This window comes from Streptomyces sp. ME19-01-6 (genome assembly GCF_033793745.1).
Classification (GTDB): Bacteria; Actinomycetota; Actinomycetes; order Streptomycetales; family Streptomycetaceae; genus Streptomyces.
Genome location: NZ_JARAXF010000002.1, coordinates 57,672 through 288,357, shown reverse-complemented (window position 1 = coordinate 288,357; position 230,686 = coordinate 57,672). Strand labels below are relative to the sequence as shown.

General features: G+C 70.4%; 182 protein-coding genes and 15 pseudogenes (2 of these 197 only partly in view). 104 read left to right on the top strand and 93 right to left on the bottom strand.

The features are described 5' to 3' along the window. From PV419_RS04945 to PV419_RS04935, 3 genes and pseudogenes are all read right to left on the bottom strand, one after another. A protein-coding gene (locus PV419_RS04945) for a short-chain fatty acid transporter (protein WP_319686421.1) crosses the window boundary here: on the bottom strand, positions 1-376 show its beginning. 1,298 nt of this gene lie to the left of the window's left edge; only the first 376 of its 1,674 coding nucleotides appear in the window; it begins with the start codon at positions 374-376; its stop codon lies beyond the left edge, outside the window. A 54-nt stretch (positions 377-430) separates the two neighbouring features. Then, the gene (locus tag PV419_RS04940; protein WP_319686756.1) at positions 431-601 is read right to left on the bottom strand and encodes a hypothetical protein; all 171 of its coding nucleotides are present in this window, start codon (positions 599-601) and stop codon (positions 431-433) included. A 1-nt stretch (position 602) separates the two neighbouring features. Next, positions 603-761 (bottom strand): annotated as a pseudogene (locus tag PV419_RS04935) (cupin); the annotation flags it as partial. Here PV419_RS04935 and PV419_RS04930 point away from each other — a divergent pair. The 5 genes and pseudogenes from PV419_RS04930 (at position 688) to PV419_RS04910 (ending at position 5,321) form a co-directional block, all read left to right on the top strand. Then, positions 688-1,149: a hypothetical protein gene (locus PV419_RS04930; RefSeq protein WP_319686728.1), complete on the top strand. Its 462-nt coding sequence runs from the start codon at positions 688-690 to the stop codon at positions 1,147-1,149. The pseudogene PV419_RS04935 and the gene PV419_RS04930 sit on opposite strands and share 74 nt — an antisense overlap. 281 nt (positions 1,150-1,430) lie before the next feature. Continuing rightward, on the top strand, positions 1,431-2,654 hold the full coding sequence (locus tag PV419_RS04925; RefSeq protein ID WP_319686727.1) for an acyl-CoA dehydrogenase family protein: 1,224 nt from the start codon (positions 1,431-1,433) through the stop codon (positions 2,652-2,654). 53 nt (positions 2,655-2,707) lie between these two features. Beyond that, positions 2,708-3,193 (top strand): Rrf2 family transcriptional regulator, encoded by a 486-nt coding sequence (locus PV419_RS04920; RefSeq protein WP_319686420.1) that lies wholly within the window; start codon positions 2,708-2,710, stop codon positions 3,191-3,193. Between the two features lie 343 nt (positions 3,194-3,536). Then, positions 3,537-4,744, top strand: a pseudogene (locus tag PV419_RS04915) (NtaA/DmoA family FMN-dependent monooxygenase); the annotation flags it as partial. 22 nt (positions 4,745-4,766) lie between these two features. Next, a complete protein-coding gene (locus PV419_RS04910) occupies positions 4,767-5,321 on the top strand; it encodes a GNAT family N-acetyltransferase (RefSeq protein ID WP_319686419.1) in 555 nt (184 codons plus the stop codon). A gap of 59 nt (positions 5,322-5,380) precedes the next feature. Here PV419_RS04910 and PV419_RS04905 read toward each other — a convergent pair whose 3' ends face one another. Both PV419_RS04905 and PV419_RS04900 read right to left on the bottom strand, forming a co-directional pair. Further along, positions 5,381-5,926: a TetR/AcrR family transcriptional regulator gene (locus tag PV419_RS04905; protein ID WP_319686418.1), complete on the bottom strand. Its 546-nt coding sequence runs from the start codon at positions 5,924-5,926 to the stop codon at positions 5,381-5,383. Positions 5,927-5,937: 11 nt separating this feature from the next. Continuing rightward, a pseudogene (locus PV419_RS04900) lies at positions 5,938-6,473 on the bottom strand (sugar O-acetyltransferase). A gap of 160 nt (positions 6,474-6,633) precedes the next feature. Here PV419_RS04900 and PV419_RS53170 point away from each other — a divergent pair. From PV419_RS53170 to PV419_RS04880, 6 genes are all read left to right on the top strand, one after another. After that, positions 6,634-6,708, top strand: coding sequence for a putative leader peptide (locus tag PV419_RS53170; protein WP_358701799.1), 75 nt, complete (start codon positions 6,634-6,636; stop codon positions 6,706-6,708). A gap of 168 nt (positions 6,709-6,876) precedes the next feature. Continuing rightward, positions 6,877-7,005: a putative leader peptide gene (locus PV419_RS53165; protein ID WP_415925228.1), complete on the top strand. Its 129-nt coding sequence runs from the start codon at positions 6,877-6,879 to the stop codon at positions 7,003-7,005. A 114-nt stretch (positions 7,006-7,119) separates the two neighbouring features. Continuing rightward, on the top strand, positions 7,120-8,322 hold the full coding sequence (locus PV419_RS04895) for an LLM class flavin-dependent oxidoreductase (RefSeq protein WP_319686417.1): 1,203 nt from the start codon (positions 7,120-7,122) through the stop codon (positions 8,320-8,322). A gap of 21 nt (positions 8,323-8,343) precedes the next feature. After that, positions 8,344-9,717, top strand: a complete 1,374-nt coding sequence (locus PV419_RS04890) for an NtaA/DmoA family FMN-dependent monooxygenase (RefSeq protein WP_319686416.1) — start codon at positions 8,344-8,346, stop codon at positions 9,715-9,717. Next, positions 9,714-10,790 carry an LLM class flavin-dependent oxidoreductase gene (locus tag PV419_RS04885; RefSeq protein WP_319686415.1) on the top strand — a complete coding sequence of 359 codons (1,077 nt, stop codon included), beginning with the start codon at positions 9,714-9,716 and terminating at the stop codon, positions 10,788-10,790. The genes PV419_RS04890 and PV419_RS04885 overlap by 4 nt, the downstream gene beginning before the upstream one ends. After that, positions 10,783-11,931: an LLM class flavin-dependent oxidoreductase gene (locus PV419_RS04880; RefSeq protein WP_319686414.1), complete on the top strand. Its 1,149-nt coding sequence runs from the start codon at positions 10,783-10,785 to the stop codon at positions 11,929-11,931. Before PV419_RS04885 ends, PV419_RS04880 begins: the two co-directional genes overlap by 8 nt. 243 nt (positions 11,932-12,174) lie before the next feature. On the opposite strand, the pseudogene PV419_RS53160 reads toward PV419_RS04880, so the two are convergent. Continuing rightward, a pseudogene (locus PV419_RS53160) lies at positions 12,175-12,288 on the bottom strand (ATPase); the annotation flags it as partial. A gap of 180 nt (positions 12,289-12,468) precedes the next feature. Between PV419_RS53160 and PV419_RS04870 the strand changes: the two are divergent. The 6 genes and pseudogenes from PV419_RS04870 (at position 12,469) to PV419_RS04850 (ending at position 16,702) form a co-directional block, all read left to right on the top strand. Further along, the gene (locus tag PV419_RS04870) at positions 12,469-13,773 is read left to right on the top strand and encodes an SGNH/GDSL hydrolase family protein (protein ID WP_319686726.1); all 1,305 of its coding nucleotides are present in this window, start codon (positions 12,469-12,471) and stop codon (positions 13,771-13,773) included. An 80-nt stretch (positions 13,774-13,853) separates the two neighbouring features. Next, positions 13,854-14,379 (top strand): annotated as a pseudogene (locus PV419_RS04865) (GntR family transcriptional regulator); the annotation flags it as partial. 4 nt (positions 14,380-14,383) lie between these two features. Next, positions 14,384-14,800 (top strand): annotated as a pseudogene (locus PV419_RS04860) (ADP-ribosylglycohydrolase family protein); the annotation flags it as partial. 181 nt (positions 14,801-14,981) lie between these two features. Next, positions 14,982-15,452 (top strand): cytosine permease, encoded by a 471-nt coding sequence (locus tag PV419_RS53155; protein WP_415925237.1) that lies wholly within the window; start codon positions 14,982-14,984, stop codon positions 15,450-15,452. Positions 15,453-15,479: 27 nt separating this feature from the next. Then, complete coding sequence (locus tag PV419_RS53150) at positions 15,480-15,611, top strand: hypothetical protein (RefSeq protein ID WP_415925227.1); 132 nt, start codon at positions 15,480-15,482, stop codon at positions 15,609-15,611. Next, positions 15,608-16,702, top strand: a complete 1,095-nt coding sequence (locus PV419_RS04850) for a PfkB family carbohydrate kinase (RefSeq protein ID WP_319686413.1) — start codon at positions 15,608-15,610, stop codon at positions 16,700-16,702. Before PV419_RS53150 ends, PV419_RS04850 begins: the two co-directional genes overlap by 4 nt. On the opposite strand, the gene PV419_RS04845 is transcribed toward PV419_RS04850, so the two are convergent. Both PV419_RS04845 and PV419_RS04840 read right to left on the bottom strand, forming a co-directional pair. Beyond that, positions 16,686-17,453: an alpha/beta hydrolase gene (locus PV419_RS04845; protein ID WP_319686412.1), complete on the bottom strand. Its 768-nt coding sequence runs from the start codon at positions 17,451-17,453 to the stop codon at positions 16,686-16,688. The genes PV419_RS04850 and PV419_RS04845 overlap by 17 nt on opposite strands. A gap of 225 nt (positions 17,454-17,678) precedes the next feature. After that, complete coding sequence (locus PV419_RS04840; protein WP_319686411.1) at positions 17,679-18,965, bottom strand: MFS transporter; 1,287 nt, start codon at positions 18,963-18,965, stop codon at positions 17,679-17,681. A gap of 357 nt (positions 18,966-19,322) precedes the next feature. Between PV419_RS04840 and PV419_RS04835 the strand changes: the two genes are divergently transcribed. Next, on the top strand, positions 19,323-19,628 hold the full coding sequence (locus PV419_RS04835) for a hypothetical protein (RefSeq protein WP_319686410.1): 306 nt from the start codon (positions 19,323-19,325) through the stop codon (positions 19,626-19,628). A 10-nt stretch (positions 19,629-19,638) separates the two neighbouring features. Here PV419_RS04835 and PV419_RS04830 read toward each other — a convergent pair. After that, a pseudogene (locus PV419_RS04830) lies at positions 19,639-20,106 on the bottom strand (dienelactone hydrolase family protein); the annotation flags it as partial. 40 nt (positions 20,107-20,146) lie between these two features. Here PV419_RS04830 and PV419_RS04825 point away from each other — a divergent pair. From PV419_RS04825 to PV419_RS04815, 3 genes are read left to right on the top strand one after another with little or no spacing between them, the layout of a single operon-like run. Then, positions 20,147-20,482: a hypothetical protein gene (locus PV419_RS04825; RefSeq protein WP_319686409.1), complete on the top strand. Its 336-nt coding sequence runs from the start codon at positions 20,147-20,149 to the stop codon at positions 20,480-20,482. Next, entirely contained in the window at positions 20,431-20,805 is a 375-nt protein-coding gene (locus PV419_RS04820) for a hypothetical protein (protein ID WP_319686408.1), read from the top strand. Before PV419_RS04825 ends, PV419_RS04820 begins: the two co-directional genes overlap by 52 nt. Positions 20,806-20,831: 26 nt before the next feature. Next, positions 20,832-21,935, top strand: coding sequence for a hypothetical protein (locus tag PV419_RS04815; protein ID WP_319686407.1), 1,104 nt, complete (start codon positions 20,832-20,834; stop codon positions 21,933-21,935). 398 nt (positions 21,936-22,333) lie between these two features. On the opposite strand, the gene PV419_RS04805 is transcribed toward PV419_RS04815, so the two are convergent. From PV419_RS04805 to PV419_RS04780, 6 genes are all read right to left on the bottom strand, one after another. Next, the gene (locus PV419_RS04805) at positions 22,334-23,110 is read right to left on the bottom strand and encodes a hypothetical protein (protein WP_319686406.1); all 777 of its coding nucleotides are present in this window, start codon (positions 23,108-23,110) and stop codon (positions 22,334-22,336) included. Next, positions 22,999-23,433, bottom strand: coding sequence for a hypothetical protein (locus PV419_RS04800; protein ID WP_319686725.1), 435 nt, complete (start codon positions 23,431-23,433; stop codon positions 22,999-23,001). Before PV419_RS04800 ends, PV419_RS04805 begins: the two co-directional genes overlap by 112 nt. A 2-nt stretch (positions 23,434-23,435) precedes the next feature. Then, positions 23,436-24,278, bottom strand: a complete 843-nt coding sequence (locus PV419_RS04795; protein ID WP_319686405.1) for an aldehyde dehydrogenase family protein — start codon at positions 24,276-24,278, stop codon at positions 23,436-23,438. Beyond that, positions 24,275-24,793, bottom strand: coding sequence for an aldehyde dehydrogenase family protein (locus PV419_RS04790; protein ID WP_319686404.1), 519 nt, complete (start codon positions 24,791-24,793; stop codon positions 24,275-24,277). The genes PV419_RS04795 and PV419_RS04790 overlap by 4 nt, the downstream gene beginning before the upstream one ends. Positions 24,794-24,902: 109 nt before the next feature. Continuing rightward, entirely contained in the window at positions 24,903-25,727 is an 825-nt protein-coding gene (locus PV419_RS04785; protein WP_319686724.1) for an ornithine cyclodeaminase family protein, read from the bottom strand. Positions 25,728-25,788: 61 nt separating this feature from the next. After that, entirely contained in the window at positions 25,789-25,947 is a 159-nt protein-coding gene (locus tag PV419_RS04780) for a hypothetical protein (RefSeq protein WP_319686403.1), read from the bottom strand. Positions 25,948-25,985: 38 nt separating this feature from the next. Between PV419_RS04780 and PV419_RS04775 the strand changes: the two are divergent. The 6 genes and pseudogenes from PV419_RS04775 to PV419_RS04750 all read left to right on the top strand — a co-directional run. Continuing rightward, positions 25,986-26,441 (top strand): annotated as a pseudogene (locus PV419_RS04775) (glycine cleavage T C-terminal barrel domain-containing protein); the annotation flags it as partial. Then, positions 26,434-27,063: a sarcosine oxidase subunit gamma gene (locus PV419_RS04770; protein WP_319686402.1), complete on the top strand. Its 630-nt coding sequence runs from the start codon at positions 26,434-26,436 to the stop codon at positions 27,061-27,063. The pseudogene PV419_RS04775 and the gene PV419_RS04770, both read left to right, overlap by 8 nt. After that, positions 27,063-27,155: a serine dehydratase beta chain gene (locus PV419_RS04765; protein WP_319686401.1), complete on the top strand. Its 93-nt coding sequence runs from the start codon at positions 27,063-27,065 to the stop codon at positions 27,153-27,155. The genes PV419_RS04770 and PV419_RS04765 overlap by 1 nt, the downstream gene beginning before the upstream one ends. A gap of 20 nt (positions 27,156-27,175) precedes the next feature. Beyond that, positions 27,176-27,631: a MarR family winged helix-turn-helix transcriptional regulator gene (locus PV419_RS04760; RefSeq protein ID WP_319686400.1), complete on the top strand. Its 456-nt coding sequence runs from the start codon at positions 27,176-27,178 to the stop codon at positions 27,629-27,631. Further along, positions 27,628-28,482, top strand: coding sequence for an ABC transporter ATP-binding protein (locus PV419_RS04755; RefSeq protein ID WP_319686399.1), 855 nt, complete (start codon positions 27,628-27,630; stop codon positions 28,480-28,482). Before PV419_RS04760 ends, PV419_RS04755 begins: the two co-directional genes overlap by 4 nt. Next, complete coding sequence (locus PV419_RS04750) at positions 28,442-29,311, top strand: ABC transporter permease (protein ID WP_319686398.1); 870 nt, start codon at positions 28,442-28,444, stop codon at positions 29,309-29,311. Before PV419_RS04755 ends, PV419_RS04750 begins: the two co-directional genes overlap by 41 nt. A 56-nt stretch (positions 29,312-29,367) precedes the next feature. Here PV419_RS04750 and PV419_RS04745 read toward each other — a convergent pair whose 3' ends face one another. After that, positions 29,368-30,732, bottom strand: a complete 1,365-nt coding sequence (locus PV419_RS04745) for a pyridoxal phosphate-dependent decarboxylase family protein (RefSeq protein ID WP_319686397.1) — start codon at positions 30,730-30,732, stop codon at positions 29,368-29,370. Positions 30,733-30,846: 114 nt separating this feature from the next. Between PV419_RS04745 and PV419_RS04740 the strand changes: the two genes are divergently transcribed. The 3 genes and pseudogenes from PV419_RS04740 to PV419_RS04730 form a co-directional block, all read left to right on the top strand. Next, positions 30,847-31,338, top strand: a complete 492-nt coding sequence (locus PV419_RS04740; RefSeq protein ID WP_319686396.1) for a MarR family winged helix-turn-helix transcriptional regulator — start codon at positions 30,847-30,849, stop codon at positions 31,336-31,338. Between the two features lie 129 nt (positions 31,339-31,467). Then, a complete protein-coding gene (locus tag PV419_RS04735; RefSeq protein WP_319686395.1) occupies positions 31,468-32,043 on the top strand; it encodes a hypothetical protein in 576 nt (191 codons plus the stop codon). 87 nt (positions 32,044-32,130) lie between these two features. Further along, positions 32,131-32,333: pseudogene (locus PV419_RS04730) on the top strand (MOSC domain-containing protein); the annotation flags it as partial. Between the two features lie 108 nt (positions 32,334-32,441). Here the strand turns inward: PV419_RS04730 and PV419_RS04725 are convergent. After that, a complete protein-coding gene (locus tag PV419_RS04725) occupies positions 32,442-33,380 on the bottom strand; it encodes a LysR family transcriptional regulator (RefSeq protein ID WP_319686394.1) in 939 nt (312 codons plus the stop codon). Between the two features lie 239 nt (positions 33,381-33,619). On the opposite strand from PV419_RS04725, the gene PV419_RS04720 reads away from it, so the two are divergent. The 4 genes from PV419_RS04720 to PV419_RS04705 all read left to right on the top strand — a co-directional run bounded on the left by PV419_RS04720 (position 33,620) and on the right by PV419_RS04705 (position 37,396). Next, positions 33,620-34,510: an ABC transporter substrate-binding protein gene (locus tag PV419_RS04720; protein ID WP_319686393.1), complete on the top strand. Its 891-nt coding sequence runs from the start codon at positions 33,620-33,622 to the stop codon at positions 34,508-34,510. Further along, on the top strand, positions 34,507-35,412 hold the full coding sequence (locus PV419_RS04715) for an amino acid ABC transporter permease (protein WP_319686392.1): 906 nt from the start codon (positions 34,507-34,509) through the stop codon (positions 35,410-35,412). Before PV419_RS04720 ends, PV419_RS04715 begins: the two co-directional genes overlap by 4 nt. Then, positions 35,409-36,170 carry an amino acid ABC transporter ATP-binding protein gene (locus PV419_RS04710; RefSeq protein ID WP_319686391.1) on the top strand — a complete coding sequence of 254 codons (762 nt, stop codon included), beginning with the start codon at positions 35,409-35,411 and terminating at the stop codon, positions 36,168-36,170. The genes PV419_RS04715 and PV419_RS04710 overlap by 4 nt, the downstream gene beginning before the upstream one ends. A gap of 65 nt (positions 36,171-36,235) precedes the next feature. Then, entirely contained in the window at positions 36,236-37,396 is a 1,161-nt protein-coding gene (locus PV419_RS04705; RefSeq protein WP_319686390.1) for an FAD-binding oxidoreductase, read from the top strand. Between the two features lie 40 nt (positions 37,397-37,436). Here the strand turns inward: PV419_RS04705 and PV419_RS04700 are convergent, their stop codons facing one another. Further along, positions 37,437-39,110 (bottom strand): allantoin permease, encoded by a 1,674-nt coding sequence (locus PV419_RS04700; RefSeq protein WP_319686389.1) that lies wholly within the window; start codon positions 39,108-39,110, stop codon positions 37,437-37,439. A 299-nt stretch (positions 39,111-39,409) separates the two neighbouring features. On the opposite strand from PV419_RS04700, the pseudogene PV419_RS04695 reads away from it, so the two are divergent. Beyond that, positions 39,410-40,958: pseudogene (locus PV419_RS04695) on the top strand (FAD-binding protein). A gap of 23 nt (positions 40,959-40,981) precedes the next feature. Here the strand turns inward: PV419_RS04695 and PV419_RS04690 are convergent. Next, complete coding sequence (locus PV419_RS04690) at positions 40,982-42,478, bottom strand: PepSY domain-containing protein (protein ID WP_319686388.1); 1,497 nt, start codon at positions 42,476-42,478, stop codon at positions 40,982-40,984. A 717-nt stretch (positions 42,479-43,195) separates the two neighbouring features. Further along, a complete protein-coding gene (locus PV419_RS04685) occupies positions 43,196-44,269 on the bottom strand; it encodes a DJ-1/PfpI family protein (RefSeq protein ID WP_319686387.1) in 1,074 nt (357 codons plus the stop codon). Positions 44,270-44,530: 261 nt separating this feature from the next. Between PV419_RS04685 and PV419_RS04680 the strand changes: the two genes are divergently transcribed. Beyond that, positions 44,531-45,112: a hemerythrin domain-containing protein gene (locus PV419_RS04680; protein WP_319686386.1), complete on the top strand. Its 582-nt coding sequence runs from the start codon at positions 44,531-44,533 to the stop codon at positions 45,110-45,112. Between the two features lie 35 nt (positions 45,113-45,147). Here PV419_RS04680 and PV419_RS04675 read toward each other — a convergent pair whose 3' ends face one another. From PV419_RS04675 to PV419_RS04600, 16 genes are all read right to left on the bottom strand, one after another. After that, on the bottom strand, positions 45,148-46,566 hold the full coding sequence (locus PV419_RS04675; RefSeq protein ID WP_319686385.1) for an aldehyde dehydrogenase family protein: 1,419 nt from the start codon (positions 46,564-46,566) through the stop codon (positions 45,148-45,150). Positions 46,567-46,584: 18 nt separating this feature from the next. Next, the gene (locus PV419_RS04670) at positions 46,585-47,376 is read right to left on the bottom strand and encodes a coniferyl-alcohol dehydrogenase (RefSeq protein WP_319686384.1); all 792 of its coding nucleotides are present in this window, start codon (positions 47,374-47,376) and stop codon (positions 46,585-46,587) included. A gap of 56 nt (positions 47,377-47,432) precedes the next feature. Further along, complete coding sequence (locus PV419_RS04665) at positions 47,433-48,983, bottom strand: acyl-CoA synthetase (RefSeq protein WP_319686383.1); 1,551 nt, start codon at positions 48,981-48,983, stop codon at positions 47,433-47,435. A gap of 11 nt (positions 48,984-48,994) precedes the next feature. Then, positions 48,995-50,017, bottom strand: coding sequence for a hypothetical protein (locus PV419_RS04660; RefSeq protein WP_319686382.1), 1,023 nt, complete (start codon positions 50,015-50,017; stop codon positions 48,995-48,997). Continuing rightward, on the bottom strand, positions 50,014-50,538 hold the full coding sequence (locus tag PV419_RS04655; RefSeq protein ID WP_319686381.1) for a flavin reductase family protein: 525 nt from the start codon (positions 50,536-50,538) through the stop codon (positions 50,014-50,016). The genes PV419_RS04660 and PV419_RS04655 overlap by 4 nt, the downstream gene beginning before the upstream one ends. A gap of 43 nt (positions 50,539-50,581) precedes the next feature. Next, the gene (locus PV419_RS04650; protein ID WP_319686380.1) at positions 50,582-51,031 is read right to left on the bottom strand and encodes an SRPBCC family protein; all 450 of its coding nucleotides are present in this window, start codon (positions 51,029-51,031) and stop codon (positions 50,582-50,584) included. After that, positions 50,922-52,502: an NAD(P)/FAD-dependent oxidoreductase gene (locus tag PV419_RS04645; protein WP_319686379.1), complete on the bottom strand. Its 1,581-nt coding sequence runs from the start codon at positions 52,500-52,502 to the stop codon at positions 50,922-50,924. Before PV419_RS04645 ends, PV419_RS04650 begins: the two co-directional genes overlap by 110 nt. 29 nt (positions 52,503-52,531) lie before the next feature. Beyond that, positions 52,532-53,020 (bottom strand): hypothetical protein, encoded by a 489-nt coding sequence (locus tag PV419_RS04640; RefSeq protein WP_319686378.1) that lies wholly within the window; start codon positions 53,018-53,020, stop codon positions 52,532-52,534. 23 nt (positions 53,021-53,043) lie between these two features. Next, positions 53,044-54,657, bottom strand: a complete 1,614-nt coding sequence (locus PV419_RS04635; RefSeq protein ID WP_319686377.1) for an aldehyde dehydrogenase family protein — start codon at positions 54,655-54,657, stop codon at positions 53,044-53,046. Further along, the gene (locus PV419_RS04630; RefSeq protein WP_319686376.1) at positions 54,654-55,196 is read right to left on the bottom strand and encodes an SRPBCC family protein; all 543 of its coding nucleotides are present in this window, start codon (positions 55,194-55,196) and stop codon (positions 54,654-54,656) included. Before PV419_RS04630 ends, PV419_RS04635 begins: the two co-directional genes overlap by 4 nt. Positions 55,197-55,263: 67 nt before the next feature. After that, on the bottom strand, positions 55,264-56,562 hold the full coding sequence (locus PV419_RS04625; protein WP_319686375.1) for an aspartate aminotransferase family protein: 1,299 nt from the start codon (positions 56,560-56,562) through the stop codon (positions 55,264-55,266). Between the two features lie 114 nt (positions 56,563-56,676). Continuing rightward, the gene (locus tag PV419_RS04620; protein WP_319686374.1) at positions 56,677-57,807 is read right to left on the bottom strand and encodes an acyl-CoA dehydrogenase family protein; all 1,131 of its coding nucleotides are present in this window, start codon (positions 57,805-57,807) and stop codon (positions 56,677-56,679) included. Continuing rightward, complete coding sequence (locus PV419_RS04615; protein WP_319686373.1) at positions 57,804-58,511, bottom strand: maleylpyruvate isomerase family mycothiol-dependent enzyme; 708 nt, start codon at positions 58,509-58,511, stop codon at positions 57,804-57,806. The genes PV419_RS04620 and PV419_RS04615 overlap by 4 nt, the downstream gene beginning before the upstream one ends. A gap of 49 nt (positions 58,512-58,560) precedes the next feature. Further along, positions 58,561-59,961 (bottom strand): FAD-binding oxidoreductase, encoded by a 1,401-nt coding sequence (locus PV419_RS04610; RefSeq protein WP_319686372.1) that lies wholly within the window; start codon positions 59,959-59,961, stop codon positions 58,561-58,563. Continuing rightward, positions 59,958-60,998, bottom strand: a complete 1,041-nt coding sequence (locus tag PV419_RS04605; protein WP_319686371.1) for a DUF2156 domain-containing protein — start codon at positions 60,996-60,998, stop codon at positions 59,958-59,960. Before PV419_RS04605 ends, PV419_RS04610 begins: the two co-directional genes overlap by 4 nt. Then, positions 60,995-61,540 (bottom strand): hypothetical protein, encoded by a 546-nt coding sequence (locus tag PV419_RS04600; RefSeq protein ID WP_319686370.1) that lies wholly within the window; start codon positions 61,538-61,540, stop codon positions 60,995-60,997. Before PV419_RS04600 ends, PV419_RS04605 begins: the two co-directional genes overlap by 4 nt. An 821-nt stretch (positions 61,541-62,361) precedes the next feature. Here PV419_RS04600 and PV419_RS04595 point away from each other — a divergent pair. Continuing rightward, positions 62,362-63,129: an ATP-binding cassette domain-containing protein gene (locus PV419_RS04595; RefSeq protein ID WP_319686369.1), complete on the top strand. Its 768-nt coding sequence runs from the start codon at positions 62,362-62,364 to the stop codon at positions 63,127-63,129. 10 nt (positions 63,130-63,139) lie between these two features. Next, the gene (locus PV419_RS04590) at positions 63,140-64,009 is read left to right on the top strand and encodes an alpha/beta hydrolase (RefSeq protein WP_319686368.1); all 870 of its coding nucleotides are present in this window, start codon (positions 63,140-63,142) and stop codon (positions 64,007-64,009) included. Between the two features lie 30 nt (positions 64,010-64,039). On the opposite strand, the gene PV419_RS04585 is transcribed toward PV419_RS04590, so the two are convergent. From PV419_RS04585 to PV419_RS04545, 9 genes are all read right to left on the bottom strand, one after another. Further along, on the bottom strand, positions 64,040-64,666 hold the full coding sequence (locus tag PV419_RS04585; RefSeq protein ID WP_319686367.1) for a TetR/AcrR family transcriptional regulator: 627 nt from the start codon (positions 64,664-64,666) through the stop codon (positions 64,040-64,042). Between the two features lie 351 nt (positions 64,667-65,017). Next, entirely contained in the window at positions 65,018-66,334 is a 1,317-nt protein-coding gene (locus PV419_RS04580) for a beta-ketoacyl-[acyl-carrier-protein] synthase family protein (protein WP_319686366.1), read from the bottom strand. Between the two features lie 19 nt (positions 66,335-66,353). Further along, on the bottom strand, positions 66,354-67,139 hold the full coding sequence (gene fabI / locus PV419_RS04575; RefSeq protein WP_319686365.1) for an enoyl-ACP reductase FabI: 786 nt from the start codon (positions 67,137-67,139) through the stop codon (positions 66,354-66,356). Between the two features lie 34 nt (positions 67,140-67,173). Next, positions 67,174-68,421 (bottom strand): beta-ketoacyl-ACP synthase II, encoded by a 1,248-nt coding sequence (fabF, locus tag PV419_RS04570; protein ID WP_319686364.1) that lies wholly within the window; start codon positions 68,419-68,421, stop codon positions 67,174-67,176. After that, entirely contained in the window at positions 68,418-68,672 is a 255-nt protein-coding gene (locus tag PV419_RS04565) for an acyl carrier protein (protein WP_319686363.1), read from the bottom strand. The genes fabF and PV419_RS04565 overlap by 4 nt, the downstream gene beginning before the upstream one ends. Positions 68,673-68,801: 129 nt before the next feature. Then, positions 68,802-69,542 carry a 3-oxoacyl-ACP reductase FabG gene (fabG, locus tag PV419_RS04560; RefSeq protein WP_319686362.1) on the bottom strand — a complete coding sequence of 247 codons (741 nt, stop codon included), beginning with the start codon at positions 69,540-69,542 and terminating at the stop codon, positions 68,802-68,804. A gap of 104 nt (positions 69,543-69,646) precedes the next feature. After that, a complete protein-coding gene (locus PV419_RS04555; RefSeq protein ID WP_319686361.1) occupies positions 69,647-70,693 on the bottom strand; it encodes an ACP S-malonyltransferase in 1,047 nt (348 codons plus the stop codon). Between the two features lie 52 nt (positions 70,694-70,745). Continuing rightward, a complete protein-coding gene (locus PV419_RS04550; RefSeq protein WP_319686360.1) occupies positions 70,746-72,125 on the bottom strand; it encodes an NAD(P)-binding domain-containing protein in 1,380 nt (459 codons plus the stop codon). 272 nt (positions 72,126-72,397) lie between these two features. Next, a complete protein-coding gene (locus PV419_RS04545; RefSeq protein WP_319686359.1) occupies positions 72,398-72,661 on the bottom strand; it encodes a hypothetical protein in 264 nt (87 codons plus the stop codon). A 679-nt stretch (positions 72,662-73,340) separates the two neighbouring features. Between PV419_RS04545 and PV419_RS04540 the strand changes: the two genes are divergently transcribed. Continuing rightward, positions 73,341-77,483 (top strand): molybdopterin-dependent oxidoreductase, encoded by a 4,143-nt coding sequence (locus PV419_RS04540; RefSeq protein ID WP_319686358.1) that lies wholly within the window; start codon positions 73,341-73,343, stop codon positions 77,481-77,483. Between the two features lie 25 nt (positions 77,484-77,508). Here the strand turns inward: PV419_RS04540 and PV419_RS04535 are convergent, their stop codons facing one another. Genes PV419_RS04535 through PV419_RS04520 form a run of 4 tightly spaced genes read right to left on the bottom strand, consistent with a single transcriptional unit; the run spans position 77,509 to position 80,695 of the window. Beyond that, complete coding sequence (locus PV419_RS04535) at positions 77,509-78,603, bottom strand: ABC transporter ATP-binding protein (protein ID WP_319686357.1); 1,095 nt, start codon at positions 78,601-78,603, stop codon at positions 77,509-77,511. Then, positions 78,600-79,448 carry a molybdate ABC transporter permease subunit gene (modB, locus tag PV419_RS04530; RefSeq protein WP_319686356.1) on the bottom strand — a complete coding sequence of 283 codons (849 nt, stop codon included), beginning with the start codon at positions 79,446-79,448 and terminating at the stop codon, positions 78,600-78,602. Before modB ends, PV419_RS04535 begins: the two co-directional genes overlap by 4 nt. Next, positions 79,445-80,272, bottom strand: coding sequence for a molybdate ABC transporter substrate-binding protein (modA, locus tag PV419_RS04525; RefSeq protein ID WP_319686355.1), 828 nt, complete (start codon positions 80,270-80,272; stop codon positions 79,445-79,447). The genes modB and modA overlap by 4 nt, the downstream gene beginning before the upstream one ends. Positions 80,273-80,308: 36 nt before the next feature. Further along, complete coding sequence (locus tag PV419_RS04520; protein WP_319686354.1) at positions 80,309-80,695, bottom strand: TOBE domain-containing protein; 387 nt, start codon at positions 80,693-80,695, stop codon at positions 80,309-80,311. A 271-nt stretch (positions 80,696-80,966) separates the two neighbouring features. Here PV419_RS04520 and PV419_RS04515 point away from each other — a divergent pair, with 271 nt between their 5' ends. Continuing rightward, entirely contained in the window at positions 80,967-81,698 is a 732-nt protein-coding gene (locus PV419_RS04515) for an alpha/beta hydrolase (protein ID WP_319686353.1), read from the top strand. Between the two features lie 641 nt (positions 81,699-82,339). Here PV419_RS04515 and PV419_RS04510 read toward each other — a convergent pair. Further along, the gene (locus tag PV419_RS04510) at positions 82,340-83,005 is read right to left on the bottom strand and encodes a DUF4142 domain-containing protein (protein WP_319686352.1); all 666 of its coding nucleotides are present in this window, start codon (positions 83,003-83,005) and stop codon (positions 82,340-82,342) included. A 246-nt stretch (positions 83,006-83,251) separates the two neighbouring features. Here PV419_RS04510 and PV419_RS04505 point away from each other — a divergent pair, with 246 nt between their 5' ends. Then, positions 83,252-83,743, top strand: coding sequence for a nitroreductase family deazaflavin-dependent oxidoreductase (locus PV419_RS04505; protein ID WP_319686351.1), 492 nt, complete (start codon positions 83,252-83,254; stop codon positions 83,741-83,743). 81 nt (positions 83,744-83,824) lie between these two features. On the opposite strand, the gene PV419_RS04500 is transcribed toward PV419_RS04505, so the two are convergent. The 5 genes from PV419_RS04500 to PV419_RS04480 all read right to left on the bottom strand — a co-directional run bounded on the left by PV419_RS04500 (position 83,825) and on the right by PV419_RS04480 (position 88,116). Then, positions 83,825-84,316, bottom strand: a complete 492-nt coding sequence (locus PV419_RS04500; protein WP_319686350.1) for a MarR family transcriptional regulator — start codon at positions 84,314-84,316, stop codon at positions 83,825-83,827. Between the two features lie 66 nt (positions 84,317-84,382). Continuing rightward, positions 84,383-85,756 carry a hypothetical protein gene (locus PV419_RS04495; protein WP_319686349.1) on the bottom strand — a complete coding sequence of 458 codons (1,374 nt, stop codon included), beginning with the start codon at positions 85,754-85,756 and terminating at the stop codon, positions 84,383-84,385. Between the two features lie 202 nt (positions 85,757-85,958). Beyond that, positions 85,959-86,762 carry a class I SAM-dependent methyltransferase gene (locus tag PV419_RS04490; RefSeq protein WP_319686348.1) on the bottom strand — a complete coding sequence of 268 codons (804 nt, stop codon included), beginning with the start codon at positions 86,760-86,762 and terminating at the stop codon, positions 85,959-85,961. Next, the gene (locus tag PV419_RS04485) at positions 86,759-87,385 is read right to left on the bottom strand and encodes a DUF2064 domain-containing protein (protein ID WP_319686347.1); all 627 of its coding nucleotides are present in this window, start codon (positions 87,383-87,385) and stop codon (positions 86,759-86,761) included. The genes PV419_RS04490 and PV419_RS04485 overlap by 4 nt, the downstream gene beginning before the upstream one ends. Further along, a complete protein-coding gene (locus PV419_RS04480; protein ID WP_319686346.1) occupies positions 87,382-88,116 on the bottom strand; it encodes a glycosyltransferase family 2 protein in 735 nt (244 codons plus the stop codon). Before PV419_RS04480 ends, PV419_RS04485 begins: the two co-directional genes overlap by 4 nt. Positions 88,117-88,230: 114 nt before the next feature. Between PV419_RS04480 and PV419_RS04475 the strand changes: the two genes are divergently transcribed. Together PV419_RS04475 and PV419_RS04470 are read left to right on the top strand one after the other, a co-directional pair. Next, entirely contained in the window at positions 88,231-89,019 is a 789-nt protein-coding gene (locus PV419_RS04475; RefSeq protein ID WP_319686345.1) for a response regulator transcription factor, read from the top strand. A gap of 2 nt (positions 89,020-89,021) precedes the next feature. Beyond that, positions 89,022-90,134, top strand: coding sequence for a HAMP domain-containing sensor histidine kinase (locus tag PV419_RS04470; protein ID WP_319686344.1), 1,113 nt, complete (start codon positions 89,022-89,024; stop codon positions 90,132-90,134). A 34-nt stretch (positions 90,135-90,168) separates the two neighbouring features. Here PV419_RS04470 and PV419_RS04465 read toward each other — a convergent pair whose 3' ends face one another. Further along, a complete protein-coding gene (locus PV419_RS04465; RefSeq protein ID WP_319686343.1) occupies positions 90,169-91,170 on the bottom strand; it encodes an NAD-dependent epimerase/dehydratase family protein in 1,002 nt (333 codons plus the stop codon). A gap of 119 nt (positions 91,171-91,289) precedes the next feature. Between PV419_RS04465 and PV419_RS04460 the strand changes: the two genes are divergently transcribed. After that, positions 91,290-92,465, top strand: coding sequence for a lactate 2-monooxygenase (locus PV419_RS04460; protein ID WP_319686342.1), 1,176 nt, complete (start codon positions 91,290-91,292; stop codon positions 92,463-92,465). Here the strand turns inward: PV419_RS04460 and PV419_RS04455 are convergent. The 3 genes and pseudogenes from PV419_RS04455 to PV419_RS04445 form a co-directional block, all read right to left on the bottom strand. Continuing rightward, positions 92,386-92,669 (bottom strand): annotated as a pseudogene (locus PV419_RS04455) (hypothetical protein); the annotation flags it as partial. The gene PV419_RS04460 and the pseudogene PV419_RS04455 sit on opposite strands and share 80 nt — an antisense overlap. Positions 92,670-92,943: 274 nt before the next feature. Further along, positions 92,944-93,408 (bottom strand): DUF5709 domain-containing protein, encoded by a 465-nt coding sequence (locus tag PV419_RS04450; protein ID WP_319686341.1) that lies wholly within the window; start codon positions 93,406-93,408, stop codon positions 92,944-92,946. Between the two features lie 103 nt (positions 93,409-93,511). After that, positions 93,512-94,204, bottom strand: coding sequence for a haloacid dehalogenase type II (locus PV419_RS04445; RefSeq protein WP_319686340.1), 693 nt, complete (start codon positions 94,202-94,204; stop codon positions 93,512-93,514). Between the two features lie 232 nt (positions 94,205-94,436). On the opposite strand from PV419_RS04445, the gene PV419_RS04440 reads away from it, so the two are divergent. The 6 genes from PV419_RS04440 to yicI all read left to right on the top strand — a co-directional run bounded on the left by PV419_RS04440 (position 94,437) and on the right by yicI (position 102,581). Next, a complete protein-coding gene (locus tag PV419_RS04440) occupies positions 94,437-95,507 on the top strand; it encodes a LacI family DNA-binding transcriptional regulator (RefSeq protein ID WP_319686339.1) in 1,071 nt (356 codons plus the stop codon). Between the two features lie 248 nt (positions 95,508-95,755). Then, positions 95,756-96,988 (top strand): sugar ABC transporter substrate-binding protein, encoded by a 1,233-nt coding sequence (locus PV419_RS04435; protein WP_319686338.1) that lies wholly within the window; start codon positions 95,756-95,758, stop codon positions 96,986-96,988. A 9-nt stretch (positions 96,989-96,997) separates the two neighbouring features. Then, positions 96,998-97,951: a sugar ABC transporter permease gene (locus PV419_RS04430; RefSeq protein WP_319686337.1), complete on the top strand. Its 954-nt coding sequence runs from the start codon at positions 96,998-97,000 to the stop codon at positions 97,949-97,951. Continuing rightward, positions 97,948-98,772: a carbohydrate ABC transporter permease gene (locus PV419_RS04425; protein WP_319686336.1), complete on the top strand. Its 825-nt coding sequence runs from the start codon at positions 97,948-97,950 to the stop codon at positions 98,770-98,772. The genes PV419_RS04430 and PV419_RS04425 overlap by 4 nt, the downstream gene beginning before the upstream one ends. Before the next feature lie 67 nt (positions 98,773-98,839). After that, complete coding sequence (locus PV419_RS04420) at positions 98,840-100,258, top strand: GH1 family beta-glucosidase (RefSeq protein ID WP_319686335.1); 1,419 nt, start codon at positions 98,840-98,842, stop codon at positions 100,256-100,258. A 1-nt stretch (position 100,259) separates the two neighbouring features. Continuing rightward, positions 100,260-102,581, top strand: coding sequence for an alpha-xylosidase (gene yicI, locus PV419_RS04415; protein WP_319686334.1), 2,322 nt, complete (start codon positions 100,260-100,262; stop codon positions 102,579-102,581). A gap of 22 nt (positions 102,582-102,603) precedes the next feature. Here the strand turns inward: yicI and PV419_RS04410 are convergent, their stop codons facing one another. The 3 genes and pseudogenes from PV419_RS04410 to PV419_RS04400 all read right to left on the bottom strand — a co-directional run bounded on the left by PV419_RS04410 (position 102,604) and on the right by PV419_RS04400 (position 104,145). After that, complete coding sequence (locus PV419_RS04410; RefSeq protein WP_319686754.1) at positions 102,604-103,023, bottom strand: hypothetical protein; 420 nt, start codon at positions 103,021-103,023, stop codon at positions 102,604-102,606. Between the two features lie 97 nt (positions 103,024-103,120). After that, positions 103,121-103,255 (bottom strand): annotated as a pseudogene (locus PV419_RS04405) (TetR/AcrR family transcriptional regulator); the annotation flags it as partial. An 80-nt stretch (positions 103,256-103,335) separates the two neighbouring features. After that, on the bottom strand, positions 103,336-104,145 hold the full coding sequence (locus PV419_RS04400; RefSeq protein WP_415925226.1) for an amidohydrolase family protein: 810 nt from the start codon (positions 104,143-104,145) through the stop codon (positions 103,336-103,338). On the opposite strand from PV419_RS04400, the pseudogene PV419_RS04395 reads away from it, so the two are divergent. Continuing rightward, positions 104,056-104,496, top strand: a pseudogene (locus PV419_RS04395) (extradiol ring-cleavage dioxygenase); the annotation flags it as partial. The gene PV419_RS04400 and the pseudogene PV419_RS04395 overlap by 90 nt on opposite strands. Here PV419_RS04395 and PV419_RS04390 read toward each other — a convergent pair. After that, complete coding sequence (locus PV419_RS04390; RefSeq protein ID WP_319686332.1) at positions 104,468-105,067, bottom strand: TetR/AcrR family transcriptional regulator; 600 nt, start codon at positions 105,065-105,067, stop codon at positions 104,468-104,470. The pseudogene PV419_RS04395 and the gene PV419_RS04390 sit on opposite strands and share 29 nt — an antisense overlap. A gap of 144 nt (positions 105,068-105,211) precedes the next feature. Here PV419_RS04390 and PV419_RS04385 point away from each other — a divergent pair, with 144 nt between their 5' ends. The 7 genes from PV419_RS04385 (at position 105,212) to PV419_RS04355 (ending at position 112,035) form a co-directional block, all read left to right on the top strand. Continuing rightward, positions 105,212-106,057, top strand: coding sequence for an oxidoreductase (locus PV419_RS04385; protein ID WP_319686331.1), 846 nt, complete (start codon positions 105,212-105,214; stop codon positions 106,055-106,057). Positions 106,058-106,269: 212 nt separating this feature from the next. Next, entirely contained in the window at positions 106,270-106,920 is a 651-nt protein-coding gene (locus PV419_RS04380) for a GntR family transcriptional regulator (protein WP_319686330.1), read from the top strand. A 61-nt stretch (positions 106,921-106,981) separates the two neighbouring features. Then, positions 106,982-107,770, top strand: a complete 789-nt coding sequence (locus PV419_RS04375) for a PIG-L deacetylase family protein (protein ID WP_319686329.1) — start codon at positions 106,982-106,984, stop codon at positions 107,768-107,770. Continuing rightward, complete coding sequence (locus PV419_RS04370; protein WP_319686328.1) at positions 107,767-108,480, top strand: 4-carboxy-4-hydroxy-2-oxoadipate aldolase/oxaloacetate decarboxylase; 714 nt, start codon at positions 107,767-107,769, stop codon at positions 108,478-108,480. Before PV419_RS04375 ends, PV419_RS04370 begins: the two co-directional genes overlap by 4 nt. A 32-nt stretch (positions 108,481-108,512) precedes the next feature. Further along, complete coding sequence (locus tag PV419_RS04365) at positions 108,513-109,589, top strand: 4-oxalomesaconate tautomerase (protein ID WP_319686723.1); 1,077 nt, start codon at positions 108,513-108,515, stop codon at positions 109,587-109,589. Further along, positions 109,586-110,536, top strand: a complete 951-nt coding sequence (locus PV419_RS04360; RefSeq protein ID WP_319686327.1) for a VOC family protein — start codon at positions 109,586-109,588, stop codon at positions 110,534-110,536. The genes PV419_RS04365 and PV419_RS04360 overlap by 4 nt, the downstream gene beginning before the upstream one ends. 170 nt (positions 110,537-110,706) lie before the next feature. Further along, positions 110,707-112,035 carry an aromatic acid/H+ symport family MFS transporter gene (locus PV419_RS04355; RefSeq protein WP_319686326.1) on the top strand — a complete coding sequence of 443 codons (1,329 nt, stop codon included), beginning with the start codon at positions 110,707-110,709 and terminating at the stop codon, positions 112,033-112,035. Here the strand turns inward: PV419_RS04355 and PV419_RS04350 are convergent. Beyond that, positions 112,019-112,351: a hypothetical protein gene (locus PV419_RS04350; protein ID WP_319686325.1), complete on the bottom strand. Its 333-nt coding sequence runs from the start codon at positions 112,349-112,351 to the stop codon at positions 112,019-112,021. The two genes, PV419_RS04355 and PV419_RS04350, sit on opposite strands and share 17 nt — an antisense overlap. Between PV419_RS04350 and PV419_RS04345 the strand changes: the two genes are divergently transcribed. From PV419_RS04345 to PV419_RS04310, 8 genes are read left to right on the top strand one after another with little or no spacing between them, the layout of a single operon-like run. Beyond that, on the top strand, positions 112,290-113,177 hold the full coding sequence (locus PV419_RS04345) for an amidohydrolase family protein (protein WP_319686722.1): 888 nt from the start codon (positions 112,290-112,292) through the stop codon (positions 113,175-113,177). The genes PV419_RS04350 and PV419_RS04345 overlap by 62 nt on opposite strands. Before the next feature lie 36 nt (positions 113,178-113,213). Then, positions 113,214-114,587 (top strand): MFS transporter, encoded by a 1,374-nt coding sequence (locus PV419_RS04340; protein WP_319686324.1) that lies wholly within the window; start codon positions 113,214-113,216, stop codon positions 114,585-114,587. A gap of 22 nt (positions 114,588-114,609) precedes the next feature. Continuing rightward, positions 114,610-116,013 (top strand): alpha-amylase family glycosyl hydrolase, encoded by a 1,404-nt coding sequence (locus PV419_RS04335; RefSeq protein WP_319686323.1) that lies wholly within the window; start codon positions 114,610-114,612, stop codon positions 116,011-116,013. Next, complete coding sequence (locus PV419_RS04330; RefSeq protein ID WP_319686322.1) at positions 116,006-117,439, top strand: glycosyltransferase; 1,434 nt, start codon at positions 116,006-116,008, stop codon at positions 117,437-117,439. The genes PV419_RS04335 and PV419_RS04330 overlap by 8 nt, the downstream gene beginning before the upstream one ends. Further along, complete coding sequence (locus tag PV419_RS04325; RefSeq protein WP_319686321.1) at positions 117,436-119,205, top strand: GMC oxidoreductase; 1,770 nt, start codon at positions 117,436-117,438, stop codon at positions 119,203-119,205. Before PV419_RS04330 ends, PV419_RS04325 begins: the two co-directional genes overlap by 4 nt. An 8-nt stretch (positions 119,206-119,213) precedes the next feature. Continuing rightward, positions 119,214-120,461 (top strand): MFS transporter, encoded by a 1,248-nt coding sequence (locus tag PV419_RS04320; protein ID WP_319686320.1) that lies wholly within the window; start codon positions 119,214-119,216, stop codon positions 120,459-120,461. Positions 120,462-120,518: 57 nt separating this feature from the next. Continuing rightward, positions 120,519-121,532 (top strand): zinc-binding dehydrogenase, encoded by a 1,014-nt coding sequence (locus PV419_RS04315; RefSeq protein ID WP_319686319.1) that lies wholly within the window; start codon positions 120,519-120,521, stop codon positions 121,530-121,532. Beyond that, complete coding sequence (locus tag PV419_RS04310) at positions 121,477-122,097, top strand: L-threonylcarbamoyladenylate synthase (protein WP_319686318.1); 621 nt, start codon at positions 121,477-121,479, stop codon at positions 122,095-122,097. The genes PV419_RS04315 and PV419_RS04310 overlap by 56 nt, the downstream gene beginning before the upstream one ends. 30 nt (positions 122,098-122,127) lie before the next feature. Here the strand turns inward: PV419_RS04310 and PV419_RS04305 are convergent, their stop codons facing one another. Genes PV419_RS04305 through PV419_RS04295 form a run of 3 tightly spaced genes read right to left on the bottom strand, consistent with a single transcriptional unit; the run spans position 122,128 to position 132,501 of the window. Continuing rightward, positions 122,128-123,699, bottom strand: a complete 1,572-nt coding sequence (locus PV419_RS04305; protein ID WP_319686317.1) for a PfaD family polyunsaturated fatty acid/polyketide biosynthesis protein — start codon at positions 123,697-123,699, stop codon at positions 122,128-122,130. After that, positions 123,696-126,230: a 3-hydroxyacyl-ACP dehydratase gene (locus tag PV419_RS04300; protein WP_319686316.1), complete on the bottom strand. Its 2,535-nt coding sequence runs from the start codon at positions 126,228-126,230 to the stop codon at positions 123,696-123,698. Before PV419_RS04300 ends, PV419_RS04305 begins: the two co-directional genes overlap by 4 nt. Then, on the bottom strand, positions 126,223-132,501 hold the full coding sequence (locus PV419_RS04295) for a polyketide synthase (RefSeq protein ID WP_319686315.1): 6,279 nt from the start codon (positions 132,499-132,501) through the stop codon (positions 126,223-126,225). Before PV419_RS04295 ends, PV419_RS04300 begins: the two co-directional genes overlap by 8 nt. A 373-nt stretch (positions 132,502-132,874) precedes the next feature. Here PV419_RS04295 and PV419_RS04290 point away from each other — a divergent pair, with 373 nt between their 5' ends. Next, positions 132,875-134,443 (top strand): ricin-type beta-trefoil lectin domain protein, encoded by a 1,569-nt coding sequence (locus tag PV419_RS04290; RefSeq protein ID WP_319686314.1) that lies wholly within the window; start codon positions 132,875-132,877, stop codon positions 134,441-134,443. Positions 134,444-134,471: 28 nt separating this feature from the next. On the opposite strand, the gene PV419_RS04285 is transcribed toward PV419_RS04290, so the two are convergent. Beyond that, the gene (locus tag PV419_RS04285) at positions 134,472-135,671 is read right to left on the bottom strand and encodes a serine hydrolase domain-containing protein (protein WP_319686313.1); all 1,200 of its coding nucleotides are present in this window, start codon (positions 135,669-135,671) and stop codon (positions 134,472-134,474) included. 218 nt (positions 135,672-135,889) lie between these two features. Between PV419_RS04285 and PV419_RS04280 the strand changes: the two genes are divergently transcribed. Further along, complete coding sequence (locus PV419_RS04280; protein WP_319686312.1) at positions 135,890-136,543, top strand: class I SAM-dependent methyltransferase; 654 nt, start codon at positions 135,890-135,892, stop codon at positions 136,541-136,543. A 9-nt stretch (positions 136,544-136,552) separates the two neighbouring features. On the opposite strand, the gene PV419_RS04275 is transcribed toward PV419_RS04280, so the two are convergent. From PV419_RS04275 to PV419_RS04250, 6 genes are read right to left on the bottom strand one after another with little or no spacing between them, the layout of a single operon-like run. Beyond that, positions 136,553-137,629 carry a lactonase family protein gene (locus PV419_RS04275; protein WP_319686311.1) on the bottom strand — a complete coding sequence of 359 codons (1,077 nt, stop codon included), beginning with the start codon at positions 137,627-137,629 and terminating at the stop codon, positions 136,553-136,555. A 29-nt stretch (positions 137,630-137,658) separates the two neighbouring features. Continuing rightward, positions 137,659-138,627, bottom strand: coding sequence for a sugar kinase (locus tag PV419_RS04270; RefSeq protein WP_319686310.1), 969 nt, complete (start codon positions 138,625-138,627; stop codon positions 137,659-137,661). Continuing rightward, a complete protein-coding gene (locus PV419_RS04265) occupies positions 138,624-139,295 on the bottom strand; it encodes a bifunctional 4-hydroxy-2-oxoglutarate aldolase/2-dehydro-3-deoxy-phosphogluconate aldolase (protein ID WP_319686309.1) in 672 nt (223 codons plus the stop codon). Before PV419_RS04265 ends, PV419_RS04270 begins: the two co-directional genes overlap by 4 nt. Continuing rightward, on the bottom strand, positions 139,292-140,113 hold the full coding sequence (locus PV419_RS04260) for a carbohydrate ABC transporter permease (RefSeq protein WP_319686308.1): 822 nt from the start codon (positions 140,111-140,113) through the stop codon (positions 139,292-139,294). The genes PV419_RS04265 and PV419_RS04260 overlap by 4 nt, the downstream gene beginning before the upstream one ends. After that, a complete protein-coding gene (locus PV419_RS04255) occupies positions 140,110-141,159 on the bottom strand; it encodes a sugar ABC transporter permease (RefSeq protein ID WP_319686307.1) in 1,050 nt (349 codons plus the stop codon). The genes PV419_RS04260 and PV419_RS04255 overlap by 4 nt, the downstream gene beginning before the upstream one ends. After that, positions 141,156-142,505 carry an extracellular solute-binding protein gene (locus tag PV419_RS04250; RefSeq protein WP_319686306.1) on the bottom strand — a complete coding sequence of 450 codons (1,350 nt, stop codon included), beginning with the start codon at positions 142,503-142,505 and terminating at the stop codon, positions 141,156-141,158. The genes PV419_RS04255 and PV419_RS04250 overlap by 4 nt, the downstream gene beginning before the upstream one ends. Before the next feature lie 619 nt (positions 142,506-143,124). Here PV419_RS04250 and PV419_RS04245 point away from each other — a divergent pair. The 12 genes from PV419_RS04245 (at position 143,125) to PV419_RS04190 (ending at position 157,702) form a co-directional block, all read left to right on the top strand. Continuing rightward, on the top strand, positions 143,125-144,177 hold the full coding sequence (locus tag PV419_RS04245) for a LacI family DNA-binding transcriptional regulator (RefSeq protein WP_319686305.1): 1,053 nt from the start codon (positions 143,125-143,127) through the stop codon (positions 144,175-144,177). Continuing rightward, complete coding sequence (locus PV419_RS04240; protein WP_319686304.1) at positions 144,174-144,938, top strand: SDR family NAD(P)-dependent oxidoreductase; 765 nt, start codon at positions 144,174-144,176, stop codon at positions 144,936-144,938. The genes PV419_RS04245 and PV419_RS04240 overlap by 4 nt, the downstream gene beginning before the upstream one ends. Positions 144,939-145,043: 105 nt before the next feature. Further along, positions 145,044-146,189, top strand: coding sequence for a galactonate dehydratase (gene dgoD, locus PV419_RS04235; protein ID WP_319686303.1), 1,146 nt, complete (start codon positions 145,044-145,046; stop codon positions 146,187-146,189). Positions 146,190-146,322: 133 nt separating this feature from the next. Further along, positions 146,323-147,840, top strand: a complete 1,518-nt coding sequence (locus PV419_RS04230; protein WP_319686302.1) for an alpha-N-arabinofuranosidase — start codon at positions 146,323-146,325, stop codon at positions 147,838-147,840. Between the two features lie 43 nt (positions 147,841-147,883). Next, the gene (locus PV419_RS04225) at positions 147,884-150,322 is read left to right on the top strand and encodes an alpha-L-arabinofuranosidase C-terminal domain-containing protein (protein WP_319686301.1); all 2,439 of its coding nucleotides are present in this window, start codon (positions 147,884-147,886) and stop codon (positions 150,320-150,322) included. Between the two features lie 44 nt (positions 150,323-150,366). Next, positions 150,367-151,620 carry a glycoside hydrolase family 27 protein gene (locus PV419_RS04220; RefSeq protein ID WP_319686300.1) on the top strand — a complete coding sequence of 418 codons (1,254 nt, stop codon included), beginning with the start codon at positions 150,367-150,369 and terminating at the stop codon, positions 151,618-151,620. A gap of 97 nt (positions 151,621-151,717) precedes the next feature. Further along, positions 151,718-152,731, top strand: a complete 1,014-nt coding sequence (locus PV419_RS04215) for a LacI family DNA-binding transcriptional regulator (protein ID WP_319686299.1) — start codon at positions 151,718-151,720, stop codon at positions 152,729-152,731. A 61-nt stretch (positions 152,732-152,792) separates the two neighbouring features. Further along, positions 152,793-153,797 carry a YafY family protein gene (locus tag PV419_RS04210; RefSeq protein ID WP_319686298.1) on the top strand — a complete coding sequence of 335 codons (1,005 nt, stop codon included), beginning with the start codon at positions 152,793-152,795 and terminating at the stop codon, positions 153,795-153,797. 164 nt (positions 153,798-153,961) lie between these two features. Continuing rightward, the gene (locus tag PV419_RS04205; RefSeq protein WP_319686297.1) at positions 153,962-154,336 is read left to right on the top strand and encodes a nuclear transport factor 2 family protein; all 375 of its coding nucleotides are present in this window, start codon (positions 153,962-153,964) and stop codon (positions 154,334-154,336) included. 532 nt (positions 154,337-154,868) lie between these two features. Next, complete coding sequence (locus tag PV419_RS04200) at positions 154,869-155,645, top strand: SDR family NAD(P)-dependent oxidoreductase (RefSeq protein WP_319686296.1); 777 nt, start codon at positions 154,869-154,871, stop codon at positions 155,643-155,645. A 58-nt stretch (positions 155,646-155,703) separates the two neighbouring features. Beyond that, positions 155,704-156,849: a galactonate dehydratase gene (dgoD, locus tag PV419_RS04195; protein ID WP_319686295.1), complete on the top strand. Its 1,146-nt coding sequence runs from the start codon at positions 155,704-155,706 to the stop codon at positions 156,847-156,849. Positions 156,850-156,979: 130 nt separating this feature from the next. Further along, positions 156,980-157,702 (top strand): FadR/GntR family transcriptional regulator, encoded by a 723-nt coding sequence (locus PV419_RS04190; RefSeq protein ID WP_319686294.1) that lies wholly within the window; start codon positions 156,980-156,982, stop codon positions 157,700-157,702. A gap of 130 nt (positions 157,703-157,832) precedes the next feature. On the opposite strand, the gene PV419_RS04185 is transcribed toward PV419_RS04190, so the two are convergent. Next, on the bottom strand, positions 157,833-158,084 hold the full coding sequence (locus PV419_RS04185) for a hypothetical protein (RefSeq protein ID WP_319686293.1): 252 nt from the start codon (positions 158,082-158,084) through the stop codon (positions 157,833-157,835). Positions 158,085-158,311: 227 nt separating this feature from the next. Here PV419_RS04185 and PV419_RS04180 point away from each other — a divergent pair. The 3 genes and pseudogenes from PV419_RS04180 to PV419_RS04170 form a co-directional block, all read left to right on the top strand. Continuing rightward, positions 158,312-158,404, top strand: a pseudogene (locus tag PV419_RS04180) (ABC transporter ATP-binding protein); the annotation flags it as partial. Positions 158,405-159,180: 776 nt separating this feature from the next. Continuing rightward, complete coding sequence (locus tag PV419_RS04175; protein WP_319686292.1) at positions 159,181-159,660, top strand: cobalamin B12-binding domain-containing protein; 480 nt, start codon at positions 159,181-159,183, stop codon at positions 159,658-159,660. A gap of 14 nt (positions 159,661-159,674) precedes the next feature. Continuing rightward, positions 159,675-160,946 (top strand): methylaspartate mutase, encoded by a 1,272-nt coding sequence (locus PV419_RS04170; RefSeq protein WP_319686291.1) that lies wholly within the window; start codon positions 159,675-159,677, stop codon positions 160,944-160,946. A 20-nt stretch (positions 160,947-160,966) separates the two neighbouring features. On the opposite strand, the gene PV419_RS04165 is transcribed toward PV419_RS04170, so the two are convergent. After that, complete coding sequence (locus PV419_RS04165; protein WP_319686290.1) at positions 160,967-162,715, bottom strand: glycoside hydrolase family 15 protein; 1,749 nt, start codon at positions 162,713-162,715, stop codon at positions 160,967-160,969. Positions 162,716-163,073: 358 nt separating this feature from the next. Here PV419_RS04165 and lnt point away from each other — a divergent pair, with 358 nt between their 5' ends. Further along, a complete protein-coding gene (lnt, locus tag PV419_RS04160) occupies positions 163,074-164,675 on the top strand; it encodes an apolipoprotein N-acyltransferase (RefSeq protein ID WP_319686289.1) in 1,602 nt (533 codons plus the stop codon). 36 nt (positions 164,676-164,711) lie between these two features. Here the strand turns inward: lnt and PV419_RS04155 are convergent, their stop codons facing one another. Continuing rightward, complete coding sequence (locus PV419_RS04155) at positions 164,712-165,827, bottom strand: LacI family DNA-binding transcriptional regulator (RefSeq protein WP_319686288.1); 1,116 nt, start codon at positions 165,825-165,827, stop codon at positions 164,712-164,714. Positions 165,828-165,980: 153 nt separating this feature from the next. Between PV419_RS04155 and PV419_RS04150 the strand changes: the two genes are divergently transcribed. The 12 genes from PV419_RS04150 to PV419_RS04095 all read left to right on the top strand — a co-directional run bounded on the left by PV419_RS04150 (position 165,981) and on the right by PV419_RS04095 (position 190,941). Further along, the gene (locus tag PV419_RS04150) at positions 165,981-169,157 is read left to right on the top strand and encodes an alpha-mannosidase (protein ID WP_319686287.1); all 3,177 of its coding nucleotides are present in this window, start codon (positions 165,981-165,983) and stop codon (positions 169,155-169,157) included. Positions 169,158-169,198: 41 nt separating this feature from the next. Next, complete coding sequence (locus PV419_RS04145; protein WP_319686286.1) at positions 169,199-170,506, top strand: sugar ABC transporter substrate-binding protein; 1,308 nt, start codon at positions 169,199-169,201, stop codon at positions 170,504-170,506. Beyond that, on the top strand, positions 170,503-171,456 hold the full coding sequence (locus PV419_RS04140; RefSeq protein WP_319686285.1) for a sugar ABC transporter permease: 954 nt from the start codon (positions 170,503-170,505) through the stop codon (positions 171,454-171,456). The genes PV419_RS04145 and PV419_RS04140 overlap by 4 nt, the downstream gene beginning before the upstream one ends. Next, positions 171,456-172,325 carry a carbohydrate ABC transporter permease gene (locus PV419_RS04135; protein ID WP_319686284.1) on the top strand — a complete coding sequence of 290 codons (870 nt, stop codon included), beginning with the start codon at positions 171,456-171,458 and terminating at the stop codon, positions 172,323-172,325. Before PV419_RS04140 ends, PV419_RS04135 begins: the two co-directional genes overlap by 1 nt. A gap of 1 nt (position 172,326) precedes the next feature. After that, positions 172,327-173,628, top strand: a complete 1,302-nt coding sequence (locus tag PV419_RS04130) for a glycosyl hydrolase (protein ID WP_319686283.1) — start codon at positions 172,327-172,329, stop codon at positions 173,626-173,628. Continuing rightward, positions 173,615-175,915 (top strand): glycoside hydrolase family 3 protein, encoded by a 2,301-nt coding sequence (locus PV419_RS04125; protein WP_319686282.1) that lies wholly within the window; start codon positions 173,615-173,617, stop codon positions 175,913-175,915. Before PV419_RS04130 ends, PV419_RS04125 begins: the two co-directional genes overlap by 14 nt. Positions 175,916-175,933: 18 nt before the next feature. After that, positions 175,934-178,603: an endo-beta-N-acetylglucosaminidase gene (locus PV419_RS04120; protein ID WP_319686281.1), complete on the top strand. Its 2,670-nt coding sequence runs from the start codon at positions 175,934-175,936 to the stop codon at positions 178,601-178,603. A gap of 203 nt (positions 178,604-178,806) precedes the next feature. Further along, positions 178,807-180,072 carry a cytochrome P450 gene (locus PV419_RS04115; RefSeq protein WP_319686280.1) on the top strand — a complete coding sequence of 422 codons (1,266 nt, stop codon included), beginning with the start codon at positions 178,807-178,809 and terminating at the stop codon, positions 180,070-180,072. Positions 180,073-180,191: 119 nt separating this feature from the next. Then, positions 180,192-180,911 (top strand): hypothetical protein, encoded by a 720-nt coding sequence (locus PV419_RS04110; RefSeq protein WP_319686279.1) that lies wholly within the window; start codon positions 180,192-180,194, stop codon positions 180,909-180,911. A gap of 376 nt (positions 180,912-181,287) precedes the next feature. Continuing rightward, on the top strand, positions 181,288-182,427 hold the full coding sequence (locus tag PV419_RS04105) for a ketoacyl-ACP synthase III (RefSeq protein WP_319686278.1): 1,140 nt from the start codon (positions 181,288-181,290) through the stop codon (positions 182,425-182,427). A gap of 127 nt (positions 182,428-182,554) precedes the next feature. After that, a complete protein-coding gene (locus PV419_RS04100; RefSeq protein WP_415925225.1) occupies positions 182,555-189,754 on the top strand; it encodes an amino acid adenylation domain-containing protein in 7,200 nt (2,399 codons plus the stop codon). Positions 189,755-189,771: 17 nt separating this feature from the next. Next, positions 189,772-190,941: an FAD-dependent monooxygenase gene (locus PV419_RS04095; RefSeq protein WP_319686276.1), complete on the top strand. Its 1,170-nt coding sequence runs from the start codon at positions 189,772-189,774 to the stop codon at positions 190,939-190,941. 91 nt (positions 190,942-191,032) lie between these two features. Here PV419_RS04095 and PV419_RS04090 read toward each other — a convergent pair whose 3' ends face one another. The 6 genes from PV419_RS04090 to PV419_RS04065 all read right to left on the bottom strand — a co-directional run bounded on the left by PV419_RS04090 (position 191,033) and on the right by PV419_RS04065 (position 199,178). Beyond that, positions 191,033-191,632: a hypothetical protein gene (locus PV419_RS04090; protein ID WP_319686275.1), complete on the bottom strand. Its 600-nt coding sequence runs from the start codon at positions 191,630-191,632 to the stop codon at positions 191,033-191,035. A 47-nt stretch (positions 191,633-191,679) separates the two neighbouring features. Next, the gene (locus tag PV419_RS04085) at positions 191,680-193,845 is read right to left on the bottom strand and encodes a glycoside hydrolase family 127 protein (RefSeq protein WP_319686274.1); all 2,166 of its coding nucleotides are present in this window, start codon (positions 193,843-193,845) and stop codon (positions 191,680-191,682) included. Between the two features lie 56 nt (positions 193,846-193,901). After that, a complete protein-coding gene (locus tag PV419_RS04080) occupies positions 193,902-195,899 on the bottom strand; it encodes a glycoside hydrolase family 127 protein (RefSeq protein WP_319686273.1) in 1,998 nt (665 codons plus the stop codon). A gap of 75 nt (positions 195,900-195,974) precedes the next feature. Then, positions 195,975-196,796, bottom strand: a complete 822-nt coding sequence (locus PV419_RS04075) for a carbohydrate ABC transporter permease (protein ID WP_319686721.1) — start codon at positions 196,794-196,796, stop codon at positions 195,975-195,977. A 28-nt stretch (positions 196,797-196,824) separates the two neighbouring features. After that, positions 196,825-197,781, bottom strand: coding sequence for a sugar ABC transporter permease (locus PV419_RS04070; RefSeq protein ID WP_319686272.1), 957 nt, complete (start codon positions 197,779-197,781; stop codon positions 196,825-196,827). A gap of 86 nt (positions 197,782-197,867) precedes the next feature. After that, the gene (locus PV419_RS04065; RefSeq protein ID WP_319686271.1) at positions 197,868-199,178 is read right to left on the bottom strand and encodes a sugar ABC transporter substrate-binding protein; all 1,311 of its coding nucleotides are present in this window, start codon (positions 199,176-199,178) and stop codon (positions 197,868-197,870) included. A gap of 287 nt (positions 199,179-199,465) precedes the next feature. On the opposite strand from PV419_RS04065, the gene PV419_RS04060 reads away from it, so the two are divergent. The 4 genes from PV419_RS04060 to PV419_RS04045 all read left to right on the top strand — a co-directional run bounded on the left by PV419_RS04060 (position 199,466) and on the right by PV419_RS04045 (position 205,204). Beyond that, positions 199,466-200,494, top strand: a complete 1,029-nt coding sequence (locus PV419_RS04060; RefSeq protein ID WP_319686270.1) for a LacI family DNA-binding transcriptional regulator — start codon at positions 199,466-199,468, stop codon at positions 200,492-200,494. A 197-nt stretch (positions 200,495-200,691) separates the two neighbouring features. Further along, on the top strand, positions 200,692-200,844 hold the full coding sequence (locus PV419_RS04055) for a hypothetical protein (RefSeq protein ID WP_319686269.1): 153 nt from the start codon (positions 200,692-200,694) through the stop codon (positions 200,842-200,844). Continuing rightward, the gene (locus PV419_RS04050) at positions 200,841-203,696 is read left to right on the top strand and encodes a discoidin domain-containing protein (protein ID WP_319686268.1); all 2,856 of its coding nucleotides are present in this window, start codon (positions 200,841-200,843) and stop codon (positions 203,694-203,696) included. The genes PV419_RS04055 and PV419_RS04050 overlap by 4 nt, the downstream gene beginning before the upstream one ends. Further along, entirely contained in the window at positions 203,693-205,204 is a 1,512-nt protein-coding gene (locus PV419_RS04045) for a family 43 glycosylhydrolase (RefSeq protein WP_319686267.1), read from the top strand. Before PV419_RS04050 ends, PV419_RS04045 begins: the two co-directional genes overlap by 4 nt. Here the strand turns inward: PV419_RS04045 and PV419_RS04040 are convergent. Then, positions 205,187-206,206 carry a MerR family transcriptional regulator gene (locus PV419_RS04040; protein WP_319686266.1) on the bottom strand — a complete coding sequence of 340 codons (1,020 nt, stop codon included), beginning with the start codon at positions 206,204-206,206 and terminating at the stop codon, positions 205,187-205,189. The genes PV419_RS04045 and PV419_RS04040 overlap by 18 nt on opposite strands. Before the next feature lie 39 nt (positions 206,207-206,245). Here PV419_RS04040 and PV419_RS04035 point away from each other — a divergent pair, with 39 nt between their 5' ends. After that, entirely contained in the window at positions 206,246-206,995 is a 750-nt protein-coding gene (locus PV419_RS04035) for a maleylpyruvate isomerase family mycothiol-dependent enzyme (RefSeq protein WP_319686265.1), read from the top strand. Between the two features lie 13 nt (positions 206,996-207,008). On the opposite strand, the gene PV419_RS04030 is transcribed toward PV419_RS04035, so the two are convergent. The 7 genes and pseudogenes from PV419_RS04030 to PV419_RS04000 form a co-directional block, all read right to left on the bottom strand. Next, positions 207,009-207,665 carry a maleylpyruvate isomerase N-terminal domain-containing protein gene (locus PV419_RS04030; RefSeq protein WP_319686264.1) on the bottom strand — a complete coding sequence of 219 codons (657 nt, stop codon included), beginning with the start codon at positions 207,663-207,665 and terminating at the stop codon, positions 207,009-207,011. A gap of 9 nt (positions 207,666-207,674) precedes the next feature. Then, positions 207,675-208,790, bottom strand: coding sequence for an SGNH/GDSL hydrolase family protein (locus PV419_RS04025; RefSeq protein WP_319686263.1), 1,116 nt, complete (start codon positions 208,788-208,790; stop codon positions 207,675-207,677). A gap of 145 nt (positions 208,791-208,935) precedes the next feature. Then, positions 208,936-209,837 (bottom strand): annotated as a pseudogene (locus PV419_RS04020) (substrate-binding domain-containing protein); the annotation flags it as partial. A 79-nt stretch (positions 209,838-209,916) separates the two neighbouring features. Further along, positions 209,917-210,783 carry a sugar phosphate isomerase/epimerase gene (locus tag PV419_RS04015; RefSeq protein WP_319686262.1) on the bottom strand — a complete coding sequence of 289 codons (867 nt, stop codon included), beginning with the start codon at positions 210,781-210,783 and terminating at the stop codon, positions 209,917-209,919. Next, complete coding sequence (locus PV419_RS04010; RefSeq protein ID WP_319686261.1) at positions 210,780-211,799, bottom strand: Gfo/Idh/MocA family oxidoreductase; 1,020 nt, start codon at positions 211,797-211,799, stop codon at positions 210,780-210,782. Before PV419_RS04010 ends, PV419_RS04015 begins: the two co-directional genes overlap by 4 nt. Before the next feature lie 25 nt (positions 211,800-211,824). After that, positions 211,825-213,255: a sugar porter family MFS transporter gene (locus tag PV419_RS04005; protein ID WP_319686260.1), complete on the bottom strand. Its 1,431-nt coding sequence runs from the start codon at positions 213,253-213,255 to the stop codon at positions 211,825-211,827. Between the two features lie 9 nt (positions 213,256-213,264). Further along, the gene (locus PV419_RS04000; protein ID WP_319686259.1) at positions 213,265-214,215 is read right to left on the bottom strand and encodes a TIM barrel protein; all 951 of its coding nucleotides are present in this window, start codon (positions 214,213-214,215) and stop codon (positions 213,265-213,267) included. Positions 214,216-214,423: 208 nt separating this feature from the next. Between PV419_RS04000 and PV419_RS03995 the strand changes: the two genes are divergently transcribed. Beyond that, positions 214,424-215,422, top strand: a complete 999-nt coding sequence (locus PV419_RS03995; RefSeq protein WP_319686258.1) for a LacI family DNA-binding transcriptional regulator — start codon at positions 214,424-214,426, stop codon at positions 215,420-215,422. 297 nt (positions 215,423-215,719) lie between these two features. On the opposite strand, the gene PV419_RS03990 is transcribed toward PV419_RS03995, so the two are convergent. Further along, positions 215,720-216,565 carry an SAM-dependent methyltransferase gene (locus tag PV419_RS03990; protein WP_319686257.1) on the bottom strand — a complete coding sequence of 282 codons (846 nt, stop codon included), beginning with the start codon at positions 216,563-216,565 and terminating at the stop codon, positions 215,720-215,722. Between the two features lie 289 nt (positions 216,566-216,854). On the opposite strand from PV419_RS03990, the gene PV419_RS03985 reads away from it, so the two are divergent. Both PV419_RS03985 and PV419_RS03980 read left to right on the top strand, forming a co-directional pair. Next, entirely contained in the window at positions 216,855-220,616 is a 3,762-nt protein-coding gene (locus PV419_RS03985) for a type I polyketide synthase (RefSeq protein WP_319686256.1), read from the top strand. Between the two features lie 48 nt (positions 220,617-220,664). Further along, a complete protein-coding gene (locus PV419_RS03980; RefSeq protein ID WP_319686255.1) occupies positions 220,665-222,050 on the top strand; it encodes a cytochrome P450 in 1,386 nt (461 codons plus the stop codon). Positions 222,051-222,099: 49 nt separating this feature from the next. Here PV419_RS03980 and PV419_RS03975 read toward each other — a convergent pair whose 3' ends face one another. Next, on the bottom strand, positions 222,100-230,686 hold the 3' portion of the coding sequence (locus PV419_RS03975) for a type I polyketide synthase (protein ID WP_319686254.1). It continues 10,934 nt past the right edge of the window; 8,587 of the gene's 19,521 nt are visible here — the last part of the coding sequence; its start codon lies off the right edge, out of view — the gene reads right to left on this strand; the stop codon is at positions 222,100-222,102.

Sequence of the window (230,686 nt, the reverse complement as noted above, 5' to 3'; positions counted from 1 at the left end):
GCAGACTCTCCCCCGAGACGAGTCCCAGGGCGAGGACCACGAAGGTGCCGATCAGGACGAAGCCGAGAGCGTCGGGCAGCCACTTCTCGGAGAAGCGGGTGAACCGCAACGCCAACCGGGCAAGCCAGGTTTCACCGCCGCTCACCTCCGCTTCCGGTGTCTTGAGGGGGTTCGTGGTCATGCGGATCTCCTGTTCGTTCGAGTTCACCCGGCCTCGCGCGCCTTCGTCGTGGCAGGGTGCGCAAGATACTGACGGGGAGCAATTGAACGAGACAATGGGGAAACCGCACACCGGTTGCCGCTGCACCATGTAGGACATCCCCATGGGGAGCGCCTGAGCGATCTGTTGGCGACCAACGGCGCCATCGAGATCCACGACCGCACACCGACATGTGTGGAGGCCGCATGAGGCGGACCTAAGGGGCGACGGTCAGGCGGACGGCGGGGCAGGGGGCCGAAGTCGTGGCACCGCAGTGAGTTTGGCCTTGGTGTTCGCGCCGCAGTAGTCCTTGCCCTGGGGCTTCTCCGCGCCGAAGCCCGTGGGCGTGGTGCCCGCGGTCAGCACGCGGGCCGGGCCGCCGGCGACGGTCAGCCGGGCCACGCGCGGTGTCGGGGGCGACGTGGGTCTGGCCCATCCAGATGCGTGTCGAACCGACGCTGCGCCCGCTGATCGCGGCGAAGCACCGCATCCCGCCGGTCTGCGCGGTGTCGCCGTCGAGCGCGTCCGCACGGATGTGGTGGAGTCGCGCCCGCAGCGGCAGCGCGCTGCCGCCGCCGGGGCCGGAGTTGGACTGGGACACGGAGCTGGCGGCGCGCACCGCATGCCCCACCCACCGCAAGCGACTCACCGAAGACGAGAGGTTCGCACGCGGCCGGCTGACCGCCCCCGTACCGACGCGTCTGCTCGCCGACGCACGCTCCGCGCTGCCGGCCCTGATCCTGCACGAGGGCCTGCACGACGTACTCAACGACGCGGCGCACCGCACCACCGCCGCCGCCATCGTCCTCTGGCTCGAACGGCTGCGCGCCGACAGTCCGATCCTCACTGAGATTCAATCGGGCGGCGGCCCCGCCCCGAGCCCCGCACTGGTCCACCACGACGGCGCTTTCGCCACGGCGGTACGCCTCGCCCCGCCGAACGCCCGGTGACGTAACTGTGGTGTCCGAGAGCCGTCCTGAACGTTCGAACTCGTCGCCCAGGAATGAAAATCGGCCAAGGCACGGCAGCTTCCCCAGTTTTCCTATCGATTTAGTAGGGAAATATTGACGTCGGTCGCCGGGGCGAGTGAGCATGGACTCCCAGGCTCCTCGAGGAAGACCCCCATGACCACCGCGCTCCCTGCCCCGGCCGCTCCTCCCAGTTCCTCGCCCACCGGCGAGAAGAGCCATAGCGGCGCGCGCTGTTCCGTGAAGCGGGTGCGGGCGTGACGATGGTGAGTGAGGCGATCGACGCGGGGGCCGGACACGCGCACTGGCTGCGCATAGCCCGGGAGATCGCGGACGACCTGGCCACGGACGCGGTCGACCGTGAGCAGGCCGGGAAACCACCGCTCGACGAGGTTGGGCGGCTGCGCGAGGCAGGCCTGCTCACCTTGCCGGCACCGGCCGGACACGGAGCGGGGGAGGCGGGAAGCGCGGACTGGCGTACGGCCTACGCGGTCGTCCGGACGATCTCAGCGGCCGACGGTGCGATCGGCTATCTCCTCGGCTGCCACTACTTCCTTTCCTCCAGCGCCCGGTTCTTCGCCAGTCCCGCCCTCGCCGCACGCGTCGAGCAGGAGTCCGCGGCCGGGCAGTGGTGCTGGGGAGGCGGTCTCGTTTCCTGCGAACCGCCGCCCAGACTGACCCCCACCGCGCGCGGCTATGTGCTGGACGGCCTGCAGAGATGCGTCACCGGAGTCGGAATCGCCGACCGGCTGGTCGTCCGCGCCACTCGGTCCGGTACCGGTGATCCCCTGGCCGTCCTCGTCGATCCCGGCCACCCCGGCGTCGTGTATCTCGACGACGAGGCCACCTTCGGTCAGCGTCTGGCGGCCGGCGGAAGTGTGGAGTTCGACTCCGTGCCGGTCACGTCCGACGACGTGTTCGGCTCCCTCTCCTCGGACGAGGGCGTCCTGCCGCCCTTCGCCGGCCTGGCCGCACCGACCGCACGCCTGGTTTCCGTCCAGTTCTGTCTCGGCGTCGCCGAGGGGCTGCTCGCCGAGGTCCGCGAGTACAGCAGGTTGGTGAACTCTTCCTGGCAGCCCTCCGCGCAACAGCCCTGGTCGGGCGTTCCGTCGCGGGACCCGTACGTGCTGGGCGTGTACGGGGAACTGACCGTCGCCACACGTTCCGCGTCCGCGCTCGCAGACCAGGCGGTCGAGGCGCTGGGACGTGGCTTCGCCCGTGGCGAAGACCTCGACGACGACGAGTGCGCGGAGATCGCCGTACTCGCGAGTGTGGCCGAGTCCGCCGCCTCCCGGGCCGCGCAGGAGATCACCGCACGTGCCCTGGACGTCGTCGGTGCGCGTGGCGCCTTCCTGCGGCATGGGTTCGACCGCTTCTGGCGCAACGCCCGGACGCACACCCTGCGCGAGCCCGTCGCCGACAGACTCCGCGAGGTCGGGGACTACTTCCTCAATGGTGCGCACCCTCCGTTCACCATCCCCTCCTGACGGCGTGCGCAGCCGGTGACGGGGTGGGCGCGACAATGGCGGATAATCTCGGCATGCAGATCTCGGCGAGGGCGGACTATGCGGTGCGTGCGGTGTTGGAGCTTGCCGCGGCAGGACACGACACCTCGCTCAAAGCCGAGGCGATCGCGGCGGCGCAGGGCATTCCGCACAAGTTCCTGGAAGGCATCCTGGGCGACTTGCGCCGGGGCGGGCTGGTGACCAGCCGGCGCGGCGGGAACGGCGGCTACCGGCTGGCCCGCCCGGCGGACGAAATTGCCGTCGCCGACGTGATCCGTGTGGCCGACGGACCGCTGGTGTCGGTGCGGGGCGTGCGCCCACCCCAGCTTTCCTACACCGGTCCCGCGGAGTCGCTGCTGCCGCTGTGGGTCGCGGTACGCGCCAATGTCCGCAAGATTCTGGGTGAGGTCACGCTGGCCGACGTGGCCACCGCCACCTTGCCGGACGAGGTCCTGGTCCTTGCCGAGGACCCCGAGGCCTGGACGAATCCCCGGCCGACGCCCCTGTCCACCGATCCCTGATCTCCCCGCCGCGGACCGGGCACACGGCGGGTGCCCGCCGTCCCGCATGCTGGTCACCGCTTGACCCGTACACGCATGCCGGTGTTTGGTGGCGCCCATGGCCTCCTTCTTGCTGGTGCGCCGTCACCACGTCGACCTCGGTCGAGTGGTGAGCGCGCAGTGTTGTTGAGGCGCTGACGTCCGTCCGCGGGCGTCTTTCCACGTATGTCCGGGCCTGGGACGGTCCACCCTCGTCGCGTGCCTACGACGCCACGGCGCCGAAGGGAACCACGGCGACCGGCCATCAGGGTGCGTTCCCGCGCCGCCCGCTGTCCTGAACCCTTCGCCACCACCGGGAGCCGGCATGAGCAAACCCGCCAAGCAGGTTCACCTCGGGGCCGCGTTCCCCGGCGTGAACAACCACACCGTCTGGAGCGACCCGAGGTCGGGCAGCCAGATCGACTTCTCCTCCTTCCGCCACCTCGCGCAGACGGCCGAGCGCGGCGAGTTCGACCTCTTCCTCGCCGAGGGGCTGCGGCTGCGCGAGCACCGGGGGAAGATCTTCGACCTGGACGTGGTCGGCAGGCCCGACACCATGACGGTGCTGAACGCGCTCGCCGCCGTCACCGACCGCATCGGACTGGCCGGGACCGTCAACACCACCTACAACGAACCCTTCGAACTCGCCCGGAAGTTCGCGACGTTGGACCACCTCTCCGGCGGACGGGCGGCCTGGAACGTGGTCACGTCCTCGGACGCCTTCACCGGCGAGAACTTCCGCCGGGGTGGCTTTCTGAACCACGCCGACCGGTACACCCGCGCGGCCGAATGCGTCGAGGTCGCCCGCAAGCTGTGGGACGCCTGGGCCCCGGACACGGTGATCGCCGACACCGAGGCCGGAGTCGTCGTCGAGGACGATGCCATCGCCGAGGTACGCCACCGGGGCCCGCAATTCGACATCACCGCGCGACCCACGGTGCCGCGCGGCCCCCAGGGCCACCCCCTGCTGATCCAGGCCGGGAACTCCCAAGACGGGCGCGAGTTCGCCGCAGCCACCGCCGACGCCGTCTACACCATTCACGCCGAGCTGACCGCGGGCCAGGCCTTCTACGCCGACGTCAAGGGCCGGCTGGCGAAGTACGGACGCACCCACGAGGACCTGAAGATCCTGCCCCAGGCCACCTTCGTCCTGGGCGACACCGAGGCGGAAGCGCACGAGCGCGCCCGCCACATCCGCCTCCAGCAGGTCTCCCCGCAAAGAGCGATCGCACAACTCGAACAGGTATGGGGCCGTGACCTGTCCGGCTACGATCCCGACGGACCTCTGCCAGCGTCCGCGAGCTGGTCATCGAACTGACCGGCCGCCACGCCTTCGTCGGCACACCCGCCCGCGTCGCCGAAGAGATCAACACCTATGTGCAGAGCGACGCCTGCGACGGGTTCATCATCTCCGGACACCTCACCCCCACCGGCCTGGACGAGTTCGTCGACACCGTCATCCCCGAACTCCAGGAACGCGGAGTGTTCCGCTCGGAGTACCAGGGCACCACACTGCGCGACCACCTCGGCCTCGGCCCCGCCCCTCTGCGTCCCGATGAGCGACATCCGCGTCCGCACCGCCCGCCCCCACGAGTACGGACAGGTCGCGGACCTGACCGTCGAGGGCTTCCGCAGCCGCAACAGCGCACCGAGCCCCGAACGGCTCGCCCTGCTGCACGACACCCCAGGCCGCGCCGCCACCGGTGAACTGCTGGTGGCCGTGGACGAACCCAGCGGCACACTGATCAAAACCGCGAGCCTGCTGCGCCCCGGCACCGTGTACGCCCGCCTCGCCCTGCCCGGCGAGGCGGAACTGCGCCTGCTGGCCGTCCTGCCCGAACACCGCGGCCGCGGAGCCGACGGCGCGCTGCTCGCTGAGGGCATCGAGCGCGTCCGGTCCTGGGACATGCGGGCCCTGGTCCTGGACACCGGCCGGGACAACGTCGTCCCCCAGAGCGTCTACCACCGGCTCGGCTTCGTCCGGCAGTACGCCCGCGAGGAGCGCGAGAACCGGCACAGACCGCTGAAGACGGCGATTTTCTCCCACGACCTCGGCCGGGCCCCGGCCGACGGCATCACCATCCGGCTCGTCACCCCGGACGAGTCATGACTCCGCGCGGCCTCCTGACCGCGTCACGCCGGACTGCCGCCCGCCGGCATCAGCGTCGGCTATGTGACGGCGGCAATGCGGGTCACCGCCAGTCGGGTCAGCGCACGGCCATGAGGCCTGCGGTCCAGGGCCCGATGCAGGGTCAGCCCCTCGATCAGTGCGTCCAGCTGCCGTGCGGTGTCCGGGGCGAAGTGCTGCTCCAGCAGGTGGCGGGTGCGGCGCATCCACGCGTGGGTCAGCTCCTGGTATTCGGGGCGTCGGGCGGCGAGGGTGTAGGGCTCCTGGGTGAGGATCAGATCGCGGCGGGGCCCTTCGGAGAGCGTGTGGATGAGGTCGGTGACGGCTTCACATGCCTGCTCGGGGCTGTCGGCGCGGCCCAGGTGTTGCTCGAAGACGGCCACGATGTGGTCGGCGAAGAGGGCGAAGGCTTCGCGCAGCAGATCGTCGATGCCGGTGAAGTGGTAGGTCATCGAGCCGAGGGGCACGTCGGCGCGGGTGGCGATCTTGCGGTGGGAGACGCCGGCGACGCCTTCGTCGACGATGAGGTCGAGGGTGGCGGCGAGGATCCGTGCGCGCCGCCGCGGGTCGGTCTGCCCAGTGGCCATGACGGGGTGTGTCAGAGGGTGCGTACGAGCCGGGCGGGATTGCCGACGGCGACGACGCCGGGCGGGATGTCCTTGGTGACCACCGCGCCGGCGCCGACGACCGAGTTGTCGCCGACCGTCACCCCCGGGCACACGATGACACCGCCGCCGAGCCAGACGTTGTCGCCGATGGTGATGGGGCGGGCGGCTTCCAGCTTGTCCCGCCTGGGCTGTGCGGCTCCACGGGATGGGTGGGGGTGAGGAGCTGGACGTTGGGGCCGATCTGGCAGTCCTCACCGATGCTGATCCGCGCGACGTCCAGGGCGGTCAGGTTGCAGTTGACGAAGGTGCGGGCTCCGATGGAGACGTTGCTGCCGTAGTCGACGGAGAGCGGCGGCCGCACGTCGACGCCCTCGCCCACGGAGGCGAGCAGCTCGCCGAGGACCGGCCTGGCCTTGGTCGGGTCCTCGAGATAGGTGGCCTGGTAGCGCGCCGCGAGCCGCATGGCGCGCTGCAACCTTCTGGAGATTTGCGGGTCATCGGCGATGTAGTCACGACGATCGTACATTTCGAAGTGTACGAACGTACACCTGGCCGTGCGGCCGTCGGGCCGTGCCGGCCACGCCCGGGTAACGGGCGCATGACGGGCGTGTCGAGCCGTCGTTGCGCCGTGGGTCGGCCGACTGCCGTTGTTGACTGGGAATGGGGGCGCGGATAGCGTCGCTGACATGCGGATTTCTTCGCGGTTCACCCGGCGGCGCGCTGTCGATCTGATGCGTGTCGCCACCGCGCTGTGTAGCTGACCTCCACCGCACGCCGCCGCCGTTCCACGCCCACCCCGTTCCGTTGCGCTCGACTGGTACGACACCAGGCGAGGCGCTCCCGGTCCCGCCGGGAACAGATCGCGGAGCAGAGCTGTTGTGAGTCACGACGAGAACCGCGGCAGGGCCCGACGGACGGAGGTGCGGCATATGCGACACCTGCTCCACCTCCACTCCCACCCCCGGGACCGGGCCCTGAACCCGCGCCGCCGTGTCCGCCTCCACTCCCGGCCGCACATCGATCTGCGGCGCGTGGCCGGCGCGCTCTGTAGCGCCTGACCCACCCCCCGCCTCCGGCCGGGGCCCCTCCCGCTGCGCTCGCCCGCCGCCGTGCCCTCCGCTCTTCCCTGAGGGCCGGCGATCTCGTACGGACTTTCAGGAAGGCACCCACTCGTGTCCTTTGCCCCCTCTTCTCCGCTGCATCTCGCCGTCGCCCTCGACGGCACCGGCTGGCACCCCGCCTCCTGGCGCGAGCCGGTGGCCCGCCCCCGGGACTTGTTCGCCGCCCGATACTGGGCCGATCTGGTCGCCGAGGCCGAGCGCGGCCTGCTCGACTTCGTGACCTTCGAGGACGGCCTCGGCCTGCAGTCCTCCCACTTCCTCGAGCCGGACGGCCGCACCGACCAGGTCCGTGGCCGCTTGGACGCCGTCCTCCTCGCGGCCCGCATCGCCCCGCTGACACGGCACATAGGCCTGGTCCCGACCACCGTGGTCACCCACACGGAGCCGTTCCACCTCTCCAAGGCCATCGCCACCCTCGACTACGTCAGCACCGGCCGGGCGGGCCTGCGGGCACAGATCACCGCGCGTCCGAACGAGGCCGCCCACTTCGGCCGCCGCACGATCCCCCACATCGACGGCTACGAGAGCCCGGCCGCGCAGGAGGTGGTGACCGACCTCTTCGACGAGGCCGCCGACTACGTGGAGGTGGTGCGCAGGCTCTGGGACAGCTGGGAGGACGGCGCGGAGATCCGGGACGCCGCCACCGGCCGTTTCATCGACCGCGACAAGCTGCACTACATCGACTTCGAGGGCAGGCACTTCAGCGTGAAGGGCCCGTCCATCACCCCACGCCCGCCGCAGGGCCAGCCCGTCGTCAGCGCCCTCGCCCACTGGACCGTGCCCTACCGGCTGGTGGCCCGCCAGGCCGACATCGGCTACGTCACCCCCAACGACGCCGGCCAGGCCCGCGCGATCGTCGCGGAGATCCGCGCCGAGCAGGAGACGGCAGGCCGCGCCGACCAGCCCCTGCACGTCTTCGGTGACCTGGTGGTCTTTCTCGACGACGACCCGGCCGCCGCGACGGCCCGGCGCGAACGCCTCGACGCCCTCGCCGGAGCCCCGTACACCAGCGACGCCCGCATCTTCACCGGCACTCCGGCCCAACTCGCCGACCTCCTCGAGGAGTGGCGGGCGGCCGGACTGAGCGGGTTCCGGCTGCGTCCCGCCGTCCTCGGCGATGACCTTGCGGCCATCACCCGCGGCCTGGTCCCCGAACTCCAGCGCCGGGGCGCCTTCCGCCGCGCCTACGAGGCCGACACCCTGCGCGGACTGCTGGGCCTGGCCCGCCCCGCCAACCGCTACGCCACCGCCTGACCCCGAGGGAGACGCACGACCATGAGCAAGCCGCCGAAGCAGATCCACCTGGCAGCCCACTTCCCCGGAGTCAACAACACCACCGTGTGGAGCGACCCGGAGGCCGGCAGCCACATCGAGTTCAGCTCCTTCGTCCACTTCGCGCGCACCGCCGAACGCGCCAAATTCGACTTCCTGTTCCTCGCCGAGGGCCTGCGACTGCGTGAACAGGACCGAAAGATCTACGACTTGGACGTCGTCGGCCGCCCTGACACCTTCACCGTCCTCGCCGCGCTGGCCGCCGTCACCGAGCATCTCGGCCTGACCGGCACCATCAACTCCACCTTCAACGAGCCCTACGAGGTAGCCCGCCAGTTCGCGAGTCTCGACCACCTCTCCGGCGGCCGCTCCGCCTGGAACGTGGTCACCTCCTGGGACGCGTTCACCGGCGAGAACTTCCGTCGCGGCGGCTTCCTCCCGCAGGACGAGCGCTACTCGCGCGCCAAGGAGTTCCTGGCCACCGCGGGCGAGCTCTTCGACTCCTGGCACGGCGACGAGATCCTCGCCGACCAGGCCACCGGCACCTTTCTGCGCGACGCGAAGGCCGGGTCCTTCGTCCACACCGGCCGGCACTTCGACATCCATGGCCAGTTCAACGTCCCGCGCTCCCCGCAGGGTCGCCCGGTCATCTTCCAGGCGGGCGACTCCGACGAGGGCCGCGAGTTCGCCGCTTCGAGCGCCGACGCGATCTTCAGCCGGCACGCCACCCTGAAGGAGGGCCAGGTCTTCTACACCGACGTCAAGAGCCGGCTGGCCACCTACGGCCGCCGCCCCGACCAGTTGCTGATCCTTCCCGCCGCCACCTTCGTGCTCGGCGACACCGACGCCGAGGCCGAGGAACTGGCCAAGGAGGTGCGCCGCCAACAGGTCAGCGGGGCCACGGCCATCAAGCATCTTGAATTCGTCTGGAACCGGGACCTGTCCTCATACGATCCCGACGGCCCGCTCCCCGACATCGACCCGGACCCCGGCGAACACCACATCGCCCGCGGCCGGGCGCAGGTGCGCATGTACCGCGATCCGCTGGCCACCGCCCGCGCATGGCGGGAGCTCGCCACCGCCAACAACTGGTCCATCCGCGACCTCGTCATCGAGACCGGCAACCGGCAGAACTTCGTCGGCTCCCCGGCCACCGTCGCGAAGACCATCAACGACTTCGTCCAGGCAGACGCCGCCGACGGCTTCATCCTCGTCCCGCACATCACCCCCGGCGGCCTCGACGTCTTCGCCGACAAGGTCGTCCCGCTGCTCCAGGAACAGGGCGTCTTCCGCACGGAGTACGAGGGCCCGACCCTGCGTGACCACCTCGGCCTCGCTCACCCGGACGATGTGCGCGGTGAGCGGGCGGCGTCGTGAAGTTCCTCGCCATCACGCTGATCGTGCACGCCCCGGACCCCGTGACCGGCGTGCGCAAACCGACCGGCGAGCGCTTCCGCGAGGTCATCGCGGGCGCGCTGCTCGCCGAGGAACTGGGCTTCGACGGATTCGGGGTGGGGGAGCGGCACGAGCGGCCGTTCATCTCCTCCTCGCCGCCGGTGGTGCTCAGCCACATCGCCGCGCTGACCAAGCGCATCCGCCTGTTCACCGCCGTGACCACCCTCATCCTGCTGGACCCGGTGCGCGCCTACGAGGACTACGCGACCTTGGACCATCTCTCCGGCGGACGCCTCGAGCTGATCACCGGCAAGGGCAACGGCGCCGCCCAGCGCGAGCTGTTCCACGTCACGCCCGAGGACCAGTGGGAGCGCAACGCCGAGAGCTACGAGGTGTTCCGGCGGATCTGGCGGCAGGACAAGGTCACCGCCAGGACCCGCTTCCGCCCGGAGCTGACGGACGCCGAGGTGTGGCCCAGGCCGCTGCAGCAACCGATCCGGGTCTGGCACGGCAGCGCGACCAGCAAGGAGTCGGTCGACCTCGCGGCCCGCTACGGCGACCCGCTGTTCTCGGCGAACGTCACCAACCCCATCGGACCGTATGCCGAACTGATCCGCCACTACCGCTACGGGCATGACCCGGCCGGCATCGCAGTCGGCGCGGGAACGGCGGGCATCTATGTGGCCCGTACGTCCCAGGAGGCGATCGCCACGTACCGGCCGGTGTTCGAGGGCAACCTGGCGTTCCAGAAGCGGCTCGGCCTGGAGCCGGTCTTCCCGACCATTGAGGACTTCGTCGACCGCAGCTCGGCCCTGATCGGCAGCCCGCGGCAGATCATCGACAAGGTGCACCGCTACCACGAGCAGTTCGGCCACACCGTGCTGCATCTGCACGCGGAAGCCGGAGGGCTGACGGAAGCTCAGCACCGCGACTCACTGGAACTGTTCCAGTCCGAGGTCGCCCCGGTGCTGCGCCGGGGGATCCCCGACCCGCCGTTCGCCTGGGGTCCCGTACTTCCGACACCACCGATCCAGGAGGAGCCCACCCATGCCTGACACCCCCCTCGGCATCCTCGACCTGGTCCCGATCCCGTCCGGCGCCACGGCGGCCGATGCCCTGCGCAACTCCATCGACCTCGCACAGCGGGCCGAGCGCCTCGGATACGCCCGCTACTGGTTCGCCGAGCACCACCTCAACCCCGGCGTGGCCGGCACGTCCCCCGCCGTCGTCCTGGCCCTGACCGCCTCCGCCACCTCCACCATCCGGCTCGGCTCCGGAGCCGTACAGCTCGGACACCGCACGGCGCTGTCCACCGTGGAGGAGTTCGGACTGGTCGACGCCCTGCACCCCGGCCGCCTCGATCTCGGCCTGGGCCGCTCGGGCGGCCGCCCACCGGCACAGCCGGCGCCCCCGTCGGCGACCGCGCCCCCGGTCGCCGACGGCCGGGCCCCGAACGGCCTGCTCGTCCCTCCCCGCTTCTCCTTCGAGCACCTGCTCGGCTCGCCACGGATCGCCCTGCAGCGCAGGCTGCTCCAGCAGCCGGGCGCCGAGCCGCAGGACTACGGCGAGCAGATCGACGACATCCTCGCTCTTCTGGCGGGCACCTACCGCTCCCCGGAGGGCGTCGAAGCACACGTCGTGCCGGGCGAGGGCGCCGATGTGGAGGTGTGGATCCTGGGCAGCAGCGGCGGCCAGAGCGCCCAGGTGGCGGGCGCCCGGGGCCTTCGCTTCGCCGCGAACTACCACGTCAGCCCGGCCACCGTGCTGGAAGCGGTGGCGGGCTACCGGGCCTTCTTCCAGCCCTCCGAGTTCCTCGACAAGCCGCACATCAGCGTGTCGGCAGACGTCGTCGTCGCCGAGGACGACGCCACCGCCCACGAACTCGCCACCGGCTACGCCCTGTGGGTCCGCAGCATCCGCACTGCCGAGGGCGCCATCGAGTTCCCGACACCGCAACAGGCGCGCGCCCACGCGTGGAGCGAGGCGGACCGCGCTCTCGTCCAGGACCGCGTCGACACCCAGTTCGTCGGCTCCCCGGGCCGGGTGGCCGATCAGCTGGAACAACTCCAGGAGGCCACGGACGCGGACGAGTTGCTCATCACGACGATCACCCATGACCACGCGGACCGGGTCCGCTCGTACGAACTGCTCGCGGAAGAATGGCGCCGCCGGGGTAACCCGCTCCAGCCGCGCTGATGCCCGGAGGTGTCCACCGTCCGGCCGTGCGCGATCGCCTCGGCGCGGCCCGTCTCGGGGTCAGATCACGCGGAAGAGGTCGGCGGCGGCGTGGACGTCGGTGAGGTCCTCGATGGAGCGGAGGTTGTCGCTACGATCACCTCGGGGACGTCCACGGCGGGGACGGCTTCGGCCACGGCCTGCTGTCATGCGGCCAGCTCGATGGAGCAGCGTAGATCGCGGCCGAATCCTCTCCACTGGGCAGTTCGTTGCCGCCGTGGAGCACTTGAGAATCTCGTCGATGAACGCGACATGCGCGGTCGTGGCGCGGCCGTCGTAGACCTGGCGGTACTCGCCCCGGGCCAGCGCGGCGACGTCGGGGACCGTGTACCGCGGGCCATCGGTGGGAAGAGTGGGGTGCGTCGAAACCATCGCGGCCACCGCACCACCGCCGATGGTCATGTGTCCTGTATCCCCGCGTGGAATGGATGGTCCGTGCGAAAGATCACTCGAAGACTCGGTCTGCTGACGGCGGCCGGGCTCGCCGCCGTCGTGCCCATGGTGATGTTGGTGTCCGGCGCCCAGGGAGCCGAGAGAGGCACGGCGCGCACCGCATCGGCCGAGGGAAGCACAGGCGCGCCGCCCGCGGGCACACACTGGGTGGGAACCTGGGCTGCCATGCCCCAGCTGACCGAGCCGGGAAACATGCCGCCCGCGCCCTACACCCAGGACGGCACCGTCTTTGCCGACAGCACACTCCGGCAGACCGTACACGTCTCGGTGGGCGGCAGCCACCTGCGGCTCCGCTTCTCCAATGCCTTCGGCGGTGCGCCGCTGCCCATCACCGGCGTCTCGGTAGCCCTGCCCGTGGACGACCGGGCCGGTGTGAGCGCGATCAGACCGGGCACGTCCCGGCCGGTCACCTTCCACGGCCGTGCCTCGACGACAGTGCCGACGGGCGCTCAGGTGGTCTCCGATCCCCTGGACTTCACGCTGCCGGCGGGCTCGAACCTCACTGTGACGACGTACCTTGCCACGGGCCAGCAGACGACGGCCATCACCTCCCATCCCGGTTCCCGCACCACCTCGTACATGGTGCGCGGAAACCACGTCGGGGCCACGGACCTGGAGGGGGCCACCTCGGTCGACCACTGGTACTTCCTGAGCGGTGTCGAGGTGTGGTCGCCGGCGCGTACCCGGGCCACCGCCGTGCTGGGCGACTCGCTCACCGACGGGAGGGGCTCCACCACCAATCAGAACGACCGTTGGACAGACCGGCTGACGACACGTCTGCGCGCGGACCGCAGGACGGCCGACACCGCGGTGCTGAACCAGGCGGCCGGCGGAAACCGGGTTCTCAACGACGGATTGGGCCCGAACGGCCTCTCCCGCGTGGACCGCGATGTGCTGGCGCAGCCCGGCGTCACCTCTCTGGTCGTCTTCGAAGGCGTCAACGACATCGGGACCGCCCCTGCCACTCCCGAGGCTCAGCAGGACGTCGCGGACCGGCTCATCGCCGCCTACGACCAGATCATCATGCGCGCCCACACGCAGGGGATCCGTGTCTACGGTGCCACCATCACGCCGTTCGGCGGCAACAGCAATTACGACGACGCGGCGGGCCACCGCGAAGCGACACGACAGCAGGTCAACGACTGGATACGTACCAGCGGACGCTTTGACGCGGTCGTGGACCTGGACAAGGCGGTACGGGACAAGGACGATTCCCGCCGCCTCCGCCCGGACCTCGACGTGGGTGACCATCTGCACTTCAACCCCGACGGCTACCGCGTGCTCGCCGAGGCCTTCCCCTTGGGCCTCTTCCTGAACCGGCCACTGCCGCCCGGCTTCGGCTACAACTGATTCCGCGGCCGGTGCGCGTGGATCAGCGGGGAGGAAACTGGTACCAGACAGGACTGGACATGAATGGCTAGCTCCCAGACATGCCTGAACAGGTCCTCAAGCATCAGCGCGTCGCCCGCGTGCTGGCCCGTGAGATCCACAGCGGTGTTCTGGAGCCGGGCAGCAGGCTGCCCGGCGAACACGCGCTCACCCGGCGCTTCGCGGTCAGCCGGACCACGGTCCGCCAAGCATTGGACGAGCTCAGCAAGCAGGGGCTGATCCGCCGAGTTCATGGCACTGGACCGGTTGCGCGTGCTGCCGGAGGGCACTCCCGTGTCGCTGGAGCGCAGCAGGGTTCCGCTGGTCCCCGCGCTGGCCGACGTCCCGGTCGGCGGGCTCCTCGACGACTCCCTGACCAAGACCCTGGCCGCGGCCGGACCGCGGGCCACGCACGGCGACGAGTGGGCGTCCGTGAGGCCACTGGCCGCCGAAGAGGCGACACTGCTCCGCCGCCCGGCTGGAGAGGTCTGGCTCAGCACCTGCCGGGTCAGCCGGGGGGCGGATGGCCGGATCGTCGAGCAGGTGACCAGCCTGCTGGACCCCAGCCGCTTCCAGCTGCGCCGAGGCGATCGCGGCGGCCGCGGCGGCCGCGGCCGGCGCCGAGCGGGGCCACTGGGGCGCCGGCGCCGATATCGCCGCCCGCATCGGCTGGGCCGTGGACCTGGTCCGCGGCCTGCCCGAGGACCAGGCCCTGGACCGCGTCTGCGACCTGGTCGGCACCAGCGTCGCCAGCCAGGAGTCGGTCCCCGCGGCCTTCGCCGTACTGGCCCTCGCCGAGGGCTCCCCCTGGCGGGCCTGTCTGCTGGCCGCCAACCTCGGTGGTGACTGCGACACCATCGGCGCCATCGCGGGCGCCATCGCCGGTGCCATCAGCGGGGCCTCGGGACTGCCCGCCGAGGCCCTCGCCACCCTGCGCTCGGTCAACGGCCTCGACCTGGAACCGCTGGCCACCGCCCTGCTCGTGCTGCGCGTCGGCCAATCCGGGTGAACACACGCCCGCCCCTCCACCCGCACCGGAGCGCCCCCCGTACAGAAAGACAGGTACCACCATGGCGGCTTCAGAGGACGCCCGTGTCGGCTCCGTGGAGACCCGCGGCATCGAGCCGGTTCCGGACACCGAGCGCCACGGCCAACGAGGACAGATGTTCTGGACCTGATTCGCCGCGAACATCAGCATCCTCGGCCTGCCGCTCGGTGCGGCTCTGGTCAGCTTCCGCGGCCTGAACATGTGGCAGGCGGCCGTCGTGGCCGTGCTCGGGTCCTTCGGCTCCTTCGCCCTGGTGGGCGCGCTCAGCATCGCCGGCAAGCGCGGCGGTGCGCCCGCCCTCACGCTGTCCCGGGCGGTGTTCGGGGTCCGTGGCAACGCGGGCCCCACGCTGGTCACCTGGATGAGCCGGCTCGGCTGGGAGACCATCAACACCACCACGGCCGCCTTCGCCGTCGACCTCATGGCCCGCCGGTCCTATGACAGTGCGGCCCTGATGGACGTCGGGCGCTCCAGCCGCTACTGGTTCCGGGGCGGGGTCGCCTGGGCCGCGATGATCGCCTGGGCGACGGCCATCGTGGTGGGCCTGCTCTTCACGGAGGCGAGCACCAGCGCGACCGATGTGTGGTTCTCCGGGCCGCTCGCACACAGCTGAATCGGCTCCAACGGGCTGGGGTGGGTCGTGACGCTGACTCTCGCGGCCGCCGTCTGTGCGCTCCTGCGCAGGCTGGACGGCACCGTCCGCCAAGAGGCCGCCGGACAGCGTCCCCAGCAGCAGGTCCTGTCCGCTCCGGCCGCCGGGGAGATCTCATGAGCGGGCTGACGAGCGGTCTCGCAAGCGGCCGGGACGGCGTCCCCGGCGAGCCCGCGGGCGGTCGGCTGGTCCTGCTCGGCAACGCCATCGTCGACCTGGTGATGCGCGTACCCGCACTGCCCGAACGCGGCGGCGACACCGTCTCCCAGGACACCGCCCTCACCACAGGCGGCGGATTCAACGTCCTCACCGCCGCCCGCCGCCTGGGCCTGCCGGCCCTGTACGCGGGCGCCCACGGCACAGGGCCGTTCGCCGACCGGGTGCGGGCGGACCTCGCCCGGGAGGGCATCGAGACGGTGCTGGACCAGGTGGCGGAGGCGGACACCGGATTCTGCGTGGCCTTCGTCGACAACGGAGGCGAGCGCACCTTCGCCACCAGCCTCGGCGCGGAGGCCCGGCTGACCGAGGCCGACGCCACGGCTGTGCTCGCCGCGCTGCGCCCAGGCGACATGGTGCAGATCTCCGGATACGGGCTCGCCTATCCAGTCAACGGCCCGATCCTGGCCTCGCTCGTCGCGCGGCTGCCGGAGCACACTCGCGTCTGCCTCGACCCGGGTCCCCTGGCCGACCAGATACCGCAGGAAGTGCTGGCACCCGTCCTGGAGCGCTGCGACCGGGTCAGCTGCAACCAGCGCGAGGGAAGGCTGCTGACCGGCCTGGCCGACGTCCACGAGGCCGCGGCGGCACTCGCCGCTGCGCTCGGCCCCCGCACCGGGGTGCTCCTGCGGGCCGACGCGGCCGACTGCTGGCTGGGCCCGCCCGGGGGCGAGCCAGTGCACCTCCCCGGCCGCCGCGTGACCGCGGTCGACAGCAACGGCGCGGGCGACGCCCATACGGGCGCCTTCCTGGCCCTCCTCGGCCACGGGCTGGACCCGATAGCCGCCGCACAGGGCGCCAACGCCGCGGCCGCCTTCGCGGTCACCCGGCAGGGCCCCGCCACGGGACCGAGCCTCGACGAACTCCTCGGCTTCCTCGACGGGGACCCGCCCCGCCGCTCGGCTGTCCTCGGCGCTGGGGCGGTAGCCACCGTGGTATCGGCGGCCGGTCGGCGGCCGGCCGCCGATACCTGTCACATCAGGCCGGTGACGTGACGGTCCGGCCGAGATGCCGGAGGAAGAACCGGGCCGAATTGTCGATCTCGAACCTGGGCACCTGGTTATGCCTGCCCGGGTGGGCGTGCAATGTCTTCTCCTTCGAGGCGAAGGCGTCGAACAACGCGAGACCGGATTGGCGGTCGATTTCCTCGTCGTCCCACGGGAGCAGCAACTCGATCGGGATGGTGATCCGCCCCGCCGCCTCGATCAGGGCCTCATACACGAAGACCCCGCCGAAGGCCGCGGCGGTGATCCGGGGCTCGATCGCCGTCAACAGCAGCCCGGTCGCGGTGCCCAACGTCATGCCGCCGTAGCCGATCGGCGCCTCGGTGCCGATCTCGGACAGCGCCTGGAGGGCGTCCAGGGTCGCCTGCCATTCCGGCACGGCACGCTCCGCCAGTGAGGAGTTGAAGTCGGCGATGATCGGACCGATCGGCTCGCCCGCCGCCCGAGCCTGCAGGAGAGCGGCGACCCACTGTGCGTCCTCCGCGTTTCGCGGCCGGTCGCCGTGTCCGGGCGCGTCGATGGCGGCGACGGTGAACCCATAGCTGGTCACATAGTGGTGTGCACGGGCCAGGATTCCCGGTGCCCTCTTGTGCAGGCCGCCGCTGTGACCCATCAGCACCAGGGGCGCACCATCGGAGCCGGATGCGGGCGACCAGAGCACACCGGGGACCTCACCCACCGTGAAGTCGCGTTCGCGGACACCGTTCGACGATGTCTCCGCAGTGAAATGCGCAGAATACATAGGATGTTGCCTTTCGGGATTGCCTTGTTGAGGCGCTCCCGGCGACACCTACGTCAATCGCCCGACCGTGACGAACAGGGGGAGCACCCACATCGATACAGCGTTCATGGGTCTCACCTCCTCGCGCGGTTTCACGGTCGCCCGGACGCTATCAGCCCGGGCGCCATCGCAGCCAACCCATTTTCAGGGGCGACTCCCGGGCGCGGCTCACCGCAGCCGGTGGGCTCAATTGCGGTCAGCGGCCGATGTCCGTCTCGCCGGCGTCGCACCGGCAGTGCGTGCAGTGGAGCCTCTGGCCGCTCCGTCGTCCGTCAAGCGCCGTTCCAGAGGCCGGATCGCCACGCTCGCCGTGAGCGCCAGGCAGCCCACGGCCACCCACGGCAGCACGCGGTTCACGCCGTACAGGACGCCGAACAGGGCGGGCGTCACCATGTCCGCGGTCGCGAACGAGTACTGGAACGCCGCCAGGTAGGTCCCTCGCCTCCCCTCCGGCGCCGCTTCCGCGGAGAGCGCGTTGGAGGCCGGTCCGTGCAGCATCTCCGCCGTCGCCCACAGCAGCATCACCAGCGCCAGGTAGCCGACCAGCAGCGGGCCCCGCGGCAGCAGCACCGCCATGGCGGCGGCTGCGCACCAGGCCGCCCACAGCCGGCCGCCCCAGGCCATCGCGCCGCCCCGGGTGGTGCGGCGTCGGGAGCGGCGGGTGACCTCGGCCGTACAGGTGGCCACGACCGCCGTGGTGATCGTGAGGAAGGCGCCGACCGCCCAGCCCGGCACGTGCAGCCCGCGGATCATGTAGACGGGCAGCGCCACGGCGAGGAAGACCGTGCAGATGTTGAACAGGACGTTCACGCCGATCAGCCACAGATACGGCCGGTTGCGCAGCAATTCCCGTACCCCGCCGTCCGAGGATTCCCCGTCAGGTCTGCCGGCCGGCCGCCGCGCACCGCGTACGAACAGCGCGACGGTCACCGCCGCGACGAGGAAGGAGAACGCATCCGCCAGCACCATTCCCCGGTACGCGTGCTGTGAGCCGAGCGCGAGCAGCCCGCCCGCGAGGACCGTGCCCGCGCCGGTGCCTGCCGCCCGGATCATGCCCGCCCGGGCGAACCACTGGTCCCTGTCCTCCCCGTCCGCCTGCTCGGCGATCAGCGCGAAGACCGACGACCAGTACACCCGCAGCCCCACCGCCTCGACCATCGCCGCGAGGAACAGCGACACAGGACCGGCCACGCCCAGATACAGGAAGAACCCGGCCGCCTGCAACAACTGCCCCGCGATCACCACCGGCCGCGGCCCGATGCGGTCGACGAGCCGCCCGACGAGCAGCGGCAGCAGGAGCGAGCAGGCGGTGGCGGCGGTCAGCAGCAGGCCGACGCCGGACTCCGACAGGTCGGTCACGGTGAGGAAGTAGACCATGGACAGCGGGAGATAGAGCCCGGTGCCGATCGCGTCGATGGCCAGCGCCGCCGGTATCGCCCAGGCGGCCCCGTGGCGGGCTCGCGGCCACCTCACGGCTTGCCGGGTGCGGCGTACGCCGCCGTTCGGCGTCCGTTCGCGGGCGGGGTGTCGGCCGCCCGGCCCGTAGCGCTCGGCACGGCTGCTCCGCGGGCTTCCTGCTGTCGGACGCCGCTCATTCGCACTGGGCCCCCCTCCATTCCTGTGCGAGGTTATCCGGTGGGATTGCCGAATACGGCTCCCAACCGCCCCGGTAGCAAATTTGCACAGCTCCGGCCACGGCTTTTCGGTATCCCATAGACACGAGCTCGGACCCGGAGGTGGGCGCGCAGCGGGCGGAGGCCCTGGAGCTGGCTCTGCTGCTCGTGCTGGGGAAGCTGAGCCCCCGGAGCGCGCGGCATGTGTACTGAGAGCGTGGACACGGAGGAACACCGACGCCTGCTGGAAGCCTTCGTCGCCGCGGCCCAAAGGGGCGGTATCGCCTCACTGGAAGCCCTCCTCACCCCGGATGCCGCCAGTCCGTCCGACGGCAACGGGATCCGGGGCGCTGCGCGCGTACCCGTTCTGGGCCGTGCGCGCGTGGCGAACCTGGCGACTGCCTGTCCGCGCTTCTGGCGCGGCTTGGATCTCCGGTCTGTCGATGCACCGACCATAAGTCTCATCGATGACTCTCTCCGCCTCACTGCTGCCGCCCAGCATCCAGTAGGCGACATCCAGTAGAGCCGGAGCCTCAGCTGTTGGCCGGGGTGCGGTCGAGGAGGGGGAGCAGGCGGTCCCAGTGGCGCTTCGGCCCGGAGGGGTTGAAGGCGTCGGTGTCGGACATGGTGAAGCCGTGTTCGGTGCCGGGGTAGATCTCGGAGGCGTAGCGGACACCTGCGGCATCCAAGGCCTGGTTGAGCTCGCCGAGGGCCTCGGGCGTCATGTCGGTTTCGGCGTGGCCGAGGTGGACCTGGGCGGTGAGGCGGTGCAGGCTGTCGGGCCCGTCGGCGCCCACGGGGCCGTAAAATCCGGCGACGGCTGCCACCTGGCCGGGGTGGGCCGCGGCGGTGCGCATCGCCAGGAGGCCGCCTACGCAGTAGCCGGTCACCGCGACCGGTCCGGCGCTGACCTCGGGCTGGGTGGTGAGGAACCTGAGGTAGGCGTCGGCGTCGCGCAGGACACGTTCGGCGGTGTGTGCCTCGATCAAGGGCATCAACTCTGGGTCTGGTGCGCCACAGGAACGCGGGTACCGTGCCCAGATGTCGTACCGACTCGACGCTGTCATAAGCGACTTCGACCGCTTGCGAAGCTGGGCCGAAGGAGTGCCGGGGGCGGTGGTCGCCCCGCTCGCACAACGCATGGGGCTGCTGATGCTGCCCACCGGGCTCCGCGGCGAGCTGCCGCGGACACTGCGCGACCTCTCACAGGGTGGACCGGTCGCCCATGTGGAAGCGAACTTCTGGGGCGGCGACGGGCATCAGACCGCCGCCTTGTGGCGGGCCGGTGTCCCGGCGCACCGGACCACCGAGATCTGTTTGTGGAAGTGGGTCTCGGTCAAGGACGGGACGAGGAGGACTGGCGCTGGGCCGCTCTGAAGGCGTACGACGCGGCCGACTACGACGAGTGGTACGCGAAGAGGCAGGCCGAACGCGAGCGCGAGGAGCGTGCCGTGGCCGAGCGTGCCACGTACGAGCGGCTGCCCGGGGTCCCGGTGGCCCTCGACGGCAAGGAAATCATCGCGCTGCTCGGCATACCCCAGGGCCGGGCGATAGGGGCGGCCATCCGCCACCTCCAGCAACTCCACCTCGACCGCGGCTCGCTGTCCCGCGAGGAAGCCGATGCCGCACTGCGCGCCTGGGCTGCTGAGCATGGCCTGCCACTCGCACCTCCCGATATGCGGAGGGAATCGGTCCGTTAGCCTGTGACGATCACCGAGCTGAAACCATGGCAGAGGACTCGAACATGCACCACCACATATCCGGATTTGGGCGAACGGTTGTATCCTCAGCCGCGCTCGCCCTCGTGCTTACCGCCTGCTCCACCTCCGGATCCGGAGGGGGAGACGGAAGCGGAGGCGGAGGCGGAGCAGACTCTTCCAGTAAAGGCGCCAAGGGCGAGTCGTCTCCGTCAGCCGGTGTTATCTCGCTCAAGTCGGCGCAGGGAGTCCTGCTGAACTACGCGAAGGTCAACAACCAGGCCAACGCCGCACAGGATCCGAAGAAGATAGCCGAGGTGGAAAGCGGCGCGCTGCTGCAGCAGAGTCAAGCGACGTTCACCCAGTTCACTGCTCTGCCGAAGAAGGAACAGGCGTCCTACGAGGTTCCCTTTTACTACCCGGTCAAGGGCGCCCACTTCTACATTCCCCGCAAGGGCTCCGAGAGCGTCTTCTGGGCCGACACCCGGGTCACCGGCAAGAACATTGCCAAGGACCGCCGGCGGCTGATCGCCTTCAAACACGTCAAGGGCGGTGAGGGAGCTGCCTGGAAGGCGGTGGCCGTCGGTGAGCTGGACGACAAATTGCCGGAGATCCAGCGGGACGGCGACGGGTTCGCCTCCGTGCTCAAGGCGTCGGACACGGTGGGGAAGACCAAGCTCGACGATCTGCGCGGATGGTCCCAGGACTTCTATGTGACCGGCGGCAAGAACGCGGGCAGCACGTTCGCGGACACCGCGGCTGTGAAGGACTGGAAGAAGGAATACACGAATCGCGCCGACTTCCCTGACGGCTGCGTCGACGGTAAATACAATCCGGGCCGGACCGCGGCCGAGACGGTGTACGGGCTCAAGACTGCCGACGGTGGCGCCGTGGCCCTGTACGACTTCGGCGTCGACTACGTGAACTGGCCGAAGACCGATGGTCTGCAGTGCGAATCCGTCATGCGCATCGATAACATGCCCGCGGTCACGGATATCTACCTGGACGGCAGGACCACCTCCACCATCCTGACCCGCTCCGACTCGCTGCTGACCATGGCCGTCGTTCCGCCCTCCGGCAAGCGCGTCCGCGTCACCGGATACAGCTTCCAGCTCATCAACGCCAAGGGCTAGCACGCCCTGGCGCCGGGTGTACGACCTGTTCCGCCGCTGGCAGCGGGACGGGACCTGGGCCCGTATCCTCACGCAGCCCCAGGCCCAGGCTGACGCGAAGGGCCTGATCACCTGGGACATGAACGTCGACTCCACCGTCTGCCGGGCCCGATCGCGATCACTGCCGGGCAGCGTGGCGACTTCCCGCAGTGCGAGCCCGTCCTGAAGGCGATCTGTGTGCCCCGCATCGGGCCGGGAAGGCCCCCGCGTCCGGCCCGTCCGCAACCGCAAGAAGCTCGGCTCCCGTGCGTAGCCGCCGGGAGCGGCCTTCCGTCTGGCTCTGGCAGGGCGAGCCGGTGGTCGGCCGGCGGGGCTGATCGGGACCCGGGTCAGCCCAACCCGTCGCCCACCGACTGGTTTCAGATCGTTCGGCAGAGGCGGGCCGCATCCAGCATCGCGGCATGGACATTCCTGCTTGCCACCGCGTCCCCTATGCGGAACAGCTGGAAGGAACCGTCTTCATCGCGCACCACCGTCTGGGGTTTGCGAGCCAGCAGTTCCGCCCAGTCGACGGCCCCCAGATTGGTCGAGGCATCGAGCAGCTCGTCGTAGAGCTCCCGGACTGGATCGGTGCCCATCTCGGCCACGACGGCATTGAAAGTGCGGTGCTCGCGGAACTCGAAGCCGTCGACACCGAGTTCCACCTCCAAGCCCCCTGGAGTCTTGGTGACCCCCTGCAGCCGTCGAAGGACAGTGACCGCGACACGGTTCTCCGCCAATGAGTTGACGTGACCGGACGCCGTGAGCGAGCCGACGTCGGGTGAGAGCGTTCGCTCAGGCGTGACGATCTCGACGGTGGCGCCTCCTCGGACGAGGGCCTCCACCGTGTCGAGCGCCTGGTTGCCGCCATGGTCGTCGTAGACCATCACATGCCCCCGCAGCCGCCGCGCCCCGGCGAGTACGTCCCAGGTGTCATGGACCAGACCAGCCCCGGGAATGCGGGGTGGCGCGGGAGTGCCGCCAGTCGCCACGATCACGACGTCCCATGACTGATCGAGCAGCGTCTGGCTGTCGATGTAGGTGTTCAACGAGATCGGAACGCCCAGGCGGGCGAGCTCGTCGGTTCTCCAGTCGATGATTCCGCGAAGATCGCGGCGGCGAGGGGCCAGTGAGGCCAGCAGCAGCTGTCCGCCCACCTTGTCGCCGGCCTCGAAGAGACGCACGTCGTGACCGCGTTTCGCGAGGACACGGGACGCTTCCAGACCGGGAGCCAGTTGTCGGTGTAATTGCCCGTGCGGTGGCCGAGGTGCGTGAGCTGAGCCATGACGGCTGCGCCCTGCTCGTGGACCTCGTCGGCGAGCCGACGCAGCCAAGGCTCCGCTTCGTCCTTCCAGAGCTGCAGGTTTCCGAAGGCGGGTGCGCTGTCACGGCTGACCAGAGCGCTGCCGCCGATCATGGTCAACCCGACGCCTCCACGGGCCTTTTCGACGTGGTAGGCGCGGTAGCGAAGGAAGGGCAGGATCAGCGCCCGTGGTTGTGCATGACGTGCTTGGTGCGCGAATAGTCGTCCAGCGCGTAGATCGACAGGTCCCGGCCGTAGCCGGACCCCTTGAATCCACCCCAGGGGACTTCGCCGGCCAGCACCAGATGCGCGTTGATCCAGACGGTTCCGAAGTCAAGACGCGCGGCGATGTCGTGACTGCGGCGAGCGTTCTCGGTCCACACCGATGCCGACAGACCGAGAGGGACGTCGTTGGCTCGCCGTACCGCTTCCTCCTCGTCGGCGAAGGTCTCGACCGTGACCACAGGGCCGAAGATCTCCTCGCGGGCGACTTCGGCCCCCTCGGGGACGTCGACCAGCACGGTCGGGGCCACGAAGTAACCGGGCCCGTCGATGGCCCCGCCTCCCGTCGCCACTCGGACGCCTTCGTTCTTCGCATGCCCCAAGTACCCCGTGACGCGGTCGAAGTGGGTCTTCGAGACCATGGGGCCGACCTCGACGTCCTCGCCGGAGGTCGGCTCACCGACGACCAGGGCCCGGACCTCGCCCACGAGTTGCTCGACGAACCGCCCGGCAACGGATTCGTGTACGAGTACGCGGCAGGCGGCCCCACATTCCTGGCCCGAGTTCCAGAAGCCGGCGACGCGCAGCGATGATGCGGCAGCCGCGAGATCGGCGTCCGGGAAGATCACGACCGGCGCCTTGCCGCCAAGTTCGAGGTGCACACGCTTGAGGCTGTCGGCAGCGGCCCGGGCGACGGCGCGACCGCTGGAGACCGAACCGGTCAAGGCGATCATGTCCACGTCCGGGTGCTCGGCAAGCCGGGCACCGGCGACCGCGCCGTACCCGGTGACCACGTTCACCACTCCCGGATCACCCCGAGCGGTTCACGCAGAATGACCGACAGGTGGTTCTCGGCGTAGTCGCCGGCGGCCATGGAGGTGGTCGCACGCAACGCACCGGCCATGAAGCGGAAGGTATCGATGGTCATGCCGACGTCGTCCCGTGACACCGCGAGCGGCTTACCGGTGTTCGCCGACTCCAGCTTGGACAGGAGCTCGGTGTTCTCGGCCAGCCGGTCGGCGATGGCGTGCAGCAGCTCCGAGCGCTCCTTGGGGACCAGCCGTGCCCACTGGCCCTTGGCCGCTGCCGCGGCGGCGACCGCCCGGTCGATGTCCTCGGCAGTGCCCTCGGGAATCCGGGCGATGACGTTCTCCGTGCTCGGGTCGACCACGTCGATGACGCGACCGGGTGATCCGTCGAGGAACTTCCCGTCGATGAGATGCCGGGCCGGAGGAAGGTCGGCCGCGGTGATCAGAGGTGGCGCGTCCGCTGCGCGTCGAACCGTGGCTGTCGTGGGGCCGGCGGCGGTGCTCATGATCAGTGACTCCTGGGTGTGGTCGTGTGAAACAGCCGGTATGCGGTGAGCCGAGGTGGGATGAGGTGGGCTGGGACGGGCCGAGGCCGGCTACGACGGCGTCGAGGTCTCAGCGCGACGGTGGATGGTCTCCTGGAACGCCGATCGGTCGGATTTCCACGGCCGGCGACTCCGCTGACGTGGCCGGCCAATCGGCACTCCGGCTGACGCCGTGTGCTTCGGCCCGCTGGTGGATGCTCCAGGCCGCTGCCGCGTCCTGAATGCCGAGGCCGGCGCTGATGTATGTCACGATCTCGTCGTCGCTGCCGCGACCGGTCTCGGCGCCGGTCAGGACATCGCCGAGTTCGAGGACTTCCAGCTTCGCTGCCGCAGCCCCCGCCTGGGCGGCGACGATCGGACCGCAGTTCTGTCGCGCCGTCGGTTCGTGATCGACGACGACGTGGTGGCTGGCGTGGAGGACGTCGGGTCCGATCTCGCGTCGGTACCGGTCGAAGGATCCGAGCGTGACGACGGTGGCACCGGGGCGGAGCTCGCGCGCGGAGAACAGTGGTTCGGTGGCCAAGGTGGCGCAGACGATGATGTTCGCCCCGGCGATCGCGTCGTCCAGGGACTCCACCGGCTCGACGTCGAATCCCCGCTCGCGCAGGCGGTCGACGGAGGCGTCGAGCGAGGAGGGGCGCGGTGACCACATGCCGCTCCAGGCGTGGGCCCCGTTCCGCTGCAGTGCCGCGATGTGCGCCTGCCCCTGTACAAGGAGGCGGGCCGCTCCCTTCCGCGCCAGTGCCTCGACCGCGACCGCGCTCGCGGCGGCTGTGCGCAGCGTGGTGACCGCTGTGCCGTCCATGAAGGCCAGGGGGACGCCGGTGTAGGGGTCGAGCACGGCGACCACGGCGTGGACGGTGGGCCGGCCCGTGCCCGCGTTCCCGGGGTTGATGCTCGCGACACGGAACGGACGTCCTGCTCGTCGAGGAACCTCACGACTGCCGCACCCTTCGTCAGCGTGACGCCGACAGCTGGGGAAGCGCCTCGATCAGGGAGGAGATCCTGGCGGTCGTGGCGGCGTCGAGGCCGAGCACCGGCTCACGGGGGCTTCCGACGGGGAAGCCAGCCGCGTCCAGGGCGGCCTTGACCGCCGGAATGAACGGGGCGGACATGATCGCGTCCATCAGCGGGTAGATCCGTGCCCATTCGGCACGTCCTGCGGGCCGAGAAGGGTTACATCATCGTCGGCCAGGACACCGACGGCACCGTCACCCCGCAGGACGCAGGCATGTCCTGGGTGGTCTCCAAGCAGAAGGACTTCATCGGAAAGCGGTCCTTCTCCCGCGCCGACACCTCCCGCTCCGACCGCAAGCAGCTGGTCGGCCTGCTGCCGAGCGATCGCAGGACCCGCCTGCCCGAGGGCACCCAGCTCGTCGCGCCGGACGTGCCCGTCACTCCCGGGGCCGGGCCGGTGCCGATGCTCGGCCACGTCACCTCCAGCTACCACAGCCCGGCCCTCGGCCGCCCCTTCGCCCTCGCCCTCGTCGCCGACGGGCGGGCAAGGATCGGCCAGACCCTGCTCGCCCCGGTGGGCGAGGTTCTGGTGCCCGTCGAGGTGTCCGACGTCGTCCTGTACGACCCCGAAGGGACCAAGCGAGATGGCTGAGCCGACGATCGACGCGGGCGCAGGCCCGGTGGCACTGCGCACCAGCCCCCTGGCCCATCTGGCCGAGCGGATGCGTGACGCCGCCGTCACCGGCGCCCGCGGCGTCGCGCTGACCGAGTGGCCGTTCATCACCATGGTGAACCTGCGCGTCGATCCCGCTTCCGAAGCGGCCGACCGCATCGAGAAGACTCTGGGGGCACCGCTCCCGCGCCCATGCGGCCACACAGCCGCGTCCGGCCCCCATACGGTGCTCTGGCTCGGCCCCGACGAATGGCTCGTGCTGTCCCAGACCGACGCGACCGCGGTGACCGCCGAGTTGCGGGAGGCACTCGGCGGCGCCCCGGGCTCGGTGGTGGACGTCTCGGCGAACCGCACCACGCTGGAGCTGAGCGGCCCGGCCGCCCGGCAGGTGCTGGAGAAGGGCTGCCCGCTGGACCTGCATCCCCGGGCCTTCGGTCCCGGCCGAGCGGTGTCGACCACGGTGGGCCCCGTCGCGGTGCTGCTCTGGCAGGTCGACGACGCGCCGACGTACCGCCTGTTCCCGCGCTCCTCGTTCGCCGACTACCTGGCGCGCTGGCTTATCGACGCGATGAGCGAGTACCGCGGCCCGGCCGTGCTCTGATGACGTTGAGCGCGTTCGACCTGTACTCGGCCGGCATCGGCCCTTCCTCCTCCCACACGGTGGGGCCGATGCTCTCGACGATTACCTCTTAGTGAGAGGTAAAGTGGGGGGCATGGCCACAGAGGAGTTCCCCGACTCGTTCGCCGATGTGCTGGGCGGCGTCCAGCGGCTGATCCGGCGGCGGCTGCGGGCCGGGATGAATCAGCCGCGGCTGCGGGGTGCCCAAGTGGAGCTGTTGCGGCTGGTCATGGCCCAACCGGGGATCCGGGTGTCAGCTGCGGCCAAGGAGCTCTACCTCGCGGGCAACTCGGTCTCCACCCTGGTCAACCAGCTGGTGAAGGCGGGCTATCTGCACCGCGACACCGACCCCGCGGACCGGCGCTCAGCGCTGCTCACGACCACCCCCGCCGCCGAGGCCCGGCTGGGGGAGTGGCGGGCACGGCGCGGCGCGCTGGTCCGCGAGCAGGTGGCGCGGCTGTCCGAGAGCGACCGGGCGGCGCTGGCCGCGGCCGTTCCGGCACTGCGCAAACTGGCCGAGAACCTTCATGAGGAGGTGGAAGGGCTATGACCGACGTCCCGGAAAGCACCGCTCCGCCCGCGCTCGTGTGCGATGGTCTGCGGTACGCGTTCGGGGAGACCAAGGCGGTCGACGACCTGGAGCTGTCGGTCCGGGCGGGCGAGGTCTTCGGGCTGCTCGGACCCAACGGAGCGGGCAAGACCACCGCGATCCGCTGCATCACCACCCTGCTGCCGGTCCCCGCCGGCATGGTGCGGGTGTTCGGGCACGACCCGGCGAAGGAGCGGATGGCGGTCCGCCGGCTGCTGGGCTACGTACCGCAGCAGCTGTCCGCCGACGCCGGGCTCACCGGCCGGGAGAACGTGGAGCTGTTCGCCCGCGTCTTCGACGTCACCCGCCGGGAGCGGGCCGACCGCGTGGCGCGGGTGCTGGAGGCGGTCGATCTCACCTCGGCGGCCGACCGGCTCGCCAAAACGTACTCGGGCGGCATGGTCCGCCGCCTCGAACTGGCTCAGGCGCTGGTCAGCGCGCCCCGGCTGCTGATGCTGGACGAGCCGACGATCGGCCTGGACCCGATCGCCCGGACCAGCGTGTGGGAGCACATCAACGCGGTACGGGCGGCCACCGGGATGACCGTGCTGGTCACCACGCACTACATGGACGAGGCCGACCAGTACTGCGACCGGGTCGCGCTGATGCACCGCGGCCGGATCCGCGCCCTCGGAACGCCCGACGAGCTCCGCTCCGAGTTGGCCGGCCGCCGTCGGGCGGAGGGCGAGGCCGACCCGAAGCCGACTCTGGAGGACGTCTTCCGGGACGTCGCCGGCAGCGGTCTCGACGAGCAGGGAGGAGACTTCCGCGATGTCCGGAGCACCCGTCGCACCGCGTCCCGGGTCGGCTGAGGTCGCCGGGCCCGTGCCGGACGGCCGGCCCGATCCCCTGCTGACCCCGCCGCACGCCCGCACCGGCTGGCGGATGCTGCCCGCCCGGGTCGGCGCGATGTGCGTGGTCGAGCTGCAGAAGCTGCGGCACGACCGCACCGAGCTGTACACCCGGGCCGTCCAGCCCGCCCTCTGGCTGCTGATCTTCGGCGAGACCTTCACCCGGCTCAAGGCCATACCGACCGGCGGCACGCCGTACATCGACTATCTCGCGCCCGGCATCATCGCCCAGTCCGCGATGTTCATCGCCATCTTCTACGGGATCCAGATCATCTGGGAGCGGGACGCCGGGATCCTCACCAAACTGCTGGTCACCCCGACCCCGCGAGCCGCCCTGATCACCGGCAAGGCCTTCGCCGCCGGGGTGAAGGCGCTGATCCAGGCGGTGGTGGTGATCGTCATCGCGGCGGTGCTCGGGGTGGCGCTGACCTGGAATCCGCTGCGGCTGCTCGGGGTGGCCGTGGCGGTGATCCTGGGCTCGGCCTTCTTCTCCTGCCTGTCGATGACCATCGCGGGGATCGTGCTGACCCGCGACCGGCTGATGGGCATCGGGCAGGCCATCACCATGCCGCTGTTCTTCGGCTCCAACGCGCTGTATCCGGTGGCGCTCATGCCCGGCTGGCTCCAGGCCGTCAGCACCGCCAATCCGCTGAGCTACCAGGTCGACGCGTTGCGCGGACTGCTGCTCGGCACCCCGGACCACCTCGCACTCGACTACGTCGTCATGGTGCTGGCCGCGGCGGCCGGTATCACGGCGGCCTCCTCGCTGCTGGGGCGGCTCGCGCGCTGACCCGATCGGTGTGCGGTGGGTTGCCGTGCTCCCGGGAGGCCGGGGGTTGTTCTTCCCTACCGGAGCTGGGCGATCCGTGCGACCCGGGTGTGCAGGTGTCCGACATGGTGCTCGGACTCCGGCTTCATCAGGACGCTGCGGAGGATCCGGGCGCCGTCGGCGTCCGCGGCGATCTCGGGGTGGCGGGCGGTGAAATCCTCGCGGTTGGCCTTGAGGGTGCTGAGGAACACCGGGTCCTCGCTCGCCATGCCCTCGGCCAGGATGCGGGCGGAGGCGGCGTCGACGCCGGCCAGGGTGGCGGGTTCGACGACCGGGAAGTAGCTGACGATGTCCAGCTCGGGCTGCTGGTAGAGCTCCAGGAGGTCGGACCCGGCGATCAGGTCGGTCCACTTCAGCGCGGCGCGTCGGCCGGCTGCGAGGACCTGGCCGAGTCCGTCGGGGGTGGGCGGGAGCAGCTGGAAGGTGAGCCACAGGGCGGCTGCGGAGGCGCCGGCGCGCGAGCACTCCAGGCTGATCTCGCCGAGGTGGAGTTCGGCGGAGGTGAAGTAGGTGTAGGGCGAGTCGTGGAGGTAGAAGCGGCCCACCTCGGGGTCGCGGAAGAGGACGGCGCCGCAGCCGTAGGGCTGGAGCCCGTGCTTGTGCGGATCGACCACGATCGAGTCGCATCGCGCGATCGCCCGCCAGGGCTCGGGCGGGAGCCCTTCGGGGCCTTCGACGCCGGCCAGCAGGGTGAAGAAGCCGCCGTAGGCGGCGTCGACGTGGACGCGGGCGCCGTAGCGCTCGGCGAGGGGCAGCGCCCGGTGCACCGGGTCCACGGCGCCCAGTCCGGTGGTGCCGGTGGTGAGGACGACGGTGCCCACCTCGCCGGTGCGCAGGAGGTCCTCCAGGGCGCCGAGGTCCATGCGGCCGGTGACGTCGGTGCGCACGGGGTGGCCCTTCACGCCCAGCACGTGGCACATGCGGCCGTGGGTGTAGTGGGCGTCCGCGCTGTAGGCGACGCCCTGACCGGGGTGGAGTTCGCGTGCGACGAAAAGCGCCTCGAGGTTGGCGATGGTGCCGCTGGTCGTGAGGTGGCCGAGGTGGGTGTCGTAGCCGAACATGGCGGCCAGCCGGGAGACGGCGTCGCGTTCCATACGGGCGGTGGCGGGGCCGCCGTCCAGGGCGTGGTTGTTGGGGTTGATCAGCATGGTGGTGAGGTAGCCGACCACGGCGGCGGGGTGCGGGGGTTTGAGCATCTGCCCCGCGTAGTGCGGGTGGAAGAAGGGATAGTTGTCCTTCAGCCTGCCCGTGAACTCCTCGAAGGCTGCGGCGAAGCGGTCGTCGTCGACGTGGAGCGACGGGTGGGGCTCGTAGCCACCGAAGGTGTCGGCCCAGTCCTGTATGGCGTGGGTGGCTCGGCCGAGCCACTGCTGCAGGTCCACTGATCTTCCTCTCGTCGGCGGGGTGCGTCCACTCTAAGATTTCGCTGACTAGTCAGCAATTGACTGCTCAGAAATTGAGACGGCAGTAGGTGATGGGGCAGTAAAGTCAGGCGGGTGAACGTCGTGAACCAAGAGAACGCCGAAGCCGCCGCCCGCGCCGCGAACAGCCCCCTCGTGCGCGACTTCGGGCTGTTGATCAAATCCGCCACCCGCCTGGAGCAGCGGATCGACATCGCGGTCCGGCGGGAGTGCGGGATCAGCCACACGATGCTGGAGGTGCTCATCCGGCTCTGCCGGCAGCCCGGCGAGCAGATCTCACAGCGGCACCTGGCCGACGACCTCACGCTCACCAGCAGCGGCACCACCCGCCTGATCGACCGCATGGAGACATCCGGCCTGGTCCGCCGCCTGCCGTCGCCCGAGGACCGTCGAGTGGCTCTGGTCGAACCGACCGAGCAGGGCCGCGCGGTGTTCCTCGAGGCCTCCCACGTCCACGCCCGCGTGGTCCAGCAACACTTCGTCGACCCGCTGGACGCCGACGCCTATGCCCGGCTGGTCCGTGCGCTGGGCGAGATCGACGGTGCGCTGCGCGACAACGCTGGGTGACGATCGGCGACGCCGGGAACCCGGGCGACCTCGCCGTACCATGGGGAGACTGTCAGCAGTCTTCGCGGCGCAGCCGGACGTCGACGCGTTTCCCCGCGGGTCGACAGTGTGCAGCAGGAACAGGCAAGGATGAGCGAGCAGCGCGACCCCACTGCCCCCGCCGGTACGACGTCCGGCCACCTCTCACTCGATGGCTCCACGCTGCGCCGCCGCCGGCGGCGGGTGCTGCGGCAGCTCGGCTTGTGCGTGTTCGTGCTCGTGCCGTGGACCGTCTACCTGGCGGTGTCGCTGCCGGAACACTATGAGGCCCGACACTGGCCCATGGTGTGGGTGGGTTTCGACGTGATGCTGCTCGTGACACTGGTCGGTGCGGGAGTGGCGGTGTGGCTGAGACGGCAGGCCCTGGTCCCGTTGTCGTTCGTGGCAGCCACGCTCCTCCTCTGCGATGCCTGGTTCGACGTCTCCCTGAGCTGGGGGAAAGACGATGTGTGGGCGAGCGCCGCCTCGGCCGTGCTGGTTGAGCTGCCTCTCGCCGTTCTGCTCATCATGCGGGCGCGACGGGTGCTGAAGGTGTCGGCCCGGCTGGCCTGGCAGCGGCTCGGCCTGGCGGGAGAACCTCCGCCGCTGCACAAGATGCCGCTGTTCGTTCCCCACGCCTCATCACGCGGCGATGAGGTCGCCACCAAGGGGGCCGAGGGCGTCTGACGGTCTGACCGACCGACTCACCCACGCCCCCGCAGGGGCAGGGGAATCACCTCGCCCCGGTGTGCGGCGGACCGTAGTGTCGCCGGCTTGAAGCTGCTCTCCGTGAATGTCGGCAAGCCCCGCCCAACCCGTGGAAGGGGCTCAGCGCGACCGGCATCGACAAGCGGCCCGTTGACGGCCCGGTCACCACTGTTGGCCTGAACGTCAACGGCGCGCTGATCGGCGAGCGCTGGCTTATCGGGCCTGATGTGGTTCTGGAGGTGTCGTGCCCGCGGGTTCCCTGCGCGACCACTCGAACCGGACCTGCTGCCGCGGCTGCCGGCCGCCGACGCGCTGCCGGAGGAGATCAGGGACCGGGCCCGTATGCGCACGACCGCATAACTTCCGGCGCCCACAGGTCAGAGGGCCACCGGAAGGTCGGCCTGGAGCCACCGCTGGTCGACGGTGTCGGCTGCCGTGCACAGCATGGCGATCGCCTGGTCCAGCAGCGGGTTCGGGTCGGCGGCGCGGCGGACCGCGGACACTCTCCGCACGTGGGAGGGGTTGGCGAGCCGGATCACATGCACATCCGAGGACTCGATCATGGCCAACTCCGGGATGATCGCGATGCCCAGGCCCTTGCGGACGAGCTCGAACGGCAGGTTGTAGTCGTTGGTGCGGAAGAGCACATCGGGGTGGAAGCCGGAGGCCGCGCAGATCCGGAACAGGGAACGGGCCGCATCCGTGTCCTCCAGGAAGCAGATCCAGCGCTCATCGGCCAGCTCGCTGATCTGCACGCGCTTGCGGTGTGCCAGCCGGTGGCCGGTGGGCAGCAGCAGATAGAGCGGCTCCTCCAGGAGCAGCGTCAGGTCGAGGTCGCTCTGCCAACTGCTGTGCGGCACCGTTCCGTATTCGAAGACGACCGCGAGGTCCAGCCGTCCGTCGAGCACGGCGGGCACCGTGACCGGCGGATCGCCTTCCTGGTAGCGGATGTCCACGTCGGGGCGGTCCCGCAGGAAGGTGGCGAGCAGCGCGGGGACGAGCTTGAAACCGGCGGACCAGAAGCTGCCCAGGTGGAGTCGGCCGCGCTGGGCCGAGGCGAAGGAGCGCATCTCGTCCTCCGCCGCCTCGAGATCCGCCAGCAACCGGGTGGCGCGGCGGGCCAGCTGGATGCCTGCGGGCGTGGGGCGCACGCTGCGCGGAGTGCGCTCGAAGAGGTGGACGCCCACCGCGCGCTCGATGGATGAGATCTGCTGGGAAACGGCCGATGGCGTGAATCCCAGTTTTCTGGCAGCCGTACGGAGCGAGCCGGTGGCCACCACCTCGCGAAGGGCCTGGAGCTGCGTCGGGGTCAGCATCGTCTGAACTTAACGTCAGACACTCATGAACGCCATGGTCTGTTTCTTGGCTCTTCCCGGCTGATTCCGCGGCCAGCGCGTCTGACGTGGCGGGAAGTTCCCGAGGGAGAACGCCAAGCATCAGCTCAGCTGAACAGCAGGGTCGCCAATGCTCATCCTGAACGACCTTGCGCCGACGTTGGGCGTCCCGCACATTGTGGGGAACCAAATCCAGCCAACCCGATGGGAGAGGGGTCCCCATGGCCGCTCGACGTGCGCTGTTGTCTCTCGTCCTGGTAGGGCTCATGGCCACGACGGCGTGCAGCTCAACGGACGGTGAGTCGAAGGCCACCGCCCCGAAGCAGAAGGTGGACCAGCGGCTGCACGATCTGCTGCCCGCGAAGATCAAGAAGTCCGGCAAGCTGGCCGTCGCGCAGGGCAACAACTACCCGCCGCTGGTCTTCCTCGACAGCGACAACAAAACGGTCATCGGCATGGAGCCGGACCTGATGAAGGCCATCGGCGAGGTGCTGGGCGTCAAGGTCGACTTCTCCCAGACCAGCTTCGACAGCCTGATCGCGGGCGTCCACGCACACCGCTACGACCTCGCTATCCAGGCCATGCTGGACAAGCCCGAGCGGCGTGAGCACATCACCTTCGTCGACTACTTCAAGACCAGCAGCTCGATCCTGGTGCAAGCGCAGGACGCCACAAAGATCGGCTCGCTCGGCGATCTGTGCGGAAAGTCCGTCGCCGTGGAGCAGGGCACCGCCCAGGTCGACGACGCCGAGACCCAGTCCGACAGATGCCGCAAGGCGGGCAAGTCGGCGGTGAAGCCGCTGGTCTTCCCCGACACGGTCGGCTGTATCCAGGCCCTGTCCACCTCGCGGGCGGACGCTTTCGTCGGCGGGACCCCCACCGTCGTCTATCACGCCGGGGAGTCCGCCGGGAAGCTGAAGAAGGTGGGCAAGCCCTACCGGTACCTGCCCTACGGAATCCTGGTCGACAAGAACGACACCTCGTTGGTCAAGGCCGTCCAGGGCGCCCTGAGCGAGCTGATGCGCAACGGCACGTACCGGAAGATCCTCAGCACGTGGAAGCTGTCCTCCGGAGCCCTGGACCGCGCCACGGTCAACGGCGGTGCCTCATGAACGGACGGTCGCCGCAGTACACCACCGAGGAGCTGAAAGAGGACGTCGGGAAGGCAGCGCGCCCGGCTGACCCGGGCGTGCCGATCCGGGCGGTGCCGCTGCGCCACCCCGGCCGGTGGTGTGCGTCCGCCGTGATGGTCTTCCTGGTGGTCTTCCTGGTCCAGGGGTGGGCGACCAATCCGCGTATGCAGTGGGACGTGGTGGGGGAGTACCTCTTCGCTCCCGCGGTCCTCGACGGGCTGCGGACCACCGCCCTGCTGACGGTGCTCGCCATGGCCATCGGGATCGTGGGCGGCGTGATTCTGGCGATCCTGCGGATGTCGCCCAATCCGCTGCTGTCGGCGCTCAGCGGCTTCTACATCTGGGTCTTCCGCGGCACCCCGCTCCTCGTCCAGCTGTTGTTCTGGTACTTCCTGTCCGCCGTCGTTCCCACGGTGGGGCTGGGCATCCCGTGGGGTCCGACCTTCGTCGAGGCCGACACCAACCAGCTCATCACCCAGATGACGGCGGCCGTGCTCGGACTCGGGCTGCATGAGGCCGCGTACATGGCCGAAATCGTACGCGCCGGTATCTCCTCGGTGGACGACGGACAGACCGAGGCCGCGCATGCGCTCGGGATGACCCGACGCCAGACGATGCGGCGGATCGTGCTGCCGCAGGCGATGCGGGTGATCATCCCGCCTACCGGCAACCAGGCAGTGTCGATGCTCAAGACCACCTCTTTGGTGTTCGCGATCGCCGTTCCCGAACTGCTCACCTCCGTCCAGGGCATCTACTCCCGCAACTTCGCACAGATTCCGCTGCTCACGGTCGCCTGTATCTGGTACCTCGCCGCCACCACCGTGCTCACGGTGGCCCAGCGCTACCTCGAGCGTGCCTTCCGGAAGGAGAGCTCGTCATGACGGCAGTGGTGAGGGCCGAGGGCGTCCGCAAGAACTTCGGGGATGTGGAGGTGCTGAAGGGCATCGATCTGCAGGTGGCCCAGGGCGAGGTGCTCTGTCTCGTGGGCCCGTCCGGATCGGGCAAGTCGACCTTCCTGCGCTGTGTCAACCATCTGGAGCGGGTGGACGCGGGCCGGCTGTACGTGCGCGACCGACTGATCGGGTACGAGGAGCGCGGAGGGCGGATCCACGAGCTCTCCGACAAGGCGGTGGCCGAGCAGCGCCGTGGCATCGGGATGGTTTTCCAGCGGTTCAATCTCTTCCCCCATATGACGGCGCTGCAGAACGTCATGGAAGCGCCCATGCGGGTCGCCAAGGAGAGCAAGGAGACCGCCAGGACACGGGCGCTGGGGCTCCTCACCCGGGTCGGCCTGGCGGACAAGTGCGAGAGCTACCCCTCTCAGCTGTCCGGAGGCCAGCAGCAGCGGGTGGCCATCGCCCGGGCACTGGCCATGGAACCGGAGCTGATGCTCTTCGACGAGCCCACCTCCGCCCTCGATCCCGAGCTCGTGGGCGAGGTCCTCGATGTGATGCGGGGACTCGCCCGGGACGGCATGACCATGATCGTTGTCACTCATGAGATGGGCTTCGCGCGAGAGGTGTGCGACTCGCTGGCCTTCATGGACGGCGGAGTCGTGGTGGAGTCGGGTCCGCCCGACGCTGTCCTCGGCTCGCCGCGGCAGGAACGCACCCAGGCGTTTCTCCGCAAGGTCCGCTGAGCGCGGTCCGTCGACTCTCCGCCGCTGACACCCGGCCGGCTCTGACCAACAGTTAAGGAAACCACGTGTCCCGTGTCATCGTCCTCGGCGCCGGTGTGATCGGCGCTTCCGTCGCCTACCACCTGGCACTGGCCGGCGCCGACGTCACCGTGATCGAAGCGGGCGGCCCGGCCGCGGGAACGTCCAGCGCGACCTTCGCCATGGACGTCACCCACCTCAAGACCCCCGTCAGCTACTACGAGTTCAACCGTCGCAGCGCCGCCCTCCACGCCGAACTCGCCGCGGAACTGGGCGGCGCCTCGTGGCGCCATGCCGCCCCCACGGTGCAGTGGGCGGACACAGCGGCCGAACAGCGGTCGCTCCGGGACCGAGCCACCCGGCTGCGGTCCTGGGGCCACCCTTGCCGGATCGCGGACCCGGCGGAGCTACGCGAGCTGGCACCCGCGGTGGACCCCGGTGCCTGCTCGGCGGAGGAGATCGTCGTCCACGACGCAACCGCCTGGTACGACGCTCCTCTGTTCGTACGGTCGCTGCTCGACCGGGCCGCCCTGCTCGGGGCGGACATCCACTACGGCCTGCGGGCCACCGGTCTGTCGCTCGACGGCAGCCGGGTCCGGGGCGTGCGGACCGAGGCGCGTCACTGGGAGGCCGACTGGGTGGTGAACTGCGCGGGCCCGGACGCGGGCCGGATCGCCGGTTTCGCGGGCGTGCACCTTCCGGTGGACCGCGTGCCGGGCCTGGTCGGTGAGACGACCCCGGTACCCGAGGCTCGGCTGGAGGTAATCCTCACCACGCCCGAGGTGGATCTGCGGCCCGCGCCGGGCGACCGCGTCTGCTCGATCTCCTGGCCCATCGATGCCTTGCTGCTCCAAGCGCCCCCTCCGGGCGACCGCCTCACGCCCGAAGAGCGACTGCACCGGCAAGGCCAGCGCCTGCTTCCCGCGCTCCGCTCGGCACGGCTGGCCGGGGCACGGATCGGCGTTCGCCCCGTGCCCACCGATGGTCTCCCTCTGGTCGGCACCAGCCCGGCGGCCCCGGGACTCTACAGCGTGGTGACCCACAGTGGCGTCAATCTGGCCCCGTTGCTCGGGCGGTTGGTGGCTGGTGAGATCAGCGATGGGCGGCCCGGTGCGGAGCTCGCCCCGTACCGGGTGACGCGTGACATGGCGGCCACCGTGCAGGACGAGAGCCTGTACCGGATGAGTGGTGAGAGGGCCGCCCTCTGATCAGCGCGACAGGCCCGCGCACACCCATTCCGAACGGGCGTTACGGGAGGGCGGGTGCGGCCGGCAGTACGTGGTCGCCGACCGTGTCGGTGCTCAGACACAGTGAGCAGACGACGGCGTCGTGCGTCTGACAGGCGGCCACGTCCGGGCGCTCGAACTGCTGCCGGCACACGTGGCACTCGTATGTCACGGCGCTGGGGTTGCCGTCCTCGTCCAGGACCGGCTCGGCGATCCCGTCGCCGGTGCGGCGCAGGTAGTACCTGCCCCTGGTGGCCACGGCCATCAGCGGGGTGAAGACGAAGGCGATGACGGCGGCGGCGACGGGAGAATACGGCTGGAGGGTGTCGCCCAGCAGGTGGAAGTACATGGCGATGGAGAGCCCGGAGGCGGCGACGAAGGCGACGACGCCGACCGGGTTGACGGCGTAGAGCATGCCGCGGCGGAACTCGGGGGCGTGCGGGGAGAGCTTCAGCAGGTACTTGTTGACCATGATGTCGGTGGCCACGGTGACCACCCAGGCGATCGCGCAGTTCGAGTAGAAGCCCAGGATGCTGTTGAGGAAGCTGAACATGTCGGCCTCCATCAGCGCGAGCGCGAAGCCGAGGTTGACCAGGACGAAGACCATCCGGCCCGGGTATCGCCTCGTGACGCGGGTGAAGGAGTTCGTCCAGGCGAGGGAGCCGGAGTACGCGTTCGTCACGTTGATCTTGATCTGGCTGATCACGACCAGGACCACGGCCAGCGGGACGACGAGCCAGGACGGCATCATCGCGTCGAAAGCGCCCTTGAACTGCTGGATCGGCTCAGGCGCCGCGGCCGGACCGACCTCGGCGAGGATGTAGACCGCGAGGAAGACGCCGATGGCCTGCTTCAGCGCGCCCAGCACCACCCAGCCGGGCCCGGCCATCACCACAGCCGTCCACCAGGCGCGCTTGTTCGCCTCGGTCTTGGGAGGCATGAAGCGCAGATAGTCGATCTGCTCGCCGATCTGCGCGATCAGCGAGAGGCACACACCCGCGCCCAGTAGCACGGCGGCGGTGTCGATGCCGCCCTTCCCGTCGGTGCCCGCGTAGGCGAGGAAACGGTCGACAGTCCCCGGGTCGGTGGCGATCAGGTAGACCAGCGGGCCCACCATCAGCAGCAGCCAGATCGGCGTCGTCCACACCTGGAGCTTGCTCAGCGCCTTCATGCCGTAGATCACCAGTGGGATCACCATGAGGGTGGAGACCAAGTAGCCCAGCCACAGGGGCAGGCCCAGGCCCAGCTTCAGGCCCTGGGCCATGATCGAGCCTTCGAGGGCGAAGAAGATGAAGGTGAAGCTGGCGAAGATGACGCTGGTGAGGACCGAGCCGAAGTAGCCGAAGCCGGAACCGCGGGTGATGAGGTCCAGGTCGATGTTGTAGCGGGCTCCGTAGTAGGCCAGCGGGAAGCCGGTCACGAAGATGACGACGGCCGCGACCAGGATCGCGAGCAGCGCGTTTCCGGTGCCGTGGGCCAGACCGATGCCGGCACCGATGGAGAAGTCGGCCATGTAGGCGATGCCGCCGAGCGCGGTCGTCGCCACCACCATCGGGCTCCAGCGCCGGTAACTGCGGGGTGCGAAGCGGAGGGTGTAGTCCTCCAGGGTCTCTTTGACGGCCTGGTCGGTACCTGGCGCTGCCTTCCGCGCGGGTCCCGGCTCGGTGACTTCTGCCAGTCGTGGCTGGGTGCTCATGCCACGCCTCCTTGCTGCGGGTCGGGGACTGCTTGTGGAGGTGCCTCACCGGCGGGCCCTCATGTCCATGACGGGGGACGCTAGGAGGGAGCCGTTACCTCTCCGTACTTCCGGGATGAAGGACATGTTTCGGAGGCCTCTCCGTGTGGCGGAGCGGAGTTCACCGTGCGGCACTCTGGCGGCTCCGGGCCCCTGCGTTACCTTCGGTAACCCTCTCGCTGTCGCAGCGGTACCTCTCGCTGTCGCAGCGGTACCTCCCGCTGCTCCCGTCCCCTGCGCAACTCCTCCGGGAGGCAGCCATGGAGAACTCCCCAGCCCCTGCCGCGTTCACCCGCCGCCGTGCCCTGACGGTGGCCGGCGGCGTGCTCGCCGACGCCGCCCTCGCGCAGGCCACGTATCCGGCCTTCGCGGCCTCGGCTGCATCGGCGGACGCGGACGCCATCGTCGTGGGCCACGGTCTGGCCGGGCTGGTCGCCACGGCCGAACTGGCGGCCGCGGGCCGCAAGGTGCTGCTGGTGGACCAGGAACCGGAGGCCAGTCTGGGCGGGCAGGCGTTCTGGTCCTTCGGCGGTCTGTTCTTCGTCGACTCCGACGAGCAGAGTCTGCTGGGGATCAAGGACTCCCAGGAACTGGCCTGGCAGGACTGGCTGGGCACGGCGGGCTTCGACCGCGGCGTCGACGACCCGTCCGGCCAGGACTACTGGGCCCACAAGTGGGCCGAGGCGTACGTCGACTGCGCCTCGGGGGAGAAGCGGTCCTGGCTGTCCGGGCTCGGCGTGCAGTGGTTTCCGATCGTGGGCTGGGCCGAGCACGGCGGCGGCCTCGCGGACGGACACGGCAACTCGGTGCCCCGCTTCCACGTCACCTGGGGCACCGGCCCAGCCGTCGTCGAGCCGTTCGAGAGGAAAGTCCGGGCGGCCGTGGACGGCGGGCTGGTGACCTTCAAGTTCCGCCACAGAGTGGACGAGTTGGTCGTCACGGGCGGCACCGTCACCGGCGTACGCGGCGCGGTCCTGGAACCGAGCGACGCGGCGCGGGGCGAGCCCAGCTCCCGTACGGTGGTCGGCGACTTCGAGCTCGGCGCCCCCGTGGTGATCGTCACCTCCGGCGGCATCGGCGCCAACCACGACCTGATACGGAGCAACTGGCCGGCCCGGCTCGGCACGCCGCCCAAGTCCATGATCACCGGTGTGCCCGCGCACGTGGACGGTCGCATGCTGGCGATCACCGAGAAGGCGGGCGGACGCATCGTCAACCCGGTTCGCGCTGTCCGGCTCCGAGCAGAACCCGGACCTCACCGAGAAGAACATCTGGATGCTGCTCTCCCGCATCTGGCAGACGCCGGAGCCGATCGAGCGGTTCAGGAGAAGGGCGAGGACTTCGTCGTCGCCGCGACCCTGCCCGAACGGTCACCGGCATGAACAAGCTGACGGGCAAGAACCTGATCGGCCTGGCCGACGCCAGATCGAGGCCCGCGACCGCGAGATCGTCAATCCGTACACCAAGGACGTCCAGGTCATGGGCATCCGCAACGCGCTCGCCTACCCGGGGGACACGCTCAGCCGCACGGCCTCCGCCCACCGGATCCTGGATCCCAGTGCCGGGCCACTGATCGCCGTACGCCTCAACGTCCTCACTCGCAAGACCCTCGGGGGCCTCCAGACCGACCTCTCCGGCCGGGTCCTGGACGCTTCCGGCAAACCGATTCCCGGGCTGTACGCGGCCGGAGAGGTGGCCGGTTTCGGCGGCGGCGGCGTCCACGGCTACCGCTCCCTGGAGGGCACCTTCCTGGGGGGTTGCCTCTTCTCGGGCCGCGCGGCCGGCCGGGCGGCCGCGGCCGCGACCTGAACCGGCCGGGGGCGTTCCGCGCCTCAGGCTGTCTGCCCGGATGTGCCGCGTCGGCGGGCGATCGCGCCCAGGAGGAGGTCGACGGCCAGGAAGGCCGCCAGCGGGATGCCGAGGAGCGGCAGGTAGTAGCCGATCACGGCGATGGCGGCGGCCAGGGGGAGGAGCACGTACGGCGGCACGCGGCGCCACGCGCCGCGGGGGACGGGGCGGCCGAAGGCGGAGGCGCGGCCGCGCTGCCACCACATGCGGTAGCCCCACACGATCAGGAGGATCAGCGAGAGGGCGAGGGCGGCCAGGGCGATCTGGTTGACGAGGCCGAAGAGGTTTCCGGTGTGGAGGTCGATGCCCCAGCGGGTGAGCTTGGCGAGCACCGGGTAGTCGGCGAACCGCTGGACGTCGGTGACCTCGCCGGTCGCCGGGTCAATGGCCACCGAGTCCTGCTTCTCCGGCCAGCTGCGCTGGATCTGGCTGACCACGTACGCGCTGCCCGGCTCGGCGGGCGGGACGATCTCCACGGGGTTGTCCAGGCCCTTGGCGCGGGCGGTCTTCAGGACGGCGTCGAGGCCCACGTCCGTGGTGTGCCCGGACGTCTCGCCCGTACCGCCCATGTCCATCCCCGGCATGGAGCCGGAGCCCATGTCGTGTCCCGCGTGTTCGCCGCCGCCGACGGTGGCCGAGACGGTGGGGGTGGTCTGGTCGAGTGCGGTGCGCAGGTCCGCGATGTTCGCCCCCGCGTACGTCGACCAGGTCAGGCCGGTGGCGGACAGGAACAGCAGCCCCAATGCGGCCCAGAGGCCGACCGCGCCATGGAAGGACATGGTCCGCTTGCGGCCGGTGGCGGTGCGGTCGGGCAGGGCGACCGATCGGAGGGCGCGCTGCTTACGGCGGCGGCCGAGCCACAGCAGCAGACCGCCCAGGGTGATCACCCACAGCCAGCTGGCGGCGAGTTCGCTGTAGAGACGGCCGGTCTGGCCGAGGTGCAGATCGCGATGGAGTTCGTCGATCCAGGTGCGCAGCGGAAGGGCACCGGTGGAGCCGTACTGCTCCAGCGCCCCGCGCACCTTGCCGGTGTACGGGTCCACGAACACCGCCAGCGTGTGCGCGTGATCGACTCCCTTGACGCCGGAGAGCAGCACCCGAGTGGTGGCGCCGTCCTCGGGCGACGGCCGTACGGCGCTGATCTCGCCCTCGGGGTGGGCCTTCCGGGCGGCGGCCACCTGCTGGGAGATCGGCAGTTCATGGTCGCCGACAGGGACGCGCAGCTCGTGGCTGTAGATGATCTTCTCGGCCTGGAACGATCCCGCGTACAGCAGCCCGGTGACGGCCGCCACCAGCAGGAACGGCGCGACGAGCACGCCCGCGTAGAAGTGCAGCCGCAGGACCAGCGGCCGCAGACCCGACCAGAGGGATCCGCCGGCTCCGGCAGGAGAGCCGTCGCCCGGATCAGTGGTCCGCGGGTCCTCGGTGGCGGGGTCATCCGGAGAGCCACCCGTGGCAGGGACGAGAGGTGTGGCGGACATGGACGGCTCCTGGTTGGAGGGCAGCGCGGGCGGGCGGAATCTGAGCCTCGCCATGTCAGTCGTCGGCTGCGCGGGCGGCTGAGTTCCGGACGGTAGGTGTGACCTGGCGCACATGACAGCACTGGGCCGGGGCGCCCGTGTCGCGTTTGTCATCGGCGTGATGAAGATTGGTCCGTCCGCACGTGTACCGCAGGCGGCTGGCACCATGGCTGCCATGTCCGCCAGGTCGCCCTTCCGCCTCGCACGAGCTGCCGTGTTCGCGGCGGTGTGCGTCGTGGTGACGGCACTGGGGCACGCGCTGATGTCCGGCGACACCCTGCCGGTGTGGGCCGTGGCCGCCGCGTTCGCCGGGACGGCGGTGGCCGCGTGGTGGATGGCCGGGCGGGAGCGCGGGGCGCTGGTCGTGACCGGTGCGACGGCGTTCGCGCAATGGGGCCTGCATCTGCTGTATCGGCTCGCGCAGACGGTGGGCGCTCCCACGGCCGGGAGCGGGGTGGACGGCGGCATGCCCGGGGCGGGAGGCCCGGGCGCCGCCTCCACGAGTGGCGCTGCCATGAGCCATATGAGCCACATGGGCCATATGAGCCATGGTGCGGACGCGATGTCCGCCGCAGTACCGCCGATGGGCGACCCGATGTGCCCTGGACGGGCCAGGGCGGGTCGGGGATGGCCGACCAGAAGGCGTCGTCCTCGTACCAGCGCATGCACCGCGGCCCTTTATCGCGCGGCGTCCGCGAGCAGCTTCAGCGCGAGCTGCTGCAACTCCGGGCCCGCCTTCTCCGGGCTGCCGGTGTCGAAGGGCGGATCGGGGTCGTACTCCACGGCGAGCTGCGTGGCCTGGGCGACCCGCTCGTCGGACAGCCGGGCGGCGAGGTGCAGACCCATGTCGATCCCGGCGGAGACCCCCGCCGCGGTGATGATCTTTCCGGCTTCGACGAACCGCCCCGGTGTGTAGACCGCACCGGCGTCCGCCAGATACGGGCGGGAGGCCCAGTAGGTCGTGGCGGGCAGACCGCGCAGCAGCCCGGCGGCGCCCAGGATCAGCGACCCCGTGCACACCGAGGTGGTCCAGGTGGACTGGTGGTGGATGCGGCGGATCCAGTCCAGGACCCGGGCGTTGGCCATGGTCGTCGTGATGCCGCGTTCACCCCCGCCCGGCACCAGCAGTACGTCGGCCCGCGCCACGCCGTCCAGTGAACGCGTCGCCACCAGCGCCAGCTCTCCGGTGTCGGTACGGACCCGTCCGGCCTTCTCGGCCACCATGGTCACCGTCACTCCCGGCACCCGGCACAGCACCTCATACGGCCCGACCGCGTCCAGCGCGGTGAACCCGTCGTACAGCAGCACCGCCACCCGCACCTTGGGCTCCCCGGGCTTCCCGGCCCGCGCGGCGCCGCGCGTCTCGGCATCCTCGGCCCGCGCCGACGGCGCCGCGCCGAGTGTCACCAGCCCCGCGCCCACCCCGCTTGCCGCGGCTGCCTGGAGCAGCTTGCGACGACTACGGTCCACATCTGCCATCAGTGACTCCCTGATTCGGCGAAAGGGCCGGCGAGCGCCGGCAAGGGAGTAGTCGTTCGAAGCGATGGTCGAGTTCCCGGGGAACGTGTCGACCGCCAGGCGCCGCCTCCGGGCCGTGTGCCGGAGCAGATACTCGCGGCAGTGGAAGGTGCGCGCGGCGACGTCGGCGTCCAGCCTGCTGGCGGCGGCGAAGAGTCGGGGCGCCTCGTCCTGGTGGGCGTTGACCCAGGTCAGCGCGCCGGAACGGGCGCTAGGCCGACCAGCTCCAGACATTCGGCCACCCGCCGCCGGCGAGCGGGGCGCGGTCGCCTCGCAGCCCGGCGCCGATGTTCTTCGCGACGGACTGCCATGGAAAGAGGCGGTGTTCGTCGCCCCGGGTGTCCAGGCCCGCGAACCACACCGCTACCTGCTCAACTGTCCGTAACCGAACGAATACGCGGAGTCGGCGAAAGATGGGGGAATAGTCGGTTTCCTTCCTCTGCTCTCGGGTGACTCGCCGGAAGAGAACCAGGTCCTACGAGGAGGGATGCCGCGATGAGCAACGCGGACATGGAACGCAGGCTCGCAGCCCAGCTGCCGGAGGGGGACGTGGTCGGGATCCTGCTGGAACAGCATGCCCGGATCCGGGACCTCTTCGCGGACGTGAAGAGCGCGGAGGGCGAGCACAAGAAGCAGGCGTTCGACGAGCTGCGGGCCCTGCTGGCGGTGCACGAAACGGCGGAGGAGATGATCGTGCGGCCGGTCGCGCGGGAGACCGCCGGCAAAAAGGAGGCCGAAGCCCGCAACCACGAGGAGAAAGAGGCCAACAAGGTACTCGCCGAGCTGGAGAAGATGGACGTCCGCAGCGCCGAGTTCGACGCCCGGCTGGCCGCGTTCGAACGGTCGGTGGTGGAGCACGCCGAACACGAGGAGAACGAGGAGTTCCCCTCGGTGCACGAAGGGCGGACGGAGGAACAGCTCAAGCGCATGGGCGCCAGGCTGCGCGCGGCCGAGAAGATCGCGCCCACCCACCCGCACCCCACGGCGGCCGGCTCCCCGGCGGCCCAGTGGAGCGTGGGTCCGTTCATGTCCCTGGTGGACCGGACGCGCGACGCGATCAACGCCGCCAGACGCTGACCGCGCCCGCCCGCGGCGGGCCGGTGGCCTCGGGATCAGAAGAGTCGGCGCAGCACGGCGAGCGCCCGACGGGTGTAGGGCGGGTACAGCAGCTTGAGGTCCGGTCTGGCGGTCTTGGACAGGACCGCCTTGCGGTGGCTGAGCTGCTGGAAGCCCCACTTGCCGTGGTAGGCGCCCATCCCGCTGGGGCCGACCCCGCCGAAGGGCAGCTGGGGCACCAAGCAGTGCATCGCGACGTGGTTGACCACCGCCCCGCCCGCCGGCACCGCGTCCACGATCCGTCGCGCCCTGCTCAAAGACTCGGAGAAGACATACAGCGCCAGCGGTTTCGGCCGGGCCCTGACGAAGCGGATCGCCTCGTCGACATCGGACACCTCGAGCACCGGAAGGATCGGGCCGAAGATCTCTGCCGACATGACGGGTTCATTGGGATCCGGGTTGACGATGACCGTCGGATGCATCGTCGATGAGGCCCGGTTGGCCGACCCACCGGTCACCACGGTGCCCAAGGTGGCCTCCAGGTACCCGGTGAGCCGGTCGAAGTGCCGCTCGTTGACAATGGGCAGCCCCTCCCCGGGGCTGCCCCCGCGGAACCGGGCCACGGCAGCGACGATCCGGTCGACCAGCTCGGCACGGACGGCCCGTTCGACGAGCACGTAGTCGGGCGAGATGCAGGTCTGGCCGGAGTTCAGGAGCTTGCCCATGGCGATGCGCCGGGCGGCGACGCCGAGGTCGGCGTCGCGCGTCACGATCACCGGGCTCTTGCCACCGAGCTCCAGGGTCACCGGGGTGAGCGTCGGTGCCGCCGCTGCCATGATCTTGCTTCCGGTCTCGGTGCCGCCGGTGAAGAGGGCGTGGTCGAAACCGAGGGCGAGCAGCTCCTGGGTGGTGGCCGCGTCGCCTTCGACCACCACCACGGCCTCGCGGTCCAGGTATTCCGGAATCAGCCGGGCCAGCAGGGCCGATGTCGCCGGGGCGACCTCCGAGGGCTTGACGACGGCGCAGTTACCGGCGGCGACGGCCGCCACGAGCGGGGCCAGCGTGAGGTACACGGGGTAGTTCCAGGGTCCGATGACAAGGACGACGCCGAGCGGCTCGTACTGCACCCACCCCGAGCCGGGGAGGTGCATGAGCGGCAGCCGGACCTTCTGCCGCTTCGTCCACCGGTGCAGATGCTTGCGGGCGAAGGCGGCTTCACCGGCCGTGGACGCGATGTCGCCGAGCCACGCCTCCGGAGCGCTGCGGCCCAGATCCCGTGCGAGGGAGGCGGCGATCTCGCCCTCCCGCTCGGTGACAAGCCGCTCGATGCCGCGCAGCTGCGCCTGCCGCCACGGCAGTGGCCGGGTGCGCCCGCTCGCCTGCACCTCGCGCAGGCGGGCCAGGACATCGGCGAGCGGGCCCGCGGGACCCGGGGCCCGCGGCGCCGGCGGGGCGCCCGTCGGGTTGACTGTCACGGTTTCCTCCCCAGCCGATCAGATCTCGGGAGCCGGGATGAGACCGGACGCGATGGAGGCCGCGATGCCGCGGTCGGCGATCAGCGGGAGCCCGTTGATCCAGCGTGCGTCGTCGCTGAGCAGGAAGCGGATCGCCCCGGCGATGTCATCCGGCACGGCGTGCCGGCCGAGGAGTGCCTTGACGCCGTCGAGGGTGTCCTTGCCCATCGTCTGCTCGAAGTCCGCCAGGATGGGTGTCTCGACCGGGCCGGGCAGGACCGCGTTGATCCGCAATCCCTTCTCGTTCAGGGCCAGAGCCTTGGTCAGTACGTAGACGGTGGTCACTTCCTTGGCGAAGTTGTAGGCATTGCCCTCCTGTGGGTTCGCCGCGAACCAGGCGGCGCCCTCGGCGAATGACTCGGTGGCCAGCACCTCCTTGACGGTGTCCAGGCGGGCCGGCCAGCCGAGCCCGGCTATCGACGAGACGATCACCACAGAGCCGCCGGGGTTGAGGCGCGGCAGCATGGCCTCGGTGAGGTGACGCACCGCCAGCGCGTTCACGGCGAAGACGACATCGGCCGGAGCCGTCCCCGGCACACCGGCGACGTTGACGAGCGCGTCGAACTCGCCGTCCAGCTCGGCCAGGGCCGCGTCGATGCTCTCCGGGTCGGCCAGCTCGACCTTGATGTGTGCGGACACCCCGACGGACGGCTCGTTGCGATCGAGGCCGACGACCCGCGCGCCCTCGCCGATCAGCCGGTGCGCGACGGCCTGGCCGATCCCCGAAGCCGCCCCCGTGACAACGCAGCGCTTGTTGGTGAATTCGGACACTGACGGAACTCCTCTCGGCGGACGCGGGCGCGTCCGGGGCACGACGGCTCGAAGGCTCAGCGGATGACGTGGGGCATGCGCGACGCGTACCGGTCGGCGAGAGTCCGCTTCACCAGCTTGCCCGTGGCGGTCCGCGGCAGTGCGTCGGCGAAGTCAACGGACCTCGGCGCCTTGAAGTGGGCGATGCGTCCGCGCACATAGGAGATGATTTCCTCGGCCAGCGAGGGGGAGGGGACGAAGCCGTCGCGCACCTGGACGACGGCCTTCACCTGCTGCCCCATCTCCGGGTCCGGGACACCGATGACGGCGACGTCGTGGATCGCGGGATGGAGCGCGAGGACGTTCTCGATCTCCTGCGGGTAGATGTTCACCCCGCCGGAGATGATCGTGAACGCCTTGCGGTCGGTGAGGAAGAGATAGCCGTCCTCGTCCAGGCACCCCAGATCACCGACGGCGGTCCAGGTCGGGTGCCGAGGATGTCGCGCGGCGGCGGACTTCCGCGGGTCGTTGTGGTAGCTGAACGGCACCTGGTCGCGCGCGAAGTACACCGTGCCGACCTCACCCACCGGCACCTCGGCGCCGTCCTCGTCACAGATCTTGATCTGCCCGAGGAAGGCCCTGCCGACCGAGCCCGGCCGTTCGGCCCACTCCTTCGAGGAGATGATCGTGAGGCCATTCCCCTCCGTGGAGGCGTAGTACTCGATGAGGATCGGGCCCCACCAGTCGATCATCGCCTGCTTGACCTCCGGTGGGCAGGGAGCCGCGGCGTGCACCGCGTGGCGCAGGGTCGACAGGTCGGCGCGCTCCCGGGCGTCGGCGGGCATCTGGAGCATGCGGACGAAATGAGTCGGCACCATCTGGAGGACCGTCACGCCGTAACGCTGGACGGCGTCCAGGGCGCCCTGAGCGGAGAACTTCTCCATCAGGACGACGGTGCCACCGTGGCTGTGCGCGATACCGCACCACCGCAGCGGAGCGGCGTGGTAGATCGGCGCGGGCGAGAGATAGACATCGTCGGCGGTGAGTCCCAGAAGCCGGCCGACGACCGCCGTCAGCGCATCGCCGGGCTGGTCCACCTCGAAGGTCGGCAGCGGGGGCTTGACGCCTTTGGGACGGCCCGTCGTCCCGGAGGAGTAGAGCATGTCGGCCCCGCGCGGCTGCCGCTCCAGGCGGGCAGGGGCGTTGTCGACGAGGGAGGTGTAGGAGTCGTACCCCTCGATGTCGCCGCCGAAGGCGTACCGGAGCCGGACGCCGGGCGCCCCGGCCACCAGGTCCCGGGCGAGCTCGGCCACGCCGACGGAGGCGATGAGGACGGCGGCCTCGCTGTCCTCGACGATGTAGGCGGCCTCGTCGGGGGCCAGGTGGTGGTTGATGGCCGTGATGTACAGGCCCGACCGCAGCGCGGCCCAGTAGACCTCGAAGGCCTCGGGGGCGTTGTCGGAGAGGAGGGCGATGACGTCTCCTTGACGCAGACCCGCTTGGTGCAGGGCGGCGGCCAGGCGCGCCGAGCGGTCGTCGAGCTCGGCATAGGTGAGGGTCCGACCCGACTGCGCCATGACGACGGCCGGTTTGTCGGGGGTGATGGTGGCGTGGGTTCCCGGGTACACGGCTGGACTCCTTACACGAACGGCGGGACGGGGACCGGGCGCTGGGCCCGCCACCATTGGTCCAGTGCCTCCTCGGTCCGGCGCTGCGCCGACAGTTCCTCGACGGTGGGCACCGGGGGGACCGACGGGGAATCCCCGCCCGGCTTCCGGCTCCCCGCCTCGCGGAGATCCGTCGTGGCCCAGTGCTCCTGGATCAATTGGCTGAGAGCGAACCGAGTCTGACGTCGGTTCAACTCATGGCCGGCTTCGTCGATGACGAAGGTTTGGGCGTGCGGCACCGACCGGAAGACCGCCCGCACATCCGCGGTACGGATCCACGGATCACGCTTCCCGTGAAAGTCGAGGAAGCGGGTGTGCCGGGCGGTCCGCAGGTCCCGGACCGTGCTGTGGATGCCCGCCCAGTCGTCGGAGACCAGACTCTCCACCCCGCGCAGTCTGATCTCGTGGCCGAACAGGGTACCCACCCCCTGCAGATCGCGCAGGGTCCCGGCGTGCAACTGCCCGACCAGGTCGGTCCCCTGAAGGATGGCGGTGAGCGTGGCGCGTGCGTCCACCACCCCACAGAGGGTGCCGACGAGGCGGAACAGCCCCGGGTCCAGCGCCGCCGCCCGGAGGGCGGCCCGCCCGGTGACGCTGGCCGCCAGGCCCGTGATCCGGTCGGTTCCGTACCTCTCGCGCGCCCAGTGGGCGACATCGCACAGGTCCTCACAGGCCCTGGTCAGGGTGAAGTCGAGGATGTCACCGTCGCTCAGCCCGACCGAGTTGGTGAGGTCGAAGCGGACGACGGTGAAGCCGTTGGCGAGCAGCTGGAGGCCGGGCAACAGCGTCCACCGCCGGGTCCGGCCCAGTCCGGCCACCACCACGGCCACCGGCGCGTCACCGCACCGGCCGCCGCGCTTGTCGCTTCCGAGCCGGGACAGCGCGCCGCGGATGGTGGCCCCGTGCCGGTTCACCAGCGAGAACGGTTCCGTGACCGATCCGAAGGGGCCGAGGAAGGCCGTCGGCCGTGTGCTCATCGCCCCGTCGGCACTCATCGGTTCACCGTGACCAGCTGCCAGCCCAGGCTCCTGCGCAGATAGACCAGGGGCGAGCCCTCTGCCGCCTCCATGCGCTTGACCTCCGCGACGACCAGGCTGTGATCACCGTGCCGGAAGACCGCCACCGGCAGGCACAGCAGGTAGGCGAGGGCGCCCGGCAACCGGGGCACCGACCCGTCCCACGACCAGTCAAGTCCGCTGAACTTGTCGTCCACGCGGCTGCTGAAGACCTCCGCGATCCGCCGCTGGCCGGCGGCGAGCATGTGCACGCCTATGGCGTCCGCGTTGATGACGGGCTGGTGGGAACGGGCCGTCACTCCTATGTTGAAGCAGATGCTCGGCGGAAGGTCGCTGAACGAGGTCAGCGAGGTCACCGTCAGGCCCGCCGGGCTCCCCGCCCGGCCGGCGGTCACGACCGCCACCCCGGCCGCGTGCCCGCTCATCACCTGCCGGAAATCCGTGGTCGCGGTCTCCTTGGTGGGGGAGCCCGGGTCGGCGGGGGGCGGATCCTCCGCCATCGGGTACCTCCCGTGTCCTGAGCGCATCATCAGCACCGTTTCCCTAGGCTCCGTGAACGTTGTCGCTCGACGCGAGCCCACCGCGTTCGGCGAGTTCCTTCAGCCGGCGCAGGTGCTCGAGGAACTGCCGCTTGGCGAAGCGGGCCATGGCCTCACCCGACCAGCCGCTGAAGCTGATCCGCGCTCGCACCTCCGTTCCCCCGTCGACCGGCGCGCAGGTGAAGACGCCCTCCATGCTGATCGGGCCGCGCACGCTGCGAAACCCCCACCGGGTCGGCGCGGCGTGCTCGGTGATCTCGTACTCGGTGATCACCGAGCGGCCCATGAAGCGCCGGACCTCCCGCCCCCGGCTGCCCACCGTGCCGTCTCCGGAGACGATTCCGTCACTCGTCAGGTCCTTCTGCCACAGAGGATGCCGATCGGGCCGTGCGATGAGTTCGAACACCTCCTCCACGGGGAACGCGATGAGCTCGGTCACTTCGGTCGTCGCCATCTCCTCCACCCTTCCTCTCGTCGTGGTCCTGGCGGGCGGGGGCAGCCGCGGCCGCCGCCGCGGCTGTCCCCGCCGGGGCGCCCCCGGCCGGTGTAAGCCGGTCCGCGCCCGTGTTCCCCCCTCGGGCCGCTATCGACGCCCGCCCGTCCCGCTGCCTCTCATAGCGGGGCCGGACGCCCATCCAGCGCCGGACGGCCTCCGTACGGATCAGTTCGCGCGCCTCCCGCAGCGTCGCGCCGGCAGGCGTCTCGCCCTTGCGCAGCTGGGCGGCGATCACGGCCGCGAACCGGTACGGGGCGATGAACCGCCGGACCCGGTAGCGCCTCCCGAGCACCTCCTGCAGGCGCAGTTTCAGCCGCTCCGATGAGGCGATGCGCTCGAAGAAGCTCCCGTACAGCGGTGAGGAGCTGCCCGCTCTCCCCATGTCCTGGGAGAGCCAGTACATGGGGGCCGCGTCCCGGTCCCGTGCGTGCCACCAGTGCCGTGTCGCGGCGTCCAGCGACCGTGTGGATCTCCAAGCGGGCAGCACCCGGGCCGTGAGCCGCTCGGCGTGCCGCATGGCGTCGGAGATCCCCTGCCCGGTGACCGCGTCCTTGACGTGCCCGGCGTCGCCCAGCAGGACCCAGCCCGGCCCCGCGCTCTCCCTGAAGAAGCAGGCGTAGCGCAGCACCATCCGGGCGGCCCCGTCCGGCTCGGCGTCCGCGAGCAGGTCCTTCCACTCGCGGCCGTCCTGCCCCCAGGGCCGGGCGGCCCGCAGGAAAGCCCGCTCGATCTCCCCCGGAGCCCGGTACCCGGAGGTGTCCTTCAGCGCGGGTTGTACGGCGAGCAGCACGCGGCCCTGATCGCACGGCGCGGCCAGCAGCAGGTCATCGCCGCGTCGGCAGAAGAAGAACTCCGGGGGCGCGGGAAGACCCTCGAAGTACCGCCACACCGCGCCGCGTTCGTTCCAGCTCTGGTGGTACTTGCGGGCTCCGGCCAGCCGGGCCACCGTCGAGCTGCGCCCGTCGGCGCCCACGACCAGCCGGCAGGAGACCGAGACCTCGCGGCCGTGCGGGTCCTCGTAGCGCAGCCCGTTCACGCGGCCGTCGCGGTCGTCCCGGAGCAGCCCGGTCACCTTGCACTCCAAGCGCACGTCGGCCCCGGCGCGGCGCGCCGTGTCGAGCAACAGCCCGTCCAGGGTCAGGCGGCGGACCGACAGCCACGGCTGTTCGACGTGGTCGACGGACAGATCGCAGTCGTCGATCCACAGCGTGGAGCGCGGCATGGGCGGCGAACCGGTGGCGAGCACCGTGTCGAGGACGCCGAGCCGGTCCAGGCAGTCGAGGTCCTGAATGGTGTGCGTCGAGAGGATCTCGCTGGGGGCCTTAGCCCGTTCCAGCAGGAGTACGGAGAGCCCGGCGCGGGCGAGATGGGCCGCGGCCGAGGAGCCCGCGACCCGCCCTCCCACGACCGCCACGTCGAAACGTTCCATGGTCGGTTCCGGCACGGTGGGTCTCGCCCTCAGCGGCGTGTCGCCGAGGCGGCGGCCGCCGGGCGCTGCTGGGAGGTGGCGGCCGTCTCGTGTTCGTGGCGGCGGGACTGGACCACCCCGACCAGAGCGATCACCACGGTGATGAACAACGTGCCGGCCTGCGGGATCATCTGCCAGAACCCCGACATGCGCCAGTTGACGATGTGGTAGATCATGTGGGGGAACGCGGCCACCGCCTGGGCCATGCATATCCCCTGGACGTAGTCCGGGGTCAGCCGGCGTGCGGCGTGGTATGTCGCGACGGTGATCCCGAGATAGAGCGCCCCGGCGTCCCGGGTCAGGTGCTCGCTGTACGGGCCCATCATCTTGAGCCACCCCGCGCCGAGGAAGAACTCCTCGTAGAAGTACCGGGGGAAGAACAGCGCGTGGACGCCGATCACCGCTCCTTCCAGAATGAGGAAGGTGAGGCACAGTCGTATGGTCAGCGGGCGATTCAGCAGGCGGGTCTGGTCTGGCATGGTGATCGTCCCCTCTCTCGCTCTTACGACTGGTGGGTTGTCGGTCGTGGGCGCAGGCCGTAGGCCGACTCCCGGGGGTCATCGCCGGCGGCGACGCTGATGCCCTGCAGATGGGTGGTGCTGATGATCGGCAGATTGGCCTCGCCGAAGGGGCCGCCGGACAGCCCGGTCCCGCCGTGGGCGGGCAGCGGGGCGACGGTGCCGATGTGCGAGTCGTTGACCTTGAGCAGACCGCCGACGGACAGCTCCGCGCAGAACCGGTCGATGACACCCTTGTCCCGCGCCCACAGCGAGTTCCGCAGCCCGTAGCGGTTGCCGTTCAGGAACTCCAGAACGGCGCTGAAGAGCTTCTCGTCGTCCCCGGGATCGTCCGGCACGACGATCGGCAGCAGGGGGAAGAAGGTTTCCTCACGCACGGCCCGTATCGAGTCGGCGAGTTCCAGCCCGTTCACCCGCAGTACGGTCGGCTCGATGAAGGATCCGGCTTCGTCCTGGTCTCCGTCGAGGTCGCAGCGGTGGCCGCCGGCCAGCACGCTCGCGCCCGACCGTACGGCCTCGGTGAGGAACTCGAAGTACCGCTCGGACTTCATCACCGGGCTGAGCCACGCCGCGTCGTCATCCGGCCGGGTCGGCCGGATCCGCGCCACCTCGTCCAGCAGACGGGCGAGGAGTTCGTCGGCGACCGCCGGATGGACGATGCCGAACTTGGGCACGAGGCAGACCTGCCCGGAGCCGATGAAACTCTCGGTGAGCGCGCGGGCGGCATGTGCCAGGTCCGCGTCCCGCCACACCACCAGCCCGTCGTTGCCCGCCAGCTCCAGGATGGGTTTGGTCGACTTGGCCATGCACTCCTGGGCGATGGCCAGGCCGCGGGTGCTGTCCCCGAAGTAGAAGACGTCGTCGATGAGGGGGCTGTCGATCCAGTGGCGCAGGGTCAGCGCGGTCGGGGCGGTGATGATGTTCAGGGTGCCGGGCGGGGCCCCGATTTCGTCCAGCAGCGGGGCGACCAGCTCACGGAAGAGGAAGTGGACGCCGGTGGGGCAGCCCTGCGGCGCCCTGAGGACCAGCGTGTTGCCCGCGGCCAGGACGCAGACGCCGACCGCGCTGTTGGTCGTGGCCGCGTTCTGCGGCGGGTTGAGGCCCACGACGCCGTCCGGCTTGCGCACCAGCTTGAGGTGGCGCCCAGGGGTCGCGACCTCCTGGACGAGCTGCCGACGGTAGAAGTCGATGGCCTCCGGGCCGGTGGCGTCGAGGATGCTCGTCGCCTCGATCTCGGCGAACCTGCGCGGGTGGCCCTCGGCGATCAGCAGCTCGATGAACTCTCCGGCCCGCCGGGCGAGTTCTTGATGGAAGCGGGCCAGCAGCCCCAGGCGCCGCTCCAGCGGCACGGCCGCCCAGGCCTGTTTGGCCTCGTGCGCGGCTTCGGCCGCCGCCTGCAACTGCTCGGGGCCGGCCAGCGCGCAGCGGGAGAGGACCTCGTCGTCCGGCAGGATGTCGCCGCCCTTATCGAGGCGGCGCTTGAGGGAGACGGCGGTGAGGACGTCGTCGAGCATCAGGCGCGCGTGAACGGCGTGGACGTTGCCGCCCCCGACCCCGTTCATGTCCTGCCCGCCCACGTAGAGTCGGTAGTCCTTCATGAGGCGACCGCCCCCTGCTGTGCCACGGCGGCGTCCGGCGTGGCGTAGTCGAGGACGGTGTACTGGGTGTGGACCGTCTCGTCCGGCTGCTCGTTCGCCGGGAAGAACACGGTGGGGCCGAGCAGGCCGATGAGGATGAGTTCGAAGTTCTCCTTGATCACGCGGGCGGCGATCGGTTCCACGATGGATTCGATGCTGCTCACACCGAAGTCGAAGGTGCTTTCCATGAAGATGTCGCAGCCGTCCGCGGTGGGCACCACGCGGTAGGCGCCGGTGAGTACGTCGAAGTCGCCCTCGTCCTGCTCGAAGGTGAGGGTGAGGGTGTCACGGGCGATGTGGTCCTTCTCGGACCAGTTGAGGATTCCCTTGCGGAAGATGACAGACCATCGGCTGTCGAAATCGGCGTCCGAGGTCCGGTCGATCTCGATGGTGCGTACCGGATCCACCAGATCCGGGTACTTCTCGAAGTCGATGATCCTCTCGAACGCCTCGCTCGGATCTCCGCCGGGGAACCGGGCGAGCAGCCTGACATGACGCATGGTGGGCCTCCGGGACGTGGTGACGGGAGGGGAGAATGCGGTGGGGGAAAGAAAGGGAGAAGGCGGCTCAGCGGGGGGCGGGGAAGAGCCCCGCGAGGTGCTCCGCCGTTCCCTCGACGGCGCTGAACAGCCAGTCGATGTCGGCTTCGCTGAGGCAGGCGGGCGGAGTCATGCGGATCACGCTCGACGCGTTGAGCGAGTGGTTGGTCACGACACCGCGGTCCAGCAGCTCGAACAGGAACTCGCCCGCGAACTCGCCCGACTGGAACTCCAGGGCGAACAGCAGACCGATCCCGCGCACCTCCTTGATCAGGTGGGGGCAGACCCGGTCGAGGATCTCGCGCAGTCCGCTGAGGATGCGCGGGCCGAGCTCCGCCGCGCGTTCCGGTATCCGCTCGTCGACGATGGCGTGCGCGGCCGCCTCGGCGGCGGCCATGGCGATCGGGGCGCAGGAGAACGTCGAGGAGTGCAGCAGCGGGTCGCGGTTGATGAGGGCGTACGCCTCCGGGGTGGCGACGGCGGCCGCCACCGGCACCACGCCGCCGCTCAGCCCCTTGCCGATCAGCATGATGTCGGGAGCGACGTCACCGCAGGCCCAGAGCTGTCCGCAGCGGCCCATGCCGGTCAGGATCTCGTCGAAGACGAGGGTCGCACCGAATTCGTCGCAGGCCTCGCGCACCTGGCGCAGATAGCCGTCGGGCGGAATGATGACCCCGCCTTCGCCCTGCACCGGCTCCATGATCACGCAAGCCTCGCCGGGGGCGGCCTCCAGCTCGCGGGTGAGTGCGTCGATGTCACCGAACGGCACATGGCTGCGGTCCGGCAGCAGGGGCTTGAACGGCGTCTGGTAGATCTCCCGGGCGGTCACGCTCAGCGCGCCCATCGTCTTGCCGTGAAAGCCGTTGACGGTGGAAATGAGGCGTCGTTTGCCCAGTCCGCGCGCCATTTTGATGGCCGCCTCCGTGGCCTCGCTGCCCGAGGGGACGAAGTGCACGTACTCCAGCCCCTGGTGAGTGAGGTCGGCGACCGCCTTGGCCGCGCGAGCGGCCACCGGCTCCAGCAGCACACGGGTGGCGAGCGGGTGGGTCGTCACCTGGCGCACCACCGCCGAGGTGACGGCGGGGTGCCGGTGGCCGAGGATGAAGACTCCGTACCCGCCGCACTCCAGATAACGCCGTCCGTCATGGCCGAAGAGATACGCCCCTTCGCTGGCGACCTCGCTGTGGCCCCCGAGCATCTCGGCGACTGAGGCCCGCCCCTTGTTGAGATGGGCGCGGGAGATACTGACGATTTCGTGGAAGTCGAAGCCGGGAGCGCCGGTTCGCTCTTCGGCCGGGGCCGTCGACAGGGCTGCGTCGATGGTCATCGTAAAAGGTCCTCTCACTTCATGGGGCGTGGATCGCGTCGAACGGGAGGTACGAGGGGCGACAGAGCCGGGGCGGATGCGGAGAGGGGGCGGTGTGGTGGAGTGCGGCGGCGCTCAGGTGACGTTGATCTGGCCGCCGTTGATGTAGTCGGCGAAGGAGTCGATGGAGCCCGTGCGGTTCGGGGGGTGCAGGGCCAGCGCATGGGCCGAGGCCAGGAGGCAGGCCACGTCCGGAGACGAGACGAAGGCCACCCCGCCGAGCAGCTCGACGCAGGAGGACGCGGCCCGGGTGAGTGCGTCCTGAATGGCGAACCGCGCGATGAGGCAGCGGGCGAACGCCTCGGTGTCGTGCTCGGTCGCCTCCTGCGCCCGTGCCATGCCCTCCAGCTGCAGGGCGGCCCCCTCGACCTCGCACAGCAGCCGGACCTTCTCGGACTTGGGGGTCCGTTCGCTCGCGAAGACCCGCTCGGCCAGGGCGCTCACCGCGCCCAGATAGCTCGCGGTGATCAACAGCTCGAACCACAGAAAGCTGAACAGCGTCAGCTTGTCCAACTGGTGGCCGAAGCCGACGGTGGTCTCGATGACGAGGTCGCGGTGGACGAAGACCTCGTCGATCACCACCTCTTCGCTCTCGGCCCCGGCCAGCGCCCAGGAGTTCCAGAACGGTTTGACGCTGACGCCGGGGGACTCGGTGGGAATGAGCGCGACGGCCATCACGGGGGTGTCGTCCGGCCCTTCCACGGCGATGCCCGCGGTGATCAGGTCCATCGAGCGGGCCAGGCTGCACGGCTTCTTCCGGCCACTGACGAGATAGCCGTCCTTCACCGGCTTCGCTTGCATGCTGGGGCTCAGGATGGGCTGCCCCGGCCGGCCCTCGGCGAAGGCGGAGGAGACCAGGCGATGGTCGCGGGCCACCGCCTCCAGGAGCAGCCACTCGAAGCCCGTGCTGTCCTCACCCAACGAGACGATCGAGGCCATGCTGAAGTGGTGCATGGTCGTCGCCACGGCGAGACTCGGTGACCGCGCCCCGATCGCCCGCTGGACGCGCACCGCGTCCACCGCGTTCGCCGCCGAGCCGCCGAACTCCGTGGGTACGAGCAGTCCGGGGCCGGCCGAGTCGCGGAACAGTCCGATGGCCGGGCTCTCCCGGCTCTCGAGGACCTGGAGGGGGAGCTCGGAGAGCGCCTTGTCCAGGTTGGGAATGTACCGCTCCAGGGTCCGGCGCTCCCGCTCGAGGAACTTCACCTCACACCTCCGGCGTCGTGTTCACTGCTCGTGTGTCGTATCGGGGAGGCCATCTGGTCGGTCTCGGCCGCCAGCCGCCGCCTGAGCAGCTCGGCCCCCTCGCCCCGCAGATCAGCGGCGGCGTCAGCACGGCCGCACAGCGCCATCACCAGGGCCTCCGCCGGTCCGCGCACCTCGGCACCGGTCTGTGCCCGGAACGGCACGTCCTCCGCGACCAGCCGAAGACCGCGCATTCTGGCCTTGCTCCCCACCCGCGCGCTCAGGCTCCCCAGCGAGTGCAGGGCGGCGAGCAGCCGCGCCTCGGGGATGGCACGGGACCGGCCCAGCGGACGGCGGATGTCCTGGTGGTGGACCAGGTGGTCGGTGAACAGCTCGGCCTTGGGGACCAGCGCCGTCGGCCCCTTCGGCCGGCCGCTGGTGCCGCGCCGGAAGGCGGCGGCGATCTGGGCGGGGCTGTGCTCGGCGGCGAACCGGCGGGCCATCACCTCGGAGGTCTTCTCGACCGACCCCCCGCAGCGGACGAGGAGGGCCAGATAGCCGGTCAGCGAGGCGGTGTGGCCCGCCGCCATGTGGCTCACCACCTCACGCACCCGCCAGCCCGTGCACAAGGTCGCGCTGTTCCAATCGGAGTCGGGCAGGTCGTCGAGGAAGTCGGCGAGGTCCCCGCTTTCCTCCCGCATCAGCCTCAGGTAGTCGAACTTCACGTACACCTCCTGGTGGCATGGATGGTGTGAGGTCACCGGCCGTGCGGGATCACCGTCCGCCGCGTTCCGGGACCCCGCGCAGCCGCTGGATCAGCGCGCCCCCGCGGTCGACGGCGTCCATGGCCGTCACATAGCTCTTGACGAAGAAGGGCTGCAGCGGCCCCAGCCGGGGAGTCCCGGTTCGCGACCGGTGCCAGGGGCGGCCCGCCGGGTCGTGGCCCTTCGTCAGCAGCGCGGCGACCGAGGGACCGCAGCCGACCGACATCGCCAGTCCATGCCCGGTCCACGCGCCCGCGAAGATCACACCCGGCATCCCCGGCACCGGGCCGAGCACCGGGATCCGGTCGAGGGTGGCACCGGTCAGGCCCGACCAACGGTGGGTGAAGGGCACGTGGCCGAGCGCCGGGAAGCGTTGGCCGAACTCGCGCGCCAGCCTGATCCAGATCCGCTCGGAGAACGCGGGCGAGGCGTTCGGGCCGCACACCGGACCGCCGCCGAAGAGCAGCCGCCCCTCCTCGTCGAACCGGTAGTAGGAGAAGAAGAAGCGCTGGTCGATGACCGCCTCGTGGCCGCTCCAGCCCAGCTCGGCGCGTTCCGCGGGGGTGAGCGGCCGGGTCGCCAGCACATGGGTGCGGACCGGGACGATCCGTCGGCCGTGCGGCAGACCGGGCGGAGTGTAGCCGTCCGTCGCGATCACCACCTGATGCGCGTCAACCTCCCCGTACGGACCGACGCGCAGCCTGACCCCGCCGCGGTGCGGGTTGACCTCGGTCACCGGGCTCTGCTCGGCGACCCGGCCGCCGGCCCGGACCACCGCGTCGGCCAGGCCGAGAGAGAGCCCCAACGGATTGATCTGGACCACCGGTTGGTACGCCAGGGCGCCGAAGTACGCGGGGTGGCCCAGCCGGTCGGAGACCTCCCGGCGGGACAGGAACGGCACGGTCAGGCCGAGTTCGGCGAAGGCGCGCTCCTCTCGGCCCAGCATGGCCGCCTGGGCCCGGGTGGCGGCGCACAGCAGGTGACTGCTCGGCGTCATCGCACAGTCGATCCCCTCGTCCTGGACGAGGCGGATCACCGTCTGCACACACTCCTCGCTGTGCTGGAAGGCGGCTCGGGCCGTCTCGGGACCGTAGCGCCTGCGGAGATACCTGATCCGGCCGCCGACGCCGGGGCCGACGATCCCGGTGCTGCGCCCGCTGGCCCCGGCACCCACCCGGTCCGCCTCGAGCACCAGCACCGACCAATGCGGTCGCTCCCGCAGGATGTGCAGGGCTGCCGACAGACCGGTCAGCCCGGCGCCGACGATCGCGACGTCGACCACGGCCCGGCCGGTGAAGCGCTGCCGCACGGGGGCGTCGTCCCGGACCCGCTCCCAGACCGGGGTGTCCTGGATCGCGATGTCCCGCTGAGCGGATCCGGCATCGCCGCCGGTCGCGTTCTTGGAGGTCATATGAGGTTCGCCACCTTCATGAGTCGCCATACGTCGATCAGGCGCAGACGTCCGGGAAAGGTGAGGTACTCGGGCGTCACGAGCTGCGGACGCCACTTGCGTTTGAACGACGCCTGGCTCGCGGAGGGGTAGAGGAACTGGCCACGCTCGGCGAGCAGGCGGATCGCCCGCGCCGCGGACGGATGGGTGCTGTCGAGCTCGTTGGCGGGATCCAGACCGACGAAGGGGGTCAGCCCGAGGTGCAGCCACGGATCGCCGTCCTCCTTCATCCGTTCGGCGGCAAGGGCGAAGGCCATCTCGATGGCTCCGCGGGCGCCCTCGGGACGTCGCCGGGTGAGGTCGTAGAGCCAGCCCGGCTGGGTGCCGAACACGGGTGAGTAGGAGATGTACGCGACCACGTCGTCCTGCCCGGTGCCGCCCTCACGGCGGGCGATGAAGGTCCGGCGCAGATCCTGGTACTCACCCGTCCGCTCGCCGACGAAGAACCGGATCTCGCGGGTCAGCCGTCCCTTCTGGCGAAGCCACGACGCGTCGATCTCGTCCAGCTGGCGCCGCAGGCCGTCGACCTGCCCGGGGGCGAGGTCCCGGCCCAGTTCCCGCACGGCCACACCGTCGCGCCGGGCCCGGGAAATCATGTTCCGGGTCTTCACGAACGTCCGGCCCCGCAGGGTGAATTCGGGGAGGGAAATGCTGAACGAGCTGCCGAACTGATTGGTGTGAAAGCCGTGTTCCGCCTGGAGTTCGGCGTCCTGGCGCAGCAGTTGGACGCCGAGAACGCGGACCCGCTTTTCCTTCGCCCGCTGAATAAAGGCCGCGAGCAGTTCCCGGCGGGTGTCGGGCGCGGCCACCGGGCCGCCGAACTGCACCCAGATGCGGCGCGCCGGCCGGAAGGCGATGAACCCGTCGAGACCCGGCTCGGTGAAGTACTCGTTTCCCGAATTCAGCGACAGGAAGCCGGAGGGGTTGGTGCCGTACCGGTGCAGCGCTCGCAGCCGGACGTCGTGGGACATTCGGGGGGTCACGGGAATCGAGGTCATGCCCGGCCGGCCTTCGCCGGGCCCAGATCGGCCGCATGCGCGGGCCGCGTCCGCGAACCCGGCGAACCCGGTCCCGTCCCGGCCGCCCAGCGCGGCGGGCGAGGCCGGTCGAGCAACGGCTTGACCGCGTAGTACGCGGGGTGCTCCTGGGGCTCGAAGCGGACACCGAACGGCTTCAGGAAGTTGCCGACGATCGAGCGGTCGGTGAACAGGTGCAGCGGGAGCGCCAGTAGCGCCCACTCAGGACCGTGGATCAGGCACCACAGTCCGGCCACCGCCGCGGCCGTCAGCAGCGTGTGCATCGTGTTGTAGAGCACGTAGTACACGCGGTGGATGTAGCCGGTCCTGCTGCGCCTGGCCGCGATGGCGCCCGGGACGTAGCCGATGAGGTCGATGTAGGCGAAGAGGATCAGGAACGGCACCCAGCGGATCTCGTGCCAGTGCTGGACGACGAGCACTCCCACCGTGACGAGCGCGGCGAAGTACTCCAGGCGTACGACGCGGTAGGTCGTCGGAGTCTCGAACAGGTTCCGGCTGTCCATGGATGAACGTCCACCTCCCAGCAGTCTTTAACATACTCTAAGTATCTGACATAACGGCGGGAGCCTAGCATCTGCCAGAGGCGGTTGCCTAGAGGGTTTTCGCCGCGGGGCGGATCCGGCGGCCGACGGGTGGTGGCGGCTTGGGCCGGGGGGTCGCCCGGCTGTGTGGCCACTGGGTATTTCACTAATCGTCGGCAGGTTTACCTGCGTAGGGTGTGCGGCAGGACTAGGCGAGTGGTTCGCTGTTCGGGACGACGAGTGGGTGTGCGTAGAGGGGCGTCTACGGAGAACTGGGAGAGCGCGATGACTGGGCAGACCACCGAGTCACAGACTCCACCCAAGTGGAATACGGTCGCCCTCAACGGTCATTGACCGGCCGGGGCTGTCGCTGACAGCGGACAAAGACTTCACCCCGACGACCGTTGATCGCATCGGAGCTATTTGTGCAGAGATCGTGAGAGGATTGTCATGTTATCGAGCCTGCTAGGCGTGTCGGCATCCGCACAGAGGAATTTGTCTCTTCGGCGCTGATCCGGCTCCGGATGTTGCGGAGCGGCTCTCGTTTCGCCTAGGCTCCCAACTCGTCAAGCATTGACTGGCTTCCATGTAGATGAAGCTCGCGCGCAGAACCAGGGGCTTCGTGACGGTAGTGCGAGGCCGCCCTGGTCTCGACACCTCTACATTGCTCCCTGTTGCGCAATTTGGACGCCAATGCGCGCCCTCCGCGCGACGCCTTGTCGCCTTTCGCTGGGGTCTTCGCCATTCCAGTAGGTCGTTCGACGTTTTTCGGGAGCGTATTGATGAATAGTCTCCATCAGTCGATGAAACTTCCGTCACACCGTCCCGAAGATGTGGGGCTGCCGCGCCTGGTGGTCAGTGGCCTCACGCTCGCGGAACCGGGTCATCGCCGATTAGAAGGCGTATCGCTCACCGTGTCATCGGGTGAACTGGTAGGGCTGGTGGGCCCATCCCGCGCAGGCAAATCGATATTCCTGGACATTCTCGCCGGTCGCCTCGAACCGACCTTCGGCATATTCAAGATCAACGAGACGATCGTGCGCGGTGACGGGCCGCCGCGGGGCATGGTCGGCACGGCGGTGCCCGAGGAGACCATGGACCTCAGGCTGTCCGGCCGGGACTGGTTGACCGGCGTGGCGCGCCGGGCCGACCTGAACGAACCCGACACCGGCAGGTGGCTTTCCCGCCTGCTGTGGCGCATGGGTCTCTCCGCCCTCGGCTCCACCATGCTGAGCTGCTATCCACCGGGCGACCGCAAGCTGCTGTCTCTCGCCGCCGCGTCCGCGGGACGTCCCCCGGTCATCGTGCTCGACGAGCCCGCGGCCGGGCTGTCCGGTCCGCACATCGCGATACTGCGGCGGCTGGTCAACACCTGGTGTGCCGAGGGGAGCGCGGTGCTGGTCAGCGCCACGCATGCGGACGTGGCCGCCCTCGGCTGCCACCGCCTTTATGTGATGGAGGCGGGCACGATCGTCGCCAGCGGCACCCACAGCCAGTTGTACGGCATGGATTCGTTGTTACCCGAGCCAAGCGTGCCGACACAGGGCCGCAATCAGATGCACTCGATGTGAGAGGGCCGAAGTGACCAGGACCGACAGACTCGGTGAGGCGAAGTACGTTCACCTGCCGCAGGGCACCCTGAGGTACCACGAGCGGGGCGAGGGCCGGCCGGTCGTCTTTGTGCACGGTCTTTTCGTCAACGGGGACCTGTGGCGGCACGTTGTGCCACCACTCGCCGACGCGGGTCTGCGCTGCATCACGCCGGACTGGCCGTTCGGCTCGCACGAGACTCCGCTGGCGGCGGACGCGGACCTCAGCCCGCCCGGAATCGCCCGACTCATCGCGGACTTCCTCGCGGCGCTGGACCTGACGGACGTGGTCCTGGTGGCCAACGACACCGGGGGCGCCTTCTCTCAAATCGCCGTCGCCCGGCACCGGGAACGGCTGGGCTCTCTCGTTCTGACGCCGAGTGACAGCCTGCACCGATTCTTTCCCCCGATGTTCCGGTACCTCCAGGTACTCGGCCGGGTGCCCGGCTCCGCCTATCTGATTGCCCAAGGGCTCAGAATAAAACCCGTGCACCGGCTGCCCCTCGTTCTCGGACTGCTGTCCAAGCGCCCTCTCCCCGATGACATCATGAGGTCCTATCTGACTCCGATGCGCCGGAGCCGGGGGGTCCGGCGCGACCTCGGGAAGATACTCAAGGGGGTGAGCAACCGGCACACCCTGGCCGCGGCGGAACAATTCCCCAAGGTCGACATGCCGGTTCTGCTGCCCTGGGCGAAGGAAGACCGGCTGTTCCCGATCCAGCTCGGTGAGGAACTCGCGCGGCTCTTCCCCCACGCCCGGCTGGAGCCGATCGAGGACTCCTACACGTTCGTGCCGGAAGACCAGCCTGAGCGCCTCGCCGAGGTGCTCACGCGTTTCCTCACCGAGCAGCGGCGGGCGTAGCGCTCGGCAGGCGGCCGGCCGGCCCGATCTTCAACCGGGCCGGTCGACCGACCGCTCCGACCGGCTGGAGCGCAGGGATTCCACGAGCTCGCTGATCAGCGCGGATGCCTCTTTCCTCGCCTGCTGCGGGTTCGGGCTGTTCGAAACCGCGAGCGCCATTTCATGCAGTGCCCCGATGATTGACTTCATCACCAGCTCGCTGGGCATTTCACGCATGAACTCGTCCGCGCAGCGCCGCTTCACCAGTTCCGCGAAGTTCTCGGTGACATGCCCCTGGGCCAGCCGCCACCGTTCCCACCCCAGAGCGATAGGGCCCTCCTTGAGAGCCATCTCGCAGAATGCGGGGTCGAGACTCGCGTCCAGGTATGCGTTCAAGGCGGTGACAAACGCCGACCAGCCACTCGCCTGCGGCCCGATTTTTTGTTCGACGCGCCGGACGAATCGCTGGTCGATCTCGGCCAGTACGGCCTCGAAGACGGCCTGCTTATTGGTGAAGTGATGGTAAATGGCGCCCTTTGTTACACGAGCATGGTCGGCGATGTCGTCCAATGAGGTCTTGGCGTACCCGCTCCGCGAGAAGAGATCACTCGCCGCCTCGACGATCGCATTGCGAGTTGCTTCCGCGTACTCGTCTCGGCGACGTCTGGTCGCTCCCATATGGTCCCTCCGTCGTCATGCGCCACAGTCTCCCGCGCCCAGCTTAGAACCTGTCCTGATCACATGGCGCGAAGGGTCGACCGTGACCGCGACCCCGGCCCTCCCGTCTTTATAGTTCACTGGTCTGTGCGCCAGTAACCTGATGCGGCCCTGATTATGTCGCGAAAAGACTCTCTCGACCCGGGGAACGGAAGCAAGATGTGGGCTGCGGCGCTACCGAGCCTTTCCGCTTCGACTGACGGCGGCACGGACTCGGCGGAGGGTGGGACGGGCGTATTGCGGTCGCGCGGGGCGCTCGGAGACCGCCCACGGGCCGGCCACGCCCGCCAGGGCATGGCCGACCCGTGGGTGTCAGCGCCCGTCGAAGGGAGAGAGCACCAGGCAGGCGTTGTGGCCGCCGAAGCCGAAGGAGTTGGAGAGCACCGGCTTGCGGCCGATAGGCCGAGGAGCACGGACCACCACGTCCAGGTCGAACTCCTCGTCGGTCCGCTCGTGGTTGGCCGTCGGCGGCACGACGCCGTTCGCCGCGGACAGCATGGCGAGAACCGCCTCGGCGGCACCCGCGGCGCCCATGAGATGGCCGAAGACGCCCTTGGCCGAGGTGACGGGCGGGGAGCCGGCGGGGAACACCGTGGACAGGGCCCGCGCCTCCATCGCGTCGTTGAGGCCGGTGCCGGTGCCATGCGCGTTCACATGACCGATGTCCTCCGGCGTCAGGCCCGCGTCCTTGATCGCCGTGCGCATGCAGGCGGCGGCGCCTCCGCCGTCCGGGCGTGGGGCCGTGAGATGGTGCGCGTCGGAGTTGAGCCCGTAGCCGACCACCTCGCCGTAGATCCGCGCGCCTCGTGCCAGCGCCAGATCCAGCCGCTCCAGTACCAGGAACGCGGCGCCCTCTCCCATCACATAGCCGTCACGGTCGGCGTCGAAGGGACGGGAGGCGCGAGCCGGATCGTCATTGCGGGTGCTCAGCGCTCCGCTGCGGCAGAAGCAGGCCATGGCGTACACATTGACACTGTTCTCACCGCCACCGGCCAGCACCGTGTCGCACTCGCCGTAGCGGATCAGCCGTGCCGCCTCGCCCACCGCCGTGGTGCCCGAGGCGCAGGCACTGCCCACCGCGTAGTTCGGACCGGTCCAGCCGAGTTCCATGGCGACGAAGGCAGGTGTGGCGTTGGGCATGAGCATGGGCACCATCAGCGGGGTGACCCGGCCGGCGCCGTCCCGCTCGCAGACGATCGCCTGATCGCCCATCGTGGGCGCACCGCCCGTGCCGGTCCCGAACACCACCGCCCGCCGGGACGGCTCACCACTGGGGGTGCCGGCGTCGGCGACCGCGTCCATCGCCGCGGCGAAGCCGAGCTGCGAGACACGGTCCATACGGCGGGCCGTCTTGGCGTCGAGGTACGCGAGCGGTTCAAAGTCCCGCACCTCACAGGCGAAGCGCACGGGCAGGACACTCGCGTCGAAGTTGGTGATGGGCGCGGTTACCGGCGCCGCGCTCAGCACCGTCTCGTACAGGGTCTTCAGGTCACAGCCGGCCGGCGTCTTGACCCCCATACCGGTGATCGCTACGCGCCATCGGCCCTGATGGTCACGGGCGGCGGCATCCGGGGCGCCGGGGCGCCGGTGGCCTGCTGTCGGGTTGCCGTGGTGGGCCGCATCGGACATCTTCGTCCTCCGGAGTCGGTCAGGGCGTTCGCTCGTCGGGGGCCATGCCAATGGCGTGCGCCCCGCCGTCGACATGGACGATCTCGCCGGTCGTGGCGGGCAGCCAGTCCGACAGCAAGGTCACACAGGTCCGGCCCGCCGGATCCGGGTCGGACGGGTCCCAGCCCAGTGGCGCACGGGCCTTCCAGACCTGCTGAAGAGCGTCGATCTGGGGAATGGCGTTGGCGGCGATGGTGGACAGCGGCCCGGCCGACACCAGATTGACCCGGATGCCCCGAGGGCCCAGGTCCCGGGCCAGGTAGCGGGCCGTCGACTCCAGAGCCGCCTTGGCCACCCCCATCCAGTTGTAGTCGGGCCATGCCTGGCCCGCGTCGAAATCCAGGCCGACCAGCGACCCGCCGCGCCCCTCCATGAGCGGCGCGACGGTCTCGGCAAGAGCCTTCAACGAGTAGGCGGAGACCTCCAGGGCGACCGAGACGTCCTCCCACCGCGGTCGCAGGAAGTCTCCCCCCAGACAGGTCTCCGGCGCGAAGGCGACGGCGTGCAACGCACCGTCGAGTTGACCCCACATCCGCGCCAGCCGGTCGCCCAGCGCCTCGAAGTCCGCGGGGCGGGTGACATCCAGCTCCAGCACCTGGGGGGTGGTGGGCAGGCGCTCCGCACAGCGCTCGGTCAGCCGCCGGGCACGGCCGTACGACGTGAGGACGATCTCCGCGCCCTGCTGCTGCAGCTGCCGTGCCGCCGAGTAGGCGATCGACGACTCGTTCAGCACGCCTGTCACCAGGAATTTCTTACCGCTCAGCATGGCAGTTCCCCTCTCCGCCCTGCGCCGGGCCGGTTCACATCGCTGCCGGCAGGAACACGAGGGTCGCGTTATGTCCACCGAAGCCGAAGGAGTTGGAGAGCATCGGTCCCTCCGGGATCTTCCGGGCGCGCTCCGCGACCACATCCAGGTCGCAGCCGGGATCGCGCCGCTCCAGGTTGGCGGTCGGATGGGCGATGCCCTCCCGCATCGTGAGCAGGGTGGCCACCGCCTCGACGGCCCCCGCCGCTCCGATGAGATGACCGATGACGCTCTTCGTCGAGGTAACCGGGAACCGTTGGGCCCCGAAGAGGTCGACGATCGCCCTGGCCTCGGTCACATCGTTCAACGGGGTCGAGGTGCCGTGCGCGTTGATGTGCACGATCTCGTCGGCGGTCAGCCCCGCGTCGGCGAGCGCCAGCTCCATGCAGGTGCGTGCGCCGGTGCCGTCCGGCGACGGCGCGGTGATGTGATGCGCGTCCGAGTTGCGCCCGTAGCCGGCCAGTTCGCCGTAGATCCGGGCGCCCCTGGACACCGCGTGGTCCCAGTTCTCCAGGATCACGAACCCGGCGCCCTCACCCATGACGAAACCGTCCCGGTCGGCATCGAACGGCCTGGAAGCCCGCTCGGGGTCGGACACCCGCTTGGACAGTGCCCCCATCCTGGCGAAGGAGGACATGGTCAGGGGTGCGACGGCCGACTCGCAGCCGCCCGCGACCACGAGGTCGGCCGCTCCTTCCCGGACCAGCCGCGCGCCCTCGCCGACCGCCTGAGCCCCGGAGGCGCACGCCGTGCAGATGCACAGACTCGGGCCCTTCAGCTCGTGCCGGATACTGATGGCGCCCGCCGTGGCGTTCGCCATCGTCATCGGGACGTAGTGGGGACTGACCCGCCCGTATCCGCGCTTGGGCACGGCACCGAATTCGTCCTCCTGGGTCCCGGTGCCGCCGTGGCCGGTCCCGGTCACCACCGCGCGTCGCTCGGGGGGCACACCGTGCCGTCCCGCGTCGGCCAGCGCGTCCGTGGCGGCCGCGAAGCCGAGCTGTGCCGTCCTGTCCATGCGCTTGGCGCCCTTGGCGTCCAGGTAGTCCTGCGGGTCGAAGTCCCGTACCTCGCAGGCGAAGTTCACCATGAGGTCGTCGGCGTCGAACGCGGTGATCCGCCGGGCCATGGAGCGCCCGGCGCACAGCGTGTCCCAGAACGTCTCCAGGTCGTTTCCCGCGGCCGTCTTCACGCCGAGGCCGGTGACCGCCACCCGCTGCCGGGAAGTCGTGATCCGGGTCATGACGCCGCCGGGGAGAGGTGCCGCTCGATGAGGTCAAGCGTGTCCGAGACGGTCGTCACCCTCTTGAAGTCCTGCTCCGGAATGGAGACGCCGACGCGGTCCTCCAACGCCATGGTGAGCTCGGCCAAGTCGAGACTGTCGGCTTCCAGGTCGTCCCGGAGGACGGCTTCGGGGGTGACGGCGTCCTCCGAAACCCCGAGGATCTCGGTGCAGGCCTCGACCATCGCTTTGAAGAGATCATCCCGATTCATGCTGTATTCCTTTCGTTATCAGCCGGCCGTGTACGTGATTGCTCGGAACGAAATAGAACGAAATAGAACGGAATGGAACGGAATCGACGGCACGCCGCGCGTCGGAGTGGGCGCAGGCCCGCGGCGTGATCAACCGCCCATGGAGATGCCGCCGTCGACCGGCAGGGTGGTCCCCGTGATGAAGGCGGCGGCCTCGGAGGCCAGGAAGGTCACCGCCGCGGCCACCTCGGTGGGTGTGCCCATGCGGTTCATCGGCGCCATCCGGCTGAGTTCGGCCAGCCGCTCCGGGGACAGCTCGGAAAGGATCTCCGTGCCGATCGGGCCGGGCACCACCGTGTTGACCGTGATGTTCCGGCCGGCCACCTCGCGGGCCAGCGACCGGGTCATCCCGATCAGCCCGGCCTTGGCCGAGGCGTAGTTCACCTGGCCGGTGGAGCCCAGCAGACCGACGATCGATCCCACGTTCACGATCCGCCCCCAGCGTCGGCGGAGCATGCCGCGCAGGGCCCGGCGGGCACAGTAGAAGGGCCCGTGGAGGTTGGTTCGGAGCACCTGCTCCCAGTCCGCGTCGGACAGCGTCACGGCCAGCCCGTCACGGACGATGCCGGCGTTGTTGACGAGCAGCTCGACCGGGCCGAAGGCGTCCTCAACGGCGGTGAACATCTCGTCCACGTCCGCGCGGACGCCGACATCGCCCCGCACCAACAGGCCCTCGCCGCCCACCTGGCTGATCAGGTCCAGCGTCTCCCGCGCGGCGGGGCCGCCCGACCGGTAACCGACGGCCACGCGGTGTCCCGCCTCGGCGAGCGCTACCGCGATCGCCTGACCGATGCCCCGGGACGCGCCGGTCACCACCGCGACCCGGCTCACCGGTGGCTCTCCGCCGGCGGCGGGATCGGGTACGCGTCGCGGTTTCGCGTCATGCTCTGCTTCCGGGCCGCCTACGGGCGGCCGCACCACACTGGTCATCGCGCTCACCTCCCCGTGAGGGCCGTGACCGGCGGCTGTGCCGGTCCCGGTGCCAGTTCGTCCGCGAGTGCGGAAACGGCCTTCGGCCCATCGGCGTTACGCGTCTCCAGCTCCGGGACCGTGCGCCGGGCGATGCTGGTCAAGGTGGTGCCGTAGCCGGCCTCCACCAGCGACCGCACCCCGAGGTCCGGCAGCCGGAGCTGAGAGATCCGCCACTGCACCGGATTGATCAGGTGCTCGGCGAGCAGCCGCGACCACGTGTCGCCGCTGGTGACCGCGGACGCGTCGGCGTTGGACACCACCGGACGCGACGGCCCGACAAAGGGGATGGTGCGCAGATACGCGGCGAACGGGTCCTTGGCGGCCAGCATCAGCGGCGTGTGGAAGGCGCCCGCGATGGCCAGTCTGATGACCTTCCGGGCACCGAGCTCCCGCGCTCGCGCCTCGACGCGCAGCAGCCCGGCGTCGGTCCCGGCGAGGACGATCTGGCCGGGCGCGTTGTCATTGGCGACCCAGCACTCGCCGGGGGCCGCCCCGCACGCCCACACCGCATGGTCACGGTCCAGCCCGAGGACGGCGATCATTCCGGCCGCCTGGCGTCGGCACACCTGGTCGGTGACGTCGCCCCGATGGGACACAAGCCGGACCCCGTCGTCGAAATCCAGCACCCCGGCCGCCGTGAGCGCGCTGATCTGCCCGAGCGAGTGTCCGAAGAACACGACGGGGAGCCCGAGCACCGGGCGCAGCGCCTCCCAGGCCATCAGCGACGTCAGGAAGACCGATACCTGGACGTCCCGGGTCGCCACCGGGACGTCGTCGGCGCTGAGCAGGAATGGCGCCAGCCGCCGGTCGAGCACTTCCTCGGCGCGCTCCACCAGCCGCCAGGCGGGATGGTCACGCCAGGCCGCGCCCATGCGGGGCGCCTGCGAGCCCTGTCCGGGGAAGGCCACGGCCGCTCGCGTCAGCGCCTCCTGGACACCGCCGTGTCCGGCGCCGAGAGAATCCCCCCGGTTGTTCGCCGGTTCCGTGTCCACGATCTGTTCGGCCGTCATCAATCCTCCCGCCCCTCTCTCATTGATTCCGTGCGCGGATGGGGTGACATGCTCAGCCGCTGACGTCGATGGGGTTCGATCGCCGCACACCGGTCGGCAGAGCGCGGGAGATTCCCGGGCGCCGGGCACCCTCTTGGCGCTCTTTCCGCAGCTCCCTCAGGTACTTGCGGAAATCGACCTGAATGGTGTGGCGATCCGACTTGACATAGCGGCGGGCCACGGAGGACTGATATGTGTCGATCTCCTTGGCCATGGCGGCGTACCCGGGCAGCCTCGCCCTTCCTTCGAGGAGATCGGCGACCCATTCGGACTGCGCCTCGGCCAGCGGCATGATGGCTCCGATCGGCTGGACGAGTCCGATGAAGTACAGCCCTGGGTGCTGCGGCGGCACCACGCGTCGGTAAAGAGATATCCAGTTGTCCTCGGCGTCGACGAGGTCCGAGTCGAAGAAGGGGAAACTGATTTTGTACCCCGTGGCGTAGACGACCACGTCCACTTCCTCGACACTGCCGTCGGCGAAGTGCACCTTGTCGTGGTCGAGCCGCACGATGTTCGGCTTGACCGTGAGGTCGCCGTGGCCGAGCTTGCTGAGCAGCGAGTCCGAGGCGGTCGGGTGGGCGGCGAGGATCCGGTGGTCCGGCTTCTGCAGTCCGTAGCGGGTCGGCCTGCCGCGGGCCAGGCGTAAGGCGGTGCCGAGGATCAGCTGCTGTGCGCGTAAGGGCAGCACAACGGAGGCCCAGGACAACGTGAGGTGGTCCACCGGCACGCCGAAGACGAACTTCGGCACGATGTGCACCCCCCGCCGCATGGCCAGGAACATCCGCTCGGCCACCTGCGAGCCCTCGACGGCGATGTCGGAGGCCGAATTGCCGATGCCGAGGACGACCACCCGCTTGCCGGCGAGAAGGTCGGGCGTCCGATAGTCGTGCGAGTGCAACTGGGTGCCCTTGAACGTGTCGGCTCCGGGGAAGGCCGGATCCGGCATGCGCGGGTTCCAGTGGTGGCCGTTGGCGACCAGCACGGCGTCGTACCGCCCCGTGAGCTCCTCGCCGGTGTCCCGGTGGCGGGTGGTCACGTTCCAGCTTCCGGCCGGGCCCTTCTCGACCCGGGTCACCTCTGTGCGGAACTGAATGCTCTCGCGGAATCCGAAGTGGTCGACGTAGTCGTCGAAGTATTGCGCGGCCTGCTCGTGATTGACATACGGCGGGAGATGGTCCGGCATGGGAAACGTCGCGTATTCCATGCTCTGCCGCGACGAGTTGATGTGCAGCGAGCGGTATGCGGACGACATGCCGTTGTCATTCATATAGCGCCAGTTCCCGCCTACTCCGGATCCGGCTTCGAAGCAGTCGAACGAGATTCCCCGGGAATTCAGTACCTGACACGAGGCGATGCCGGATGAACCAGCTCCGATAATGCAGACGCGATTCATGCGGGCATCCCATCCTTCGATTCAGACGACTGGCCGTTGCCCATGGCCGGGATGACGCTCCCCGGCATACTTCACGTCGAGCGCATACTCAGAGTATGTTCCAGACTGCGGGTCGGTCAATGGGTGCGCGCGTCCCCGGCCATCGTGACGGCGCAGCGGGTCGGCCAGGGCTCGGCCTTCGGCGGAGCGCGGTGCTCGCCGCGCTCCGCCGACCGTGTCCACGATGACGTGGCGTCAGGGTTTCGTCTCTGTGCCGGGCGAGTCGCCCGGTCTCATGAACCGCTGATCACGAGCGCCCCGGAGACCGTGACGGGGGCGCCCTGACCGTCCGCGGGGGCGGCGGTCAGGGTCCAGATGTAGGTGCCGTCGGGGGTGGTGAGGTCCCCGGCGGCCGGGTCCTGGACGCCGGCCTGGCCCTGTTCGGGGCAGTTCCAGTAGCGCAGCGTGCCGTTGCTCTGCAGCTCCTCGGGGGTGCACGATGCGCCGAGCGACACGGTGCCGGTCTGCTTCCCGGTCCGCAGATCGGTGGCGATCACGGTGCCCGGCCGGCCCGGGGACGGCGTCCAGAGGGTGGCGTAGTCCAGGGCCGCGGCCTGCGTGGCCTGCTCCCGGACGATCCGGTCGCGGACGATGTCGATGACGTACTGCCGCTTGTAGGGGCCCTGCGACTCGTAGAGGACGTACTCGGGCGAGACGTCCAGGATGCGGCCGCCCGCAGCGGGCAGCGGTAGCCGGTCGACGGTTCGCCGTAGGCATTGGGCGAGGGTATGACCACCTCGGTGGCGTCGGCCGCCAGGGCGGTGGCCGGCGGCAGTGATACGCCACGCCCGAGGCGAGCGTGAGCGTGGCCGCGACCAGCGCCGCGGAGTGCGCCGAGCGTCTGAGGCGCGTTTGCCGGAAGTTCATTTCTTTTCCCCTCGCTGATCGACCAGCGGCGACCAGCCGCCTCCCGGTCACCCGAGGGCCTGCCGATCTTGCAAGGCCCACGTCAGCGTAAGGACGACTTTCCTGCTGCGGCGGCTGATTGCGCATCGGTGCACCGGAACCCGACAAGGCGGCATGGCGGCGCCTGGCGGGGTGCTCACACCCGCCTGTCAGGCCCTGTGCGGTGCGCTTAACCCCTGGTGATCGGGCGCGGAGACACCCACGTAATGAGTGGTTCGTACGGTCACGACGTATGAGGTCAGGCCGAGCAACAGGAGAAGGGGGGCGCCCGTGGCCGCGCCGGGCTCGCAGAGCGAGGGCACCACGAAGGTGCGGACGGTCTGCTCGTACTGCGGGGTGGGCTGCGGCATGGTCCTCGACGTCGGCAGGGGACCGGACGGGCGGCGTACGGTACTGAAGGCGACCGGGGACAAGGAGCACCCGGCGAACTTCGGCCGGCTGTGCACCAAGGGCGCCACCACCGCGGAGATGCTCGCCGCCCCGGGCCGGCTGACCACCGCCCTCGTCCGGCCGGACCGCGGCGAGGAGCCGCAGCCCGCGCCCGTGGCGGCCGCCGTCGCCGAGACCGCCCGCCGCCTGCGCGCGATCGTCGACGAGCACGGCTCCGACGCGGTCGCCCTCTATGTCTCTGGCCAGATGAGCCTGGAGGCGCAGTACCTGGCGAACAAGCTGGCCAAGGGCTTCATCCGGACCAACCAGATCGAGTCGAACTCCCGGCTGTGTATGGCCAGTGCCGGCACCGGTTACAAGCTGTCGCTGGGTGCGGACGGCCCGCCCGGCTCCTACCAGGACTTCGATGCGGCCGACGTCTTCTTCGTCATCGGCTCCAACATGGCCGACTGTCACCCCATCCTCTTCCTGCGGATGATGGACCGGGTGAAGTCGGCGGGCGCCAAGCTGATCGTCGTCGACCCGCGGCGCACCGCCACCGCGGCCAAAGCCGACCTGTTCCTGCAGATCAAGCCAGGGACGGACCTCGCGCTGCTCAACGGGCTACTGCAACTGCTGCACACCGGCGGCCACACCGACCCCGACTTCATCGCCGCGCACACCGAGGGCTGGGAGGCGATGCCCGACTTCCTCGCCGACTACCCGCCCGCCGCCGTCGCCGAGATCACCGGCATCCCGGAGGACGACATCCGCGAGGCCGCCCGGCTGATCGGCGAGGCGGGGGCGTGGGTGAGCTGCTGGACGATGGGCCTGAACCAGTCCACGCACGGCACCTGGAACACCAACGCCCTGGTCAACCTCCACCTCGCCACCGGCGCGATCTGCCGCCCCGGAAGCGGGCCCTTCTCCCTCACCGGCCAGCCCAACGCCATGGGCGGCCGGGAGATGGGCTACATGGGGCCGGGGCTGCCCGGACAGCGCTCCGTCCTCGTCGATGCAGACCGGACCTTCGTCGAGGAGCTGTGGGAGCTGGAGCCGGGCACCCTGCGAGCGGACGGCGTCGGCAAGGGCACGGTCGAGATGTTCCGGAAGATGGCCGACGGGGACATCAAGGCGTGCTGGATCATCTGCACCAACCCGGTCGCCTCCGTCGCCAACCGCAGGACGGTCATCGAGGGCCTGGAGGCCGCCGAGTTCGTGATCACGCAGGACGTGTTCGCCGAGACGGAGACGAACGCCTACGCCGATGTTGTCCTGCCCGGTGCGCTGTGGACCGAGACCGAGGGCGTCCTGATCAACAGCGAGCGAAACCTCACCCTCGCCCGCCCGGCCGCCGACCCGCCCGGCGAGGCGATGGCGGACTGGCGGATCATCGCCGCCGTGGCCCGCGCGATGGGCTACGAGAAGGGCTTCGCGTACGACAGCGCCGAGGAGGTCTTCGAGGAGATCAAGCGCGCCTGGAACCCGGCGACCGGCTGGGACCTGCGCGGGGTGAGCTACGAGCGGTTGCGCACCACCCCGGTGCAGTGGCCGGCGGCGAGTGTGGAGGGGGCCGACCGCAATCCGATCCGGTACGTCGGCGAGGACGGCTCGCCGACCTTCCCCACCGGGAGCGGCCGTGCGGTCTTCTACGCCCGCCCGCACATCCCGGCGGCGGAGATGCCCGACGACGACTACCCGTACGTGCTCAACACCGGCCGTCTCCAGCATCAGTGGCACACGCTGACGAAGACGGCCAAGGTGGCCAAGCTGAACAAGCTCAACCCCGGTCCCTTCGTGGAGGTGCACCCACGGGACGCGGCCGAGCTGGGCCTCGCCGAGGGCGATTCGGTGGAGGTCGCCTCGCGGCGCGGGCGGGCCGTGCTGCCCGCGGTCGTCACCGACCGGGTGCGGCCGGGCTGCTGTTTCGCGCCGTTCCACTGGAACGACCTGTTCGGGGAGTACCTGAGCGTCAACGCGGTGACCAGCGACGCTGTCGACCCGCTGTCGTTCCAGCCCGAGTTCAAGGTGTGCGCGGTGTCGCTGACCAAGGTGGCCACCCCGGTGACGGTGCGGACTCCGGCGCTGGTGGGCGCCCAGGCCACGGCTCCGGTGTCCGCCGCGGGCGCTGCGACCCCTCTGCCGCCCGCCGCGCTTCCCACAGCGCCCGTTCCCGCTCCGTTCGGGCTGGAACCCGCGCCGCCGCCGGTCCTGACCGAACACGAACGCCGGTATCTGACCGGCTTCCTGGCCGGCATCCCGTCGGGCACCCCGGGCGTACCGGTGCTGCCGCCGGACGCCCCGTTCAGCCCGGAGCACGCCTTGTGGGTGAACGGCGTGCTGGCCGGGATGTACTCCAGGGCCGAGGCGACACCTTCCCCCGCGTACGGCGTCGGCGGCACCCCGCAGCCGATTGCTGACTCCCCGGGCCGCCAGGTCGTGATCCTCTGGGCGTCGCAGACCGGCAACGCCGAGGAGTTCGCCACCACCACAGCAAAACGGCTCACCGCCGACGGCCACCCCGCCTCCCTCCTGCCCATGGAGGAGACCGACCCCGCCACGCTGCCGTCCGACACCGACTTCCTGCTGATCACGAGCACCTTCGGCGACGGCGACGCCCCGGACAACGGCGCCGGGTTCTGGGACGCCCTCGCCTCGCCCGACGCCCCGCGCCTGAAGGGCAGGCGCTACGCCGTCCTGGCCTTCGGCGACTCCTCTTACGACGACTTCTGCGGCCACGGCCGCCGCCTCGACCGGCGCATGGAGGAGCTGGACGCGGTGCGGCTGGCCCCGCGCACCGACTGCGAACCGGACTACGAGACCGAGGCCGAAGCCTGGCTCGACCAGGTACTCACCGCGTTGCGGAGCAGCGAGCGGCCGGCCCCCGGCCCGACCCCCGCCGCCCCTAAGGCTCCCCGGCCGAGCCGTCCCGCCCCCGTCGCCGCCCGCCTTACCGGCAACCGCCTGCTGAGCCTGCCCGGTGCGGGCAAGGAGGTCCGGCGCTTCACCTTCGACACCCGTGACAGCGACACCCCGCTGGTCTACGAGGCCGGGGACGCCCTGGCCGTGCACCCGGTCAACCAGCCGGAGCTCGTGATGGAGTGGCTGGCCGTCACCGGCCTGGACGGGGACGCGACCGTCTCGGTCAAGAGTGTCGGAGACGTGCCCTTCGCCGAGGCCCTGCTGCGCCACTTGGACATCACCCGCATCACTCCCGACCTGCTGCGCTTCGCCGCCGAGCGTGCCCGCGACGCGAAGCTGCGGAAACTGCTGCGGCCGGACAACAAGGGCGAGTTGGCGCAGTGGTCCTGGGGACGTCAGGCCGTCGACGTGGTCGCCGAGTTCGGCATCCGGGCCGGGGCGCAGGAGTGGGCGGACGCTCTGGGCCGCCTGCAACCCCGCCTGTACTCCATATCGTCCAGCCCCCTGACGGACCCCCACCTGGTGTCGCTGACGGTCTCCGTCGTCCGCTACGAGAACCTGGACGGCCGCCCCCGCCAGGGCGTGTGCTCCCCCTTCCTCGCCGACGCCGAGCCCGGCACCCCGGTGCCGGTCCGCGTCCAGCGGGCCCCGCACTTCCGCCCGCCGGCCGACCCCGCCACGCCGGCCGTGATGGTGGGCCCCGGCACGGGCATCGCCCCCTTCATCGGCTTTCTGGAGGAACGCCGGGCCCGCGGCCACCGCGCCCCGAACTGGCTGTTCTTCGGCGAACAGCACCGGGCGACCGACTTCTACTACGAGGAGGAACTGGCCGCCTTCCTCGCCGAGGGGACGCTCGCCCGCCTGGACACCGCCTTCTCCCGCGACCAGCGCGCCAAGGTCTACGTCCAGGACCGGATGCGCGAACACGGTCCGCTGCTGTGGTCCTGGCTCCGGGACGGCGCCCATTTCTACGTCTGTGGCGACGCCTCCCGCATGGCCAAGGACGTCGACCGGGCCCTGCGGGAGATCGCCACCGTCCACGGCGGCCTGGCCGAGGCCGAGGCAGTGGCCTACGTCAAACAGCTCGCCACTGACAAGCGCTATGTGCGGGACGTGTACTGAGGGGCAGCCCGCTCTGCTCGCCCCCTCAGGCGGGGTACGCGTGTGTCTGGGCCGCCTTGACCGTCGCCCAGACGGTGACCCCGGGGTGGAGGTCGAGTTCGGCGGCGGCGACAGTGGTCAGGTCGGCGGCCAGGGGCAGCTCGCCGGAGAGGTCGGCACGGATCTGGTCGCCGTGGATTTCCAGGCCGGCCACCTCGCAGCGCCAGAGGTTGCGGGCGCTGGAGCCGGTGGGGCGGTCCCGGTGCAGGGTCACCGCGCTGGGCGGGAAGGCGACGAAGACCGGGCCGGTGAGGTCCTCGGTGGTGGTGATCCCGGGTCCGCCATCGACGAGGACCGTGTGTCCTCGGGCCTCTCCCCGGTAGAGGTTGAGGCCGACCAGATGAGCGATGTAGTCGGTGCGCGGATGGCGGGCGATGTCGGAGGGGGTGCCTTGCTGGACGGTGCGGCCGTCCTCTATGACGACGAGGTGGTCGGCCAGGACCATGGCGTCCAGCGGGTCGTGTGTGACGAGTACGACGACCGCTTCGAAGTCGGCCAGGTGGCGGCGGAGCTGGGCGCGGACGTCGAGGCGGGTGCGGGCGTCGAGGGCGGCGAGCGGCTCGTCGAGGAGCAGCAGCCGGGGGTGGGTGGCCAGGGCGCGGGCGAGGGCGACGCGCTGGGCCTGGCCGCCGGAGAGACGGCGGGGTTTGACGGTGGCGTGCTCGGCGAGGCCCATGAGGTCCAGCCAGGTGGCGGCCTGCGCACGGGCCTCCGCCTTGGTGGCGCCGTGGCAGCGCGGTCCGAAGGCCACGTTGTCGAGGGCGGTGAGGTGGGGGAAGAGCAGGTAGTCCTGGAAGACGACGCCCACCGGGCGGGACTCGGGGGGCGTACGGTCCAATGCGGCGCCGTCGAGGCGAAGATGGCCGTCGGCGAGCGGGACGAGACCGGCGAGCGCGCGCAGGGCGGTTGTCTTGCCGGCGCCGTTCGGGCCGAGGAGCGCGACCACGTCACCGGGCGCGGCCGTCAGCGCCACGTCGAGGCGGAAGGCACCGCGCTCGACCACCAGCCGGGCGTCAAGCCCCTCACCGGCCGCACCGAGTGCGCCGACGGCGTCCTGCGTGGCCCTCTGCGTGTCGGTCATGAGGCGGCCATCCAGCGATCCCGTAGCCCCGCCAGCACCGCGATCGACACGGCCAGCAGGACCAGGCTGAGCGCGATCGCCGCCTCCGGGTCGTTCTGAAGGGCGAGGTAAACGGCCAGCGGCATGGTCTGGGTGCGGCCGGGGAAGTTGCCCGCGAAGGTGATCGTCGCGCCGAACTCGCCGAGCGCCCGCGCCCAGGCCAGCACGGCGCCCGCGGCGATGCCGGGGGCGATGAGCGGCAGGGTGACCCGGCGGAACGCGGTGAAGCGGGAGGCGCCGAGCGTGGTGGCCGCCTCCTCGTAGCGGGGGTCGGCGGCGCGCAGGGTGCCCTCCACGCTGATGACCAGGAACGGCATCGCCACGAACGCTTCCGCGACCACGACCCCGGTGGTGGTGAACGGCAGGGTGATCCCGAACCAGGCGTCCAGCCACCGTCCCACGACCCCGTTGCGGCCGAGCGCCATGAGCAGGGCCACACCGCCCACCACCGGTGGCAGCACGAGCGGCAGTGTCACCAGGGCCCGGAGCAGCCCGCGCCCCGGAAATTCGACCCGCGCGAGCAGCCAGGCCAGCGGGACGCCGATCACCAGGCTCACCGCGGTGGCCACCGTCGCGCAGACCAGTGACAGCTGGAGCGCCTGCCACACCTCGGTGCTGGTGAGCAGGTCGGGCATGCTCCGCCAGGGGGCCCTGATCAGCAGGGCGACAAGCGGGAGGACCAGGAACGCCAGACCGATCAGCGCGGGCAGGAGCAGGGGCAGCGGGGCGCCCCCGCGGACGCGGCGGCGCCGCGGCCCACCCGCGCGGGGGGCGGCCGCGGCGCCGGTCTCATCGAGCGGGGTCACGGCTTGAGGAACCCGGCCTGGCTCAGGACCGTCTGGCCCTGGGCGGACCGCACGAGCGCGATGAACGCCTTGGCGACCTCGGCGTTCTTCGCGCCCTTGAGCAGGGCGATCGGGTAGTCGTTGATGGCCTTGGCCGACTCGGGGAACTCCACGCCCTCCACCTTGCCACCCGCCGCCTTCACATCGGTCTTGTAGACCACCGCGGCGTCGGCCTCCTTCAGCACCACCTTATTCAGGGCGGACTTGACGTCCTGTTCGTAGGAGACCGGGGTGAGCTTGAGGTTGCTGGCATCCAGCGCCTTCTGTGCGGCGGCGCCGCACGGCACCGTCTTGTCGCACAGCACGACCTTCAGACCGGACTTGGTGAGGTCCTTCAGGGAGGAGACCTTGTCCGGATCACCCGGCATGGTGGCGATCTCCAGTTGGTTGCGCACGAAGGTGGCCGGGGTGCCGACCGCGTCGCCCCTGTCCGTCACGATCTTCATCGTCTTGGGGCTGGCGGCGGCGAACACGTCGGCCGGGGCGCCGCCGGTGATGCTCGCCGCGAGGCTGTCACTGCCGCCGAAGCTGAACGTGACCTTCGCGTCCGGGTGCTCCTTCTCGAACTGATGGCGCAGCGTCGTGAAGCTCTCCTTCAACGAGGCCGCGGCGAAGACCGTCACCTCGCCGGACAGGTTGTCCGAGGCGGAAGATCCCTTGGTGGAGGAGTTTTTCGCGGAGGAGTCCGAGTCGGATGACGAGCAGGCGCTCAGGGCCAGCAGGGCGGCGGCACCTGCGCCGGTCACCTGAAGCATCCGGCGAGTCCGACGCGCGGAACGGGTCATCACGGGTCCACTCCCTCTGGTCCTGAACGGACTCATCTACGACCTCTCGACGACCACGTTGGTCGACTTGATCACGGCAACCGCCGGAACGCCGGGCTCCAGCTCCAACTCCTCAGCCGACTCGCGGCTGACCATCGCCACCACCCGGAACGGTCCGGCCTGGATCTCCACCTGCGCCGACACATCTCCGAGGATCACGTCCGTGACGATGCCGGAGAGCCGGTTGCGGGCCGAGGAGCCGGTGGACTCCCGCTCGGCCCGGTGCAGCTCTCGGGCGTAGGCCGCGAGGACCGGCCCCGGGATGATCCGGCGGCCCAGCTCGTCGCGCTCCGCCGTCAGTTTCCCGCCGTCGACCAGACGCCTCACGGTGTCGGCGCTGACGCCGAGCAGGGCGGCCGCGTCCCCGATCCGGTAGCTGTGCATACGCCGATCATACATCCGTAGATGCGAGGGGAAAGCCCCCTCTCATATTGCATGAGCAGGGCCTTTCGTCTACTGGCATGGCATGTGCGTTTGTGCGTGATGCGTGTTCTCAAGCGCCGGTCTTGAAGCCCTTCGTGATACCTTCGGCGTCGCCATGCGCTGCTGCGAACTGAGGAGGTGAGACCGATCAAAGCTGTGACAGGTCGGGACTCCCTCTCGCGCAGGGCCTAGGGAGTGCCCGCAGAAGGCATCCCGGAAGGCATGAAACGCTATGCGCTTCACCTCTGAGACGTCGTCCGACGGCGTCTATGAACAGCTCTTCACCCTCGGTGAGATTCCCGGCGTGCTGTGGACACCGGAAGGTGCCGCCGGTGCTCGTCCCCTCATCCTGATGGGACACGGCGGCGGTCGGCACAAGAAGGACCCCGACCTCGTGGCTCCTGCACGCCGCTTGGTGGCCGAGTGTGGTTTCGCGGTGGCGGCGGTCGACGTGCCTGGCCATGGCGACCGGCCGAAGGAGGAGGAGTACGACCGGATCGCGACCGAGAACCAGGCTCGCGTGGATGCCGGAGAGGAGCTGGCTCCGCTGATCGCCGGCTTCCAGGCGCTCGTGGCGCGCCAGACCGTCCCGGAATGGCGGGCGGTCCTGGACGCGGTCCAGGAACTCGAGCACGTCGGCGCCGGCCCAGTGGGCTATTGGGGTGTGTCGTTGGGGTGCGGACTCGGCGTTCCGTTCGTCGCCGCCGAACCCCGGGTCCGCGCGGCGGTGCTGGGCTTGGGCGGGGTGCCGGCTTCAGCCGAGGCCGCCGCGCGGATCACCGTCCCGGTGGAGTTCATGGTGCAGTGGGACGACGAGCGGGTGCCGCGGGCCCAGAGCCTGGCGCTGTTCGACGCCTTGGCCTCAGCCGAGAAGACGCTGCACGCCAACCCCGGCAAGCACGGGGAGGTCCCGGCATTCGAACTGGACAGCACGCTACGGTTCTTCGCCCGGAACCTCGGCTGATACCACCGGGGTTCGTTCGGCGGCGTCGCGCGTGCGGATAGGGCTCGATTTCGCCGACCGGGACGCCACGGCCGCTGCCACCGGGTCACTCGGACGGCAGCGGCTGTGGTCTCACTGCTCCGGCCTGCTCACGCGGATCAGCGTCTGCTGCCCGTTCGCGACGAGCTTCCGGCGGCCCGGAGCGTGATGTGGACGCGCCCGGGCGCGATGTGCGTGATCCGAGCACCGAGGTGGCGCATCAGGTCCTGGCGGGTCGAAGCTGGCCCGGATGCGCGCCTCTGTCTCGGGGCTCGCCTGTTCCTGTTTCCGCTGCGTCTGGTCTTCCACGTGCTCTCCTTCGGCGGACGTCACGGTGTGCGTACGGAGTGAGGCGGGCTCGTCAGCCGGCCAGGCGTTCCACGAGCAGGAACCCACCGATGGCGATCATCTGGCACCGGAGGCGCGGGTGACCGCCCGGGCCGCCGAGGGCCGGGTCTTGAAAACGGCGCGGGCCAGGACTCCGACGGCGGTCAGCCTCTTCTCGGCCTCAGGTATCGCCGCCGCCCCTCGCCTGACGCGCGGTCGGCCCGGACGCGCCTGTCCCGCCGATGGAGGTGACGTTCAGGACCGGTGTGCTGATGCCCAGTTCGAGGCTGATCGCGTCAGAAGGTGGAGGCGATGTCGTCGTACGTGGCCTCGTCGACCAGGCCGGAGTCGTCCAGGACGTTCTGGTGATCCAGGACGGTGCGGTTGACCTCGGAGGCGAAGCGGCGCACCAGGGAGTTCTTGGTGCTGGCGCGGACCTGGGCGATGGTGACGAAGATCTTGCCGTGGGTGCCGCGGAGGATGTTGGAGAACTTCTCGTCGAAGTCGGCGCCCTGGGCGTTCTCCAGGGTGCGGACGAAGCCCTGCTGCTCTTCGCTCGCCTCGTCCGGCAGGGAGACGTTCAGCGCCTCGGCGGTGTTGCGGACGAACTCGTCGAGACTGGAGTGGCCCTCCATGATGTGCAACCCGGCCCGTTTGACGGACTCGCTGGTCGCGTGGGTCTGGGCGAGCCGCCCCGCCGGTGCCTCCCACAGATTGGCCTGGCGCACCTTTTTCAGGAACTCGATGTCGAGTTTGCTCACAGGGCCGGCGGTGGTGACCACGTCGCCGGGCGAGGCCGGTTTGGCGCTCGGGAAGTTCGACGACGTGCCCTCCGTCGCGCTCGCGTTTCCTCGGGTGGCCCACACCACCGCTCCGGCGATGACGGCCAAGGCGACGACCAGGACGGCCGTGATGGTGACGTTGCGGGAGCGGCCGTGCAGCGACCGGGCGTGAGCGGTCATGGTGCCTCCAGGGCTCGGGTGTGGTCCGTCTGGGTGCGGTCCGTCTGAGGGGGATACGGACCCCTGGGTCTTGGCGCTCAGCACGCTAGGCATTTAGTCAGTGCAAATTTTGCAGTTTGATTGAGTCCGCTGAACGCATGGCGGGCCCTGCCGCCCTCCGCTACAGTCCCTCGCCCCGGAACGCGGTTGGCGAGTATGGTGAGCCCAGGCAAATTTTGCATAGTCCAATCTTCTCGGGGGTGAGCGATGAGTGTCCGCCGAAAGCCGGTGCCCCCACCGTCGGGCTTGCGCAGGCTGCTGTTCCGGGCCCCGATCCGGCTCTACCGGTGGCATCTGGGGTGGCTGCTCGGCGGCCGGTGTCTGCTGCTCACTCACACGGGACGGACGAGCGGTCTGCCGCGGCAGGCGGTCCTGGAGGTGACGGGACGGGATCCGTCGACCGGCGCGTATCTCCTGGCCTCCGGATTCGGGCCTCGCTCGCAGTGGTACCGCAACATTCAGCACACTCCGCGGGTCACCGTTCCGGTCGGTCGGCACCGCACGGCGGCCATCGCTCAGCCGCTGACACCGGAGGAGTCCGGCCGCGTGATGGCCGCCTACGCTCTGCGCCATCCGCGCCTGGCCCGCAGACTCATGCGGGTGTGCGGCCTGGAAGCCGATGGCAGTGAGCAGGACTATGACCTGATCGGCCGGGACCACATCCCCTTCGTCCGCGTCACCCCGGCCGAACAACCGTAGGGGCGGCATGGCCAGGCGCCGCCGTGACCTCGCCTACGGCGGGAGTCCGAAACCAGGGCGGCGATGGCCACCCGGCCGGGATCACCAGGTCGCGCGTGCCTGCGGGCTGTCCTCGACGGAGGGTTCGCCGCCCGCTTCGGTGAACGCCTGCAATGCCTCGATGAGATGACGGCGCTGTCCGGCGGGCATGCCGTTGACGATGTGTGCGATCTCCTGCCGGCGCCGAGCGGTTGCCTCGTTCACGATCCGCCTGCCGGCCTTGGTGAGCGAGATGACGCTGGTGCGCCGGTCCTCGGCGGAGACACCGCGTGCGACCATGCCCGCCGCGACCAGGCGGTCGATCATGCGCATCGCGGTCGATGGCTGGACGCCCAACTCCCCGGCCAGTCCGGAGAGACTCAGCGGCCCCCTGCCGTCGAGGACGACCAGCATCCGGAACTGCGGCAGGGTCAAGGAATCCTCCACCGCGGCCAGGGACCGGGCGGAGACGGCGACCAGCAGACGGGACGCGGTCAGCAGGGCGGTGACCATCGCCTCGGCATCGGACGCGGAGGCTGGTGAACGGCGCGACATACGCCCTTTCTACCGTCCCGGCCCGCGACGCTGTGCACCCGCTGGTTCCTCAGACCGGATCCGCGGTCACCAGCCGGTCAGGAGCAGGTGATTGAGGAGCAGGGCGAGGACGGCCTGTGCCGCCAGCCAGGCACGGGGCCGGGTGAGGAGTGCGCACGCGGGCAGGAGCCATATCGTGAACGGTAGCCAGATCCGTTCCGTCTCGGCCTTGCTCATTCCGGACAGGTCGGCGACGAGCAGCGCGAGCAGGGCGGACAGCACGAGCAGGGAGAGGCGCGCCTCGGCGGCGGGGCGGTCAGGCGCGCCTGAGCGGGGGAAGAGGCCGGTGCGGTCCCGGAGGAGCGTGACGCCGGTCCGTCGCAGGCCCGCGGCCGTCGCGAGGCCGACGATGAGCACCGTGCAGGCGAGGTTCGCCCACACCCAGTAGCCGTACGGGCGGATGCCGCCGGCTCCCTGGTAGTAGCGATCGACCAGCAGGCGGTACGCCTCCCACCAGTTGAAGCCTGCGAGGGTGAACAGGAGCGGGACGACGGCGAGCCCGGCGAGCAGAAAGGGAAGTCCCCGGGCCAGGTTCCGGACCCGGTTCCGCCCGATCGCCAGTACGCCCGCTGCGATCAGCGCGATGAGTGTGAGCCCGTAGGAGAGATAGCAGGTTAGGCCGAACAACAGCCCCGAGCCGAACGCCGCGGCACGGGCTCGGGGCCCTTTCTGCCCCGACACCGCGAGCGCGAGCAGCGCCACGGACCAGGCGGCGATCGCCGCGAAGTACCCGTCGGCCGAGGTGCCCATCCACACCGCGGCCGGTGCCGGCACCAGGAACGGCGCCGACCGCCGCGCCAGGCCCTCCCCGGCCAGCACGCGTAGCGCCACCAGCACGGCGACGCATGCCGTGGCCCCGATGGTGATGCACCAGACCCCGGCCCAGCCCCCGCCGCCGAGCCCGATGCGGTCGAGGAGGACGAAGGTGAGGGTGGCCGCCGGCGGATGCCCGGCGATATGCGCGGGCCAGTGGTCGGGGGAGTGGAGCAGGATGTGGTGGGTGAAGTCCTTCAGGGTGGCCGGGATGTCGTGGAAACGGTCGATGACCTGGAGGTATTCGTTCCGGGTGGTGAGCCGGACGGCGACGCCCCGGTGCCAGCCGTCGACGAGGGCGAGGGACCACGTCCAGGCCATGGCGGTGCCCCAGGCCACGGCCAGCAGCGAGCGCCATGGCAGCCGCGCGGCCACGGGCGGTCCGTACGCCACCACGGCGACCGCCACCGCCAGGGCGGCCGGGGTGCCGGGCCCGAGATGCGGGTTCCAGGCCGCGTACAGCGGGGGCCAGCCGACGAACAGCGTGTGGTCGGTGTGCTGGATGTGGCGGCCGACCAGCACGGCGCTCACGACGAGCGCGGTGGCGGCCATGGCGGCGAACAGATCGCGGAGAGGAGCGCGGGTCACACCGGAACGCTAGGCCGCGGGGCGGCGGACCGGGTGGCTCGCGGCCCGGACGTCAGCGTTTCGTCATGAGTCGCGGACACGTACGGGCGCTCGGCGCGGTGGGCCACCGGGAGTGGACCGCGTACGTGCGTGTACCGGCCCTCCTGTCCTGGCTGCTGTTGCTCGTGTGGTTCCCGCTGATCAGCGGCCCGGTGGCGGGCCGTTACCGGTCCGCCACCGGGCTCTCGGCGGACGGCTTCCTCGTCCGCTGGCTGCTGATCACGGCCGTGCTGTTCGGTGGCTCGGCGCTGCTGCTGGTGCTGCGGCTGCGCAGGGCGACGAAACATCGGCCGCCGACCGTCCACTGATCGACGGCATGCCAGCCGGCACGGCTCGCATGGCGCAGCAGGGCCGGGGAGCCCATGCGGGCCCATGGGAACGGGGTGCCGGTGATGTGCCCCGTGTCGGAGACGTGGAGGACCTGGACCCGGACACGTTCGTCGACGTCCACGGGCGCGGTCTCGGCGACCAGCAGCCCGCGGGGGACCAGCAGCTGGGCCAGCCGGCGGAGCAGCGCACGCGGGTCGCCACCGATACCGATGTTGCCGTCCATGAGGAGGGCCGTGCCCCAGCGGCCCTCGCCGGGGACCGGGTCGAAGACCGAGCGGAGCAGTGCTGGGCCGCCGAGCCGGGCGGTCTGAGCGACGGCGGCCTCGCTGACGTCGATGCCGAGCACGCGCCGCCCCTGCGCGGCGAGCGCCGTGACCAGCCGCCCGGGCCCGCACCCCACGTCGAGCACGGCGCCCTCGCAGCGGCCGAGCACCTCCAGGTCGACCGCGTCGGCGGCCGCGCACCACCGTTCCACCTCCAGCGGCAGCAGCCAGCCGTCGGTCCGCCGCAGGAAGAGCGGGCCGCGACCCGTGCGCAGGGCGTCGGAGTAGGGATCGTCCGCGCTCCAGGGAGACGCGGTGACAGATGCGGGAGGTATCGGGGCGGCCGGTGGCGCGGTGTCGTGCGTGGTGCTCATCGGTCCGTGACCTCCGTGAGCCGGGCGAACGCAGCGGCGAACCGGCCGTGCGGAGCGGATGCCGCGACGGCCTCGGCGTCCAGTGCCGTGTCGACGTCGCGGAGTCGGGGCAGATCGCGCACCCGCAGGCCCGCCGCGACGAGCCGTTCCCGCTGGACGGCTCCTGTCACGGCGGTCGACATGGGTACGCCCCGCAGCAGGCCGGGGTCGGGGTCGGCCAGCCCCAGGGACCAGAAGCCCCCGTCCTGCGCGGGACCGAAGCACGCGTCGCAGCCGGCGAAGTCCACGGTGAGGAGCTCGGGTGTCACCTGCGGGGTGTCCATCCCGATCAGCAGCGCCGGGCCGTCGCACCCGGCGAAGGCGTCCGCCAGCCGCTCGTCCAGCCCGCCCGCGCACTGCGGCACCACCTCGAATCCGGGCGGCAGCCAACCGCCCGGTGCCCCGTCGAGCACGAGGACACGCCGGGAAACGGGAGCAGCCGCCACGGTGTGCAGGGTGTCCGTGAGCGCCGCCTCGGCGAGCACCGCAGCCTCCCGAGGGGTGAACGGCGGGGTCAGCCGGGTCTTCACCCGCCCCGGCCTCGGCTCCTTGGCGATCACGAGCAGCGTGGTCGGCGTGGTCAACGGGGGGCTCCTCCTCCTGCTGAGGGTGTGGTGGGTTCGGTCAGCACCCGGCGCATGTCGCGCACCGCCTGCCACGTGCCGCGCCAGGTGCCCGTCACCTTGGAGACGCCGGTGCGCGGCAGGTACGGAACGTCGTGCTCGGCGATCCGCCAGCCGGCGTCGGCGGCCCGTACGACCATCTGCAGCGGATAGCCGCTGCGCCGGTCCGTGAGGCAAAGGCCCAGCAGCGCCTCGCGACGTGCGGCACGCAGCGGCCCGAGGTCGCGCAGCCGCAGCCCGGTGCGACGGCGCAGCATCCGCGCGAGCGCGAGATTGCCCGCGCGGGCGTGCACGGGCCAGGCGCCCCGGCCCTGCGGACGGCGCCGGCCGAGCACCATGTCGGCGTGGCCGGCGCGGACCTCGCTGACGAAGGGGACGAGCAAGGAGGGGTCGAGGGAGGCGTCGCAGTCGCAGAAGCACACGACGTCGGCGGTGGCCGCGGTCAGCCCGGCGTGACAGGCGGCCCCGAAGCCGCGGCGCGGCTCGTGCACGACGGTCGCCCCCAGGTCGCGGGCGAGGGCGGCGGAGCCGTCGGTGGATCCGTTGTCCACGGCAAGGGCGCGCCAACCGGCGGGGATGTGTGCGAGCACCCAGGGCAGGGCCTCGGCCTCGTTCAGGCAGGGGAGGATCACGTCGACAACCGGTGCCGGGCCGTCCACGTGCTCCGTGGGAGAGGTGGTCACGGCCTTCACTCTACGAACGCGAATGGCGCATATCGCACTTCCGCTCCTTACGAAACACGGACGTCGGAGCCGGGCGGTGGCCCTGGGGCGGCCCGGGCGGGGGAGCGGTGCGAGGGTGGACGCATGCAGCAGTCGTACGAGCCGACACCGACCGGGGCCGGGCACGCGGCCGGACACACGGCCCGAGACGCGGACCCGGGCCACCAGCCGGCCGAAGTCGCCCGAGTCCTGGTGGTGGAGGATGATCCCACCGTCGCCGAGGTCGTCTGCGGATATCTCGGCCGTTCGGGATACGCCGTGGACCGGGCCGAAGACGGGCCGACCGCGCTGGCGCGCGCCGCCGCGAACCGGCCCGACCTCGTCGTGCTCGATCTGATGCTTCCGGGCATGGACGGGCTGGAGGTGTGCCGACGGATACGGGGACGCGAGCCCGTACCGGTCATCATGCTCACCGCCCGCGGCGACGAGGACGACCGGATCCTCGGCCTGGAGGTGGGCGCCGATGACTACGTCACCAAGCCGTTCAGCCCGCGGGAGCTCATGCTGCGCGTGCGGTCGGTGCTGCGCCGTACGCGGCCGAGCACACCCGGAACGGACACGCGACCCCGCCACGCGGCCGGTCTCACCGTCGATCCCGCCGCCCGCCGCGCCACCAAGAACGGCACCGAACTCTCCCTCACTCTGCGTGAGTTCGATCTGCTCGCGTTCTTTCTGTGCCACCCCGGCCGCGCCTTCAGCCGGGAGGATCTGATGCGCGAGGTCTGGGGCTGGGACTTCGGCGACCTGTCCACCGTCACTGTCCATGTCCGCCGCCTGCGCGGCAAGGTCGAGGACGATCCGGCGCGCCCCCGCCTGATCCAGACCGTGTGGGGCGTGGGCTACCGCTTCGACCCTGCCGACGGGCAGGGCTGACCGTGCGCGACACCCTGCTCATCGCCCTCCTCGCCTTCCTGGGCGCCGCCGCTGCCGGGCTGCTCGGGGCGTGCGTGTTGTGGCTGGTCCGGCGGCGCTCGCTCATCGCACACCTCGCCGTGCTCGCGGCCGTCGCCGTGACCGCGATGCTCGCCGGCACGCTGGCCGTGGCGTGGGCGATGTTCCTGTCCGCGCACGACCTGACCGTCGTCACGACCGTGGTCGCGATGGCGGCCGTCGTCTCCCTGGCCACCGCCCTGCTGCTGGGCCGCTGGGTCGTCGCCCGCAGCCGGGCCCTGGCGCTCGCCGCCCGCTCGTTCGGCGACGGCGGGGACTTCACCGGCCCCGAAGGCCCGGCGACCGCCGAACTGGACGCGCTGAGCAGGGAGTTGGCGGCGACCAGCGCCAAGTTGGCCGAGTCCCGCGACCGTGAGCGGGCCCTGGAGTCCTCCCGGCGTGAACTCGTCGCCTGGATCTCCCACGACCTGCGCACACCGCTCGCCGGACTGCGGGCGATGTCCGAGGCGCTGGAGGACGGCGTCGCCGCGGACCCCGATCGCTATCTGCGCCAGATCCGCACCGAGGTCGAACGCCTCAACGACATGGTGGGCGACCTGTTCGAACTCTCCCGCATTCACGCGGGCGCCCTGGCCCTCACCCCTTCCCGGACCTCCCTGTACGACCTCGTCGGCGACGCCCTAGCGGGCGCGGACCCGCTCGCGCGCGAGCACGGCGTACGGCTCGTCGGTGACCGCGTCGAACCCGTGCCGGTCGAGGTGGACGGCAAAGAGATGAGCCGGGTGCTCGGCAACCTCCTGGTGAACGCCATCCGGCGGACACCGGCCGACGGCACGGTCGCGGTGGCCGCCGAGCGCTTGGCCGACGGTGTCGTCCTGTCCGTGACGGATGGCTGCGGCGGCATCCCGGAGGAGGATCTGCCACGCGTTTTCGACACCGGCTGGCGCGGCACCTACGCCCGCACACCCCCGGCGGGCGCCGGTCTCGGCCTCGCGATCGTCCGCGGCATCGTGGAGGCCCACCACGGGCGCGCCACTGTGCGGAACGTCTCCGGCGGCTGCCGCTTCGAGGTGATACTCCCCGCGGCCGGGGAGTGAGCGGCCGACGCCCGCTGCCTGTGCAGTGCGGCACTCAATCCCGACGCAGCTCGGCCCGGGCGAACTCGCGCATCCCCTCCGTGAACCCGATCCGGGCCCTCCACCCCAGCTCGGCCCGCAGCCGCGACGAGTCCGCCGTGATGTGCCGGACATCTCCCAGACGGTATTCCCCGGTCACCACGGGTTCGGGCCCGCCGTACGCGGTGGCCAGCGCCCGTGCCATCTCGCCGACCGTGTGCGGCTCGCCGCTGCCGGTGTTGTACGCCGTGAGCGCGCCCCCGGGTGAATCCGCCTCCAGCGCCGTCACATTGGCCGCGGCCACATCCCGTACGTGCACGAAGTCCCGCCGCTGGCCTCCGTCCTCGTACACGCGCGGGGCCTCGCCACGGGCCAGCGCGGAGCGGAAGAACGAGGCGACCCCCGCGTACGGGGTGTCGCGCGGCATTCGAGGGCCGTACACATTGTGGTAGCGCAGCGCCACCGCCGACCCGCCGGTGGCGCGTGCCCACGCCGCCCCCAGGTGCTCCTGGGTGAGCTTGGTCGTCGCGTACACGTTCCGCGGATCGACCGGGGCGTCCTCCGTGACCAGCCCAGGATTCAGCTCGGCTCCGCACACGGGGCACATCGGCTCGAAGCGCCCCGCCGCCAGGTCGGCGACGGACCGGGCGTCCGGCCGCACCCCTTTGTGCCGCTCGCAGGTGTACCGGCCCTCCCCGTACACCACCATCGACCCGGCCAGCACGAGCCGCCGCACACCCGCGTCCGCCATGGCGGCGAGCAGCACGGCGGTGCCGAGGTCGTTGCGGGAGACGTACTCCGGCGCGTCGGCGAATCCGCTGCCGAGCCCGACCATCGCGGCCTGATGGCACACGGCGTCCACACCCGACAGGGCGCGGGCGACCGCTCCCGGGTCCCGCACGTCCGCGCCCGCGTCCTCGCGCACATCGAACACCACGGGCTCATGCCCGTGCGCCGCCAGCGCCTCGACGACATGGGACCCGATGAACCCGGCACCGCCGGTGACCAGTACACGCATGGGCCCACGCTAGGCTCCCGACTCCGCGACACCACAGGACCGCGCCCCCACGTCACGGATCCGTAAGACAAGGCCGCGACTCGCCGACTTCGCCCCCGCCCACCCCCAAGGAATCCCGCATGCCGAACCACGGTGACTGGCAGTACGCCATCTATCTCGACGGACTGACGGGCCGCGTGCCCTCGCTCCCGATGTCCTTCGCCGAGCTCGAGCGGCAGGCCGAGGCCGTCATGTCCCCGGAACTGTGGTCCTATGTCGCGGGCGGCGCCGGTGACGAGCACACCCAGCGGGCCAACGTGACGGCGTTCGACGGCTGGGGACTCATGCCACGGATGCTCTCCGGCGCGGCGGAGCGGGACCTGTCGGTGGAACTGTTCGGCCGCCGCCTGCCCACCCCGCTGCTGCTCGCCCCCGTCGGCGTCATCGGACTGTGCGGCGACGACGGCCACGGCGATCTCGCCACCGCACGGGCGGCCGAGGCGGTGGGCATCCCGATGATCGCTTCCACTCTCTCGCAGGACCCGATGGAGGACGTCGCCGCCGCACTCGGCGACACCCCCGGCTGGTTCCAGCTGTATCCCCCGAACGACCGCGAATTGACCGAGAGCCTGGTCCACCGTGCCGAAGCCGCCGGTTTCTCCGCTCTCGTCATCACCCTCGACACCCTCACCCTCGGCTGGCGGCCCCGCGACCTCACGCTGGCGAGCTTCCCGCAGCTCAAGGGGGAGTGCCTGGCCAACTACTTCAGTGACCCGGTCTTCCGCTCCCGTCTGGCTTCGCCCCCCGAAGAGGACCCGCAGGCCGCGACCGGACTGTGGTCCATGACCTTCGGCAACCAGCGGCTGTCCTGGGACGACCTCGCCTGGTTGCGCTCGCTCACCTCACTGCCCCTCCTGCTCAAGGGGATCTGCGACCCGGACGACGCGCGGCGGGCCGTCGACAGCGGCGTCGACGGCATCTACTGCTCCAACCACGGCGGCCGCCAGGCCAACGGCGGTCTGCCCGCCCTGGACTGCCTGCCCGACGTCGTCGACGCCGTCGGTGACGTCCCGGTCGTCTTCGACTCCGGCATCCGCGGCGGCCCCGACGTGATCAAGGCACTCGCCCTCGGCGCACGCGCGGTCGCGGTCGGACGGCCCTACGCCTACGGGCTGGCCGTCGGCGGTCAACAGGGCATCGAGCACGTACTCCGCTGCCTGCTCGCCGAGACCGACCTCACCCTCGCCATCGACGGCTACGCCTCGGTGGGCGCACTCGACAGGAGGGCCCTGCGAAGGGTGCGCTGTATCGGCTGACCACCTCGAGCAGCAGCTTCGCGGCCACCGTCGCCCCGTCAGTGCGGATCGTGCGGGCCACGGCGGTCGCTCGGGCGCGGGTCTCGGGGGCCAGAGCCGTCCTGAGCGCGGCTGACAGGGACTCGGTGGTCGGAGTCGGACCGTCGTGTGCCGTGCCGTGCCGATGCCCAGGCCGGCCACTCGGCCGGCCCAGTACGGCTGGTCGCGGCCGGTCGTCCGGCCGCGGAGCGGGGGCCGCGTCGGTTGAAGAGGCGGAACTCGACAACGATGTCATCAACAAGATCAGCCCTCTTCGCTCGTGGAATCGGAACATGCGGAAGTTTTCGACAGCATGATGACCATGTCAATGGCGGCCCGGATCGCAACCGGTGGGGACGGCTCCGGCAAGCCACGGGCGCGGGGTCCCCCTACATGCCCGGAGCACCCCGCCAACCCGGCTGCGAACTGACCACCGCGCCGTTCCGCGCTCCCCGTCCCGTCAGTAGGTCTCGGAGTCGGGGATCAGATGGATCGCGGCCTCCTCGGCCGACGCCGCCGCCCCGTCCAGGCCGATGTCGGAAGCGATCAGGTCGGACTCGGTGTTCTCATGGGCGCCCTCGTCCGGTGCGACAAGCCGTCCGGCGCGCTCGCCGCCGACCTCGTCGTCGATGAGCTCACCGTCGGTGTCCGAGGTGTCCCCGATACCGTCGCCCTCCGGAACACCGATGTCCGGTACCTCTTCGGCCAGGCGCTCGTCCAGACTCTCCCCCCGCTGCTGCTCCGCCGCCGTGACACCGGTGTGCTCCACGGCCCAAGGCCTCTCCGGGGGCGAGTAACCCTCGTCCAGGGCCTGGTCGCCGCCCCGGTAGTCCAGGGTGTCCGACGCGTCCAGCAGCCCGACGTCGTCCTGTACTTCCGAACCATCCGGCTGGTAGACCTCGTCTCCCATCGCCTCGTCGGCCATGTGCGCTCCCTAGTCCTCAGGGGGGCGGAAAGCTGGACGCAGCCCTCCTCTCAAGCCTCGCACCGCACCTGCCGTCTCGGCAACGGTCGGCATCGATGCCCGGCTACCTCGCCGTCAGCGCGGTGACCAGTTCGTCCAGCCCATTGAACCGCCAGTCGAAGACATCGGAGCTGGTCGGCGGATCCCCGACCGGGCGCTGGACGTAGGCGGTCCGCATGCCGCCGGCCTGGGCTCCACGGAGGTCCCAGGCGTGGGCGGCCACCATGAGCACGCGCTCCGGTGGACATCCGGCGGTGTCGATGGCGAGCTGGTAGACCTCCGGCGCCGGCTTGTAGGCCACCACGGCTTCGGCGGACAGGGCTTGGTGCCAGCGCAGCCCGGCATGTGCGTTGAGTCGCAGCAGGGCGGTGCGGCTGGCGTTGGAGAGCCCGAGCACGGGGAAATGCTGCGCGAGCCGCTCGAGACCGGCGGCGGAGTCGCCCCAGGGTGGCAAGCGCTGACCCGCTGTGGCCAGCCGGGCTATGGTCGCCGGATCGGCGAGTCCGGCACGGTCGGCCACCAGCCGGGCAGCCTCTCCGTCGATGATCTCGGTGTTGACGTACGCGCGGTGCCCTTGCGCGATGCGTTGCTGCTCGAGCTCGCCATACCGCTGCCACGAGGTGAGCAGCTCGTCGACGGACGCATCGTCGGACGCGGGCACGGCGCGGCGAATTTCCGCTCGGAGCCCGCTGGGTTCGTCGACCAGTGTTCCGAGGACGTCGAAGACGACGACGTCGATGCCGGGGATCTCGGCCATGCGTTCTCCCGTTCGTGCTGGTGTCACCGGATCAGCAGGTGACGATCTTGTCATCGGGCTCGTCACCGGTCAAGGCGGTAACGTGGTGCGAACCGACTGCCCATCACCCGCGACAAGTCATGTGACAGCGGGCCTGGCGGCTGCCGGATCCGCAGGTGAGGGGTCCGATATATGATGGGGCCCCGCCGCTCGGGCTACTCGTCGTCGTGCCCGCATCACCGAGGGGTCGAGGTTGCCTACCATCAGGGATGTCGCCCAGCGCGCCGGGGTCGCGCCGAGCACCGTCTCCTATGTGTTCAACGGCTCCCGGCCCATTTCCGAGGAGACGCGCAGGCGCGTTCAGGAGGCCGTGGACGCGCTCGGGTACCATCCGCGGGCCAGCGCCCGGACCCTGCGCAGCAGCCGCACCCATGTGATCGCGCTCGCCCTGCCCCGACCGGCCGGTCGGCGAAACGCTGTGGACGGCCCCTTCGCCATAGAGGTCAGCGACGCTGCCATGAGCCTCGGCTACGACCTGCTGCTCACCACGTCCCAGGACAAGGCCGAGGGGCTGCGCCGCGTGGCACTGAGCGGGCTCGCCGACGCGGCGGTGCTGATGGCCGTCGACATGGAGGACGCCCGGATCGACGTCGTACGGGAGCTGGCCTTTCCGGCCGCGCTCATCGGCCGGCCGGCCGACGAGGACGCCTTGCCGTGGACCGACCTGGACTGGGAGGAGGCCGCCGTCCTCGCGGTGCGTGAGCTGGCCGCCGCGGGGCACCGCGAAATGGTCTACCTCGCACCCACCGAAGCGGAAGTGGCGGCCAGGCGCAGTTACGCGCTCCGGGGTATCGCCGGTGCCACCCGCGGCGCCCGGAGCACCGGCGCCACCGTCACGGTGGCCCATGCGGTGAACGATCCGGCCGGGCTGGCCCGCCGCCTCCGGGAGCTGCTCGCGGAGCGCGCGGACGACGGAGTGCGTGGACGGCCGACCGCGCTGATCGTGCAGCACCCCTCCGCGCATCACCACATCCTGACCTCCGTGACCGGTGCCGGGCTCCGTATACCCGAGGACCTCACCGTCGTCGTGATCGGCGCCCTGCCCGAAGACCCGTCCAGCCGTCGGCTGCCTCGTGTCGAACTGCCGGTGGAGACGCTGGCCGGCGAAGTGACCCGGCTCGCCGTGGCCGCGGCCACGCTGCGCGAGACCATCGCGGAAAACGCGGAGGCCGCATCCCGGCTGCTCGCCGACACCGTCGGTCATCTGCTGATCGCCCCGGCCCTGCTGCCGGGGGACACGCCGCTCACCGCCGCGCGGACCTGATCTCCGCACGCTTTTCCCGCGCGTCTGCCTCGCCGGATCCCACGAGGCCGGCCCGGCGCCGCTGCGGCTGACCTTCTTCTCCTGAGGCTCTTGTCGCCATCAGATACATGCCCTTAACATCACTGCAGCCATCGTCGAATCGATTCGATGAGAGCCGCCGCGTGCCTCGGGTGCTGTCCCCCGGAACTCCGATCTCGCACGACCTCCGTCTCCTTACAGAGCCGTAGCCCGAACTGAGAGACACCCACATGCCATTCCTTCGCCGCCGCCCTCCGGCGCCGGTCCTGCTCCTGGCCCTCCTTGTGGCCTCGTCCGGCCTCACCGGGTGCGCGCGGGGGGCCGACCCCAACACCATCACGGTGCTGAACTCCGCCACGGACCAGCATGAGCACGACCAACAGCAGGAGTTCTTCGACCGGTGCGCCGAGCCGCTCGGGGTGAAGGTCGAGCAGACCAGTGTCCCCGCCGCCCAAGTGGCCACCAAGGCTCTCCGGATGGCGTCGTCGCACTCGATGACCGACATCCTGGAGCTGGACGGATCGGAGCTGCCGCAGTTCGCCGACACCGGTGGCCTGGTCCCGCTGAAGAGGGCGGGCGTGAGTCTGGACGGGCTCTCGCCGGGTGCCGTGAGCATGGGGAGCTTCAAGGGCACCGCGTACGGTATCGCCCGCTCGGTCAACACCCTGGCGCTGTTCTACAACACGGATCTGCTGAAGAAGGCGGGGGTGACACCGCCCGCCACGTGGGACGAGCTGAAGGCGGCGGCCAAGAAGCTCACCCGGGGGAAGACGTTCGGGATGGCTTTCAGCGCGACGCCCGACGCGGACGGGGTCTACCAGTTTCTTCCCTTCTTCTGGTCCGCGGGCGGCGACGAGGCCCACATCGACAATGGCAAGGGTGTCCAGGCGGTCCAGCTGTGGAAGGATCTGGTCACCGACCGGTCCGCTTCAAGCGCCGTGGTCACCTGGAACCAGCAGGACGTCAACGATCAGTTCATCGCGGGCCGGACCGCCATGATGGTCAACGGCCCGTGGCAGGTCCCCGTGCTCAGCCAGCACAAGTCCCTGGACTGGGCGGTCACCACCATCCCGGTGCCCGTGGCCGGCAAATCTCCGGTGGCTCCGATGGGTGGAACCGTGATGACCCTGCCCCGTACCGGCGAGACCGGACGCCAGGCCACCGCCGCCAAGATCCTCAACTGCCTGAACCAACGCCAGAACCAGGTGGGCTGGGGTGCGGGCGTGAACAACATCCCCACCAGGGGATCCGCCGCCGCCGAGTACAAGGCCGACAATCCGAAGCTCGCGGGCTTCGCCGACACGGTCGCCACCGCCCGTTCCCGTACCGCCAAAGTCGGCGCCCGGTGGCCGGCCGTCTCCAGCGCTCTGGCGGGCGCTTTCCAGTCCGTTCTGACCGGCAGCTCCTCGCCCGAAGCGGCGCTGAAGCGTGCCCAGGCGCAGGCCACGGCCGGCGGAGAGTGAGAAGACTTCATGAGCACCACTACCGCTGTGCCCGCCGAGTCCGTGGCGGCAAGCCCCGCGGTCCCCGGTCGGCGAGGGTCCCGCGCCACGCTGACACGCTGGCTCTTCATCGCGCCCGCCGTCCTCTACATGCTGGCCTTCTTCGGGTATCCGCTCGTACGCAACGTCGTCATGAGCTTCCAGCACTACACACCGCGTACCTTCTTCACCGGCGAGGCACCGTTCAACGGCCTCGACAACTGGACCGCAGTGTTCGGCAATCAGCTGTTCACCGAATCTCTGTGGCACACGGCCCTCTTCACGCTGGGCTCACTGTTCGGCCAGTTCGTCCTGGGCCTGGCGCTGGCCGTGTTCTTCTCCCGGCGCTTCCGGCTGTCCGGCTTCGCCCGCGCGGTGCTGCTGCTCCCGTGGCTCATCCCGATGGTCGTCTCGTCGGTCGTCTGGCGGAAACTCCTCGACCAGGACACCGGGGTGCTCAACACCCTGCTGATGAACCTGCACCTCACCTCGGAGCCGGTGCCCTGGCTGAGCAGTCCGAGCGTCGCCCTGCTGTCCGCGATCCTGGTCAACATCTGGGTCGGCATCCCGTTCAACACGGTGATCCTCTACGGCGGGCTTCAGGAGATCCCGCGTGAGATGTACGAGGCCGCCTCGCTCGACGGCGCCGGCCCCTGGCGTACGTTCCGCAGCATCACCCTGCCGCAGTTGCGGCCGGTGATCACGGTGGTCCTGGTCCTCGGCTTCATGTCCACGATCAAGATCCTGGACCTGATCCTCGCGCTGACCGGCGGCGGTCCGGCCGACTCCACTCAGACCCTCGGCACCGCCACCTATCAACTGTCCTTCCAGCAGCTCGACTTCGGTCAGGGCGCGGTGGTCGGCAACGTCCTCATCCTCATCAGCGCGGTATTCGCCGTGTTCTATCTCCGGGCCAACCGGTCCGACTTCGCTCAGGGGAAGTGATCGCCGTGTCCAACCGCACCCTGCGACGGGGCAGTAACACCGTCATCGCGCTGGTTGTTCTGACCATCCTGCTGTTCCCGCTGTACTGGATGCTCAACATCGCCCTTCAGCCGGGCGAAAGCCTCGCCTCGACCAGCTGGTTCCCGTCCTCGCCGGGCTGGTCGAACTTCGACCGGGCGCTGGAGAGCCAGGGCGGCTCACTCGTGACCAGCCTGGTCGTCGCGCTCGGTGCGGTCGTGGTCTGTCTCGCGATGGCGGCGCCCGCCGCCTACGGTCTGGCCCAGCTCGGTCTGAAGGGCGGCCGGTCCATCGTGTTCGGCACCCTGATCACCCAGATGGTGCCCGGCATCGTCATCGCCAACGCGCTCTACAGCGCCTATGTCGACCTGCACCTGGTCAACTCGCTCGCAGGGCTGATCCTGGCCGACGCCTCGCTCGGGCTGCCGTTCTCCATCGTGCTGCTGAGGGCCTTCATGGTGTCGATCCCGAAGGAGATCGTGGAGGCGGCGATGGTCGACGGGGCGAACCGCTTCACCGCCTTCGTGCGCATCGTGCTCCCGATCAGCCGTAACTCGCTCATCACGGCCGGGCTCTTCACCTTCCTCTTCGCCTGGTCCGACTTCATGTTCGCCCTGACGCTCAACACGACGGACGCCGTCAAGCCGATCACTCTCAGCATGTACGAGTACATCGGCGCCCACGTCAGCGACTGGGGCGCGGTCATGGCGACGGCCGTCGTCTCCGCCGTCCCGGCGGCGGTCCTGTTGATACTGGCCCAGAAGTACGTCGCCGCGGGAATCACCGGCGGTTCGGTCAAGTAGTACGCACGACCCTCGCGCACGAGCACGTCACGCACACCTCTCAGACCCGGAAGGTCCGCAATACAGCATGAGCAGCACGTCACCCCACTCATCGGGCAACGCGCGATTTCCCGTCTTCCCGCCCGGCTTCGTCTTCGGGACCGCGACCGCGAGCTACCAGATCGAGGGTGCGCACGACGAGGACGGCCGCGGACCGTCGATCTGGGACACCTTCAGCCACACTCCGGGCCGCACCGAGGGCGGCGCCACCGGTGACATCGCGTGCGACCACTACCACCGCTACCGGGAGGACGTCGAGCTGTTGCGCCGACTCGGCGTCGACTCGTACCGCTTCTCGGTGGCCTGGCCGCGGATCCAGCCGCGCGGCACGGGCCCGGCCCATGCGAAGGGGCTGGACTTCTACGACCGGCTCACCGACGCACTGCTCGAAGCCGGTGTTTCCCCCGCCGTCACGCTGTACCACTGGGACCTGCCGCAGGCGCTGGAGGACCGGGGCGGCTGGCGGGTCCGGGAGACCGCCGAAGCCTTCGCCGAGTACACCCGGCTGGTGGTGGAGCGACTGGGCGACCGGGTCGGCCGGTGGATCACCCTGAACGAGCCCTTCTGCTCCGCCTTCGTGGGATACGGGCAAGGACGGCACGCCCCGGGCGCCCGCGAAGGCACCGGAGCCCTGGCCGCCGCGCACAACCTGCTGCTCGCCCATGGGCACGCGGTGCGGGTGCTGCGCGAGGCCGGAGCCTCCCAGGTCGGCATCACCCTGAATCTCGACCGTATCCACGCGGCCGGCTCCTCCCCGGCCGATCTGGCCGCGCTGCGCCGCGCCGAGACGCTGCACAACGAGGTCTGGACGGAGCCCCTGTTCAACGGGCGGTATCCCGCCGACGAGGCGGAAACCTGGGGCGAGCTGGCTGACGGCACGTACCGCCGCGACGGTGACCTGGACATCATCGGGACACCACTGGACTTCGTGGGGCTGAACTACTACCGCCCGCTGACCGTTACCGACGCACCGTACGCGGAGGCCGACGCGTCCCGGCGCACCGGCGTGGACATCCGGGTCGCCGAGACCGACCCGTACGGCACCCGGCACACCACCATGGGCTGGCCCGTCGTCCCCGAGGCCTTCACCGAACTGCTGGTGGACCTGTCCACGCGGTACCCGAACCTGCCGCCCCTCTACATCACGGAAAACGGCTCCGCCGAGGCCGACACCGTCTCGCCGGACGGAGCCGTGCGGGACACCGACCGGGTGACGTATCTGCGCGACCACCTGGCGGCCGTGTCCGCCGCCATCGACGCGGGAGTGGATGTCCGCGGCTACTACTGCTGGTCGCTGCTGGACAACTTCGAGTGGGCCCGGGGCTACGGTCAGCGCTTCGGGATCGTACGGGTCGACTACGAGACCCAGGAACGTACGCCCAAGGACAGCTACCACTGGTTCCGTGAACTGATCACCGCCCATCGCACGTCCACGCAGGAGCGCTGAGATGAAGTTCACCGACGGCTATTGGCAGATGCGGCCAGGGGTGACGGCCCGCTATGCCACCTCCGTCGCCGATGTGGACGTCGCCGACGACCGTTTCACCCTCTACGCGCCGGTCACCCGGGTCCGGCACCGCGGTGACACGCTCAACGGCCCGCTGGTGACGGTGGAGGCGTGGTCACCCGCCGAGGGTGTCATCGGTGTACGGCTGTGGCACCACGGCGGTATGCGCCCCCGAACCCCTCAGTTCCCGCTCACTCCCGACCCGGACGGTGGGCATGCGAAGACCGTTCGCGAGGGCTCGACCGTCGAGCTCGTTTCCGGCGCGCTGTCCCTCAAAGCCGGCACCGAGGGCCCGTGCAACCTCGAATTCGTCTCCGGCGGCAAGGTCATCACCTCACTCGGCTCCCGCGACCTGGGCTTCGTCACCGACGCCGACGACCGCCACCACATGCTGGCGAAGATGTCGCTCGGCGTGGGCGAGACCGTGTACGGCCTCGGCGAGCGCTTCACCCCGTTCACCAAGAACGGCCAGAGCGTCGACATCTGGCAGGCCGACGGCGGCACCAGCAGTGAACAGGCGTACAAGAACGTGCCCTTCCACCTGAGCAACCGTGGCTACGGTGTCTTCGTCAACCACCCCGGCAAGGTTTCCTACGAGATCGCCTCCGAGAGCGTCGGCCGGGTCCAATTCAGCGTGGAGGACCAGTCCCTCGAATTCTTCGTCATCGCCGGGCCCACCCCGAAGGACGTGCTGCGCCGCTACACGGGTCTCACCGGCCGGCCCGCGCTGCCACCGGACTGGTCGTTCGGGTTGTGGCTGTCGACCTCCTTCACCACCTCCTACGACGAGGAGACGGTGGCCCGGTTCGTGGCGGGCATGGCCGAGCGGGACATCCCGCTCAGCGTCTTCCACTTCGACTGCTTCTGGATGCGGGAGTACCAGTGGTCCGACTTCGTGTGGGACCCGGCGGTCTTCCCGGACCCCGAGGGGATGCTGTCCCGGTTGAAGGAGCGGGGACTGCGCGTCTGCGTCTGGATCAATCCGTACATCGCGCAGAAGTCCCCCCTGTTCGCCGAGGGCATGGCGGGCGGCTACCTGCTGAAGCGGCCGGGCGGCGACGTCTGGCAATGGGACAAGTGGCAGGCCGGGATGGGCATGGTGGACTTCACCAATCCCGCCGCCCGCGAGTGGTTCGCCGCCAAGCTGCGACTCCTGCTCGGCCAGGGAGTGGACGCCTTCAAGACCGACTTCGGTGAGCGGGTGCCGACCGAGGACGTCGTCTGGTTCGACGGCTCGGACCCGGAGCGGATGCACAACTACTACACCCAGCTCTACAACGAGACGGTCTTCGACCTGCTGGTCGAGGAGCGCGGCGAGGGCGAGGCGGTGCTCTTCGCCCGTTCCGCCACCGCGGGCGGCCAGCGCATGCCGGTCCACTGGGGCGGCGACTGCGAGTCGACGTTCGAGGCGATGGCCGAGTCGCTGCGCGGCGGCCTGTCGCTCGGCCTGTCCGGCTTCGGCTTCTGGAGCCACGACATCGGTGGTTTCGAGGGCACCCCGCCGCCGGCCGTCTTCAAGCGGTGGGTGCAGTTCGGCCTGCTCTCCTCGCACAGCCGGCTGCACGGCAGCAAGTCCTACCGTGTGCCGTGGGACTACGGCGAGGAGGCGGTCGAGGTCACCCGTGACTTCACCAGGCTGAAGCACCGGCTGATGCCGTATCTCTTCCACGCGGCGGTCCAGGCCAAGGAGTCCGGCACGCCGGTGATGCGGGCCATGCTGCTGGAATTCCCCGAGGACCCGAGCACCCACGCGCTCGACCGTCAGTACATGCTCGGTGGTGATCTGCTGGTGGCCCCCGTGTTCAGCGAAGACGGCACGGTCGAGTACTACGTACCGGAGGGCACCTGGACCCATGTGCTCACCGGCGAGCGGGTCAGCGGTCCGGGCTGGCGGCGCGAGCGGCATGGTTTCGCCACGCTGCCGCTGCTGGCCCGGCCGGGCTCGGCGGTCCCGTTCGGCGCGGTGGACGACGGTCCGCGGTACGACTGGGCGGACGGCGTGACACTTCATGTGTACCCGGGCGGGGCCGACGGCTCCGAGACCGTCACCACCATCCCCACACGGTCGGGCTCCGCGGCCGCCGCGGTGTTCACCACCCGGCGTTCGGGCGGTGAGATCGTCGTCGAGGCCGAGAGCGAACTGCCCTGGAACGTGGTGGTCGTGGGGGCTGCCCCGGCCGATGACGCCCAAGCGCACCCGGCCGGCGCCCTGTACCCGGCTTTGCCCGGCACCCGCCGTCTGACCGTTCCGTCCGCCATGTGAGCCGGCGCAGGGGGGTGTCCACTCAACCGACGATGGTGTCGACAAGGTCGAGATCGGGCAGATCGAGCGAGCAGATCCGCCCGGCCTCGTCGGCGGGGATGCCGAACTGCCGCAGGAGTCCGCGGACGACCACGTCCGCGGACTTCGCGTCGTCACGTTCGGGTTGCGCGTGCAGCAGCGCGCCCAGGGCCAGCGTGGCGCCCGCCGTCACCGCCAGCGCGAGGTCCGGGTCCTCCACCTCGAATCGCCCCGCGTCCACGGCGGCGCGGATGTCCTGCAACGCCCGTGGTGCCAGGCCGCGATCGGAGTGGGCCAGTTCGAGTCCGTGGTGGAGGAGGACCCGGCTCAGCTCGGGGTGGCGGCGGTGCAGGCGGCCGGTCATGCGGAAGCTCTGGGCGTACGCGACCGCGGGGTCGTCGATGTCCGCGGCGAGGCGGTCCATCAGGGAGCCCCCACCACTCCAGCGCCTCCTCGACCGCGACCCGGAACAGCTCCTCCTTGCTGTCGAAGTGGTTGTAGAAGGAACCGACTCCGATGTCGGCGCGTTCGGTGATCTCCAGGATGGGGACGTCGGCCCGCCCTTCGGCCAGCAGACGCTGGGCCGCGCACACCAGCGCGCTCCGCGTCCGCGCCCTCCGCCGGTCGACTCGCCGGGGCGTGGTCTTGTCGGCCATCGCGTACTCCATCCCACCCGTACTCGCGTCACCTGCGCTCTAGCCTCCCCCTTGTTTTTTGAATATTTCTTCAGGCTGGCTCAGGGCTGGACGAGTTTGAACGCGAGGCGGGCGGCGGTCCGTCGGGCGGACTGGCGCAGTCGCAGGGGGAGCGGTCGCGCCGGTGTCGGGACCCCGCCGGTGTCGAGACCGTTGGCGAAGTACTGGCCGGCGGGCGTGGGAGCGAAGGGCCAGTCGCTGCCGAACAGGACGTGGCCGGGGCGGGCGAAGGCGAGCAGCGTGGGCAGGGCGGCGGGGCTGGAGGACAGGGCGGTGTCGAAGTAGAAGGCGCGGAAGTCGTCCAGCACGTCGAGGGGACTGCGGCCGGACTCGCCCGCGATGGTGACGGCCATGCGGTGCGAGGCGTAGGGGACGAAGCCGCCCGCGTGGCTGAGGAGGAACCGGATGGACGGGAAGCGGCGGACGATGCCGTTGCGGACCAGAAGGTATGCGGCGCGGGTGGTGTCGAGGAGGAAGTCGGCGGCGAACGGCGGGATGCCGTCCACCACGCGGGCGGGCAGGTCGGCGGGGTGGACGAAGACCACGGCGCCCCGGTCGTCGAGGGTCTGCCACAGCCTGTCCTGGCCGCTGCCGCCCAGATAGGTGCCTCGGCTGTTGGCCAGCAGGGTGACGCCGTCGGCGCCGAGTTCGTCAAGGGCCCGCTCGGCCTCCGTGACGGAGGCCGTCGTGTCGGGTATGGGAAGAGTGGCGAAGTGGCCGAAACGCCCACGTGTTCGGTGGCGAGGGACGCGGAGAAGTGGTTCCTGCGCGTCAACGAACGCCACCACTCCATCGCCGTGGCCGCCGTTCGCGGCCTGCCCCTCGACCCGATCCGCACCCGCGTCCAGCACCTCAACATCCAGGCCGCGACCCTCGACGACGTCGCCCGCAGCTACCAGCGCGTGTGCGAACTCGGCTTCGACATGGCCCTGTCCATAGGCCAGCACACCAACGACAAGGAGCTGTCCTACTACGCCCGCACACCGTCGGGCTTCGAACGGGAGGTCGGCTGGAACCCCGTCATCATCGACGAGTCCACCTGGCAGCCCACCACCCACCAGGGCATCAGCATCTGGGGCCACACCCCCGTCGGCCAGACCATCATCGACAAACTAGACCAGTTCCGACTCGGCGCCCGCTCCCTCACCCGCCGCGAGGACACCGTCCCCGCCCTCAGCGGAAACGGGATCCTTGACCGCTGACCAGCGGTAGGACGATGACGTCGAGGATCTCTTCGATGGTTTCGCGGGCGAGCGGCTGCCAGGTGTGCGCGAGTTCGGCGCCGACCAGTTCGAAGGGCAGTGTCCGGATGCGTGGGTGGAGCACGCCCGGGTCGATTTCCCCGCGCTGGGCGGCCCGTTCCCAGATGTCGTCCAATCCTGCCATCGGATTCAGCCCCATCCGCTCGAACAGTTCGGTGGGGGACGTGCCCGCCTCCTTCGTGAGTGCGGTGAGACGCACCTGCAGCACCGCCATCAGTTCGGCGCGCTTGGCCGACTTGTCCTCCAGGTAGGCCAGCAGGTCCCCGCGGAGCGATCCGGTGTCGGGGGTGGCGAGAGGGTTCTGCTCGAACCAGTGGCGCATGGCCGCCATGACCAGCGTCGGTCGGTCGGCCCAGCGGCGGGCCAGCACGGGTCGGCTGGTTCTGGCCCGCTCGGCCACCGACTCCATGGTCAGGCTCTCATAGCCGTTCTCGATCAGCTCATCCCAAGCGGCGGTGAGCAGCGCGTTCTCCAGCTCAGCCCCTCGTCGACGCATCTGCTTGCCTGGCACGGAACACTCCATAAGATACGGTCGCGCATCTTAATGTAAGATGCTCATGTGCATCTTAGTGTGCTCGGTGGTCGGCTCGGCCAACCGCCTCGTCGTCACACCCGTATCAGGCCCCATGCGGCCATCACCTCTGGAGTCACCCGGATGACCAGCGAATTCCGCCTCGGCGGCGACCTCACCATCGATCGGTTCGGCTTCGGTGCCATGCGCCTGCCCACCAATGACTTCCACGGCCCCGCCCGGGATTCCGAGACCGGCCACGCGGTCCTGAGGCGAGCCGTGGAGCTCGGCGTGAACCACATCGACACCGCGGACTTCTACCGCAGTGGCGACGGCTCCGTCCGTGCGAACGCCCTGATCCGCGAAGCCCTCCACCCCTACCGGGAGGGCCTCGTCATCGCCACCAAGGTCGGCCCCGTCTTCGGCCCCGAGGGCCCGTACCAGGCCGACGCCGGTGATCTGCGCGCCCTGGTCGAGGACAACCTCACCAGCCTCGGCGTGGACCGCCTCGACCTGGTCTACCTGCGCATCGGCATGATGGAGCCCCCGCACGGCGAGTCGCTCGCCGCGCGTTTCGAGGCCCTGGCCGCGCTGCGGGAGGAGGGCCTCATCCGCCACCTGGGGCTGAGCAACATCGACGCCGACCACCTGGCCGAGGCCCGCGCCATCGCCCCGGTCGCGGCTGTCCAGAACCAGTTCAACGTGGCCCGGCGCGACGACACGGACCTCCTGGCGGTGTGCGAGGAGGCAGGCATCGCCTTCGTGCCGTTCTTCCCGCTGGGCGGGGGCCGGGACCTCGCCGACGACCGCCTGGCCAAGGTCGCGGCCCGGCACGGCGCCACCGTCGCGCAGACAGGACTGGCCTGGCTGCTGGCCTCCTCCCCGGTCACCCTCGCCATCCCGGGCACCGGCTCGGTGGCACACCTGGAGGAGAACCTGGCCGCCCGCGCGATCACCCTCACCGACCACGACCTCGCCGACCTCGCCTGACCGCCCATCGGCTCGCCGCTCGACGGCGTTCCGCGCCGCGTCGCCCGGTCCCGTGTGCGCCGGGCGGCGCGGTGTCCCGTCTGGCACCGACCGGGAATCCGATCACGATCCGCTGACGCTCGCGCGGTGTGGGCAATCACGGCAACAAGATTGTTGACAATTCTGTTGGGATAGATTTAGCTTCGACAGGCACTCACTCAGGGAGAGCAACGATGCCGAATGAAGCCCGTCCGAACACCGGAGAGCAGGCCAAACAGCATGCGTTCACGCAGCTGCGGCAGGCGATCCTGCACGGCGAGATGGCACCGGCACAGCGGCTGGTGGAGAACGAGCTCGCCGAGCAGTTCGGTGTGACGCGGGCCAGCATCCGGGCAGCGCTGATCGACCTGGAGGCCCAGGGTCTGGTCGAGCGGATCCGTAACCGTGGTTCGCGGGTGCGGGTGGTGACTGTGGAGGAAGCGGTCGCCATCACCGAGTGCCGCATGGTCCTTGAAGGGCTGTGCGCGGCGAAGGCGGCCGTCGCGGCCGGTGACGAGCAACTGGCCGAACTCACCGAGCTGGGCACGGCCATGACCAAGGCCGTGGCGGACGGTGAGCCGGTCACCTACTCGGAGCTCAACCACGAACTGCACGCCCGGATCCGGGAGTTCTCCGGCCAGCAGACGGCCGTGGAACTGCTGGAGCGGCTCAACGCACAACTGGTGCGCCACCGCTTCCAGTTGGCTCTTCGTCCGGGGCGTCCCCAGCAATCCCTGAGCGAGCATCTGGCCATGATCGAGGCGATCAGGGCCAGGGACCCGCAGGCGGCCGAGACGGCCGTACGTGCCCACCTCGGCAGCGTGATCGAGGCGCTGCGCGGCTGACACGCGGCAACCGGCACACGTGCGAGGCGGGCGCCCACCTGTCCACCAAGGAGATTCGAGCATGACGCACGGCAACGCGCCCGCCTCCCCCAAGCTCTCGGCTTCGCTCGAGCAGGGGGGACCCCCCTCCCGCTCCACACTCGTCGTCACCGCGCACGCGGGGGACTTCGTGTGGCGGGCGGGTGGGGCCATCGCCCTGGCCGCCTCCCGCGGGGAGAAGGTCACCATCGCCTGTCTGACCTTCGGCGAACGCGGCGAGTCCGCCAAGGCGTGGCGCGAGGGCAGGAAGCTGGAGGAGATCAAGGCGATGCGCCGGGAGGAGGCCGAGCGTGCCGCCGCCACCCTGGGCGCCGAGGTCCGCTTCTTCGATGCCGGCGACTACCCGCTGGTCGCCACCCCCGAGCTCACCGACAAGCTGGTCGAGGTCTACCGCGAGACGCAGCCGGACGTCGTGCTCACCCATCCGGCCGAGGACCCCTACAACGGCGATCACCCGGCCGCCAACCGCATGGCGCTGGAGGCCCGGGTCCTTGCCCAGGCCATCGGCTACCCCGGCCCCGGCGAGATCATCGGCGCCCCGCCGGTCTTCTTCTTCGAGCCGCACCAGCCCGAGATGAGCGGGTTCAAGCCCGAGGTGCTGCTCGACATCACCGATGTGTGGGAGACCAAGCGCGGGGCGATGGAGTGCCTCGGCGCCCAGCAGCACCTGTGGAACTACTACACCGACCTCGCCGTACGTCGCGGCGTTCAGCTCAAGCGCAATGCCGGCCCCAATCTGGGCCTGGCCCACAAGACCATGGCTGAGGCGTACATGCGTCCGTACCCGCAGATCGCGAAGGAGCTGGCGTGAGCGGCGTGATCGTCACCAACCCGCCGAAGGCGGACGCCGAGGACGTCGACGCGCTGGCCGGCTTCGGCGTGGCCACCGTCAGCGAGGCGATGGGCCGCACCGGTCTGCTCGGGCCGGAGGTCCGCCCCGTCCAGCAGGGCGTACGGGTCGCGGGCACCGCGGTCACCGTGCTCAGCTGGCCCGGCGACAACCTCATGATCCATGCCGCCGTCGAGCAGTGCGGCGCGGGCGACATCCTGGTCGTCACCACCACCTCTCCGTCCACCGACGGCATGTTCGGCGAGCTGTTCGCCACCGCACTGCACCGGCGCGGTGTGCGCGGCCTCGTCATCAACGCGGGCATCCGTGACACCCAGGAGCTGCGCGAGATGGGTTTCGCGGCCTGGTCGCGGGCCGTGTCCGCGCAGGGCACCGTCAAGGCCACCGGCGGCTCGGTCAATGTGCCGGTCGCCGTCGACGGCCAGGTGATCCGCCCGGGAGACGTGATCCTCGCCGACGACGACGGCGTGGTGGTCGTACCGCGCGAGCGCGCCCGCGAGACGGCCGAGAAGTCCGCGGCCCGCGAGGCCAAGGAGGCCGCCTCCCGGGCCGCGTTCCTCGAGGGCCAACTCGGCCTGGATCGCTATGGGTTGAGGGACACGCTCAAGAAGCTCGGCGTCGAGTACAAGACGTACGAACAATATGCGGCGTCTGCCGTGGAGCGGTCGTGACCCGTGTGCCCGAGGAGGTGCGCTGCCTGCTGATGCGCGGGGGCACCTCCAAGGGCGCCTACTTCCTCGCCGAGGACCTGCCCGCCGACCCGGCCGCCCGTGACGAGCTGCTGCTGCGGATCATGGGCAGCCCCGACGAGCGGCAGATCGACGGTCTGGGCGGCGCGCATCCGCTCACCAGCAAGGTGGCCGTGGTGTCGCCCTCATCCGATCCGAAGGCCGATGTCGACTATCTGTTTCTCCAAGTCGCCGTCGACAAGCCCGAGGTGAGTGACCGCCAGAACTGCGGGAACATCCTCGCCGGCATCGGTCCGTTCGCTGTGGAGCGCGGGCTGGTCGCGGCGGGGGAGGAGCGGACCTCCGTACGCATCCGGATGGTCAACTCCGGCGACTTCGCCACCGCGACCTTCCCCACCCCGGGCGGGCGCGTGGACTACACCGGAGACGCCGAGATCTCGGGCGTGCCGGGCACGGCCGCGCCCGTGGTGATCGAGTTCCGGCCGGGCACGAACCCGCTGCTGCCCACCGGCAATGTCCGGGACATGATCGAGGGTGTCCCGGTGACCTGCGTGGACAACGGCATGCCGACGGTCCTCATCGAGGCCGCCTCGCTGGAGGTCACCGGCTACGAGTCGCCTGCCGAGCTGGAGGCCGATCAGGATCTCGCCGGCCGGCTCCACACGATCCGTCTGGCGGCGGGCCGGCTGATGGGCCTGGGCGATGTCGCGAACACCACCGTGCCCAAGCTCACGCTGCTCGCGGCGCCCCGCGACGGTGGCGCGGTCGCCACCCGTACCTTCATCCCCGTGCGCTGTCACGCCTCGATCGGTGTGCTGGGCGCGGCGAGTGTCGCCGCCGGCCTGCGTGTCACGGGCGGCGTGGGCGCGGACCTCGCGGTGCTTCCTGCCGGTCGTGACCCCATGCGCATCGAACATCCCACCGGATTCCTCGACATCGAAAGCAGCCTCGGCGGCGCTCCCGATGGCCTGCCTTCCGCCCGCCGTACCGCCGTGGTGCGTACGGCCCGCAAGGTCTTCGACGGCGCCGTGTTCCCCAGGTCCGCCGAGACGGCACCGATGCCCTCGCAACCCCTTGGAGGCCAACGATGACTCCGCCGCTCGGCGACATCGCCCACATCGGCCACGCCCAGCTGTTCACCCCGGACCTGGACGCCAGCGTCGCCTTCTTCACCGACTACCTGGGCCTCACGGTCAACGGCCAGGGCGGCGGCACCGTCTATCTGCGCACCTTCGACGACTACGAGCACCACAGCCTGGTGCTCACCGCCCGCGAGCGGCCCGGCCTCGGCCGGCTCGCCCTGCGCACCTCCAGTGAGGAGGCCCTTCAGCGCCGTATCAAGGCGATCGAGGAGGCGGGCGGCTCCGGCCGCTGGGGTCAGGACGAGCCCGGCATCGGCAAGCTGTATCTCACCACCGACCCGGACGGACACGAACACGCCCTGTACTGGGAGAGCGAGCACTACCGGGCCCCGGAGGAGTTGAAGCCGGCTCTCAAGAATCAGCCGCAGGCCAAGCCCAACCGGGGCGTGGGCGTGCGCCGCCTGGACCACGTCAACTTCCTCGCCGCCGATGTGCTCGCCAACGCCGAGTTCCAGCAGCACGTCCTCGGGGCGAGGCCGACGGAGCAGATCCGGCTCGACAGCGGGAGGATCGCGGCTCGTTGGCTGACGTTCACCGACAAGTCGTACGACGTCGTCTACACCGAGGACTGGTCCGGCTCGACCGGGCGGCTGCATCACATCGCCTTCGCCACCGACACCCGCGAGGACATCCTGCGCGCCGCCGACCTCGCCATCGACACCGGTGTGTTCATTGAGACGGGTCCGCACAAGCACGCCATCCAGCAGACGTTCTTCCTGTACGTCTACGAGCCGGGCGGCAACCGCATCGAACTGTGCAACCCGCTCGCGCGCCTGGTGCTCGCGCCCGACTGGCCACTGATCACCTGGACCGAGGCCGAGCGGGCCAAGGGCCAGGCCTGGGGACTGAAGACCATCGAGTCCTTCCATACGCACGGGACTCCGCCCGTGGCGTGAGGCGGGGAACGGACGGCGCGACGGGGGCTGCACACGGCCGTGTGCGGCCCTTCGTCGTAGGCGCCGGGCACCTGACACTGGATTGTTGCTGAGATTGTTGACAAAAGTGTTGACTGTTTTGGTGCGGGCTCTTTAGCGTCTAGCGCACTACGCATGAGAGGAAAACAAGGATGTCCTCCTCACTCCGCCCGGCCACTCGCGGCGGCAGACTGGCCGTACTGGTCGTCGTCCTGTGCTGGCTCGCGGTGCTCTTCGACGGCCTCGACATGTTCATCTACGGCTCGGTGCTGCCCCACATGCTGAAGGAGAAGGCGCTCGGCATCACCTCGGGCCAGGCCGGCGACCTCGGCAGCTACGCCACCTTCGGCATGTTGGTCGGAGCCCTGACCGCGGGCACGGTCGCCGACCGGATCGGCCGCAAGAAGCTGATGGTCTGCTGTGTCACGCTCTTCTCGCTGGCCTCCGGGCTGTGCGCGGTCTCCGGCAGCGTCACGGTGTTCGGCCTCGGCCGGACCCTGGCCGGCGTCGGCCTCGGCGGGCTGCTGCCCACCGCGATCAGCATGGTGTCCGACTTCGCCCCGCGCGGCCGCGGTGCCCTCACCATCGGCATGCTGATGACCGCCCACCACGCGGGCGGCATCCTCTCCGCCTACGTGGCCCTGTGGGTCGTGGAACCGCTCGGCTGGCGCGCCGCCTTCTGGGTCTGCGTGGCCCCGCTGCTCTTCGTCCCGGTGCTCGCGAAGCTCATGCCCGAGTCGCTGAGCTTCCTGCTCGCCAAGGGCCGTACCGAGGAGGCCCACGCGCTGGCGAGCCGCTACGACGTCGAGCTGCCGGCCACCAAATCCGGCCGCCCGGCCACCACCGACCGCTGGACCAGCCTGGCCAACCTCTTCCGCGGCGGCGAGTGGACCCAGACCCTCCTGTACTGGGTGGCCTCCTTCGGCGGTCTGCTGCTGGTCTACGGCGTCGCCACCTGGCTGCCGACCCTGATGCGCAGCGAGGGTTACGAGCTGGGCTCCGCGCTGACGTTTGTTGTTCTGTTCAACCTCGGCGGGATCGTGGGGATGCTGATCGCGGGCCGGGCCTCCGACCGCTTCGGCGCGCCGCGCATCTCGTCGATCTGGTTCGCGCTGACCGCCGCCGGTGTCTTCCTGCTCAGCATCCACATGCCGCCGGCGCTGACGTTCACGGTCGTCTTCCTCACCGGCGTGTTCCTCAACAGCGCCCAGACCATGATCTACGCGACGGTCTCGATCCGCTCCACCCCGGAGAACCGCGCCACCGCCGTCGGCTGGACCTCCGGCATGGGCCGCTTCGGCGCCGTCTTCGGACCGTGGCTCGGCGGCCATCTGCTCGACGCGAACAAAGGCGACTGGGGCTTCACCGCCTTCGCGCTGGCGGGCGTGTCGTCCATGGTCTTCATCGGCCTCGCCGCGGTGCGCGGCTCGAAACAGGCGGCGCGCACCGGCGCCGACCCGGAGCTCATGGCCGCCCACTGACCGGGGCGACCCGCACCTGCGCCACGTGGCGGCGGCCGAACTCCCCACGGACGACTTCGCGGCGATCCAGGTACACAACGCCCGCGCCGCCTGCCTTCGGCTCGACGCCCCGCCGCAGCGCCAGGGCCGCTGCCCGGCCGAAGGAAGAGCACATGGTCGCCGGCCTGCGCTGCGTCGACTGACCGTCCGGCGGGTGACCGTCCCCCCACCGCGCCGACGACGGCACGCCCGCCGTCCGCCCGACGCCCGGCTGGCTGGACTGGTACGCCGACCCGTCCCAGCCGGCCTTCCGGCTCCCGCCGGGAGCCGTGGACACGCACTGCCACGTCTTCGGCCCGCAGGCCAAGTTCCCCTTCGCGCCGGAGCGCAAGTACACGCCCTGTGACGGAAGCAAGACCGAGCTGTTCGCGCTCCGCGACCACCTGGGCGTCTCCCGCAATGTCATCGTGCAGGCCACCTGCCACGGCGCGGACAACACCGCCATGGTCGACGCTGTCCGCGCGGCCGACGGCAGGGCACGCGGCATCGCCACCGTCCGTCCGGACGTCAGCGACACCGAGCTGCGCGCACTGGACGCGGCGGGCGTGCGCGGTGTGCGGTTCAACTTCCTGCGCCGCCTGGTCGACTCCTCGCCCCAGGAGGACCTGAGCGCGATCGCGAAGAAGATCGCCCCGCTGGGCTGGCACATCGTCCTGTACTTCGAGAGCGCCGACCTGCCGGAGCTGGAGGGCTTCTTCGGCTCGCTGCCCACCCCGCTGGTCGTGGACCACATGGGCCGGCCCGATGTGACCCGGCCGGTGGGCGGACCGGAGTTCTCCCGCTTCCTGCGCTTCGTCGAGGAGAACGACGTGTGGGCCAAGGTGACCTGCCCGGAGCGCCTGAGCGTCACCGGCCCCCGGGCTCTCCACGGCGAGCGGCACGCCTACACGGACGTGGTGCCCTTCGCGCGGCGCGTCGTGGAGGAGTTCCCCGACCGGGTCCTGTGGGGCACCGACTGGCCGCACCCCAACCTCACCGACCACATGCCCGACGACGGACTCCTGGTCGACCACATCCCGCATGTGGCACCGACCACCGAGCAACAGCGCAAGCTGCTCGTCCACAACCCCATGAGCCTGTACTGGCCCGGCGAAGACGTCTGAGACACCCGATCCATCCTCCGAAGGGCCATCCCTCCCATGCGGAACTCCAATGCGCTGAACCGGCTGGACAGACTCCCGATATCCCGGTTCCACACAACCACCCTGCTGATCGTGTCCTTCGCGTACTTCTTCGAGTTCGCGGACATCAACACCTTCGCCACCACCGCACCGAAACTGATCGACCTATGGGGCGTGTCGGTCGACCAGATCGCCTACGTCACCTCGTTGTCGTTCGTCGGCATGTTCGTCGGGGCGATCGCCGCCGGAGCCATCGCCGACCGGTGGGGGCGCAAGCGGGCGCTGCTGCAGACGACGCTGTGGTTCGGCGTCTTCTCCTTCGTGTCGGTGTTCTCCTGGGACATCGTGTCGCTGGGCGTCTTCAGGATTCTGACCTCGGCGGGCCTGTCGGCCATGACCGTCGTGGCCGTCATCTACGTCAACGAGATGTATCCCGCGGCCGTCCGCGGCAAATACCAGGCGTACGCCATCGTCATCGGCATCTGCGGAACCCCGGCCACCAACCTCATCGCCAGCGCGGTCGTGCCGCTCACCGACTGGTCGTGGCGACTGGTCTACCTCTGGGGTTCCCTGGGCATCCTGCTGGTCCTCTTCACCCGTCAGCTCAAGGAATCGCCCCGCTGGTACGAGAGCAGAGGAGAACACGCCAAGGCCGACGCGGTCCTGCGGGAGATCGAGACGCGTGTCGCCACGGAGAAGGGCCCCCTGCCCGAGCCGGCGCCGCCGGTGGGCGAAACACCGTCGACCAAGGTGCCGCTGCGCCTGCTGCTGCGGAAGAAATACCTGGTCCCGACGGTGCTGCTCACGGTGGTGTGGGTGACGCAGACCATCGGCTTCTTCGGCTACTCGAGCTGGGCGCCCACCCTGCTGGCCAAGGAGGGTTTCAGCGTCGAGAAATCGGTGTTCTACGTGGCCCTCACCACGGTCGGCGCACCGCTCGGCTCCTATCTGGCGTCCCTGGTCACGGACCGGTTCGAACGCAAGTGGTGCCTGGTCGCCTTCGGCACGGTCATCGCACTGTGCGGGCTGTTCTACGGTCTCACCTTCAACCCGGTACTCATCGTGGTCTTCGGATTTATGGTGAACCTCTTCGAACGCGGCTACACGGCCCTCGCCTACGCCTACTCTCCCGAACTCTTCGACACCCGCAGCCGTTCTCTGGGAACAGGCATCTCCTACGGCCTGGGGCGGCTGTCGAACGCCGCCGGACCACTGATCGTCGCGGCGCTCTACGACAGCCACGGCTATCGGAGCGTCTTCTACTTCATCGCCGGCACCTGGATGGTCGGCGCCATCGCTCTGGCTGTGTTCGGCCCGCGCACCCGGAGATCTGGCCGAAATCAGTGTTCGACAGTTGTGGGTGACGGGGTAGGCGAAATGTCAAGGACATGACAGAGCTGAGGAGGGTCGGACATTGGGAGATCTGGAATGGTGGCGGAACGCGGTGATCTACCAGTTGTACGTGCGCTCATTCGCGGACTCCGACGGTGACGGTGTGGGTGACATTCCCGGCATCGTGTCTCGTCTGGACTACCTTTCCTGGCTCGGGGTGGACGCGATCTGGTGCACCCCGGTGACCGCTTCTTCCAACCATGACCACGGCTATGACGTGACGCACTACCGGGCCATCGAGCCGTCGCTCGGCACCATGGAGGATTTCGACCGGCTCATCGCGGAGGCCGAGAGCCGCGGTATCCGGGTGCTGCTCGACCTGGTGCCCAACCACACCAGCATCGAACACCCATGGTTCAGGTCCCCGCGCACCAGGCGCTCCCACTATGTCTGGGCCGACCGCCCCAACAACTGGGTCAGTTCACTCCATGTGCCCGCGTGGTCGTACGACGAGGCCGAGGGCGCTTATTACCTGCACAGCTATCTGCCGCAGCAGCCCGATCTGAATTGGTGGAATGAGGAGGTACGGGCAGAGTTCGACGACATTCTCGCCTTCTGGTTCGACAAGGGTGTGGCAGGCTTCCGGATAGATGCCTGCTATGTGATATTGAAGGATCGGCAACTGCGTGACAACCCGGTCGCGGGTAAGGGCGACCACATGTGGGACCTCAACCGCGGACAGCGACCGGTCCACAGCGCTCATCAGCCCGAAGTCCACGACATTTTGCGCCGATGGCGGGCTGTGGCGGACCGGTACGACCCACCGCGGCTGCTGATGGGGGCCACATGGGTTTCCGATCCGGCCGACCTGGTCGCCTACTACGGCGAGGGCGATGAACTCCAGTTACCCCAATACTTCCAGCTTCTCTTCTCGGCCTTTGACGCCGACGCCCTGCGCGACTGCGCGGAGACATGGCTGAAGACATTGGGCCCTGACGACACCCCCGTGTGGCTTGCTTCGAACCACGACTTGTCGCGTTTTCCGACTCGATGGTGTGATGGGGACGAGCGTAAGACACGCCTCACCCTGGCGATGCTGCTGACCCTGCCGGGCGCGTGCGTACTGTTCCAGGGCGATGAGTTCGGCATGGAGGACACGGTCATCCCGGCCGGACGGCTGCGTGACCAGGCGCCGTGGCCGCGCGATGCCAGCCGTACGCCCATCCCATGGGAACGGGGCCGCTTGGGCGGCTTCACCACGGGGGAGCCCTGGCTGCCGCTCGGCGACACCGACCGCAACGTCGCCGATCAGATGAGGGACCCCGAGTCGGTGCTCAACGAGACCCGCAGGCTCATAGCGCTCAAGAAGGGGCTCACCGGGCCGTACAAGCCACTGCCTGCCGAGGACGACCACTGGCGCTTCCAGCGCGGAGACGTCACGGTGGACCTCGACTTCGCCGGATCGGTGGTGCGTATCGATGGTTGAGATCACCCCCGTCGAGGTGCCGGCCCCACGGAGCGCGCGGTGCCCCCGGGACACGGTGGTCGCGGCGGCACTGGACGCCCTCGGCGGCCGTACCGTCTGGCACGTCAACACCACTGCGGTCGGTGGCGGGGTCGCCGAGCTGCTGCGCTCCGCGATCCCCCGGCACACACGGGCGGGGATGCGCGCCCGTTGGCTGGTGATGAACGCGAACCAGGAGTTCTTCGGCATCACCAAGCAGCTGCATCACCTCTTCCACGGCAGCCCCGGCGACGGACGGCGGCTGGGCGAGCGCGAGTTCGTGACGTACGAGCGCACGACACGAGAGGCCGCCGCCAAGTCGCTTGCGCATATGACCCCCGGTGACCTTGTGCTCCTGCATGACCCGCAGACTCTCGGGATGGCGCCGTTACTGCGGCAAGCGGGTATGCGGGTGGCATGGCGGAGCCACATCGGCACGTCACTCCCGGGCCCCGAGGTGACGGCGGCGTGGGAGTTCCTGGAGCCCTTCCTGCAGGCGTCGTTTCGCTGTGTCTTCTCCCTGCCCGAGTACGTTCCGCCGGGCCTCGACACCCAGCATGTGGTGATCATCGCACCGGCCATTGATGACGTGTCGGACAAGTGCCGGCCCATGGGAGAGGCAGAGGTCCGCGGCGTGCTGACATCCATCGGGCTGGTCGGCTCGCCCGGCGCCGCATGCATGGGGGAAGAGGGGGAAGAGATCGTCGCCTCGCTCGCGGCCTACGCGGCCCGACGCGTCACGGTATGGCAGGACGAGCCGCTGCCGCCGGGCGCTCCGACCGTACTGCAACTGGCGCGGTGGGACCCGCTGAAGGACATGGCGGGGACCCTGGCCTCCTTTGTACGCCATATAAATCCAGCCACCGACGCGCACCTTGTCCTGGCCGGTCCCGACCCGACCGATGTCGCTGACGACCCGGAGAACATGGCTGTGTTCGATGCGGTCCTGCGGGAACGCGCGGCTCTCCCGGCCGATGTACGTCGACGTGTTCACCTCGTCGGCCTGGGGCTCGCCGACGACACTGCCGAACTGCGGGCGAACGCGGTGGTGGTCAACGCATTGCAGCGGCACGCGACGGTCATCGCGCAGAAGAGTCTGGAAGAAGGGTTCGGACTGGCGGTGGCCGAGGCGATGTGGAAAACACGTCCCCTGGTGGCGAGTGCGGTCGGGGGCATCCGTGCCCAGGTGACACACGAGGTGACCGGCCTTCTGGTGGACGACCCCACCGATCTTGCGGCGTTCGGAGCGCAGGTCACGCGGCTGCTGCGGGACGAAGCACTTCGCGACAGGCTCGGCCGGGCCGCGCACGACCACTGTGCGCTGCGCTACCTGGCGGAACGTGAGTTCCGTGACCACGTGTTGCTCTATCGCGACCTGTGCGGGGCCTCCCTGGAGGGGGGACGGTGACCGCATCCGGCGCGCGTGGCCGGCTCACCCCGCGTCGGGAGCCGGACGTCATCATCATCGGGGCGGGCACATTCGGGTCGGTTCTCGCCTGGCAGCTGGGCCAGGGCGGTGACAGGGTGGCCACGCTGCTCCTGGAGTCCGGCCGTCTGCAGCGGACCGAGCACGTGCAGAACGCCCCGTTGGCTGAGGAGACCGTGCCCCCGCCGGGCCTGCTCGAACCGGCAGCCTCCCCGCCCGCGGGAAACGGCCGATGGCGAGTGCCGTGGCGTTCCCAGCTGCCGTACCACGGCCTTGCCTACGGGGTCGGCGGACGGTCGTTGTTCTGGGGCGCCTACTGCGTATGGCCGGTGCTCGACCAGGACGGTATACGGGACCGCTGGCCGGCCGGCGTGATGGCCGAACTCTCCAGCCGGTACCTGCCTGCCGCAGCCGAGCTGCTGGGCCTCTCCCGCGTCGCACCGCACTTCGACGGCGAGCTCAACCGCCGACTGCGTGGGCGGTTGCTCGGCGCGTTGACCGGGAACCGCCTGCCAGGGCTGCTCCCTCCGAGCGAACTTCCCGACCCGCCTCCTGCGCATGACGCCCGTGCCGGCGGTGGGCACAGGGACGGCCATGTGGCACGGCTGAACATGCCGTTGGCGATCGACGCGATCGACGCGACCGAGGACGCGGCCGGGGGATCGCCGCGGCTCGTGCGGTTCAGTTCGGCGCCCCTGCTGACCGACCGGCTGGGCGACGGCACCGGAGACCTGGAACTGCTCACCGACTGCCATGTCGCCGGTCTCCAGGCGAGTGGCGGCAAGATCACGGCGATCGACACAAGCCGCGGGAGGTTGCGTGTGCCCGACCGCGCCGTCGTCGTCCTCGCGGTGGGCACCATAGAGAACGCCCGGCTTGTACTCGGTGCCAACGGCCTGCCGCACGCCGCACGCCCCGTGCACCACCTGACCACCCACCTGCGGTCCAACCTCACGGTGCGCGTTCCCTTCCCCTTCGACTCCTCCCGGGGACCCGCACACGCGTGGGGCGCCGCCGCGTTGCACGCGCGCGGCGCGTGTCGGCATCCGTCGGGTCCCGACACGCGCTTCCACCACCAGATCACCGCTTATGGAGTCGGGTCGTTACCCGAGGAGGTCGCCCGGCGGCTCTACTCCGATACGCCCAGATACGACGTGGAGGCGTTGGACCGCATGCTCCGGATCCCGCCGCGGTATCTCGTCGTCACTCTCGCCAGTGTGGCGGAGATGGCAGCGGAGGGCACCGGCGAGGTGAGCCTGCTCGACGAGCGGGACACATTCGGCGCCCGCCTCGCGTACGTACGGCTGTCACCTGGGCCGGCGGATCAGCGGACCTGGGACAGCATGGACCGTTCGGCCGATACCGTCGTCCGAACCCTGCTCGGTGACGGCCGCATCGAGGTGTTGCGCTCGGGACGGTTCGTGCCCGTCGCAGCCGACCGGCCGACCGCCGTGCTGGAACCGGAGGAGCGGAGAGAGCCTCCCGGGTGCGGCCACCACGAGATGGGCACCCTTCGCATGGGCGCTGATCCCCGTGATGCGCACACCGATGCCGACGGGCGGATACACGCCACACGAAACCTGTATGTCGCCGGTCCGGCGGTCTTCCCCGCCCTCGACTCGGCCGGGCCGGTGCTGCCCGGGGTCGCGCTGACGCTCCGTCTCGCCGATCACCTGAGACATACCATGCGTACCGGCGACCGGACGTATCCGCTTCGTATGCCATCCGCGTCACCTGGCGTCACGTGAGGAGTCGCATGACTGGAACTCGGGCCCGACGTGTTTTGCCCGCACCTCTGCGGCGGGCCCGGATAGCGGTGTCGGCGATCTTCTTCGTCCACGGCGCGGTCTTCGCCTCCTGGGCCGCCCGAGTCCCTGCCGTGCAGAGCGAACTCCGGCTGTCCGCGGGCGTGCTGGGTCTGGTGCTGGCCGGTCCGGGGCTCGGCGCGCTGCTCGGCAGCCAGGTGGGCGGGGTGCTGGTGCGGCGTCTCGGCAGCCGCAGGGTGAGTGCGCTGGCCCCCGTGCTGCTCGGTGTTCCGCTCGGTCTCATCCCGACCGCGCATTCCGCGTGGTCGTTGATGGGCGTGCTGATGCTGCTCGGCGCCGCCGACGGGTGCACTTCCGTGGCGATGAACGCCCAGGCGGTCGTGGTACAGCAGCGGTACGGACGCGCGGTGCTCAACTCCATGCACGCCATCCGCAGCATCGGCGCCGTCGCGGGCGGGCTGGCCGGAGTCGCCACGGCGTCCCTCAGCATGACCCTGACGACACAGTTCGTATCCGTGGCTGTCCTGCTTGCCGTCGTGTCGTCGGTAGCGGCCTGCGGGCTCCAGCCGCCCGGGCGGGATGCGCGGCAGCCCGAGGGGAGACGGCCGGATGAGCAGGTCACGGTGGGGGAGGCGGAGGGGTGGGGCGTTGCCGTCCGGGGGCGGAGCAGGCAACTGATCGTGGTGCTGCTCGCACTGATGACTTTCCTCGCCGCTCTGGTGGAGGACGCGCCCGCGTCCTGGAGCGGCGTGTATCTGCAGCATGTGGGGGCGGACGCCGCGACAGCCGCGGCCGGATACGCGGCCTTCTCGGCGGGATCGGTCGTCACCCGGCTGTTCAACGACTGGTTGGTCGATCGCTTCGGGTGGGTCCGGCTGATTCGGATCGGCACCTTGTGCTGTGCGACCGCGCTGATCGTCGCCCTGCTGCTCGGACAGCCCGGGGTCACCTTGGCGGCGCTCGTCGTCGCCGGTGCCGGGATCAGCGCGGTATTCCCCGGCGCCTTCACCGCCGCGGGCGCGCTCCCCGACTCGGCCCGGGTGATGGGCCATGTCGGCTTCGCCGGAAACCTCGGCTGGCTGCTGGTGTCCCCGATCATCGGCGGTCTGGCGACCGTCGTCGGGCTGCCGACCGCCCTTGGCCTGCTGGCGGTCGCGGCGGTGATCATCGCCGGGCTCACCCCGGTTGCCTGCTCGGTGGCGCCGGAGCGTTCAAAGGCACGGCAGAGCGTCGGGTGAGCAGCCGGCCAAGTCGATCGATGAGGAGGGCCCGCGGTCGTGGTGTCAACTACCCAGGTGTTGCTGACCGGTCCCGGCCGGGTTGAAGCCAGGCAGAGCCTGCTTGAGCCGGTCCGTACCGGCCGGGCTCTGATCCGGGTCATCCAGTGCGGTCTGTGCGCGTCGGAGATCGATCAGTGGCTGGGCAGGTCAGGTCGCTATCCCGTCGAGATAGGTCATGAAGTCGCCGGGGTGGTCGAAGACATCGCGCCGGACCAGGAGGGCGGGCCGCTGAGTGTCGGCGATCACGTCGTGTCGTGGGTACCCGGCGGAGGATTCACCGAATTCATGGTCATCGAGACGCGTCACGCCATCCCCGTTCGCCCCGGCATCGTCTTTCCGGCCGTGGCGGAGCCGCTGGCGTGCTGTGTCAACGCCGTCGAACTCGCCGCTCCGAGGGCGGGGGCCGATGTGGTGATCATCGGAACCGGCTTCATGAGCCTGCTCATTCAACGTCTCTCGATCCTCAAGGGCGCCCGATCGGTCATCGTGGCCGGTCGCCGTCCCGCCGCCCTGGCACGCTGCGCCGAACAGGGCGCGACACGGGTGGTGGACCTGCGCACCGAATCACTCGCCGATGTCGTCGCGGCGGACACCGAGGGCGGTGGCGCGGACGTGACGTACGAGGCCACCGGCGCTCAGGACGCCCTCACCCTTGCCGGCCAGGCCACACGCACCAGCGGCACGATCGCGATCGTCGGATACCACCAGGGGGAGCCCCGGACGGTCGACCTCGCGCACTGGAACGAGCAGGCGTTTCGGATCGCCAATGCCCACTTCCGCGACCTCCCCACGATCCTGGAGGGCATGCGTACCGCGATCGCTCTGGTCGACTCGGGCCGGCTGGATCCCTCGGACCTGCTGACACACCGCTACCCACTCCATGAGATTTCCGCCGCGTTCCGGGACGCCGTACGTAGGCCCGATGGGTTCATCAAGGCAGTCATCGAACCCGCCTCTGACGTAGGCTCGGTGGATGGCGAAGTATTTCGACGTGCATCCCGAAAATCCTCAGCAGCGCACCATCGGTAATGTGGCCGACAGAATCCGCTCCGGCGCGCTCGTCGCCTATCCGACGGACTCCTGTTTCGCACTGGGATGCCAGATGGGCAATCGTGATGGAATCGGCCGAATCCGGTCGATCAGGAACCTGGACGACCGTCACCACTTCACCCTGGTGTGCCAGAACTTCGCGCAGTTGGGTCAGTTCGTACACATCGACAAAGACGTGTTCCGCGCGATCAAAGCAGCAACGCCCGGCAGCTACACCTTCATCCTCCCCGCGACGAAGGAGGTACCGCGCCAGTTGCCGCACCCGAAGAAAAAGACGGTCGGCGTCCGGATTCCTGACCATGCCGTTGCCCAGGCCTTGCTCGCCGACCTCGGTGAGCCACTGCTCTCCAGTACGTTGCTCCTGCCCGGCGAGGACGAGCCGATGACGCAGGGCTGGGAGATCAAGGAACGGCTCGACCATGTGGTGGACGCCGTGGTCGACTCGGGAGAGTGCGGCACCGAGCCGACCACGGTCATCGACTTCTCCAGCGGCGAAGCCGAGATCGTACGCCGAGGGGCAGGCGATACGGCCCGGTTCGAGTAGCCGCGCCAGGGCCGGTCAGGGGGCCTGGGGTCAAGGCGCGACGGGCACCGCCGAAGGCGCCGACGGCAGGCGGTAGGAGGCGCAGGCCGCCGGGATCCGCACCCCGCTGAAGCGAAGCTGGGTGAGGCGACGGTGGTACGCGGCGCCGTGCAGCAGGTGGCGTGCCACGTCGGCGACCCGGCGTCGGCCGGGGTCGGCCAGGACGGAGCCGGCGGCCCAGTCGTTGAACGCGCCCATCGCCGGCCCGCACCAGACCTGATAGTCGCCGGCGCGCTCGGCCGCGCCGGCGACGGCCCAGCGCGACGACTGGCCGAGGTACCAGCGGAAGACCAGGGCCATCCGGTGCCTGGGGTCGAACTCGGCGCGCAGGAGTTGTTCGGGGTGGTGCTCGGCGAGATAGTCCGCGGTCTCCCGCCAGACCTCCGACAGCGGGCGCCGGAACACCTTCGCCTCCAGGCGCCGGCGGTCCGGGGCGGGGAGTTCGTCCAGGCCGGCATGGGCACGGTAGAGATCGTGCAACCGGCGCGCCCGGCCGGCGAAGAGGCTGCCGCTGCGGAGTACCTGGACCTCGGCACCCCCCTCGAACATGTCAGCGGCCGGAGCCATCGCGTAGTCGGCGGGCCCGGCCGCGGCGAGCAGGGCCTTGACCGCCGGTGAGGTGCCGGCCTCCAGACAGGCCTGGTTCACCGAGCCGGTGACGACGTAGGCCGCGCCCAGGCTGAAGGCGGCCAGGGCCGCCTCCGGGGTGCCGATGCCGCCGGCCGCGCCGACCCGTACCGGCGCCGCCGCGGGGCCGAGCTCGCGGGCGATGCGGTCCCGCAGCCGCAGCATCGCGGGCAGCGCGGTGATCAGCGGGCGGCGGTCGGTGTGCCCCGCGGAGTCCGCCTCGACGGTCAGGTCGTCCGCCATCGGGACCAGCCGCGCCAGCGTGACCTGCTCGGCGGTGACCTCGCCACGGTCGAACAGGGCGCGAACCATCGGCTCGGGGGCCGGACGGAGGAACAGCTCGGCCACCTCGGCGCGGGACACTTTGGCGATCAGCCGGTTCTCGGCGTACGTCCCGCCCCCCGGGCCGGGGCGCAGTCCCGCCACCCGGTAGCGGACCAGATCGGGGGTGAGCTGGACGAATGCCGAGGCCTCGACGCAGCGCAGCCGGTGTTTCAGGTAGAGGTCGACAACCGCTCGCTCCAGGCGCGGGGCGTGCGGTGTGTGGATGAGGTTGGCGGCGTGGGGCAAGCCGGGGATCTCCCGGGCGAGCCGCGTCAGGGCCCGCTCGACCCGTTCGGGGGGCAGACCCGCGGCGCCGTAGGAGGCGAGGAAACCGGCGCGGGCCAGCGCGGCCACCAGCTCCTCGGAGGCGATGCCGGTGGCCATGGAACCGGCGAGGTACGAGTGGGCCACGCCGTGACGGCCGCGGAAGCCGGACTCGCCGAGCTGGGTGGACGGCATCGGCCCGGCGACGGCCAGGAGGGTCAACGGGCCGCCTGCGACGGGCGGTTCGGCGGTGGCGCCGATCCGGTCCCCGTTCCGGACGATATAGCACGGGGCGTCCAGGTCGGCGAGGACGGCGTACACCCCGTCCGGGTCGTAGCGCACCGTCATCGCGCCACCTTCCCGTCGGCCGCCCCGCCGGTCGCCCCGCCGGTCGGCAGGATCTCGACGCCGATGTTGTCCACCTGGTAGATCCGCAGGTCGTCACGCCATACGCTGCCGTCGGCGACCAGGAGAAGACCGTCGCCCTGACGCCGCACCCGGCGGATATGAACCTCGCCGCGCATCCGGCGGTGACCGGGCGTGATCTGCCCTCGGTACTTCCAGGCCAGCTCGACGTCGACCGCGGGCCGCGCGGCCGGGTCCGGCAGGGAGTCGGTGAGGCCGGTGTGCAGCGCGTACGCCGCGACAGACTGAAACAGCGCCTCGACGCCCACCGAACCGGGCATCACCGGGTCGAAGCGGAAGTGGTGTGCCATGAACCAGTCGTCCTTGGGCACGGCCCGCTCCCACAGCAGGTAGCCGGCGCCGTGTTCGCCGCCGTCCGGCACCAGGTCGGCCTGGCGCAGCAGCGCGAACCGCCCGCGGCCGAGCCGGGTGTCGTGGGAGAGGTCGAGTCGGCGCAGCCCCGGGGGCCGCGCCGGAAGGCGGTCCAGCCAGGGCGGAGCGTACCGTCCGCCGTCGAGCCCCTGTTGGTTGTCCAGGACCTCCTGGGTGAGGAAGCCGTGGACCGACTCGCCCGAGTAGACCGGCCCGTCAGGAAGGCTGAGCTGGTAGGCGTAGCGGTGGAGGATCGCCCCCGGCAGCTTCGAGTGGTCGGCCAGCGTGGTGCGGTGCCGCAGGGCGAGCCCGCGCGGGTCGGCGTGCCGGAGCAGGGTGGCGCGACCCTCCAGGTTCCGGCAGACGAAGGCGCTGTCGCGATGCTGGTGAAGGATGCCCTGGATCGCGCTCAGCTGGGCGGCGGCCTGGAGGCTGGACTCCATGTACAGGAGATTGGGCACGGCGCCGGAGCCGTTCTCCCGGCAGAACCAGGGGTCGGGGTGGACGGCGTACTCGCTGGTGAGGGTGGCGCCCGGCCGGAAGTCGAGCGGCTCGGTGTCGTAGTCGAGCGCCCGGTCGACCATCAGCAGGTCGCCGCGCGGCAGTCGGGGCCGTACGGTCACCGGGGACGCCGAGATCATCTGGGGGTCCCCGGTGACGGCCGAGAGGTCGCCCTCGGCCGAGTGGGCGAGCAGCATCCGCTGAAGCGCGCCGCGCTGCCGCAATGACTCAAGGGCGGTGGGGGAGTCCCGCGCCTCCCAGACCGTCAGGGCGCCGAGGCCGGTGCCCGGCGGCTCTCGGAGGGCGACGCCGATGCCGTACAGGCGGGCCACCGGCCGGTCGCCGGCGAGGACCACGGCGTCGGCGACGGCGTGCGGGCGGGGCACGAGTCCCACCTCGGCCACGTCGACCTCGCAGCGAAGGGCGGCCCCGAGCGCGGTCGGGTCGATCACCTCGACGACGGTCGGACCGCCCTCCCAGGGCTGGAAGCGTGGGTCGGGCAGGCACAGGTGCAGCCCGCAGTGGAGCGCGTACACCTGCAGCACGCCGGCTATGGCCTCGGCCAGCCGCGCGGTGGCGTCCGCTCCCCCCGCCGGACCGCCGCCGTGGAAGGTCAGCTCGGCGGTCACCTTGCCCTGTCCGTACCGGCCGCCCTCGCAGGCCAGCTCCGCGACGGTGCGGATCAGCCGCGGGGCCGGTCCTGGCAGCCGCGGGCCGGTGCCCTCGCCCTCGAAGTCGGGGCCGAGGACCTCTGCGAGGAATCCGCCGGCGAGCGCCCGCACCTCCTGCCAGGTCAGCCGGGACCGTCGGGTGACCGCCAGCGGGCGGAACTGCCGCGGGTAGCCGGGCACTTCACGCTCCGGCCAGGGGTCCTCGCCCGGCAGCGGCTCGGTGGCGTGCCCGGGCGACAGGAAGCCGCCGGTGCCGGTGGCCTCCACCAGGAGGTTCCCCTCGACGTGGACCTGCCAGTCGAATGTGAAGCGTGTGCCGCGCTCGTCGCGGTGGACGGCCACGGCGCCCGCCCGGACTCGGAGCTCCGCTCCGGCCTCCGGCAGCTCCCGGTGCCAGGTGAGGACGGTGCGACCAGGCCGGTAGACGGTGCCGGCCGGCGCGAGGCCGCGTTCCCCGAGCAGCGGAAAGGCCGCCGCGGCGGTGTCGAGGATCCACGCCGGGTCGGCCTGGCCTGCCACGCTGTAGGCCGAGTCCGCCGGGACGGTCCGGACCAGCTCGACGCGCGCCGGGCGGTCCACGGGATGCGGGGCGGGCGCCGCCGAAGGCCGCGCGCCCGGCGCGCAGCGCGCGAGGAGGTGCCGCTGGACGGCCTCGTGGGCCTCCAGTACCGCGGCGTGCGCGCGGCTGACCCGGTCGGCGATGTCGCGCGCGAGGTGGCTCAGGTCGCCGGGGTCCCGCGGGGCGGGCGGAGTCGGCGGGGCGGACAGGGCGGGAAGAACGGGAAGGAGGAACGGCTCACCTTCGAAGCCCAGTTCCTCGACCGCTTCGAGCCCCGATCCCTCGACAGCGGCGACAGCGGCGACGGCGGCGACGGCGGCGTCGGCTGCGCCGCCGTCGGCGTCGGGTGTGCGAACGCCGGTGTCAGCCATGCCGCCCCCCGCGCTCAGCGGGCAGGAAGATCCCGCTGTCCCTCATCTCCGGCGAGGTGAGGATCATGCCGATCCGGCCCCACCGCTGGAGCACCTTTCCCTCCGGGGTGCAGGCGGTGACCGTGCAGATCAGATGAAGCGGGCTCTCCTCGACCGATTCGGCCACGAGGACGAACGGCGCGTCCGCGGGCAGCGGCGCGAAGAGCTCGACCCGCTCCACCGACACCGGCAGGCAGAGCAGGCCCAGGCGCTGGCGGCCGAGCAGCGCCGCCGCCTGGAGCAGCAGGTCGGCGAGGGCCGGGCTGTACCTGGCCCCGGCGAAGGCGCCCTGGCCGAAGACCGGGTCGGCCATTCGGGCGGCGAGGACAAGCCTGCCGGGCCGCTCTTCCAGCGTCGGGCCGAGGCCACGCAGGGTCGGGCCGTGGAAGAGGAAGCCGTCGTACGCCTCGTGGGTCTGTGGGTCGAAGTCGGGGAGCTCGGGGAGGCCGGGGAGTTCACAGGCCGACAGGTCGATGTCCGGCGGCTGGGCGGCCCGTTTCTCGGGGACGAAGCCTCCCGCGAAGCGGAGCACCTGCGCAGCGCCCTCCCGCTCGCTGTGGAGCCGGACCGTGATGGCGGCCGTGTCTCCATTTTCGGGCCTCTCGGGCGGCGATACCGTCAGCAGGAAGCGGTCGTCCTCCGCCGAGCCGTCGAAGACCAGCCCCTTGCTGATCTGGAAGTCGCGGCACTCGACCACGGGCTGCCCGCCGTGCATCGCCTCCACGACGCGTACGCCCCAGCCGACCGCGGCCGTCAGGGGCAGCACCGGCCAGCCGTGGATGCGGTGGTCGGCGAGCAGCGGCTCGGCGGCGAGCTCCGCCATCCGCCGCTCCATGACCACGCCGTCGGCCGGCAGCGTCTCGCTCCGCCGGTACATGGGCTCCAGCGGGCCGATGACGGTCACCAGGTCCGCGGCGCGGTCGGGGCTCATCTGCTCGGTGAAGTAGCCGGTACCGGCGTCCCGGGCGAGCAGCGGCACACCATGCTGCATGAAGAGCTTCTGGACGCCGGGGGTGGCCATGCCGCCGGCCCACGGTCCCCAGGCCAGGGCGGTGACGTGGCGGCCGGGATGCCTGGCCTTCCAGGCGCAGGCGAACCGGCTCAGCGCCTCGTTGGCCAGGGCGTAGTCGGCCTGCCGGAGGTTTCCGTAGATGCCGGAGACGGAGGTGAAGACGACCAGGCGACGAAGGTGTTCGGCGTCGAGCGCGGCCAGCACGTTGCCGAGTCCGGTCAGCTTCGTGCCGACCACCCGCCCGACACCGTCCGCTTCCTTGTCGGCGAGGAACTGGTCGGCGAGGACGCCTGCCCCGTGGATGACGCCGGTGACCCGGTCGGCGTGCGGGCGCAGCGCCGCGCCCACCGCCGCGGCGTCGGTCAGGTCCACGGCCACGTACGCGGCCTCGGCTCCCGCGTTGTGCAGGGCGGCCAGGGTGGTGCGGATCTCCCGCCCGCTGGTGATCTCGCGGACCTGCCGGGCGATCAGCTCGACGGCGGCCGGCTCCTCGGGGTCATGGCCGGTGGCGCTCAGATGTGCGGCGGCGGCGGCCGTCAGCTCCTCCTTGCCGTCGAGTCCGGCTGCCCAGTCCGGCTCGTCCGCCGACGGTGTGCTGCCGAGCAGCAGGAAGCCGCAGGGCACCTGGCGCGCCAGGGCGATGGCGCACCAGGCGGTGATGCCCCGCGCGCCGCCGGTGACCAGGAGGACGTCGTCGGCGGTCAGCTCCGCGGGCGGCTCGACGGCCCCGCCCTGGCCGTCCGGTGCGGCCGGGTCGACCAGCCGCACCGGCTCGCCGACCAGGACCGGCGTGCGGCGCCCGGCCGGGTGGCGGGCGACCTCGTGCACATCGACGGCGGCGTCGGCGATCTCGCCCGCGAGGCAGGCGCCGACCTCCTCCTCGGTCAGCTCGGGGGCCAGGTCGACCGTCCGGCAGAAGAGCTCGGGCGCCTCCAGGGCCAGCGACTTGACCAGCCCGGTGACGCCGCCGGCCAGGGCCCGCTCGGGTTCGCCGCCCGAGCCGGCGTAGCCGAGCGCGCCGTCGAGCCGGGTGACGGCGACGAACCCGGCGCGGGTGCCGCCGGCCACCGCCCCGCCGAGGGGCGTACGCAGATGCTTGGCGACCAGGACGGCGTGGGCCAGGCGGAGCACGGCACCGTCGCGATCGGTCCGCGGGTCGCGGCTGAAGGGCAGCAGACACAGATTGAGGCGCGGCACGGCAGCACCGAGGAGGCTGACCTGCTCCGCCAGGCTCTCCTCGCCCCAGTCGGCCAGGTGCCAGGTGTCCGGTTCGGCCGCTCCGGACGCGGTTCGCGTCCCGGGCAGCGTGAGCCGGCCGACCCACCAGCCGTGCGACTGGAGCGCCGTGGCGATCCAGTCGGCCAACTCCCCGCCGTCATCGACCAGTACGGCGCGGGGCGGCTCACCATAGGCGCCGAGCAGTACGTCCGGCTCGGGCAGGCGGCGCCAGCCGATGTGTGCCCGGCCCAGCGGCACGGAGGTGGCGACGCGGAGATTGGTGGTGGGGTTCTTCAGCACCTCGGGGATCAGCGTGGCGAAGTCCCTGACCGTTCGGGCCGCCGTGAAGCGGAAGATCTCCTCGCGGGAGAAGACGGGGTAGCGGCGCCAGAGTTCGGAGGCGATCTCCAACTGCTTGAGGGAGTCGATGCCGAGCTCCGTCTGCAGGTCGATGTCGGGATCGATCATGTCGATCGAGTAGCCGGTCTTCTCGGCCACCACCTCGCGCATCACCTGCTCGATCTCCAGGGGGTCGAGGTTGGCCAGCTCGGCGCGGAGCTCGGGGTCGATCGCGACGTCGAAGTCGGTGTCGCGGAGCATTTCGAGGGCGGATTTGCCGCTCGGCGCGGCGGCTTCGCCGGGTGCGACGGGTCCGTCGGGCTCGAGGGGGACTGGGCTCTCCGGCGCCCCGTCCACTGAGGGGAACCGACCGGTGTGCGAGGGCGTTTCGAGCGCCTGCCCGTCGGCCGCGGCCAATGCGGCCGCCGCCACTCCGCTCGCCGTTCCGTTCACGCCGTTCAGGGGCCCGTCGGAGGTGCCGTTGGGCGCATACCCTGTCGGCGTCCCGCCCGCCGGGAGGCGTAGCAGGTCGCTCAGCACCTCACTGGCGCGGGCGTGAGCCTCGCCGAGCGCCAGACTGTGGTCGCGGACGGCGGTGATCCCGGCGAGGACCGCTTCGGCCGAGCCGTTGCCGACGCCCTCGTTCAGCAGGCTCACCAACTGGTCGGCGGTCCGAAGCTGCCCGTCGAGGTAGCGGGTGTGCATCGTGAGGTGCTCGGCCGCGGCGCGCCCCAGCGGATCGTCGTGAGCGGGGGCCGCGGACTGCCGCCCGGCAACGGGCTCCGGCTCCTGGCCTACGGGCTCCGCCAACCGGTAGGGCGTGCCGAGGACGCGCTGGTACGCCTCCTGGCGGGCGATCGTGGCGAACTGCGGGCCGTCGAGGACCCGGGCCACCGCGGACGCGACGGGGCTCGGCGGCACCGGCTCGTCGTACCGGTCGATGCCGGTCAACGGCAGTCCCAGTACGGTCAGTTGGACGGCGGCCTGCTTCAGGGCGAGCGCGCTGTCGCCGCCGGTGCCGATGTCCGTCCAGACGATGTCCACCCCATGTTCGCCGAGTGTCTGCTCGACGAACTGGGAGAGCGTGCGCTTGGGCCCGAACTCCACGAAGACCCGGAAGCCGTCCGCGTACATCTCCCGCAGTCTGGCTTGGAAGTCGACGGTGTTGACGATCTGCCGGGCCAGCACCTCGCGGTTCGCCTCTGGGGCGTCGCCATAGTTCGCTCCCGGCGTGTTCGCGTACACCGGAACGCGCGGGGCACGGAGCGGGATGTCGGCGAGGTCGTGGGCGAAGGAGGCGACGGCGTGCCGGACATGCGGGGTGTGGAAGGCCGCCTCGACGGACAGCCGCTGCGCTGGGATGCGGCGCTCGCCGCAGGTGGCGATGAACCGCTCGACGGCGGCCGTGGGACCTCCGATCACCACCACCTCGGGCGCGTTCCGGTTGCACACCGTCACCTCGGGGAACTCGGCGAGGAGGGAGTCGAGCAGGGCCGGTGAGGTGCGCACGCTGGCCATGGCGCCCGGGTCGTGCCCGGCCCCGTCGGCGGGCGGGGCCATCGTCCGGGCGCGGGCCGCCGTGGCGGCGAGGAAGCCGGCGTCGTCGAGACAGTCGGCGGCCCACAGGGCGGTCAGCTCGCCGAAGCTGTGGCCGAGCACGCCGTCCGGGGCGAAGCCGAGTTCGGTGAGGTAGCGGAACTGCCCCATCGACAGCGCCCCGATGGCAGGCTGGGCGTAGGCGGTACGGCGCAGCCGCTCGGAGGCGCGCCGCAGGTCCTTCCCGTCCCGCCCGGGCGCCGGGTAGACGACGTCGGACAGCAGATCGTGGGGCGGATTCCCCTCCAGGTACGGCGCGTTGGCCGCGTCGAAGGCGGCACGCACCGGCGGGACGGACAGAAGCGCCTCGCGGCCCATGTTGACGTACTGGCTGCCCTGACCGGCGAAGAGCGCCGCCGCCTTGCCGCCTGCGGGGAGCGCGGCGGCGCGGTACCAGATGCCGTCCGCGTGGGTCCAGCTCGCGCGGCCCGGGTGCGCGTCGAACTGTGCCATGGCCTTGGCGAGCAAGTCGGGACAGGAGTCGTCGGTGGCGACGAAGCCCAACCGGGCGTGGTCGGCGGGTATCTCGTCGACGGGGCCGGGCCGCTCGCCACGTTCGAGCAGTTCGCGCAGCGCCTCGGGGGTCGGGGCGTGCCAGAGATGGGCTCGCGGGGTGGTGTGAAGAGTGCGCGTCGCGCCGGTCGCATCGCTGGGGGGTTGGTGTTCCTCCAGCACGGCGTGCACGTTGACCCCGCCGAAGCCGAACGCGGAGACTCCCGCACGGCGCACCGGGCGCCGCGGGTCGCGGATCCACGGGCGGGTGGTGGTGTTGACGTACAGCGCCGCGTCCTCCTGCCGGGCCGCGGCGCTGGGGGTCCGGACGTTGATGGTGGCGGGCAGCACCTTGTGGTGGAGGGCGAGGGCCGCCTTGATCAGCCCGGCCGCGCCGGCCGCCGCCTTGGTGTGCCCGATCTGGGATTTCACGCTGCCGACAGCCGCGTACCGCCGGTCATCGGGCGTTGCCATCAGTGCATTGAGCGCGCCGAGCTCCACTTCGTCGCCGGTGCGGGTGCCGGTGCCATGGGCCTCGATCAGCCCGACCGAGGACGGCGGGCAGTCGGCGTCCTGGTAGGCCCGGCGCAACGCGGTGAGCTGGCCGTCTCCGCAGGGCGCGAAGATGCTCTGGGATCGGCCGTCGCTCGAGGTGCCGAGGCCGCGGATGACGGCGTAGACCCGGTCGCCGTCGCGCTCGGCGTCAGCCAGCCGCTTGAGGGCCAGCATCCCGATGCCCTCTCCGACGAGGGTGCCATCGGCATCCTCGTCGAAGGGGCGGATCTCGCCGCTCGGCGACAGCGCCGGGGTCTTGCTGAAGCACATGAAGGAGAAGATGGTGTTGTCCGCGTCGCAGCCGCCCGTGATCATGAGGTCGGCGCGATGCCCGGCCAGCTCGCTGACGGCCATCCGCAGCGCGGCGAGGGAGCTGGCGCAGGCGGCGTCCACGGTGCCGTTGAACGCGCCGAGGTTGAGGCGGTTCGCTATTCGGCCGGAGACCACGTTACCGAGGAAGCCGGGGAAGGAGTTCTCCGTCCAGGGCGGGAAGGCCGCCGTGTACCGGCGCGCGATCTCCTCCGCGTCCCGCTCGCTCAGGCCGCAGCTCAGGACCGCCGCCTTGAGCGCGGGCGTCTGGAGCCGCGCCGCCAGTGGCATCATGCTCGAACTCCCCCCGCACACCCCGAGCACCACCCCGGTCCGCGCCGGGTCGTACCAGCCGGAGGTGTCGCAGCCGGCGTCCCGCAGCACATCCTGGGCCACGTGGAGGCTGAGCAGCTGGATCAGCCCGGTGGCGTCCAGGGTGTTCGGGGGGATGCCGAACTCGCGGGGGTCGAAGCGGAACGGGGGCAGGAAGCCGCCGCGTCGGCAGTAGGTCTTGTCCTCGGCGAAGGGGTCGGGATCGAAGTAGTCGGCGACGCTGAACCGGGTTGCCGGGACCTCCTCGGTGCAGTCGGTGCCGTCCACGATGTTGCTCCAGAACTCCCGCACGTTCATGGCCCGGGGGAAGAGTCCCGCCAGCCCCACGATCGCGATCGGGTTTCGGGCCAGCCGGTTGTCGATGGCGTCAGCCAACATAGGGGCTCTCCTGAGGGGAATCGGGAAAGGTCCGGGATGGCCGTCGGGACGCTCAACTGCCCTCGGGAGTCTATGAGATGAGAGCTGGTGTTCGGCAGTTCTTGTTGATCACGTTTCGGCGGCTGTGCAGGCTGCGACGAGCGCGGTTTCTTCGAGGGATGCCTGGTAGGGGCGGCGAGGCTGTGGCGGCCACTCCACACCGGAAAGCCGGGAAGTTCACCCGTACGAGGGAGGGGCGCACCCCGGTTACCCACCGGTACCCCTATTCCGCGAATCTCTGTGCCACGACTATGGTCACCCCGAGCCGGCCGGTACCTCTCAGTTCGCAGATGTGCCCGCCGGACAGCGGCAGAGGGTGCGAGGGAGACAGGCGATGACCCGGGCGGCGCGGGACGACGGTGACGTCGAGGCTGATGATGGTGTGCTCAGGAAGGTGTCCGATGCCCAGCTGACCAAGTTGCTGCGGACGGGCACCCCGGCCGCCTATCCGGCCCTGCGAGAGTTACGCGGGCGCCACCGTCCCTCGGTCCTCGCGTACGCCCGCGTGTGCACGGCCGACGAGAACGCGGCCCGGCGGCTCACCGCCCAGGCGTTCGCGCTCGCGGCCCGCGACACGGTCCGCGGCAGCGAACCCCACGGCCCCTGGCGCCACCAACTCCTCCTGCTGGCACATCGCGTGGCCGCCTCCTGGGCCGCCGAAGAACGCGCCGCCTGCCTCGACACCGACCTGCTCACGCGGGTGCACTGGGCCGGCCCCGAGGCCCCTCTTCCCCCGATGCTCGCCGCGTTCCAGGAACTTCCGGCCCGTGGGCAGGGCCTGCTCTGGTACGGCGTCGTCGAACAGGAGCCGCCGGAGCGGGTGGCCAATCTGTTGGGCCTGTCCCCACAGGAAGTGGCGTACGGCATCGAACCGGCGCTCTGGCGGCTGCGTCAGTCCCTGCTGAAGACCCGGCTGGACGCTTCCGGCCATCAGCACTGTCAGGGCTTCCAGCGGCTGATCGAGGAGTCGGTACGACCCGGCACCCAGCGCTGCAACGCGGATCTGCACACCCACATGGGGCACTGCGGGCACTGCGCCACCGCGTACGAGGAGCTGTCGCAGCTGCGCGACACTCCCCGCACGACGCTGGCGGAGGGACTGCTCCCGTGGGGTGGCGCGGCATACGCCAGGGGCGACACGGGCGAGCAGACCAGAGCCGGCACCGACGGACTCACGAACGGGTGGCCCTCCCGGCGGATCGCGCTGGGTGCTACGGCCGTGGGTGCGGCGGTGGCCCCGCTGCTGGTGTATCTGTTGGTCTCGGGCGGTTCGGAGCATGTGCAAGCCGCGAGCAGCGTCCGCACGCCACCGTCCTCGCCGACGCCCACGGTGACGGCCCCCCGGACGCCATCCCCCTCCCCGACGCCGCGGACGAAGTCGTCGAGCCCGACTCCGACTCCGACCCCGACCGCGTCGAAGACGGCACAGCCGGCGCTCCCGAAGGCGACGCCCAAGCCCAAGCCGAAACCGACGGCTCAGCCGCCTGCGGCCCATCCCCCGAACGGCACGTACGCCCAGATGGTGAACGTCGCCTCGGACCTGTGCCTCGACATCCGCGATGGGGTGATGGACCTGGGCACGGACGTCATCACCGCGCCCTGCACGTCCTCCGCTACGCAGCGCTGGCGCGTCGACGCCGCGCGCGGTGTCCTCCAGTCGTTCGCCGATCCCGGCTTCTGCCTGGACAGCCGGGGTTCCACGGACAAGGGCATCGGCATCTGGGAGTGCTCCGCTCTCCACAGCCGTAACGGCCAGAACCTGCGCTTCACCGTCGACTCCCGCGGGGTGGTCCGCCCGGCGATCGCCTCGGGCCACGCGGTGACACCGTTCTGGGGCGACGCGCTGTTCCTGCTGCCGGACCAGGGCGGCGAGGAGCGGCGGTGGAAGGCGGGGGCGAAGTGATCAGGCGTTGCCACCACCGGGGGGCGCGCTACTGAGAGGCCGAGGGCCGGCCCTCGCAGAGCGCCGTCCGGACGGCGGCCTTCATATCGTCGTCCTGCGCGTCCGAACTACCCGGGCCGACGTTCACCATGACCGTCGCCCGCCTGCCGTCGACCGTGGCACCGCCCGCCGTCGCGTACCCCAGGATGTCGCCGCTGTGCCCCCAGTAGAGGCCGCCGCAGGGCAGTGGCCTGCTCTCCAGACCGAGGCCGTACGCCCGGCCGTCCGGGTTGCCGGTCGGCCGGGTCTTCATCATCTCCCGCAGTTGGGCCGGGCGCAGCAGCCTGCCGCGTACGAGCGCGTCCAGGAACCGGTTGAGGTCGGCACCGCTGGAGATCATCTCGCCGGCCGAGCCCGCGACCGAGGGGTTGATCAGGGTGATGTCCATGAGCGGCGCGTCCTCGCCCGGCCGCACGTACCCGCGCGGGTGCGGTCCGGGGATCGCCGAGGCGTCACCCGGCACGTATGTGGCGCGCAGGCCGAGCGGCGTGATGATGCGCCGGCGGATCTCCTCGCCGTACGTGTGGCCGGTCACCTTCTCGATGACCATGCCGGCCAGCAGGTAGCCCGTGTTGGAGTAGCGCCAGCCGGTGCCCGGCTCGAAGATCGGGGGATGGGCGAGCGCGATCTTCACCAGGTCACGCGTGTCGTGGTGGGCCAGCGGGTCGTTGAGGACCTCCTTCGGGCTGAGGTAGGTGAGGATGTCGGGCAGGCCGCTGGTGTGCTGCAGCAGCTGACGGACGGTGATCCTTCGCCCGTCGTTGCCGTGTCCGCGGACGACGCCGGGCAGATAGCGCTCCACCGGCGCGTCGAGGACGACGCGATACTCTCCCACCAGCTGGAGCATGACCGTCGCCACGAACGGTTTGGTCATGCTGCCGATCCGGAACCTGCTGTCACGGCGCACCGGCGCGTGGCTCTTCACATCCGCGACACCGCTGGTCAGCATCGCGCCGCCGCGCCGGTCCCGCATCTCGACGAGCGCTCCGGGCCCGCCGTCGACCGTGGTCAGCCGGTGCAGGAGGCCGCGCAGCCGAGCGTGGTCGGCGGCGTTGGTGGACTCGGCGGCGTTGACCGTGGCGGCGGTGTTTCGCCGCGGCATGTCGTTACCCGTCGACGTGCCCATCGCGACACCGACCGCCAGGGCCAGTGTGAGTGCGCCACCCAGTGCACGCTTGTGCTTGATCACGTGTGCCCCCTTGATCGTGAGGCCGGCATGCTAGGGATCGCGGTGTTCGCCCCACATCACCCGAGAGAGCCACCGTTCACGTCGTACCGGAGGGGTACCGGAGTGACGCCATGACTCTTGACCCTGCCCAAAGGTGAAGGCGGACAGTATCCGTGGCGACCACGCCGGCGAGCCGAGCGCGCTTGGCTCGGACCGAACCCCGATGAGAGGATTCCGCATTGGACGACGACGCCCTCCTGGCAGAGCAGATGGCCTACTACAGGGCCGGCGCGGCCGAATACGACCGGCCCTACGCGGAGCGCGAAGAGCTGCGGGAGTTGCTGGCTGTCGTTGATGAACTCCCGGTTGCCGGGGATGTGCTGGAGCTGGCCTGCGGAACGGGCCAGTGGACCCCGCTTCTCGCCGCGCGGGCGAAGTCGGTGACGGCTGTCGACGCGGCAGCCGAAGTGTTGGCCCTCGCGCGTGCGCGTGCCGCTTCCCCCGCCGTTCAGTTCATCCAGGCCGACCTGTTCGAGTGGCGGCCGCCACAGCGCTACGACACGGTGTTCTTCGCCTTCTGGCTCTCCCATGTCCCGCCGACGCGGTTGCCCGACTTCTGGAACACCGTCGCCGCCGGGCTCGTGCCGGGGGGCAAAGCGATCTTCATCGACGATGGCCCCGCGGCCGCCGCGGAGGAGGAAGTCCTCGCGGACCAGCCGGTCCCGGCGGCGTTGCGCCGACTCGATGACGGCAGCCAGTACCGCATCGTCAAGGTATTCCACGAGGTCCGGACACTGACGGACGACCTCACAGCGCTGGGGTGGTCGGTCCGTATCCGGCCCATGGCCGGGAGCTTCATGGGCATCGCGGAACCGCCGACCACCTCTGGCTGAGAGAGAGGTTCAAAGGGCGAGGGTGCAGACGACCGAGGGAACGTGTGCTGCCGGGGCGGGCCGACTGAGGGCTCCGGTGGGCAGGACCCGCAGTACGGCGAGTGTGCCGCTGTGCTGGTTGGCCACGAGCAAGTGGCCGGCGACCAGAGCGAGGCCGCGGGGCCAGATCCCGCCGCTGGGGACCTCGCCGATCGGCTGGAGGCTGGTACCGGTCACCCGGAAGGCGGCCACTGTGTCGGCGCCGCGGTTGGTCACCCAGACGAAGCGTCCACAGGGCGAGGCGACGATTCCGCCGGGCTGGTTGGCGACGTCCGGGACCGTGGTGGCGGGGACGCGGGAGACCTCGGCCAGGGTGCCGGTGTCGGGGTCGTAGCGGTGGCAGGTGAGGGTCGAGGACAGTTCGTCCGCGCTCCAGGCATAGGCGCCGTCGGGCGCGAACGCCAGGTGGCGCGGTCCGGACCCGGGGCGCGTCCGGTTCACCGCGATCCGCTGCAGGCGTCCCGTCCCGGTGTCGAGACGGTAGGTGAAGACGGCGTCCGCTCCCAGATCGGTGGCCAGGACGAAGCGGCCGTCCGGGGTGACCAACACCTGATGGGCGTGGCTGGATTCCTGCCGTCCCGCGACCGGGCCCGTCCCTTCGTGGACGGCGACGTCGGTCAGCTCGCATATGCGCCCGTCCGTGTCGAGCCGGTGCACAGCCACGCTGCCCGGCATGGTGTCGCTGCCGTAGTTGGCCGTCAGCAGCCAGTGCCCGTCGGGGTGGACGGTGAGATGGCACGGATTGGCGCCGCCGCTGCTGACCGGGGCTCCGAGCGGGGACAGCACCTCCTCGTCCTGCCGTACGACGGCGCTGACGGCACCGGTGTCGGACTCGTTCGTGCTGTAGATGACGTCCAGAGACGGGTGTGCCGCGAGGAACGAGGCGCCACTGACGGGTACCGGGGACACCCGGGGTTCGTCGGTCAGCGAGCCGGTTTTCGGGGCGAACCGTACGGCGGCGAGCCCGGCACCGTTGCCGCCGGTGTCCGGTGTGTAGGAGCCCGTGAAGACGAGCAGCTCGTCGGGGGAGGGAGTCGGTGTGGGCATGCGAGGGTCCTTGAGGGGCCGGGGTGTGTTCAGCGAACCATGTCGTCGTGGTGGTCGAGCAGGGCCAGCTCGGCACGGCGGGGCAGGCCCTCCCAGTCGCCGGTCGAGCTGACCGCGAAGGCACCGAGGAGAGCCGCCGTCCTCAGCCGCCGCTCCGGCGGCTCACCCGCGAGCAGTTCGGCCAGATATCCGGCGGCGAACGCGTCCCCCGCGCCCACGGTGTCGTGGACGCGGACGGGTACGACGGGCTGCCAGTACTCCTTTCCGTCCAGGAGGGCGAAGGCTCCCGCGTCTCCCAGCTTGATCACGGCGCCGGCGGGCCCGAGGGCACAGATGTTCTTGGCGAGTTGCTCAGGACCGTCGCTGTCGGGCGTTTCAGGGACCATCAGCCGGGCTTCGTACGATCCCGCGAAGACGAGGTCGGCCTTGCGCAGCAGGGGCAGCAGGGTGTCTCCGGCCTTGGCCTCGTCCCACAGCAGGGAGCGGAAGTTGATGTCCAGCGAGATCAGCACTCCGGCGCCGGAGGCGATGTCCACCGCTTGGCGGACGGCCCGGGCGGGCGCGTCGCCCAGCGCCGGTGTGATCCCGGTGATGTGCAGAACGGCCGCGCCGGCCACGAGGTCCTCAGGCACGTCCTGTGGGCAGAGCCGGGCTCCCGCGGTGTGGGTGCGGTAGTACCGGGTGCGACCGCGGGTGGAGATCCGTTGTTCCTTCAGCAGGAGTGAGGTGGGGGCGGTGTCCCGGGTGGCGACGGTGGTGACCCCTTCCGCGCGCAGCTCGCGCAGGATCAGTTCGCCGAGTTCGTCCTCGCTGACGCGGCCGATCCAGGTCGCGGATCCGCCGAGGCGGCTGACTCCGATGGCGACGTTCGACTCCGCTCCGGCTATCCCCAGGCGCATCGTCGTCCCCAGGGCGAGCGAACCGGGTTCCGGCGAGGACAGGACTCCCAGTACTTCGCCGACCGTCACGAGATACGGCTTTGTGGTGAGACCCTTCACGAGTCGGCCTCCTTTTCCGCTGCGGCGGTGGTGACCGCTTCCAGCAGCGTGCGTGCTCTTTCGGCGAGGCGGTCCAGGGCGTCGGGGGTCGGATCGCGATCCGCTCCGCACAGCAGCGGGGAACCGACGCCCACGGCATGGGCGCCCGCGTCCATGAAGAACCGTGCCTGGGTGATCCCGACTCCGCCCACGGCGACGATCGGGATGTGCGGCAGGGGCGCCCGCAACTGCCGCAGGTGGGCGGGGCCGCCGGTGCAGGCCGGGAAGAGCTTGACGGCCGCCGCCCCCGCCTGCCAGGCGGTGGCCACCTCGGTCGGCGTCCAGGCGCCCGGATAACACGGGGTGCCGCCCTGCGCCGCGTGGCCGATGACAGCGGTGTCCACGCCCGGGGCCACCAGAAACTCGGCTCCGGCGGACAGCGCGTCCCGGGCCTGGCCGGTGGTGACGACGGTGCCGGCGCCGACCGCGACGCCGGATCCCAGGTCATCGCGGATACGGGCCAGGACGTCGAGCGCCCCGGGTGTGGTGAGGGTGACCTCCAGGCAGGTGATACCGCCGGCCGCCAGGGCCCGGGCCACCGCGGGCAGCCCGGAGCCGTCGTCCGACCGGAGGATCGCCATGACCCGGGTGCCCAGCAGCTGTGGCGTGATGGCCGGACGGCTGGTCACTTGAGGCCCGAGGTGCTGATACCGGAGACGAAACCGCGCTGCATGATCAGGAAGAGCACGAGCACGGGCACGACGTACATCACGGCGCCCGCGGCGACGAGGTTGCTGAGCTGGGCGCCGTGTTCGTTCACGTAGCCCGTGGCGAGCTTCACCGCCAGGGTGGTGCGGTCGCTGTCCAGCAGCAGGGCGGGGGCGATGTAGTCACCCCAGGTCCAGGAGAAGGACAGGATCAGGCTGGTGGCGATGACCGGCCACGACTGCGGCAGGAAGATGCGCCAGAAGATGCGGATGTGTCCGCAGCCGTCGACGATCGCCGCCTCCTCCAGTTCCTTCGGCATGTTGGAGAAGAACTGCCGGAACAGGAAGATCAGGTACGGGGCGCCGCTCAGGCCCCACAGCACCCATGGCATATAGGTGTTCAGCAGATTGAACTTGGCGAACACCAGGTAGGTGGGGATGAGGGTGATGACATGCGGCAGCATCATCGTCGACATCAGCAGGCCGAAGATGATCCGCTTGCCCCGTGCTTCCAGACGGGCGAAGCCGTAGCCGGCCCAGGCCGAGGCCAGGGTCACCAGCACCGAGTAGATGGTGGCTATCGTCAGGGAGTTGCGGGCGTAGGCGAGGTAGGGGATGTGGGTCAGCGCGTCCTGGAAGTTGCCGAGAGACGGGTGGTGGGGCCACCAGTGGATGGGCAGGACCCGCAGTTCGCCGGCGTCCTTGAGCGCGGTGATGGCCAGCCAGCCGAAGGGGCTGAGGAAGAGGACGAGGAGCGCCACCAGAAGCATGTAGACGGCACTGCGCTTGGCCAGGGTCATCGCTTGCCTCCGAGCGTGCGCGGCTTGGCAGTGGCCGTTTCCGGGGCCGTGTTGTAGAAGACCACGCCCTTGCTGAGCCTGAAGACGAGGAAGGTGATCACCAGAATGCAGGCGAACAGGATCCACAGCAGGGCCGAGGCGTACCCGTACCGGCCGTTGGCGAAGTACTGGGCGAAGACGTTGATCATGTAGAAGTAGTTGCTTTCGGGCACGGCGGTGACGCCGTGCGGGGTGGGGTCGAGCGCGATCAGCAGCGGCATGAAGCTCTGCAGGGCGGCGATGATGCCGGTGACGACCTGGAAGAAGAGGACGGGGGAGAGCAGTGGCAGCGTGATGCGGGTGAAGGACTGCCAGGCGCTGGCCCCATCCATCCGGGCCGCCTCGTGCAGCTCCTTGGGGATGTCCTGAAGCCCGGCCAGCGAAATGATCATGACATTGCCGACTCCCCACAACGTCAGCATGATCAGCACCCAGCGGGCGTAGGGGTCCATCAGCCAGGCGACACCGTTCATGTTGAGGGCGTCCAGCAGGCCGTTGGCGGCTCCGGAGTCGCGGTCGAAGATGAGCTTGAAGGTGAGCGCGGCGCCGACCGGCGGTACCACCGCCGGCAGATACAGGAGGGTGCGGAACAGGCCGCGGGCCCTGATCGGCTGGTTGATCAGTACGGCCAGCAGGAGCCCTGCCACAATGGTCAGCGGCACGGTGATCGCCGTGAACACCCCGGTGCGGGCCAGCGAGTGCAGGGTGTCCGGATCGCTGAGGGCCTCTTTGTAGTTGGCCAGGCCCACGAAGTGGGTGCGGGGGGAGAGCCCGTCGGAGTCGGTGAGGCTCAGCCACAGCGCGTACCCCAGCGGGTAGACCGTCAGCGCCAGGAAGCCCACCAGCCACGGGCCGGCGAAGAGGTAGAAGGCACGGGCCCGGCGCGCCTGCACCGAGCGGGGGCGGGGCGCCCGTCCCGAGTGGGAGTGGCGCGCCCGCCCCGCCGCCCGCCCGTGCGGGGGCGGCGCGAGGGGCTCGGTGGCGGCCCTGGTGACCTCGACGCTCACCCCAGGACCTTCTTTCCGTTGGCGAGCTGCTTGTTCATGGCCGCGTTGAGCTGGTCGGCGATCTTTCCTGCGGAGGTTTTGGACTTGATCGCGCCCGGCAGCACCTTGTTGATGGCCGCGTCCAGGGCGGTGAGCTGGGCATACGGGGAGAAGGTCAGAATGGAGAAGTGCTCCAGCTCCTGCTGCTGCACCTTGTACGCCTGCTTCTGGAACGGCGTGCTCTGGGGCATCTTCGCGTGCAGCGACTTCAGGGTGGGGATGCCCCAGCCACTGGCCGCCCGCTCCTGGGCCGGCTTGCCGCCGAAGTACCACTCGAAGAACTTCCAGGCCAGGTCCTTGTTCTTGGCCTCCTGGGGAATCCAGTAGCCGGTGGCACCGAAGCAGGGGCTGATGCGGTGGCTGCCGAGCTGGGGGGCGGGCGCGAACCGGGACACCTTGGCGAGCTTCGCGTCACCGCCGATCGAGCCGCCGAACCAGTAGCCGTCGCCGGCCATCGCCATGCGCCCGGCCTGGTAGGTGGGCCAGTCCCAGCCGTCCGGGTTGGGGTTGGCCACGTTCGGGCCGATATCGGCCCGGGCGTACTCCAGGTACCACGACAGCGCCTTGAGCGCCTCCGGCGAGGAGAAGTCCACCGAGGCCAGGTCCTCGGCGAACAGGTTGCCCCCGGCCGAGGCGGTCATCCCCATGATCGTACAGAAGGTGCTGAGCCCCGAGGCGTTCACCCCGTACACCTTGACCTTGCCGAGCCGACGCTTGACCAGGCGCTTGCCCATGTCCAGCCACTCGTCCTGGGAGAGCGGCTCGGTCTCGCTGGGCAGGTCCAGCTTGGCCTCCTCGAGCAGGTCGGTGCGATACCAGAACATCGAGTCCTGCGAGTAGTCCTTGGCCATGCCGTAGCGGGGACCGGTGCCCTGCTTCTTCCCGTCGAACCGCCACACGTCGTTGACCGGGTCCAGGTCGGCGACCTTGAGTGCCTTGCTCTTGGCGAAGTACGGGTCCAGCTCGGTCATCACCTGGCGTGCGGCGAAGTACGGCGTGTCCGTCGCGCCGAGACCGCGCACCACGTCCGGCGGGGTCTTGCTGGCCAGCATGGCGTTGAGCTTGGTGGTGTCGTACAGAACAAGCTTGATCTTGCAGCCCAGCGCTGCTTCCGCGGCCTTGATGGTCTTCTTGTCCATCTCGTTTTCGACGGACATGACCGTCAGCGTCGTCTTGCCACCGCCGCCGGAACCGCTGTCATCGACGGATGCGGCGCAGCCGGGCAACGCGGTGGCAGCCAGCGCGGCGCCGGCCGAGACGGTGAGGAAGCGGCGCCGTCCGAGGGGGGACGTGTCAGGGAAGGACATGTTCGTCAGCCTTTCGTGTGCGGGTGTCCGAGCAGGGGAGGGGAGAGGGCAGGCCGCGATGGCCGAGGAGGGAAACCGCTCCGGCAGGGGCAGAGGGCAGGGGCGGCGCATGGCGCTGCCGTGGGATGCCACCGGGCGTGAAGGATTCGACATGGCTCCGCCCAGGGGCGAAGGGGTCGATTGCCCACCGCAGGTGCGGGAAGTGGGCGGAACCCTCGTGGGGTTCTACGGGGCCGTTGCCGGATCTTGACGGCCGGAGTCGCCATGCATGGGGGCCGGTGGGTTTGGCCCCGCTGCGGAAGCAGTGCTGTACGGGGTGCGTCCGTGAGGGGACGGCCTCACTCGTATCGAGCGGCGGCCGCGGCGGCCACCAGGGGTTTTTCGGAGCGCTTCATCGCACACCTCGCCCATCGCCGACCAACGTCGGCATGTCTGTTATGGATGGAAACTTCCGGATCTTTGGGCTTGTGTTGAGACTTGCGCATTTCGCCCTGGGAAACCGGTTGACTGAAACTGCGGCGAACGTTAAATTCCGACGTCACAGGATGTCAAGAGGTTGAACATCGTTCGGTTGGTCGAACAAGTAAAGGTGTTGGGCCATCGAGAAGGAGAACTGGAAATGCCGGAGCCCCCCGTCCCCGTGCAGCCGGTCCGGGCGAAACTCGTGGACGTCGCCGAGGCGGCCGGGGTCTCCAAAGCCACCGTGTCCAAGGTGCTCAACGGCCGCGACCTGTCCGTACGCGAGGAAACCCGGCAGCGCGTCCACGAGGCCGCCCGGACACTCGGCTACCGTCCCCACTCCGGGGCCCGGGCGCTGGCCGGCGCCAGCACTCACGCCCTCGCCCTGCTGGTGCCCGCCCTGGCCAACCCCACCTACGTCACCATCGCCCGCGGCGCCTACCAAAGGGCCCGTGAACTGGGCTATCTCTCCCTGCTCGCCGAGGATTTCGACGGGCAGGAAGCGGATGAGTCCTTCAGTGACCTGGTGCAGGACGGCCGGGTCGACGGACTGCTCATCGCCTCGGCGCGCCCCGGCCATTCCCTGGTGGACACCGTGCGCCGCAGCTCCATCCCCCATGTGTTCCTCAATCGGTCGGTCGATGGATCCGGTCGCAACGTCACCATGGATGTCGCCCGCTCCAGCATCACCGCCCTCGACCACCTCCACAGCCTCGGCCACCGGGCGATCGGCCACATCGCCGGCCCGCCCGGAATCACCCCGAGCGACGCCCGCACCGAGGCGTTCTTGCTCCACGCGAAACAACTGGGGCTGCATGCCGCACCCGTCGCCTCCGGCGACTTCACCGAGGACGGCGGCGTGTCCGCCACCCTCCAGCTGCTCGGCATGGTCAAGGGGGGCGGCCCGCTGCCCGTCACGGCCCTCTATACCAGCTCCCTCGCGCAGGCCATCGGTGCCATGGGGGCGATCCGGTCCCTGGGGCTGCGCATCCCCGAGGACGTGTCCGTGGTCGGCAACGACGACCTCCCCGTCGCCGGCCACCTCTGCCCACCGCTGACCACCGTGGCCATGCCCCTGTACGACCTGGGGACCACGGCCGTGGACGCTCTGGTCGCCGCCATCGAGGGGACACTGATGGGAGACATCGTCGTACCCACCGAGCCGCGACTGGTGTCGCGCGGTTCCACGACAGCACCAGGAGCAACACCATGACCTCCGCAGGACTGTCCCGCTTCTCGGGCCGTACGGCGCTGCTCACTGCGGCGGCCTCCGGAATCGGCGCGGCCACCGCGCACCGGCTCGCCGCCGAAGGAGCCTTGGCCCTGGTCACCGACGTCGACGGCGAGGGCGCGCGCCGCGTGGCCGAGGAGATCCGCGCCAAGGGAGGACAGGCCCAGGACCGCCGCCTCGATGTCACCTCGCCCGACGAGTGGGACGAGGCCATCCGGCACGCCCAGTCCTGGACCGGCCGTCTCGACGTCCTCCATCTCAACGCCGGCCGCAACCTGTACGGGGCGGCACACGAGCTGGACGACGAATCCTGGCACCACCAGTTGCGGCTGTGTCTGGATTCGGTGTTCTATGGCGTGCGGGCCGCGGTGCCACAGCTCCGAGCGGTCCGTGGCGCGGTGGTGGTCACCTCGTCCATCCACGCGGCCCTGGGCTTCAAGGGCTACCCCGCGTACGCCGCGGCCAAGGCCGGTATCGGTGGTCTGGTGCGCCAGCTGGCCGTCGAATACGGCGGACAGGTGAGGTTCAACGCCGTCCTCCCCGGTTCCGTGTACACGGCCTTGTGGGCGGACACCCCCCCCGAGCAACTCGCCGAGGCGGGCGCGCGGGCGCCGGCCGGACGGCTCGGCACGCCGCAGGACATCGCCGCGGCGGTGGCGTACTTCGCTTCCGACGACTCGTCCTTCGTCACCGGCCAGAGCCTGCTTGTGGACGGCGGCCGCAGTATCAGCGCCCAGGAGTAGCCCACCCGCGCCCCGCACCCAGCCAAACCCAGCCCCTCTTCCGCCCCCACCCCGCACAGCCGCCGGCCCTCGGGCCGTGCGCCACCAGGACCTGGAGACCCGCACGTGAAGATCACCGGATACGAACTCTTCCTCGTCGAACCGCGCTGGCTTTTCCTGCGCATCGACACCGACGAGGGCATAGCCGGCTGGGGCGAGCCCATTGTCGAAGGCAAGGCGCGCACCGTTGCCCAATGCGTCGAGGAGATGTTCGACTACCTCATCGGACAGGATCCCACCCGCATCGAGGAACACTGGCAGGTCCTCGCCAAGGGTGGCTTCTACCGCGGCGGCGCTGTCCTCAACAGCGCCCTGGCGGGCATCGACCAGGCCCTGTGGGACATCGCGGGCAAGGCGCTCGGCGTCCCGGTTCACCAGCTCCTCGGCGGCCATGTGCGCGACCGGGTGCGCATCTACGGCTGGGTGGGCGGGGAGACCTTGCAGGAGCTGGCCGACTCGGCGGCCGAGCAGGTCGCGAAGGGCCTGACCGCGGTCAAGATGAACCCCTGCGGCCAGCTGGAGCCGCTCGACACTCCGGCCACCATCAATGCCATGGTGGCCCGGGTGGCCGCGGTGCGAGAGGCGATCGGGCCGGAGCGCGATGTGGCGCTGGACTTCCACGGCCGCTTCAGCGGGGCGATGTCCCGCCGCGTGCTGCCGCTCCTCGAGCCACTGCTGCCGATGTTCGTGGAGGAACCGGTCCTGCCGGAGTTCACCCAGGATCTCGGCTCCGTGGTGCGCTCCACCTCGATCCCCATCGCCACCGGCGAGCGGCTCTACTCCCGCTGGGACTTCCGCTCCGTGCTGTCCGACGGCATTGCCGTGGCCCAGCCCGACATCAGCCACGCGGGAGGCATCTCCGAGACCCGGCGGATCGCGGCCATGGCGGAAGCCTATGACGTCCTGGTCGCGCCGCACTGCCCGCTTGGCCCGATCGCCCTGGCCGCGAGCCTGCAACTCGACCTCGCCGCGCCCAACTTCCTCATCCAGGAACAGGCGCTCGGCATCGGATACGGCGACAGCAGCGGACTGCTGAACTACCTCCTCGATCCCTCACCCTTCACGGCCGAGGGCGGCTACATCCCCCGGCTGACCGCGCCCGGCCTCGGTATCACCATCGACGAGGACGCGGTCCGGTCCGCCGCCGAACGCGGACACAGCTGGCGCAACCCCATGTGGCGCAACGCCGACGGCTCCCTGGCCTCCTGGTAGCAGCAGGACGGTCCGCGCGGAGCGGGTGGCGGCGGTCGACACACCGCCGTCGCCACCCGCTCACCTCTCTTGACACATCCGCAACGCAATGCAAGTTTTTTAACGATACAAACACTCACACTGGAGTACATCCGTGCCGAACGCCACCGCGGTCATCAACCTCGACATCGAAGGCCCGAAGATCAGCCGACACCTGTACGGCCACTTCGCCGAACACCTCGGCCGCTGCATCTACGACGGCTTCTGGGTCGGGGAGGACTCGCCGATACCCAACGAGGGCGGCATCCGTCTGGACATCGTGCAAGCCCTGCGTGCCCTGAACATCCCCAATCTGCGCTGGCCCGGCGGCTGCTTCGCCGACGAGTACCACTGGAAGGACGGCATCGGCCCCCGGGACCAGCGCCCCAGGATGGTCAACACGCACTGGGGCAACGTGGAGGAGAACAACCATTTCGGAACCCACGAGTTCATGGCCCTGTGCGAACTGCTCGGCGCCGAGCCGTACATCAGCGGCAACGTGGGCAGCGGCACCGTCCAGGAGATGAGCGAGTGGGTCGAGTACCTGACTCGTGACGGCGACAGCCCCATGGTGCGGCTGCGCAAGGCCAATGGCCGCGACGAGCCCTGGCGGGTGAAGTTCTGGGGCATCGGCAACGAGACCTGGGGCTGCGGTGGCAACATGCGCGCCGAGTACTTCGCCGACCTGGCCCGTCAGTACTCCACGTACTGCCGGGACCACGGCGACAACAAGCTCTACCGCATCGCCTCGGGCGCGAACGCGGACGACTACAAGTGGACCGAGACGCTGATGCAGCAGATCAGCTGCTTCGGCTGCGAGGCCACCCCGCGCAACTTCTTCCAGGGGATCTCCGTCCACTACTACACGATGGCCGGTCCCTGGGACGCGAAGGGCAGCGCCACCGTCTTCGACACGGACGACTACTACCGGACGATGCTCTCCGCTCGGAAGATCGACCGTATCCTCACCGGCCACTCCACGGTCATGGACTGCTACGACCCCGGTCAGACGGTCGGCCTGGTGCTGGACGAGTGGGGCACCTGGTGGGACGTCGAGCCGGGCACCAACCCCGGCTTCCTGTACCAGCAGAATTCCCTGCGCGACGCGCTGGTGGCCGGCACCCACTTCGACATCTTCCACAAGCACGCCGCGCGCCTGTCCATGGCCAATATCGCCCAGACCGTCAACGTGCTCCAGGCGATGGTGCTCACCGACGGCGACGCGCTGGTCCTGACCCCGACCTACCACGTGTTCGAGATGAACAAGGGCCACCAGGACGCCGCCTCGCTCGCCGTCCACCTGCGCACGGAGAACGCCCGCCGCCGCGTGGCGGACACTGAACTGGACACCCTGTCCGCGTCGGCCAGCGTCAAGGACGGGACGGTCCTCATCTCGCTGACCAACCTGGACGCCGAGGAGCCCGCCGAGGTGACACTCGACCTGCGCGGCGGCTCCGTCGGCCAACCGACCGCCCGCCTTCTGACGGCTGACCGGCTCCAAGCCCACAACACCCCGGACACCCCCACAGCGGTCGCCCCGCGCCCGTTCGACGCCCTGACCGCCACCGACCGGGGTCTGACCCTGACCCTGCCGCCTCACTCGTTCCTCACCGTCCAGGCCCCACTGGCCTGACCGGCGCACCACCGCCCATCGCCAATCCAAGGAGAGAATGACGATGACTGAATCCACCGAACCCGTCGAGACGGTCGTCGAGGTGGACGCGAGGGCACCGGGCACCGCCATCTCGTCCGACTTGTTCGGAGTGTTCTTCGAGGACATCAACTACGCGGCGGACGGAGGTCTCTACGCCGAGCTGGTGCAGAACCGGTCCTTCGCATACAGCTCCGCCGACCGGCCGGAATGGCACGCCCTGACCGCCTGGGAGTTGCTGGAGCGGGACGGCGCCGTCGGGTCGGTCGCGGTGTCCACTGACGCACCGCTTGATGAGGCCAGCCCGCACCACGCGGTGCTGCGCACCACCGCCGTCCGTGCGGCGGGTCGCGGGGCGGGGCTGCGCAACGAGGGTTTTGACGGCATCGCCGTCCGGGCGGGCGAACGCTACGACGTCAGCCTCTTCGCCCGCCTGGCGGACGGCACCGCGGACCGACTGGTGGCGCGGATCGAGAGCCCGGACGGCAGCCGGGTCCACGGCCAGGCGGAGCTGGGTCCGCTCCACGGGTCCTGGCAGCGTCACACAGCGGTGATCACTTGTGAAGGGACCGACCAGGACGCCAGGTTCGCTGTGGTGGCGTCCGGGGTCGGCACCGTCCATCTGGACCTGGTCTCGCTCTTTCCACAAGCCACCCTCCGCGGTCGGCCCGGCGGCCTGCGCGCCGACTTGGCCCAGGCGATTGCGGATCTGAAGCCGAAGTTCGTGCGTTTCCCCGGCGGCTGTGTCGCGCACGGGCTGGGGCTGGCCAACATGTACCGCTGGCCCGCCACCATCGGACCGCTGCAGGCCCGTCGGCAGCTGCCCAACTTGTGGGGCTACCACCAGTCCATGGGCCTGGGCTACTACGAGTACTTTCAGTTCTGCGAGGACATCGGCGCCAAGCCGCTGCCCGTCGTTCCGGCCGGGGTCTGCTGCCAGAACACGCGGGTGACCGGCCAGGTCGGACTCCCCCAGGAGGAGATGCCCGGCTACATCGCCGAGGTACTGGCCCTGGTGGAGTGGGCCAACGGCCCCGCCGACTCCCCGTGGGGCGCCCTGCGCGCCGCCGCCGGGCACCCCGAGCCGTTCGGCCTCGAATATCTGGGGGTGGGCAACGAGGACACCATCACCGATACCTTCCGCGACCGCTTCTCCCGCATCCACGATGCCCTCAGCGAACACCACCCCGAGATCACGGTCGTCGGCACCGTGGGCCCTTCGCCCTGCGGCGAGGAATGGGAAAAGGGCTGGGCGTTCGCACGCGAGAGGGGTGTCCCCGTCGTCGACGAGCACTCCTACAAATCCCCGCGCTGGTTCCTGGAGAACACCCGTCGCTTCGACACGATGGACCGCCAGGGCCCGCACCTGTACATCGGCGAGTACGGGAGCTGGGGCAACGACGGCCGCAGCGCGGTCGCGGAGGCGGCCTACATGATCGCCATGGAGCGCAACGGCGATGTCGTCCGCCTGGCCTCCTACGCGCCGCTGCTCGCCAAGCGCGGCCACACCCAGTGGGCACCCGACCTGATCTACTTCGACAACACCCACGTCTGGCCCACCGTCAACTACCACGTCCAGCGGATGCACTCGGTGAACTTTGGGGACACGGCCCTGCCGGTCACCGTCGCCGGAGCCCCCCAGGCGCCGCCCGTCCCCGACGCCGCCCGGCACGGTGTCCACATCGGGACCAGCGCGGACACCCGCGCCGAATTCACCGATGCCCGTATCGGCCCTCTGGGCGCCGAACCCGCGCCGGTCCCGGACTTCGCCGGCTGGGACACCGAGTCCGGCACCTGGGAGCCGGACGGCGCGGGCGGCATCCGTCAGACGGCGAACGGCAGCGGCGCCAGACTGCTGCTGGCGGACGCGGTGGACGGCACGTCGTACGCCTTCTCGGCACGGGCCAGGAAGATCGGCGGCGGCGAAGGCTTCGTCATCGGCTTCGCCGTGACCTCCCCTGGCGACTGGTACCAGTGGTCGGTCGGCGGCTGGCAGAACCGCTGGACGCGCCTCCAGCGGGTGGACGACGGCGTGCCGCACGACCTCAACGACCCCGTGGCCGTCCCGGTCGAGACCGGCCGCTGGTACGACCTGCGGGTCGAGGTGGACGGCCGGCGCATCCGCTGCTACTGCGACGGCGAACTCATCCACGACATCGAGGACGCCCCGGCGACCCCTGAGGTCTTCGCCATCTCGGCTGTCCGTGACAGCTCCGCAGGCGATGTGATCATCAAGGTCGCCAACTCCACGCCCGAGCCCGTCACCGTCCGTATCCGGCTGGCCGGCGTGGACGGCGACGCCGGTTTCGCACGGACCACCCTCGCCGTCACCCCGGACGCCACCAGCCGGTTCGAGCCCGCCCCGGCCGCCCCGGTCGAGGACCGACTGCCCGGGCCGGTCTGCGACATCCCGCCCCATTCCTTCACCGTTCTGCGCACTCGGCCAGGAAGTGATCAGCCGTGACCCGATCCGCACGCCCGATGCCTGAGCGGGCCTCGCGTCCCCCGATGGGCTGGAACAGCTGGGACTGCTACGGCACCACCGTCACCGAGGACGAGGTCCTCGCCAACGCGGCCTTCATGAGCGACCACATGCTGCCCCACGGCTGGGACACCGTCGTCGTGGACATCCAGTGGTACGAGCCCACGGCCCGCGCCCATGGCTACAACCCGGACGCCCCGCTGGTCCTCGACGACCACGGACGCCAGCTGCCCGCGCCGAACCGGTTCCCCTCGGCGGCGAACGGCGCGGGATTCGGGCCGCTGGCCGACCGGGTGCACCGACTCGGACTCCGTTTCGGCCTGCACATCATGCGCGGCATCCCACGCCGCGCCGTCGCCGCCCGCCTGCCCGTGGCCGGCACCGACTGGACCGCCGACGAGATCGCCGACACCGGCTCCGTCTGTCCCTGGAACCCCGACAACTACGGCCTGAACCACGACCACCCCGGCGCCCAGGCGTACTACGACGCGCAGGTCGCCCAATTCGCGAGCTGGGGCGTCGACTTCGTCAAGGCCGACGACATGCTCTTCCCCTACCATGAGCGGGAGATCACCGCCTACGCCCGGGCCATCGCCCGCAGCGGCCGCCCCATCGAGCTGAGTCTGTCCCCCGGCACCGACGTCTCCCTCGCCCACCTCGACCACCTGCGGGACACCGCCACCATGTGGCGTGTCTGTGACGACCTGTGGGACCGGTGGGAGGACGTCGAGGCCCAGTTCGCCCGTATGGCCCGGTGGGCGCCGTGGCAGACCGAACGCGGCTGGGCGGACGCCGACATGCTGCCCCTCGGCCGCATCGGCATCCGGGCCGAACGGGGTGACGACCGACTCTGCTCCCTCACCCGCCCCGAGCAGATCAGCCTGCTGACGCTGTGGCTGATCTCCCGCTCCCCGCTGATGATGGGCGGCGACCTGCCCACCAGTCCGCCGGAGACGATCGAGCTGCTCACGAACGACGAGGCGCTCGACGTCCTGTGGCACAGCGCAAACAACAGCGAGGTCCTCCGCGAGAAAAACCTCGTCCTGTGGACCGCCGACGACACCGACGGGCGCACCCGCTACGCCGCCGTGTTCTCCCTGGCGAACGGCCCCGAGCGGGTCACGGTGCCGCTGGGCTCCCTCGGCGCCCGGCCCGACGACCGCATCCGGGAACTGTGGACCCACACCGACACCCCGCACGACGGCCACAGCCTGGCCGTCGACCTCCCCGCCCACGGCTCGGCCCTCTACCGCCTCACTGCACCCGACACCACGGGCTGAGCGGCGGGGGAGCCCTGCGGGAGCCCTGCCTTTCACGGGGGAGGCAGGGCTGAGGTGTAATGGTGTCGGATGGGGCCTGGGGGAGTGCGGACCGGGGGTGAACGTGGCAACGATCCATGACGTGGCGAAGGCCGCCGGAGTCTCGGCGATGACCGTCTCCAACGTCATCAACGACCACCCGAATGTGCGCAAGGCGACACGGCAGAAGGTCCTCGAGGCGATGGCCCGGCTCGACTACCGCGTCAATGTGGCCGCTCGAAATCTGCGCAAGGGCCGCACCGGAACCATCGGCCTCGCCGTCCCCGAGGTGAACCGCCTGTACTACGGTCGGCTGGCCGCCGCCATCATCACCGCGGCCGAGCGGCACGGCCTCCGGGTCGGCATCGAGCAGACCGGCGCCCTGCGGGAGAACGAACTGGAGGCGCTGTCCCTGTCGCGCAACCGGCTGTACGACGGGCTCATCCTCAGCACGGTGGGCATGGGACCGGCCGACGTCGAGTGGCTCAAGGTGGACTACCCGGTGGTCATCATGGGCGAGCGGATCTTCGGTGGCCCCGTGGACCACGTGGCCATGCCCAATGTCGACGCGTCCCAGGCGGCCACTCGCCACCTGATCGAGCGGGGGTGTCGGCGCATCGCGATCGTGTGCGGGGCGGTGGCGGAGGACGTCGATGTGTCGAGCCTGCGCCACTCGGGCTACCGGCTGGCTCTGGAGAGCGCCGGTCTGCCCGTGGACCCCGGCCTTGTGCGATGCGTGGAGACGCTCACCATGCCCGCGGGTGCGCGGTGTGCCCGGGAGATGGCGGAGAGCGGACTCGACTTCGACGGCGTGTTCTGTGTGACGGACACCGTGGCCATGGGCGTGCTGCGGGGCCTGGCCGATGCCGGCGTCCGGGTGCCGGAGCAGGTCAAGGTGATCGGCTTCGACAACGTCGAGGAGAGCGAGTTCCTCGTCCCCTCGTTGTCCACCATCGACCCCGATCACGACATGATGGCGGAGCGGGCGGTGGGGCTCCTGACCACACGGATCGACCAGGCTGAGCCCCGGGCGGACCGGCAGGAGTTCGTCAGTCGCTTCTCCTTGGTGGCCCGGGAGTCGACAGGCGGCTGACCGTATGACCCCCGACTTCAGCCGGCGCGGTGCACGCATGTCTATGCACCATGCTTGAGACATGAAGTCGGACCGGTTGCTCTCCATCCTGCTGTTGCTGCAGACACACGGGCAGGTGCCCGCCGGCGAGCTGGCGTCGCGCCTGGAGGTATCGGTACGCACGATCTTCCGGGACGTCGAGGCGCTGTCGGCCGCGGGGGTGCCGGTGTACGCGGAGCGCGGGCGCAACGGCGGCATCACGTTGCTGCCGGGGTACCGGACCGATGTCACCGGCCTGACCGCCGACGAGGCTCGTGCACTATTCGTGTTGGTCACCGAGCAGGCCCATGCGGATCTGGGGTTGGGGCAGGCGATCGGTTCGGCGTTGCGCAAGGTGATGGCGGCGCTGCCGGCGCCGTTTCGCGGGGACGCCGACTTGGCGAGCCGGCGGATCATGATCGATCCGGTGCGCTGGCGCAGCAGCCCGCGGCCTTCGGGGGTCGATCTCGGTGTGCTGCAGGCGGCGGTGTTCAACGACCGGCGACTGCGGCTGCGCTACCGGCACGGCCGTGACGCCCAGGTGCGCTCGTACACGCTGGATCCGTACGGGCTGGTGAGCAAGGCCGGGGCCTGGTACTTGGTGGCTGACCACCGGGGGCAGCCGATGATGTTCCGTTCGGATCGGATGCTGTCGGCGTCGTTGGTCGACGAGCCGGTGCGCCGCCGTGACGGGGTGGAGCTGGCGGATGTGTGGGAGGCACTGCGGCAGCGCATCGACCGGATCCCGGCCCCGGTACGGGTGGTCGCGCGGGTGCAGCGGTCGGCGCTGGCCCGGTTCCTGCGCTACCACGAAGCCGACCTCGCAGGTCCTGCGCCTGCCATGGAGGAGGCGGAGACGGAGGCGGCGGCGGGCAGCGAGGGGGAACCGGTGGAGCTGGAGCTGCGGTTCCCCGCGCTTCGCGCGGCCGAACAACTGCTGGTGTTCGGCCCGGCGGTCGAGGTGATGCAGCCTGCGGAACTGCGCAAGGTCCTGGTGCGCCGGGCGCAGGAGACCATCTCGCTGTACACCGAGGGCCGCGACGCCTGACACGAGGAACCCCGGAGAGTGTCAACAGATTCCCGGAAAAGCTCAGCAATACATGACGGTCACTGTCAGGTATCCCTGGCCAAGATGAGACACGAATCTGCCGGGCAGCCGACCAGGCGACCCGGCTCCCCCCGACACGCGAACATCTTGAAAGGGATACCCCCATGACTGCCACCAGCGGCTCCGCTCAGAAGATCGCCGACGAGTTCGTCCGTGCCTGGCTCGGCCGCGACGTCGAGAAGGCGCTGAGCTTCCTCGCCGACGACGTCGTGTGCGAGGCCCCGAACGGCCGCTTCGAGGGCCTGGCCCGCTACCGCGAGTTCCTGGAGCCGTTCGCGAGCGCCCTCATCAGCGGCACGGTGATCGACGTGCTGGGCGACGACACCCACGCGGCGACCGTCTACACCACCGACACGCCCTTCGCGAAGGACTTCCGTGGCATGGACTACGTCACCGTCAAGGACGGCAGGATCACCCACATGATCAGCGTCTTCGACCTCCTTCCGGCGGCCAAGGCCGGAGGCGACCCCCAGCACTGACCAGCCCGGAACGCGGGTCCGCCGTCCGTCCGCGCGACGGCGGCGGACCTGCCCCGGCCCCGCCGCACCACCCCGGCAACACATCGGTCCGCGCTTGTTCCCTGCGCCTGCGCTTCTCCTCTTCCTGGGGCGCGAGTCCAGTTCGCGCCCCTGGTCCGCGTACTCCTCGATCAGCGCGGTCCATGCCTGCGGCAGCCACCGCTGGGCGCCCCGGTCCGCCGCCACATGGTCGACGCCGTCGAGGACGTCCCGCAGCACGTCGGACGGAGTGGGGCGCCGCCCGGGGTCGACCTCCAGCAAGGGGAGGACCAGCGGTTCCAGTTCCGGCGGCAGCCCGCTCGTATCGAGCTCGCCGCGTTGGACGAGGGCGAGGATGCCGAAGGAGTGGCCTGCTCACGATCCCCTCGGCGAGGAGCGTCGCCTGAGCCCGCCCTGCGAGCCGTGCGCAGTGGACGCATTCACCTCTTGGCACGCCGAAATAATTCATATTTAATGCGGTGAGTTGTCGACGCCGCCCGGCAGGAGCCCTTCCGTGCATCCCACACCCATCCCGTCCCCGGACCGTCACGCCGGGCGGTGCGCGCTGGTCACCGGTGCGGCCTCCGGTATCGGCGCGGCCACAGCCCACCGGCTGGCCGCCGAAGGAGCCCGCGTTCTCATCGCCGACATCGACGAGAAGGGAGGCGCGGCGGTGGCCGCGGCCATCCGGGAGGCCGGCGGCAGCGCGCAGTTCCAGCACTGCGATGTCTCGGACGAGGCGTCCTGGGCCCTGGCCGCGCAGTCGGCACGCGAGGTATTCGGGCCCGTTCACGCGCTGGTGAGCAATGCCTACACCGTCCGTGTCGCGGCGGCCCACCGGACCAGTGCGGCCGAGTGGAACCGACAACTCGCCGTGAGCCTCACCGGGTCCTTCCTCGGTGTGCGCGCCTGCCTGGACGATCTGGTCTCGACGGGCGGCAGCGTGGTGCTCGTCTCCTCGGTGCATGCCCTGGTGGGACTGCCCGGGCGGCCCGCGTACGCCGCGGCGAAGGCTGGGCTCACGGGGCTGGCCCGGCAATTGGCCGTCGAGTACGGCGGCCGGATCCGGGTGAACAGCGTGCTGCCGGGACCGGTCCTGACCAGGGCCTGGGAGGGCATCGGTGAAGCGGACCGGCGGGCAGCGGCTCGGGAGACCGCCGTGGGACGCCTCGGCCGGCCCGAGGAGGTCGCCGCTGCCGTCGCGTTCCTGGCCAGTGGCGACGCCTCGTTCGTCACCGGCGCCTCGCTCGTCGTCGATGGCGGCTGGAGCGTGCTGAAGAACTCCTCGTGAGCCCCGGCCGAGTACGCCCAGCCCGGCCGCCTCGAACCTGCCTTTTGGAGTGACACCCTTGAAAATCACTCGGGTTGAAACGTTTGCTGTCGCGCCCCGTTGGCTGTTCTGCCGTATGGAGACCGACGAGGGAGTGGTCGGGTGGGGCGAGCCGGTCGTGGAGGGGCGGGCGGCCACGGTCCGCACCGCCGTTCACGAACTCGCCGAGTATCTGGTCGGCCGGGATCCGATGCGGATCGAGGATCACTGGCAGGTGATGACGAAGGGGTCGTTCTACCGCGGCGGCCCGGTGCTCTCCAGCGCCGTCGCGGGCCTCGACCAGGCGCTGTGGGATATCGCGGGCAAGACGCTGGGTGTGCCGGTCCATGTGCTGCTTGGCGGTCCGGTGCGCGAACGGGTACGGACCTACAGCTGGGTGGGCGGTGACGAGCCCGGCGAGATCGCCGATGCCGTGAGGGCTCAGACGGAAGCGGGCTTTACCGCGGTCAAGATGAACGCCTGCGGCCGGATGAACCGGGTGGCCACCGCCGCGGACATCGCCGCCGTCGTCGAACGGGCCGCCACCGCCCGCGACGCGCTGGGGCCCCAACGGGACTTCGCGATCGACTTCCACGGGCGGTTCAGCGCCGCCAACGCGCGCCGGATCCTGCCTCATCTCGCGCCGCTGGACCCGCTGTTCGTCGAGGAACCCGTCCTCCCCGAATTCGCCCACCGGCTCGGCGATGTGGTCTCGACCTCTGCGGTCCCGATCGCCACCGGTGAGCGGATCTACTCGCGCACCGAGGCCCTGCCCGCGCTGCGGGCGGGCATCGCCGTGCTGCAGCCGGATCTGTCGCACGCGGGAGGCATCTCCGAGGTCCGGCGCCTGGCGTCGCTGGCGGAGACGTTCGACGTGCTGCTCGCCCCGCACTGCCCGCTGGGGCCGATCTCGCTGGCCGCGAGTCTCCAAGTGGCCTTCAGCACCCCGAACTTCCTCATTCAGGAGCAGAGCATCGGCATCCATTACAACCACGGGGCCGAAGTTCTGGACTACGTCGTCGACCCCGAGGTGTTCCGGTTCGACGAGGGGAACATCCGGCGGCCGCTGGGCCCGGGCCTGGGTATCGAGGTCGATGAGCGGGCAGTGCGCCGCGCCGACGGCATGACGCCGGACTGGCGCAGCCCCGTGTGGCGGCACGTCGACGGGTCGTTCGCTGAATGGTGACCGAAGCGTTCATCGTGGGCAGGCCCGCATCCCTGGCAGGATATATTCATAATTAATTTCTGTCGCTAGGATGAGGGCACACGGCACCGCCCCGTACCAGCACCGCGCTCAGGACCGAGGAGAGACCCGCATGGCGTCCTACACCGGCAGAGGCGTCCATGGACAGGTTGTCCACGCCCTCGGCGCCCGCATCGTCGGCGGTGCCCTGCCCGAAGGCGCCACCCTCGATGTGCGCGCCCTCGGCGCGGAACTCGACGTCAGTATCACCGTCATGCGCGAGTCCATGAAGGTCCTCGCCGGCAAGGGCCTGATCGACGCGCGCCAAAAGCGCGGCACCTTCGTCAGGGAGCGCAAGCACTGGAACCTGCTCGACGCGGATCTCATCCGCTGGCAGGTCGAAAGCGGCGCCGGACAGCGCCTCATGCGCGACCTCGCCGACGTCCGCTCCATCGTCGAACCCGCCGCAGCCCACCGCGCCGCACTCCACCGTACCGACGACGACCTGCACGCCATGGAGGCCGCGCTCGACGCGATGGCCCAGGCCCACGCGCACTCCCCCGCAGACGCCGCCGAGGCCGACGCGGCATTTCACCGAGCCCTGCTCAACGCCACCGGCAACGAAATGCTCGCCCGCATGGACCTGCTGCTCGAACCCGGACTGCGCGAGCGCGACCGCGTCGTGCACTCCGACACTCAGGCCGACGATCCCGTCCCCAGCCACCAAGCCGTCCTCGACGCCGTCCGCGACCAGGACCCCACCCGCGCCGAATGCGCCATGCTCGACCTCCTCGCCAAAGCCGTCCACGACCTCGACCGGGTCACCCGCCGGCCCCCCGCGCCCGGCCGGCCCTGAACGACTGGCAGATCGCCGCGCCGACGCCCCCACGACCGCTCGCAGCGTTCACGACTGGCTCGCCGCCGTGTCCGGTTCCTCTGGCAGTCGCCCGGTGGGCCACCGACGATGATCGCCCTGGTCGCGGGCCTTACATGTGCACGACGGGTGCCGCGTCGGGGTGCCGGGCGGGTGCGCCGGAGGTGGCCAGGCTCATGGCGGGAGCCATCACCAGGCCGAGACCGAGGTCGGCCACGACCAGCGGGGGCAGGATGTCGGTCGGGTAGCCGCTGCTCAGGTCGAGGGCGGTCAGCCAGGCGGACGGGGCGGAGAGAGGGGATTCCTCGTACGGAGAGACGACGGTGGAGGTGACGCGTCGTCCGACGGGATGCGGGCAGGGCACGAGCGGTGACGGGGCACCTCCGGCAGAAAGGGCGAGTGCGCCAAGGCCCCCGTACCTGGCATCGCCGACCGGAGACCGTGCTGTGCAGAACCCTCGCGGCCCAAGTCGGGGATCCCGCGACAGCACCCCGCGGTCCCAGGGGTGCGACCGGCCACTCTCATAGCTTCGAACGGGGATGCCGCGGTGTTTCGGCCGCTGTCGGTTCGAGGCGAGAAAGGCCCACTCCCATGATCGAAGCCCGTGAGCTGACGAAGCGGTACGGCGACAAGACGGTCGTCGACAACGTGAGCTTCACCGTCAAGCCCGGTGAGGTGACCGGTTGTCCACCCCGGGCGCAGCGTGGTCAAACCGAGTGTGGCCGGCAAGCGCGTGGGTGGCCTCGGTCGCGGCCTCCGCGCGGGCACAGGAGGGAACACTGCCGCGCGCGGACATTTTTCGTCCACTTCGGCACCGGGGCAATGCGCGCGGTCACCGTTCCTCATCGGTCAGAAATCCATGTGTGGCGTATATAGATAGCGGAAAAATCGTTGCGATGTCAGCGTTGCCTCTGCCCTGGGATCGGAGTGTCGAATTTGTGCCGTGATGCACGTCACCCGCCCGGCGTCGAGGCCTTGTTGTCGATTCGGCTTGACAGGGTGATCTGTATTGCATTTAGGTGGTTGCTGTAAATGCGGGGGCAGGGAGGGATTCCGTCTTGAAGTCGAATGGCTTACGCATTGAATCGCTTGGCGTAGTACTTCTCTCATTAATCGGTGGGGTGATTTCGGCACCTCCTCGATTTACTCGGACGGCGCTGTGGCCGCTGCGCCGACAATGTCATGGGCTTCGCCGAGCTCTTCCAGACCTCCGGAAAGTTCGACCTCGTGCGACGACCGTACTCACCAGACGGCTTCGCCGCCCTCCTCGACTGCTGCTCAGGCCGCTGCTCGCGGATACTGCCGGTGTCCGTGCGGCTCGGGCCGACGGAACGGCCACGTGTCGTGGTCGCCATCCCCAACGCCGGGCCCACGGTCCCACCGCCAGCCTGCTCATGTTCCTGGGCGGGCCCGCCCGCGTATCGAGCACATACGGACCTATCAGATAGGGGAACGGCCACATGACCGACCAGCGAACCGATACGAGCCAGACCGTCGTCGTGACCACGATGGCCTCGGACTCCCACACCTGGAATCTGGTGTTCCTGCAGTTACTCATTGAGGAACTCGGCTTTTCCGTGGTGAATCTGGGCCCCTGCGTCCCCGACGACCTGCTGGTGGCCCGATGCGCCGGCATCGCCCCCGCCTTCATCGCGGTGAGCAGCGTCAACGGCCACGGCTATCAGGACGGGCTGCGGGTCATCAAGAAACTGCGGGCCGATCACCGGCTCACCGCCACCCCGGTGCTGATCGGCGGGAAGCTCGGCGTCAAGGGCACGGATGACGCCCGCGCGCACAAGCTCCGGGCGGCCGGTTTCGACGAGGTCTTCGACGAGGGCACCGACCCGGCCGCCGCCCTGCGGGCCTTCGCCGCCTCGCTGCCGGTCACGGCCCCCCACCTCCCGGGCCGGCCCCTCGCCCGGGCCTGGAACGCCCGATGAGCGAGCGGTAGGCCGTGGACTTCGGAGCATTCGTCCGGGCCTGCGCGGCGGGTGGCCAACTCGTCGTGCAACCCCGGATGGGGTTCAGCGACCCGGCCACCATGCGCGCCGGGCTCTTGGCGACACGCGGGGCCGCCGCCCGTACCGTCGGCACCATCACCGTCGACGCCCACACCCGGGTGGGACACCTGGACGCCGTCGCCACCGCCCTGCGCGAGGGAATCGACCTCAACGGCTACCCGCTGGTCAGCCACCCGCCCGCCACCACCGCACAGGTGCTGTCCGGCATCCAGGGCGAGGACTTTCCCGTGCAGGTGCGGCACGGCTCGGCGAACCCGGTGGACATCTTCCGCGCGCTGCTCCCCGTACGCCTGGGCGCCACCGAGGGCGGTCCCGTCTCCTACTGCCTGCCTTACGGCCGCACACCGCTGTCCGAGTCGGTGCGCAACTGGGAGGTGAGCTGCGAACTCTTCACGCAGCTCCGGGACACCGGCATGGAGCCCCATCTGGAGACGTTCGGCGGCTGCATGATGGGGCAGCTGTGCCCACCCAGCCAGCTCGTGGCCATCAGCGTGCTCGAGGCCCTCTTCTTCGTCCAGCACGGCATCCGCAGCGTCTCGGTCAGCTACGCCCAGCAGACCGACCCGACGCAGGACCGGGAGGCCATCGCGGCGCTGCGGCGGCTGTGCGGCGAGCTGCTGTCGGCCAACGACTGGCATGTCGTCGTCTACACCTACATGGGCGTCTACCCCGAAACGCTCGACGGCGCCTACCGTCTGCTCGGGCAGTCGGCGGAACTCGCGGTCGTCGGCGGCGCGCAGCGGCTGATCGTCAAGACGGCTTCCGAATCACGGCGTATCCCCACCGTCGACGAGAATGTGCGCGCTCTGGAATACGCGGCCTGGGCGGCCGGACGCGTCCGGCCGACCCGCGACGCCGATGCCGACGACGATGCCGACGCCGCCGACTCCAGTACCTACGAGGAGGCGGCGGCGCTGGTCGGCGCGGTGCTGAACCTCGCCCCCGATGTGGGCCGGGCGCTGCTGCTGGCCTTCGAAAAGGGGTATTTGGACATTCCCTACTGCTTACACCCGGACAACAGGGGAGAGACGCGGAGCTTCATCGACAGTGACGGCCGGCTCCGCTGGGAATCCACCGGGGCCCTGCCGCTCGGCGGCTCCCCGCGGCGCGGTGGCAGTGGGCGGTTCACTTCGGCGGATCTCCTCAGGGATCTCTCTTATATGCGCCGGAAATTCGACAATCCCATGGCTGCCGATATGGCATGAGAGCACCCCCGGCACCCTGCTCATGTGCCGAGGCGGGCCGCCGTCTCCAGCATCTGGGCGTGGACGAAGGCTTGGGGCAGGTTGCCGCGCAGCTGCCGTTGGGCGACGTCGTACTCCTCGGCGAACAGGCCGGGGGTGCCACAGGCCGCGCGGGTGCGTTCGAACCAGCGGAACGCGGCTATCGAGTCGCCCTCGTGGTGGGCGGCCAGCGCCATCATGAAGCCGCAGAGCAGGAACGCCCCCTCCGCCTCGCCCAGGGGCATGTCACCGTGGCGGAAGCGGTAGAGATAGCCGTCCTGAGCCAGCCGGTCCTCGATGAACCGGCGGGTTCGCGGACCACTGGGGTCTCCCTCGGGGAGGCAGCCGCGGGCGAGTGGAAGCAGCAGGCCGGCCTCCGCTCCGGCGTCGTCCTCGGCGCGGGTCCAGTGCCCCTCCGGGGCCAGACAGCGCCGGCGGGTCTCCCGCAGCATGGCACCGGCCAGGGCGTCCCACCGGGCGGCGGCGCGGCCCGGCAGGGCGCGGGCGAGGGAGCGCAGCCCGGCCACCACACAGAGCCGGGAATGGGTCCACCAGCGGTTCTCCAGCTCCCACAGACCGGCGTCCGGTGCGAGCCAGCGGCGCTCGATGGCGTCCACCGCCACGTCCACGGCATGCCGGGCGTCGGGGGTGAGCCGGTCGAGGCGGGCGGCTGCCGCGTAGAGCTGCAGCAGCTCCCCGTAGGTGTCGAGCTGGAACTGGGTACCGGCCCTGTTGCCGATCCGGTCACTGCCGCCGGGATACCCACGCAGTGGCAACGACCGTACGCCCGGGACCTTGGCTCCGGTGGCCGTGTAGACCGGGCGCAGCGTGTCGCCGTCGTCGAGCAGACGTTCGGTCAGGAAACCGACAGCGGTGTCCAGCAGGGGGTGCGGGCCGTGCGAGGCCACGGCGAGCCCGGCGTAGCACTGGTCGCGGATCCAGGCGAAGCGGTAGTCGTAGTCGCGGCGGGCGCCGGCCCGTTCCGGGAGTGAGGTGGTGGCGGCGGCGACCATGCCACCGGAGTCGCTGGTCAGGCCGCGCAGTACGGCGTAGGCGTGGCGGGCGTCACGCGGCGCCGCCAGATCGGAGCATGCTGGGACGGCAGCCGCCCAGCACTCTTCCGTGGCGCGCCACAGCCGCGCCGGTTCCAGGGGCTGTGTGCTCGGCCGCGTCGAGAGCTCGAGGACGAGGTCGTGTTCGGCGCCCTCCCGTACGGTCAGCTCTCCGTGCAAGCCCCCTTCGGGGTGGGGGACGACGCCGTCGGCGCCGGTGAAGCGCAGGTGCAGTCCTCTGCCGGAGGCGTGCCACACACCGTCGCTCGCCCAGGCGCCGGTTATGCGGTGCGTGCCGAAACCGGGGCGGACATCGAGCCGCAGCCGCATCCGGGCGCTCCCCTGGAGGGCCCGGACCCGGCGCAGCAGGACGAGCCGGTCCGGGGCGGCTGGCATGGCCAGCGCCTCGCGGCATTCGATCACGGCGTCGCCGGTGATCCAGCGGCCCACATGGATGAGAGTGCCGTCCTCGTACGCGCCGCCCCAGGCGTTCCAGTCGTCCCTCGGCCCAACGGTGTACTCTCCCGCGCCGCCGATGAGGGCGGAGAACACGGCATCGCTGTGCCAGCGGGGCGCGCACAGCCACACCACCTCGCCACGGGGCCCCACAACGGCACCGCGCTCCCCGTCCGCGAGGACGGCGTACTCCCTCAGCACCCATGGTGCCGGCGGGGCCGGGTCGGCGTCGTCCACCGTCATCCCTCCTCACTCCCCGCCGCACCATCCGACGTCATTACATACTGTGAAACAGAGTAGTAGGTGCGATCTGGGGTCTTATGGGCTTTCGGTCTCGGGTTGCCGCGGAAAGCCGCCGCCGCTGCGGCTTTCGAACGGCTCAGCAAGGCGGTTTCCCCCGATGACCCGTACGACACCCTCTCCCGCACCCGAGAACGTCAAGCCGTACGTCGCCGGGTACTGCAACGCCTACCTGGCGAGCCTTCATCCCGCGGCCAACGTATGCGGATGGTCCGCGTAGATCCACAGGTGATGCGAAGCTTCGGGGTACGACGCAGGCCCCAACGGGGGACGGCGACACACCATCGGTGGAGGACAAGCGATGACCAGTCGGTTGCTGTTGGGCCGTACCCTCCGACTACGCCTTCAGCCGCGGTGGCACGGCCCCGTGGCGGCCGTCGCGGGCGGACTGCTCCTCGTCAGCGCCTTCCCGCCGATCGGGCTGTGGCCGGCCGCGGCGGTCGGCCCGGCCCTGCTGCTCGGCGCGCTGCGACACCGGCGGCCACGCGCCGCCTTCACGCTCGGCACGCTCTTCGGGCTGGCGTTCTTCGGCCCGCTGCTGTGGTGGCTGACGAACCTCGGCGTGCTGCCCTGGGCGGCGCTGAGCATCGCCCAGGCGCTGCTTCTGGGCCTGCTCAGCTGCTCCGTCCCGGCCTTCGCCCGGCTGCCGGGATGGCCGCTGTGGGCGGCCTGCTGGTGGGTGACCGCCGAGGCGGTGCGCTCCCGGGTGCCGCTGGGCGGTTTCCCGTGGGGGCGGCTCGCCTTCAGCCAGGCCGATTCCCCGGCGCTGGGGTGGGCGTCGGTCGGCGGCGCCCCCACCGTCAGCGCCGTCGTCGCCCTGGTGGCGGGCTGCCTCGCCGCGCTGTGGACCGCGGGTCCCGGCCGGCGTCGTCCCGTGGTCGCGGGTCTGGTGGCGGCCACGGCCACCTGCGCCGGCGGAGCGCTGCTGATCCCGGCCCCGCCCTCGGCGGACGAAGGCGCGCGGGCGCGGGTGGCCGTGGTGCAGGGCAATGTGCCCCGCGCCCGGACCATGGAGGAGCAGGTCCGCGTCCAGCAGGTCGCCGACAACCACATCGCCGCCACGCGTCAACTCGCCCGCGACATACGGGCCGGCCGCACGCCCCGGCCCGACCTCGTGCTCTGGCCGGAGAACGCGACCGACACCGACCCACGCACCGACCCCCTGCTGCGTGACCAGATCTCCGACGTCGTCGCGGACCTCGGGGTCCCGGTCGTCGTCGGGGCGATCCTCGACGCACCCGGCGACCGGATCCGCAACACCGGACTGCTGTGGCGCCCCGATACCGGCCCCGGCCCCTACTACACCAAGCAGCACCTGGTGCCGTTCGGCGAGTACATCCCGCTGCGCGACACCTTCGGCCAACTGGGCAAGCTCCAGCTCATCCCGCGCGACTTCATCCCCGGCAGCGGCCCGGTGCGGCTGGACGCCGGACGGGTACGGCTGGCGGAGTCGATCTGCTACGAGGTGGCGTACGACAGTCAGGTCCGCGGCGCCGTCCGCACCGGCGCCAACCTCCTCGCTGTCCCGACCAACAACGCCACTTATATGCGCGACGGCAATATCGCCGAACCGGAGCAGCAGCTCGCCATGTCCCGGCTGCGGGCCGTCGAGCACGACCGCGCGGTGCTCGTCGCCTCCACCACCGGCATCAGCGCGATCGTCGCCCCGGACGGCACGGTCATCCAGGCCACCGGACCCTGGACCCGCCAGGTGCTGACCGGCACCGTTTCGCTGCGCACGACGACCACGCTCGCCACCCGCCTGGGCCCCGCCCCGGAGGCGGCCTTCGCGCTGGCCACCTGCGCGGCCGTGGCTCTCGGCCTCCGCCGCCGCGGCACCCCGTCCCGGCCGGTGGGTCCGCGGGAACGTCCCGTCAAACGCCCACGTTTCCAGAAGGTGTGACGCACCGGCCGGCCGCGTCGCTGTCGGCGCACAGGTTCAGCCGCCGCGGACGGCTCCCCCCGCGGCGGGAGGAGCGGTGCTCTGTCGTACGACGAGCTGTGGAGTGGGGGCCTGCACGGAGCGGGGTTGGGGGCGTTCGGCCATCACGCGGAGCAGTTCGGTGGCGGTGAGCGTGCCGAGTGCGAAGGTGTCGCGGGTGAGCGCGGTGAGCGTGGGGCGCGCCATGGTGGTGAGGACGGAGTCGTCGAAGGACACGACGGACACTTCGTCGGGAACGGGGATGCCCATCTCGATGGCCACCCCGAGCCCGGCGACCGCCATGACGTCGTTGTCGTAGACGACTGCCGTGTAGCGGGGGTCCGCTTCGAGGAGCCGGCGGGTCGCCGACGCGCCCTGGGCGTCGGAGTAGTCGGTGGGGATGGACGTCACGTCGATGCCGGCGGAGTCGCGTACTTCGCCGATGGCCTGCAGGCGGCGCTGCGTGTGCTGGTAGGACACAGTGCCGCTGACGTGGCCGATGCGCTGATGCCCGAGGCCGACCAGATGGTGCAGGATGCTGACCGTCGCCGCGTGGTCGTCCACCCAGACACTGGTCAGCGGCATGGGGTTCCCGTGGCTTCCCAGCACCACCGCGGGGATGCCCAGATCGGCGACGAGTTGTGGCCGGACGTCGTCCACCGCGAGGTCGAGCAGGACGAGCCCGTCGACGCGGTTCTCGGCTGCCCAGCGCCGATAGACCGCCATCTGGGTCTTGGTGTCCTCGACGATGAGCAGCTGGGTGGCAATCCCTCGATTGGACAGGCAGGACTGCAGACCGGAGAGGAACTGGGCGAAGAAGGGCTCGACGCCGAGCGTGCGTGCGGGACGGGCGATGACGATGCCGACCACGTCGTTGGTGGCGCCCTTGAGCGCGCGTGCGGCCAGGTGTGGGCGCCAGTTGAGTTCATCCGCGACATCGAGGATGCGCTTGCGGGTCGCATCGCTCAGGCCGGGGCGTCCGTTGACCGCGATGGACACGGCCGCGACGGAGACGCCCGCAAGCCGTGCGATGTCGGTGCTGCGCAGCCGGGGCGGAGGTTCTCCGGGGCGCCTGCGACCGGGGGAGCCCGAGTCCGCCTCCGCTCCTGACGAGGCGTGGTTCTTCGGTGACATCGATCCTCCATCGTGGCCCGCATGGACTTTACGCAAACGTGATAACGCGCCGCGGTGACCGCCGAACTGAAACGTATTAATCTGCGGCCACTCGCGCTACTACTTAAACGTATTAGAAGGCCTGTCGCTCCTCCTCTGTGGAGAGAACCACGCATGCACAATCACTTCAGCAGGACACTCGAGCGGCTCGACCGCGTACGCCGGGAACGCATCCTCCCCCAAGTCCACCGCCACCTGGGGGGCGTTGAGATCGGGGCATGGGCGGTCGGGGACGACGGCGAGCCGGTGACCCCTCGTCACGCGCTCGGGCTGAAGCCGGAACCTCATCGCGGCAGTCCGGACTACCGCCCCTTCGCCCTGGGTGACGCGTGGGGCCCCGCCTGGTCCACCACCTGGTTCCGCGTCCGTGGCAAGGTTGAGCGCCGGACCTCCGGACCGATTGACCTTGTGCTGGACCTGGGTTGGTTCGACCACTCCGTCGGCGGTCACTGCGAGGGCTTGGTCTTCACGCCGGACGGCGCCATCGTCAAGGGTCTGCACCCGCGGCAGACGGCGATTCGGCTCAGCGAGGGGGAGCTCGGCGAGAGGGAACTCAGCGAGTGGGAAGGGGCCGCTGACTTTGGGCTGCTCGACCCGGACGGCCGCTTCGAGCTCTACGTGGAGGCCGCGGCGAACCCTCTCCTGTTGGGGCTGCCGCCCTTCGTCGTCACCGAGCACGGTGAGAAGGGGGCGCGGGAACCGTTCGAGCAGTTCCGGTTAAGGCGTGCGGAGATCGCCGTGTTCTCGCCGGAGGTGTACGCGCTCCTGGCCGACCTGGACGTGCTCGGTGGCCTGGCCGCCGAACTCACCGAGGACGAGCCGCGGCACTGGCGACTGCTCCGCGGAATCGAGCACGCTCTCGATGTCTACGACGAGGCGGACGCCGAAGCGAGCGCCCGCCGGGCACGCGCCGTTCTGGCGCCGCTTCTGGCAGCTCCCGCGCACTCCTCCGCCCACCGGATCACCGCGGTGGGGCACGCGCACATGGACTCGGCATGGCTGTGGCCGCTCCGGGAGACGGTGCGTAAACTCGCCCGGACCGTCTCCAACGCCCTCGACCTGCTGGACGCCCATCCGGATCTCGTCTACACCATGTCGGCGGCGCAGCACTTCGCCTGGCTCGAAGAGCACTACCCCGAACTCTTCGCACGGGTGCGGGAGCATGTCGAGCGGGGGCGGCTGGTGCCCGTCGGCGGCATGTGGGTGGAGCCGGACGGCGTCATACCCACCGGTGAGTCCGTGGTGCGCCAACTGAGCTACGGCAAGAGATACTTCCTCAGCCGCTTCGGCATCGAGGCGCGGGAGGTGTGGCTGCCGGACTCCTTCGGTTACTCGGGAGCGCTGCCGCAGTTGGCGCGCCGGGCCGGGGCTCGCTGGTTCCTGACCCAGAAGATCTCCTGGAACGACACCACGACCTTCCCGCACCACTCCTTCTGGTGGGAGGGCATCGACGGCACCCGGATCTTCACCCACTTCCCACCGGCGGAGACCTATGCCGCCGAGGTCACCGCCCGCGAACTGCGCCACGCGGTCACCACCTTCAAGGACAAGGCGATCGCCTCTCACTCGCTGTTGCCCTACGGCTATGGCGACGGCGGGGGCGGCCCCACCCGGGAGATGGCCGAACGGCTGCGCCGCTTCGCCGATCTGGAAGGCGCGCCACGCGTGGTGTCCCGGACTCCGGCGGAGTTCTTCGAGGACGCCGAGGCGGAGCTGCGAGCGGTCGAGTCGGTCGCACGGCCCCTGGCCCCCGTCCACAGGGGAGAGCTGTACCTCGAGCTGCACCGGGGCACCTTGACGTCCCAGGTGGCGATGAAGCGGCACAACCGGGCTTGCGAATCGCTGCTCCGGGCGGCCGAGTATCTCGGTGCGGCGGCCGCGGTCCTGCGGGGAACGCCCTATCCGAGGGAGAGCCTCGACGAGATCTGGCGCGGCGTGCTCCTGCACCAGTTCCACGACATCCTGCCGGGCACCTCGATCAGCTGGGTGCACCGCGAGGCCCGCGACGCCTACCGGGCGGCCGAGGCCCGCCTGCGCGAGCTCATCGACCAGGCGGCCAAGGCCCTCGGCACAGCGGTGCACGGGCAGACGGCCGGGCTGCTTCCTCCGTTCGTCTCCGTACGCACCGCCGACGCCAAGGGGGAGCCGGACCCGGTCCGGATCACCGACGGGGATGCCGGTGCCACTGTGCTGGACGACGGCCTGCTGCGGGTCGTCATCGACGCCGAGGGCCACGTCACCTCGCTCGTCGACCTGCGCGGTGGCCGGGAGGTGGTGCCGCCCGGCGGGCGCGCGGGCGTACTGCAACTGTTCCGTGACGAGCCGGTGCGGTGGGACGCGTGGGACGTGGACCGGCACGCCTTGCGGAACTTCCAGGTGGTCGACGATGTCACCGGCCGGACGGTGGTCCAGGACGGCCCCGACGCCGGCGTCGAGGTCGTCCGGCGGTTCGGTGCGTCGACGGTCACGCTGACGATGTGGCTGAGGGCGGGCACCGGACGGTTCGAGACGGAGTGCGCGGTCGACTGGCAGGAGCGTGAGCGCCTGCTCAAAGTCGCCCTGCCGGTTCATGTCATGGCGCGAACAGCACGGTACGAGACGCAGTACGGATACGTCGAGCGGCCGCTTCTGGTGAACACCGGAGCCGAGGACGCGATGTTCGAGGCCGCCATGCACCGGTACATCCAGGTGGCCGACGGCGACTGGGGCCTGGCCATCCTCAACGACACCATGTACGGCGCCGACGCGCGCGCCGACCGCGACTCCACCGTCGTCCGGCTGTCGCTGCTGCGGGGCAGCCGCTTCCCCGACCCGGACGCCGACCTGGGCCACCACCACTTCCGCTGGGCACTGCTCCCCGGTGCGGACGTGCCCGCCGCGGTGGAGGCCGCCTCCTTGTTCAACGCGCCCGACCTCGGGGCGCTGCCACCCCTGGAGCCCCTGGTGGCGATCGAGCCGCTGACGGGTCACGCGATCGTCGACTGGGTCAAGCTCGCCGACGACGGCTCGGGGGACCTCATCGTGCGGGTCTACGAGACGCAGGGCAGCCGGGCGCGGGCCCTGCTCCGTCCGTGCGCGGAACTCGGCGCGGGCGCGGTCGTCTGGGAAACCGACCTGCTGGAGCGCGATCTCCTGACCGAAAACGAAGCCGAGAACGACGCCGGGAACGGCGCCGCCGACGCCCTGCCCACGGCCCTGCCCCGGACGTCGGCCGGCACGCGCCGCCCCGCCGACGGCGCGGCCCTGAACCTCGGCCCCTTCCAGGTGGCGACCCTGCGCATCGCCCCCTGACCCGAAGGCGCCACCACACACCCCATGTGAGGAGAAGACGAATGAAGTCAGTGGGAAGACGGGCCGCGCTCACCGCGGGACTGGCCGTCGGATCGTTGCTGCTGTCCGCCTGCGTCACCGGCGGTGGCGGTGGCGACGACGGGACCGCGAAGGCACCGGGCGGAAAGGTGTCCGGCAAGATCACCTTCCAGACCTGGAACCTGAAGAACGACAAGTTCACCTCGTACTTCAACGACCTCATCGCCGCGTTCGAGAAGGCCCACCCGGGCACCGACATCACGTGGGTGGACCAGCCCGCCGAGGGCTACCAGGACAAGCTGTCGGCCGACGCCGCGGCCGGATCCCTCCCCGACGTGGTCGACATGGGGCCGGAGTCCGCCTACACCCTGGCGCAGGCGGGTGTCCTGCTCGACCTGGGCAAGGCCGACCCGAAGGCCAAGGGCAAGTACCTGGACAAGGCATGGGAGGCCATGACGTTCGACGGCCTGGACGGCGGCACGTACGGCTACCCGTGGTACCTGAACACGGGGCCGTCCTTCTTCAACAAGGCCCTGTTCAAGAAGTGCGGGCTGAATCCCGACAAGCTGCCCGCCGACTACGACGAGCTGTTCGACCAGGCGGAAACCATGGCCGAGAACTGCTCGGACACGATGATGATCGCCAGGATGCCCGCTATCGAGACCTTCGGTGAGTACGGCGTGCCGCTCATGGACGAGCGCGGCGAGAAGTTCACCTACAACGACGCCAAGGGCGTGGAGCACGTCGAGCGGTTCCGCAAGCTGTACGCCAAGAAGGGGATGGATGAGGAGGCGCTGAACAACCTTCAGACGAAGGAGGTCGAGGAGTTCAAGGCAGGCCGCCTGGCCTATCTGCCCGGCAGCTCCTACACGCTGGGCGACCTGAAGGCCACCGCGCCCGACATCTACAAGAATCTGGGCATCGGGCCGCGGATCAGCAACAGCGCTCCCAACATGTACATCGAGTCCCTGGTCGTCAACGCGAACAGCAAGAACCAGTCCCTGGCCGTGGCCTTCGCCAAGTACGTGACGGACTCCGCCCACCAGCTCGCCTTCGCCAAGAAGGCGTCCGTCTTCCCCTCGTCGGCCGGGACGCTGGACGACGAGTACTTCACCAAGGACGACGGGGACCCGGCCACCAAGGTGCGGCTGGAGAGCACCGCCCAGGTGAAGAAGGCGGTCGTGTGGTGGCCGCCGGCGTTCTCCGGGTCGGCCGACAGCCAGACGCTGCGGGAGCAGATAGCTCAGGCACTGCTGGGCAAGAAGTCGGTGAAGAAGGCGCTGGACGACTCCGTCCGGTACTCCAACGAGCGCCTGGACGCGAACAAGTGACCATCGAAGTTCAGCGTGGCACTTCCCTGAAGCGGTGCGGCCGCCCGTCCCGCCGCGGGGGGACCGTCCTGGCAACGCATCGCTGGATCCTGACCCCGTGGCTGTTTCTGCTGCCCGGGCTGGCCGTCATCGTGCTCATGGTCATGGTGCCGTTCGCGAACACACTGGGGCTGGCCTTCACGGACTCGACCCTGCTGCGGCAGGGGGAGTTCGTCGGCTGGGAGAACTTCCAGCGGATGTTCGCCGACGAGCGCTTCACCACCGCCCTGCTGAACTCCACGCTCTACACCGTGTGCGTGGTGCCCTGCATGGTGGTCCTCCCGCTCATCCTCGCCACCTTGGTGAGCGGCGCGGGACGGCTTTCGGGTTTCTTCCGCACCACCATGTACCTGCCCGTCGTCATGTCGCCCGTGGTCGTCGGGCTGATCTGGACGAACATGCTCGACAAGCAGGGTCTGGTCAACGCGTTGTTCGACACGCTCCACATGGTTGCCGAGCCCGTGCCCTTCCTCAGCGACCGGTGGCTGCTGCTCTTCAGCGCGATGTTCGTCACCGTGTGGACCGGCTTGGGCTACTACATGGTCATCTACCTGGCGGCCCTGGCCAACATCGACCAGAGCCTGTACGACGCGGCGGCGATGGACGGCGCCGGCGTAGTGCGCACCTTCCTCAACGTCACGGTCCCGGGGGTGCGTTCGACCATGACACTCATCGCCGTGCTGTCCTCCGTGGCGGCCTTCCGTGTGTTCGGTGAGATCTATGTCCTCACCGGCGGCACCGGGGGAGTGGGAGGAGGCGATCTGACCATGACCATGCTGATCCAGCGTGAGGGTACGGGGCTGCAGGCGCGTACCGGGTACGCGGGCGCGATCAGCCTCTTCATGTTCGTGGTCCTCGGCGGGATGCTGCTCGTGCAACTCGCCGTGCAGCGCAGGCAGAGGAGTTCCTGATGGCTCAGCTGACTTCCCGCTCGCCCACCACGGCCGCCCGGCGGCGCAGGGCTCGGCCAGGCTCTCTGGCGCGCTACCTCATCCTCGTGCTCATGGCGGTGCTCCTGGCGGGACCGCTGGTGTGGCAGCTTTCGCTGTCTCTCAAAGGTTCCGGTGAACCGCTGTACACGCGGCCGCCCGAGGTGATCCCCGAACACCCGACGCTCGACCACTTCGCCACGGTGCTCGACCGCGTTCCCGTGCCGCGTTATCTGCTGAACTCCCTGGCGGTCGCAGCCATGGCCGTGGTTGGCAACGTTGTCGGTGCCACCTGCGCCGGCTACGCGCTGGGCAAGCTGCGCTTCCGCGGCAGGGGCGTGGCGACCGCGGTGTGCGTCGCCGCCCTGCTGGTCCCGTCCGAGACCGTGCTGATCGCGCAGTTCCTCACGATCAGGACCGCCGGGCTGGTGAACACGCTGGTCGGGGTCGCCCTGCCGACCCTGGTGGCGGCACTGAACGTGCTGCTCATGCGCAACGCCTTCGGCAACCTTCCCGCGGAGTTCGAAGAGGCCGCCATCGTCGATGGCGCCAACGCCTGGCAGCGATTCATCCGGGTTTCCGTGCCCCAGGTCAAGGGCGTGATCACCGTGGTGGCGATCTTCGCCTTCGTCGGCTCGTGGAACGACTTCCTCTGGCCCCTGATCGTCCTGTCGGACGAACAGAACTACACCCTCACCGTGGGCCTGAACCGGCTGCGCGGCACCTTCTACGACGACCCGCGCCTCATCGCGGCCGGCACCATCATCGCCCTGATCCCCATCGTGGCGTTCTTCGCCGTCTTGCAGCGCTACTTCTTCCGCGGGCTGGAAGCCGGCGGCCTGAAAGGTTGACATGCTGAGGTTTGGAGTCAACTACACGCCTTCTCAGGACTGGTTCTACTCCTGGCTGGCCCCGGACCGGGAGGTCACCCGCCGTGACATGAAGGCCCTGGCCGGGCTGGGCATCGACCACGTACGCATCCTGCCGCTGTGGCCCGTGGTGCAGCCGAACCGGACCCTGATCCGCCGCCGTGCCCTGCGGGACATCCGCGAGGTGGTGGAGATCGCCGGCGACGCCGGTCTCGACGCCGGTGTCGATGTCCTCCAGGGACACCTGTCCGGCTTCGACTTCGTGCCGAGCTGGCTGGCGAACTGGCACCGGCGCAGCATGTTCAGCGACCCCGATGCCATCGCCGCTCAGGCCCTGCTGGTCGAGGCGTTCGACGAGCACCTGCACGACCTGCCCAACTTCCTCGGACTGACCCTGGGCAACGAGGTCAACCAGTTCACCTCGGCGGCGCACCCCAACCGGATGCCCGCCACCACCCCCCAGGTGACATCCTGGCTCGACGCCCTGCACGGCGCCGGGCCGCGCGACCCCCGCCACTTTCGGCTCAACGCCGAATACGACGCCGTCTGGTACGCCGACGACCACCCCTTCGTCCCGGCCCACTCCAGCCGGCACGGCCAGATGAGCGTGGTGCACTCGTGGATCTTCAACGGGACGGCGCAGGGTTACGGTGCCATGTCCCACGAGAGCGTCCACCACGCCGCCTACCTCGTCGAGCTCTCCCGCGCCTTCGCCTTGGACCCCGCCCGCCCGGTGTGGCTCCAGGAGGTCGGAGCCCCGCTCAACCACCTCACCGAGGACCAGGCGCCCGATTTCTGTGAACAGACCGTACGAGCGGCGGCCGACAGCGAGGCCCTGTGGGGCATCACCTGGTGGTGTTCACACGACGTGGAACGCCGACTCGGGGATTTCCCGGACCTCGAGCACAGCCTCGGTCTGATCGACGCCGAGGGCGCGGTGAAGCCGATCGGACGGCGCTTCGCCGCGCTCGCCGACGAGCTCCGTGACCGACCCCGCCCCTCGCCTCGGCGAGAAGCCGTCGTGGTCCCGGTCGACGACGAGGACGTCCCCGTCTCCCGCGCCGAACTGTCACCGGGCGGCGGCGTGTTCCAGACGTGGATGCGACGCGCCCGCGCCGGAGCGCGCCCCGCCCTGATCACGTCCACCTCCGCCGCCGACCCGGACGCGCTGAGCGTCCGCGGCGTCGAATCCCTCGTCCACGCCGAACCGACCGGGCGCACCTTCTACAGCTCGGTCAGCGACGCGGAGGTACTCAACCGGACTCACCCGCATGCCGAACACTGAACACGCGGGCGCCGCCGCGCCCGCCATCGTCGAACGCATCCTCGACGAGCTGACCCTGAGGGAGAAGGCCGGTCAGCTCAACCAGCGACTGTACGGCTGGCAGGCTGTCGAACGCGCCCCGCGGGGCGGTTTCCGGCTGACTCACCGTGCCCGCACCGAGATCGACCGATGGGGCGGCCTCGGGGCCATGTACGGGCTGTTCCGCGCCGATGCCTGGTCGGGCCGCTCGTGGCACGACGGCATCCGGCCCGAGGAGCGTGCCGATGTCGCGGCCCTGGTCCAGGACGAAGTGACCCGGGCCGGCCGCCACCGTATCGGGGTGCTCCTCTCGGAGGAGGCACCGCATGGCCACCAGGCCCTCGGCGGAACACTGCTGCCCACGAACCTGGCCGTCGCCGCGGGCTGGGATCCGGCCCTGCTGACCGAGGCGGCGGCGGCCGTCGCCGCCGAACTCGCGGCGAGCGGGGTGCACCTGGCGTTGGTCTCGGCGCTGGATCTGCTGCGGGACCCGCGCTGGGGGCGGGCGGAGGAGTGTTTCGGGGAAGACCCGCTGCTGGCCGCCGAACTCACCCGTGCCGTGGTGACCGGGATGCAAGGCGGGCCGGGCGGCGCTCTCGGCACGGGCGGTGTCGCCGTCGTCCTCAAGCACTTGGCGGCCCAGGGCGAGGCGGTCGGCGGACGCAACGGCCAGTCCGCCGTCATCGGCCCCCGCGACCTTCGCGAACTACATCTGCCGAGTGTCCGGGCAGCGGTAGAGGCGGGGGCGCTGGGCTTCATGGCCGCCTACAACGACATCGACGGCGTGCCCTGCTGTGCCAACCGCGAGCTGCTCACCGGCTTCCTGCGCGCCGAATGCGGGTTCGACGGCATCGTCATGGCGGACGGCCTGGCCGTGGACCGCCTGGCCGCGATGACCGGAAGCCCGATGGCCGCGGCCGTGGCAGCGCTTGAAGCCGGCGTGGACCTCTCGCTCTGGGACGAGTCCTTCGCGCTGCTGGAATCGGCCGTGGCCCAGGACCCGCGGGTGGCCGAACTGGTCGACGCCGCCTGCCGCCGGGTGCTCACCCTCAAGCACCGCCTGGGCCTCCTGCAGGAGCATACGCCCGGCGCGGCGGGGCCCGGGCAGGGCCTGGGCCCGCCGGCCGGGCGGGAGCGGCTCACGGTGGCCTTCCGTACGACGGACCGGCTGTCCCAGCGCCTGGCCCGCCAGGCTCTGGTCCTGCTGCACAACGCGAACCGACTGCTTCCGCTGACCCCGGGATCCCTCACCAAGGTGGTGCTCGCCGGCCCCAACGCCCGCGACGTCACGGCGATGCTCGGCGACTACGTGCCACCCCTTCCCGCTCAGTCGGTCGTCCCTCTGGAACACGCGCTGCGTCGGGCGCTGCCCCACGCCGAGATCGTGTGCCCGCCGGGCCTGCCCTCACAGGCCGACCTGAGCGGCGCCGACGTCGTGATCCTTGCCCTCGGCGGGACGAGCCACCGGGCCTATGACGACGGCTTCGCCGCCAACGGAGCCGTCGCCGGTCCCGCCTTGGTGGCGACCGCGGGAGAGGGCGTCGACCTCGCGGACGTGTCGTTGCCCGGGGGCCAGGACGACCTGGTCACCGCCGTACGCGCCCGGTGCGACTGCCCCGTCGTCGCGGTTGTCATCGCGGGCCGGCCGCATGTGCTCACCACCGTGACGGACCATGCGGACGCCGTACTGTGGGCCGGCTACCCCGGCCCGCACGGCGCCGAGGCCATCAGCGACGCGCTCCTCGGCGACCACGAACCGGTGGGTCTTCTGCCGTTCACGGCGCCCCGCCACTCCGGCGCCGTGCCCGTGCGGTACAACGACCGTCACTCGGCCGCCGACGTCTACCGGGACGCGCCGGACCCGGTGCTGTTCCCCTTCGGGTTCGGACTGCGCTACGAGACCATCGGATTCGACCACCTCACCGCGGACGTGACCGAGCGATCGGTACACGTCGAAGTGGAGCTCACCAACCCCGCCCCCACCGAAGCCCAGGTCATCGTGGCTCTCTTCGGTCACCGTATCGGCGGGGCGGCGTTGCCCCGGCGACGAGAACTACTCGCCTTCCGACGGGTCACCGTCCCGCCGCGCACCCGCGCCACCGTCGCCTGGGACCTCCCCGCCGCCCGCTGCTTCGCCGAGGGCGCGACCGCACGGGCCCGCACAGACCTGTACGTGATGGATCTGAGCACCACGATCCGTTCGTGCGCCACCACCCGGGCCGAGACCACCCAGGCCGTCGGCCTCGCCACGCAGGCCGGACCACACTAGGGAAAGCGAGGAAATGGCATGGCACGACAACACGGCACCAGAAGACGGGCCTCAGCCCGTGCACGCACCGGTGCTCTGGCAGCGGCACTGGCCCTGACCCTGGGCGCCGGCACCGCCCTGGCCGGCGACACCCTCCCCTGGACGGGAGAGAGCGCCGTCGGAGCCAACCAGCCCTACCAGCACGGCTACTCCTCCACCGACCTGCTGCGCTGGAACCCGGCGGACGACACCGACGCCGAGCTGCTGCGCGCCAAGGTGCCGCTGCAGACCCGCATCGCCCCCGATGCCACGACCCAGCGCAACCCGGCGCTGCCCGCCGACACCCAACTGCTCACCCTCGCGGGCGACTACGGCAACGCCTTCTTCGAGAGTCACCCGTACACCAACGAGTTCAGCCAGTACCTCTTCAACTACTGGCAGTACGCCGATGTGTACGCGTCCTGGCACGGCATGCCCACCGAGGGCGTGCCCGTGAACTACTACGACCCCAACCTCGACTGGAAGGAGAAGTGGTTCGAGTTCGGCGCGGTCAACCTGCCCAACCCCGGCTACACCAACGCCGCGCACGCCAACGGCGTACGGTCGCTGGGCTGCGTCTTCTTCTCTCCGAACGACCGAGGTGACCAGGCGTACTCCGAACTGCTCGTCCGGGACGCCGCCGGCGACTTCCCCTCCGCCGCGAAGCTCGTCGAGGCCGCCAAGTACTACGGTTTCGACGGCTACTTCTTCAACCAGGAGGATGCGGTCGCCCCGGCCGACATCCCCGCGTTCAAACGATTCCTCAAGCAGCTGCGCGACGGCGGCCTGTACGTGCAGTGGTACGACTCCATCGACAACTCCACGGGCAGAGTCTCGTACCAGAACGAGTTCAACTCGGTCAACGCTCCGTTCGTCCGGGACAAGGCCGTGGGGGACGTGTCCGACTCCGTCTTCCTCAACTACTGGTGGGACAAGTCCAAGCTCACCCGGTCCAAGACCCATGCGGAAAGTCTGGGTCTCAACCCCCGCAAGAGCGTCTTCGCAGGCGTCGAGGCGGGCATGTACCAGTTCGACCAGCCGTACAACCTCGACAACAACCTCGGCACCGACGGCGCTCCCATGAACGGCATAGCCACGCTGGGCGCCGACTTCGTCTCCTCCGACTACGCCGGCAAGACCGACGACAAGGCCCAGTCGGCGGTCTTCGACCGTGAACGCCGCTGGTGGACCGGCTCGTCCCAGGGGACCACCACGGCGGAGGGCAGCTGGAAGGGCATATCGAAGTACGTCGCCGAGCGCTCCGTCATCAAGGGCAGCACCTTCGCGACCTCGTTCAACACCGGACACGGCCTGTCGACCTGGAGCGACGGCAAGCTCTCCAACGACGCCGAATGGGGCAACATCAACCTCCAGGACACCCCGGTGACCTGGCAGTGGTGGATCGACGCCGCGAGCTCTCCGCTCAAGGCCGACTTCGACTACGGCCCCGAGTACACCCCCGCCGGCCGCTTCTCCTACCGACAAGTCGGCGCCTACAACGGGGGCAGCTCCCTGGTACTCAGCGGCAGGCTCGACAGCGACAACACCGTACGCCTGTACAAGACCGACCTGAGCGTCAAGGCGGACTCGACGCTCTCCCTGACCTACAACAAGCCCTCGGCGGACGACGGCTCCCAGCTCCGGCTCGCTCTGGTGCTGTCCTCCGATCCGAGCAAGGTGGTGCAGGTGCCGCTGTCCGGCTCCGGTAAGCACACCGACGGCTGGACCACCGTCTCCGCCGACCTGTCGGACTACGCCGGCGAGCACATCGCCTCCCTCGGCCTCGTCGTTGCCGCCGGGGCTCGTCCGATCGAAAACTACCAGGTCAACCTGGGCGCCATGGCGTTGCACGACGGCGTCGACCGCACCCCGGCCAAGCCCGGGAAACTGCGCATCGACCAGTTGCTGCCCCAGAGCGACGAGCTGTTCCTGTCCTGGCAGCGAAGCGACTACGACACGGTCCGCCGCTACGACGTCTACCTCGACGACACCTACCTCGGTGGCATCTACGACGACGTCTACTACGTCAAGCGCTTCACCGCCACGTCAGGGACGCTCAAGCTCGTCGCGGTCGGCCCGGACGGATCCCGGAGCAAGCCCGCGACCGTGTCCTTCGACCTGTCCTCGGCCCCGGCCGACGTGACCGCCAAGGCGGGCGCCGACGGCACGCTGAAGGCGACATGGGCCCCGAGGCAGACCGGCAAGCCCCTCACCGTGGAGGTCCGCAGCCTCGATACATCCCACCCCTTCACCAAGAAGGTCACGGTGCCGGGCAACCAGACGAGCGCGACCCTGACCGGCGTACCCGTCAACGGAGATGAGTACCTCCTCACCGCGCAGACCGACGACGGCACAGCCACAGGCGTGCGTGGCAGGTTCGCCGACGCCGAGGTCAGCTCCTACCCCGCCTCAGCCGTGAAGATCGCGGGGAACACCTTCACCTTCTCCCGCCCCACCCTTCCCGACTGGCACACGCTGACCGTCCTCGAGGACGGTCAGCCGAAGTCGTTCGCCACGACGTACGGGTCGGGCAGCAAGCCGTATGTCGTCCGTGGCCGCACCACCCGTCCGGCGATGACGGTGACCATGTCCAGTCCTACCAGTAAGGTCGTCGCCGTGCTGGAGGACTACGCCGGGAACAAGGTCTCCACGGTGTTGCGCGGCAACTAGACCGCGTCAAGGCAGAGCGGCGGGAATGCCTTCCCGACCGGGAGGACGAGGCTCGTTCAGGGTCTCTGACATCGCGGCGGGAAGGCATTTTCCGCGGGGGTGGCAAGAGCGAGGGTGCGGGAGGCGGCCGAGAGCCTTCTGCTGGGCGCTGACCTGTACTTATACTCCTGCAATTCCGCCTCCTTCGCCCCGGAGATGACAGCGTGACAACCCCGCACCACCCCTCGCCGGTCGACGGCCCGTCTTCTCTCCCCGGCTGCCCGGCGCACCCCGGCGCCGTACGGATGCACACCGAGGAGCTCCAGACCGACCCGGAGGAGCTGTACCAGCGCTTGCGCCGCGACCATGGAACGGTGGCGCCGATCCTCCTCGACCACGACATCCCCGCCTGGTATGTGCTCGGCTACCGGGAGTTGCACCGCGTCACCTCCGATCCCACGGTGTTCGCCCGTGACTCGCGTCGCTGGCACGCCTGGGATTACATCCCGCCCGACTGGCCGCTGATGCCGTTCGTGGGCTACCGGCCGACCATGCTGTTCGCCGAGGGCGCCGAGCACCAGCGGCGGGCCGAGGCGATGTTCGACGCGCTGGCGTCGGTGGACCAGTTCGAGCTGCGCGCGGAGTCCGAGCGCGTCGCCGACCAGCTGATCGACGCCTTCGCGGGCAGTGGCCGCGCCGAACTGGTCGCCGACTACGCCGGCCAGGTGCCGATGCGGGTGGTGACCCGTCTGTTCGGCCTGGCTCCGGACACAGCGGTCGCCATCCAGCGCGACACGGTCGAGATGGTCAGTGCCAACGCGGGCAGCGTGGCCGCGTACCAGCGGGTGCACAACCGAATGGTGACGCTGGTGGCCGAGGTGCGGAGCAACCCGGGTATGCCGGGCATCCCGGCGCAGATGGCGGCGCACCGGGCGGCCCTCACCGACGAGGAGATCGTCAACGACCTGATCGGCACGGTGTACGCCAGCCACCAGAGCACGACCGACTGGATCGGCAACGCGCTGAGGCTGATGCTGACCGACGAGCGGTTCTCGGTCACCATGGCCGGCGGGCGGCGCAGCATCGGCCAGGCGCTGAACGAGGTGCTGTGGAGGGACACCCCGGTTCCCAGCTTCATCGGCCGCTGGGCCGCCGAGGACACCATCCTCGGCGGACAGCGGATCAAGACGGGCGACTGCCTGGTGCTGGGCCTCGCCGCGGCCAACGCGGATCCGGGCGTACGGCCGGATTTCAGGACCGACGCGGCGGGCAACCAGGCCCATATGTCCTTCAGTCACGGCGAGCACAGCTGTCCCGTGCCGGCCCGGGAACTGGGCGAGGTGATTTCCATGACGGCGATCGAGGTGCTGCTCGACCGGCTGCCGGACGTGGTGCTGGCCGTGCCGCCCGAGGAGCTCGCATGGCGGTCTTCCATCTGGATCCGGGGCGTCGCGGCCCTCCCGGTGGAGTTCACCCCCGCTCTGCGCTGACCCGCCCGCTCGGCGGCGGCCTGCCCCATACTGACGGTATTTCGAACGTTATTCGCAATACCGCAAGTTGGTGCTAGCTTCGTCTTGTCATGTACTGGTACATCGAGGAGGTGTGTCCGGTGGAAAGTCGCAGAGTGACACGCCGCGCGGTGCTGACCGCGACGGCGGGGATGGCGGCGTTAGGTTCCGGGGTGTTCGCGGGGACCGCCGAGGCGGCGACAGGGGCGACGGCAAGCACGGCCGCTGCCCCGCCGGCCGGGACCGTGCGAGTGTTCTGGCTCAAGCCCACGGACGTAACGCTCGACCAGCGGTACCCCGATGGCATCACTGGTGTGATGAAGGAGGCGCAGCGCTTCTACCGTCAGGAACTCGGCGTGACGTTCAAGCTGAACACCCCGGCGGTGGAGGTGGTCAACGGTGACCACAACCGGGCCTGGTACGAGAACACGCGGAACGGCGACGACCCGTACTGGTGGGTGGTCTTCAACATGCAGCAGGAGCTGCTGGCCAAGTTGGGTCTCCGGGCCCCGGACCCGCGCTGGCTGTGCGTCGGCGAGATCAGCGCCGAGGCCCAGGGCGTCTCCGGCGGCGGCGGTGGCGGCGGCTGGGTGATCCTCAGCGGCCACGACGCGGACGGCGCCGCCGGGACCAACGGCAATATGAACCGGTGGTACGGCGGCATGGTGCACGAGCTGGGCCATGCTTTCGGTCTGCCCGACTCCACGTCCACCGACGGCACACCGATGTCCGCGTCGTTCTACAACTATCCGAACTGCCACTTCAGCCAGGCCCAGAAGAACGGGATCCGGAACGGCCCGTACGGCAGCTTCCTGTCCTGAGCCGCCGCGGGCACCGAAGGGGCGGCCGCCTCATGGCCGAGGGGACGGCATGCTCGGGTCATGAACCCGAGGCCCTGCCGGCCTCGGCACATGAGGTGGCCGCCCCAGGGTGTGTGCCGGACCGGAGCGGCTGTAGGTCACTCTCGGACTCAGCCCGCTGGATACTTCGACGAGGGCTTCGAGTTCGGCCTCTTCGCGCGCCTCAAGCGCGCCTTCCCCGTATGACGCCTATGACGCGTATGGCGCCACCGCCCACCCAGAAAGCCATGTATGGCAGAACTATGTCAGTTTGAAGTGGCGGGGACAGAAAACGGACTATCGGCCACCATCCATCGGAAAAATAAAGTGGCGTACGTCACAGTGACTGATTTCTCGAATGCAGGCTAAGCTTCCTTCCCTAAGGCGTCCCTTTCCGTGTGAGTCCGCCGACTGTCGACGAGAAGAAATCCAAGGAACAGCGCAATTTCTGTTTCCCTTCCCTTACCAGGATCGCCATGCGCGCTGCCTGGTCATCGACGAACTGGATTTCGCCATGCCGACAGGGATCATCAGCATCGGATCTCATGTGCCCGACCATGTGGTCGGGAACGACAAGATAGCCGAATGGACCGGCGTATCGGAGGAATGGATCCACGAACGCACGGGAATTCTCGAGAGACGCTATGCGAGAACCGGAACGGCGACATCGGACCTCGCGGTACACGCGGTGCGGCAGGTCTTTTCCGAGCGCGAAGGCGCCGCCGAACTGACCGACGCTCTGATATTAGCCACGTGTACGCCCGATGTGCCCCAGCCGGCGACGGCGGCCATCGTGCAGGGCAAGCTCGGACTGCGCGTCATGCCGGCGTTCGACGTCAATGCGGTATGCAGTGGCTTCCTGTACGGCATGGCCCTCGCCGACGGTCTGCGGTCGGCATCGTCGGATACCGACCACGTGCTGGTGGTGGGCGCCGATATGTTCTCCACCATCATGGACCGCACCGACCGGAGCACCGTGAGCCTCTTCGGGGACGGAGCCGGAGCCGTGCTGCTGGGCCCCGTGCCGGAGGGGTACGGGCTGCTGGCCATGCGGATGATCAGTGATGGCGCGCTCCACCATCTCGTCGGGGTGCCGGCCGGCGGCACGGCTCTGCCGCTCGACGGGGCCGCGCTCCAATCCGGGCAGCATTTTCTGAAGATGGACGGGCGTGCGATCCGGCAGTATGTGCAAACGACTCTGCCCAAGGTCGTGGGCCAGGTCCTCGACGACGCCGGGTTGAGCTTGGGAGGCATCGACCGGTTCATCTTCCATCAGGCGAACGCCCGCCTGTTGGAGTCCTTTGCCGACATGACGGGAATTGACCGGAAGCGCATGCCGCTCACCGCTCCCCGCCTGGGGAACACCGCGGGTGCCTCCATTCCCGTCACGCTGTGCGCGGCGGACCGGGACCGGCCCCTGGAGCGAGGGGAAAACCTCCTGCTGGCGTCCATCGGCGGCGGCATGAACGCCGCCGCGGCACTGGTGCGCTGGTACTAGCACGCCCTCGCCGCGGTCCTTCTCGTTCTTTCGTCCGTGGCCCCTTCGTTCTTTCGTTCGGCCGGTAGCCGACCCTCCATCGTCTCACCCGGAGATCGTGACAATGAATTCGCCCGAGCCTTTCCCTTTGACGCGATATCAACTCGACATCTGGGTCTCCGCCGCACAGTCCGAGGAATCACCGCAGTACAACGTCTCGTGTCACGAGAAGCTCACCGGGGACGTGAATCTCGGTGTGCTGCGCCAGTGCGTCGAGCAAGCCCTGCGGCGTCATGACGCTCTGCGCCTGCGATTCGACGAGCGGGACGGGACGCCTCTTCAGTGGGTCGAACCCCAGTCGCCCGTCGTGGAAACGACCGACCTGTCACAGGAAAGCGACCCGGCGGCAGCCTGCCGCCGCCGGGTGCGCGCGTTCCAGCAGCGCCCGATGCCGCTGCGCGATCAGCCCATGGTCCGGGCGGCGCTCCTGGTGGAGAGCCCCCGTGTGACGCACCTCCAGTTTGTCGCGCACCACCTGGTGATGGACGGCTGGTCGCTCAACCACGTGAGCGCCCAGATTCTCGACGAGTACGCGTCGATGGTGGCGGGCGGAGCCGCCACGGAGAGCCGCGCGCCGTCGTACCGTTCGTTCTCCGTGCGGGATGTCGCGTACCAGGGAGCCGAGGAGAACGCCGCGGACCTGGAGGCCCACCGCTCCGCCCTCGCCGACGCGGTCCCCGCGCTGTTCCCCAGGAAGCCGGCGAGCGCCCCCCGCGAAGGCGCCCGCTTTTCCTTCACGTTGGATCGTGCGTGGGCGGCCCGCGTCCGGAAGGCCCAACTGCCGCTGTTTCCCTACATCGCCACCATGCTGGGCGCGTATCTGTCCCGGGTGCATCGCGCCGAGGAGGTGATCCTGGGTATTCCGGTCCTGAACCGGCCGGATGGATACCTGGATACCGTCGGGCATTTCGCGAACACGCTGCCCTTGCGCCTGCCCGCCCAGGACGGGCGGCCGCTGCGCGACATCGTCAACCGGACGCGGAGCGCCACCCGTGCGCTGCGCCGGCACGAGCGGGCGGCCCTGGGAGACGTCGTGCGCGGATTGCGTGAACTCCATGGCAGAAACCGGCAGTTATTCGACGTCACCTTGTCCTACCTCCGGGCCGGACGCCCGGACCCCGGCCCGGGCATCGACCTCGAGACGACGATGGAATCGCCCTGCCATGAGCAGGACGCCCTCTCGCTGGTGGTGCTCGACTTCGACAACGCGCCGGAGATCCGTTTCGACCTGGACTACGCCACGGACGTCTTCGATGACGACTTCCCCATCGAAGCGATGGCGGGACACGTGAAGTACCTGCTCGAAGAGGGCGTGGACATGGCGGACGGGCCGGTGTCCGCGGTGCCGATGCTCTCTGCCACGGAGCGGGAAGAGCTGATCCGGCACGGCCGGGGAGACCGCGTCGCGTATCCGCGGGACGCCACGCTCTCGGGGCTCTTCGAGCGGCAGGTCGCCCGCGGTCCGGCGCGGATCGCCGTGGTGGGGCCGGGCCCGGACGACGCCCTGACGTACGCCGAACTCGACGCGCGGGCCAACCAGGTCGCCCGGGCGCTGCGAGCGGACGGCGTGGGCCCGGGCGACCGGGTCGCCGTCTCGCTGGAGCGCGGCCCCGACCTGCTCGTCGCGCTGATGGGCGTGCTCAAAGCGGGTGGTGCCTATGTCCCGGTGGACCCGGGATATCCGCGCGAGCGCATCCGCTTCCTGCTCGATGACAGCCGCCCGGCCGCCGTGCTGGCGTCGGACGAGTGCATGCCATTGACCCCGGCAGCGGCGGACGTGCCCGTGCACCGCGTCCCGGACCTGCTGCACGGCGACGACTCCCCGCTGGAGCCGCTGGCCGACGGCTCGGACCTCGCGTATGTGATCTACACTTCCGGCTCCACCGGCAAGCCCAAGGGTGTGCGGGTCCGGCACCACTCGGTGGTCAACCGGTTGGCCTGGATGCAGCGCGCGTACCCGATCGGCGAGGGCGACGTACTGCTGCAGAAGACACCCGTGTCCTTCGACGTGTCCGTGTGGGAGCTGTTCTGGTGGGCTGTTGAGGGAGCGAGCGTGGCCCTCCTGCCGCCGGGCGGTGAGAAGGACCCTCTCGTGATCGGCCGGACCATCCACGACCGGCAGGTCACCGTCGCGCACTTCGTGCCGTCCATGCTCGGTGCCTTCCTCGATGCCGCGGAGCAGACCCCACAAGTGCGCTCCCGGACACAGACGCTGCGTCGTGTCTTCTGCAGCGGAGAGGCGTTGCCGGCTGTTCGCGTCGACCGGTTCAACCGGCTCTTCCACCATGGGGAGCGTGCCGCGCCGGCCCTGGTGAACCTGTACGGCCCGACCGAGGCAACCGTCGACGTGACCTTCCACGACTGCCCCGGGGATCCCGGCCGCCCCGTCGGCCGCGTGCCCATCGGACGGCCGATCGACAACACCTGTCTGTACGTGGTGGGGCAGGACGGGCAGCCGCAGCCCAGAGGCGTCCCGGGCGAGCTGTGGATCGGCGGCGCCGGGGTGGCCGCAGGATATCTGAACCGGCCCGCCCTGACGGCGGAGCGGTTCATCCCCGACCCGTTCACCGGCGAAGACAGTCTGTACCGCACCGGTGATCTCGTGCGGTGGCTCGCCGACGGCTCTCTCGAATACCTGGGCCGCCTCGACGACCAGGTGAAGATCCGCGGGAACCGGGTGGAGCCGGGCGAGGTCAGCAGGGCCCTGATCGCCGTGCCCGGCATCCGGGACGCGCTGGTGGTGGACCGCGCCGATGACGAACGGGGTGTCCATCTGGTCGGCTACTACGTCGCGGAGGACAAAATCGCCGCCGCGGACGTGCGCCGTCATCTCGCCGCCGCGCTGCCGGAGTTCATGATCCCGGCACTGTGGGTGCGGCTCGACCGCATTCCGCTGACGCCCAACGGCAAGGCGGATCGCCGGGCGCTGCCGGAACCGGTGGTCCGCGGCGGCGCACCGGCCGCACGCCCGCTCACCTCCGCCGAACAGATCTTGTCGGACGTGTGGTCCGAGGTCCTGCGGTGCGGTCCCGTGGGTGCCGAGGACGACTACTACGCGCTCGGCGGTGACTCGCTGCAGATGCTGCGGGTCCGCGCCCTGGCCGAGCAGCGTGGCCTGCGCTTCTCACTGGCCGATCTGGTGCGGCACTCCACCGTCGCCGGCCTGGCCGCGCGGGCCGTCCCGGGCGATTCCCCCTCCGACCCCTTGTCGGACACCGACCCCTCGTCGCCCGAGGGTGAACCCCGCCCCTTCGAGACGGTCTCCGGTATCGACCGGGCGCGGCTGGGCTCGGTCTCGGACGCCTATCCACTCACCCGGATGCAACTGGGCCTGATCTACCACAGCCGTCAGCGGCGGGGATCGTCCCTGTACAAGGACGTGTTCCGCTACACCCTGGGATGCGACTGGGACGAGGGGCTTTTTCGTGCGGCGTTCGGCCGACTCGTACGGCGTCATCCGGCGCTGCGTACCAGCTTCGGCCTGGCCGGGTTCAGCGAACCGCTGCAGCTGGTGCACCCGGCCACCGACGACGGCTTCGACGGCCTCGCCGTCGTCGATCTGCGGTCCCATGACGGCGACGACGCGGAAACGGAGGTGCTGCGGCACATCGAAGAACGCCGCCACCACGAGTACCCCTTCGACACTGCCACCGCACCCCTGTACATGCTGCGCGTCCACGTACGCCGCTCCGCGATCGACCTGGTCCTGAGCTTCCACCACGCCCTGTTCGACGGTGCGAGCGTCGCCAACCTCATCGGCGAACTGCTGCGTGACTACGGGCATGCCCTGGGCCTGCACCCGACCCCGGTGTCCGAGGTCCGCCTGCCCTCGCCCGCCGCGCACCTGTGGGCCGAACGCCGAGCTCTGGCCTCGGAGGCCGACCGCCGGTACTGGCGGAGCGAACTCGACGGAAGCGAACCCACCTCGATCGGCTCGTTCCGCCCGCACCAGCCCCCGTCGTCCGCGGGCGGGCGTGAGTCGCACCGCTTCGACCTGCCGGCCCGGCTCGGCGACGACGTACGGACCTTCGCCCGAGCCCAGGCACTGCCGGTGAAGTCGGTGCTGTTCGCCGCCCACTGCTTGACACTGCGGCTGTTGTCCGGGCGTGACGATGTCATGACCGGTCTCATCGCGCACAGCCGCCCGGAGCACCCGCACGCCGAGCGCATGGTCGGACTGTTCCTCAACACCCTGCCCATGAGGGTGAACACGGCCCAGGACAGCTGGCTGGAGGAGGTACGGGAGGCGTTCCGGCGTGAGCAGAGCGCGTATCCCCACCGCCATTACCCCATCAGCGCCATCCAGGAGCAGCACGGCGGTGGTCCGCTGTTCGACACGGTGTTCAACTACGTGCGGTTCCAGCAGCTCACGGACGCACTCCGGGAGCCGGGGCTGGAGCTGACGGATCTGCGCACCGTCGAGGAGACCAACTTCACGCTCCTCGTCAACGCCGTGACGGACCCCGTCGACCAGGACATCTGGCTGCGCATCGACAACGACGGACAGACGGTCACCCCGGACCAGGTCCGGCTCTTCGCCGACTACTACACCCGCGTCCTCGACCGTATGGTCCACCACTCCCTGGAGCAGCCCGGCTGGGACTTCCTTGACGCCGTGCCACAGCCGCTCCCCGCCGTCGGCACGGACGCGGCACGCAGCGTGGTGGACCGCTTCGCGGAACAGGCCGCACGCACCCCGAACGCCCCCGCCCTGGCCACGCACGACGAGCGGTGGACCTACGCGCGGCTCGCACTGGCCACCGAGGCCGTGGCCCGCAACCTGCTCGCCCTGGGGGTGGGCCCCGGCGCCGTCGTCGGTGTGGCGGCCGACCGGTCGTCCGAGGTGATCGCGGTCATGCTGGGCATCATGCGGGCCGGAGCGGCGGTCATGCCCCTGGACACCGGATACCCCGCCGCCCGGATCTCCTACATGATCGAACAGGCGGATCCCTGCCGCATCGTCGCCGCCGGCCGGCACGGTGAACTCCTCGGCCGGACCTCGCGGATCGTACGGTTCGAGGAGCTCGCCGAACCGCCCACCGGGGACGCCCTCGCCTCGCCCCTGCCGCCGATCGCTCTGGACGGCACCGCCTGTGTCCTGTTCACCTCGGGCTCCACCGGGCGGCCCAAGGGAGTCGACATCCCCCATCGCATGCTGGCCAACCTGGTCTCCTGGCAGAATCGCGCCCGGAGTGCCTCGGCGGGCATCACCCTGCAGTACGCGCCGCTGAGCTTCGATGTCTCCTTCCAGGAGATCTTCTCCACCCTGTGCGCGGGCGGCACCCTCCGCCTGGTGCCTGAGGAGATCCGCAGGGACATGCCGGCCCTGGTGCGCCTGCTGGACCGGGAACGGGTCGAGCGCGTCTTCGTTCCCTCCATCGCCCTCCAGCAACTGGCGCTGGCCTCCCAGGCGCTGGGCGTCACACCGGCCGCGCTGCGCGTCATCGCCTCCAGCGGCGAACAGCTGAGGATCACCGACGAGATCCGCCGTCTGTGCTCGGCCCTGCCCGGGGTGGTGCTGGAGAACCAGTACGGCCCCACCGAGACCCATGTGGTGACCCGCCACACCCTGACCGGACCGCCGGCCGACTTCCCGGACCTGCCACCGGTGGGGACCGCCGTCGACGGCGCCCAAGTGGTCGTGGTGGATCCGCGGCTGCGCCCCGTGCCGCCGGGGGTGACGGGCGAGCTGTATCTCGGGGGCGCCTCGGTCGCGCGTGGATATCTGGGCTGTGACGACCTGACCAAGGAACGCTTTGTCACGCTGCCCGGCATGTCCGGCCGCTTCTACCGCTCCGGCGACCTCGGTTTCGCCCTGCCGAGCGGCGAGATCGTGTGCACCGGCCGCGCCGACACCCAGGTCAAGGTCCGCGGATTCCGGGTCGAGACGGCCGAGGTGGAGCTGGCGATCCGCGACCTCGCCCCCCGCTACCCCGGTATCGCCGAGTCCGCCGTCGTCGCCCGCACCCGCCCCGGCACGGACACGGTCCTGGTGGCGTTTCTCACCGGCGATCCGTCGACGGTGGACACCGGTGCGCTCCGTAGCCGGTTGCGCGAAACGCTCCCCGACTACATGGTGCCGTCCTACATCCAGTGGCTCTCCGCCATGCCGTCCACACCCAGCGGGAAACGGGATGACGCGGCCCTGCGGGCGATCCCTCTCGAGGCGCCGGCCGACCACGACACCACCCCGCCGCGCACCCCGCTCGAGAAGGCTCTCGCCGAGATTCTCGCGGACCTGCTGCACCTGCCCGAAGTCGGCATCAACGACAGCATGTTCGACCTGGGTGGCACATCACTGACCGCGATGCGGCTGATCGCCACGCTGGAACAGCGCTTCGGCACCGTCATTCCGCTGTCGGAGTTCATCGCCGCGCCGACCGTGGCCGCGATGGCCACCCGGCTGCGGTCCGCCGCGGCGGCACCGCCCCGCTTCGACCCGGTCGTGCCGCTCAACCCGTCGGGTACCCGTACCCCGCTCTTCCTGGTCCACCCGATGGGCGGCAACGTGCTGTGCTTCCTGCCCTTCGCCAAACACCTCGACCCCGAGCAGCCGCTGTACGCCCTCCAGGCGGCCGGCGCCGACCCCGGCACCGAACCGCTGGACACCATCGCGGACATGGCCCGCGGCTACATCGCCGCCCTCAAACGGATCCAGCCGGAAGGCCCGTACAAGGTCAGCGGCTACTCCTTCGGCGGGTTCGTCGCCTTCGAAATGGCTCTGCAACTTAGCGCTGAGGGTGAGCAAGCCGATGTGCTGATCCTGGACACGGTCACCTTGAACCCCCGGCTGCGCGAGCTGTACACCGAGGACGCGCTGCTCGGCTGGTTCTTCTGGGAACTGCTCTGGCCCGTACGCGGCGGCGCGTCGCCACTGGAGGAGATACCCGAGCACGCCACCTCGCTGGACGAGAAATTCGCGCACATCGCACGGTGCGCGGTCGACCTGGGCGTGCTGCCCGCCGACAGTTCGGGGACCGTCATCCGGCGCCTCTTCCGCCTCTACCGGGCGAACTGGATGGCCACGCTGAACTATCGGCCGGGCACCGTCGACCAGGACATCGTCCTCCTGCGGGCCGACGAACCGCTTCCCGCGATCCTCGAGGCCATGCACGGCGCCGCGGGCAGCCTGCACTACGAGGCGACCAACGGCTGGGGGCGAGTGACCACCGGCCGCATCCAGGTGGTCGGCATTCCCGGCGATCACCTCTCCATGATGGAGGAGCCCGGCGTCGCCCACGTGGCCAAGACGATCGCCGACATCCTGCACCCCTCAACCCATCACTGAAGGGAAACCTGAGTTTCATGACATCCCACCGGCCCAAAGCAGTGGTCATCGGGGCGGGGATCGGCGGTCTCACGCTGGCCGCCGCTCTGCGCCAGGTCGACATCGACGTCGCGGTGTACGAGCGCGCCACCGAGCTGAAAGCCGCCGGTTCCGGCCTGGGTGTGCTGAGCAACGGCGGCGCCGCGCTGGACGCCCTCGGCATCGACATCGGTCTGGAAAAGCGCGGGCAGGTGCTCCAGCGCTTCGGCATCAACGACGCCGAGGGAAACCACATCACCTGGTTTCCCATTCCGGAACTGAGCAACGAACTGGGACTGCCACCCACTGTGGTCATCAGCCGCAGCGACTTGCAGCAGGGCCTCCTGGAAGCGGTGGGGGACACCCCCATCACCCTGGGCGCCGCCGCCGTGGGCTACGAGACACGACCGGACGGAGCGACCGTGCGCTTCGCCGACGGCAGCCAGGCTCACGGCGACATCGTCATCGGGGCCGACGGGATCAACTCCGCCATCCGCGGCCAGATCACCGGTCCGGAACCGGTGCACGAGGCCGGATATGTGTGCTGGCTCGCCATCGTCCCGTTCAGCCACCCGCGCTTCGAGACCGGCTCGGTCCTCCACTACTGGGGAAGCGGGCAGCGCTTCGGCCTGCTGGACCTGGGTCACGGACAGACCTACTGGTTCGGCACCAAGAACATGTCCGTCGAACGGGCCGCCGACTGGCAGGGTACGAAGGAGGAGATCGTCCAGGCCTACGCCGGCTGGGCGGACGAGGTCCAGGCGGCCATCCGCGTCACGCCCGAAGAGGACATCATCGCCATCCCCGCCCGTGACCGAGCCTTCCTGGAGCAGTGGGGCGACGGCCGCGTCACCCTCCTCGGAGACGCCGCGCACCCCATGCTCACCAGCCTCGCCCAGGGAGCCGGGATGGCCATCGAGGACGCCGTCGTCCTGGCCGGGACGCTGGCCCGGTCCAGCGACCTGACCGCCGGTCTGCGCAGCTACGAGGATCAACGCCGCGAGCGCACCCGGGCCATGGTCCTCGCCTCCCGCGCGCTGAGCGAACAGGAGCAACTGGAGGACCCGCGGCAGCGGCACGAGCGGGACGAGCAACTGCGTCGGACGACCTACGCCGCCTTCGCGGAGCAGCAGCGGGACGTCCTCATGTTTCCCGGGATCCACGTCTAGTACCGCTGTCGTGCCGAGGCCACAGCGCAGTGCGCTGTGGCCTCGGGGGTGGGCTTCGTGCTGTTCGAGCGGGTGCACGGGGGTCCTGAGGCTACAGTCCGTCACGAACCATGGCGGCGACGATCTGGACGTGGCGATCGGCCGCCGTGTTCGAGAACTCGTTCTCGTAGTTCAGGCCGTAGGGCCAGAAGTGCCCGCCACCGGTGGACAGCGTGGCGCCCGAACCGTCGAACCGCTTGACGAGCGCCGTGGCCTGCGCGCCGTGCCAGGTGCCACCGCTGGAGAGAGAGGACCAGCCCGAGCTGGTGCCCACACCGATGGTGTGGGCGATCTCGTGCAGGGCGGTCCGCTCGGTCATGTAGCCGCGGTTGCCGAAGCGAATGGTTCCGTTGATGTTTCCGTCAGCGGTGGGCACACCGGGGTCGTAGCGGACGGTGATGTTCTTGCCCAGATCGCTGAGGTTGTTGTACCGGGCCACCGCGGCGTTCATGGCCGCCGTGATCAGGTTGTAGGCCGTCTGCTGGTCCTGGGTGGGGTTGCTCGCCCGTTCGAGGGTCCAGGTGATGGTGGCCGCCGGCGCCTGTTCCTGGGACGCCGCCGCGGGCGGCGGGGCGGCCTGCGCGACGCCGGGCCCGGTCAGCACGGCGGCCGCGAGTGCGGCGACGACCACCTTGTTGCGCCAGGTACTCATGAGGGTCCTCCTGTGGGGGGATGGTGGGGGGCTGGGGGTGGGGTGCGTCAGTGCCTGAGGTCCGCCCCGACCGCGGCGGCCACGACGCTGTCCCGTTCGGTGCGGCTGAACAACCCCTCGGACAGCCATGTGTCGGCGAGGGTGCGTACCGCCTGGACAAAGAGGCCTGAGGTCGTGAAGGGTGCCTGCGCCCAGAGCACGTCCAGGAACGTGAGACCGTTGCCACGGGCGCGGTTCGGTACGCCGGAGTTCTTCGTGCCGAACACGACGACCGGTTCCGAGCGTTTGAAGTAGGCGTGGTAGCGCGTCTCGTCCCCGACATGGAACGGTGCGAGGGTCAGGCCGTGTGTGGTGAAGTACATCGGCCGGCCCCCGGGCGCGATCGCGTCGGCCAGATCGCCCCGGAGCGTGAAGGCCTTGTAGAAGGAGAACACGCGGAATGCCGACTCCTGGCTCTGGGCGGTCAGCAGGACCGGACCGTAGAACACCGACTGGACGGTGGGATCGTCCAGGGCCCTTTCGATGCGCAGGCGGTAGGGGGCGGCGATGGCGACCCGGTCGCCGGGCCGCCAGGTTCTGCTCAGGCTCAGATAGCTGCCGGGCACGGCCTTGACCGACTGCCGGACCCCGTTGACCGTGACAGTGAAGCCCGCCGTGGCCCAGGCCGGAACGCGGAGTCTCAGGTCGAGCTGCCCGCCGCCCTCACGGAACGTCAGGGTGCGGACACCCTCGGCCGGGTAGTCGCTCGTCTGCTCGATGACCAAGCCCCGCTCCGGCCACCGCAGGGTCGAGGCGAGGTAGAGGTTGACGTACAGCGCGTTGCCGTCGGCGGAGCGGAAGTACACCGAGTCCTGGTACTTGGTGTGGTTCTCCATACCGGTGCCGCCGCAGCAGGTGCCGGTGTTGTCGTACTCGCGCCGCACCCCGGGGCCCATCCCGACGAAGTAGGTGACCTCCGGGCTGTCGGTGGCGGGGGCGTCCCGGCGGGAGGCGAGGATGTGGTTGGTCAGCCCCCGCTCGTAGTAGTCCATGTAGGCGGGGTCCCGCTCGTGGAAGAACAGCTGCCGACTGAGTTTGAGCATGTTGTACGTCGCGCAGGTCTCGGCGTTCTTGTCGTCCAGGGTGGCCGCGATGGCGCCCCGGGCGCGGAACATCTCGCCCTGCCCCGTGCCGCCCAGGCTGTACATCCGAAAGCCCGTGACCATGCCCCAGAAGTTGCGGGCCGCGTCGGCGTACTCCTCCTTCGCGGTGTGGTCGAACAGCCGCAGATAGCCGGTGAACTGCGGGATGTGCTGGTTGGCGTGCCGGCCCTCCAGGATGTCGCGGTCCTCGGCGCAGGCCTTCAGCAGTGCGGTGTTGTCGAAGCAGCGGGCGGCGGCGAGGTGCTCCGCCCGGCCGGTGAGGGCGTACAGGTCGGCCAGCACCTCGTTCATCCCGCCGTACTCACCGGCGATGTAGATGGACCACATGCGCTCCAGCTGGGCTGTCGGCAGGTGGCCGAGCCGGCTGTGTACCCAGTCGCCCATCCCCGAGGCGATCTGAAGGGCCTGCTGGTTCCCGCCCAGGGTGTGCGCGTCGAGCAGCCCGCGCATGATTTTGTGGCAGGTGTAGTAAGGCGCCCAGATGGTCGGGTACGTCGTGTAGCTCTCCAGCAGGATGAACTGCGTCTCCGGGTACGCCGCCAGATAGCCGGGGTGGCTGGGCTTGGGCGAACCGTGGTCGGCCAGGGCCTTCTGGCACTCGCCGAGCGCGCCGACCAGGTAGTCGAGCTTGGTCTTGAGCGCGGCCTCCCTGGTGTCGGCGTACGCCTGGGCGATGAGGCTGAGGAAGTGGCCGCCGTAGTGGCCGCGCAGATTGCCGTCGGAGGTCTCCCAGCCGCCGGGCGGCCGGGCACCGCGGGTGTCGAGCCCGGCGTTGGCCCGGAAGACTGCCAGGATGCGGTCGGCCGGGTAGGACCTGGCGTAGCCGAGCATCAGGTCGCGCTTGCGGCGGAAGACGCCGTCGCCGAGGGTCACCCCGTCCAGCGGAAAGGGGCGTACCGACCAGGTGTCCGGGACGGGCAACGGCCCGGCTGTGGCCCGGGACGACGCCGTGGCGGGGACGGCGCCGGCCGCGGCGGCGTGCGCCGACGGAACGGCGGTCGCGAGCGGGGCGGCTGCCGCAGCCCCGGCGGCGAGTCTCAGCGCGTGACGGCGGGATGGGGGGTGGGTCATGCTCTTGACTCCGATCGTCGGTCGGCGGGCGTGGACAGAGGGCGGAGAACGGGCGGTCACGAAGGGGCGGCGGTCGGATCGGGTTCCGCCGTCGGCAGCCACACCCGCATCGTCGAGGGCCCGCGGTTCGCCCAGGAGCGGTAGGGCACCAGGACGATGTCCGTGCGCCCGCCGGCGGTGGCGGTGTCGGGGCGGTCGAGCGGTGCGTACGGCCAGGGGGCGTCGCTGTGTTCGGCGTGTCCGGCCAGCTCTCCGGCCACGACGACGGTGCCGGCCGTGCCGACCGTGCCGTCCGTGCTGTCGGGGTCGCGCCCGTCCTTCGGCTCGACGGACGGATCCACCCGTACGGCGTCGGCCTCGTGCCCGTCCGGCAGGTCCACCGACTCGGCGCAGTACACCAGCGGCCCCCGCTGGACGGCCACCGTGCCGCGTACCGCGTCGATGCGCGGATCGGCCCGGATCCAGCGCGGCGCCACGGGCAGTTCGAGCCGTACCTCGTCACCGGGCCGGAAGAGGCGGCCCACCGTGGCGGTGCCCGGGGCGACGGAGCGGCGTGTCCCGTCCGGCTCGACCAGCCAGGTGGCGGCGCCGTCCGCCCACCCGGGGACGCGCAGCGACAGGGTCCACGGGTGGGCCGGGCACCGGTCGATCCGCACGGTCACCGTCCCGCCGGACGGGTAGTCGGTACGGACCCGCAGCGCGACGCCCTGGCCTCCGGCGAGGGACGTGGCGATCTCCGCGTCGGCGTACTGGTGCAGCTGCACGCCGTGGTCGTCCGCCGTCGCCAGATAGGCGGGCAATTGGGCCAGGGTCCGCGCCACGTTGGTCGGGCAGCAGGACACCGCGAACCAGGGGGCGCGCAGGCTCGACTCGGCGCGCGGGCTGTCCGCGTCCGCGGCGGGCACGGTGCCCCGGTGGCGCCGGTGCAGGGTGTTGGCGTAGAAGAAGGCGCGGCCGTCCTCGGACGGGGAGGCCGCGACCACGTTGAACAGGGTCCGCTCCGCCAGATCCGCGAACCGCGGCTCGCCGGTGGCCAGCAGCAGCCGCCAGCTGAGCATCACGGAGGCGACCCCGGCGCAGGTCTCCGAGTAGGCGCGGTCGGGCGGCAGCACGAAGTCGTCGCCGAAGGACTCGTCCCGGTGGTGCGAGCCCATGCCGCCGGTCAGATAGGTCCGCCGGGCCACCGTCCGCTCCCACTGCCGCACCACCGCGGCCAGCAGGGCGTCGTCCCCGGTCTCCACGGCCACGTCGACGGCCCCGGCCGCGAGGTAGAGGGCGCGGACGGCGTGGCCGCGCAGCGCCGTGGCCTGGCGGACGGGCAGGTCGTCCTGGTAGTACGCGCGGCCGAACTCGGTGTCGGCGAGGGCGAGGTGGCCGCGGCGGTCGATGAACAACGCCGCCTGGTCGAGGTAGCGCTGCTCGCCCGTCAGTCTGGCCAGCTCCACCAGGGCCGGCTCGATCTCCGGATGGCCGCACACGCCCTCGATACCGCCCCGGCCGAAGGTGGCGCAGACATGGTCGGCGGCCCGCCTGGCGATCTTCGCCAGCTCGCCCTCGCCCCGGGCCCGGGCCTGGGCCACCCCCGCCTGGATCAGGTGCCCGTAGCAGTACAGCTCGTGGCCCCATTCGAGATCGCTGTACCGGGGCTGCTGCCCGGGGCGGCCGAAGGCGGTGTTCAGATAGCCGTCCGGTTCCTGGGCGGGGGCGATGGCCTCGGTGAGCTCGGCGATCTCCGCGTCGAGCGGGGTGCCGGCGCCGTGCCCGGCGGCCTCCCAGGCCATGGCCTCGAGCAGCTTGTAGACGTCGGAGTCGGCGAACTCACGGCCGCGCCGGTCCCGCTCGATCCGGCCCTCGACGGCGGCCCGGAAGTTGCCGATCCAGCCGACGCGGGCCATCCAGTCGCGGCAGTGGCCGAGTGTGGCGGTCGCGTTGATCTGCCGGCGCCGGGCCCAGAAGCCCCCCGTGATCCTGACCTCGTCGAGCCCGAGCGGCCGCAGCCGGCCCCGGGTCGGCGCCACCGGCAGGACGAGTGACCGCGCCGTGTTCTCCCTCACCAGTTCATGCCTTCGGATCGTCCTTTCGGTTGTCCGTCTCCGTGGTCGGGTTGTCCGGCTCCGTGGTCCGGCGCCTCAGCCCTTGAGCGCGCCCGACATGAACCCCCGTACGTAGTGCCGTTGCAGCAGCAGGAAGAGGAGGAGGCAGGGCGCGGCGAGGACCACCACACCCGCCTCGGTGGCGCCGTAGTCGACGGCGCCCATGGTCTGCTGCCGCAGGTTCGCGACGGCCAGCGGCAGGGGCGCCTTCTCGCTGTCCGAGATGAGGATCAGTGGCGCGATGAAGTCGTTCCAGGCCGCCAGGAAGGCGAAGAGCCCTACGGTGATCAGCCCCGGTCGCACCGCCGGGAGCAGCACCCGTCGCAGTGCGCCCGCCGTGCCGCAGCCGTCGACGAGCGCCGACTCCTCCAGCTCGCGCGGCACCGCCTCGAAGGAGATCCGCATCATGAAGGTGGCGAACGGCAGCTGGAACATGGCCAGCACCAGGCTCAGCCCGAGCAGTGAGTTCTGCAGCTCGAGCCTGCCGAGCAGCACGTACAGCGGGATCAGGAGCGTGGCGTACGGGACCATGAGGATGGCCAGCGTCAGCAGGAACAGCAGGTTCTTGCCCGGGAAGTCGAAGCGGGCGAAGGCGTAGCCGCCGAGCAGCGACACCGAGAGGGTCAGGGCGACGGTGAGCGCGGAGACGACCGTGCTGTTGAGGAGGTACCGCCACAGGCCCGCGTCGTAGTCGAGCAGCGTCCGGTAGTTGCCGAGGCCGTAGCCGGACTCCTGCGCGGTGCCGGGCTGTCCGCTGACCGACGCCCAGGCGTTCCACAGCAGGGGGAAGAGGAAGATGACGGCCAGTCCTCCGGCGAGGACGTAATGGGGCGTCCGGCCGAGGGCGCGGGTGAGCACCGTGGTGTCCCTTCTCATGAGGTGGGTGTCATGACTCGTCGGCGCGGCGCAGACCGCGGAACTGCGCGACGTTGAGCAGGAGCAGGGCGGCCAGCACGATGATCGACAGGGCTGCCGCGGTGCCCAGGTCCATGCGTTGGAAGGCCTCGCGGTAGATCAGCTGCACGACGGTGACGGTGCTGTTGTCCGGTCCGCCCTTGGTGAGGATGAAGAACTGGTCGAACGCGAGCAGCGATCCGGTGACGCTGAGCAGCAGGGAGAGGGCGAGCGACGGCCGCAGCAGCGGCATGGTGATGCCGCGGAAGATCTGGCCGCGGCTCGCGCCGTCCATCCGCGCCGCCTCGTACACCTCGTGGGGGATGCGCTGGAGGCCCACGAGGAGGATCAGCATGTAGAAGCCGGCGAACTTCCAGACGATGAGGAATACCGTCGACAGCAGGGCGGAGGTCGGCGAGCCGAGGAAGGACACCGGATCGTCGACGAGGCCGAGCTTTTCCAGGACGTCGCTCAGCGGTCCGGTGGTGGGGCTGTACAGGCCCCAGAACAGCAGGGAGGCGGAGGCCAGCCCCAGGGCGCTGGGCAGGAAGTAGACCGTGCGGAAGAAGCCCGCCCCGGGGCGGGACTCCTGCACCAACAGGGCGAGGAGGAGCGCCAGTCCGAGGAGGACGACCGTGACGATCACGGTGTAGAGGAGGGTGAAGCGGACCGCGGGCCAGAACAGGGTGCTGTCGGTGACCTCGGTGTAGTTCTCGGGCGCGTTGCCGCCCCGGTCTCCCGCGAGCAGCGGCCAGTCGTGGAGCGACATCTGCCCGACGAGCAGCAGGGGCAGCACGAAGAAGACGGCGACGAACACGGCCGTGGGGGCCGCGTAGCCGAGCCCCTGGACCTTCCGGGACCGCCACCACCGGGGTGCGGAGGGACGGGGCCGGCGGGCCGACCGGTCCCCGTGCTCGGCGGCCGTTCGGTCGGGCGCCTTCACCTGCATGGCTCTCCTCTGCCGGGTGACGTGGGAGGGGTGCTGCCGCGGGGCGCGGGGTGCGGGTTCACGGGCCCCGGAAGGCTGCGCGTGGCTCAGTCGGCCAGCGAGGCGTTGACCGCCTTGTTGTCCTTCTCCACGGACCCTCCGTCGCCGAAGACGGCATGGCGCATCAGGGACAGCCACGGTCCGTTGGGGTCGTTGAAGGTCTGGCCGAACTTCAGCGCGTACGGGGTGCGGCCGTCCGCCACCAGCCGGTTGATGGTCACCAGCCGCGGGTCCGCGTCGGAGTACTTGTTGGAGGCGAGGTCGGTGCGCGCCACCACGTCCTTGTGTGCGGCGACCACGTCGACCTGGGCCTTGTCGCCGAGCGACCAGGCGAGGAAGTTCCAGGCCTGGTCCGCCGACTTGCTGGTGGCGGAGATGCCGATGGCGTCACCGCCGACGAAGGTGGACTTGCCGCCGTCCGGTCCGGGGATGGGCGCGACCCCGAGGTCGAGGTTCTTCGGCATCAGCCCGAGGGTGGTCGACGGCATGGGCATCACGCCGACCTTCCCCTTGGGGAAGACCCCGGTCCAGGTGGTGCCGGTCTCCTCGCGCGCGCCGGGGGCCACGATGTCGTCCTTCACCCAGCCGCGGTAGGTCGTGTAGACCTTCTTCGCGGTGTCCGTGGCCAGCTGTGCCTCGGTCCCCTCCTTGTTCAGCACGTCCTCCCCGGCGGCCCAGATGGACGGCCACCAGGTGAACACGCCGCAGCCACCGCAGTTGCCGCCGAAGAAGGTGCCGTTGACGTCTCCGCCGAGCGCGTCCACGGCCCGCGCCTGCCGGTCCCATTCGCGCAGAGTGGTGGGCGGCTTGTCGGGGTCGAGCTCGGCCCGCCGGTAGAGCTCCTTGTTGTAGAAGAGCACCGACAGGTCGAGGGTGTGCGGTACGACGTACTTCTTGCCCTCGTACGTACCGGCCTTGATGTGCGACTGGGCCAGGTTCCTGGCGAAGGGCAGGGCGTCGATGCGCCCGGTGAGATCGGCGAAGAGCCCGCTGGAGGTGTAGTTCGGCACGAACACCACGTCCGAGGCGAACAGGTCGGGGAGGTCGCGGGCGCCGGCGGCCGCACCGACCTTGGCCTGGTAGTCGTCGGTGGGGATGACGGTGAGCTCGATCTTGTTCTTGTGGCTCGCGTTGTACGCCTTGACCAGGGCCTCGCTCTGCGGGCGGGTCGCCGCTCGCGTCCACATGGTCAGCTCGGTGCCGTCGTCGAGGCCCTTGACGCCCCCCGCTCCGCTTCCTCCGCCGCCCGAACCGCCGTCCGACCCGCAGGCCGTGACCATGCCCGCGGCGGCGAGCAGCGCGAGGGCACCGGTGGCGAGTCGGCGGATGCGTCCACGTGGTCCGGCCGTGCTCCCCATGACGATCTCCCTTGTGTGACGGCGGGCCGTGGGCAGGCCGAACCGGAGGGGACGATGGCTGTGGTGGCACTGAACTCTGCGACGGAAACGAACCGAAAAGGCTTTCCGAGAAAGTAGGACCGAGCTCATCGCTCGTCAATCCCCTTGTAGAGAATGGCCGTGGGAGAGTCATCGAAACCTCGGAAACACCGCGGGTACGCCGCGACCTGAACAACTCACGTACCGTTTTACGCGCGATGTGTCACCCTCGACGGCCCGGCACGCGACGCGAGACAGGAGTGCACCCCATGACCCAGGCCACCGGCCCCTCTCGTTCGCGTCCCGTCACCCTCAGCGATGTCGCCCGGCTGGCAGGCGTGTCCGTCGCCACCGCGTCCAAGGCCCTCAACGGCCGCAGCCAGGTGCGCGCGGAGACCAGGCAGCGGGTGATCGAAGCGGCCGAGCGGCTGTCGTTCCGGCCCAATCAGCTGGCCCGCGGCCTGCTCGCCGGGCGGACGGGCACCGTGGGCCTGCTCACCAGCGACCTGGAGGGCCGCTTCAGCATCCCGATCCTCATGGGCGCCGAGGACGCCTTCGGAGCCGGCGAGGTCGCGGTGTTCCTCTGTGACGCCCGCGGCGACGCGATCCGCGAGCAGCACCATGTCCGGGCGCTGCTCGGCCGCCGGGTCGACGGCCTCATCGTGGTGGGCAGCCGGACCGATCCCCGTCCGTCCCTGGGGCGCGAACTGCCGGTCCCCGTCGTCTACGCGTACGCCCCTTCGGAGGATCCGGAGGACCTGTCCATCGTTCCCGACAGCGTCGGCGCCGGACGGATCGCCGTCGAGCATCTGCTGGCCTGCGGGCGCACCCGGATCGCGCACATCACCGGCGATCCGGGGTACCTCGCGGCGCGGGAGCGGGCCGAGGGGGCCGGGACCGCGCTCGGCGACGCGGGTCTCGCGCTGGTCGGCGAGGTGCGGTTCGGGGTGTGGTCGGAGGGCTGGGGGCGGGCGGCCACCGCGATGCTGCTCGACCGGCACCCGGACGTGGACGCCGTGCTGTGCGGCAGCGACCAGATCGCCCGCGGCGTGATGGACGTACTGCGCGAGCGCGGCCACCGGGTGCCCGAGGACGTGGCCGTCATGGGCTTCGACAACTGGCAGGTCCTCACCTCCGCCTCCCGCCCGCCGCTGACCAGCGTCGACCTGAATCTGGAGCAGGTCGGGCGAGCGGCCGCGCGCGCCTTGTTCAGCGCGATCGCCGGGGCACGGCCTTCGGGCGTCGAGACCCTGCCCTGCCGCTTGGTGATCCGGGGATCCACGGCACCGCTGTCCTGAGGGCCGCGCCGCAGCGCGCTTTCTGTTGACAGTCCCGGGGTACGCGCTTACCTTGCGAAAACCTTTTAGGTCGGTTTCACAGACGACCCGGTACGGCTGATCCAACCCCGTCCGCCGGGGCTCCCGGGAGACCTCGTCGGAGAACGTCAGCGCCATCGTGAGCAAACGCCTGCTGTCCACCGCACAGGGAGCGCCCGATGAGAAGACGCAGCATGACGGCTCCGTACGGGGCCGCCACCATGGACCACACGCGGTACCACCACCACACCACGCCGGGCGCGCCGAGGCCGCCGCAGGCCTCGGCGCCCGGGCACACCACCGGCGTCCGGACCCGACGGGCCCTGCCATGAAGCGCCTCCTCGTCGTCCTGGCGCTCATCATCGCCAGTGTCTGTTCCGCGACCTCCCCGGCCGCCGCTGACCAGACCATCGGTTTCCCGACCTTCAGCGGACCCGCGATCCCGGCCCCGCCCGTCGCCTACACGCCGGGCGACATGATGCGGTCCATCTACGACGCGGAGAGTGCGGGGACCGACTTCTGGATGGACCGCCTGCTGGCCCGCACGGGCAACGATCCAGCCGGCTCCTGGCTGATGAGCCGCGGACGCACGGTCTTCATGAAGACCCACGACCCCGCGGTGCTCGGCTTCGGCGGCCACGTCGCCTACTGGGAGAGCATCAGCGACAAGAACGCCTACAGCATCGCGCTCTCCCCGGGCACCTTCACCGAACAGGTCTCCCAGCGCAGGCAGACGCCCAGCCACTGGAAGAGCGTGCACACCAGCGGCTCGATCACGGTCGACCAGACCAAGTTCATCACCGACAACAACGTCGCCGTGACCAACCTGTCGATCAAGAACAACGGCTCCAGCTCCACCACGCTGCAGTTACGGGCGACCTCCCCCTACGCCACCTCGGGCACCGGCAGCGAGCTGACCGGACAGGTGGGCGCCTACAACAACCTCACCACCATCCGCACGCGGCTCACCGGCGACGGCTTCGCCGCCACCAGCGGCGGTTTGAACCGGTCCGTGACGATCGCGGCCGGAGCCACCGTGACCGCCAAGGTGGTGATGGGCTTCGTCACCGACGAGATCCCCGAGTCCCTCACGGACTACAACGCCTACGCGGGCTACTCCAACGCCACCGCCTTCGCCACCCACGTCAAGGCCTACAACCTGTGGTGGGCGCAGAACGTGCCGTACATCGACGTGCCCGAACCCGCGATCAAGAAGAACATCTACTACCGCTGGTGGCTGATGCGCTTCAACAGCCTCGACGCCAACATCCCCGGGCAGACCTTCCAGTTCCCAAGCTCGACCGAAGGCGTCCTCGGCTACAACAACGCGATCGCGCTCACCCAGCCCATGCACATCGACGACCTCAAGTACCTGCGCAATCCGATGTACGCCTACGGGGACTGGCTCAACGTCGGCCAGGTCTCCAAGGGCGGCCGCTTCCTCGACAACCCGGGTGACCCGGAGAACTGGTCGAACAGCTACACCCAGTACATCGCCGAGGCGGCGTGGAAGAGCTACCAGATCCACGGCGGCCAGCCGGCCATCGCCGGCAACCTGGCCCACTACGCGGAAGGCGACGTCAAGGGCCAGCTCGCCTACTACGACCACGACAACAACAAGCTCATCGAGTACGACTGGGGCGCCCTGACGGGCAACGACGCCGACGCGGTCTCCTTCCACTGGAAGCCCGGCAACATGGACCGCGCCGAGTCCGCCTACCAGTACAGCGGCGCGCTGGCCGCCGCGCAGGCCTACGACGCGATCGGCAACATCGGCAAGGCCGGCGAGATGCGTACGCTGGCGAACCAGATCAAGGACGCCATCGTCAACGTGTTGTGGAACCCGAGCCGACAGCTGTTCGAGCACCGGCTGAAGTCGACCAACGAGTGGGTGCCCTGGAAGGAGATCAACAACTACTACCCGTTCTCGGTCGGAGCCGTCCCCAACACCACGACCTACAAGCAGGCCCTGCGCCTGTTCAACGACCCGGCCCAGTACCCGGTCTTCCCCTTCTACACGGCCAACCAGGTCGACAAGAAGGCGGCCGCCGACGCCGGGAACCCGGGCTCCAACAACTTCTCCACCATCAACTCCACCGTGCAGTTCCGGCTCTACTCCTCGGTGCTGCGCAACTACGCCAACTCCTGGATGACGCCGACCGACTACAAGAAGCTCCTCTACTGGAACACCTGGGCGCAGTACGTCGGCGGCAACACCCAGTGGCCCGACGCCAACGAGTTCTGGGCCGACTGGAACGGCAGCGGGATCCAGTACCGCTCCTGGATCCACCACAACATCCTGGGCAGCAGCAACTGGACCGTGATCGAGGACGTCGCCGGCCTGCGGCCACGCAACGACGCCAAGGTGGAGCTCTCCCCGATCAACATCGGCTGGGACCACTTCACGGTCAACAACCTCCGCTACCGCAACGCCGACCTGTCCGTCGTCTGGGACGACCCGGCCGACGGAGTGGTGCGCTACCCGGGTGTCCCGGAGGGCTACTCGATCTACATCAACGGTAACCGGGTCGCCACCGTCAACTCGCTGGTGCCGCTGACCTGGGACCCGGCCACCGGCAACGTGACGACGAGCGGCACGGTCACGTACCACACCGCCGTCCCCGGACTGCAGGCCCCCAACCAGGTCGTGCAGAACAGCCCCCGGCTCGTCGACATGTTCGCCAAGGCCGGTGTCGACCTGACCGCCGACCTCACCAACCTGGCCTCTGGGGCCACCGTGTCCGCCTCCCACACCGGGTCCGGCAGCAACGTCTCCGGGGCGGTCGACGGGTATCCCACCAACGAGCCGTTCTGGGGCGCCGGTGGCTCGCCCAACAGCCAGGACTGGTACGAGCTGAACTTCGGCACCGCCCGCACGCTCAACGAGGTGCGCCTGCACTTCAAGGACAGCCGCCCGGCCAGCGCCACCTACCGAGCCCCGTCCGCGTACACGATCCAGTACTACAACGGCAGTTCCTGGGTGGACGCACCCGGCCAGACCAAGAGTCCGGCCGCTCCACAGGCCAACTACAACGTGGTGCGGTTCACGATGATCAGCGCCCAACGCATCCGGGTCCTGGCCACCAACGCCTCAGGAGCCAAGACCGGACTCACCGAGGTGAAGGTCTACAACCGAACCGGCGGTTCAGGAGCCCGCCCACCGATGAAGGATGTGCACCAGTGACTCGAGCCAGATGTCTGTCCGCGCTCACCGCCGTGCTCACCATGGTGGTCGCCTTCCTGGTGGCGCCGTCCGCGTCCGGCGCCGGGGCCGCCGCTGCCGCCGCGTTCACGTCGACGGGGGTGAACCAGAACGGCGGCAACTGCCTGGACGTCCCCGGCTCCTCGTCGACCAGCGGGACCCAGCTCCGGGCCAACGCGTGCAACTCCGGCGGGAGCCAGTCCTTCGGCTTCACCCCGGTCGCCGGGACGGCCGACACCTACACGATCAGTACGCCCGCCTCCGGCCAGTGCGTCGACGTCTACGGCGCGTCCACACAGGACGACGCCACGATCATCCAGTGGACCTGCCACGGTGAGACGAACCAGCAGTGGCGGCTCGTCCCCGTGACGGTCGCCGGAGCCGACAAGACCTTCAACCTCGTCTCCGTCGCCTCCGGCAAGTGCGTCACGCCGAGCGGCGGCTCGACGGCCTCCGACACCGGCCTGGTGCAGCTGCCGTGCGGTACCGCGAACGGCAGGGTGTGGCGGCTGCCGGGCTTCGCCGGTGGCGGTACGAGCGCGGGCACCTTCACCAACCCGCTCTCCCAGCACGGCCCCGACCCGTGGCTCACCTACCACGACGGGTACTACTACCTCGCCACCACGACCTGGAACTCGACGATCACCATGCGCAAGGCCAAGACCCTGGCGGGCCTTGCCACCGCCACCGACCAGGTGATCTTCAACCTCACCCGGCCCAACGGAGCCGGCACCATGTGGGCCCCGGAGTTCCACCTGCTCGACGGCCCGAACGGAAAGCGGTGGTACTTCTACTACACGGCCGGGCGTGAACCGTACGACCTGGGCACCCAGCGGATCCACGTGCTCGAGAGCGCCGGTACGGACCCGATGGGGCCCTACACCTTCAAGGCCGATCTGCTCGACCCGACCCAGGACAACACCTGGGAGCTGGACCCGAGCATCCTGCAGCTGAACGGCAAGCTCTACCTCCTCGGCACGTACTACAACGGCTCGCAGCCCATGTTCATCCGGCCGCTGTCGAACCCGTGGACCGCCAGCGGCACCCGCCGACTGCTGTCCACCCCCACCTACAGCTGGGAGACGGTGGGCGGCGCGGTCAACGAGGGCGCCGAGGTTCTGCAGCGCAACGGCAAGACCTTCATCATCTACTCCGCCAGCCACTGCTCCACCCCCGACTACAAGCTGGGGATGCTCACCTACAACGGCGGCGACCCGCTCAGCTCCTCCTCCTGGGTCAAGTCATCGAACCCGGTGTTCCAGCGGTCCAACGCCAACGGCGTGTACGGCCCGGGCCACAACGGCTTCTTCAAGTCGCCCGACGGAACGGAGGACTGGATGGTCTACCACGCCAACAACTCCGCCGGCGGTGGCTGTGACATGAACCGCAGCACCAGAGCGCAGAAGTTCACCTGGAATGCGGACGGCACGCCGAACCTCGGCACCCCCGTGGCACTCGGTGTCCCGCTGACCTCACCATCGGGAGAATAGCCGGACGGTGTGCGCCCGGGCCCCGACAGGGACCGTCCGGGCGGGGCGCCGGACGCCCGCCGTTCGCCCTGACGCACCCTGTTCGCCTGACGTCCACGCCACCGCGCGGTCGAGCGAGTCCAGCAACCAGGCGTGCGCCTCGCCGACGGTGATGTCCTCGCCCGTGATGTCGCCGACGAGCTCCCAGTAGCGGCGCAGGCCCGGGCTTCGATCGACCGCCGCGGTGCGCAGCAGGGCGCGCCGGAACGCCGGGCTGTCAAGAGTGCCTTGCGTTGTCGCGTGCGCCTCGACGAACCGGTCGAGCAACGGCCCGGGGCCCGGCTGCTCGCCCGCCCGCACGAGCGGGCGGGCGAGCTCGCATGCTTCGCCGATGCCCCCGTCCAGCAAGGCGTTCTGGTAGGCGACGAACTCCTCACCGGTACGTGTGCGTGCCCAGAGCCGATGCCGGAGCCGGTGGTCGTCGACGATCGCGACCAGCATGGCGTAGGCGACCACCTGCTCGGGAGTGGGCTCGTTCGGTGGCTCGGGGACGCTGACGGAGATGAACATGCTGGCGCCGTCCTCGGGCAATGAGGGCAGCGCGAGACGGCTCCAGAACACCTCCAGCATGTGCTGTGCCGCCCGGCCGTCGGCGACCGCGGCCAGCAGGTCCAGCCTCGCGGCCCGCTCGGCCGGCGCTGCTTGCTCCACCGCCCGGAGCGAGGCGCGGCGCCAGGCCAGCGCTGCCAGCTCGACGTCGATCTTCGCGCGTTCCTGTGCGGCGGCCTCGGCGACGGATCGCCGGCCGCTGAGCACGGCGTCGATCGCCGTCAGTCCGAGCCCGAGAGCGCGTAGCCGGCGCAGCAGCGTCAGCCGTTCGACCGCGTCTGTGGGGAAGCGACGGTGCCCACCGGTGCTGCGGACCGACTCGACGAAGCCCTCGTCGCAGTAGAAGCGGATCGTGCGTACGGGCACGCCGGTCCGCTGTGAGAGCTCGCCGATGGACAAGGTGTGCTCGCGCACTTGAACCTCCACCCGGGTGGAGTTCCTACCCTACGCCGCATGACACAGCCTCATATCGACCGGCTGGCCTCGGGCCTGCTGGTACAAACCGCGGCGTTCGCGGATGCCGTGGCCGGCGCTGACTGGGACGCCTTCGTGCCGACCTGCCCGGAGTGGCGGCTTCGGGTCCTCGTCGGACACCTCGGGCAGGCACGGCGCTGGGCGGCGGGGATCGTTCGCAGCGGCTCGGCCGACGGCATCCCCGATCCGCGTGAAGCGGTGCCTCCGCGGGACTGGCGGGCATGGCTGCTCGCGGGGGCTTCGGAGCTTGTCGAGGCGGTGCTGGCGGTCGGTCCCGGCACGCCGGTATGGACGTTCGCCGGGCCGGGACCGGCGTCGTTCTGGCTGCGGCAATCGACGCACGACACGTCGGTGCACGCCGTCGATGCCGCGTTGCTGGCCGGTGTGGCGTACGCCCTCGAACCCGACCTGGCGGCCGACGCGGTGACCCAGTGTCTGGAGCTGCTGTCTTCGCCGGTAGCCGCGACGTTGAAACCCGCGGTGGCTTCGTTGTGGGGCGCGGGCTCGATCGGGCTGAGACCCACTGAAGAGTCGGTCGAGGGGTGGGTGATCACGCGCACGCCGACGGGGGTGTCGTGGCGGCGGGGTCCGGGCGCGACGGACGTCACCGTGACGGGTGCGGTGGAAGACCTGCTGTTGGTGCTGATGCGACGCCTGCCGCCACAGCGCGTGGCGATCGATGGGAACGGGCAGCTGTTCGACCACTGGCTGGCCCACTCCGCGCTGTAGGCCTGCTCACTGCTCAGCCGAGGACGAGCGGGAGTTTCGCGGCCGACTCGCCCAGTTCGGCCTTCTCCACGTCGGTCGGGGCACGTCGTCCAGTGCCGACCAGCAGCGCGTCCTTGTCGGACCACGACGCGGGGAACGCCGTCCCGGCGATCTCTTCCAGCATCTCGCGTGACCGGGCGAGGCTTTCGGCGGGCGGTTCCGCCGCATCCGGGAGATGCGCGATCAGGTCGAGGTGGTGCAGGGACCACTCCAGGACGTACGCGGAGAGGTAGTCGCCCACGGTGAGCACCTCGTCGCGGGTGCTGACCCTGAGGTCCGGGTCGGCGAGTTCCGCCGCGCGCCCGGCGGCGGAGCCGACGTCGTCGAGGTGGAACTTCAGCAGCCACGGCTCCTCGTACGCGGCGGCCAGCCGGACGGTCAGCGCGTCGAGCGGGTCGTCACCGGTCGGTGGCGTGTCGGCCACGTCCCAGTAGGTCACCGCGTTGCGGGTCGGTTCCGTTTCGGCGGGCGTCACGAGGGTGATCAGGACGTCCTGAGCGTCGATGATCAAGTGGCACACCAGGTCCCGCACGAGCCAGCCGGTACAGCCGGACGGCTGTGAGAGGTCCTCGTCGGGGAGTTCGGCGACCGCCGTGCGTAACGCGGTCCAAGAGCTTGAGAAGAGATCCACGGCCGCAAGCTACCAGTGCAGCGGAAGGGCGGCGAGGCAGGTGTTGAGCTGACCGGAGATGATCCGGTGGTCGTGGGCCGAGGGGTGCCAGTCGCAGCCGAGGCGATCCATGCCTGGATCGTCGTAGTACCAGGCGCGGACCCGGGCGTCGCCCCGCCGGTTGCGTTCCTGGACGATCCGTAAGGCGGTCTCGGCGAACGTGGTGGTGTTGGCGAGGTAGGTGGCCCCGACCACGATGAACGTCTTGGGGCCGTACCGGGCGCGCAGTTTGTCGAGGAAGCCGTGGTAGGCGGTCTCGTAGGCGGCGGTCAGAGCGTCCTGGGTGGTCCAGCGCTCGCCCGGGTTGAGGGGGGTCGAGAAGTCGTTGATGCCCAGGCCGACCACGACGACCCGCGGGCGCCAGGTGTCCGGTTTCCGCCAGACGTCGCCGTCGACGTTCAGCAGGGCCCGGTCGTAGTACGTGCGAAAGTCGGCTTCGGGGCTGCTGCCGTTGTAGTTGCGGACCATGCCGAGGCCCGAGTAGGCGTTGATCTGGTAGTCGGCGTCGAGGTTTCGGGCGGTCAGGGCGCCGAAGGCCAGATCGGCGTTGCTGTTCCGGTTGACTCCGCCGTTGCTCGAACAGTCGCGGGTGCCGGAGACATTGCCGTAGCCGGCGGTGAACGAGTCACCGATGAACTCGATCTGCCTGGTCCGGGCCCGGGGTCTGGCGAGGACCGCGCCCCCGGGAGCGGCGAGGAATCCGCCGAACCGGCCCGCGGCCCAGGGACTTTCGGTGCGTTTGACGAGGCGTACGCTGTGCTCGGTGTCGGGGAGGTCGCCGATCCAGGAGGTGGTTCGGCCCGGGGTCACCAGTGTGGCGGCGGTCGTTCCGTCGATCTGGACGTCGTAGTCGTTGTCGGAGTCGTCGAGGACGATGCCGACACCGGTGCCGCGGAACCGGCCCTCGAAGTAGACGCCGGGCCAGGTGTACCGCACCGACCCGTCGGCGGTGTTCTTGACCCGGCCCACCGTGTGGAACCGGGCCCGAGCGCCGGCTGCCTGCGAGGGGGACGCGGCAGCGGTGACGACGCCCGCGGCGGCGGCCGTGACCAACGTCCTTCGGGTGAAACGACGGGGCGTCCGCATGTGGCCATCCTTTGACGGTGGGGCACAGCACATGGTGGTGGGACACAGCACACGACCGCACCACTGTATGCGTGGGCCGGGGAATGCGACAGGCCCTTCGCCGCGGATCCCCGTCGGGCACCCGCTCGCCGACGACTAAGAGGGTTCACGCCACACCGTGCGGACGGTCCGCGGCGGGGCGTTGCTCGGGCCCCGGGTCCCCGGGCGGCATGTTGTACGGCGTGACCACCTGGATCGCCGAGGGCAGGGAGGGCCCGCCGCCCGGGAGCGCCTGGTGGGCCCGCATGATGGTCTGGCAGGCGCGGCGCATGTCCTGCCGCAGGTCGTGATGGAGGACCGCGGACAGGCGGCGCTCGCGCAGCAGCCGGGTGTTGTCGTGGTCCAGGTCGTGGGCGATGAACACGGCGCACTCCCGGCCGAGGGCGTCGAAGGCGTCGAGGGTCGCGAGGTTGCCGCCGCCCATGGAGTAGACCGCGACGATGTCCTCGTCGCGTTTGAGCGCCGCGAGGGCGAGTTCGCGCTGGGTGGCGTCCAGGCCGTCGCTGTCGGTGACCTCCACCAGGGACCGCGTGGGCTGTGTGAGGCGCATGACGCTGCGGAAGCCCATCTCGCGCTCTTCTTCACCGCGGAAGGAGCCTCGGCTGATGGAGGTGAGCACGTTGCCGGGGCGGTCGCCGAGCCACTGCCCGATCAGGTGGGCGGCGGTGGCCCCGGCCGCGCGGTTGTCGATGCCGACGTACGCCGTGCGTGCGCTGTGGGGCAGGTCGGTCACCAGGGTGACGACGGGAATGCCGGCCGCGACCAGCCGGCCGACGGCGGCGCCGATCTCTCAGGGACGTCCGGGGCCTTGAGAATCACGCCCTGTGACCCCCGCTTGGTGATCTTGTCCAAGGTCCCGATCAGCTCGGCGGAGGGGCAGGTCTCGCGGAAGTGGAAGCGCGAGCGGACGGCGGCGGGGTGCAGGGAGGGCAGTTCCGCTTCGAGCGCGTCACGTACGGCGCTGGAGAACCGCTCCGGCGCCTGCATGACGATGTCGATCACGAAGGTCGGCAGCCAGGGCGCGGAGGGCGACGCCGCTCGCCGAGCGCCCTTCGCGCTCCCGAGAGTCCCCCGCAGGGCCTGCTGTCTACGCGGCGAGTTCCTTGGTGATGCGGTCCAGCATGAACGCCGAGGACTCGCGCGCCCGTTCCTCCCAGGCGAAGACGCATGCGGTGGCGACGCCGTCGAAGTTCAGCTCGCGCAGGGTGCCGAAGAAGGCGTCCCAGTCGACTTCGCCCTGGCCGATGTCGAGGTGCTGGTGGATGCGGGCCGGGGTGCCGGGCGGGTTGAGGATGTAGCGCAGGCCCGACGATCCCTTGTGGTTGAAGGAGTCGGCGATGTGGACGTGCTGCAGCTTGTCGCCGGCGTAGCGCATCATCGCCGCGATGTCCGCCGTGGGGTCGGCGCCGGACAGGTGGAAGGAGTGCGGAGCGCAGTAGAGGTAGTTCACCCAGGGCTTGTTGATCGCGCGGACGAGGTCGACCGCGGGAGTGTTCTCCTCGCAGAAGTCGTCCGGATGCGCCTCCAGGTTCAGGGCGATGCCCTCCCGCTCGAACAGCGGGAGCAGCTCGTCCAGCGAGCGCCAGAAGGCGGCCTCGCTCTCCGCGGCTCGCTCCGGGCGGCCGTTGAACTCAGAGTTCATCAGCGGGCATGCGAGGTCCGCGGTGATCTCGATCATGCGCTTCCAGTAGCGGACGGCGGCCTGCCGCTCGGTCTCGTCGGGTGAGGACCACTTGTACAGGGGGAGTACGGAGGACAGCCGCACGCCGTGCGAGCGCAGGGACTTCTTCAGCGCGGCGATGCGCTCGTCGTCCGCCCGCGGGTGCAGGAAGAACGGCATGAAGTCGTCACGCGGCGACAACTCGATGTGTTCGTACCCGAGTTCGGCCACCGTGCGCACCATGTCGTCGATCGGCAGGGCGCGGAACATGTACGGGTCGAGGGCGATCTTCATGCGGTGCCTCCGTAGAAGGCCGGGCGGGGCTTCATGTCGACGGTGACGACCTGACTGTCGGACCCCAGTGAGCGGACGGCGGCGTCGGTGATGACGGTGGCGGCGTAGCCGTCCCACGCGGAGGGACCGGTGGGTTCGACGCCGGCCGCGATACCGTTGATCCACTCACGGAACTCGGTGTCGAAGGCGTCCGCGAACCGGGCCTTCCAGTCCTGCGAGACCGCGGTGCCGTGCTGTCCGGCGGTGCGTACCCCGACGGCGGCCGGGTCGGGCAGCCGGACGACGCCCTTCTCGCCGACGGTCTCGCACTGGATGTCGTAGCCGTACTGGCAGTTGACGAAGACCTCCAGTTCGATGCGGACGCCGTTCACCGTCTCGAAGTACATGAGCTGGGGGTCCTTGAGGTGCTCGAACCGCCGGCTCGTGGCGCGCGGTGTGATCACCTGGGCGGAGACGATCTCGTCGTCGAGCAGCCAGCGCAGGACGTCGATCTCGTGCACTGCCGTGTCCTGGGCGGCCATCACCGAGGTGTAGGCGTCCGGCACGGTCGGGTTGCGGTGGGCGCAGTGCACGATCAGCGGCGTGCCGAGGGTGCCGGCGGCGATGACCTCCTTCACCTGGCGGTATCCGGCGTCGAAGCGGCGCATGAATCCGACCTGGACGAGGCGGCGGCCGTGGGCGCGTTCGGCGTCGACGATGCGCAGACAGTCCTCGGCGGTGGTGGCGAGGGGTTTCTCGCAGAACACGGGCTTGCCGGCAGCGATCGCGTTCAGCACGTGTTCGGCGTGGGTGGGGCCCCAGGAGGTGACGAGGACGGCGTCCACTACGGGAGAGGCGATCAGCTCGGCGCCGGTGGCCGGCGCCACCGCGCCCACCCGGACCGCGACCTCGGCGGCACGGGCCTGGTCGAGGTCCGTCACGGCGGTGACGGTCGCTCCGGTGACGACTTCGGTGAGGCGCCTTATGTGGTCCTGGCCGATCATTCCGGCGCCGATGACACCTACACGTACGGTCATGGTCGTTTCCTTAGAGGACAGAGGGTCAGGACAAGCGCGCCCGGAGTTCGGCTTCGAGGGTTTCGAGGGTGTGGCCCTTGGTCTCGGGAACGTAGAGCTTGACGAAGGTGAAGGAGAGGATCCCCGCCACCACGAAGAGGAAGAACGTGTTGGAGACCCCGATGCCGGAGACCAGGGACGGGAAGACCAGACCGATCAGGAAGTTGGTCAGCCACAGCACCACGGCCGCCACGCCCATGCCGAAGCCGCGCATCCGCATCGGGAAGATCTCCGAGAGCATCAGCCAGGTCACCGGCGAGATCGCGCCCTGCTGGAAGGCGAGGAAGGTGACGGTCATCGCGAGCACGGCGTACGCCCTCCCGTCCCCGGCGGGCAGCGCCAGGGAGAAGACGCCGATGAGCAGCAAGGCGACCGTCGTGCCGATCTGACCGGTCATCAGCATGGGGCGGCGGTTGACCCGGCCCAGCAGCCAGATGCCGACGAAGGTGGCGAGCACCGAGATCACCCCGTTGGCGATGTTCGCGGTCAGCGCGCTGTCGGAGGCGAAGCCGGCGTCGGTGAGGATCTCGGTGCCGTAGTACATGATCGTGTTGACGCCGGTGATCTGCTGCACGATGGCGATGCCGAAGCCGACGAACATCAGCTTGCGCACCCACGGTACCGACTTCATGTCCTTCCAGCCGCCGAGCTTCTCCTGCTCGTCCTTGACGGCGAGCGCGGACACCTCGGCGAGCTCCGTCTCGGCCCGCGCTTGCGAGCGCACCTGCTTGAGGACGTCGAGGGCGTCATTGAAGCGGCTCTGGGAAGCCAGCCAGCGGGGGCTCTCCGGCATGACCAGCATGCCGAACCAGAGGACGACGGCGGGGACGGTGGCGATCACCAGCATCCAGCGCCAGACACCGCCGCTCTCGCCGCCGATGTTCGCGATGATCGCGTTGGAGGTGAAGGCCAGCAACTGGCCACTGACGATCATGAGTTCATTGCGGGTGACCAGTGCGCCGCGCCGTTCCGCGGGGGAGACCTCGGCGAGATAGACGGGTACGGTCACCGACGCGCCGCCGACGGCGAGGCCGAGCACGAACCGCGCCACGATCATCACCGCGGTGGTCGGTGCGAGGGTGGCGCCGAGCGCGCCGACGAAGAACAGCACGGCGAGGGTGAGGATCGTACGGCGTCGGCCACGCGTGTCCGACAGCCGCCCGCCGGCGATGGCGCCGAGCGCGGCGCCGAGCAGGAGAGAGCTGGTGACCATGCCCTCGGTGACCGGGGTGAGGCCCAGGTCGTCGGTCATGTAGGGCAGGGCGCCGTTGATGACGCCGGTGTCGTAGCCGAAGAGGAGTCCGCCGAAGGTGGCGATGATGGTGATGATCCGCAGCCGCCGGGAGACCACGTCAGGCGCGTCGTCCGTGACGGTGGCGGGGGTGGGGACCGGTGTCACGTCGTTCCTGACATCCATGGCCGCCTCCTACCGGTGGTAATTCGGGCGTCGGATTCTGGTGAGGCCGCAGCCGGCCAGGTGCTCACGGGTGCGTACGGCGATGGGCAGCGGTACGTCGGGAGCGCACGGGTACAGGTCCTGCTCGGCGATGACGAACAACTCCGCGTCCAGCTCCGAGAGTTCGGCGACCACCTCGGCGGGGTTCGGCACCCCGGCCGGCGGCGAGACGCACACCCCGCGCTTGACGGCCTCGCCGAAGGGCAAATCCTCGGCGGCGACCTGGGCGAGGATCTCGGGACCCATCTGCTTGATGTGGACGTAGCCGACACGCTCGCCGAACCGGCGGATCAGGTCGAGGTTGTCCCCGCCGCCGTACGCGACGTGCCCGGTGTCCAGGCACAGATTCGTGTACCGGCTGTCCGACTCGTTGAGCAGCCGCTCGATCTCCGGCTGGGTCTGGATGTGGCTGTCGGCGTGCGGGTGGATGACGAGGCGGATGTCGTACTCGTCGAGGAGCAGCTTGCCCAGCCGGTCGGCGGCGCGGCCGAAGCCGGCCCACTGCTCGGCGGTCAGCTGGGGGGACTCGGCGAACGCACCGGTCTTCTCGTCCCGGTACATGGGCGGGATCAGGACCAGGTGGTGGGCGCCCGTCGCGGCCGTCAGCGTGGCGACCTGGCGGACGTGGGAGAGCATGTCGTCCCACGCCTCGGGGCGGTGCAGCGCGCCGAAGGCCGTGCCCCCGGAGACCTTGAGCCCACGGGCGTCGAGTTCCTGCTTCAGGCGCTCCGGGGCGGTGGGCAGGTAGCCATAGGGGCCGAGCTCCAGCCATGTGTAGCCGGCCCGCGCGAGTTCGTCGAGGAAGCGGGTGTACGACACCTGCTGCTCGTCCTCGGGGAACCAGATGCCCCAGGAGTCGGGGGCGGAGCCGAGACACAGATTGCCTGCGGTGATGCGGAGTGGGGATGGCGCCGTTGCCATGACGTCTCCTTCGTTCCGGAGATCCGGGAGAGAGGTCAGAAGAGAGGTTGCTGTCGCGCTCTACTAGCGCGCTCTAGTGCGAGTACGATGACCCCTGTCCAAATGTCATGTCAATAGCTTGTTGCCGAGGATTTCGCGGCTGTTCCAGGGTGGGCTCCGTCGAAGGGTGGGATCACAGGTGGATGCGGCGGGCAGGCAGCGGCCCACGATGGCCGATGTTGCCGACAAGGCGGGAGTGTCCCGCGCGCTGGTGTCGATCGTGTTCCGCAACCAGCCGGGAGCGAGCCAGGAGACCCGCGAGCGGGTGCTGCGGGTCGCCGACGAGATCGGCTACCGCCCTGACAGCGCGGCCCGGCTCCTGGCCCGTGGCCGCAGTCGCACACTCGGCGTCATGTTCACCGTGCACCAGATCTTCCACACCGACCTCATCGAGGGGATCTACCCCGAGGCCGAGCGCCTCGGCTACGAGGTCCTGCTCTCCGCGGCGGCCGAGGGGCGAAGCGAGGCCAAGGCGATCGAGGCGTTGCTCGGCCACCGCTGCGAGGCGCTGATCCTGCTCGGTTCCGACGTGGTCCCCGCCTACCTCGATGAACTCCGGCAGCGCGCCGTCACCGTGTCGGTCGGCCGCCGAGTGCCGCGCGCCGGCGTGGACTTCGTGCACAGCGCCGAGGGCAAGGGGGTCCGGCAGGCCATGGACTACCTGGTCGAGCTCGGTCACCGCGCGATCGTGCACATCGACGGCGGCCGGGGGCCCGGCTCGGCCGAGCGGCGGCGCTCGTACCGGGCCGCGATGCGCCGGCACGGGCTGGAGTCGGAGATCCGGGTGATTCCCGGTGAGCACACCGAGCAGTCCGGCATCGAGACCGGCCGTCTGCTCCTGGCGGAGCGCGACCGGGGCCTATCCCTTCCGACTGCGGTCCTCGCGGGCAACGACCGTTGCGCCATAGGCTTGTTGATGGCCCTGGCGCACGGCGGAGTCGAGGTCCCGCGGGACATGTCGGTCGTCGGCTACGACGACAGCCACCTCTCCCATCTCATGTCGATCGGCCTGACCACCGTTCGCCAGGACGCGGTGCTGATGGCCGAACACGCGGTGCGGTTCGCCGTAGAACGGCTGGAGAACCCGGAACTGGAGCCGCGGGAGGCGGTGTTGGAACCGAAGCTCGTGGTGCGCGGGACCAGTGGGCCGCCGCGGGGAGCGGCCTGAACGCTCCCGGCGAAGGCCGCCCCCCATCGCGTTCGACCTGGTGCCCGGCTCGGACCTGAGCCCCGACGACCCCCGCTACCTGGCCGGTACGACGGTCCCGAGGGACACACAGGACACCGACCTGGCGCCCGCCACGCTCAACCATGTCAGCGCCTCCATCGACACCGAGCGCGGCACGGTGTCGCGCGCCCCGGGATGTCGCCTACGTCCGCGACGACACCTCCGGAGGAGCCCGCTACAAGGTTTACCGGGCCGGGCCGGTGCGTACCGCCGCAACGCCCGATGACCTGTTCGCACTCATGCGGGGCGCTTGGCGGTCAGGACCACATAGCCGAGATGCAGCGCAGCGGTGATCCGGACCCACTCCGCCATGAGCGTCTCGAACCGCTCGGTGTCGACGCCGAACGCCGCCGCGAAGGCGGCGGGGTTGGCGGCGGCGGCCCGGCCCAAGGCCTCCGTGGACGGGCGGATGATCTCATCTCCGAGGTCGGCCATCTCCTCCAGGCGCAGGCCCGCGCCGAGGATCAGCCGGGGGTACTCCGCCAACTCGATATGGGCCGGGACCGCGAACATCGAGTGGCCGCGCTCGACAGCGTCGCGGTCCAGCGTCGTGACCGGCTCCCGCTGTACGACGTCCATGACGGCGAGCCGTCCGCCGGGCCGGAGCACGCGTGAGATCTCCCCCAGCACCTGCGCCGGGCTGGGCATGTGGAACATGCACTCCAGGGCCCATACGGCATCGAACGAGGCGTCGGGGAACGGCAGCGTCATGGCGTCGGCGCAGACAAAACGTACCCGGTCGGCGACGTCCTCCCGCTCGGCGAGCGCCGTCGCCCGCTCGACCTGCACGGGGCTGACGGTGACGCCGACGACCTCGGCCCGCGCGCTCAGTGCCAGCCGCACGGCCGGCTTACCGGAGCCGCAGCCGACGTCCAGGACCCGGCGGCCGGCGACGTCGCCGAGCTTGCCGATGAGGTGGTCGGTCAGTCGGTCGGCGGCGGCCCCAAGAGGGCTCCCGTCGTGCGGGTGCGGCCAGTAGCCGAAGTGGAGGTTCCCGTCCGCCGCCTCGCCGAACACGTCGGTGAGGCGGTCGTAGTAGTCCGCCACGTGGTCGGGGGTAATGTTCTGCGACGCGGTGGTCATGGTTCGGCCCCCTTCGGCCAAGGCATCCGTGCGCACGGCCACTGCGACCGTGACACGAGCACGCTAGGGAGTCCTGAGCGGCCGGAGACCCCCCTAGCCACTCCAGTTGTTCGGCTCCCGCTCCACCCCTCGGCATCCCGTTGCCGTTCTGGCTGTCGCACGGTGACGCGGTCTCGGGTGGTTAGGGGATTCCTGCGCGTCCGCAGTGCCTCCTACGCTCGCTTTGCTCGGGCTCCGCGCCGCTGCCAGTTCAATTCCCGGGACCATGCACCGCGAAGTGAGGAGCCTGATGAGCGCACCGCAGTTCGACGGCGCGAGCGGCGAGCCGATCGCCGTCGTGGGGTACTCCGCCCGGCTGCCCCAAGTGGCCGACCCTGTGCAGGTCCGCCGCCTGCTGGGGGACGGCGACGGCACCGCGGGCGAGCGGAAGGCCGGAGCGCGGGCGACCGTCCCCATTCCGCCGACGCCCTTCGACAACGAGTTCTTCGGCATTTCGTCCCGGGAGGCGGCCGCCCTGGACCCGCGACAGCGGCTCGCCCTTGAACTGGGCTGGGAGGCCCTCGAAGACGCCGGGGTCGTCCCCGCCCGGATCGCGGCCGCCGAGACCGGCGTCTTCGTTACCGCGGCCGTGAGGGAGGGTGGCGCAGCGGGCGACGTCATGGCGGGCCGTCAGCCCCCGGGCACGGTGGCGGATCCGCGGACCGTCGCCGGCCGGATCTCCTGGTTCCTCGGCGCGACCGGCCCCAGCCTCACGTTCGCCGACGCGGGGGCCTGCTCGCTGGTCGCGGTGCACGCCGCCGGTGAGAGCCTGCGCCGGGCGGAGGTGACGCTCGCTCTGGCCGGCGGGGTGTACGCCGGACCGGACGGCTCACCGGCGTACGGGAACGTCGCGGACACGGCGGTGGGGTCCGTCCCCGGCGAGGGCGGCTGCCTGTGCGTCCTCAAGACGCTCTCCCGGGCGCTCCGGGACGGGGACCGGATCCACGCCCTGATCCTCGGCAGTACGACCCACACCGTCCCCGACAACTCGCCGACCACCGGGCCGGATCCTGTCGGTCCGGGCGAGGTGCTGCGCCGTACGCATCGGCGGGCCCGAGTCGAACCCGGGCGGGTCTCCTCCTGTCGGCTCGTATGCGCCGGGGCCCTCGCCGACGACGCGCGGGTGGCCGTACGCGAGGCGTACCGCGCGGTCGGGCACCCCGGAACGCCGCTGGCCGACGACGACGGCTCGGCCGACGCAGCGATCGGCCATCTCGGCGGCGCGACGGGCGCACTGGGACTGCTGCGGGCCGTTCTGGCGACCGAACGCCGACGATCTTGGTCGGGCCCCGCCACCGGCGGGCCGGGCGCTCGGCCGTGGCCGCCGACTGACGAGCCGCCGGTGATGGGCGTCTTCTCGTACGGCACGGGCGGCACCTACTGCTATGTGCTGCTCGGCGAAGCCCCCACGGCCGCCCCGGACGCCCCGGCGGCCGGCGGCACCGACCGGGCTGTCCCCTGGGTGGTCTCGGGCCGCACCCCCGCCGCCCTGCGCGCGCAGGCGCGGAGGCTCCTCGCCCACGTCACCGAACGCCCTGGTCTGTCTCCCGCGGATGTCGGGTACACCTTGGCAACCGCCCGATCGGAGTTCGCGCACCGGGCGGTGGTGGTCGGCGCCGACCGGGAGGGGCTGCTGCGGGGGCTGGCGGACCTGGCCGACCGGCGGCGGAGCCCGGGTCTGTTCCTCGGCACGGCGGCCCCGGAGCGTCGGCCGGTGCTGGTGTTCCCCGGCCAGGGGCCGCAGTGGAGCGGCATGGCGCGCGAGTTGCTGGCCTCGTCCGCGGTCTTCCGCGAGACGATGGATACCTGTGCGGAGGCGTTCTCGCCCTTCCTCGACTGGTCGCTGCCGGCTCTGCTGGAGGAGGAGCCGGGCACGCCGTCATGGGAGCGGCCGGACGTCGTACAGCCCGCCCTGTTCTCGGTGATGATCGGTCTGGCCGAGCTGTGGCGCTCGTACGGCGTCACACCCGCGGCCGTCGTCGGACACAGCCTCGGGGAGATCGCGGCCGGCTGTGTCGCCGGTGGGCTGTCGCTGGAGGACGGGGCCCGGGTGGTGGCGTTGTGGAGCCGGGCACAGGCGACGTTGTCGGGGCGCGGTGAGATGGTCTCGGTGCTGCTGTCCGAGCGGGAACTGCGTGCACGGCTGCGCCGATGGGGTCGGGCGCTGGCCGTCGCCGCGGTCAACGGCCCCCACTCGACGGTGGTGTCCGGCGCCACCAAGGCCGTGCGCGAGCTCGAGGACGAGCTCTTCGCGGCCGGAGTGCGCACCCGCCGGATCCCCGTCGGCCTGGCCATGCACTGCGCACAGACGGAGGAACTGCTGGAGGACCTGCGGCGGGCGCTGGCGCCGATCAGGCCCCGACCGTCGGACATCCCCTTCTACTCCACCGTCACCGGAGACCGGCTGGACACCGGGGAACTGGGAGCCGGGTACTGGTGCCGGAACATGCGCCGGACCGTCCAGCTCGAACGGGCGGTGCGCGCGACGCTGCGGGACGGGCTGCGGCTCTTCATCGAGCTGAGTCCGCACCCCGTCTTGACCCTCGGGCTTGAGGAGACCGTCGAGGACAGCGAGCCGGGCGTGGCGGAGGACGCCGCCGTGACGGGCACCCTGCGCCGTGGCCATGGAGGCATGGACGAGTTCCTGACCTCCTTGGCCCAGGCATACGTGCGCGGCGCCCGGGTGGATTGGACACCGGCGTTCGACACTGCGGGCGTCCGCCGAGTGGACCTGCCGACGTACGCGTTCCAGCGACGGGGCCCCGGCGCGGGCCAGGTCGGGGCCGAGGACCCTGGATACGGCACTTCCGACCGGCCGAGCCTGTCCCCACCCTCACCGGAGGTCCGCCACGACCCGCTGGATCTGGTGCGCGCACACGCGGCCGTCGTGCTGGGCCTGCGAGGGGCCCGGAAGGTCGACCCGGAGCAGGCACTGACCGACCTCGGCATCGACTCCGCCGCCGCGGTCGAGTTGCGCAACCGGCTCATCGCCGCCACGGGCCTTCGACTGCCCGCCACCGTGGTCCTGGACCACCCCACGCCGTCCGCGTTGGCGACATATCTGCGGATGCGACTGGCCGAGGAGCGGACCACGGGAGCGGACGCGCCCGCGGATCACGGGGCCGCCGCCGGTCCGGGGAGCAGCGCGCAGGATGGCGAGGCCCCGATGACCATCGAGTCGATGTTCCTGCGGGCCTGTGGTTCCGGGCTGGCGCACGAGGGCCTTGAACTGGTGAAAGCCGCCTCGCGGCTGCGCCCGGTCTTCACCGTGGACGACGGCACACAGCATCCGCCGCGGGTCAGCCGGCTGGCACATGGCGACACCGCACCGATGCTCTTCTGCCTGCCCACCTTCGCCGGTCCGCCCGACCCGCGGCACTACGCCGGTTTCGCCGCGGCCTTCCAGGGCCTGCGGGACGTGTGGCATGTGCCGGTGCCCGGGTTCGTCCGCGGAGAGCGGCTCCCCGCCACCGTGGACGCCGTGATCTCACTGCTGTGCGCATCGGTGGGGTCGTGTGTGGACGACACCCCCTTCGCGCTGGTGGGACAGTGCGCGGGCGGCTGGTTCGCACACGCCGTGGCGAGCCGTCTGGAGAAGGCCGGGGTCTTCCCGGCCGGGGTGGTGCTCATGGACTGCTACCTGCCCGAAGAGTCGGCCGCGGTGCTCGCGGCAGCGATGGACAACGGGCTGTTCGAGCGGGTGCAGTCCATGGTGCGCGTGGACGGCGCGATGGTCACCGCGATCGGTGGCTACCTCCGTACCTTCGCGGACTGGGCGCCGACGCCCGTGGCGGCCCCCACCCTCTTCCTCCGGGCGCGGGATCCGTTCCCGGACAAGGACGGAAAGCCGCTGGAGGGCTTTACCGCACGGCCCTACTGGACACTCCCGCACACCGCCGCGGACGTGCCCGGCAACCACCTCAACATGCTGGCCGACCACGCCGGCACGACCGCCGACCACGTCCACCGCTGGCTCCTGGACACGGTGGCGCGGACGGCCCCCGAAACCTGAATCAGCGACAGCGCCGGGCGGCGGCACCGGCCGGAAGGGGCACCACCCATGGCAAACATCAGCCAGGCCCGCGCGGGCGGGCACCAGCCCGCCGGGGACCCCTCGGCCACGGTGTACTCCGTGGCGCCGGCGCCCGGCGCGCTTCCGCTGCTGGGCCATGCCGTCCAGATGCTCTTCAGGCCGCTGGATTTCCTCGCCTCCCTCCCGACCCACGGTGATCTGGTGCGGATCAAACTAGGGCCCTGGCCGGTCCATGTCGCCTGTCACCCGGAACTGGTCCACCACGTGCTGGCCTCGGACCGGTGCTTCGACAAGGGCGGGCCGATGTTCGACAGCCTGCGGAAACTGGTGGGCGACGGACTGGCCTCCTGCCCGCACGCCCGCCACCGCCGTCAGCGCAGGCTCATGCAGTCGGCCTTCCACTCCGATCGGCTGCCCGGCTACGCCCGGGCGATGTCGGAGCAGATCGACGAGGCGACCCGGTCCTGGCACGAGGGCCAGGTGATGGACGTCCAGGAGGAGATGGCGACGCTCGCCACCCGGATCCTGGCCAAGACCATGTTCACCGCGGACTTCTGCGGCCCCGCGGTCTCCGCGGTGGTGCCCTACGCGGAGATGATCACGAAGCGGCTGACCGCCCGGCTGTTGGTCGAAGAACTGCTGCCAGGCCTTCGCACCCCGGGCAGGCGGCGCTTCGACCGGATGACCGAAGCCCTGCGCACGGCGGTGTACGACATGGCGGAGCGGTACCGCGCCGACGGGGCCGACCGCGGCGACCTGCTGTCGACGCTGCTGGCCGCGCGTGACGACGACGGCGACGCGCTCTCGGACGCCGAAGTGTTCGCTGAGGTGATCACGATGATCCTGGCCGGCACCGGGACCGTTTCCCACACGCTGAGCTGGGCCTTCCGCATGCTGGGCCGGCACCCCGAGATCGAGCGGCGGCTGCATGCCGAGGTGGACGAGGTGCTCGGCGGCCGGTCCGCCACGTGGGACGACCTGCCCGACCTCAAGCTGGCCGGGAGGGTCTTCAAGGAGGCACTGCGGCACTTCCCCTCCGACTGGCTGGTCACCCGGGCCACCGCGGAGGACACCGAGCTCGGCGGTCGCGCCCTGCCGGCCGGGAGCGTCGTCGCCTACTCCGGACACATCGTCCACCGGCGCGCCGACCTGTATCCGCAGCCGGACCGGTTCCATCCGGACCGGTGGCTCGACGAGCGGCACAAGCCGCCGCGGGGTGCGTTCGTCGTCTTCGGCGGCGGGGGCCGCAAGTGCATCGGTGACAGGTTCGGCACTGCGGAGGGCGTTCTCGCGCTGTCCACGATCGCGGCGCGCTGGCGCCTGGTGCCGGACCGCCCCCGCCAGGCCCGCGCCACGGCGCTGCCCACGAGGTCGGCGCGCACCCAGGCGATGCGGCTGACAGCGCGGCGGTGATCGGGCGCAGGCCGCCCCGCCCGTCCCCTTTGCGCAGCCGTCTCGTCGTTCAGGAAAGGCCGAGGTCGTTCCTGATGAAATCCAGCACCTCGGAGGCCGTGGCGGAGGCCAGCCTGCCCGCGCCGTCACCGTTGTCCCCCGGGCCGTCGGACCCGTTCCACTTCAGGAGGAGGGCCTGCAACCGGGTCGTCACCCTCGCCCGGACCGCAGCGTCCCCGTCCACCTGGGACAGCGCCCCTTCCAGCCTGTCGAGCTCCGCCAATACCGGAGCCACCCGCGCCGCGTGACCGTCGCACAGCACCTGCTCCCGGACGTACGCGGCGAGTTCGCCGGGCGTGGGGTGGTCGAAGACGAGGGTGGCGGGGAGCCGGAGTCCGGTGGCGACGTTGAGCCTGTTGCGGAGCTCGACCGCGGTCAGGGAGTCGAAGCCCAGACCACGGAAGTGCGCGCTGGGACGGACCGAGTCCGGATCGTCGCGGCCCAGTACGACAGCGGCGTGGGAGCGGACCAGCGAGAGCAGGATCTCGTGCTGCTCGACCGTGTCGTGCCCCTCGATACGGGCACGCAGGGAGGACGGCCCGGTGGCCGGCGCGGGACGGGCCCGCTGGACCATGGATCCGACCAGGCCCCGGTGCAGGGGCGGCACGGTCGGCGAGCCGGGGCGCGGATCGGGCGCGTCGAGGCGGGCGGGGACGAGGACGGGCCGGTGGTGGTCGAGGGCGGCGTCGAAGAGGGCGAGCGCTTGCCCGGTGGTGAGAGGGGTGACGCCGAGCCGGGCCAGGCGGGCGCGGTCGGCCCGGTCCAGGTGTCCGGTCATGCCGCTGCTCTGCTCCCACAGCCCCCACGCCAGCGACACCGCCGGAAGCCCCGAGCCGCGCCGGTGGTGGGCGAGCGCGTCCAAGAAGGCGTTGGCCGCGGCGTAGTTGCCCTGCCCGGGCGAGCCGAGAAGGCCGGCGACCGAGGAGAAGAGGATGAACGCGGCCACGTCGGCGTGGTGGGACAGGGTGTGCAGGTGCCAGGCGGCATCGGCCTTGGCGGCCAGGGCGGCGTCGAGGTGGCGGGGGGTGAGGGACCCGAGCGTGGCATCGTCGGCGACACCCGCCGCGTGGATGACGGCGGTCAGCGGTCGCTCTGCGGGGATCGCCTCCAGGAGCCGGGCGGCCGCCGCGCGGTCGCCGAGATCGCATGCGGCGATGGTCACCCGCGCGCCCAGCTCGGTCAGCTCCCGCCGCAGTTCCTCGGCGCCCGGGGCGTCGGGGCCGCGCCGGCCGGCCAGCAGCAGATGGCGGGCGCGCCCGGTGGCCGCCAAGTGGCGGGCGAGGGCGGCACCCAGGGTGCCCGTACCACCAGTGATCAGCACAGTGCCGTCGGCGTTCCAGCCGGCCGGGAGGGTGAGCACGTTCTTCCCGATGTGGCGGCCCTGCTGCAGGTGGCGGAAGGCGTGCTCCGCCTGCCGGATGTCCCAGCAGGTCGTCGGCAGGGGAGCGAGGACACCCCGCTCGAACAGCTCCAGCACGGTGTGCAGAATCTGCCCGACCCGCTCCGGCCCGGCCTCCATCAGGTCGTACGCCCGGTAGAGCACGCCCGGATGGTCCAGCGCCACCCGCCGTGGGTCACGGATGTCGCTCTTGCCCATCTCCAGGAACCGGCCGACGTCACGGGCCACCAGGCGCAGCGAGGCGTCGACGAACTCGTGGGCCAGGCAGTCCAGGACGACGTCGATCCCCCGCCCGCCATGGGTCGCCGCGAAGCGCTGCTCGAACTCCAGCGTGCGCGAGGAGGCCAGATGGTCGTCGTCGATGCCCTGAGCGCGCAGGATGTGCCACTTGCCGGGGCCGGCGGTGGCGTATACCTCGGCCCCCAGATGGCGGGCCAGTTGCACGGCGGCCATGCCCACACCGCCGGCCGCGGCGTGGATCAGCACCGATTCCCCCGGCCGCAGGCGCGCCAGATCGACCAGGCCGTAGTAGGCGGTGGCGAAGACGACGGGGACCGAGGCGGCCTGGGCGAACGACCAGCCGTCGGGGATCCGCGCCAGGGTCGCCCGCTCGGCCACGGCCACCGGGCCGAACGCCGCGGGGAACGTCCCCATCACCCGGTCCCCGGGCGCGAGGTCGCGGACCTCTGCCCCGACCTCCAGGACGATCCCCGCCCCCTCACTGCCCAGCGCCGTCCGCCCGGGCACCACACCCAGCGCGATCAGCACATCGCGGAAGTTCAGCCCCGCGGCCCGCACCGCGACGCGCACCTCGCACGGGCCCAGCGGCACTGCCGCGGCCGGGGACGCCACCGCGGTCAACCCGTCCAGGCTGCCCGAGCCGGGGCACTCCAACCGCCAGCCTCCCGGCCCCTGTGGCAGGGCCGGGCGGCTGTCTTCCGCGCCGGCCCCCTGGCGCACCAGGCGCGGGGCCAGTGCCCGGCCGCCGCGGACCGCCAGTTGCGGCTCCCCGAGGCCGATCGCGCCGAGCAGCGCCGCGCGGGACTCCTGGGAGCGGTCCACGTCCACCACGGTGAAGCACTCCGGATGCTCCGACTGGCCGGAGCGCACCAGCCCCCAGACCGCCGCCCCCGCCAGGTCCCACACCGTCTCGCCCGGCCGGGTGGCGACCGCGCCTGAGGTGATCAGCACCAGATGCGCGTCGGCCGGCCGCTCCTTGCCGAGCCACCGCTGGAGCAGCTCCAGCACCTGGCGGGTCCTCGTGCGCACCGTCTCGGTCTTCGGCTGTTCGCTCCCGCCGCCGGCTCCAGGGGCTTCGTGGCAGGCGGCGATGACGATGTCCGGGACGGGGGCGCCCGCCGCCACGGAGCGCAGCAGATCCTCCAGGTCCGGGTAGCGGCCCACGCCGTACGTCGCCCGCTCGCCCTCGATCGCCGCCGCGGCCTCGAGCGCGGGCGCCAGACCGAGGGCGTCCGCACCGATCAGCGCACACCGGGGCGGGGCCCAGGGCGGCGCCGGCAGCGGCACATCCGTCCAGTCCAGGCCGAACAACGCGGTGTCCACGGCCGCCTCGGCCCCGCGCAAGGTGCCCCGGGGCACCGGACGCAGCGTCAGCGACTCCACCGACGCGACCGGGCGGTCGGCCGTATCGGACAGGGCGACGGCCACGGTGTCCGGCCCCAGCCGCCGCAGGCGCACCCGCAGGGCCGACGGGCCCGTCATCCGCAGGGAGACGCCCCGCCAGGCGAACGGCAGACCCCGATCCGGGCCCCCCAGGCCGTCCGGGGGCCGCGTGCCGTCGGGCTCCACCAGCCACATGGCCTGCAGCGCCGCGTCGAGCAGCGCGGGGTGCAGCCCGAAGCGGAGGGCGTCACCGGCCAACTGGTCGGGGAGGCGGACCTCCGCCAGAATCTCGTCACCGTGTCGCCATGCCGCGGCCAGCCCCTGGAAGGCCGCCCCGTACCCGAACTCCGCCTCGGCGAACCGGTCGTAGACCCCGGTGACGTCCAAGGGCTCCGCGCCCGCCGGCGGCCAGGCCGCGGCCCACGGCCCGAACGGCTCGTCGCCCCCGGAGGTGTGGCCACCGTGCCCCGCGCCTTCTTCGAGGCCGGCGTCGCGGGCCGCCGCAAGCGTGCCATCGGCGTGGCGTGTCCACGCACCGCGCACGGAGTCGCCCCCGCCGCTCCCCGCGCTCCGGCCGTCGTCCGCCGGCCGGGCGTGGATGCTCAGGTCACGGCGGCCGGACTCGTCGGCGGCCCCCACCGCCACCTGCAGCACCACCTCGCCGTCGGCGGGCAGGGGGAGCGGCGCGTGCAGGGTCAGCTCCTCCACATGGTCGCAGCCCACGTGCGCCCCCGCCCGCAGCGCCAGTTCCACGAACGCGGTGCCCGGCAGCAGAACGGTGCCGGCGATGACGTGGTCGGCCAGCCAGGGATGCGTACGCGGCGACAGCCTGCCCGTCAACAGACAGCCGTCGCCCTCCGCGAGCCCCACGGCGGCGCCGATCAGCGGGTGCTCCGCCGCATCGAGCCCCGCGGCCGTCACATCGCCGACCGCCGCCGGGGCGGGCAGCCAGTAGCGCCGGTGCCGGAAGGCATAGGTGGGCAGGTCGACCTGGCGCGGTGTCGGCTGCGGCCGTGCGGCGTAGTGGCGCATCCAGGCGACCGGGCGGCTGTGGGCGTGGACCGTGGCGAGCGCGGTGAGGACGCTGCGCATCTCGCACCGCTCCGGATGGAGCAGGGAGACGGCCACAGGATCGTGCGCGGCGAGGTTGTGGTGGACGAGGGCGGTGAGAGTGGCGTCGGGGCCGAGTTCGAGGAACGTGGTCACGCCGCGGGAGTGAAGCCGCTCCACGGCCCGCGCGTAGTGGACGGTACGCCGGGCCTGGAGCGGCCAGAACGCGGCAGTGCCCGGGTCCTCGTGCGGCGCGGGCGCCGTGCGCGAGTCGGCGTCGGCCTGCGGTTCGGGCGTGTCGTCGCCGTCCGCGGCCGCGATGACGAGGGGGGTGTGTGGCCGGTGGTACGTGAGGGTCTCGGCGGTGCGCCGGATCGCGCCGAGCAGCGGGTCCATGTGGGGGGAGTGGAAGGCGCCGCTGACCTGGAGGGGGGTGACCTTCCTGCCCTGCGCGCGGAAGCCGTCGGCGACCTGGTGCACGGCATCGTGGTCGCCGGTGATGACCAGCGAGGCCGGGGCGTTGACCGCGGCGATGCCGACCCGGTCCGCCAGCTCGGCGAGCCTGGGCCGCAGCTCTGCTTCGGTGGCCTCGACAGCGACCATGGCTCCGGCGGCTGGAAGGTCCCGCATGGCGCGGGCGCGGGCCGCCACCAGCGCCGCGGCGTCGGGGAGGCTGAGGATGCCCGCCAGATGGGCGGCCGTCAGCTCGCCCAGGGAGTGGCCGGCCAGATAGTCGGGGCTCAGCCCGAACTCCTCGGTGACCATGTGGTGCAGCGCGGTCTGGAGGGCGAAGAGGGCCGGTTGGGCGTAGGCGGTCCGGTGCAGCAGCGCCGACGCCTCGCTCTTCTCGTCGGCGAACATCACCTCCATCAAGGGACGCTCCAGGTGCGGGTCCAGATGGGCGCACACCTCGTCGAGTGCCCCGGCGAACGCCGCGGACGAGCGGTAGAGCCCGTGGCCCATGCGGGGGCGCTGGGTGCCCTGCCCCGAGCATACGAAGGCGACCTTGCCCGGCCCCGTCTCACCCTGCCGCCCCACCGCCACGCCCTGGATGACCGCGCCATCGGGCGTGCCCGCCACCAGGCCGTCCAGGGCGCGCCGGAAGTCGTCGTGGCCGGTGCCGAGGAGCACGGCGCGGTGCTCGAACACCGCCCGTCCCCTGGCGAGGGAGTACCCCACGTCGGCCGGGTCGACATCCGGCCGTTCGGCCACATACGCCCGCAACCTCCGGGCCTGCGCCCGCAGCGCCTCCTGCGACCTGGCGGAGAGGGGCCAGGGGAACGGGACGGGCGCCGGGGAGGCGTCCGGCTCCGGCCCCGCGGTGGCTTGCGCGGGGGTCTTCGCCTGCGGCGCCTGCTCCAGGATCACATGGGCGTTGGTGCCGCTCACGCCGAAGGACGACACCCCCGCCCGCCGGGGGCGCCCGGTGTCCGGCCACGGCTGGTCCTCGGTCAGCAGCCGTACCGCACCCGCCGACCAGTCCACATGCGGCGACGGCTCGGACACGTGCAGCGTGCGCGGCAGCATCCCCTGCCGCAGGGCCAGCACCATCTTGATGACCCCGGCGATGCCCGCGGCCGACTGGGTGTGCCCGATGTTGGACTTGACCGTACCGAGCCACAGCGCCCGGTCCGCCGGTCGCCCCTGCCCGTAGGTGGCGAGCAGGGCCTGGGCCTCGATCGGATCGCCGAGCGACGTTCCCGTGCCGTGCGCCTCGACCGCGTCCACCTCGGCCGCGGCGAGCCCGGCGGCGGCCAGGGCAGCCCGGATGACCCGCTGCTGCGAGGGGCCGTTCGGGGCCGTCAGCCCATTGCTGGCACCGTCCTGATTGACGGCGCTGCCGCGCACGAGGGCCAGCACGCGATGGCCGTTGCGCCGCGCGTCGGACAGCCGTTCCACCACGACCATGCCCACGCCCTCGCCCCAGCCGGTGCCATCGGCCGTGGCGGAGAACGCCTTGCACCTGCCGTCCGCCGCCAGGCCCCGCTGACGGGAGAACTCCACGAAATTGAACGGCGTCATCATGACCGTGACCCCGCCCGCCAGGGCCAGCGAGCATTCGCCGGCCCGCAGCGACTGGCACGCCAGATGGAGCGCCACGAGCGAGGACGAGCAGGCGGTGTCGATGCTGACCGCCGGGCCTTCCAGGCCGAGCGCATACGAGACGCGCCCCGAGGCGACGCTGTTGGTGCTGCCCGTCAGCGCGTAACCCTCCCACAGCGCTGACAGCTCCGACGGGGCCTGCCGCAGATGAGCGGTGAAGTCCTGGGCGTTGCTGCCGGTGAAGACGCCCGTCGGACTGCCCCGGAGTTCGTGAGGGTTGATACCGGCTCGTTCGAGGGCCTCCCAGGACGACTCCAGGAGCAGCCGCTGCTGGGGATCCGTCGCCGCAGCCTCCCGCGGGCTGATCCCGAAGAACTCCGCGTCGAAGTCACCCGCGTCATGGAGGAAGGCGCCCTGTCGGCTGTAGGAGGTGCCCGGCCGGTCCGGATCGGGATCGAAGAGCCTGGCCAGGTCCCAGCCCCGGTCGGTCGGGAAGTCCCCGACGGCGTCCCGGTGAGCGGTGACGAACTCCCACAGGTCTTCGGGGGAGCCGATCCCGCCGGGATAGCGGCAGGCCCAGCCGACGATGGCGATGGGTTCGGCGGGGTCCGGCGCACCGTGCGCCACGCCGGACGAGCGGCCGCTCGCGGCCGTGGCGCCCGTTGCGTCGGCCGTCCCCCCGGCACCGTCGGTGCCCATCGGCGCCAACCGCGCCAGCAGGTCCGTCGCGAGCTTGTCCGGCGTCGGATGGTCGAAGGCGAGGGTGGTCGGCAGGCGCAGCCCGGTGGCCGCCGCGAGACGGTTGCGGAACTCGATCGCCGTGACCGAGGTGAATCCAAGGTCGCGGAAGGCCCGGTCCGTCGCGATCGCCTGGGCCGTGGAGTGCCCGAGGACGGCGGCCGTGTGGGAGCTGACGAGGTCGAGGAGCGTCCGGTGCCGCTCGGTCGGGCTCTGGCCCGCCAGGCGGGCACCGAGGCTCGTGGAGGTGTCGGCCGTCTCGTCTCCGGCGTCGGCGGCGGCCGATACCGGGCGGCGGCTCCCCGGGATGTCGCGGGTGTGCCGCGCCGGCTTGAGCTTCTTCCAGTCGACGTCCGCGACGACGAGTTGGGCGTAGGGCGAGACGACGGCCTGCTCCAGGGTGGCCAGTGCCAGGTGGGGCGGCATGGGAGGAAAGCCGCGGTTGCGGAGGTATGCCTGCGCGGGCCGTGTGTTCGCGAGCCCGTCGCCGTCCCAGTTACCCCAGGCGATGGAGGTGGCGGTGAGCCCCCGGGCCCGGCGGTGCTGGGCGAGGGCGTCCAGGTAGGCGTTGGCGGCCGCGTAGTTGGCCTGGCCCGCGGCGCCGAAGGGCGCCGCGGCGGAGGAGAAGAGGACGAACGCGTCAAGGGGGTGGTTCTGCGCGAGGGCGTGCAGGTGGTGTGCGGCGTGGGACTTGGGCCCCAGGACGGTGGCGAGGTGGTCCGGGGTCTGTGCGGTGAGCGTGCTGTCGTCCAGCACGGCCGCGGTGTGGATGACCGCGGTGAGGGGGCGGTCGGAGGGGACACCGGTGAGGAGACCTGTGAGTGCACCGGGGTCGGCTATGTCACACGCGGCGAGGGTCACCGTGGCACCGAGTCCGGTGAGCTGGTCACGGAGTGTGGTGGCGCCGGGGGCGTCGGGCCCTTGCCGACTCACCAGCAGCAGATGGCAGCCGGGGTGATGTGCGGCGATCCGGTGGGCGACGCGGGAGCCGAGGGCTCCCGTGCCGCCGGTGATGAGAACGGTACCGCGGGGCGTCCACGGCCGGGCGCCCTCCGGTGCGGCGGTGGCCGTGGAGGGTGTCCGGGCGAGGCGCCGTGTGCGTGGGCCGGTGGCGCGCAGGGCGAGTTCGTCTTCGTCGTGGCAGGTGGTCAGCGCCGCGATGAGACTGCGGAGCACCTGCTCGGTGAGGGTGGCGGGAAGATCGATGAGTCCGCCCCAGAGATCGGGGTGTTCGAGGGCAGCGGTGCGTCCCAGCCCCCAGACCATCGCCTGGAGGGGATGATCGAGCGTGTCCGCGGGGGAGGTGGCGACGGCCTCGTGAGTGGCACACCACAGACGTGGCGCGATGTCCTCGCATGCGATGAGCGCCTGGATCAGCCGGAGGGTGAGGGCGGTGCCGACGGGCACCTCGGGGTGAAGCGGATGCGGTTCCTCGTCGAGGGCGAGCAGCGAGAGCACGCCGCTGATGGAGGGGGCATCGCTCGAGATCGCCTGTGCGAGGTGCCGTTCGAGCAGGGGGAGATCGGTGTGGGTGTCGTCGAGGACGAGGGTGGTGGTGGGCAGACCCTGGCGTTCCAGAGCGTTCAGGACGGCACTGACGTGGGGGTGGTCGGCCCGCCCGGAGGGGATCGCGACAAGCCATCGGCCGGCCGGCCGGGGGTGCGCGCCGGCGAGACTGACGGGTTTCCAGATATCGCGGTAGCACCAGGTGTCGGTGATGGCCTGGTCTCGACGCCGACCGTGC

What these genes read in the sequence shown, in the direction of transcription:
- PV419_RS04450 (WP_319686341.1), bottom strand. Translation starts at nt 93,408, where the DNA reads ATGGCCGACGAGGCGATGGGAGACGAGGTCTACCAGCCGGATGGTTCG.
- PV419_RS04310 (WP_319686318.1), top strand. Translation starts at nt 121,477, where the DNA reads ATGGCGAAGTATTTCGACGTGCATCCCGAAAATCCTCAGCAGCGCACC.
- PV419_RS04175 (WP_319686292.1), top strand. Translation starts at nt 159,181, where the DNA reads ATGACCGACCAGCGAACCGATACGAGCCAGACCGTCGTCGTGACCACG.
- PV419_RS04610 (WP_319686372.1), bottom strand. Translation starts at nt 59,961, where the DNA reads ATGACCTCCAAGAACGCGACCGGCGGCGATGCCGGATCCGCTCAGCGG.
- PV419_RS04585 (WP_319686367.1), bottom strand. Translation starts at nt 64,666, where the DNA reads ATGGGAGCGACCAGACGTCGCCGAGACGAGTACGCGGAAGCAACTCGC.
- PV419_RS04150 (WP_319686287.1), top strand. Translation starts at nt 165,981, where the DNA reads ATGCACAATCACTTCAGCAGGACACTCGAGCGGCTCGACCGCGTACGC.
- PV419_RS04685 (WP_319686387.1), bottom strand. Translation starts at nt 44,269, where the DNA reads ATGTCTGGAGCTGGTCGGCCTAGCGCCCGTTCCGGCGCGCTGACCTGG.
- PV419_RS04165 (WP_319686290.1), bottom strand. Translation starts at nt 162,715, where the DNA reads ATGACGGTGGACGACGCCGACCCGGCCCCGCCGGCACCATGGGTGCTG.
- PV419_RS04410 (WP_319686754.1), bottom strand. Translation starts at nt 103,023, where the DNA reads ATGGACCGCCTCGCCGCGGACATCGACGACCCCGCGGTCGCGTACGCC.
- fabF (WP_319686364.1), bottom strand. Translation starts at nt 68,421, where the DNA reads ATGACCCGGATCACGACTTCCCGGCAGCGGGTGGCGGTCACCGGCCTC.
- PV419_RS04890 (WP_319686416.1), top strand. Translation starts at nt 8,344, where the DNA reads ATGAGCAAGCCGCCGAAGCAGATCCACCTGGCAGCCCACTTCCCCGGA.
- PV419_RS04475 (WP_319686345.1), top strand. Translation starts at nt 88,231, where the DNA reads ATGCAGCAGTCGTACGAGCCGACACCGACCGGGGCCGGGCACGCGGCC.
- lnt (WP_319686289.1), top strand. Translation starts at nt 163,074, where the DNA reads ATGACCAGTCGGTTGCTGTTGGGCCGTACCCTCCGACTACGCCTTCAG.
- PV419_RS04085 (WP_319686274.1), bottom strand. Translation starts at nt 193,845, where the DNA reads ATGACCCACCCCCCATCCCGCCGTCACGCGCTGAGACTCGCCGCCGGG.
- PV419_RS04505 (WP_319686351.1), top strand. Translation starts at nt 83,252, where the DNA reads ATGAGTGTCCGCCGAAAGCCGGTGCCCCCACCGTCGGGCTTGCGCAGG.
- PV419_RS04770 (WP_319686402.1), top strand. Translation starts at nt 26,434, where the DNA reads ATGGCTGAGCCGACGATCGACGCGGGCGCAGGCCCGGTGGCACTGCGC.
- PV419_RS04725 (WP_319686394.1), bottom strand. Translation starts at nt 33,380, where the DNA reads ATGCTGACCCCGACGCAGCTCCAGGCCCTTCGCGAGGTGGTGGCCACC.
- PV419_RS53165 (WP_415925228.1), top strand. Translation starts at nt 6,877, where the DNA reads ATGCGACACCTGCTCCACCTCCACTCCCACCCCCGGGACCGGGCCCTG.
- PV419_RS04360 (WP_319686327.1), top strand. Translation starts at nt 109,586, where the DNA reads ATGACTCCGCCGCTCGGCGACATCGCCCACATCGGCCACGCCCAGCTG.
- PV419_RS03990 (WP_319686257.1), bottom strand. Translation starts at nt 216,565, where the DNA reads ATGACCACCGCGTCGCAGAACATTACCCCCGACCACGTGGCGGACTAC.
- PV419_RS04340 (WP_319686324.1), top strand. Translation starts at nt 113,214, where the DNA reads ATGCGGAACTCCAATGCGCTGAACCGGCTGGACAGACTCCCGATATCC.
- PV419_RS03995 (WP_319686258.1), top strand. Translation starts at nt 214,424, where the DNA reads ATGGCCGATGTTGCCGACAAGGCGGGAGTGTCCCGCGCGCTGGTGTCG.
- PV419_RS04190 (WP_319686294.1), top strand. Translation starts at nt 156,980, where the DNA reads ATGGCGTCCTACACCGGCAGAGGCGTCCATGGACAGGTTGTCCACGCC.
- PV419_RS04220 (WP_319686300.1), top strand. Translation starts at nt 150,367, where the DNA reads ATGGGCTGGAACAGCTGGGACTGCTACGGCACCACCGTCACCGAGGAC.
- PV419_RS04065 (WP_319686271.1), bottom strand. Translation starts at nt 199,178, where the DNA reads ATGGGGAGCACGGCCGGACCACGTGGACGCATCCGCCGACTCGCCACC.
- PV419_RS04060 (WP_319686270.1), top strand. Translation starts at nt 199,466, where the DNA reads ATGACCCAGGCCACCGGCCCCTCTCGTTCGCGTCCCGTCACCCTCAGC.
- PV419_RS04330 (WP_319686322.1), top strand. Translation starts at nt 116,006, where the DNA reads ATGGTTGAGATCACCCCCGTCGAGGTGCCGGCCCCACGGAGCGCGCGG.
- PV419_RS04320 (WP_319686320.1), top strand. Translation starts at nt 119,214, where the DNA reads ATGACTGGAACTCGGGCCCGACGTGTTTTGCCCGCACCTCTGCGGCGG.
- PV419_RS04690 (WP_319686388.1), bottom strand. Translation starts at nt 42,478, where the DNA reads ATGTCCGCCACACCTCTCGTCCCTGCCACGGGTGGCTCTCCGGATGAC.
- PV419_RS04055 (WP_319686269.1), top strand. Translation starts at nt 200,692, where the DNA reads ATGAGAAGACGCAGCATGACGGCTCCGTACGGGGCCGCCACCATGGAC.
- PV419_RS04375 (WP_319686329.1), top strand. Translation starts at nt 106,982, where the DNA reads ATGACGCACGGCAACGCGCCCGCCTCCCCCAAGCTCTCGGCTTCGCTC.
- PV419_RS04435 (WP_319686338.1), top strand. Translation starts at nt 95,756, where the DNA reads ATGCCATTCCTTCGCCGCCGCCCTCCGGCGCCGGTCCTGCTCCTGGCC.
- PV419_RS04365 (WP_319686723.1), top strand. Translation starts at nt 108,513, where the DNA reads ATGCGCGGGGGCACCTCCAAGGGCGCCTACTTCCTCGCCGAGGACCTG.
- PV419_RS04205 (WP_319686297.1), top strand. Translation starts at nt 153,962, where the DNA reads ATGACTGCCACCAGCGGCTCCGCTCAGAAGATCGCCGACGAGTTCGTC.
- PV419_RS04125 (WP_319686282.1), top strand. Translation starts at nt 173,615, where the DNA reads ATGCCGAACACTGAACACGCGGGCGCCGCCGCGCCCGCCATCGTCGAA.
- PV419_RS04420 (WP_319686335.1), top strand. Translation starts at nt 98,840, where the DNA reads ATGAGCAGCACGTCACCCCACTCATCGGGCAACGCGCGATTTCCCGTC.
- PV419_RS04295 (WP_319686315.1), bottom strand. Translation starts at nt 132,501, where the DNA reads ATGTTGGCTGACGCCATCGACAACCGGCTGGCCCGAAACCCGATCGCG.
- PV419_RS04760 (WP_319686400.1), top strand. Translation starts at nt 27,176, where the DNA reads ATGGCCACAGAGGAGTTCCCCGACTCGTTCGCCGATGTGCTGGGCGGC.
- PV419_RS04645 (WP_319686379.1), bottom strand. Translation starts at nt 52,502, where the DNA reads ATGGAACGTTTCGACGTGGCGGTCGTGGGAGGGCGGGTCGCGGGCTCC.
- PV419_RS04710 (WP_319686391.1), top strand. Translation starts at nt 35,409, where the DNA reads ATGACGGCAGTGGTGAGGGCCGAGGGCGTCCGCAAGAACTTCGGGGAT.
- PV419_RS04910 (WP_319686419.1), top strand. Translation starts at nt 4,767, where the DNA reads ATGAGCGACATCCGCGTCCGCACCGCCCGCCCCCACGAGTACGGACAG.
- PV419_RS04630 (WP_319686376.1), bottom strand. Translation starts at nt 55,196, where the DNA reads ATGCGTCATGTCAGGCTGCTCGCCCGGTTCCCCGGCGGAGATCCGAGC.
- PV419_RS04920 (WP_319686420.1), top strand. Translation starts at nt 2,708, where the DNA reads ATGCAGATCTCGGCGAGGGCGGACTATGCGGTGCGTGCGGTGTTGGAG.
- PV419_RS04565 (WP_319686363.1), bottom strand. Translation starts at nt 68,672, where the DNA reads ATGAATCGGGATGATCTCTTCAAAGCGATGGTCGAGGCCTGCACCGAG.
- modA (WP_319686355.1), bottom strand. Translation starts at nt 80,272, where the DNA reads ATGACCCGTTCCGCGCGTCGGACTCGCCGGATGCTTCAGGTGACCGGC.
- PV419_RS04250 (WP_319686306.1), bottom strand. Translation starts at nt 142,505, where the DNA reads ATGTCCTTCCCTGACACGTCCCCCCTCGGACGGCGCCGCTTCCTCACC.
- PV419_RS04880 (WP_319686414.1), top strand. Translation starts at nt 10,783, where the DNA reads ATGCCTGACACCCCCCTCGGCATCCTCGACCTGGTCCCGATCCCGTCC.
- PV419_RS04155 (WP_319686288.1), bottom strand. Translation starts at nt 165,827, where the DNA reads ATGTCACCGAAGAACCACGCCTCGTCAGGAGCGGAGGCGGACTCGGGC.
- PV419_RS04845 (WP_319686412.1), bottom strand. Translation starts at nt 17,453, where the DNA reads ATGTATTCTGCGCATTTCACTGCGGAGACATCGTCGAACGGTGTCCGC.
- PV419_RS04300 (WP_319686316.1), bottom strand. Translation starts at nt 126,230, where the DNA reads ATGGCTGACACCGGCGTTCGCACACCCGACGCCGACGGCGGCGCAGCC.
- PV419_RS04430 (WP_319686337.1), top strand. Translation starts at nt 96,998, where the DNA reads ATGAGCACCACTACCGCTGTGCCCGCCGAGTCCGTGGCGGCAAGCCCC.
- PV419_RS04755 (WP_319686399.1), top strand. Translation starts at nt 27,628, where the DNA reads ATGACCGACGTCCCGGAAAGCACCGCTCCGCCCGCGCTCGTGTGCGAT.
- PV419_RS04515 (WP_319686353.1), top strand. Translation starts at nt 80,967, where the DNA reads ATGCGCTTCACCTCTGAGACGTCGTCCGACGGCGTCTATGAACAGCTC.
- PV419_RS04095 (WP_319686276.1), top strand. Translation starts at nt 189,772, where the DNA reads ATGACATCCCACCGGCCCAAAGCAGTGGTCATCGGGGCGGGGATCGGC.
- PV419_RS04260 (WP_319686308.1), bottom strand. Translation starts at nt 140,113, where the DNA reads ATGACCCTGGCCAAGCGCAGTGCCGTCTACATGCTTCTGGTGGCGCTC.
- PV419_RS04135 (WP_319686284.1), top strand. Translation starts at nt 171,456, where the DNA reads ATGGCTCAGCTGACTTCCCGCTCGCCCACCACGGCCGCCCGGCGGCGC.
- PV419_RS04520 (WP_319686354.1), bottom strand. Translation starts at nt 80,695, where the DNA reads ATGCACAGCTACCGGATCGGGGACGCGGCCGCCCTGCTCGGCGTCAGC.
- PV419_RS04460 (WP_319686342.1), top strand. Translation starts at nt 91,290, where the DNA reads ATGCCGAACCACGGTGACTGGCAGTACGCCATCTATCTCGACGGACTG.
- PV419_RS04600 (WP_319686370.1), bottom strand. Translation starts at nt 61,540, where the DNA reads ATGGACAGCCGGAACCTGTTCGAGACTCCGACGACCTACCGCGTCGTA.
- PV419_RS04490 (WP_319686348.1), bottom strand. Translation starts at nt 86,762, where the DNA reads ATGAGCACCACGCACGACACCGCGCCACCGGCCGCCCCGATACCTCCC.
- PV419_RS04535 (WP_319686357.1), bottom strand. Translation starts at nt 78,603, where the DNA reads ATGACCGACACGCAGAGGGCCACGCAGGACGCCGTCGGCGCACTCGGT.
- PV419_RS04550 (WP_319686360.1), bottom strand. Translation starts at nt 72,125, where the DNA reads ATGAATCGCGTCTGCATTATCGGAGCTGGTTCATCCGGCATCGCCTCG.
- PV419_RS04305 (WP_319686317.1), bottom strand. Translation starts at nt 123,699, where the DNA reads ATGACGGTGCGCTACGACCCGGACGGGGTGTACGCCGTCCTCGCCGAC.
- fabI (WP_319686365.1), bottom strand. Translation starts at nt 67,139, where the DNA reads ATGCTGAGCGGTAAGAAATTCCTGGTGACAGGCGTGCTGAACGAGTCG.
- PV419_RS04380 (WP_319686330.1), top strand. Translation starts at nt 106,270, where the DNA reads ATGCCGAATGAAGCCCGTCCGAACACCGGAGAGCAGGCCAAACAGCAT.
- PV419_RS04605 (WP_319686371.1), bottom strand. Translation starts at nt 60,998, where the DNA reads ATGACCTCGATTCCCGTGACCCCCCGAATGTCCCACGACGTCCGGCTG.
- PV419_RS04720 (WP_319686393.1), top strand. Translation starts at nt 33,620, where the DNA reads ATGGCCGCTCGACGTGCGCTGTTGTCTCTCGTCCTGGTAGGGCTCATG.
- PV419_RS04580 (WP_319686366.1), bottom strand. Translation starts at nt 66,334, where the DNA reads ATGTCCGATGCGGCCCACCACGGCAACCCGACAGCAGGCCACCGGCGC.
- PV419_RS04870 (WP_319686726.1), top strand. Translation starts at nt 12,469, where the DNA reads ATGGTGATGTTGGTGTCCGGCGCCCAGGGAGCCGAGAGAGGCACGGCG.
- PV419_RS04015 (WP_319686262.1), bottom strand. Translation starts at nt 210,783, where the DNA reads ATGAAGATCGCCCTCGACCCGTACATGTTCCGCGCCCTGCCGATCGAC.
- PV419_RS04780 (WP_319686403.1), bottom strand. Translation starts at nt 25,947, where the DNA reads ATGTCCGCCCCGTTCATTCCGGCGGTCAAGGCCGCCCTGGACGCGGCT.
- PV419_RS04050 (WP_319686268.1), top strand. Translation starts at nt 200,841, where the DNA reads ATGAAGCGCCTCCTCGTCGTCCTGGCGCTCATCATCGCCAGTGTCTGT.
- PV419_RS04815 (WP_319686407.1), top strand. Translation starts at nt 20,832, where the DNA reads ATGGCAGAGGACTCGAACATGCACCACCACATATCCGGATTTGGGCGA.
- PV419_RS04500 (WP_319686350.1), bottom strand. Translation starts at nt 84,316, where the DNA reads ATGTCGCGCCGTTCACCAGCCTCCGCGTCCGATGCCGAGGCGATGGTC.
- PV419_RS04445 (WP_319686340.1), bottom strand. Translation starts at nt 94,204, where the DNA reads ATGGCCGAGATCCCCGGCATCGACGTCGTCGTCTTCGACGTCCTCGGA.
- PV419_RS04070 (WP_319686272.1), bottom strand. Translation starts at nt 197,781, where the DNA reads ATGCAGGTGAAGGCGCCCGACCGAACGGCCGCCGAGCACGGGGACCGG.
- PV419_RS04105 (WP_319686278.1), top strand. Translation starts at nt 181,288, where the DNA reads ATGCAGGCTAAGCTTCCTTCCCTAAGGCGTCCCTTTCCGTGTGAGTCC.
- PV419_RS04145 (WP_319686286.1), top strand. Translation starts at nt 169,199, where the DNA reads ATGAAGTCAGTGGGAAGACGGGCCGCGCTCACCGCGGGACTGGCCGTC.
- PV419_RS04240 (WP_319686304.1), top strand. Translation starts at nt 144,174, where the DNA reads ATGACCTCCGCAGGACTGTCCCGCTTCTCGGGCCGTACGGCGCTGCTC.
- PV419_RS03985 (WP_319686256.1), top strand. Translation starts at nt 216,855, where the DNA reads ATGAGCGCACCGCAGTTCGACGGCGCGAGCGGCGAGCCGATCGCCGTC.
- PV419_RS04650 (WP_319686380.1), bottom strand. Translation starts at nt 51,031, where the DNA reads ATGGCGACGACCGAAGTGACCGAGCTCATCGCGTTCCCCGTGGAGGAG.
- PV419_RS04025 (WP_319686263.1), bottom strand. Translation starts at nt 208,790, where the DNA reads ATGCGGACGCCCCGTCGTTTCACCCGAAGGACGTTGGTCACGGCCGCC.
- PV419_RS04715 (WP_319686392.1), top strand. Translation starts at nt 34,507, where the DNA reads ATGAACGGACGGTCGCCGCAGTACACCACCGAGGAGCTGAAAGAGGAC.
- PV419_RS04635 (WP_319686377.1), bottom strand. Translation starts at nt 54,657, where the DNA reads ATGAAGGACTACCGACTCTACGTGGGCGGGCAGGACATGAACGGGGTC.
- PV419_RS04660 (WP_319686382.1), bottom strand. Translation starts at nt 50,017, where the DNA reads ATGAGTGCCGACGGGGCGATGAGCACACGGCCGACGGCCTTCCTCGGC.
- PV419_RS04225 (WP_319686301.1), top strand. Translation starts at nt 147,884, where the DNA reads ATGACTGAATCCACCGAACCCGTCGAGACGGTCGTCGAGGTGGACGCG.
- PV419_RS04595 (WP_319686369.1), top strand. Translation starts at nt 62,362, where the DNA reads ATGAAACTTCCGTCACACCGTCCCGAAGATGTGGGGCTGCCGCGCCTG.
- PV419_RS04825 (WP_319686409.1), top strand. Translation starts at nt 20,147, where the DNA reads ATGTCGTACCGACTCGACGCTGTCATAAGCGACTTCGACCGCTTGCGA.
- PV419_RS04120 (WP_319686281.1), top strand. Translation starts at nt 175,934, where the DNA reads ATGGCACGACAACACGGCACCAGAAGACGGGCCTCAGCCCGTGCACGC.
- PV419_RS04000 (WP_319686259.1), bottom strand. Translation starts at nt 214,215, where the DNA reads ATGGCAACGGCGCCATCCCCACTCCGCATCACCGCAGGCAATCTGTGT.
- PV419_RS04210 (WP_319686298.1), top strand. Translation starts at nt 152,793, where the DNA reads ATGAAGTCGGACCGGTTGCTCTCCATCCTGCTGTTGCTGCAGACACAC.
- PV419_RS04735 (WP_319686395.1), top strand. Translation starts at nt 31,468, where the DNA reads ATGAGCGAGCAGCGCGACCCCACTGCCCCCGCCGGTACGACGTCCGGC.
- PV419_RS04765 (WP_319686401.1), top strand. Translation starts at nt 27,063, where the DNA reads ATGACGTTGAGCGCGTTCGACCTGTACTCGGCCGGCATCGGCCCTTCC.
- PV419_RS03980 (WP_319686255.1), top strand. Translation starts at nt 220,665, where the DNA reads ATGGCAAACATCAGCCAGGCCCGCGCGGGCGGGCACCAGCCCGCCGGG.
- PV419_RS04010 (WP_319686261.1), bottom strand. Translation starts at nt 211,799, where the DNA reads ATGACCGTACGTGTAGGTGTCATCGGCGCCGGAATGATCGGCCAGGAC.
- PV419_RS04700 (WP_319686389.1), bottom strand. Translation starts at nt 39,110, where the DNA reads ATGAGCACCCAGCCACGACTGGCAGAAGTCACCGAGCCGGGACCCGCG.
- PV419_RS04385 (WP_319686331.1), top strand. Translation starts at nt 105,212, where the DNA reads ATGACCAGCGAATTCCGCCTCGGCGGCGACCTCACCATCGATCGGTTC.
- PV419_RS04640 (WP_319686378.1), bottom strand. Translation starts at nt 53,020, where the DNA reads ATGCCAGACCAGACCCGCCTGCTGAATCGCCCGCTGACCATACGACTG.
- PV419_RS04090 (WP_319686275.1), bottom strand. Translation starts at nt 191,632, where the DNA reads ATGAGTACCTGGCGCAACAAGGTGGTCGTCGCCGCACTCGCGGCCGCC.
- PV419_RS04005 (WP_319686260.1), bottom strand. Translation starts at nt 213,255, where the DNA reads ATGGATGTCAGGAACGACGTGACACCGGTCCCCACCCCCGCCACCGTC.
- PV419_RS04750 (WP_319686398.1), top strand. Translation starts at nt 28,442, where the DNA reads ATGTCCGGAGCACCCGTCGCACCGCGTCCCGGGTCGGCTGAGGTCGCC.
- PV419_RS04905 (WP_319686418.1), bottom strand. Translation starts at nt 5,926, where the DNA reads ATGGCCACTGGGCAGACCGACCCGCGGCGGCGCGCACGGATCCTCGCC.
- PV419_RS04850 (WP_319686413.1), top strand. Translation starts at nt 15,608, where the DNA reads ATGAGCGGGCTGACGAGCGGTCTCGCAAGCGGCCGGGACGGCGTCCCC.
- PV419_RS04035 (WP_319686265.1), top strand. Translation starts at nt 206,246, where the DNA reads ATGACACAGCCTCATATCGACCGGCTGGCCTCGGGCCTGCTGGTACAA.
- yicI (WP_319686334.1), top strand. Translation starts at nt 100,260, where the DNA reads ATGAAGTTCACCGACGGCTATTGGCAGATGCGGCCAGGGGTGACGGCC.
- PV419_RS04555 (WP_319686361.1), bottom strand. Translation starts at nt 70,693, where the DNA reads ATGACGGCCGAACAGATCGTGGACACGGAACCGGCGAACAACCGGGGG.
- PV419_RS04355 (WP_319686326.1), top strand. Translation starts at nt 110,707, where the DNA reads ATGTCCTCCTCACTCCGCCCGGCCACTCGCGGCGGCAGACTGGCCGTA.
- PV419_RS04130 (WP_319686283.1), top strand. Translation starts at nt 172,327, where the DNA reads ATGCTGAGGTTTGGAGTCAACTACACGCCTTCTCAGGACTGGTTCTAC.
- PV419_RS04465 (WP_319686343.1), bottom strand. Translation starts at nt 91,170, where the DNA reads ATGCGTGTACTGGTCACCGGCGGTGCCGGGTTCATCGGGTCCCATGTC.
- PV419_RS04625 (WP_319686375.1), bottom strand. Translation starts at nt 56,562, where the DNA reads ATGACCATCGACGCAGCCCTGTCGACGGCCCCGGCCGAAGAGCGAACC.
- PV419_RS04790 (WP_319686404.1), bottom strand. Translation starts at nt 24,793, where the DNA reads ATGAGCACCGCCGCCGGCCCCACGACAGCCACGGTTCGACGCGCAGCG.
- PV419_RS04925 (WP_319686727.1), top strand. Translation starts at nt 1,431, where the DNA reads ATGGTGAGTGAGGCGATCGACGCGGGGGCCGGACACGCGCACTGGCTG.
- PV419_RS04245 (WP_319686305.1), top strand. Translation starts at nt 143,125, where the DNA reads ATGCCGGAGCCCCCCGTCCCCGTGCAGCCGGTCCGGGCGAAACTCGTG.
- PV419_RS04290 (WP_319686314.1), top strand. Translation starts at nt 132,875, where the DNA reads ATGACCCGGGCGGCGCGGGACGACGGTGACGTCGAGGCTGATGATGGT.
- PV419_RS04275 (WP_319686311.1), bottom strand. Translation starts at nt 137,629, where the DNA reads ATGCCCACACCGACTCCCTCCCCCGACGAGCTGCTCGTCTTCACGGGC.
- PV419_RS04510 (WP_319686352.1), bottom strand. Translation starts at nt 83,005, where the DNA reads ATGACCGCTCACGCCCGGTCGCTGCACGGCCGCTCCCGCAACGTCACC.
- PV419_RS04655 (WP_319686381.1), bottom strand. Translation starts at nt 50,538, where the DNA reads ATGGCGGAGGATCCGCCCCCCGCCGACCCGGGCTCCCCCACCAAGGAG.
- PV419_RS04680 (WP_319686386.1), top strand. Translation starts at nt 44,531, where the DNA reads ATGAGCAACGCGGACATGGAACGCAGGCTCGCAGCCCAGCTGCCGGAG.